This is a genomic window from Pseudomonas pseudonitroreducens, from assembly GCF_021603645.1.
Classification (GTDB): Bacteria; Pseudomonadota; Gammaproteobacteria; order Pseudomonadales; family Pseudomonadaceae; genus Pseudomonas; species Pseudomonas pseudonitroreducens.
In genome coordinates this window covers 1-225808 of record NZ_BQHJ01000002.1, presented here as the reverse complement: position 1 = coordinate 225808, position 225808 = coordinate 1, and the positions used below count along the sequence as shown (strand labels likewise).

Annotated in this window: 205 protein-coding genes, 3 tRNA genes, 1 other RNA gene, 1 pseudogene and 1 riboswitch (1 of these 211 cut by a window edge); of the genes and pseudogenes, 110 read left to right on the top strand and 100 right to left on the bottom strand. The window is 64.9% G+C overall.

Annotation, left to right across the window (positions count from 1 at the left end; translation table 11 throughout):
* The 14 genes from urtA to L6D89_RS05155 form a co-directional block, all read right to left on the bottom strand.
* A protein-coding gene (gene urtA / locus L6D89_RS05220) for an urea ABC transporter substrate-binding protein (RefSeq protein ID WP_236198986.1) crosses the window boundary here: on the bottom strand, positions 1–498 show its 5' portion. 771 nt of this gene lie to the left of the window's left edge; the window shows 498 of its 1269 coding nt (coding positions 1–498); it begins with the start codon at positions 496–498; its stop codon lies beyond the left edge, outside the window.
* 237 nt (positions 499–735) lie between these two features.
* Positions 736–1329, bottom strand: coding sequence for a MarC family protein (locus L6D89_RS05215; RefSeq protein WP_236171358.1), 594 nt, complete (start codon positions 1327–1329; stop codon positions 736–738).
* A 664-nt stretch (positions 1330–1993) separates the two neighbouring features.
* Positions 1994–4792, bottom strand: a complete 2799-nt coding sequence (locus tag L6D89_RS05210) for a hybrid sensor histidine kinase/response regulator (RefSeq protein WP_236198985.1) — start codon at positions 4790–4792, stop codon at positions 1994–1996.
* 125 nt (positions 4793–4917) lie between these two features.
* On the bottom strand, positions 4918–6207 hold the full coding sequence (purD, locus tag L6D89_RS05205; RefSeq protein ID WP_236198984.1) for a phosphoribosylamine--glycine ligase: 1290 nt from the start codon (positions 6205–6207) through the stop codon (positions 4918–4920).
* A 218-nt stretch (positions 6208–6425) separates the two neighbouring features.
* On the bottom strand, positions 6426–8027 hold the full coding sequence (gene purH, locus L6D89_RS05200) for a bifunctional phosphoribosylaminoimidazolecarboxamide formyltransferase/IMP cyclohydrolase (protein WP_236171361.1): 1602 nt from the start codon (positions 8025–8027) through the stop codon (positions 6426–6428).
* Between the two features lie 90 nt (positions 8028–8117).
* Positions 8118–8438: a DNA-binding transcriptional regulator Fis gene (fis, locus tag L6D89_RS05195; RefSeq protein ID WP_024766365.1), complete on the bottom strand. Its 321-nt coding sequence runs from the start codon at positions 8436–8438 to the stop codon at positions 8118–8120.
* Positions 8435–9442 (bottom strand): tRNA dihydrouridine synthase DusB, encoded by a 1008-nt coding sequence (gene dusB, locus L6D89_RS05190; protein ID WP_236199280.1) that lies wholly within the window; start codon positions 9440–9442, stop codon positions 8435–8437. Before dusB ends, fis begins: the two co-directional genes overlap by 4 nt.
* Positions 9443–9664: 222 nt before the next feature.
* Positions 9665–11278 carry a DUF3426 domain-containing protein gene (locus tag L6D89_RS05185; RefSeq protein ID WP_236198983.1) on the bottom strand — a complete coding sequence of 538 codons (1614 nt, stop codon included), beginning with the start codon at positions 11276–11278 and terminating at the stop codon, positions 9665–9667.
* Between the two features lie 60 nt (positions 11279–11338).
* Positions 11339–12217, bottom strand: coding sequence for a 50S ribosomal protein L11 methyltransferase (gene prmA / locus L6D89_RS05180; RefSeq protein WP_236198982.1), 879 nt, complete (start codon positions 12215–12217; stop codon positions 11339–11341).
* A gap of 191 nt (positions 12218–12408) precedes the next feature.
* Entirely contained in the window at positions 12409–13758 is a 1350-nt protein-coding gene (accC, locus tag L6D89_RS05175; RefSeq protein ID WP_054906434.1) for an acetyl-CoA carboxylase biotin carboxylase subunit, read from the bottom strand.
* 17 nt (positions 13759–13775) lie between these two features.
* The gene (accB, locus tag L6D89_RS05170; protein ID WP_081515610.1) at positions 13776–14240 is read right to left on the bottom strand and encodes an acetyl-CoA carboxylase biotin carboxyl carrier protein; all 465 of its coding nucleotides are present in this window, start codon (positions 14238–14240) and stop codon (positions 13776–13778) included.
* A gap of 24 nt (positions 14241–14264) precedes the next feature.
* A complete protein-coding gene (aroQ, locus tag L6D89_RS05165; protein ID WP_015479055.1) occupies positions 14265–14708 on the bottom strand; it encodes a type II 3-dehydroquinate dehydratase in 444 nt (147 codons plus the stop codon).
* Between the two features lie 149 nt (positions 14709–14857).
* Positions 14858–16705, bottom strand: a complete 1848-nt coding sequence (gene dsbD, locus L6D89_RS05160) for a protein-disulfide reductase DsbD (protein WP_236198981.1) — start codon at positions 16703–16705, stop codon at positions 14858–14860.
* A 161-nt stretch (positions 16706–16866) separates the two neighbouring features.
* Entirely contained in the window at positions 16867–17775 is a 909-nt protein-coding gene (locus tag L6D89_RS05155; protein ID WP_236198980.1) for a LysR family transcriptional regulator, read from the bottom strand.
* Between the two features lie 115 nt (positions 17776–17890).
* On the opposite strand from L6D89_RS05155, the gene L6D89_RS05150 reads away from it, so the two are divergent.
* On the top strand, positions 17891–18982 hold the full coding sequence (locus L6D89_RS05150; RefSeq protein WP_236198979.1) for a polyamine ABC transporter substrate-binding protein: 1092 nt from the start codon (positions 17891–17893) through the stop codon (positions 18980–18982).
* A gap of 154 nt (positions 18983–19136) precedes the next feature.
* Positions 19137–20099, top strand: a complete 963-nt coding sequence (speB, locus tag L6D89_RS05145; RefSeq protein ID WP_236171367.1) for an agmatinase — start codon at positions 19137–19139, stop codon at positions 20097–20099.
* 173 nt (positions 20100–20272) lie between these two features.
* Here the strand turns inward: speB and L6D89_RS32740 are convergent, their stop codons facing one another.
* Positions 20273–20860: a methyl-accepting chemotaxis protein gene (locus L6D89_RS32740; protein WP_373874932.1), complete on the bottom strand. Its 588-nt coding sequence runs from the start codon at positions 20858–20860 to the stop codon at positions 20273–20275.
* 1512 nt (positions 20861–22372) lie between these two features.
* On the bottom strand, positions 22373–23983 hold the full coding sequence (locus L6D89_RS05135; RefSeq protein WP_236171369.1) for a GGDEF domain-containing response regulator: 1611 nt from the start codon (positions 23981–23983) through the stop codon (positions 22373–22375).
* A gap of 288 nt (positions 23984–24271) precedes the next feature.
* Here L6D89_RS05135 and L6D89_RS05130 point away from each other — a divergent pair, with 288 nt between their 5' ends.
* The 4 genes from L6D89_RS05130 (at position 24272) to speA (ending at position 28772) form a co-directional block, all read left to right on the top strand.
* Positions 24272–25336 (top strand): DUF2333 family protein, encoded by a 1065-nt coding sequence (locus tag L6D89_RS05130; RefSeq protein ID WP_236198978.1) that lies wholly within the window; start codon positions 24272–24274, stop codon positions 25334–25336.
* Between the two features lie 3 nt (positions 25337–25339).
* Positions 25340–25879, top strand: a complete 540-nt coding sequence (locus L6D89_RS05125) for an NUDIX hydrolase (RefSeq protein WP_236198977.1) — start codon at positions 25340–25342, stop codon at positions 25877–25879.
* A 335-nt stretch (positions 25880–26214) separates the two neighbouring features.
* Positions 26215–26586 carry a translation initiation factor Sui1 gene (locus L6D89_RS05120; RefSeq protein WP_236198976.1) on the top strand — a complete coding sequence of 124 codons (372 nt, stop codon included), beginning with the start codon at positions 26215–26217 and terminating at the stop codon, positions 26584–26586.
* A gap of 272 nt (positions 26587–26858) precedes the next feature.
* The gene (gene speA / locus L6D89_RS05115; protein WP_236198975.1) at positions 26859–28772 is read left to right on the top strand and encodes an arginine decarboxylase; all 1914 of its coding nucleotides are present in this window, start codon (positions 26859–26861) and stop codon (positions 28770–28772) included.
* Between the two features lie 323 nt (positions 28773–29095).
* On the opposite strand, the gene L6D89_RS05110 is transcribed toward speA, so the two are convergent.
* The 4 genes from L6D89_RS05110 to pdxR all read right to left on the bottom strand — a co-directional run bounded on the left by L6D89_RS05110 (position 29096) and on the right by pdxR (position 33749).
* Positions 29096–29797: an anaerobic ribonucleoside-triphosphate reductase activating protein gene (locus L6D89_RS05110; RefSeq protein ID WP_236198974.1), complete on the bottom strand. Its 702-nt coding sequence runs from the start codon at positions 29795–29797 to the stop codon at positions 29096–29098.
* Positions 29794–29940 (bottom strand): anaerobic ribonucleoside-triphosphate reductase, encoded by a 147-nt coding sequence (gene nrdD, locus L6D89_RS32610; RefSeq protein ID WP_024766965.1) that lies wholly within the window; start codon positions 29938–29940, stop codon positions 29794–29796. Before nrdD ends, L6D89_RS05110 begins: the two co-directional genes overlap by 4 nt.
* Before the next feature lie 38 nt (positions 29941–29978).
* Positions 29979–31997, bottom strand: a complete 2019-nt coding sequence (locus L6D89_RS05105) for a ribonucleoside triphosphate reductase (RefSeq protein ID WP_276574777.1) — start codon at positions 31995–31997, stop codon at positions 29979–29981.
* A 321-nt stretch (positions 31998–32318) separates the two neighbouring features.
* The gene (pdxR, locus tag L6D89_RS05100) at positions 32319–33749 is read right to left on the bottom strand and encodes a MocR-like pyridoxine biosynthesis transcription factor PdxR (protein WP_236198973.1); all 1431 of its coding nucleotides are present in this window, start codon (positions 33747–33749) and stop codon (positions 32319–32321) included.
* A 263-nt stretch (positions 33750–34012) separates the two neighbouring features.
* Between pdxR and cbpA the strand changes: the two genes are divergently transcribed.
* Both cbpA and L6D89_RS05090 read left to right on the top strand, forming a co-directional pair.
* Positions 34013–34981 (top strand): curved DNA-binding protein, encoded by a 969-nt coding sequence (gene cbpA / locus L6D89_RS05095; RefSeq protein ID WP_236198972.1) that lies wholly within the window; start codon positions 34013–34015, stop codon positions 34979–34981.
* Positions 34978–35280: a chaperone modulator CbpM gene (locus tag L6D89_RS05090; RefSeq protein ID WP_225594885.1), complete on the top strand. Its 303-nt coding sequence runs from the start codon at positions 34978–34980 to the stop codon at positions 35278–35280. The genes cbpA and L6D89_RS05090 overlap by 4 nt, the downstream gene beginning before the upstream one ends.
* A 4-nt stretch (positions 35281–35284) precedes the next feature.
* Here L6D89_RS05090 and L6D89_RS05085 read toward each other — a convergent pair whose 3' ends face one another.
* Together L6D89_RS05085 and L6D89_RS05080 are read right to left on the bottom strand one after the other, a co-directional pair.
* Complete coding sequence (locus L6D89_RS05085) at positions 35285–36040, bottom strand: hypothetical protein (RefSeq protein ID WP_236198971.1); 756 nt, start codon at positions 36038–36040, stop codon at positions 35285–35287.
* A gap of 160 nt (positions 36041–36200) precedes the next feature.
* Positions 36201–36761, bottom strand: coding sequence for an NADPH-dependent FMN reductase (locus L6D89_RS05080; protein ID WP_236198970.1), 561 nt, complete (start codon positions 36759–36761; stop codon positions 36201–36203).
* 182 nt (positions 36762–36943) lie between these two features.
* Here L6D89_RS05080 and L6D89_RS05075 point away from each other — a divergent pair, with 182 nt between their 5' ends.
* Genes L6D89_RS05075 through L6D89_RS05065 form a run of 3 tightly spaced genes read left to right on the top strand, consistent with a single transcriptional unit; the run spans position 36944 to position 39046 of the window.
* Positions 36944–37684, top strand: coding sequence for an NAD-dependent epimerase/dehydratase family protein (locus tag L6D89_RS05075; protein WP_236198969.1), 741 nt, complete (start codon positions 36944–36946; stop codon positions 37682–37684).
* Positions 37681–38178: a cupin domain-containing protein gene (locus L6D89_RS05070; protein WP_236171379.1), complete on the top strand. Its 498-nt coding sequence runs from the start codon at positions 37681–37683 to the stop codon at positions 38176–38178. The genes L6D89_RS05075 and L6D89_RS05070 overlap by 4 nt, the downstream gene beginning before the upstream one ends.
* Positions 38179–38200: 22 nt before the next feature.
* Positions 38201–39046 carry an arylamine N-acetyltransferase family protein gene (locus tag L6D89_RS05065; RefSeq protein WP_236198968.1) on the top strand — a complete coding sequence of 282 codons (846 nt, stop codon included), beginning with the start codon at positions 38201–38203 and terminating at the stop codon, positions 39044–39046.
* 7 nt (positions 39047–39053) lie between these two features.
* On the opposite strand, the gene L6D89_RS05060 is transcribed toward L6D89_RS05065, so the two are convergent.
* The 7 genes from L6D89_RS05060 to L6D89_RS05030 form a co-directional block, all read right to left on the bottom strand.
* Positions 39054–39689, bottom strand: coding sequence for a hypothetical protein (locus L6D89_RS05060; RefSeq protein ID WP_236198967.1), 636 nt, complete (start codon positions 39687–39689; stop codon positions 39054–39056).
* A 120-nt stretch (positions 39690–39809) separates the two neighbouring features.
* Positions 39810–40265, bottom strand: coding sequence for a DUF2214 family protein (locus L6D89_RS05055; protein ID WP_236198966.1), 456 nt, complete (start codon positions 40263–40265; stop codon positions 39810–39812).
* A 32-nt stretch (positions 40266–40297) separates the two neighbouring features.
* Complete coding sequence (locus tag L6D89_RS05050) at positions 40298–41341, bottom strand: sensor domain-containing diguanylate cyclase (protein WP_236171383.1); 1044 nt, start codon at positions 41339–41341, stop codon at positions 40298–40300.
* Positions 41342–41358: 17 nt separating this feature from the next.
* Positions 41359–42708, bottom strand: a complete 1350-nt coding sequence (locus L6D89_RS05045; protein ID WP_236198965.1) for an MATE family efflux transporter — start codon at positions 42706–42708, stop codon at positions 41359–41361.
* A gap of 157 nt (positions 42709–42865) precedes the next feature.
* A complete protein-coding gene (locus tag L6D89_RS05040; RefSeq protein WP_236198964.1) occupies positions 42866–43267 on the bottom strand; it encodes a YkgJ family cysteine cluster protein in 402 nt (133 codons plus the stop codon).
* Positions 43268–43381: 114 nt separating this feature from the next.
* Positions 43382–43930, bottom strand: coding sequence for an isopentenyl-diphosphate Delta-isomerase (gene idi, locus L6D89_RS05035; protein WP_236198963.1), 549 nt, complete (start codon positions 43928–43930; stop codon positions 43382–43384).
* Between the two features lie 50 nt (positions 43931–43980).
* Entirely contained in the window at positions 43981–44430 is a 450-nt protein-coding gene (locus tag L6D89_RS05030) for a DMT family transporter (protein WP_184592014.1), read from the bottom strand.
* A 126-nt stretch (positions 44431–44556) separates the two neighbouring features.
* On the opposite strand from L6D89_RS05030, the gene L6D89_RS05025 reads away from it, so the two are divergent.
* A complete protein-coding gene (locus L6D89_RS05025) occupies positions 44557–44958 on the top strand; it encodes an SRPBCC family protein (protein WP_236171387.1) in 402 nt (133 codons plus the stop codon).
* Positions 44959–45433: 475 nt separating this feature from the next.
* Here L6D89_RS05025 and L6D89_RS05020 read toward each other — a convergent pair whose 3' ends face one another.
* Complete coding sequence (locus L6D89_RS05020) at positions 45434–47455, bottom strand: NADPH-dependent 2,4-dienoyl-CoA reductase (protein WP_236198962.1); 2022 nt, start codon at positions 47453–47455, stop codon at positions 45434–45436.
* Between the two features lie 190 nt (positions 47456–47645).
* Between L6D89_RS05020 and L6D89_RS05015 the strand changes: the two genes are divergently transcribed.
* From L6D89_RS05015 to L6D89_RS04980, 8 genes are all read left to right on the top strand, one after another.
* Positions 47646–47834, top strand: a complete 189-nt coding sequence (locus L6D89_RS05015) for a hypothetical protein (RefSeq protein ID WP_236171389.1) — start codon at positions 47646–47648, stop codon at positions 47832–47834.
* Between the two features lie 153 nt (positions 47835–47987).
* Complete coding sequence (gene fdnG, locus L6D89_RS05010; RefSeq protein WP_236198961.1) at positions 47988–51065, top strand: formate dehydrogenase-N subunit alpha; 3078 nt, start codon at positions 47988–47990, stop codon at positions 51063–51065.
* 8 nt (positions 51066–51073) lie between these two features.
* Positions 51074–52006 (top strand): formate dehydrogenase subunit beta, encoded by a 933-nt coding sequence (gene fdxH, locus L6D89_RS05005; RefSeq protein ID WP_081515660.1) that lies wholly within the window; start codon positions 51074–51076, stop codon positions 52004–52006.
* Positions 52007–52063: 57 nt separating this feature from the next.
* Positions 52064–52690, top strand: coding sequence for a formate dehydrogenase subunit gamma (locus L6D89_RS05000; protein WP_236171391.1), 627 nt, complete (start codon positions 52064–52066; stop codon positions 52688–52690).
* Between the two features lie 125 nt (positions 52691–52815).
* Positions 52816–53748, top strand: coding sequence for a formate dehydrogenase accessory protein FdhE (gene fdhE, locus L6D89_RS04995; RefSeq protein WP_236198960.1), 933 nt, complete (start codon positions 52816–52818; stop codon positions 53746–53748).
* Between the two features lie 137 nt (positions 53749–53885).
* Positions 53886–55292, top strand: coding sequence for an L-seryl-tRNA(Sec) selenium transferase (gene selA / locus L6D89_RS04990; RefSeq protein WP_236198959.1), 1407 nt, complete (start codon positions 53886–53888; stop codon positions 55290–55292).
* Entirely contained in the window at positions 55289–57205 is a 1917-nt protein-coding gene (gene selB / locus L6D89_RS04985) for a selenocysteine-specific translation elongation factor (RefSeq protein ID WP_236198958.1), read from the top strand. The genes selA and selB overlap by 4 nt, the downstream gene beginning before the upstream one ends.
* A gap of 111 nt (positions 57206–57316) precedes the next feature.
* The gene (locus L6D89_RS04980) at positions 57317–57934 is read left to right on the top strand and encodes a DUF4124 domain-containing protein (protein WP_236171395.1); all 618 of its coding nucleotides are present in this window, start codon (positions 57317–57319) and stop codon (positions 57932–57934) included.
* Positions 57935–58042: 108 nt separating this feature from the next.
* Here L6D89_RS04980 and L6D89_RS04975 read toward each other — a convergent pair whose 3' ends face one another.
* Both L6D89_RS04975 and L6D89_RS04970 read right to left on the bottom strand, forming a co-directional pair.
* The gene (locus tag L6D89_RS04975) at positions 58043–59497 is read right to left on the bottom strand and encodes an alpha/beta hydrolase (protein WP_236198957.1); all 1455 of its coding nucleotides are present in this window, start codon (positions 59495–59497) and stop codon (positions 58043–58045) included.
* Positions 59498–59561: 64 nt separating this feature from the next.
* The gene (locus L6D89_RS04970; protein WP_236198956.1) at positions 59562–60032 is read right to left on the bottom strand and encodes a hypothetical protein; all 471 of its coding nucleotides are present in this window, start codon (positions 60030–60032) and stop codon (positions 59562–59564) included.
* A 246-nt stretch (positions 60033–60278) separates the two neighbouring features.
* Here L6D89_RS04970 and L6D89_RS04965 point away from each other — a divergent pair.
* Positions 60279–60374: transfer RNA gene (locus tag L6D89_RS04965), tRNA-Sec, on the top strand.
* Positions 60375–60451: 77 nt separating this feature from the next.
* Here the strand turns inward: L6D89_RS04965 and L6D89_RS04960 are convergent.
* The 3 genes and pseudogenes from L6D89_RS04960 to L6D89_RS04950 form a co-directional block, all read right to left on the bottom strand.
* Positions 60452–60787 (bottom strand): type II toxin-antitoxin system RelE/ParE family toxin, encoded by a 336-nt coding sequence (locus L6D89_RS04960; RefSeq protein WP_236198955.1) that lies wholly within the window; start codon positions 60785–60787, stop codon positions 60452–60454.
* On the bottom strand, positions 60784–61020 hold the full coding sequence (locus tag L6D89_RS04955; protein ID WP_236198954.1) for a type II toxin-antitoxin system ParD family antitoxin: 237 nt from the start codon (positions 61018–61020) through the stop codon (positions 60784–60786). The genes L6D89_RS04960 and L6D89_RS04955 overlap by 4 nt, the downstream gene beginning before the upstream one ends.
* 41 nt (positions 61021–61061) lie before the next feature.
* Positions 61062–61637, bottom strand: a pseudogene (locus tag L6D89_RS04950) (tyrosine-type recombinase/integrase); the annotation flags it as partial.
* A 78-nt stretch (positions 61638–61715) separates the two neighbouring features.
* On the opposite strand from L6D89_RS04950, the gene L6D89_RS04945 reads away from it, so the two are divergent.
* The gene (locus L6D89_RS04945; RefSeq protein WP_236198953.1) at positions 61716–62273 is read left to right on the top strand and encodes a DUF4291 domain-containing protein; all 558 of its coding nucleotides are present in this window, start codon (positions 61716–61718) and stop codon (positions 62271–62273) included.
* A 4-nt stretch (positions 62274–62277) separates the two neighbouring features.
* On the opposite strand, the gene L6D89_RS04940 is transcribed toward L6D89_RS04945, so the two are convergent.
* The 12 genes from L6D89_RS04940 to L6D89_RS04885 form a co-directional block, all read right to left on the bottom strand.
* Positions 62278–62484: a DUF6434 domain-containing protein gene (locus L6D89_RS04940; RefSeq protein WP_236198952.1), complete on the bottom strand. Its 207-nt coding sequence runs from the start codon at positions 62482–62484 to the stop codon at positions 62278–62280.
* Between the two features lie 83 nt (positions 62485–62567).
* Positions 62568–62771: a hypothetical protein gene (locus L6D89_RS04935; RefSeq protein WP_236198951.1), complete on the bottom strand. Its 204-nt coding sequence runs from the start codon at positions 62769–62771 to the stop codon at positions 62568–62570.
* 71 nt (positions 62772–62842) lie between these two features.
* Complete coding sequence (locus L6D89_RS04930) at positions 62843–63472, bottom strand: GrpB family protein (protein WP_236198950.1); 630 nt, start codon at positions 63470–63472, stop codon at positions 62843–62845.
* A 97-nt stretch (positions 63473–63569) separates the two neighbouring features.
* Positions 63570–64253 (bottom strand): M15 family metallopeptidase, encoded by a 684-nt coding sequence (locus L6D89_RS04925; protein WP_236198949.1) that lies wholly within the window; start codon positions 64251–64253, stop codon positions 63570–63572.
* Entirely contained in the window at positions 64250–64732 is a 483-nt protein-coding gene (locus tag L6D89_RS04920; RefSeq protein ID WP_373874931.1) for a glycine cleavage system protein H, read from the bottom strand. The genes L6D89_RS04925 and L6D89_RS04920 overlap by 4 nt, the downstream gene beginning before the upstream one ends.
* On the bottom strand, positions 64708–65082 hold the full coding sequence (locus L6D89_RS04915) for a DsrE family protein (protein ID WP_236171404.1): 375 nt from the start codon (positions 65080–65082) through the stop codon (positions 64708–64710). The genes L6D89_RS04920 and L6D89_RS04915 overlap by 25 nt, the downstream gene beginning before the upstream one ends.
* Complete coding sequence (locus L6D89_RS04910) at positions 65069–65557, bottom strand: GNAT family N-acetyltransferase (protein ID WP_236199279.1); 489 nt, start codon at positions 65555–65557, stop codon at positions 65069–65071. The genes L6D89_RS04915 and L6D89_RS04910 overlap by 14 nt, the downstream gene beginning before the upstream one ends.
* A gap of 32 nt (positions 65558–65589) precedes the next feature.
* Complete coding sequence (locus L6D89_RS04905; protein ID WP_236171405.1) at positions 65590–66150, bottom strand: DUF4136 domain-containing protein; 561 nt, start codon at positions 66148–66150, stop codon at positions 65590–65592.
* 123 nt (positions 66151–66273) lie between these two features.
* The gene (locus L6D89_RS04900; protein WP_236171406.1) at positions 66274–66870 is read right to left on the bottom strand and encodes a DUF4136 domain-containing protein; all 597 of its coding nucleotides are present in this window, start codon (positions 66868–66870) and stop codon (positions 66274–66276) included.
* A 53-nt stretch (positions 66871–66923) separates the two neighbouring features.
* Positions 66924–67694 (bottom strand): methyltransferase domain-containing protein, encoded by a 771-nt coding sequence (locus L6D89_RS04895; RefSeq protein WP_236198947.1) that lies wholly within the window; start codon positions 67692–67694, stop codon positions 66924–66926.
* Positions 67691–68008: a nucleotide pyrophosphohydrolase gene (locus L6D89_RS04890; protein ID WP_236198946.1), complete on the bottom strand. Its 318-nt coding sequence runs from the start codon at positions 68006–68008 to the stop codon at positions 67691–67693. Before L6D89_RS04890 ends, L6D89_RS04895 begins: the two co-directional genes overlap by 4 nt.
* 46 nt (positions 68009–68054) lie before the next feature.
* A complete protein-coding gene (locus tag L6D89_RS04885) occupies positions 68055–68912 on the bottom strand; it encodes a MaoC family dehydratase (protein WP_236198945.1) in 858 nt (285 codons plus the stop codon).
* A 205-nt stretch (positions 68913–69117) separates the two neighbouring features.
* Between L6D89_RS04885 and L6D89_RS04880 the strand changes: the two genes are divergently transcribed.
* Both L6D89_RS04880 and L6D89_RS04875 read left to right on the top strand, forming a co-directional pair.
* Entirely contained in the window at positions 69118–70125 is a 1008-nt protein-coding gene (locus L6D89_RS04880) for an AraC family transcriptional regulator (RefSeq protein WP_236171410.1), read from the top strand.
* A 64-nt stretch (positions 70126–70189) separates the two neighbouring features.
* Positions 70190–70594, top strand: a complete 405-nt coding sequence (locus L6D89_RS04875) for an EF-hand domain-containing protein (protein ID WP_236198944.1) — start codon at positions 70190–70192, stop codon at positions 70592–70594.
* A gap of 459 nt (positions 70595–71053) precedes the next feature.
* Here L6D89_RS04875 and L6D89_RS04870 read toward each other — a convergent pair whose 3' ends face one another.
* Entirely contained in the window at positions 71054–72409 is a 1356-nt protein-coding gene (locus L6D89_RS04870; RefSeq protein WP_236198943.1) for a 3-oxoacyl-ACP reductase, read from the bottom strand.
* A 168-nt stretch (positions 72410–72577) separates the two neighbouring features.
* On the opposite strand from L6D89_RS04870, the gene L6D89_RS04865 reads away from it, so the two are divergent.
* Positions 72578–73855, top strand: coding sequence for an acetyl-CoA C-acetyltransferase (locus L6D89_RS04865; RefSeq protein WP_236198942.1), 1278 nt, complete (start codon positions 72578–72580; stop codon positions 73853–73855).
* Positions 73856–74212: 357 nt separating this feature from the next.
* Here the strand turns inward: L6D89_RS04865 and L6D89_RS04860 are convergent, their stop codons facing one another.
* Positions 74213–74659 (bottom strand): Lrp/AsnC family transcriptional regulator, encoded by a 447-nt coding sequence (locus L6D89_RS04860; protein ID WP_236171414.1) that lies wholly within the window; start codon positions 74657–74659, stop codon positions 74213–74215.
* A 178-nt stretch (positions 74660–74837) separates the two neighbouring features.
* Here L6D89_RS04860 and yedA point away from each other — a divergent pair, with 178 nt between their 5' ends.
* From yedA to L6D89_RS04825, 7 genes are all read left to right on the top strand, one after another.
* On the top strand, positions 74838–75725 hold the full coding sequence (gene yedA / locus L6D89_RS04855; protein WP_236199278.1) for a drug/metabolite exporter YedA: 888 nt from the start codon (positions 74838–74840) through the stop codon (positions 75723–75725).
* 160 nt (positions 75726–75885) lie between these two features.
* Positions 75886–76788, top strand: a complete 903-nt coding sequence (locus tag L6D89_RS04850; RefSeq protein ID WP_236198941.1) for an acyl-CoA dehydrogenase family protein — start codon at positions 75886–75888, stop codon at positions 76786–76788.
* A gap of 206 nt (positions 76789–76994) precedes the next feature.
* The gene (gene tauA, locus L6D89_RS04845) at positions 76995–78014 is read left to right on the top strand and encodes a taurine ABC transporter substrate-binding protein (protein ID WP_236198940.1); all 1020 of its coding nucleotides are present in this window, start codon (positions 76995–76997) and stop codon (positions 78012–78014) included.
* A 131-nt stretch (positions 78015–78145) separates the two neighbouring features.
* On the top strand, positions 78146–78937 hold the full coding sequence (locus L6D89_RS04840) for a taurine ABC transporter ATP-binding protein (protein ID WP_236198939.1): 792 nt from the start codon (positions 78146–78148) through the stop codon (positions 78935–78937).
* The gene (locus tag L6D89_RS04835; protein WP_236171417.1) at positions 78927–79745 is read left to right on the top strand and encodes an ABC transporter permease subunit; all 819 of its coding nucleotides are present in this window, start codon (positions 78927–78929) and stop codon (positions 79743–79745) included. Before L6D89_RS04840 ends, L6D89_RS04835 begins: the two co-directional genes overlap by 11 nt.
* A gap of 101 nt (positions 79746–79846) precedes the next feature.
* Positions 79847–80683: a taurine dioxygenase gene (gene tauD / locus L6D89_RS04830; RefSeq protein ID WP_236198938.1), complete on the top strand. Its 837-nt coding sequence runs from the start codon at positions 79847–79849 to the stop codon at positions 80681–80683.
* Between the two features lie 258 nt (positions 80684–80941).
* Positions 80942–82981 (top strand): OPT family oligopeptide transporter, encoded by a 2040-nt coding sequence (locus L6D89_RS04825; protein ID WP_236198937.1) that lies wholly within the window; start codon positions 80942–80944, stop codon positions 82979–82981.
* 182 nt (positions 82982–83163) lie between these two features.
* Here L6D89_RS04825 and betT read toward each other — a convergent pair whose 3' ends face one another.
* The gene (gene betT / locus L6D89_RS04820) at positions 83164–85122 is read right to left on the bottom strand and encodes a choline BCCT transporter BetT (protein WP_236198936.1); all 1959 of its coding nucleotides are present in this window, start codon (positions 85120–85122) and stop codon (positions 83164–83166) included.
* A gap of 772 nt (positions 85123–85894) precedes the next feature.
* Here betT and L6D89_RS04815 point away from each other — a divergent pair.
* Positions 85895–86230, top strand: coding sequence for a hypothetical protein (locus L6D89_RS04815; RefSeq protein ID WP_024764762.1), 336 nt, complete (start codon positions 85895–85897; stop codon positions 86228–86230).
* Positions 86231–86288: 58 nt separating this feature from the next.
* Here the strand turns inward: L6D89_RS04815 and L6D89_RS04810 are convergent, their stop codons facing one another.
* From L6D89_RS04810 to L6D89_RS04800, 3 genes are all read right to left on the bottom strand, one after another.
* Positions 86289–87248 carry a sigma 54-interacting transcriptional regulator gene (locus L6D89_RS04810; RefSeq protein WP_236198935.1) on the bottom strand — a complete coding sequence of 320 codons (960 nt, stop codon included), beginning with the start codon at positions 87246–87248 and terminating at the stop codon, positions 86289–86291.
* Positions 87249–87267: 19 nt separating this feature from the next.
* Positions 87268–88458, bottom strand: a complete 1191-nt coding sequence (locus L6D89_RS04805; RefSeq protein ID WP_236198934.1) for a trans-sulfuration enzyme family protein — start codon at positions 88456–88458, stop codon at positions 87268–87270.
* 118 nt (positions 88459–88576) lie between these two features.
* On the bottom strand, positions 88577–89356 hold the full coding sequence (locus L6D89_RS04800) for a MetQ/NlpA family ABC transporter substrate-binding protein (RefSeq protein ID WP_236198933.1): 780 nt from the start codon (positions 89354–89356) through the stop codon (positions 88577–88579).
* 467 nt (positions 89357–89823) lie between these two features.
* Between L6D89_RS04800 and L6D89_RS04795 the strand changes: the two genes are divergently transcribed.
* From L6D89_RS04795 to L6D89_RS04785, 3 genes are read left to right on the top strand one after another with little or no spacing between them, the layout of a single operon-like run.
* Positions 89824–91260 (top strand): cytochrome ubiquinol oxidase subunit I, encoded by a 1437-nt coding sequence (locus L6D89_RS04795; RefSeq protein ID WP_236171424.1) that lies wholly within the window; start codon positions 89824–89826, stop codon positions 91258–91260.
* A gap of 3 nt (positions 91261–91263) precedes the next feature.
* Complete coding sequence (gene cydB / locus L6D89_RS04790; protein ID WP_236198932.1) at positions 91264–92271, top strand: cytochrome d ubiquinol oxidase subunit II; 1008 nt, start codon at positions 91264–91266, stop codon at positions 92269–92271.
* Positions 92272–92282: 11 nt separating this feature from the next.
* On the top strand, positions 92283–92432 hold the full coding sequence (locus tag L6D89_RS04785) for a DUF2474 domain-containing protein (RefSeq protein WP_236198931.1): 150 nt from the start codon (positions 92283–92285) through the stop codon (positions 92430–92432).
* A gap of 280 nt (positions 92433–92712) precedes the next feature.
* On the opposite strand, the gene L6D89_RS04780 is transcribed toward L6D89_RS04785, so the two are convergent.
* Positions 92713–93924, bottom strand: a complete 1212-nt coding sequence (locus L6D89_RS04780) for an MFS transporter (RefSeq protein WP_236171426.1) — start codon at positions 93922–93924, stop codon at positions 92713–92715.
* Positions 93925–94256: 332 nt separating this feature from the next.
* Between L6D89_RS04780 and L6D89_RS04775 the strand changes: the two genes are divergently transcribed.
* The 5 genes from L6D89_RS04775 to L6D89_RS04755 are packed head-to-tail and all read left to right on the top strand — an operon-like array spanning position 94257 to position 100372.
* Positions 94257–97088, top strand: coding sequence for a xanthine dehydrogenase family protein molybdopterin-binding subunit (locus L6D89_RS04775; protein WP_236198930.1), 2832 nt, complete (start codon positions 94257–94259; stop codon positions 97086–97088).
* Positions 97081–97620, top strand: coding sequence for a (2Fe-2S)-binding protein (locus tag L6D89_RS04770; protein WP_017520662.1), 540 nt, complete (start codon positions 97081–97083; stop codon positions 97618–97620). The genes L6D89_RS04775 and L6D89_RS04770 overlap by 8 nt, the downstream gene beginning before the upstream one ends.
* A gap of 2 nt (positions 97621–97622) precedes the next feature.
* Positions 97623–98834 (top strand): cytochrome c, encoded by a 1212-nt coding sequence (locus tag L6D89_RS04765; RefSeq protein WP_236198929.1) that lies wholly within the window; start codon positions 97623–97625, stop codon positions 98832–98834.
* Positions 98835–98837: 3 nt separating this feature from the next.
* Positions 98838–99809, top strand: a complete 972-nt coding sequence (locus L6D89_RS04760; protein ID WP_236198928.1) for an XdhC family protein — start codon at positions 98838–98840, stop codon at positions 99807–99809.
* Positions 99806–100372: a nucleotidyltransferase family protein gene (locus L6D89_RS04755; protein ID WP_236198927.1), complete on the top strand. Its 567-nt coding sequence runs from the start codon at positions 99806–99808 to the stop codon at positions 100370–100372. The genes L6D89_RS04760 and L6D89_RS04755 overlap by 4 nt, the downstream gene beginning before the upstream one ends.
* Before the next feature lie 112 nt (positions 100373–100484).
* Here L6D89_RS04755 and L6D89_RS04750 read toward each other — a convergent pair whose 3' ends face one another.
* Together L6D89_RS04750 and L6D89_RS04745 are read right to left on the bottom strand one after the other, a co-directional pair.
* The gene (locus L6D89_RS04750) at positions 100485–101348 is read right to left on the bottom strand and encodes an alpha/beta fold hydrolase (protein WP_236198926.1); all 864 of its coding nucleotides are present in this window, start codon (positions 101346–101348) and stop codon (positions 100485–100487) included.
* A gap of 65 nt (positions 101349–101413) precedes the next feature.
* A complete protein-coding gene (locus L6D89_RS04745) occupies positions 101414–102538 on the bottom strand; it encodes a methyltransferase (RefSeq protein ID WP_236198925.1) in 1125 nt (374 codons plus the stop codon).
* A gap of 343 nt (positions 102539–102881) precedes the next feature.
* Between L6D89_RS04745 and L6D89_RS04740 the strand changes: the two genes are divergently transcribed.
* The 3 genes from L6D89_RS04740 to L6D89_RS04730 all read left to right on the top strand — a co-directional run bounded on the left by L6D89_RS04740 (position 102882) and on the right by L6D89_RS04730 (position 106546).
* Positions 102882–103874: a TRAP transporter substrate-binding protein gene (locus L6D89_RS04740; protein WP_236198924.1), complete on the top strand. Its 993-nt coding sequence runs from the start codon at positions 102882–102884 to the stop codon at positions 103872–103874.
* 114 nt (positions 103875–103988) lie between these two features.
* Positions 103989–104765 carry a ferredoxin--NADP reductase gene (locus L6D89_RS04735; protein ID WP_236175633.1) on the top strand — a complete coding sequence of 259 codons (777 nt, stop codon included), beginning with the start codon at positions 103989–103991 and terminating at the stop codon, positions 104763–104765.
* A 230-nt stretch (positions 104766–104995) separates the two neighbouring features.
* Entirely contained in the window at positions 104996–106546 is a 1551-nt protein-coding gene (locus L6D89_RS04730) for a TerC family protein (protein ID WP_236198923.1), read from the top strand.
* Between the two features lie 39 nt (positions 106547–106585).
* On the opposite strand, the gene mscL is transcribed toward L6D89_RS04730, so the two are convergent.
* Positions 106586–107002 carry a large-conductance mechanosensitive channel protein MscL gene (gene mscL, locus L6D89_RS04725; protein WP_024764778.1) on the bottom strand — a complete coding sequence of 139 codons (417 nt, stop codon included), beginning with the start codon at positions 107000–107002 and terminating at the stop codon, positions 106586–106588.
* 182 nt (positions 107003–107184) lie between these two features.
* Between mscL and L6D89_RS04720 the strand changes: the two genes are divergently transcribed.
* The 3 genes from L6D89_RS04720 (at position 107185) to radA (ending at position 109180) form a co-directional block, all read left to right on the top strand.
* Entirely contained in the window at positions 107185–107427 is a 243-nt protein-coding gene (locus tag L6D89_RS04720) for an HP1242/YdcH family protein (protein WP_054906513.1), read from the top strand.
* A gap of 76 nt (positions 107428–107503) precedes the next feature.
* Positions 107504–107746 (top strand): hypothetical protein, encoded by a 243-nt coding sequence (locus tag L6D89_RS04715; RefSeq protein WP_236175635.1) that lies wholly within the window; start codon positions 107504–107506, stop codon positions 107744–107746.
* Between the two features lie 54 nt (positions 107747–107800).
* A complete protein-coding gene (gene radA / locus L6D89_RS04710; RefSeq protein WP_024764781.1) occupies positions 107801–109180 on the top strand; it encodes a DNA repair protein RadA in 1380 nt (459 codons plus the stop codon).
* Between the two features lie 114 nt (positions 109181–109294).
* Here the strand turns inward: radA and L6D89_RS04705 are convergent, their stop codons facing one another.
* Positions 109295–109663, bottom strand: coding sequence for a PilZ domain-containing protein (locus L6D89_RS04705; RefSeq protein WP_184592153.1), 369 nt, complete (start codon positions 109661–109663; stop codon positions 109295–109297).
* A gap of 180 nt (positions 109664–109843) precedes the next feature.
* Between L6D89_RS04705 and L6D89_RS04700 the strand changes: the two genes are divergently transcribed.
* The 4 genes from L6D89_RS04700 (at position 109844) to yjiA (ending at position 114008) form a co-directional block, all read left to right on the top strand.
* Entirely contained in the window at positions 109844–110356 is a 513-nt protein-coding gene (locus L6D89_RS04700) for a DUF3015 domain-containing protein (RefSeq protein WP_236175636.1), read from the top strand.
* Positions 110357–110544: 188 nt separating this feature from the next.
* Complete coding sequence (locus tag L6D89_RS04695; protein WP_236198922.1) at positions 110545–112611, top strand: carbon starvation CstA family protein; 2067 nt, start codon at positions 110545–110547, stop codon at positions 112609–112611.
* 12 nt (positions 112612–112623) lie between these two features.
* Positions 112624–112827 (top strand): YbdD/YjiX family protein, encoded by a 204-nt coding sequence (locus tag L6D89_RS04690; RefSeq protein ID WP_015478970.1) that lies wholly within the window; start codon positions 112624–112626, stop codon positions 112825–112827.
* A 182-nt stretch (positions 112828–113009) separates the two neighbouring features.
* Positions 113010–114008, top strand: a complete 999-nt coding sequence (yjiA, locus tag L6D89_RS04685; protein WP_236198921.1) for a GTPase — start codon at positions 113010–113012, stop codon at positions 114006–114008.
* A 219-nt stretch (positions 114009–114227) separates the two neighbouring features.
* On the opposite strand, the gene L6D89_RS04680 is transcribed toward yjiA, so the two are convergent.
* Positions 114228–114914: a GntR family transcriptional regulator gene (locus L6D89_RS04680; protein ID WP_236175639.1), complete on the bottom strand. Its 687-nt coding sequence runs from the start codon at positions 114912–114914 to the stop codon at positions 114228–114230.
* A gap of 140 nt (positions 114915–115054) precedes the next feature.
* On the opposite strand from L6D89_RS04680, the gene L6D89_RS04675 reads away from it, so the two are divergent.
* From L6D89_RS04675 to L6D89_RS04645, 7 genes are all read left to right on the top strand, one after another.
* Positions 115055–116125: an ABC transporter ATP-binding protein gene (locus L6D89_RS04675; protein ID WP_045216629.1), complete on the top strand. Its 1071-nt coding sequence runs from the start codon at positions 115055–115057 to the stop codon at positions 116123–116125.
* Between the two features lie 2 nt (positions 116126–116127).
* Positions 116128–117036 carry an ABC transporter permease gene (locus tag L6D89_RS04670; RefSeq protein ID WP_236198920.1) on the top strand — a complete coding sequence of 303 codons (909 nt, stop codon included), beginning with the start codon at positions 116128–116130 and terminating at the stop codon, positions 117034–117036.
* Complete coding sequence (locus tag L6D89_RS04665) at positions 117033–117824, top strand: ABC transporter permease (RefSeq protein WP_045216633.1); 792 nt, start codon at positions 117033–117035, stop codon at positions 117822–117824. The genes L6D89_RS04670 and L6D89_RS04665 overlap by 4 nt, the downstream gene beginning before the upstream one ends.
* A 42-nt stretch (positions 117825–117866) precedes the next feature.
* Positions 117867–118919 carry an extracellular solute-binding protein gene (locus L6D89_RS04660; RefSeq protein ID WP_236198919.1) on the top strand — a complete coding sequence of 351 codons (1053 nt, stop codon included), beginning with the start codon at positions 117867–117869 and terminating at the stop codon, positions 118917–118919.
* A gap of 149 nt (positions 118920–119068) precedes the next feature.
* Positions 119069–120283 (top strand): amidohydrolase family protein, encoded by a 1215-nt coding sequence (locus tag L6D89_RS04655; RefSeq protein ID WP_236198918.1) that lies wholly within the window; start codon positions 119069–119071, stop codon positions 120281–120283.
* Positions 120280–121779, top strand: coding sequence for an amidohydrolase family protein (locus L6D89_RS04650; RefSeq protein WP_236198917.1), 1500 nt, complete (start codon positions 120280–120282; stop codon positions 121777–121779). The genes L6D89_RS04655 and L6D89_RS04650 overlap by 4 nt, the downstream gene beginning before the upstream one ends.
* Before the next feature lie 10 nt (positions 121780–121789).
* Positions 121790–122461 carry a flavin reductase family protein gene (locus tag L6D89_RS04645; RefSeq protein ID WP_236198916.1) on the top strand — a complete coding sequence of 224 codons (672 nt, stop codon included), beginning with the start codon at positions 121790–121792 and terminating at the stop codon, positions 122459–122461.
* Positions 122462–122612: 151 nt separating this feature from the next.
* Here the strand turns inward: L6D89_RS04645 and L6D89_RS04640 are convergent, their stop codons facing one another.
* Together L6D89_RS04640 and L6D89_RS04635 are read right to left on the bottom strand one after the other, a co-directional pair.
* Positions 122613–124097, bottom strand: a complete 1485-nt coding sequence (locus L6D89_RS04640) for an APC family permease (RefSeq protein WP_236198915.1) — start codon at positions 124095–124097, stop codon at positions 122613–122615.
* Positions 124098–124227: 130 nt separating this feature from the next.
* Positions 124228–125721 (bottom strand): aldehyde dehydrogenase, encoded by a 1494-nt coding sequence (locus tag L6D89_RS04635; RefSeq protein WP_236198914.1) that lies wholly within the window; start codon positions 125719–125721, stop codon positions 124228–124230.
* 295 nt (positions 125722–126016) lie between these two features.
* Between L6D89_RS04635 and L6D89_RS04630 the strand changes: the two genes are divergently transcribed.
* The 4 genes from L6D89_RS04630 (at position 126017) to L6D89_RS04615 (ending at position 128786) form a co-directional block, all read left to right on the top strand.
* Positions 126017–126763: a FadR/GntR family transcriptional regulator gene (locus L6D89_RS04630; protein WP_236175659.1), complete on the top strand. Its 747-nt coding sequence runs from the start codon at positions 126017–126019 to the stop codon at positions 126761–126763.
* 118 nt (positions 126764–126881) lie between these two features.
* Positions 126882–127637, top strand: coding sequence for a cache domain-containing protein (locus L6D89_RS04625; protein ID WP_236198913.1), 756 nt, complete (start codon positions 126882–126884; stop codon positions 127635–127637).
* A gap of 61 nt (positions 127638–127698) precedes the next feature.
* Positions 127699–128370: a YceH family protein gene (locus tag L6D89_RS04620; RefSeq protein ID WP_236198912.1), complete on the top strand. Its 672-nt coding sequence runs from the start codon at positions 127699–127701 to the stop codon at positions 128368–128370.
* A 113-nt stretch (positions 128371–128483) separates the two neighbouring features.
* Positions 128484–128786, top strand: a complete 303-nt coding sequence (locus L6D89_RS04615; protein WP_236198911.1) for a hypothetical protein — start codon at positions 128484–128486, stop codon at positions 128784–128786.
* Positions 128787–128849: 63 nt separating this feature from the next.
* On the opposite strand, the gene ssrA is transcribed toward L6D89_RS04615, so the two are convergent.
* The 10 genes from ssrA to L6D89_RS04565 form a co-directional block, all read right to left on the bottom strand.
* Positions 128850–129207: a transfer-messenger RNA gene (gene ssrA, locus L6D89_RS04610) on the bottom strand.
* Positions 129208–129280: 73 nt separating this feature from the next.
* Positions 129281–129958 carry a type 1 glutamine amidotransferase domain-containing protein gene (locus L6D89_RS04605; RefSeq protein WP_236175234.1) on the bottom strand — a complete coding sequence of 226 codons (678 nt, stop codon included), beginning with the start codon at positions 129956–129958 and terminating at the stop codon, positions 129281–129283.
* An 86-nt stretch (positions 129959–130044) separates the two neighbouring features.
* On the bottom strand, positions 130045–131058 hold the full coding sequence (locus tag L6D89_RS04600) for a sodium:calcium antiporter (RefSeq protein WP_236198910.1): 1014 nt from the start codon (positions 131056–131058) through the stop codon (positions 130045–130047).
* A 51-nt stretch (positions 131059–131109) separates the two neighbouring features.
* A riboswitch (yybP-ykoY riboswitch) is annotated at positions 131110–131283 on the bottom strand.
* Between the two features lie 37 nt (positions 131284–131320).
* The gene (locus tag L6D89_RS04595) at positions 131321–134605 is read right to left on the bottom strand and encodes an acetyl-CoA carboxylase family protein (protein ID WP_236198909.1); all 3285 of its coding nucleotides are present in this window, start codon (positions 134603–134605) and stop codon (positions 131321–131323) included.
* Positions 134606–134756: 151 nt separating this feature from the next.
* Positions 134757–135023 carry a hypothetical protein gene (locus L6D89_RS04590; protein WP_236198908.1) on the bottom strand — a complete coding sequence of 89 codons (267 nt, stop codon included), beginning with the start codon at positions 135021–135023 and terminating at the stop codon, positions 134757–134759.
* Between the two features lie 82 nt (positions 135024–135105).
* Positions 135106–136458, bottom strand: coding sequence for a sensor histidine kinase (locus L6D89_RS04585; protein ID WP_236199277.1), 1353 nt, complete (start codon positions 136456–136458; stop codon positions 135106–135108).
* A gap of 47 nt (positions 136459–136505) precedes the next feature.
* Positions 136506–137183: a response regulator gene (locus L6D89_RS04580; RefSeq protein WP_236175230.1), complete on the bottom strand. Its 678-nt coding sequence runs from the start codon at positions 137181–137183 to the stop codon at positions 136506–136508.
* Positions 137184–137403: 220 nt separating this feature from the next.
* Positions 137404–140211 carry an FAD-binding and (Fe-S)-binding domain-containing protein gene (locus L6D89_RS04575; RefSeq protein ID WP_236198907.1) on the bottom strand — a complete coding sequence of 936 codons (2808 nt, stop codon included), beginning with the start codon at positions 140209–140211 and terminating at the stop codon, positions 137404–137406.
* A 172-nt stretch (positions 140212–140383) separates the two neighbouring features.
* Positions 140384–141529 carry an FMN-dependent L-lactate dehydrogenase LldD gene (gene lldD / locus L6D89_RS04570; protein WP_236198906.1) on the bottom strand — a complete coding sequence of 382 codons (1146 nt, stop codon included), beginning with the start codon at positions 141527–141529 and terminating at the stop codon, positions 140384–140386.
* Between the two features lie 161 nt (positions 141530–141690).
* On the bottom strand, positions 141691–143367 hold the full coding sequence (locus tag L6D89_RS04565) for a lactate permease LctP family transporter (protein ID WP_236175227.1): 1677 nt from the start codon (positions 143365–143367) through the stop codon (positions 141691–141693).
* Positions 143368–143722: 355 nt separating this feature from the next.
* Here L6D89_RS04565 and L6D89_RS04560 point away from each other — a divergent pair, with 355 nt between their 5' ends.
* Positions 143723–144490, top strand: coding sequence for an FCD domain-containing protein (locus L6D89_RS04560; protein WP_236175226.1), 768 nt, complete (start codon positions 143723–143725; stop codon positions 144488–144490).
* A gap of 73 nt (positions 144491–144563) precedes the next feature.
* On the opposite strand, the gene smpB is transcribed toward L6D89_RS04560, so the two are convergent.
* Positions 144564–145043, bottom strand: a complete 480-nt coding sequence (smpB, locus tag L6D89_RS04555) for an SsrA-binding protein SmpB (RefSeq protein WP_017518965.1) — start codon at positions 145041–145043, stop codon at positions 144564–144566.
* A gap of 154 nt (positions 145044–145197) precedes the next feature.
* Between smpB and L6D89_RS04550 the strand changes: the two genes are divergently transcribed.
* Together L6D89_RS04550 and L6D89_RS04545 are read left to right on the top strand one after the other, a co-directional pair.
* Complete coding sequence (locus L6D89_RS04550) at positions 145198–145632, top strand: type II toxin-antitoxin system RatA family toxin (protein WP_236198905.1); 435 nt, start codon at positions 145198–145200, stop codon at positions 145630–145632.
* Positions 145625–145933 (top strand): RnfH family protein, encoded by a 309-nt coding sequence (locus tag L6D89_RS04545; protein ID WP_236175225.1) that lies wholly within the window; start codon positions 145625–145627, stop codon positions 145931–145933. The genes L6D89_RS04550 and L6D89_RS04545 overlap by 8 nt, the downstream gene beginning before the upstream one ends.
* 88 nt (positions 145934–146021) lie before the next feature.
* Here L6D89_RS04545 and L6D89_RS04540 read toward each other — a convergent pair whose 3' ends face one another.
* The gene (locus L6D89_RS04540; RefSeq protein ID WP_236175224.1) at positions 146022–146558 is read right to left on the bottom strand and encodes an outer membrane protein assembly factor BamE; all 537 of its coding nucleotides are present in this window, start codon (positions 146556–146558) and stop codon (positions 146022–146024) included.
* A 96-nt stretch (positions 146559–146654) separates the two neighbouring features.
* Between L6D89_RS04540 and fur the strand changes: the two genes are divergently transcribed.
* Positions 146655–147059, top strand: coding sequence for a ferric iron uptake transcriptional regulator (gene fur / locus L6D89_RS04535; protein ID WP_009613072.1), 405 nt, complete (start codon positions 146655–146657; stop codon positions 147057–147059).
* A 164-nt stretch (positions 147060–147223) separates the two neighbouring features.
* Here fur and recN read toward each other — a convergent pair whose 3' ends face one another.
* A complete protein-coding gene (gene recN / locus L6D89_RS04530) occupies positions 147224–148900 on the bottom strand; it encodes a DNA repair protein RecN (RefSeq protein WP_236175223.1) in 1677 nt (558 codons plus the stop codon).
* A 200-nt stretch (positions 148901–149100) separates the two neighbouring features.
* On the opposite strand from recN, the gene grpE reads away from it, so the two are divergent.
* The 9 genes from grpE (at position 149101) to L6D89_RS04485 (ending at position 159961) form a co-directional block, all read left to right on the top strand.
* The gene (grpE, locus tag L6D89_RS04525; protein ID WP_236198904.1) at positions 149101–149664 is read left to right on the top strand and encodes a nucleotide exchange factor GrpE; all 564 of its coding nucleotides are present in this window, start codon (positions 149101–149103) and stop codon (positions 149662–149664) included.
* A gap of 90 nt (positions 149665–149754) precedes the next feature.
* Positions 149755–151671 carry a molecular chaperone DnaK gene (gene dnaK, locus L6D89_RS04520; protein ID WP_236175221.1) on the top strand — a complete coding sequence of 639 codons (1917 nt, stop codon included), beginning with the start codon at positions 149755–149757 and terminating at the stop codon, positions 151669–151671.
* A gap of 122 nt (positions 151672–151793) precedes the next feature.
* On the top strand, positions 151794–152924 hold the full coding sequence (gene dnaJ, locus L6D89_RS04515) for a molecular chaperone DnaJ (RefSeq protein ID WP_236175220.1): 1131 nt from the start codon (positions 151794–151796) through the stop codon (positions 152922–152924).
* Between the two features lie 79 nt (positions 152925–153003).
* Entirely contained in the window at positions 153004–153810 is an 807-nt protein-coding gene (gene dapB / locus L6D89_RS04510) for a 4-hydroxy-tetrahydrodipicolinate reductase (protein ID WP_236198903.1), read from the top strand.
* 188 nt (positions 153811–153998) lie between these two features.
* A complete protein-coding gene (gene carA / locus L6D89_RS04505; RefSeq protein WP_236175218.1) occupies positions 153999–155135 on the top strand; it encodes a glutamine-hydrolyzing carbamoyl-phosphate synthase small subunit in 1137 nt (378 codons plus the stop codon).
* Between the two features lie 43 nt (positions 155136–155178).
* On the top strand, positions 155179–155832 hold the full coding sequence (leuE, locus tag L6D89_RS04500; protein WP_086009625.1) for a leucine efflux protein LeuE: 654 nt from the start codon (positions 155179–155181) through the stop codon (positions 155830–155832).
* A 19-nt stretch (positions 155833–155851) separates the two neighbouring features.
* A complete protein-coding gene (gene carB / locus L6D89_RS04495; RefSeq protein ID WP_169936501.1) occupies positions 155852–159073 on the top strand; it encodes a carbamoyl-phosphate synthase large subunit in 3222 nt (1073 codons plus the stop codon).
* On the top strand, positions 159070–159546 hold the full coding sequence (greA, locus tag L6D89_RS04490; protein WP_017518953.1) for a transcription elongation factor GreA: 477 nt from the start codon (positions 159070–159072) through the stop codon (positions 159544–159546). Before carB ends, greA begins: the two co-directional genes overlap by 4 nt.
* Positions 159547–159556: 10 nt before the next feature.
* Positions 159557–159961 (top strand): DUF4149 domain-containing protein, encoded by a 405-nt coding sequence (locus L6D89_RS04485; RefSeq protein ID WP_236199276.1) that lies wholly within the window; start codon positions 159557–159559, stop codon positions 159959–159961.
* Between the two features lie 42 nt (positions 159962–160003).
* Here the strand turns inward: L6D89_RS04485 and L6D89_RS04480 are convergent, their stop codons facing one another.
* Entirely contained in the window at positions 160004–160318 is a 315-nt protein-coding gene (locus L6D89_RS04480; RefSeq protein WP_024765315.1) for a YhbY family RNA-binding protein, read from the bottom strand.
* A gap of 79 nt (positions 160319–160397) precedes the next feature.
* Here L6D89_RS04480 and rlmE point away from each other — a divergent pair, with 79 nt between their 5' ends.
* The 18 genes from rlmE to L6D89_RS04390 all read left to right on the top strand — a co-directional run bounded on the left by rlmE (position 160398) and on the right by L6D89_RS04390 (position 177993).
* Positions 160398–161021, top strand: coding sequence for a 23S rRNA (uridine(2552)-2'-O)-methyltransferase RlmE (gene rlmE / locus L6D89_RS04475; RefSeq protein WP_065085392.1), 624 nt, complete (start codon positions 160398–160400; stop codon positions 161019–161021).
* 201 nt (positions 161022–161222) lie between these two features.
* Positions 161223–163139, top strand: a complete 1917-nt coding sequence (gene ftsH, locus L6D89_RS04470; protein WP_236175238.1) for an ATP-dependent zinc metalloprotease FtsH — start codon at positions 161223–161225, stop codon at positions 163137–163139.
* A 9-nt stretch (positions 163140–163148) separates the two neighbouring features.
* Entirely contained in the window at positions 163149–164018 is an 870-nt protein-coding gene (folP, locus tag L6D89_RS04465) for a dihydropteroate synthase (protein ID WP_236175217.1), read from the top strand.
* On the top strand, positions 164015–165355 hold the full coding sequence (gene glmM / locus L6D89_RS04460) for a phosphoglucosamine mutase (protein WP_236175216.1): 1341 nt from the start codon (positions 164015–164017) through the stop codon (positions 165353–165355). The genes folP and glmM overlap by 4 nt, the downstream gene beginning before the upstream one ends.
* A gap of 65 nt (positions 165356–165420) precedes the next feature.
* The gene (gene tpiA / locus L6D89_RS04455) at positions 165421–166176 is read left to right on the top strand and encodes a triose-phosphate isomerase (RefSeq protein WP_236198902.1); all 756 of its coding nucleotides are present in this window, start codon (positions 165421–165423) and stop codon (positions 166174–166176) included.
* 2 nt (positions 166177–166178) lie between these two features.
* On the top strand, positions 166179–166571 hold the full coding sequence (gene secG, locus L6D89_RS04450) for a preprotein translocase subunit SecG (RefSeq protein ID WP_017518945.1): 393 nt from the start codon (positions 166179–166181) through the stop codon (positions 166569–166571).
* A 16-nt stretch (positions 166572–166587) separates the two neighbouring features.
* Positions 166588–166673, top strand: a tRNA-Leu gene (locus L6D89_RS04445).
* 91 nt (positions 166674–166764) lie between these two features.
* A tRNA-Met gene (locus tag L6D89_RS04440) sits at positions 166765–166841 on the top strand.
* 127 nt (positions 166842–166968) lie between these two features.
* The gene (gene rimP, locus L6D89_RS04435) at positions 166969–167427 is read left to right on the top strand and encodes a ribosome maturation factor RimP (protein WP_236175214.1); all 459 of its coding nucleotides are present in this window, start codon (positions 166969–166971) and stop codon (positions 167425–167427) included.
* Positions 167428–167472: 45 nt separating this feature from the next.
* Positions 167473–168954, top strand: a complete 1482-nt coding sequence (gene nusA, locus L6D89_RS04430; protein WP_236198901.1) for a transcription termination factor NusA — start codon at positions 167473–167475, stop codon at positions 168952–168954.
* Between the two features lie 27 nt (positions 168955–168981).
* A complete protein-coding gene (gene infB, locus L6D89_RS04425) occupies positions 168982–171519 on the top strand; it encodes a translation initiation factor IF-2 (protein WP_236175213.1) in 2538 nt (845 codons plus the stop codon).
* 211 nt (positions 171520–171730) lie between these two features.
* Positions 171731–172120: a 30S ribosome-binding factor RbfA gene (gene rbfA, locus L6D89_RS04420; RefSeq protein WP_169936507.1), complete on the top strand. Its 390-nt coding sequence runs from the start codon at positions 171731–171733 to the stop codon at positions 172118–172120.
* A gap of 3 nt (positions 172121–172123) precedes the next feature.
* The gene (gene truB / locus L6D89_RS04415; protein ID WP_236198900.1) at positions 172124–173038 is read left to right on the top strand and encodes a tRNA pseudouridine(55) synthase TruB; all 915 of its coding nucleotides are present in this window, start codon (positions 172124–172126) and stop codon (positions 173036–173038) included.
* Between the two features lie 98 nt (positions 173039–173136).
* Complete coding sequence (gene rpsO / locus L6D89_RS04410) at positions 173137–173406, top strand: 30S ribosomal protein S15 (protein WP_017518939.1); 270 nt, start codon at positions 173137–173139, stop codon at positions 173404–173406.
* Between the two features lie 169 nt (positions 173407–173575).
* The gene (pnp, locus tag L6D89_RS04405) at positions 173576–175681 is read left to right on the top strand and encodes a polyribonucleotide nucleotidyltransferase (RefSeq protein WP_236198899.1); all 2106 of its coding nucleotides are present in this window, start codon (positions 173576–173578) and stop codon (positions 175679–175681) included.
* 94 nt (positions 175682–175775) lie between these two features.
* Positions 175776–177197 carry a DUF4013 domain-containing protein gene (locus L6D89_RS04400; RefSeq protein WP_236198898.1) on the top strand — a complete coding sequence of 474 codons (1422 nt, stop codon included), beginning with the start codon at positions 175776–175778 and terminating at the stop codon, positions 177195–177197.
* A gap of 193 nt (positions 177198–177390) precedes the next feature.
* Positions 177391–177738 (top strand): BON domain-containing protein, encoded by a 348-nt coding sequence (locus tag L6D89_RS04395; protein WP_236198897.1) that lies wholly within the window; start codon positions 177391–177393, stop codon positions 177736–177738.
* Positions 177739–177795: 57 nt separating this feature from the next.
* Positions 177796–177993 carry a CsbD family protein gene (locus L6D89_RS04390; protein WP_024765331.1) on the top strand — a complete coding sequence of 66 codons (198 nt, stop codon included), beginning with the start codon at positions 177796–177798 and terminating at the stop codon, positions 177991–177993.
* Positions 177994–178056: 63 nt separating this feature from the next.
* Here L6D89_RS04390 and L6D89_RS04385 read toward each other — a convergent pair whose 3' ends face one another.
* The 9 genes from L6D89_RS04385 to L6D89_RS04345 all read right to left on the bottom strand — a co-directional run bounded on the left by L6D89_RS04385 (position 178057) and on the right by L6D89_RS04345 (position 189552).
* Positions 178057–179511 (bottom strand): rhomboid family intramembrane serine protease, encoded by a 1455-nt coding sequence (locus L6D89_RS04385; RefSeq protein ID WP_236198896.1) that lies wholly within the window; start codon positions 179509–179511, stop codon positions 178057–178059.
* A gap of 65 nt (positions 179512–179576) precedes the next feature.
* Positions 179577–179882, bottom strand: coding sequence for a DUF2845 domain-containing protein (locus tag L6D89_RS04380; RefSeq protein ID WP_236175206.1), 306 nt, complete (start codon positions 179880–179882; stop codon positions 179577–179579).
* 14 nt (positions 179883–179896) lie between these two features.
* Positions 179897–180187, bottom strand: a complete 291-nt coding sequence (locus tag L6D89_RS04375; protein WP_236198895.1) for a DUF2845 domain-containing protein — start codon at positions 180185–180187, stop codon at positions 179897–179899.
* Positions 180188–180198: 11 nt separating this feature from the next.
* Complete coding sequence (locus L6D89_RS04370; RefSeq protein ID WP_236198894.1) at positions 180199–183318, bottom strand: DUF748 domain-containing protein; 3120 nt, start codon at positions 183316–183318, stop codon at positions 180199–180201.
* A gap of 100 nt (positions 183319–183418) precedes the next feature.
* Positions 183419–184033 carry a response regulator transcription factor gene (locus L6D89_RS04365; RefSeq protein WP_236175203.1) on the bottom strand — a complete coding sequence of 205 codons (615 nt, stop codon included), beginning with the start codon at positions 184031–184033 and terminating at the stop codon, positions 183419–183421.
* A gap of 189 nt (positions 184034–184222) precedes the next feature.
* Entirely contained in the window at positions 184223–185401 is a 1179-nt protein-coding gene (locus tag L6D89_RS04360) for an acetyl-CoA C-acetyltransferase (RefSeq protein ID WP_236198893.1), read from the bottom strand.
* Between the two features lie 98 nt (positions 185402–185499).
* A complete protein-coding gene (locus L6D89_RS04355; RefSeq protein ID WP_236198892.1) occupies positions 185500–186378 on the bottom strand; it encodes an oxygenase MpaB family protein in 879 nt (292 codons plus the stop codon).
* Positions 186379–186460: 82 nt separating this feature from the next.
* Positions 186461–188398, bottom strand: a complete 1938-nt coding sequence (gene acs, locus L6D89_RS04350; protein ID WP_236198891.1) for an acetate--CoA ligase — start codon at positions 188396–188398, stop codon at positions 186461–186463.
* A 62-nt stretch (positions 188399–188460) separates the two neighbouring features.
* Positions 188461–189552, bottom strand: a complete 1092-nt coding sequence (locus L6D89_RS04345) for a DJ-1/PfpI family protein (RefSeq protein WP_236198890.1) — start codon at positions 189550–189552, stop codon at positions 188461–188463.
* Positions 189553–189566: 14 nt separating this feature from the next.
* Here L6D89_RS04345 and L6D89_RS04340 point away from each other — a divergent pair, with 14 nt between their 5' ends.
* Positions 189567–190631 carry a GlxA family transcriptional regulator gene (locus tag L6D89_RS04340; RefSeq protein ID WP_236198889.1) on the top strand — a complete coding sequence of 355 codons (1065 nt, stop codon included), beginning with the start codon at positions 189567–189569 and terminating at the stop codon, positions 190629–190631.
* A gap of 43 nt (positions 190632–190674) precedes the next feature.
* On the opposite strand, the gene pgi is transcribed toward L6D89_RS04340, so the two are convergent.
* The 11 genes from pgi to dksA form a co-directional block, all read right to left on the bottom strand.
* Positions 190675–192339 carry a glucose-6-phosphate isomerase gene (pgi, locus tag L6D89_RS04335; RefSeq protein WP_236198888.1) on the bottom strand — a complete coding sequence of 555 codons (1665 nt, stop codon included), beginning with the start codon at positions 192337–192339 and terminating at the stop codon, positions 190675–190677.
* An 87-nt stretch (positions 192340–192426) separates the two neighbouring features.
* Positions 192427–192807 (bottom strand): aspartate 1-decarboxylase, encoded by a 381-nt coding sequence (gene panD, locus L6D89_RS04330; protein ID WP_017518923.1) that lies wholly within the window; start codon positions 192805–192807, stop codon positions 192427–192429.
* 122 nt (positions 192808–192929) lie between these two features.
* Complete coding sequence (panC, locus tag L6D89_RS04325; protein WP_236175865.1) at positions 192930–193781, bottom strand: pantoate--beta-alanine ligase; 852 nt, start codon at positions 193779–193781, stop codon at positions 192930–192932.
* Entirely contained in the window at positions 193781–194578 is a 798-nt protein-coding gene (gene panB / locus L6D89_RS04320) for a 3-methyl-2-oxobutanoate hydroxymethyltransferase (protein WP_236175864.1), read from the bottom strand. The genes panC and panB overlap by 1 nt, the downstream gene beginning before the upstream one ends.
* Before the next feature lie 141 nt (positions 194579–194719).
* Positions 194720–195205 carry a 2-amino-4-hydroxy-6-hydroxymethyldihydropteridine diphosphokinase gene (gene folK, locus L6D89_RS04315; RefSeq protein WP_236198887.1) on the bottom strand — a complete coding sequence of 162 codons (486 nt, stop codon included), beginning with the start codon at positions 195203–195205 and terminating at the stop codon, positions 194720–194722.
* Positions 195202–196608, bottom strand: coding sequence for a polynucleotide adenylyltransferase PcnB (locus L6D89_RS04310; protein ID WP_236198886.1), 1407 nt, complete (start codon positions 196606–196608; stop codon positions 195202–195204). Before L6D89_RS04310 ends, folK begins: the two co-directional genes overlap by 4 nt.
* A 753-nt stretch (positions 196609–197361) precedes the next feature.
* Positions 197362–198798: a sigma-54-dependent transcriptional regulator gene (locus tag L6D89_RS04305; RefSeq protein WP_236175861.1), complete on the bottom strand. Its 1437-nt coding sequence runs from the start codon at positions 198796–198798 to the stop codon at positions 197362–197364.
* Positions 198799–198824: 26 nt separating this feature from the next.
* Entirely contained in the window at positions 198825–201776 is a 2952-nt protein-coding gene (locus tag L6D89_RS04300) for a sensor histidine kinase (RefSeq protein ID WP_236175860.1), read from the bottom strand.
* Complete coding sequence (locus L6D89_RS04295) at positions 201760–201936, bottom strand: hypothetical protein (RefSeq protein WP_015478907.1); 177 nt, start codon at positions 201934–201936, stop codon at positions 201760–201762. Before L6D89_RS04295 ends, L6D89_RS04300 begins: the two co-directional genes overlap by 17 nt.
* Positions 201937–202140: 204 nt before the next feature.
* The gene (gene gluQRS / locus L6D89_RS04290) at positions 202141–203028 is read right to left on the bottom strand and encodes a tRNA glutamyl-Q(34) synthetase GluQRS (RefSeq protein ID WP_236198885.1); all 888 of its coding nucleotides are present in this window, start codon (positions 203026–203028) and stop codon (positions 202141–202143) included.
* A 95-nt stretch (positions 203029–203123) separates the two neighbouring features.
* Positions 203124–203567, bottom strand: coding sequence for an RNA polymerase-binding protein DksA (dksA, locus tag L6D89_RS04285; RefSeq protein WP_015478905.1), 444 nt, complete (start codon positions 203565–203567; stop codon positions 203124–203126).
* A 334-nt stretch (positions 203568–203901) separates the two neighbouring features.
* On the opposite strand from dksA, the gene L6D89_RS04280 reads away from it, so the two are divergent.
* On the top strand, positions 203902–205074 hold the full coding sequence (locus L6D89_RS04280; protein ID WP_236198884.1) for a pyridoxal phosphate-dependent aminotransferase: 1173 nt from the start codon (positions 203902–203904) through the stop codon (positions 205072–205074).
* A complete protein-coding gene (gene sfsA / locus L6D89_RS04275; RefSeq protein WP_236198883.1) occupies positions 205074–205781 on the top strand; it encodes a DNA/RNA nuclease SfsA in 708 nt (235 codons plus the stop codon). The genes L6D89_RS04280 and sfsA overlap by 1 nt, the downstream gene beginning before the upstream one ends.
* A 167-nt stretch (positions 205782–205948) precedes the next feature.
* On the opposite strand, the gene L6D89_RS04270 is transcribed toward sfsA, so the two are convergent.
* Complete coding sequence (locus L6D89_RS04270) at positions 205949–206287, bottom strand: Rieske (2Fe-2S) protein (protein ID WP_236198882.1); 339 nt, start codon at positions 206285–206287, stop codon at positions 205949–205951.
* Between the two features lie 242 nt (positions 206288–206529).
* On the opposite strand from L6D89_RS04270, the gene L6D89_RS04265 reads away from it, so the two are divergent.
* The 5 genes from L6D89_RS04265 to L6D89_RS04245 are packed head-to-tail and all read left to right on the top strand — an operon-like array spanning position 206530 to position 211199.
* Positions 206530–207585, top strand: a complete 1056-nt coding sequence (locus tag L6D89_RS04265) for a hemin-degrading factor (protein ID WP_373874928.1) — start codon at positions 206530–206532, stop codon at positions 207583–207585.
* 10 nt (positions 207586–207595) lie between these two features.
* On the top strand, positions 207596–208489 hold the full coding sequence (locus L6D89_RS04260; RefSeq protein WP_236198881.1) for a heme/hemin ABC transporter substrate-binding protein: 894 nt from the start codon (positions 207596–207598) through the stop codon (positions 208487–208489).
* A gap of 50 nt (positions 208490–208539) precedes the next feature.
* Complete coding sequence (locus L6D89_RS04255) at positions 208540–209523, top strand: FecCD family ABC transporter permease (protein WP_236199274.1); 984 nt, start codon at positions 208540–208542, stop codon at positions 209521–209523.
* Positions 209523–210290 carry a heme ABC transporter ATP-binding protein gene (locus tag L6D89_RS04250; protein ID WP_236198880.1) on the top strand — a complete coding sequence of 256 codons (768 nt, stop codon included), beginning with the start codon at positions 209523–209525 and terminating at the stop codon, positions 210288–210290. Before L6D89_RS04255 ends, L6D89_RS04250 begins: the two co-directional genes overlap by 1 nt.
* A gap of 12 nt (positions 210291–210302) precedes the next feature.
* Complete coding sequence (locus L6D89_RS04245; protein ID WP_236198879.1) at positions 210303–211199, top strand: ChaN family lipoprotein; 897 nt, start codon at positions 210303–210305, stop codon at positions 211197–211199.
* A 532-nt stretch (positions 211200–211731) separates the two neighbouring features.
* Here the strand turns inward: L6D89_RS04245 and L6D89_RS04240 are convergent.
* From L6D89_RS04240 to L6D89_RS04230, 3 genes are all read right to left on the bottom strand, one after another.
* A complete protein-coding gene (locus L6D89_RS04240) occupies positions 211732–212532 on the bottom strand; it encodes a cyclic nucleotide-binding domain-containing protein (protein ID WP_236175852.1) in 801 nt (266 codons plus the stop codon).
* Between the two features lie 104 nt (positions 212533–212636).
* Entirely contained in the window at positions 212637–212909 is a 273-nt protein-coding gene (locus tag L6D89_RS04235; RefSeq protein ID WP_024767178.1) for a TfoX/Sxy family protein, read from the bottom strand.
* A 231-nt stretch (positions 212910–213140) separates the two neighbouring features.
* Positions 213141–214703 carry a bifunctional aminoglycoside phosphotransferase/ATP-binding protein gene (locus L6D89_RS04230; RefSeq protein ID WP_236198878.1) on the bottom strand — a complete coding sequence of 521 codons (1563 nt, stop codon included), beginning with the start codon at positions 214701–214703 and terminating at the stop codon, positions 213141–213143.
* A 217-nt stretch (positions 214704–214920) separates the two neighbouring features.
* Between L6D89_RS04230 and mrcB the strand changes: the two genes are divergently transcribed.
* Genes mrcB through L6D89_RS04215 form a run of 3 tightly spaced genes read left to right on the top strand, consistent with a single transcriptional unit; the run spans position 214921 to position 218418 of the window.
* Positions 214921–217245 carry a penicillin-binding protein 1B gene (mrcB, locus tag L6D89_RS04225; protein ID WP_236175850.1) on the top strand — a complete coding sequence of 775 codons (2325 nt, stop codon included), beginning with the start codon at positions 214921–214923 and terminating at the stop codon, positions 217243–217245.
* A 16-nt stretch (positions 217246–217261) separates the two neighbouring features.
* Positions 217262–218089, top strand: a complete 828-nt coding sequence (locus L6D89_RS04220) for a tetratricopeptide repeat protein (protein WP_236198877.1) — start codon at positions 217262–217264, stop codon at positions 218087–218089.
* Positions 218089–218418: a YqcC family protein gene (locus L6D89_RS04215; RefSeq protein ID WP_236175848.1), complete on the top strand. Its 330-nt coding sequence runs from the start codon at positions 218089–218091 to the stop codon at positions 218416–218418. Before L6D89_RS04220 ends, L6D89_RS04215 begins: the two co-directional genes overlap by 1 nt.
* A gap of 7 nt (positions 218419–218425) precedes the next feature.
* Here the strand turns inward: L6D89_RS04215 and L6D89_RS04210 are convergent, their stop codons facing one another.
* Positions 218426–218878 carry a DUF4124 domain-containing protein gene (locus tag L6D89_RS04210; protein WP_236198876.1) on the bottom strand — a complete coding sequence of 151 codons (453 nt, stop codon included), beginning with the start codon at positions 218876–218878 and terminating at the stop codon, positions 218426–218428.
* Positions 218879–219281: 403 nt separating this feature from the next.
* Here L6D89_RS04210 and L6D89_RS04205 point away from each other — a divergent pair, with 403 nt between their 5' ends.
* The 6 genes from L6D89_RS04205 (at position 219282) to msrQ (ending at position 225217) form a co-directional block, all read left to right on the top strand.
* Positions 219282–221012, top strand: coding sequence for an acetolactate synthase 3 large subunit (locus tag L6D89_RS04205; protein WP_236198875.1), 1731 nt, complete (start codon positions 219282–219284; stop codon positions 221010–221012).
* A 2-nt stretch (positions 221013–221014) separates the two neighbouring features.
* Entirely contained in the window at positions 221015–221506 is a 492-nt protein-coding gene (ilvN, locus tag L6D89_RS04200; protein ID WP_017516326.1) for an acetolactate synthase small subunit, read from the top strand.
* Between the two features lie 44 nt (positions 221507–221550).
* Positions 221551–222567 (top strand): ketol-acid reductoisomerase, encoded by a 1017-nt coding sequence (ilvC, locus tag L6D89_RS04195; protein ID WP_236198874.1) that lies wholly within the window; start codon positions 221551–221553, stop codon positions 222565–222567.
* Between the two features lie 149 nt (positions 222568–222716).
* Positions 222717–223541, top strand: a complete 825-nt coding sequence (pssA, locus tag L6D89_RS04190; RefSeq protein WP_017516328.1) for a CDP-diacylglycerol--serine O-phosphatidyltransferase — start codon at positions 222717–222719, stop codon at positions 223539–223541.
* A gap of 57 nt (positions 223542–223598) precedes the next feature.
* Positions 223599–224609, top strand: coding sequence for a protein-methionine-sulfoxide reductase catalytic subunit MsrP (msrP, locus tag L6D89_RS04185; protein ID WP_236175845.1), 1011 nt, complete (start codon positions 223599–223601; stop codon positions 224607–224609).
* Entirely contained in the window at positions 224609–225217 is a 609-nt protein-coding gene (gene msrQ, locus L6D89_RS04180) for a protein-methionine-sulfoxide reductase heme-binding subunit MsrQ (RefSeq protein WP_236198873.1), read from the top strand. The genes msrP and msrQ overlap by 1 nt, the downstream gene beginning before the upstream one ends.
* The last annotated feature ends 591 nt before the right edge of the window (positions 225218–225808 follow it).

The window sequence follows — 225808 nt, the reverse complement described above, 5'->3', positions numbered from 1 at the left end:
AGCGCCGCCGTCTTCGCTCATCAGGTATTCCACCGCCGGGATGGCCTGCTGGTTCGGTGCGGCGCCGGTGTAGAAGACGTTGGGCGACATTTCCTCACCCTCGTACTGCACCGGGTAGAACAGCAGGCCGTTGAGTTCTTCGAACACCGGCAGCACGGATTTGCGCGACACGCTGGTCCAGCAGCCGAAGACCACCGCGACCTTGTCCTGGGTCAGCAGCTGGCGCGCCTTCTCGGCGAACAGCGGCCAGTTGGAGGCCGGGTCGACCACTACCGCTTCGAGCTTCTTGCCGTTCACCCCGCCCTTGGCGTTGATCTCGTCGATGGTCATCAGCGCCATGTCCTTGAGCGAGGTCTCGGAGATCGCCATGGTGCCGGACAGCGAATGCAGGATGCCGACCTTGATGGTCTCGGCGGCCTGGGAGCTGAACGGGAACAGGCCGGTGAGCAGCAGGGCACTCACGGCCAGCGTACTTTGCAACAGCGGACGACGTTTCATCGCGGCAGCCTCCTTGGCTATCCAGGGGCGGGGAGTTGCCGGTGCGGCAGCTTCCCCGGAAATGGGGCGATCCTTGAGCGGGATCGAAGCTGCCATCGCAGCATCCGTGCCAAACAGGCAAAAGCCTTGGCGCAGATAGGCTGCACGCGATTTTCTGTCGAAATGGTGAGGTTTTTCAGTGCGCAGCTTTGGTGCGCAGAACGCCCTTTGGTGCGCGGCGCTCCCCAAAGGAGCGCGTCATTGCGGGAGGAAGTAGCCGCGCACGCCGGTCATGATGATCTGTGCGGCAAGGGCGCAGACGAACAGCCCCATCAGGCGGCTGACGATCATCAGGCCCTGCTCGCCGAGGACCTTCTCGATCTTGTCGGAGAGGTAGAGCGTCACCCCCACGGTCAGGCAGGCCAGGAAGATCGCCGCCAGGGCCTGCAGCTTGTGCTCCCAGTCCTGGTTCACGCCCATCACCAGCAGTGCACCGATGGTGCCGGGGCCGACGGTGATGGGAATGGTAAGCGGGACGATGGTGACATCCTGCTGCACGTTGTCCGCCTGCACTGCCGGGCGCCCCTGGGCCATGCCCAGGGCGGAGATGAACAGCACCGAGCCGGCGCCGATGCGGAAGGCGTCGGCAGTGATGCCGAACAGGGTGAAGATGTAGCGCCCGAACAGGTACAGCAGCACGCTGGCGATCAGCGCCGCCAGGGCCACGCGCCAGGCCATGCGCTTGCGATCACGCGGGGCGAAACCGCGGTTCAGGCTGATGAAGCACGACAGCACGAAGAACGGGCTGTAGAGCACCAGCATCTTCAGGTACACGCTGAACATCACTTGCATGGGAACGACTCGTCCGGATTGAGAGGGCGCGGCAGGGCAAAGCATAGCGGGTGGTTCGGCGGGCGGCATTGCGGCTGGGCAATTGCCCGTCCGGCCCATCAGGTTACGTGGGAGCGGACTCTGTCCGCGATCGATTCCGCATCGCGCCGGGGGGCCGATCGCGGACGGAGTCCGCTCCTACGCTCAGATTTGATCCGTGCCTGCAGGAGCGAGGGGGACGCCATCGTCATGGCTCGCGAACGGACTTGCCGGCGGCATCAGAGTTGAGCGAGTTCGCGAGCAAGCTCGCTCCTACAAGGCTATCTGGCAACCCGGCACGGTGTTTGATTCGTGGGTAGGAGCGGACTCTGTCCGCGATCGATTCCGCATCGCGCCGGGGCCGATCGCGGACGGGAGTCCGCTCCTACGCTCAGATTTGATCCGTGCCTGCAGGAGCGAGGGGGACGCCATCGTCATTGCTCGCGAATGGATTTCCCGGCAGCGACGGAGCCGGGCTGGTTCGCGAGCAAGCTCGCTCCTACAAGGCAATCTGGCAACCCGGCACGGTGCTTGATTCATGGGTAGGAGCGGACTCTGTCCGCGATCTACTGCGCATCGCGCCGGGGGCCAATCGCGGACGGAGTCCGCTCCTGCGCCAAGGGATAAACCGTGCGAAATACCGGAGTCAGGAGGGAAGGGCGTTGCTCTGCTGCTGGCGCAGGCGGCGATCACGTTCGCCGACCCAGTAGGCCACCAGCTCGCGCAGTTGCGACAGCTCCACCGGCTTGGCCATGTGGCCGTCCATGCCCACCAGTCGCGCGCGTTCCTTGTGCTCGCTGAGGATGTGCGCGGTGAGCGCCACCACCGGGGTGTGCGGGCGGTGTTCGCTGGCTTCCCAGGCGCGCAGGCGCTCGGTGGCAGAGAAACCGTCGAGTACCGGCATCTCGCAGTCCATCAGTACCAGGTCGTACTGGGTGGACTTCATCGCGGCCAGGGCTTCCTCGCCATTGCTGGCGGTATCCGGTTGCAGGTTGAGCTTGCTCAGCATGCCGCGGATGACCTTGGTGGAGATGCTGTTGTCTTCGGCGACGAGGATGCGGAAGTCGCTGGGCGGTACGTTGGAGACTGGCTCGCTGGCCGCCGAGAGATAGTTGCTCACGCCACTCGGGCCGCGCTGCGACAATTCCTCGGCGAGGGTCGCCTTGAGCGTATAGCCCGCCACCGGCTTGGCCAGGATGCGCTTGATCCCGGCGTTGCGCGCGATGATCTTGCTCGGCGCGTTGCTGATGCCGGTGAGCATGATCAGCAGGATGTCGTGGTTGAGGTTGGGGTCTTCCTGGATCTTGGTAGCCAGCTGCATGCCGGTCATGCCGGGCATGTCCTGGTCCAGCAGGACCACATCGAAGTACTCGCGCAGGTGCGCCTTGGTGCGCAACTGGGCCAGCGCTTCCTTGCCCGAGGACACCGCACTGACGTTCATGCCCCAGGCGCTGCACTGCTGTACCACCACCTTGCGGCACGTCTGGTTGTCGTCCACCACCAGCAGGCGCGCGCCCTGCAGCGGACCGTCTAGGTCGGCGCCGACCTGGTCGATCTGCTGCGGGTCCAGTGGCAGGCTGAGCCACAGCAGGTTGCCGGAGTCGCCGCCTGAGTCCCCGCTCTCGATACCAAAATCGCCAGACATCAGGCGGATCAGCTGGCGCGCGATGATCAGGCCGAGGCGGCTGCTCATGCGGGTGGCGGAGAGGAAGTCGCGGCTGTGCAGTTCGGCGGTGAGCAGCGCCTGGCGGTCGGCGCTGTCCAGCGGCCTGCCGCTGTCCTGCACGGCGATGCGCAAGCGGGGCTGATCGGCCGAGCCATCGAGGGCGACGACGAGAAGGATCTCGCCCTCGTCGGTCTGCTTGAAGGCGTTGTCCAGCAGGCTCAGCACGGCCTGGCGCAGGCGCGTCGGGTCGCCGCTGACGATGCGTGGCACCTGCGGCTGGGTGAAGCTGATCAGCTCGACCTTCTGCTGCTCGGCCTTGGCGCGGAAGATCGCCAGGCAATCTTCGATCAGCGCGCCGAGGTCGAACTGCACTTCGTCCAGCTCGATCTGCCCGGACTCCAGCTTGGAGATGTCGAGGATCTCGTTGATCAGCGAGAGCAGTTCGTTGCCCGCGCTGTGGATGGTCTGTACGTAGTCGCGCTGCTTGGCCGAGAGCGGGGTGCCGAGCAGCAGCTCGGTCATGCCCAGCACACCGTTCATGGGCGTGCGGATCTCGTGGCTGATCTTCGCCAGGAAGTCACCCTTGGCCTTGAGTTCGGCGACGTTGGCTGCACGCACGCGGCTGGCGGCGAAATGGTCGTTCTGGATTTTCCGCTGGCGTTCGGCCAGGGCCAGGCTGAGCAGGAAACCGACCACCGCCGACAGCCCCAGCAGGCCGCTGCCGAGCCATTCGGCACGGGTCGCGACGTAGCCCAGCAGAGACGGCAGGCACAGGCACCAGATCACGACGAAGAGGCCCATGCCGATGGCGAACAGGCGCGCCGGCCGGTAGGCGTGGATCCAGTAGTAGACCGCGACGCCGAGCATGCCCAGGGTCACCAGGGTGATCAGCCCGTACACCAGGCTGCTGATGGAGAGGGAGAACAGCAGATTCAGCGCTCCCCCCAGCACCACCAGTACCACGGTGCCGCCCAGCAGCAGGCGTTTGAGAGGCAGGCGCGGGCTGAGGCCGGAGAAGAAGCTGGCGGTATAGCCCAGCGCGCAGAACAGCGTCACCACCAGGCAGGCCAGGGCGGCCATCGGTTGCAGCGACTGGCTGTTGCCGTACCAGGGGCTGAGCAGGCCGAACAGGTTGAGGCAGGCCAGCAGCAGGCTGGCATGCACGCCGGCCAGCCACAGGCCGCTGGCGACGCGGGTGTAGGCGAAGCGCACAAGGTTGTAGGCCAGCAGCATGGCCAGGCAGCCGATCAGCACGCCGAAGTGCAGCGGGCGCTGGTCATTGCTTGGCTGGCCGGCGGCCTCGATGCTGATGTTCGGCCGCAGTGGCAGGGTCGAGGCCAGGCGCAGATAGAGGTCCAGCGGCTCGGCGGCGGCGCGCAGGGGGATCACCAGGTCGCTGTTGAGCAGCGGGCGCTGGACCGGGGAGAGGTTGCCGGCGCTCTTCTGCTCGAGGACCTTCTGCCCGTCGAGAATGAACATCTCGAAGCTGTCCAGGCTCGGTGCGAACAGGCGCAGTTGCTGGGGCTCGTCGTTGGCCGGAAGGCGGAAGTGCAGCCAGGTCGCGCCGGGGCCGGCGGGGGCGTGCAGGTCGTTGATATCGAGGGGGCTGAAGAGGGTGCGGTAGCGTGGGGAGATCACGTCCTGCAATTGCAGGCGGGCGTCACTGTCATGGAGCTGGGACCAGCCGGGATCCTGGCTTGCCGCGTAGGTCGGAAGACAGACCAGAGCGGCCAGCAGCAAGCTGACGAGGAGTCCTGTGGCAGTCCAGAGCCGACGCACGGCGAAGTCCCTTCGGTGGTGAGTGGGCGGATTATAGCCAAGTGTGCTGAAGGCCGTAATCCACCCGTGCACGCGGGGACCGGCGTGCAGGAGGCGCCCGACGAGGGACGCCTCCGCCCGTCGGATCAGCCTTCGCCGCGTTCGCGAGCGATGGCGCGATAGCCGATGTCGGTGCGGTAGAAGCTGCCGTTCCAGCGGATCTTCTCGGCCAGGCGATAAGCCTGCTGCTGCGCGGAGGAAACGCTCGGGCCAATGGCGGTGGCGCACAGTACGCGGCCGCCGGCGGTGACGATCTGGCCGTCCTTGAGTGCGGTGCCGGCGTGGAACACCTTGCCGTCGAGCTTGGCGGCTTCGTCCAGGCCTTCGATGACGTCACCCTTGGCGTAGTCGCCTGGGTAACCGCCAGCAGCGATCACCACGCCCACGGTGGGACGCGGGTCCCAGGTGGCTTCGACCTTGTCCAACGCCTTGGCGAGGGCGGCCTCGACCAGCAGGACCAGGGACGATTCCAGGCGGACCATGATCGGCTGGGTTTCCGGGTCGCCGAAGCGGCAGTTGAACTCGATGACCTTCGGCTTGCCGCTCTTGTCGATCATCAGGCCTGCATACAGGAAGCCGGTGTAGACGTTGCCTTCCTCGGCCATGCCGCGCACGGTCGGGTAGATCACTTCATCCATCACCCGCTGGTGCACGTCCGGGGTGACGACCGGAGCGGGGGAGTAGGCGCCCATTCCGCCGGTGTTCGGGCCGCTGTCGCCGTCGCCGACGCGCTTGTGGTCCTGGCTGGTGGCCATGGGCAGCACGTTCTGGCCGTCGACCATGACGATGAAGCTGGCCTCCTCGCCGTCGAGGAACTCCTCGATCACCACGCGCGAACCGGCGTCACCGAAGGCGTTGCCGGCGAGCATGTCGCGCACGGCTTCCTCGGCTTCGGCCAGGGTCATGGCGACGATCACGCCCTTGCCCGCGGCCAGGCCGTCGGCCTTGATCACGATGGGCGCGCCTTTCTCTTTCAGGTAGGCCAGCGCCGGCTCGACTTCGGTGAAGTTCTGGTAGTCGGCGGTGGGGATCTGGTGGCGCGCGAGGAAGTCCTTGGTGAAGGCCTTGGAGCCTTCCAGCTGCGCGGCGCCGGCGGTGGGGCCGAAGATGTCCAGGCCACGCGCGCGGAACAGGTCGACCACGCCTTTGACCAGCGGCGCCTCGGGGCCGACGATGGTCAGCTGTACGTTCTTCGCGGCGAAATCAGCCAGCTCTTCCAGGGCCAGCACGTCGATGGCGACGTTCTCGCACTTGGCTTCTGTGGCGGTGCCGGCGTTGCCCGGCGCGACGAAGACCTTCTGCACGCGCGAATCCTGCGCGACCTTCCAGGCCAGCGCGTGCTCGCGACCGCCGCTGCCGATGATGAGTACGTTCATTGGAGTTCTCCTGAACAGTTCCGGCACTGCCGGATCGTTGGGTATCGCTTCGCTCCACCCAACCTACGAGAGCTTTTTTCCAGCCTGTGCGAGGGCGCAATGGAGTGGCTGGATGCAAGGCGCGGATGGCTTCGACAAGCGGAGTTGCCTATTGGCAATGAGCATTGGCGAAGTCGTCCGCAACGCAGCAGACGGCCGCTACAGTGCGGCCGTCCCGGTTAATGCCTAAAGTGGCGCATGCCGGTGAAGACCATGGCAATGCCGGCCTCGTCGGCAGCGGCGATCACTTCGTTGTCACGCATCGAGCCACCCGGCTGGATCACCGCGGTGATACCGGCCTTGGCCGCGTTGTCGATGCCGTCGCGGAACGGGAAGAAGGCATCGGAAGCCATGACCGCACCCTTCACTTCCAGGCCGGCGTGCTCGGCCTTGATGGCGGCGATGCGGGCGGAGTTCACGCGGCTCATCTGGCCGGCGCCGACACCGACGGTCTGACGCGCCTTGGCGTAGACGATGGCGTTGGACTTGACGAACTTGGCGACTTTCCAGGCGAAGATCAGGTCGTGGATTTCCTGCTCGCTCGGCGCGCGCTGGGTGACGATCTTCAGGTCGTCGGCGGTGATCATGCCGATGTCGCGGCTCTGCACCAGCAGGCCGCCGTTGACGCGCTTGAAGTCCCAGCCGGCAGGGCGCTCGGCCGGCCACTCGCCGCATTCCAGCAGGCGCACGTTGGCTTTGGCAGCGACCACGGCGCGAGCCGCTTCGGAGACTTTCGGGGCGATGATGACTTCGACGAACTGACGGTCGACGATGGCCTGGGCGGTCTCGCCGTCCAGCTCGCGGTTGAAGGCGATGATGCCGCCGAAGGCCGACTCGGTGTCGGTGGCGTAGGCCAGGTCATAGGCCTTGCGGATGCCGCCTTCGTTTTCCGGAACCACGGCCACGCCGCACGGGTTGGCGTGCTTGACGATGACGCAGGCCGGCTTGACGAAGCTCTTCACGCATTCCAGCGCGGCGTCGGTGTCGGCCACGTTGTTGAACGACAGTTCCTTGCCCTGCAGCTGGATGGCGGTGGAGACGCTGGCTTCGCCGCCCTCGACGTAGAACGCCGCGCTCTGGTGCGGGTTCTCGCCGTAGCGCATGTCCTGCGCCTTGATGAACTGGCTGTTGAAGGTGCGCGGGAACTGCAGGCGGTTCTCGGTGGACAGGGTTTCGGCGTCCTGGTCGATGGTGCCCAGGTAGTTGGCGATCATGCCGTCGTAGGCGGAGGTGTGCTCGAACGCCTTGAGGGCCAGGTTGAAGCGCTGGGCGTAGGTCAGGCCGCCGTCCTGCAGGGCCGCGATGACGCCTTGGTAGTCGGTGGAGTTGACCACGATGGCGACGTCCTTGTGGTTCTTCGCCGCGCTGCGAACCATGGTCGGGCCGCCGATGTCGATGTTCTCGATGGCGTCCGGCAGGGTGCAGCCGGGCTTGGCCACGGTTGCCGCGAAGGGATACAGGTTGACCGCAACCAGGTCGATCGGCTTGATGCCGTGTTCTGCCATGACGGCGCCATCGATGTCGCGACGGCCGAGGATACCGCCGTGGACTTTCGGGTGCAGGGTCTTCACACGGCCGTCCATCATTTCCGGGAAGCCGGTGTAGTCGGCCACTTCCACGGCGGCGATGCCATTGTCCTTGAGCAGCTTGTAGGTGCCGCCGGTGGAAAGGATCTCCACGCCAAGGGCAGCCAGCTCACGGGCGAAATCGACGACGCCGGTCTTGTCGGAAACGCTGATCAGCGCACGGCGGACGGGCAGGCGGGTGGTTTGGTCGGTCATAACGAGTTCCTAGAGGCTACAGGCTGCAAGCTGCAGGCTTCAGGCCCGAGCGGCTTGCCTGCCGCCTGCAGCCTGGGACCTGCCGCCGCGTCAGAGAAGATCGTACTGCTTGAGTTTCTTGCGCAGGGTCCCGCGGTTCAGCCCCAGCAGTTCGGAGGCTTTGGTCTGGTTACCCTTCACGTGGTTCATGACGGTTTCCAGCAGCGGCGCTTCGACTTCGCAAAGCACCATGTTGTACACGTCCGTGACCGGCTGCCCTTCGAGATGGGCGAAATAGTTGTGCAGTGCCTTTTCCACGCTGTCGCGGAGGGTCTGCCCCTCCTGCGTCGGAGTGGTCAGGTGCTGTTTAAGGTTGGCGTTGTCGCTCACGGGTGTCATTCCACTCACTAATGTCTCGGTCATCGTTGTCATGCGGCCACCCCATCTCCGTTATTGTGGCGCTCGGCGAAGAACTGCCTGACGCTGGCGCTCTGTGCATCCGTGTCCTGCAAACGATTGAACTGGGCGCGGAACTCCGCCGCGCCCGGTTGGGTTGCGAGGTACCAGCCCACATGCTTGCGGGCAATGCGCACACCCATTTCCTCCCCATAAAACGCATGCAATGCAGCGAGGTGTTCGAGCAGGATGCTCTGCACCTCGTGCAGACTCGGCGCCGGCAATAGCTCGCCGGTGCTCAGGTAATGATCGATTTCGCGGAAGATCCAGGGATTGCCCTGAGCGGCGCGCCCGATCAGCAGGGCGTCCACACCCGTCTGCTCGAAAACCTGCCGTGCCTTGCGCGGTGAATCGATATCACCATTGGCGAAGACCGGAATCGAAACTGCCTGCTTGATCGCCGCAATGGTTTCGTACTCCGCATCGCCGGTGTAGAGGTCGGCACGGGTCCTGCCGTGTACCGCCAGCGCCCGGATACCCGACTGCTCGGCGATCCGCGCCACCGTCACACCGTTCTTGTTCGACCGGTCCCAACCGGTGCGAATCTTCAGGGTGACGGGAACCTCCACTGCCGCGACCACCGCCTCGAGGATGTCGGCTACCAGCCGTTCATCCTTCATCAGCGCGGAACCCGCAGCCTTGTTGCACACCTTCTTTGCCGGGCAACCCATGTTGATGTCGATGATCTGGGCGCCGAGCTCCACATTGCGCTGGGCGGCTTCCGCGAGCATCTGCGGGTCGCCGCCGGCGATCTGCACCGAACGTGGCTGATCTTCGTTGTCGTGCTGCAGGCGCAGGCGCGACTTGCGGCTGTTCCACAGGCGGACGTCGCTGGTGACCATCTCCGAAACCACCATGCCGGCGCCGAGGCGGCGGCACAGCTGGCGGAACGGACGATCGGTGACGCCGGCCATCGGGGCCAGGATCAGTCTGTTGGGCAGTGTGTAGGAGCCGATGCGTACCACCGACTGGATTTCCATGGTCAATGGGGCGGGAACACCGAGGCGCCGCGCGTTGTACCACTCGCGGATGCGTTTCGGGGCCTGCCACCGGTGCTAGCAAAAAAGGGAGGGCATGATACCCGCTCTCGATGACCGGATAAAGGCGATTTTGGATAAATTCTGAACAGCTTCGGGCTTAGCACCCAAGGTAGGAAGACGAGTGGAACTGGCGCTCTCAGGCGCTTTGAGCTACTCGCCGGGTCATTCCGGCGAGTGGAAGCTCAGGCTGTAGTTCACCGCTTTGGGACCCGGATCGAGGATATCCAGGGAGATGTGGATCGGCGTCTGCGGCGGCATCTCGCTCTGCCCGGCCAGCTCGCCGGAGAGGTATTCGCTGGGCTTGAAGCGGCGGCTGGCGATCAGTTGGCCGTTGAGGTCGGCGAAGCGCATTTCCAGCAGCGGGAAGGGCTGGGAGAAGTTGGCGCGGTTGTAGATGATCGCGTCGACCACCAGGGCACCGCTGAAGTCCGGGTGGCTGCGCACCACCAGGTTGCTGCTGCGGATCTGCTCCACGTCCACCTTGGAGGGCAGGGTGCAACCCAGCTCCGGGCAGGCCTGGGCAAACCAGGGGCGGTACTGGTCCTGGCGCGCCAGTTCGTCGAAGTGGTAGGCGATGTACTGGCCGGCGAGGCCGGCCAGCGCCAACACGATCAGCAGCAGCCAGAACAGGCGGCGACCCCAGCGGCTCTTGGGCTTCTGCCAGTCGAGCTGCAGGGGTTCGTCGCTCAGGTCGTGCAGGCCGCCATTGTTCACGGCGGGTTCGGCGCGACGCTTGTCGCCGCGCTGGTCGGCCAGCGTTGGCTCATCGTCGTGCTCGTCCTCCGCCTCGGGCTCGTCGTCATCGCGACGGGCGCTGAAGGTTGGAAGGTGCTCATCGTCACTCTCGACGCGCAGGGGCGCCGGGTCGATACGCGGTTCGTGCTCCGGCTCGTCTTCGGGCGCTTCCGGCTCGGCTTCCTGGCTGGCCACCAGGCGTGCGCTGGCGGGCGGTGCCGGCGGCTCGTCGGCGGGCAGGCGGCCAAGGCTGGGCTCCTGGCGGGAAACTCGATTGGCGCCGCTCTGTTCTTCCTCCAGCAAGGCTTCGGCCCAGCGCTCGTCGTGCGGGTCGCGCTTCTCTTCCTGGCGGGACTGCAGGGCCTCGCTCGGGTGCGGCGCGCGTTCGATGCTGAGGAACTCCTGGGACAGCTCGAATTCATCGAGCTTGGCCAGTTCCTCGTCGAGATTGAGGCTGTCCAGGTCGAGATCGTCGTGGATCCACAGCGTTTCGTCTTTCTTTGCCGGCGCGCTTGCGGGTCTGGCTGGCTCGCTGGTGACGGTCGCGGCCGGGGTGATCACCGCAGTCGCGGCAATGCTCGGGGCAGGTTCGGCGGCCGGTGTCGGTTTTGTTTCCACCTGCGGTGCAGTGATGGCGGGCTTTTCCGCCACATCGCTGGAGTGCCGCGCTGCATGGGGCGCCAGTGGCCAGCCGAGGGTGGCGGTGCCGGGCGCGTTGGGTGCGGCAGGTTTCTCCGGTGTGAAAGTGCTGAAGGCTGGCGGGGGGATCGGCGCCACTGCCGCTGGCTCCGGAGCCTTGGTCGGAGCCGCTTGCACGATCGGCTCCGGGGCGGTTGCCGGTGTGCGGGCTTCAATGGACGGCGCCTCGGCGACCGTCACTGCCGGCGTCTGGGTGGGCTCGCCCACCATGTTCTGCGGCGCGTTGAACACCTTCAGGCAGGTTCCGCAGCGCACAGCACCGCTGGCCGCGCCCAGTTGCGCCGCGTTGACGCGGAAGCGGGTCTGGCAATGGGGGCACTGTGTGATGAAGCTGTCGCTCATGCGGCGGTCCGGCGGAAAAATCTGGCGGTTAGTCTAACTCAAGCCCCGTACGGCAGGCACTCAGCGGCGGCGGCCGCTGATGCGGATCCAGCCATCGCGCTCGGCGGTCGGGTCGAGGTCGAAGGCGTCGGCATAGGCGGCGCGCACTTCCTCGGCCTGCTCGGCGAGGATGCCCGAGAGGGCCAGCAGGCCACCGGATTTCACCAGGCCGGTGAGCTGCTCTGCCAATGTGACCAGCGGCCCGGCCAGAATGTTCGCCACCAGGACGTCCGCTGGTTCCTTCGGCATATCGGCGGGCAGGTAGACGGGGAATTTCGTCGGGTCGATGCCATTGCGCGAGGCGTTGTCGCGCGAGGCCTCCAGCGCCTGCGGGTCGATGTCGGTACCGACCGCCTGCTCGGCGCCCAGCAGCAGCGCGGCGATGGCGAGGATGCCCGAGCCGCAGCCGAAATCCAGCACCTGCTGGCCGGCCAGCTGCTGGCCGTCGAGCCATTCCAGGCACAGCGCGGTGGTCGGGTGGGTGCCGGTGCCGAAGGCCAGGCCCGGGTCGAGCAGCAGGTTCACCGCTTCCGGCTCCGGGGCGTCGTGCCAGCTGGGGACGATCCACAGGCGACGGCCGAAACGCATCGGCTTGAAGTTCTCCATCCAGCTGCGTTCCCAGTCCTGGTCCGTGATGTGTTCGATCTGGTGCTGGGGCAGTTCGCCGCCGGTCAACAGGGTCAGATGGGCGATCAGCGAGGTTTCGTCGGTGTCCGCCTCGAACAGCGCGAGCAGATGAGTGTGGCTCCACAGCGGGGTGGTGCCCAGGTCCGGCTCGAAGATCGGCTGGTCTTCGGCGTCCATGAAGGTGACGGAGACGGCGCCAACTTCCAGCAGTGCATCTTCATAGGTTTCCGCCTGATCCGGGGTGATGGCGAGTCGGACTTGAAGCCAGGGCATGGGGCGGTACCTCGATAGTGCTGGGATGGCGCTGGAAAAGACAACGGACCGCCCAGGCGGCCCGCAGATAAAGGCGGCAAGCTTACTGCACGGCACCCTGCCATGCCAGCGTGCAGGGCCCACAAAGCACAAGGGCCGCCCGGAGGCAGCCCTTGTGGTGGAGCGAGGCAAGGCAGGCTTGCGACAAGCGTTTAGTGCTTGTCCATGCCCAGCTTCTTCTCCAGGTAGTGGATGTTCACGCCACCCTTGCAGAACTCTTTATCGCGGACCAGCTCCTTGTGCAGCTCGGTGTTGGTCTTGATGCCATCGACGATCAGCTCGTCCAGCGCATTACGCATGCGCGCCATGGCTTCGTCGCGGTCCTTGCCGTAGGTGATGATCTTGCCCACCAGCGAGTCGTAGTTCGGCGGTACCGCGTAGCCGCTGTACAGGTGCGAATCCACGCGCACGCCGTTGCCGCCCGGGGCGTGGAAGTGCTTCACCTTGCCGGGGCTGGGCATGAAGGTCTTCGGGTCTTCGGCGTTGATCCGGCATTCCAGCGCATGGCCACGGATGACCACGTCCTCCTGCTTGAACGACAGCTTGTTGCCCGAGGCGATGCTGAGCATCTCCTTGACGATGTCGATCCCGGTGACCATCTCCGACACCGGATGCTCCACCTGCACGCGGGTGTTCATCTCGATGAAGTAGAAGCGGCCGTTCTCGTAGAGGAACTCGAAGGTGCCGGCGCCACGGTAGCCGATTTCCACGCAGGCCTGGACGCAGCGGGCCAGCACTTCGGCGCGGGCCTTCTCGTCGATGCCCGGGGCGGGGGCTTCTTCCAGTACCTTCTGGTGACGACGCTGCAGGGAGCAGTCGCGGTCGCCCAGGTGGATGGCGTTGCCCTGGCCGTCGGAGAGCACCTGGACTTCCACGTGGCGCGGGTTGGTCAGGAACTTCTCCAGGTAGACCATCGAGTTGCCGAAGGCCGCGCCCGCTTCGGTGCGGGTCAGCTTGGCGGACTTGATCAGGTCTTCCTCGTGATGCACGACGCGCATGCCGCGCCCACCACCGCCACCGGCGGCCTTGATGATCACCGGATAGCCAACCTCGCGGGCGATGGCCAGTGCGGTTTCTTCGTCTTCCGGCAGCGGGCCGTCGGAGCCCGGTACGGTCGGCACGCCGGCTTTCTTCATGGCGTCCTTGGCGGACACCTTGTCACCCATCAGGCGGATGACGTCGGCGCTCGGGCCGATGAAGGTGAAGCCGGAGCGTTCGACCTGCTCGGCGAAGTCGGCGTTCTCGGCGAGGAAGCCGTAGCCGGGGTGGATACCCACGGCGCCGGTGACCTCGGCCGCGGCGATGATCGCCGGGATGTGCAGGTAGGACTGCGCGGCCGGGGCCGGACCGATGCAGACCGCTTCGTCGGCCAGCGACAGGTGCATCAGTTCACGGTCGGCGGTCGAGTGCACGGCCACTGTCTTGATGCCCAGCTCCTTGCACGCACGCAGGATGCGCAGCGCAATTTCGCCGCGGTTGGCGATCAGTACTTTTTCCAACATCGCAGGCTCCCCGCGTTTTAAACGATGGTGAACAGGGGCTGGTCGAATTCGACCGGCTGGCCGTTCTCCACGAGGATCTGACCGATCACGCCACTGGTCTCGGCTTCGATGTGGTTCATCATCTTCATGGCTTCGACGATGCAGAGGATGTCGCCTTTCTTCACGCTCTGGCCGACTTCAACGAAGTTGGCAGAGGTCGGCGAGGCAGCGCGGTAGAAGGTGCCGACCATCGGCGAGCGCACGGCGCCGGCGAGGTTCTGCGCAGCCGGGGCGGCTTCAGCGGCCGGAGCGGCGGCAGCAGCAGCGACCGGGGCAGCGGCGGGGGCCGGAGCGTAGGCAGGGGCGGCAGCATAGATCGGCTGGGCGGCGGTCTTGCTGTGACGGCTGATGCGTACGGACTCTTCGCCCTCTTTGATCTCCAGTTCGTCGATACCGGATTCTTCGAGCAGTTCGATCAGTTTCTTGACTTTACGGATGTCCATCAGTGTTCGCTCTCCCAGGTGAGGTCACGGGCGTTCAAGTTGTTCGAGGGCGGATTCCAGGGCCAGGCGGTAGCCTGTGGCACCCAGACCGCAGATCACCCCTACCGCCACGTCGGAGAAGTAGGAGTGATGCCGGAAAGGTTCACGTTTGTGCACGTTGGAGAGGTGCACTTCGATGAATGGGATGCTCACTGCGAGCAATGCGTCACGTAGCGCGACACTTGTATGCGTGAAAGCGGCCGGATTGATCAGGATGAAATCCACGCCTTCGTTGCGCGCGGCGTGGATCCGGTCGATCAGTTCGTACTCGGCGTTGCTCTGCAGGTGCATCAGGTGGTGGCCGGCCTCGCGGGCGCGGCGCTCCAGGTCCTGGTTGATCTGCTCGAGGGTGACGGAGCCGTACTTGTCGGGCTCGCGGGTGCCCAGCAGGTTGAGGTTGGGCCCGTGCAGTACCAGTAAGGTCGCCATGTGGAAGCTGTTGTCCTTTTTCTTGGCGGGAAACGATAGGGCGGGACTATGCCGGAAAGCCGGCGTGACTGTCCAGTCATGCTGGTTTTGCCGTAGATGTCAGCATGTTGCCAGCTGATTACGGCAAAACCGTTGCAGTCAAATGCCGCTCAGGAGCGCGATCCGGCATGTTTCAGGTGGTCGGCGAGGGTGGCCGCGTCGGTTTCGCCGATGATGCGCAGATCGCTCCATTCGTCGCCTTTTGGCGAGAAGAACAAGAGCGCGGGCGGACCGAACAGGTTGTAGCGGTCGAGAAGGGCGCGCTGCTCCTCTGTGCTCGCGGTCATGTCGAAGCGCAGCAGGACGAAGCCGGGCAGTTGCGACTGGACTTCCGCTGCCGGCAGCACCTGGCGCTCGATGATCTTGCAACTGATGCACCAGTCGGCGTACCAGTCCAGCAGCACCGGGCGACCGGCGGCGGAGGCGCTGTGCAGCGCGGCATCCAGTTGCGCCGGGGTGGTGATGTTCTGCCAGTCACCGGGAGTGGAGCTCGGCGGCCCGGCGTGGCTGCTGACGCCGCTGCGGCCCAGCGGGTGCAGTGGGTCGGATTCGCCGCGCAGCGCGCCGGTCCAGGCGGCTACGGCGTAGACCAGCAGCATCAGCCCGAGCAGTTGGCCAAGGCGCTGCAGCGGCCGCTTCGGCCCCAGTTCGAGGGTGCCGATGGCCAGGGCGATGCCGCCGGCCAGGGTGCCCCAGAGGGTCAGCGAAACCGGGCCGGCGACGATGCGGTCGAGCATCCAGATGGCTACCGCCAGGAGCATCACGCCGAAGACGTTGCGCACGCCGGTCATCCAGGCGCCGCTCTTGGGCAACAGCGCCCCGCCGCCGACGGCGAAGATCACCAGCGGCGTGCCCATGCCCAGGCCCAGGGAGAACAGCAGCAGGCCGCCGCCGACGGCGTCGCCGGTGCTGCTGATATACAGCAGCAGGCCGGCCAGCGGGGCAGTGACGCAAGGCGATACCAGCAGGCTGGAGAGCACGCCCAGGGTCGCCGCGCCGGCGATGGAGCCGCCGCGGGTATTGTTCGCCAGGTTGTCCAGGCGCTCGCGCAGGAAGCCCGGCAGGCGCATCTCGAAGACACCGAACATGGCGACGGCGAAGACCACGAAGAAGGCCGCGAAGGGGATCAGCACCCAGGGCGACTGCAGCATCGCCTGCAGGTTGAGCTTGGCGCCGAACAGACCCATCAGGGTGCCGAGTACCGCATAGCAGGCGGCCATTGGCAGCACGTAGGCCAGCGACAGCGCCAGGCCGCGCATGCCGCCCGGGCGCCCGCGCAGCACGACGCCGGAGAGGATCGGCAGCATCGGCAGCACGCAGGGGGTGAAGGTCAGTGCCAGGCCGAGGAGGAAGAAGATCGCCAGCGCGCGGCCGAGTTTCTTGATCTTGCCCGGCTCATGGTCGCCCAGCAGGCTGGCCAGCGGGTTGCCGGATGCGCTTGCGGGTTTGGCGGCGGGAGCAGGGCCTTTCAGTACGCTGGCGGCCTGGCCGTCGGCGATCTGCAGGCGAGTGGTTTCCGGCGCATAGCACAGGCCCTTGTCGGCGCAGCCCTGGTAGTTGACGACCAGGGTGAAGGGCTTGTGCTGCGGGTTCAGCAGCGGCACGTCGATGTCGGTGATGGCGTAGTAGACGACGGTGTCGCCGAAATAATCGTCGTGGTGCTGCTTGCCCGGCGGCAGCTTCACGTCGCCGACGCTCACGCCACTGTCGGCCGGCTCGACCTTGAAGCTGAAGCGGTGCTGGTACAGGTAGTAGCCGTCGGCATTGATGAAGCGCAGCTTCACCTGCTGGCTGTCGCTGTCCTCGACGCTGACGCGGAAGGCCTCGGCCACCGGCAGGAAGTCGCCCTTGGCCGGCTGGCCGACAGCGAAGCCGCCCTTGTCGGCGGGTTTGTCGAACAGGCCGGCGGAAGCGGGCAGGGCGACCAGGAGCAGGAGCAGGGTAAGCAGGCGGCGCATGGACATCTCGCGGACTACGTAATGGGCGGGCATAAGACTGGCGGGCATGATAGCGGAAAGCTTCCGGCGCAGCCCGAGGCGATGCCCGACGAGCTGTCACAAGAAGTGATCGAGGCTGTGGGACTGTGCTGACGAGGCTCGGTTCCCTTTGCCGTACTGCGTCAATCTGCCGCGTGCTGGCCGAAGGCTGCCAGCAGGTCGCTGACGAAAGCCTGTTCGGCGTCGCCGGGATGGCGACCGCGGTGGCGGGTCAGGCTGAAGGCGACGTCGAAGCCCAACTCGCCCGCCAGCAGCTCGCGCAATTGACCGCGCTCGATCCAGGGCTGCGCGACGTGCCGGGGCAGGTAGCCGATGTGCGCGCCGGAGAGGATGAACGCCAGGCTGCCGTCCACCTGCTCGCAGCGTGCGCTGCTGTGGCTGGTCTGCAACGGTTCGTCGGCGGCGATGAAGCGGTAGGGGTGCAGTACCTGGTCGGCGTCGGCCAGGGAATCGCGGGTCGGCCTTTTCTCCCTGAAGGCTGGGTGGCCGGTGCCGCAGTACAGTCCCTGCGGTTCGATGAACAAGGGGGTGTGCTGCAGCGCAGCCTGGGTGCCGGCGAAATAGCCGACTGCCAGGTGCAGCCGGTCCTGCAGCAGCAGGCGCTCCAGTTCGGCCGGCGTGGCGGTGAGCAGGTCGAGGGTGACCGCCTCGTTGCGCTGGCGGAAGCGCCGTATGGCGTCGGACAGCCGCGCCAGCACGCTCTCTTCGAGGCTTTCCGAGAGGCCGATGCGCACCTCGCCGAGTAGTTTGTCGGCCACCCCGCGCGCCTCGTCGCGGAAGTCCTCGATCGACAGGAACAGCCGCCGCGTTGCCTGCAACAGGTGCTCGCCCTTGGGCGTCAGGCGGAAGCCGCCCTTGCCGCGCTCGCACAGGCGATAGCCCAGGCGCGTTTCCAGCTTGGCCATCTGAATGCTGATGCTCGGCTGGCTCAATCCCAGCTCGCCCTGCGCAGCGCTGAAGCCGCCGCATTCGACCACGGTGACGAACAGGCGCAGCAGTTGCAGGTCGAGGTCGCGCAATTGGCTGAGCATGGTGGTCCCCAAACATTGTCCGGATGAAATGCCAAAGTAATTAACTTTGTATTTTTACAAAGTAAAGCTCGCCCCATGCTCGCCGCATAACCACAACAACTCCGAGGCGATGATCATGCGTGTGTTCTTCCGGGCGACTCTCGCGGCCCTGGCCGTGGCGCTGGCCGTGCCCCTGCAGGCGCAGGAGCGGGTGCTCAACCTCTACAACTGGGCGGATTACGTCGGCGCCGACGCCCTGCTGCGCTTCCAGAAGGAAACCGGCATCCGCGTCAAATACGACACCTTCGACAGTGCCGAGGTGCTCGACAGCAAGCTGATGACCGGGCGTAGCGGCTACGACGTCGTCTTCCCCGCCAGCAGCGGGCTGGCTCGCGCGATTCAGGCCAAGGCCGTGCAACCGGTGGACGATGCGCAGCTGAAGAACTTCGCCAACCTCGATCCGGAACTGCTGGCCAAGCTCGCCAGCATCGACCCGGGCAATCGCTTCGGCGTGCCCTACACCTGGGGCACCGTGGGCCTGGCGATCAACAAGGACGCGGTGCTCAAGCGTATCCCCGATGCGCCGCTGGACAGCCTCGACCTGCTGTTCAAGCCCGAGTACGCCAGCCGCCTGGCCGACTGCGGCATCTCGCTGATCGATTCGCCCCAGGAAGTCATCAGCGTGGCGCTGAACTACCTCGGCAAGTCGCCCTACAGCACCGACCCGGCCGACCTCGCCCAGGTCCGTGAACTGCTGGGCAAGCTGCAACCCAACGTGCGCTACATCGCCAGCGGCAAGCACATCAATGACCTGGCCAATGGTTCGCTGTGCGTCGCCCTGACCTACACCGGCGATGCGCTGATGGGCGCCGCGCAGGCCAAGCAGGCGAACAAGCCGTTCGAGGTGATCTACCGGATACCCAGGGAAGGCACGCTGATCTGGTTCGACACCATGGCCATCCCGGTGGACGCCCCGCACCCGCAGGAGGCGCGCGCCTTCATCGACTTCATGCTGCGTCCGGAGTCGATCGCCGAACTGACCAACACCCTGTACTTCGCCAACGCCAACCAGAAGGCCACGCCGTTGCTGAATGCCGATGTCGCCAGCGACCCGGACATCTACCCGCCGGCGGCGATGCGCCAGAAGCTGTTCGGCGAGCAGTTGCTGACGCTCAAGCAGCAGCGCGAGCGCACGCGGCTGTGGTCGGCGTTCCGCACCCGTAGCTGACGGGCAGGCCGGCTTTCGTAGGGCGGATAACGCGCCAGCGTTATCCGCCGAGCTGAACCAAGGCCGGCGGATAACCTGTTCCAGGTTATGCGCCCTACGCAGCGGACGTTCACCCGAATCACCGTGACCCACCGATAACCAAGATGAGGAAGCCATGGATCTCGCTAACGACAACGACCAGGCCATCACCCGCGACAGCCTTTACGGCACCGCAGCCGAATCCACCTATGCCGGCATCACCAGCTTCATGCGCCGCCGCTACAGCCGTGACCTGCGCGGCGTCGACCTGGTGGTCAGCGGCGTGCCCTTCGACACCGCCACCACCAATCGCCCCGGCAGCCGCTTCGGACCGCGGGCGATTCGTGCGGCTTCGGTTCAGATGGCCTGGGCCCGGCACTTCCCCTGGGAGTTCGATCCCTTCGACCACCTCGCGGTGATCGACTATGGCGACTGTTCGTTCGACCACGGCGTACCGCAGGAAACCCCAGAGGTCATCGAAGCCCACGCCGCGCGCATCCTCGACGCCGGCTGCGCGCTACTGACCCTGGGCGGCGATCACTTCATCAGCTACCCGCTGCTGAAGGCCCACGCGAAGAAGCACGGGCCGCTGTCGCTGATCCACTTCGACGCGCACAGCGACACCTGGCCGGACGAGGACTGCCAGCGCATCGACCACGGCACCATGTTCTACCACGCGGCCCGCGAGGGACTGGTCGACCCGTCGCGCTCGGTGCAGGTCGGCCTGCGCACCACCAACGACGATGTCATGGGCTTCCAGGTGCTGGATGCCCGCGAGGTGCACCGTCACACCCCGCAGGCCATCGCCGAACGGATCCGTGCGCGGGTGGGCGACAACCCGGTGTACCTGACCTTCGATATCGACTGCCTCGACCCGGCCTTCGCCCCGGGCACCGGCACGCCGGTCTGTGGCGGGCTGAGTTCGCACCAGGCGCTGGAAATCCTCCGCGCATTGCGTGGGATCAATCTGGTGGGGATGGACGTGGTGGAAGTGGCGCCGCCCTACGACAGCGCCGAGATCACCGCCCTGGCCGGCGCCACCCTGGCAATGGAGATGGTTTGCCTGTATGCGGCGCGGCACAAGCTGGGCGAGCGTTGAGTCCAGGCTGAACGATAAGGGCACAATCGTAGGAGCGGACTTTGTCCGCGATTGACTCAACGCCCGCTCCGGATTGCCTGATGGCGCCGGGCTGATCTATCGCGGACGGAGTCCGCTCCTACACTCACTGCGAGGGCAGTACAGCTGGCAAGAGCGCCTACAGGTCGGGTCCGTTACACCCGAAACGCCCGCACGGCGGTGTGCAATGCGCCGCCCAGTTCCTGCAGCTGTTCGCCCTGGCTGCGGCCCTGGCCGATCAGGCGCAGGTTCTGGCTGCCCAGTTCGTGGATGCGTTCGCTGTGCGAGCGGATCTCGCTGACCGCGCCGCTCTGCTGCGCGGAGCTTTCGGCGATGCGCTCGGCCATGCTGGCAATGGTGCGGATGGCGCCAACCACCTCGTCCAGTGCGCCCTCGGCGGCGCCGGCCTGGTTGGCGGTAACTTGCGCATGTTCGACCTGGCTGCGCATCGCCTCCACCGATTGCCGGGCGGCCTGCTGCAGGCGCGCGGTGAGCTGCTGGATTTCCTCGGTGGCGCCGGCGGTGCGCAGGGCCAGCGAACGCACTTCCTCGGCCACCACGGCAAAACCACGGCCCTGCTCGCCAGCCCGTGCGGCTTCGATGGCGGCGTTGAGCGCGAGGAGGTTGGTCTGCTCGGCAATGGAGCGGATCACCCCGAGCACGCTGCCGATGGTCGCCGATTCTTCGGCCAGGTTCTCGATGGCCTGGGCGTTGTTCTGCACCTCGTCCACCAGTGCGCGCATGCCGTTCAGGCTGTTGCCGATCACCTGTTGGCCCTGCTCGACGGCCATGCCGGCGGCGTGGCTGGCCGAAGCCGCCTGGCTGGCGTCACCGGCCACCTGCTGGATCGCTGCTTCCATGTCGCCCAGCGCGTCGCGGATTTCCCCGGTGTCGCTGGCCTGGCGCTCGGCACCGGCGTGCAGGCCACCGCTGAGTTCGGCCAGGGCGCGACTGCTGCCGGCGACTTCCTCGGCGCGCTGGTGGATGGTGCCGACCAGGGTGCCGAGGAAGTCGCGCAGGCGGTTCAGCGACTCCTGCAATTCCACCAGGTCGCGGGTGCGGGTGGCCAGGGTGATGGGTTTGGCGAAGTCACCGCGGGCCCAGGTCGAGAGCGCCGGGACCAGTTGGCCGAGCACTCGCGCCAGGCGGCGTTGCAGGGTGTCGATGAGCAGCGCGGTGGCGAGGATCAGGGCGATCAGCGCGCCCTGGATGACACGCACCTGCGCCTGAATCTTCGAGCGTTCCTCGCGCACCTGCGGCTCCAGGGTCGCCAGGGCCTGCTGCACCGCGCCCACGCGCTGGGCGGTGGCGTTGGCCAACTGCTGGCGCTGGGCGATCAACTGGCGGGTGCGGTCCAGTTCATCCGGGTAGCGGCGCAGCACGCTGGCCAGGTCGCGCTTGAGGGTGACGCCACGGTCCTCGCTCTGCGCCTCGGCGGCCGGCTGGGATTCCAGGCCCATCATCGAGGCGAAGTCGTCGGCGGCGGAGGCCTGTTGTTCCAGTACGCCCAGTAGCGGCAGGGCGTCGATACGCTCGGCCAGCTGGCGCAGGGTTTCCAGCTCGCGCTGGATGTCCTCGGCCAGCGCCGGGTTGCCGCTATCCACCAGCTTGGCGCGGGCATGGGCCAGGCGCGTCAGGTGCAGGCCGGCCTGCAGCAGCGGGGTGCGGTACCCGGCGGCGGCGGGGTTCTGGCTGGCGTCGGCATAGGCGCCGAGTTGGTCCAGCGCCGCCAGCAGGTCGCGCTCGGCTTGCAGCAGCAGGCCCTGCGGGTCACCGGCCAGCTTGCCGGCAGCGAGCAGTTGGCTGCCGCTGAACTGGTGCAGTTCGTCGAGGCTCTGGCCGAGCAACTGGCTGAGGCTGTCGGGCAATTGCGGCAGCTCCGCGGCCAGTTCGTCCAGGGCCTGCTGGGCGGCCTTCTGTTTCAGCGCGTCGCCACTGGCAAGGTACGCCTGGATGTTCTGCGCGACCTTGCGCTCGAATCCCTGGGAGAGTTCCAGGTAGCGGTCCATCAATGTGAAGGGGCGTTCCAGGGCGCGTTGCGACCACCACAGGGTGGCGCCCAGGGCGAGGCACACGAGCAGGAGCAGGAAGGTGTTGAGGTTGGTGAGCAGCTTGAGGCGCATGGCAGGTCTCGACCGACAGCGGAAAAACGGCGAGCCCTGAACCTATTGCAGTTTGGTTACTGGCTGATGACACGGTGCCAGTATTCGGTCGGAAATGGCGCGGCAGAGCGCCGCGCGGGGGAATCTCGGTGGTTACCTGTAGACCTCGACGCGGTTTCGACCGCCGTGCTTGGCGGTGTACAGCGCCTCGTCGGCCTGCTTGGCGAGGGTCTTGATGTCCATCTCCTCACCCAGCTCGGCGATGCCGCAGCTGAAGGTGCAGGAGAGGTCGTGGGGCTGCGCCGGGTAGTGGATCTCGGCGAAGCGCTGGCGGATTTCCTCCAGCACCTTGCGCGCCGACTCGGCGTCGGTGTCCGGCAGCACCACGGCGAATTCCTCGCCGCCGTAGCGGCCGATGTGGTCGGTCTTGCGCAGGCGCTGCTTGAGGAACAGCGCGAGGCTCTTGATCACCCGGTCGCCCATGGGGTGGCCATAGGTGTCGTTGACCCGCTTGAAGTGGTCGATGTCGAGCATCGCGAAGGTCAGCGGGCGCTCGTCGCGGCGCGCACGGAAACGCGCGTCGTCGAGCAGTTGCAGGGTATGGGTGTGGTTGTACAGGCCGGTGAGGCTGTCGCGCACCATCCGCGCCTTCAGGCTGCGCGCGCGGGCGGCGCGGTTGCGCACGGTGGCGATCAGGTGGCGTGGCTTGATCGGCTTGGTGAGGAAGTCGTCGCCGCCCTCGCTCATGGCGTCGAGCTGCTTGTCCAGGTCGTCCTCGGCGGACAGGTAGATGATCGGCACGCTGACATGCCGCTCGTGCTGGCGGATCACCTTGGCCAGCTCGGTGCCCAGGCACTCGGGCATGTACATGTCGAGGATGATCAGGTCAGGCTGGAACTCCGCCAGCTCGGCCATCACCGACAGCGGCGCGGTGAGCGCGCGGGTGACGATGCCGGCGCTGTTGAGCACCATCTCGGTGTGCGCGGCCTGGGCGCGGGAGTCGTCGACGATCAGCACGCGGAACGGCTCGTAATGCGCAACGCGGGTGAGCGTCTCGATCTTCTCCAGCAGGCCGGAGGCGTCCAGGGCACCGCTGAAGAAGTCCTGGCCGCCGGCGCGGGCTGCGGCCAGTCGGGTCGGAGTGTCGGTTTCTTCATGGCTGAAGAACAGCACCGGCAGCTTCTGTTTCAGCCCGGCCTGGGCTTCGTCGGCGAGCGCCAGGCCCTGGCCGTTGGCGAAGTCGATTTCCATGATGATGGCCGCCGGGTGGCGGTCGGCCATGGCGGCGCGGAAGGCGGTGGCGTGCTCGCAGGGCTGCGCAGCCATGCCGAAGAATTCCAGCTGCTGGGCCAGGCGCTCGGCGCGCTCGAGGTCCTGCAGGGCCAGGTAGACCGGCTTGCGCAGCGGCGGCAGGTGGGTGTGCTCGAACTGGTCGCCATGGCGCAGGCCGGTGCGCGACAGGCGCTGCATCAGGCGGTTGAGCTCGGTGATCAGCTCGCTGGAAAGGCGCCCGCGGTTGTCCTGCACGGCTCGCAGGCACTGGTCGATGGCCTTGGCCAGGTCCGCATGTTCAGCCTGCTCGAAGCGTTCGGCGTAGCGCTGCAGGCGCAGGCAGGCCTCGGCCAGCTCGGCCATTCCGGCGCTGTTCCACTCCGAACGCGACAGGCGCTGCCAGACCTCCAGCAGGTGGCGGGCCTGGTGGATCACCCGCTGGGCGAAGTGATGCTTGAGGCGGTCGAGGGATGGATCGTCGAGCTCGGTCATCGCGCGCTTCTTTATAGGGCCGTACCGGCGGCCTGCGGGGCGAATATGTTTCCGCCGTGATACACACTGATGGCCCTATGCTACCAATCCTTGATGGCAATAACAGTGCCTTCGGTCAAACATCCGAAGCTTTGTAATTCGCAGCATTACCTAGCACCATGCGCAGGGTAGGCTGCGCTGGTCTGCCTGGCTGCTGCATGCTTGCGCAGCGAGGCCTAAAATCGCGGCACCCTGGGGCCGGTTGCGGGTCCAAGCTATCTTCGAATTCGGGACATCAAGGAACTTGCCATGTGGAACTGGAAGAAACGCGGCACCGTGCGTGATCGCGTGGATGACACGGTAGACAATGCACGCGCCTACTTCGGCGGCCCCTGGCTGGGTCGCGTACTGGGCGGCCTGCTGGGGGCCTACCTGGTGGTCTGCGGGGTGATCGGCTGGTACTGGAGCCAGGAGCCGGACCTGTTCCCCGTGCAGCAGAACGCCCAGGCCGCCGCCGAGCGCGCCGGCCGGCAGATGGTGGTGGGCTACACCACGGTGGAAACCCTCAAGGAAGTGGTCGCTACCATCCTCAACAAGCCGGGTGGCTATCTGTCCAACGACATCTTCCCGCCGGGCGTCTGGCTGGACAACATGCCCAGCTGGGAATACGGCGCCCTGGTCCAGGTGCGCGACCTGTCCCGCGCGCTGCGCAAGGACTTCGCCCGCTCCCAGTCGCAGTCCACCGAGGACGCCGACCTGGCGCGCGCCGAGCCGCGCTTCAACTTCGACAACAAGAGCTGGGCGCTGCCGTCCTCGGAGTCCGAGTACGCCGAAGGCATCAAGTCCCTGGACCGCTACCTCGCTCGCCTCTCCGCCGATCCGGCCGGCGCGCAGTTCTACGCCCGCGCCGACAGCCTGAACAACTGGCTGGGTGACGTCTCCACCCGCCTGGGCTCGCTGTCCCAGCGCCTCTCGGCCAGCGTCGGGCGGGTCAAGCTGAACACCAACATCACGCCGATGCAGCCGGTCACCCCGGGCCAGGCGCCGGAAGTCGAGGAAGTGATCCAGGAAACCCCCTGGATGCAGATCGACAACGTGTTCTACGAAGCCCGTGGCCAGGCCTGGGCGCTGTCGCACATCCTGCGCGCCATCGAGGTGGACTTCGCCGACGTGCTGGCGAAGAAGAACGCCACCGTCAGCGTGCGCCAGATCATCCGCGAGCTGGAGGCCGCCGAGGCGCCGCTGTGGAGCCCGATGGTTCTCAATGGCAGCGGCTTCGGCGTGCTGGCCAACCACTCTCTGGTGATGGCCAACTACATCTCCCGCGCCAACGCCGCGATTATCGACCTGCGCCAACTGCTGGCCCAGGGCTGATCGATGGAAGGCATCAGCGACAAGGAAGCCGCCCACCGGGCGGCTTCGGACGCCGAGAAGATCGCCTGGGTCGACGACGACGACCAGTTGCTGGGCAGCCTGCCGCGCGCAGAACTGCGCGCACGCGGGCTGATCGGCCGGGGCACCTTCATCCTGCTGTTCAACTCAGCCGGTGAGCTGTGCGTGCACCGCCGCACGCTGAGCAAGGCGGTCTATCCCGGTTACTGGGACCCGGCCGCCGGCGGCATGGTGCAGGCGGACGAGAGCTACGCCGAGTCCGCCGCCCGCGAGCTGGAAGAGGAGCTGGGCATCGCCGGCGTCGAGTTGCGCGCGCACGGCACCTTCTTCTTCGACCAGCCGGACAACCGCCTGTGGTGCGCGGTGTTCTCCGCCGTATCCGATGCGCCGCTGCGGCTGCAGCCGGAAGAGGTGCTGGAAGCGAAATTCATCGACCCGCACCAGGCGCTGGCCGAGGCCAAGGCGGGCGCGCTGTATTGCCCGGATTCGCTGGCGGCGCTGCGCAAGTACCTGGTCAGTTTCTGATACGTGCTCCCGGTGACGTCGAGGCCGCCGGGGAGCTATCGCGGACGGAGTCCGCTCCTACACAAATGCTGACCCTGGCGTAGGAGCGGACTCCGTCCGCGATCGCTCGATCCGACTTCCAGTTGCCTTGAAAAGAAGGCATGTCGCCAAACCGCCGATCAATGACGCATTTTCGCTCTTAGCATTTGCCTTCAATGCTGCTAAATTGCGCGACCTTTCCGGCAGGGTCCTCCACCGGGAATTGCGCAGCCCCTGCCTGAGTGGGGCGTCGCGGTCGGCGCCAGCCGGCCATTCGTTGACCTGGCCGTGAAAGGCCAATCCTGGGGAAACGCCCGGTGGTCAAGAAAGCATCCTCCCTGTCCGCCCTCGGCGGGCTCGTCTACTCCACTGATTCCGGCCGGCATTGCCCGGACTGCAATCAGCCCATTGGCGCGTGCATCTGCAAGCAGGCCGAGATTCCGGCCGGCGATGGCATTGCGCGCGTGCGTCGTGAAACCAAGGGCCGCGGTGGCAAGACCGTGACCACGGTGACCGGCGTACTGCTGTCGGCCGATGCGCTGAAGGACCTGGCCACGGCGCTGAAGAAGCGCTGCGGCACGGGTGGCGCGCTGAAGGACGGCATCATCGAGATCCAGGGCGACCACGTCGACCTGCTGCTCGAAGAGCTGACCAAGCGCGGCCTCAAGGCGAAGAAATCCGGCGGCTGAGCCGTCTCTCCCGACAGATTCTCCTCTGCAGAGAAGGGGTTCCAGGCGGTGCGCATCGAGCGCGGCGCCGGCAAGCCCTTTCCCTAGATGGGAGATTTTTCGGCGCGCCCTGGGCGTGTCGTCGGATTTTCCTAAACTTACCGCCAAAGCTGGCGGTCAACACGGCAACGTCACAAGGCCCGGCTAGGTTTACCCGACCAGGCATTGACGACTCTCCCGCACGCCGGGCGGGCGCCTGCACACATTCGCGCAAATCGAGGAGACCACCCCGCATGGCCGCTAGACGGACCCGCAAAGACGACGGCAGCAACTGGACCGTGGCTGACAGCCGCAGCATCTACGGAATTCGCCACTGGGGTGCGGGCTATTACGCCCTCAATGACGCCGGTAACGTGGAAGTTCGCCCGCAGGGCGCCGATGCCCAGCCGATCGATCTGCACGTCCTGGTCGAGCAGCTGCGCGAGGCGGGCCTGTCGCTGCCGCTGCTGGTGCGCTTCCCGGACATCCTCCAGGACCGCGTGCGCAAGCTCACCGGCGCCTTCGACGCCAACATCGCGCGCCTGGAATACAGCAGCCGCTACACCGCGCTGTACCCGATCAAGGTGAACCAGCAGGAAGCGGTGGTGGAAAGCATCATCGCCACGCAGAACGTCTCCATCGGCCTGGAAGCCGGTTCCAAGCCCGAGCTGATGGCCGTGCTGGCGCTCGCTCCGAAGGGCGGCACCATCGTCTGCAACGGCTACAAGGACCGTGAGTTCATCAAGCTGGCGCTGATGGGACAGAAGCTCGGCCACAACGTGTTCATCGTGATCGAGAAGGAATCCGAGGTGCAGCTGGTGATCGAGGAGGCGGCCGTCATCGGTGTGCTGCCCCAGGTTGGCCTGCGCGTGCGCCTGTCCTCGCTGGCTTCCTCCAAGTGGGCCGATACCGGTGGCGAGAAGGCCAAGTTCGGCCTGTCCGCCGCGCAGCTGCTGTCGGTGGTCGAGCGCTTCCGCGCCGCCGGCCTGGACCAGGGCGTGCGCCTGCTGCACTTCCACATGGGCTCGCAGATCGCCAACCTGGCCGACTACCAGCACGGCTTCAAGGAAGCCATCCGCTACTACGGCGAACTGCGCGCCCTCGGCCTGCCGGTGGACCACGTGGATGTCGGCGGCGGCCTGGGCGTGGACTACGATGGCACCCACTCGCGCAACGCCAGCTCGATCAACTACGACATCGACGACTACGCCGGTGTCGTGGTCGGCATGCTCAAGGAGTTCTGCGACGCCCAGGGTCTGCCGCATCCGCACATCTTCTCGGAGAGTGGCCGCGCACTGACCGCGCACCACGCGGTGCTGATCACCCAGGTCACCGACGTCGAGCGCCATAACGACGAAGTACCGAAGATCACTGACCTCGCCGAACAGCCGGAGATCGTCCAGTGGCTGGCCGACCTGCTCGGCCCGACCGACGCCGAGATGGTCACCGAGACCTACTGGCGCGCCACGCACTACATGAGCGACGCCGCCGCGCAGTATGCCGAGGGCAAGATCAGCCTGGCGCAGAAGGCTCTCGCCGAGCAGTGCTACTTCGCCATCTGCCGTCGCCTGCACAACCAGCTCAAGGCGCACCAGCGTTCGCACCGCCAGGTGCTCGACGAGCTCAACGACAAGCTGGCCGACAAGTACATCTGCAACTTCTCGGTGTTCCAGAGCCTGCCCGACACCTGGGCCATCGGCCAGGTGCTGCCGATACTGCCGATCCACCGCCTGGGCGAGGAGCCGACCCGCCGCGCGGTGCTGCAGGACCTGACCTGCGACTCCGACGGCAAGATCACCCAGTACGTCGACGAGCAGAGCATCGAGACCAGCATGCCGGTGCATGACGTGAAGGAAGGCGAGGACTACCTGATCGGCACCTTCCTGGTCGGCGCCTACCAGGAAATCCTCGGCGACATGCACAACCTGTTCGGCGACACCGACTCGGTGAACGTCTACCAGAACGCCGACGGCAGCTACTACCACGCCGGCATCGAGACCCACGACACCATCGAGGACATGTTGCGCTATGTGCACCTGTCGCCGGAGGAGCTGATGACCCACTACCGCGACAAGGTCGCCGGGGCCAAGCTCACTGCGCGCGAGCGCACGCAGTTCCTCGATGCGTTGCGCCTGGGGCTGACCCGTTCGGCTTACCTGTCGTCCTGATGGATCGGCAGCCCGCGTGATCAAAGCCCCGCTTCGGCGGGGCTTTTTCTTGCTCTTCGTAGGAGCGAGCTTGCTCGCGAACAGACTCCACAGCTGGGCCTGGTTCGCGAGCAAGCTCGCTCCTACAAGAAACGTTGCGCCGCTGCGGGATATTGGCGTTCGAGGTTGCCTTCACCCTGACTCTCTTCCAGGGGGAGAGGGGAGCGTTGGGCGCAGGAGAAAATCATCGTCTCGGCCGGCACGGACTGCCCCCTCTCCCTGAGGGAGAGGGCTGGGGTGAGGGGGAAGTGCTCGCACGGACTCTCGGATGATGACCGCGGTTCCTAGCTGTCCTGGCGTAATTCGAAGTGCGGGAAAAGCGTTTCCAATTCCCGCCAGAAATCCCCGGCACCGTGTGGCGCCGGCGTGGCTATCAGATCAGGGTCGAGCTGCCGCCCGGTGCGGGCCAGTTGCACCACGAAATTATCCACCCCCAGTCCCCGCAGGCGCATGGCCAGGCGGCGCAGTTGTTCCAGGTCGAACAACTGCCAATGCACGGTCGTCCGGCACTCGTGTGCCACGCCGCTCTCCAGCAACAGTTCGAGGCTGCGCCAGCTGGCGAGGCCGCTGCGCTTCACGCCGGTGATGGCGTCCATGTCCTCGGCCAGGCCCTTCACGTCGAACCCGACCCAATCGGCATGCGGCAGTGCACGGGCAAAGGGCTCCGGGCGGATGCCGGCGCTGTGCAGGCCGACGCGGAACCCCATCTCGCGAACGCTGGCCATGGCAGCGGGCAGGGCGTTCTGCAGGGTTGCCTCGCCGCCGCTGAAGACCACGCCTTGCAGCAGCCCCTGGCGGCGACGGAGGAAGGCGAGGATGTCATCCCAACAGATTTCCTCCTCGCCGCGCGGCGCAATCAGCTCCGGGTTGTGGCAGTAGCGGCAGCGCCAGGCGCAGCCCTGGCAGAACAGCACGCAGGCGAGCAGGCCGGGGTAGTCGAGGGTGGTCAGGGGCACCAGGCCCCCGACCCTGAGGGTTGCGCTCATCGCGTCTCGCGGAAGTGGCGGCGCTCGCGGTGTTCGGACTGCTTGCCGGCGTTGAAGGCCGACACCGGGCGGTGATAGCCCATTACGCGGGTCCATACCTCGCAGCGTTGGCGCTGGCTTTCAGGCAGTTGGTTGGCGGTCATCGGTGGTGCTCCTTTTGCTGTGATGAAGGGATGGTGAGTCAGCTGTCGCAGCAGCTTCTGGTCGCGGCTTTCTGCAGCGCGGCTTCGTCGCACTTCGGGCAGAACTCGTGTTCGCCGGCGAGGTAGCCGTGGACGGGACAGATGGAGAAGGTCGGCGTCACCGTCAGGTAGGGCAGGCGGAAGCGTCCGAGGGCGGTGCGCACCAGAGTCTTGCAGGCCTCGGCGCTGGAGATGCGCTCGGCCATGTACAGGTGCAGCACGGTGCCGCCGGTGTATTTGCACTGCAGGGCGTCCTGCAGCTCCAGCGCCTCGAACGGATCGTCGGTGAGGCCTACCGGCAACTGGGAGGAGTTGGTGTAGTAGGGCGCCTCCGGCGTGCCGGCCTGGAGAATGTCCGGGTGACGCTTGCGGTCCTCGCGGGCGAAGCGATAGGTGGTGCCTTCGGCGGGCGTGGCTTCGAGGTTGTAGAGGTGCCCGCTGTCTTCCTGGAAGCGCACCAGCCGTGCGCGTACATGGTCCAGCAATTCCAGCGCCAGCTGCCGGCCGGCCTCGGTATGCAGGCCCTCGCGCTCCGCGGTGAAGTTGCGCAGCATCTCGTGCACACCGTTCAAGCCGATGGTGGAGAAATGGTTGCGCAGGGTGCCCAGGTAACGCTTGGTGTAGGGGTAGAGCCCCGCGTCCATGTGCTGCTGGATGACCTTGCGTTTCACCTCAAGGCTGTCGAAGGCCAGCTCCAGCAGATAGTCGAGCTGCCGGTACAGGCCGACGGCGTCGCCGCGATGGCGATAGCCCAGGCGCGCGCAGTTGATCGTCACCACGCCCAGCGAGCCGGTCTGCTCTGCCGAGCCGAACAGCCCGTTGCCGCGCTTGAGCAGTTCGCGCACGTCCAGTTGCAGGCGGCAGCACATGGATCGCACCTGGTTGGGCTGCATGTCCGAATTGAGGAAGTTCTGGAAGTACGGCAGGCCGTAGCGCGCGGTCATCTCGAAGAGGCGCGTGGCGTTGTCGCTGTCCCAGGGGAAATCGTGGGTGATGTTGTAGGTCGGGATCGGGAAGGTGAACACCCGGCCGTGGGCGTCGCCAGCCTGCATGACTTCGATGTAGGCGCGGTTGATCAGGTCCATCTCGGCCTGCAGCTCGCCGTAGGCGAAGGGCATCTCCACGCCGCCGACGTAGGGAATCTGCTCGCGCAGGTCGTCCGGGCAGACCCAGTCGAAGGTCAGGTTGGTGAACGGCGTCTGGGTGCCCCAGCGCGACGGAACGTTGAGGTTGTAGATGAACTCCTGCAGTGCCTGGCGCACCTGTTGATAACTCAGGCCGTCGTTGCGCACATAGGGCGCCAGGTAAGTGTCGAAGGAACTGAAGGCCTGGGCGCCGGCCCATTCGTTCTGCAGCGTGCCGAGGAAGTTGACCATCTGCCCGAGTGCGCTGGAGAGGTGCTTCGGCGGCCCGGCCTCGACCCGCCCGGGCACGCCGTTCAGGCCTTCGCTGAGCAGCGTGCGCAGCGACCAGCCGGCGCAGTAGCCGGCGAGCATGTCCAGGTCGTGGATGTGCAGGTCGGCTTCGCGGTGAGCGACGGCGATACCCTCGCTGTACACCTCGTCCAGCCAGTAGTTGGCGGTCACCTTGCCGGATACGTTGAGGATCAGCCCGCCCAGGGAATAGCCCTGGTTGGCGTTGGCGCGCACCCGCCAGTCCTCCCGCGACAGGTATTCGTTCATCGACGCGGCGACGTCCACCAGCGTCTTGCGCTCGCGGCGCAGGCGGCCATGACGTTCGCGGTAGACGATATAGGCCCGCGCGGTGGGATAGTGGCCGGCTTCCATGAGGGCACGCTCGACTACATCCTGGACCTGTTCCACATCCAGGTCGTTCTGTGCCGGCAGGTTGGCCAGCACGCGGCGGGTCAGCTCCTCGGCGTGGGGGGCGGAGAACTCGCCGCTGGCCTCGCCGGCGGCAGCGATGGCGCGTTCGATCTTGCTCGGGTCGAAGGGGGCGGCGTTGCCGCTGCGCTTGCGCAGGCTGGCGGGAAGAGCGGCGGTTCGGGTCAGGGGCATTGGCTGGATTCCACAACATGATGTGTCTCGAATCATTCGGGACAACAAGATGTGGTAGGAATCTAACGGCATCGTCCGAAGGAAAATTGACCCCGGTCAACGATGGGTGTCAGTCAATTTTTGCCATCGGAGGTATTGACCGGCGTTCGACGCGACGCCGCCCGGCAAGCGCGTCAGTTGCTCCGTGACGCGTGTCAGGGCTGGGTCCAGGTGTCTGCGGTCGGTTCGCGAGCAAGCTCGCTCCTACGCAGAGCACGTCGCCCCGGGCTGTAGGAGCGAGCTTGCTCGCGAACGGGAATGTGCGCCGAGCGCGGGGAGACTTCAGCCCAACAGCGGCGCCAGTCTTTCTGCCAGACGTGCGGCGACAACTTCATCGGCGACGTTGGTGAAACTCATGATCAGTGCCGGCTCGCGCCTGGCCTCCACGCACCAGGCGTTCAGCGCCTGCAAGCCAAGTCCGTCGGCGTGCGCGCGGCGGGCGACGGCCAGGTCGTCCTGGGCCAGCGCGCCGATCAGATGCAGGCCGCCGGGCGTTTCGGCGAAGCGCAGGCGCTCGCCGAGGCGCTCTTCCAGCGCGCTGCGCAACCACTGGCGGCGCTGGGCGTAAAGCGTGCGGGTGCGCTTGAGATGGCGGGCGAAATGGCCTTCCTGCATGAAGTCGCAGAGGGTCGCCTGGAGCAGTTCGGCGCAGCCCGAGGGGAAGACCTGCTGGGCACGCACGAAGTCCTCCACTAACGCGGCCGGCACCACCAGATAGCCCAGGCGCAGCGCCGGGTAGAGCACCTTGCTGAAGGTGCCGGTGTAGAGCACGCGGCCGGCGCGATCGAGGCTCTTCAGCGCCGGCAGCGGGAAGCCGGCGTAGCGGTACTCGCTGTCGTAGTCGTCTTCGACGATCCACGCGCCGCTGCTCGTCGCCCAGTCCAGCAGGGCCAGGCGCCGCGGCAGGCTGAGGGCGACTCCGGTGGGGCTCTGCTGCGACGGAGTGACCAGGGCGAAGCGCGCATCCGCTGCGCGGGCGATGCCGTCCTCCACGCGCAGGCCGTCGGCATCCACTGCGATCGGCACCGGTACGCCGCCGGCGCGGCGCAGCAGTTCGCGACCGCGCGGGTAGCCGGGGTCCTCATGCCAGAAGCGCTGGCCGGGTTCGAGCAGGGTGCGGCTGATCAGGTCCAGCGCGCCCTGGTAGCCGGCGCAGATGAACACCTGCGCCGGGTCGCAGGCGATGCCACGGGAAATGCCCAGGTAGCCGGCCACCGCCTCGCGCAGCGGCCCGTAACCGCAGGGCTCGGGATAGGCCAGCATGGACGCGCTCTGCTGGCGCAGGCGCCGCGCGCACAGTCGCGACCAGAGCGCGCGGGGGAAGGCGTCCAGCGCTGGCACGCCGAGCTGGAACGGCCGCAGGGCCGGGCCATGGGCGATCAGTCCGGGCAGTGCGCGCTCCACGGTATCCGGCGCGACCATCACCGCTGGTGCGCTCGCCGTGCGCCCCGCCAGCTGTGGCGATACCACTGTCCCGGCCGGCCCGCGCGCTTGCAGATAGCCCTCGCTGGTCAGCAACTGATAGGCCAGCTCGACCGTGCCGCGCGCCACCCCCAGCTCACCGGCCAATCCGCGTACCGGCGGCACGCGTTCACCGGGGCGCAGCGCACCACGGGTGATGGCGTCACGGATGCGCTCATAGAGCTGGCGGTAGATCGGCAGCCCATGGCCCGGGTCCAGCGGTTGGCGGAGCGATTCGAAGGGCACGGTCATGGCCTATCCAGGCTGTCGATAACGTAGGAAAGCGACTATGCCATGACCGCTATCAAGTCGTCCCGGCAGACCCGATGCAGGATCAGCGTCTAGGCTTGCAGGCAGTGTTGAAAAGCCGCTGCCGCGACTCCATCTGTTGTCGCAGACACCTGTTTTTCCACCTGTTCGCCTCGCAGTGCGCGCAGCGGCTTCGGCTGCCCGCGCGAATCCCCCGTGTCCCAGGCGCCGACAGGTCCAACGCATGTGAGGAGTGACCGCTACCGATGGAATTCAAGGATTACTACGCCGCGCTCGGGGTTGAACCCGATGCCGACGAGAAGGCGATCAAGACCGCCTACCGCAAGCTCGCGCGCAAGTACCACCCGGACGTCAGCAAGGAGCCGGACGCCGAGGCGAAGTTCAAGGACGTCTCCGAAGCCTACGAAGTGCTGAAAAGCCCGGAGAAGCGCGCCGAGTACGATGAACTGCGCCGCTACGGCCCGCAGGGGCCGCAGTTCGAGGCGCCGCCCGGCTGGCAGCCGCGCGGTGGCTTCGATGGCCCGCCGCCAGGGCACGAGCAGGACTTCAGCGACTTCTTCGAGCAGATCTTCGGCGGCCGCGCAGGCGGCGCCCAAGGCGGTTTCGGTGGCGCTCGCCAACCGCGTCAGCACCGTGGCCAGGACATCGAGATGGAAGTCCCGCTGTTCCTCGAGGAAACCCTCTCCGGGGACAGCCGGCCGATCAGCTTCAGCCTGCCCAGCTACGACGAGTACGGGCGCAAGCTGCCGCCGCAGAACAAGACGCTGAACGTGAAGATTCCCGTGGGCACCGCCGACGGCGAACGCATCCGCCTCAAAGGCCAGGGCGCACCGGGTATCAACGGCGGGCCTGCGGGCGACCTGTACCTGGCCATCCGCCTGGTGCCGCACCCGGTGTTCGATGTGGACGGCCGCGATCTGGTCGTCACTGTACCGGTGGCGCCGTGGGAAGCGGCGCTGGGCGCCAAGGTGGAGGTCCCGACGCTGAGCGGCCGCATCAACCTCGGCATTCCGGCCAACAGCCAGGCCGGCCAGCGCCTGCGCATCAAGGGCAAGGGCTTGCCGAACAAGGGCGATGCCGCCGCCGGCGATCTCTACGCCGTGCTCAAGGTGGTGATGCCGAAGTCCGCGGATGAGGCAACACGCAAACTCTGGGAAGAACTGGCCGCGAAAGCAGCCTTCGACCCCCGTGCCGATTGGGGTAAACGCGCATGACGACGACAGTGATGGTGGTGGATCTCGACGAGCTCTGCCAGTCGGTGAATCTCCCCCGCGACGTGCTCGTCGAGATCGTCGAGGTGGGCATCGTGGAGCCTCGCGAGCAGCGTGCGGGGCACTGGGTTTTCGATTACCAGGCGGTCAGCGTGGTGCGCCGTGCGGTGCGCCTGCGCCGTGAATTCGAGCTGGATTGGCCGGGCATCGCCCTGGCGCTGCGCCTGCTGGACGAGGTGGATGAACTGCGCGCGGAGAACCGCTATCTGCGCCAGCGGCTGGCACGCCTGCTGGAGGACTGACCACTCACTGGGCGGTGGTTGCCGCGCTGGCTGCGTCGAGCGGGATGAACTGGATGAGCCCCAGCAGCGGTGCGGCAAGCAGTCCCTGCACGTAGTTGATGCCGCTGCGGCGCAGGCTTTCATTGGTCATCTGTGCCAGCAGTTCGAGGCGGCCGATCATGCGGCCGAACTCCCGCTCGAACGACAGGTTGCGCCCGTTCGCGCTGATCTCGTTGGACAGCAGCAGTGGCTGGCCTTGCTCGTCAGTACGGCTGGCCAGCAACCAGGCCGCCACCTCGATGTTCCAGGCTGCGTTGGCGGTCATCTGCGAGTTCAGCCCGCTGAGCAGATGCTGGGTATCGGTGCCGCCGTAGAGTTCGTAGAGCATGCTGCCGAGCCCATAGATCAGCGCGCCGGCGCGGTCGCCCGCGAAGCCCGCGTCGAAGGCCAGGGGCAGAGCGGCAACCGAGGTCTTGCCGTCCAGCCCGGGCAGCGGCTGCTGCTGGCGAATCGCGTCCATCACCTGCTGGTGGGCGGCAGCACGCGAGTCAGCGGTTTTCTTCCATTCCCGGGGGTTGCGCTTGTAGAGCTTGTCGAGCAGCAATGACAGGCTCTCGAGGTTGTCGCGCATGGCCAGGTTGGCGGCGCGGTTGGCGTCGTTCTGCAGCATCTGTCCTGAGCTGAAGTCCACGCCGTCGACATCCTTCTTTACCGGTGGCGAAGAGCAGCCGACGAGCAGGATGAGCGTCAGGGCAGAGGCGGAGAAATGGCGCGGCAGCATCGACGGTCCGGAGCGGCAAACGGGCCTGAACCTTGGCGTGCGAAAGGCCGCGGGGCCAGCCGGAACGATGCTGAATCGCGGTCGCCGCAGCGGCCTGCGACCGGCTACTCAGAATGACGGGGAAGCTTGAGCGCCGGCGGGAGGCCGGCGCTGCTGCCAGTCAGCGCGGCTGGTTCTGCTCGATCCAGTGCGCGAAGGCATCGATGATGCTCTTCAGGAAGGGTTCGGTCTTCTCGGACAGCTTGCCGGACTCGTCGAAGAAGCTGCCGGCACCGCCCAGGTAGGCTTCGGGTTGCTGCAGCACCGGCATGTTGAGGAACACCAGCGACTGGCGCAGGTGATGGTTGGCGCCGAAGCCGCCGATGGCGCCTGGCGACGCGCTGACCACGGCGCAGGGTTTGCCGTTCCAGGCGCTCTTGCCATAGGGGCGAGAGCCGACGTCGATGGCGTTCTTCAGCACGCCCGGCACCGAGCGGTTGTATTCGGGAGTGACGAAGAGCACGGCGCCGGCGCGGGCGATGCGCTCGCGGAAAGCGCCGTAGCTGGCGGGCGGCGTTCCCACATCGAGTTCTTCGTTGTACAGCGGCAGGTCGCCGATCTCCACGATCTCCAGCTTCAGGTTGGCCGGTGCCAATGCGGCGAATGCCTTGGCGATCTTGCGGTTCAGGGATTCCTTGCGCAGGCTGCCGACGACAACGGCAACATCGAAGACTTGGCTCATGACGACTCCTCAGGATCGGGGTATTGAGCCGTTTGTTATAGACGATGAGCGTGACAATGCGTGGACATGGATCAAGATTAACGGAGCATGTCCCAGTTGTTTTGCACAATCTTGGCTCTGTGGGGTGGGGCATGCCCTGGCTAGAGTGACGACAGGTCACAGCCAGCCGATTCGAGGTCCCCATGTGCATGAAAGTCTTCTTCGCCGGTGCCAGCGGCGCCATTGGCCAGCGCCTGTTGCCGATGCTGCTGGAGCGTGGCTACCAGGTGCTGGCGATCACCCGCTCAGCGCAGCGCGCGGCCGCGTTGGAAGCTGCCGGAGCTCGGGCGCTGGTGCTCGACGTCTATGACGCCGAAGCCCTGCAGGCTGCCGTGCTGGCGTTCCAGCCGCGCTGGATGATCCATCAGCTCAGCGATCTGCCAGCCGGGCTCGACCCTGCCTTGATGCCTGCCGCCCAGCCACGCAATGCCCGCCTGCGCCGCGAGGGGACGGCCAATCTGGTCGCGGCAGCCCGTGCCGCCGGCGTCGAACGCATGGTGGCGCAGAGCATCGCCTGGGCCTATGCGCCGGGACAGTTGCCGTTGCACGAGGAACAGCCGCTCGACCTTGGTGCCGAAGGCGCGCGTGCGGTCAGTGTCGCTGGCGTGGCCGCACTCGAAGCGGCGGTGCTCGGTGCCCGGCCGATGGAGGGCATCGTATTGCGCTACGGCCGGCTCTATGGGCCCGGAACGGGAACCGCGGTGGCCGATCCGCGGTTGTCCGTGCATGTCGACGATGCCGCCCGCGCCGCGCTGCTGGCGCTGGAGTGGGGAGTGCAGGGTGCCTACAACGTGGCGGAACAGGACATCGAAGTCAGCTCGGCGAAGGCACGTCACCGCCTGGGCTGGCAGCCGGGATTGCGCCTGGCGGAGGTGCCGGCATGAACGGCGCGCTATGGCGCGACGCGCGCAGCGGGTGGCTGCTGGCCGCGGCTGTCGCCGCCGCCGGCGCGGTGCTCTGGCAGCCATGGTCGCGGCCGCTGGTCAGCCTTGCCGAAGCGCCTGGCGGAGACCTGGCTGGCGCACGGCCGGCGACCCAGGTGACACGCCTGTCGTGCGAGCCGCTGGCGGAAATGCCCGGCAAGGTTGTGACCACCTTGCAGGTGGACTTCCCGCCCAACGGTTTCACCCCAGCGCACCGTCATCCCGGTGCGGTGACTGCGATCGTCCTCAGCGGCCGCGTCCGTTCGCAGATGCAGGGCCTGCCGGCGCAGACCTACGCCGCGGGCCAGACCTGGTTCGAACCCAGCCGCGAGTTGCACCTGTTCGCCGAGAACCCTAGCACCAGCGAACCTGCGCGGTTGTTGGCGGTCATCGTCAGCGACGAGCACTGCGGTCCACTGGTGATCCCCGAGCCGAGCGCCGACCACGGCCATTGATGATTCGCGAAAGGAGACTCGCATGACCCCGTTCACCCCTTTCAGTGCTGCCCAGCTCGACGCGACCCTGGCGCGCCTCGGCCTGCCGCCGCAGCGCCCGGCTGCGACGCTGGAGAACCTCGATCGGCTGATCGTCGCGGCACTGCACCAGTTGCCCTTCGAGAACCTCGACGTGCTGCTGGACCTGCCCATCCTGATCGAGCCGGATGCGGTGTTCGCCAAGGTCATCGAGCAGCGGCGAGGTGGCTATTGCTTCGAGCTGAACAGCCTGTTCGCCCGCCTGCTGAGCAGCCTGGATTACCGGGTGACGCTGCTGGTGGCACGGGTGCGCTGGGGGTTGCCGGCAGAGGCGCCGCTGACGCCGCAGACGCACTTGCTGTTGCGGGTCGATCTGCCTGAAGGGCCGCACCTGGTGGATATCGGTTTCGGCGGCCCGGCGTCGCCTCGTGCGTTGCCGCTGCGGCTGCACGAAACGTTACCCGGAGGCTGGCAAATAACCGGCGCGGTCGATGGCGAACTGGAGATGGCAACGCGCTCGCCGTCGGGTTGGCAGACGCTCTATCGCTTCACCCTGGAAGCACAGCACTGGGCCGACTACGGCATGCGCAACTGGTACACCTCGACTTATCCGCAGAGTGTGTTCCGCCACTCCCTGCGCGTGGCGCTCAGCGAGAAGGGCGCGCGGCTGTCGCTGCTCAATGGGCAGTTCAGCCGAAGAACTGCGGACGGCGTGGCCGAACAGCGCAACATCGATGACGTCGACGAACTCCTTGCCGTGTTGCGCGAGCGCTTTCGCCTGCAACCGCCGGCAAGCGCTGCGCCGGCGCTGCGTGGACGTCTGGTACAACTGCTTCAGCCAAGCGTCTGAGCGGCGCTTACTGAGCGGCGCTGGCGGGGATATCCGGCGCCATGCCGATTGCCAGTCGGACGATGCGCCCAGGCAGCTGGTCGCGCTGGAGTTCGCCGCCGGGTTTGCCGTCGAACCGGCTGCCGTCGATGTCCGAGGCGTAGCACTCGAGGATGCGTCCACCCGAAGCTGACGCCGAAAGTACCCAGCGGCAACGACCGTCGAAGATGCGTGCCCCGCGTTTGGGCATTGCGTCGCGGCTTGTGGAGAGGCGGCTGCGGATCGCCAGGTTGGCGAAGCTGATGTCGGGGGCTATGGCGTCGTCGGGGTGGCTGGCGGATTCGCCATCCATCTCGATGAGGATATGGCTGAGCACCCGCCTGCAGCCGTCGCTGCGCAGGCTCAAGGGTACCTGGTAGCTGACCCGGTAAGGCCGCGAGCTGTGCCCGGGCGTGGCGAAGATGCGTTGGGTAAGGCTGTCGCCGGCCGGGGCGTCGCAATGCGTGCCTTCGGGCATGGAGTAGCGTGCGTCACCCGCCAGGGCGAAGTCGCCGGGCAGGTCGGCCTCCAGGGTGAATTCGTCGCTAGCACAGCCGCCCAGGGCAAACACCGTCAGGGCCAGAAGGGGGCGCCAGGAGAGACGGCGAGATGAAAGGGAAAGCATGGGAGTGTCCTGCGGCAGTCGAGGCTGCGCAGGAGCATCCACCGATCAGCGGAGCGCCTGAATCGGATTGGTCTGTTCTGTCGGTAGGAAAGCGGCCTGCCGGACAAGCGCCAGGGCGACTCAGCCGATCACCCCGAAGCCGCGCGCCATCAGCGTCGCCAGCAGCGGCAGGATCAGCAACGCCAGCAGTTCCACGCGGATGGTCATGATCACCAGCTTCGCCTGGCGTTCGCCGAGCTGCGGAACGCGCCCGGCCTTGAGCTCATTGCGCCAGTTGAGGAAGGTCATGGTTGGCAGGATCGACAGCAGCGCCACGAGTACGAACAGGCCGATCTTGGCGTGGAACAGGCTGTTGTGCAGGTAGTAATCGGCACCCTTGGCGAACCAGACGACGCGCGCGGCACCGGTCAGCAGCACCAGGCCGGCGCAGGCTCCATAGGCCAGGTCGACGATCACCAGGCTGCGCGCCCGCGAGAGGTCCAGCGGCAGGCGGAACAACTGGTGTTCCAGCACCAGCAGGGCGAACAGGATGAAGATCGACAGGTAGTGCAGGTACGCGGCAATGGCTTGGGCCATGAGTGGGTCCTCTGCTGGGGCCTTTGTTCTGGTCAGGCTGAGGCCGGCGGCGCGCTGAAGCTTACCCGGTTGCGCCCGGCCTGCTTGGCACTGTAGAGCGCGGCGTCGGCACGCTCCAGTGCCTGGTCGATGTTCTCCGCGCTGCCGAGCAAGGTGCAGCCGATGCTCAGGCTGACCGGCAGCGGCCCGCAGGGGAGCTGCACCGGCTCGTGACCGATCAGCTCACGCACGCGTTCGGCGACGCGCTGCACTTCTTCGCTGTCCTTCACCTTGAGCAGGGCGACGAATTCCTCGCCGCCCTGGCGCACCAGCAGGTCGTCCGGCCGCAGCGCGGCGCGCAGGCGCCGGGCGCATTCGCAGAGCACCAGGTCGCCGGCAGCGTGGCCATGCTGGTCGTTGATCGCCTTGAAATGGTCGAGATCGGCGTAGAGCACGCCCAGTTGCGCGTGGCTTTCCCGCGCTCGGCGGCATTCACGGTCCTGGAAAGTGAGCAGGCCGCCGCGGTTCCACAACTGGGTCAGCGGGTCGAGCAGGGCCTTGCGCTGCTCGCGGTCCATCTCCACGCGCAGGTCGCGATTGCTCTGGATCAGCGTGCGCAGTTGCAGGTAGCCCTCGGCGAGCGTGGCGAGGTCGCGGAAGTTGGCCTGCTGGGCCTGGCTCATGCTGCGCGGACGCGGGTCGACCATGCACAGGGTGCCGATGGCCTGGCCATTGCCGGCGCGCAGCGGGCGCCCGGCGTAGAAGCGGATGTAGGGCGGGCCGAGCACCAGCGGATTATCGGCGAAGCGCTCGTCGAGGGTGGCGTCAGGCACCAGCAGGGTATCCTCGCCGAGAATCGCGTAGCCGCAGAACGACACGTCGCGCTTGGTCTCGGTGGCGTCCAGGCCGACGCGGGCCTTGAACCACTGGCGATCCTGGTCGATCAGGCTGATCAGCACGGTATCGACTTTCACCAGGTCCTGGGTCAGCTGGACGAGGGTATCCAGGTAGTGCTCGGCCGGGGTGTCGAGCAGGTTCATCTCATCCAGGGTCTGCTGACGCAGGGATTCGTCAACGGGAATGGGACAAGCCGGCATGGCGTCTCCTCATACGGTCAGGGGCTGGCAGGCGCCTGCCAGGCGTCTTGGCGCGTCAGCCTCCAGGCGTAGCCGGCGAGGACCAGGGCGCGCAGCAACATGAAGCATAGGAAGGTTAGCCACAATCCGTGATTTCCCCAGCCTTGCAGGGCGAATCCCAGCGGCAGGCTGGCGGCGCAGGCGAGCAGCATGGCGTTGCGCATCTCGCGGGCGCGGGTGGCGCCGATGAACAGGCCGTCGAGCAGGTAGCTCCACATGCCGATCAGCGGCAGGCAGGCGAGGTAGGGCAGGTACTGGTCGGCGGTGGCGCGTACTTCGGGGATGTCGCTCTGCAGCGCGATGAACAGGTGCCCGAAGAGACTGAAGAAGGCGACGAACAACAGGCTGGCGATCAGCGACCAGCCGCAGGCGACCACCAGCGAACGGCGCAGGGCGGTGCGGTCACGGCCGCCGATGGCATGGCCGCACAGTGCCTCGACGGCGTGGGCCAGGCCGTCGAGGGCGTAGGCGGTGACCATCAGGCCGTTGAGCAGCAGCGCGTTGGCCGCCACCGTGGCGTCGCCCAGCCGCGTGCCCTGCACGGTGAGCAGGAAGAACACGCCCTGCAGCGCCAGGCTGCGGATGAAAATATCGCGGTTGACCATCAGCAACGGCCGCCAACTGGCCCAGGCGCGCAGGCGCGACCAGTCCGGCTGGCCGGGGAAGCGCCGGAGTGCGCCGCGGGTCAGTGCCAGGCCGAGCAGGGCGCCGCCCCATTCGGCGGTCACCGCGGCCTTGGCCGCGCCGGCCACGCCCCAGCCCAGGCCCATCACGAACCACAGGCTGAGCACGATGTTGATGAGGTTGGTGGTCAACAGGACCGCCAGCGGTGCGCGGGCGTTCTGTGTGCCGAGGAACCAGCCGACCAGCGCGTAGGTGGCCAGCGCCGCCGGCAGGCCGAACAGGCGGATGTGAAAGAACTCCCGGGCCAGCGCATCCAGTTCGGCGGACGGTCGCATCAGCGCCAGTGCCGGGCTGGTCAAGGGCATCGCCAGCAGGCCGAGCAGCAGTGCCAGGCCGAGGGCCAGCAGCAGGCCCTGGCCGAGAATCCGCCGCAGTGCTCCGCCATCTTCACGCCCGGCCGCCTGGGCGGCGAAACCGGTGGTGCCCATGCGCAGGAAACCGAGCACGCCCACCAGCAGGGTATAGAGCCCGCCACCGACGGCCACGGCACCCAGTTGGTGGGCGTGCGGCAGGTGGCCGATCACCGCGCTGTCGACCAGGGTGACCAGCGGCACGGAAACGTTGGAGAGGATCATCGGCGCGGCAAGCGCCCAGACGCGGCGGTGGGTCGGCGAATGCCGCCAGGCTTCGAGCAGGGAATTCATTCAGGGCTCCTGAGCAGGCCCGCAGTATAGCGAGCCACCTCAGGGACTGGAGGAGCGAGCTGGCTCGCGAACCGCATGGCAGCGTGCCTTGCAGGTTTGCGGGCAGGGGCTAGGCGCCCCCTTCGTTCCTGCGAACAGCAGAAAGCGCCCCGGGCGCTCAGCCGGTCTTCTTGCGGTAGGCGCAGTAGCCGGGGCGCGGGCCGACCTGCGGATGGTTGCGACAGGTATCCGGACGCTTGGCGTAGACGCTGCAGAGGCGGGTCTTGCGGTCGAGGAAGTAGCAGTCGCCGTTGCTGGTGCGGGTCAGGGTGAAGATGCCGCTCTTCTGGTTGAAGCGCTCGACGATGCCTTCCTTGAGCAGGCGCTTGGCGATGTTCTTCGCCGGTTCGTCTCGCTCGAATTCGTCGACGACACCGATTCGGATCAGGTCGTTGACGTTGACTTCCGCCGGCATGGTGCAGCAGGTGGCGTTGCAGTCCTTGCACAGGCCCGAGGTGTACTTGGCCCAGGTTTCCAGGCGGTCCAGCTCGGCGTTGGCGATCAGCGGTGGTTTTCTCATGGCGGCGTGTCGGTGCGGTGGCGCGAAGGCGCGCATCATAGTGGCCAGCGCGCAGAATTGCGCGGGCTTTCGACGACAGCCGGCGGCAAACCGACGAGCTGGGCCGGCAGGCCTTCAGCGAAGCGCCAGGGCCGGGATTGCGCCGTTATCGCGCAGGTAGTCCTTGAGGCTCGGGTAGCAGAGCAGGAACCAGGGCGTGAAGCGCTGCGGTTGCGCGGCCATCTCGGCTTCCAGGGCGGGCAGGGCAACGTAGCGGAAGTCGTCGGCCTCTTGCGGATCAGGCCGCGGCAGTTGCACGTCGATGGCGCCGAACAGGTGGCCGTACTCGTTCTCGGTCATGCCGTTGGCCAGCTCCAGCCGGTAGCTGAACTCGAACAGCTTGTGCAGCGTGAGCTCAATACCCATCTCCTCGCGCAGCCGGCGTTCGGCGGCGTGCCGAGCGGATTCGCCGGGGAAGGGGTGGCCGCAGCAGGTGTTGCTCCACAGCCCGCCACAGTGGTACTTGCCTGCCGCGCGGCGCTGCAGCAGCAGTTCACCGGCAGGGTTGAAGACGTAGACCGAGATGGCGCGGTGGCGCAGGCCCCGGTGATGGGCCTCGTGCTTTTCCATCGTGCCAGTCGGCTTGTCGAACTCGTCGACCAGGATCACCTGGATATCGGTCATGGCAATTTCCTGCGGGCGAAGCATCCCTGCTCAGCGTAGAGCGCTGGCGCTCAGCCCTTGCGGATCATCCAGATGCCAACGGCGATGGCGGCCATGCCAGCGACTTTCAGGGTGCTCACCGGGGCTTCCTTGAAACCGGCCCAGCCGAAGTGGTCCAACGCCAGCGCCATGCCCAACTGGCCGGCGAGCACCAGCACCATGAACATCAGCGCGCCCACGCGCGGCGCGGCGAAGGCGGCGATGAAGATGAAGAACATCCCCAGGAAACCACCGCACCACTGCCACCAGGGCATTCCGCGCATCGCCGCGAGGCTGGGGAATTCGCGGTTGGCCAGGGTCAGCACGAGCAGGCCGAGCATGCCGACGAAGAAGGAAATCAGCGCGGCGGCCAGCACGCTGGACACTTGCTTGGCGAGCTGGCCGTTGATGCCCGCCTGCAGCGGCAGGCAGGCACCGGCGATCAGCGGCAGGACGAACATCCACCAGGGGGGCGTGGGCATGGGAAACTCCGGAAACGGTTCGCGGGCAGGGCAGCGAAGGGCCGTCCTGCGGTCGAATGATGAAATGTAGCCGCGTAGTATGCACCAGACCGGAGCATCTCTCCCGTCCCGATGGAGACCCCGACCATGGCCACCCGCGCTTCCCGTGTCCTCAGTGTCCGCATCGAGCGGGCCCGTGACGCAGCCTACGATTTTCTCGCCGAGCCGAAGAATTTCCCTTATTGGGCCTCTGGCCTGTGCAGTGCCATCGAGCCGCTGGAGGGCGACCTCTGGCTGGCGACGACGCCCCAGGGACCGATGCGTGTGCGCTTTTCGCCGCGCAATGGCTTCGGCGTGCTGGACCACGACGTGCTGCCGGAGCAGGCGCCGGCCATCCACATTCCACTGCGGCTGATCGCCAATGGCGATGGCTGCGAGCTGCAACTCACCCTGCTGCGTCAGCCGCAGATGGACGACGCCACCTTCGAGCGCGACGCCCAGTGGGTCGAGCGCGACCTGCAGGCGATCAAGGTGTTGCTGGAGGGGTGACTGCTCGGACCTGCAGGAGCGCCCCATGGGCGCGAGCCCAGGGTGGGATTCCGGCACTGTCTCAAGCGATCGCGGATGAATCCGCTCCTACCCACATGCTGAGCCTGGTGTAGGAGCAACTGTCTTCTCTGGATAGTCCGTCGCTGCGTCTTCCCTTCTCACCCCAACCCTCCCCTCAGGGAGAGGGGGCAGTCCGAGCCGACTGACGCGAAGGTTTCATCCTGCACCGAACGGTCCCCTCTGCCCTTGGGAGAGGGCCAGGGTGAGGGATGGCCCAAGCGCAGGGGTATCTCGCAGGAGCGGACTGCCTCCGCGATGACTTCCCGGCTGCTCCAGAGCCGGGCGGTTCGCGAGCAAGCTCGCTCCTACAGGGAGCGCTGGCGAGGTGTTCGGCACCTGAAGCAGACATTTACGTAGGAGCGGACTCTGTCCGCGATGGGCCTCCGGCTACGCCAGGGCATCATGGATGATGTCGTTACAGCCGCGCCGCCAGCTCCGCTCCCTCGCGGATCGCCCGCTTGGCGTCCAGCTCCCGCGCCACGCTGGCGCCGCCGATGACGTGGTAGCGCAGGTTCTCCGCCGCCAGCGTCGGCTGCAGTTCCAGCAGCGGCTCCTGGCCGGCGCAGATCACCACGTTGTCTACGGCCAGGCATTGCTCCTGACCATCGACGCTGATGTGCAGGCCATCATCGTCGATGCGCAGGTACTCGATGCCGCCAAGCATTCGCACAGCGTGATGCCTGAGGTGTGCACGGTGCACCCAGCCGCTGGTCTTGCCCAGACCGGCGCCCGGTTGCCCGGCCTTGCGCTGCAGCAGCCAGAGCTGACGATTGGGTGCGACGGCAATGGGCGCGATCAGTCCGCCTGCCGTGGCGTTGTCCAGGTCGATCCCCCACTGGCCGAGCCATTCGCCGAGCGGCTGTGGCCCCTCGCGTTCAGTGAGCAGGAAGCTCGCCACGTCGAAGCCGATGCCGCCGGCACCGATCAGCGCGACCTTTGCGCCCACCGCTGCGCCGCGCAGCACGTCGAGGTAGCTGAGCACCTTGGCGTGGCCGATGCCGGGGATCGATGGCGTACGCGGCTGGATGCCGGTGGCGACTATTACCTCGTCGTATTCGCCGCGCAGTTCGCCACGAGCGATCCGCCGGCCCAGTTGCACCTCGACGTCGAGTTCCTGCAGACGAACGGCGAAGTAACGCAGCGTCTCGTGGAATTCCTCCTTGCCCGGTACGCGCTTGGCCAGGTTGAACTGTCCGCCAATCTCCCCGGCGGCCTCGAACAGCGTCACCCGATGCCCGCGCTCGGCGGCGACGCAGGCGGCGGACAACCCCGCCGGCCCCGCGCCGACCACTGCGATGCGCTTGTGCACGCGCGCCTTGCGGTAGCGCAGTTCGGTCTCGAACGCCGCACGCGGGTTGACCAGGCAACTGGCGCGGCGGTTGGCGAAGGCGTGGTCAAGGCAGGCCTGGTTGCAGGCGATGCAGGTGTTGATTGAGGTCGCCCGACCGGCGGCGGCTTTTGCCACGAACTGTGGGTCGGCCAGCAATGGCCGGGCCATGGACACCAGGTCGGCGTGGCCTTCGGCGAGCAATTGCTCGGCGACTTCCGGCGTGTTGATGCGGTTGCTGGCAATTACCGGTACGCGCAGCTCGCGGCGCAGGCGTGCGGTGACCTCGGCGAAGGCCGCGCGCGGCACCGAGGTGACGATGGTCGGCACCCGCGATTCGTGCCAGCCGACGCCGCTGTTGAGCAGGTCGATGCCGGCGCCTTCGAGGGCTCGCGCAACGGTTCGTACCTCGTCCCAGCTGTTGCCGCCTTCCACCAGGTCGAGCAGCGACAGGCGGTAGCTGATGACGAAGCGCTCGCCCAGCGCGCGGCGAGTGCGGCGGACGATCTCCAGCGGCAGCCGCATGCGGTTGCCCAGGTCACCGCCCCAGCGGTCGTCACGCTGGTTGGTGCGCGGGCAGAGGAACTGGTTCAGCAGGTAGCCTTCGCTGCCCATGATCTCCACGCCGTCGTAGCCCGCGGCATGGGCGAGCTTCGCGCAGCGCACGAAAGCGGCGATGGTGCGCAGGATGCCGCGCTCGGACAGCTCGCGCGGGGCGAACCAGCTGATCGGTGACTTCACCGCTGAGGCCGAGACCACCAGCGGGTGATAGCCATAGCGCCCGGCATGGAGGATCTGCAGCAGGATGCGCCCGCCCTCGCGGTGCACCGCCTGGGTCAGGCGGCGGTGTGCCGGCACTTGCAGACCGCTGGTCAGGCTGCTGCCAAGCGGTAGCAGCCAGCCTTCGCGGTTTGGCGCAAAGCCGCCGGTGATGATCAGCCCGACGCCGCCGCGCGCCCGCTCGCGGTAGTAGGCCGCGAGCTTGCCGAAGTCCCACAGGCGGTCCTCCAGGCCGGTGTGCATCGAGCCCATCACCACGCGATTGCGCAACTGGATGGAGCCCAGGTCGAGTGGGGCGAGCAGGTGAGGGTAGGGGGCGGCGGACGACATGGATGAGCTCTTGGGCAATCAGGTCCTGCCACCCTAATGGGCCAGCGGTGGGTCGGTTAACGGCCCGGCTGCCGTGCCGTTCGGGCATTTCGGTCAAGCGCTTCGGTTGACAGACTGGCCACAGGTTCCAGACTGAACCTTATGGCAGGGCCTTGTGCCCCGATCGCAGGCTGAAGTGACGGAGGTCGTCATGAAAGCGATAAGAAGAAGACATGCGCGCCATTACCTGCTCGCTGCCCTCATCGGCGTGGCCCTGCTCGGGCTGCACGAAACCCTCCAGCCGGATCGGCAGCAGTCCGCCTGCCGCCCCGACGGTGACAGTATCTCTTGTGCCTACCCGCCCGTTGCCCATTTGGGGGTATTCGGCAGTGCGTTCTGAGTGACGTACTGACGCGCGTCAATGCGCCGCAAATCGACGGCGTGCATGGTCTGCCCCGCTCAAAGCTGGCGCAACGCGCCCGCTTGGCTATCTTTTAAGCAGCAAGGGTTCGGCTATGCACCGGACGTACGCTGCCTGATCAGGAGACGCACGATGGATATGAACCGTCGGCAATTTTTCAAGGTCTGCGCCGTGGGACTCGGAGGTTCGAGCCTGGCTGCACTCGGGATGGCACCCCCGGATGCATTCGCAGACCAGATCCGCCATTTCAAGCTTGCGCGCACTGTCGAGACCCGCAACACCTGCCCGTACTGCTCGGTAGGTTGCGGCATCCTGCTGTACAGCCAGGGTGATGCGGCGAAGAACGTCGCGCAGAACATCATTCATATCGAGGGTGATTCCGATCACCCGGTCAACCGCGGCACGCTCTGCCCCAAAGGCGCTGGCCTGCTGGACTTCGTCCATAGCCCGAACCGCCTGAAGTATCCCGAAATCCGCGAAGCCGGCTCCAGCGAGTGGAAGCGCATCGGCTGGGACGAGGCGCTGGATCGCATCGCCAAGCTGGTGAAGGACGACCGCGACGCCAACTTCATCGCCAAGAACGCCCAGGGCCAGACGGTGAACCGCTGGCTGACCACCGGCTTCCTGGCCGCGTCGGCATCTTCCAACGAAGCTGGCTACATCACCCACAAGGTGATGCGTTCCCTCGGACTACTGGCGTTCGACAACCAAGCGCGTGTCTGACACGGCCCGACGGTGGCAAGTCTTGCCCCGACGTTTGGCCGTGGAGCCATGACCAACCATTGGACCGACATCAAGAATGCCGATCTGATCCTGATCATGGGCGGAAACGCCGCTGAAGCGCACCCGTGCGGCTTCAAGTGGGTGACCGAAGCCAAGGCGCACAACAAGGCGCGCCTGCTGGTGGTCGACCCGCGATTCACCCGTTCCGCTTCGGTGGCCGACTATTACGCGCCCATCCGCACCGGCACGGACATCGCCTTCCTCGGCGGCCTGATCAATTTCCTCCTGGAAAACGACAGGTACCAGAAGGAATACGTGCACAACTACACCGACGTTTCCTTCATCGTGAAGGAAGGCTTCGGCTTCGACGACGGCCTGTTCAATGGCTACGACGCGGAGAAGCGCACCTACCCGGACAAGTCCTCCTGGCAATACGAGCTGGGCGAGGACGGTTTCGCCAAGGTCGACCCGACCCTGACGCACCCGCGCTGTGTGTTCAACCTGATGAAGCAGCACTACAGCCGCTATACGCCGGACGTGGTGAGCAACATCTGCGGCACGCCCAAGGACATGATGCTCAAGGTGTGGGAGGAAATTTCCACCACCGCGGCGCCGGGCAAGGTCATGACCATCATGTACGCCCTGGGCTGGACTCAGCACTCGGTCGGCGCGCAGATGATCCGCACCGGCGCGATGGTCCAGTTGCTGCTGGGCAACATCGGCATGCCAGGCGGCGGCATGAACGCCCTGCGCGGTCACTCCAACATCCAGGGCCTGACCGACCTCGGGCTGCTGTCCAACTCGCTGCCCGGCTACCTGACCCTGGGCATGGATGCGGAGCAGGACTACAACGCCTACATCACCAAGCGCACCAGCAAACCGCTGCGCCCGGGGCAACTGTCCTACTGGCAGAACTATCCCAAGTTCCACGTCAGCCTGATGAAGTCCTGGTTCGGCAAGTCCGCCACCAAGGACAACAACTGGTGCTACGACTGGCTGCCCAAGCTGGACATGCCGGGCGCCGGCTACGACGTGCTGCGCTACTTCGACATGATGTACCAGGGCAAGGTCAACGGTTACTTCTGCCAGGGCTTCAACCCCCTCGCCTCGTTCCCCAACAAGGCCAAGGTCAGCGCTGCGCTGGCCAAGCTGAAGTGGATGGTGGTGATGGACCCGCTGGCCACCGAAACCTCCGAGTTCTGGCGCAACGCCGGCGAGCACAACGACGTCGATACCAAGGCCATCCAGACCACGGTGTTCCGCCTGCCCACCAGTTGCTTCGCCGAGGAGGACGGCTCCATCGTCAACTCCGGCCGCTGGCTGCAGTGGCACTGGAAAGGCGCCGAGCCGCCGGGTGAGGCACGTACCGACATCGCCATCATGAGCGGGCTGCTGCATCGCCTGCAGGCGGCCTATCGCAAGGATGGCGGCGCCTTCCCCGACCCGATCCTGGGGCTCGACTGGCCGTACCTGACGCCGGACGAACCGACCCCGGAAGAGATCGCCAAGGAGTACAACGGCAAGGCGCTGGCCGACCTGGTCGATCCCAACAATGGCATGGTCCTGGCGAAAGCCGGCGAGCAGCTTCCGGCCTTCGCGCTGCTGCGCGATGACGGCAGCACCGCCAGCGGCTGCTGGATCTTCGCCGGTTCCTGGACGCAACAGGGCAACCAGATGGCCCGCCGCGACAACAGCGACCCATACGCCATGGGGCAGACCCTGGGCTGGGCCTGGGCGTGGCCGGCCAACCGGCGGATCCTCTACAACCGCGCTTCGGCGGACGTCAGCGGCAAGCCCTGGGACCCGTTGAAGAAACGTCTGGTGTGGTGGAACGGCAAGGCCTGGGGTGGCACCGATGTCCCGGACTTCAAGGCCGACGTGGCGCCGGAAGCGGGGATGAATCCGTTCATCATGAACCCCGAAGGCGTGGCGCGCTTCTTTGCCGTCGACAAGATGGCCGAGGGCCCGTTCCCCGAACACTACGAGCCGTTCGAGACGCCGATCGGCGTCAACCCGCTGCACAAGAACCCGCAGGCGATCAGCAGCCCGGCGGCGCGGGTGTTCAAGAACGACATGGAGCTGTTCGGCACGGCGAAGGAGTTCCCCTATGCCGCGACCACCTACCGGCTCACCGAGCATTTCCACTTCTGGACCAAGCATTGCCGTCTGAATGCCATCGTCCAGCCGGAACAGTTCGTCGAGATCGGCGAGGCGCTGGCCAAGGAGCTCGGCATCAAGGCCGGCGACCTTGTGAAGGTCTCCTCCAACCGCGGCTTCATCAAGGCGGTAGCGGTGGTGACCAAGCGTATTCGACCGCTGCAGGTCAACGGCCAGACCGTGCACCACGTGGGCATTCCCCTGCACTGGGGCTTCTCCGGCGTGGCGCGCAACGGCTACCTGACCAACACCCTGACGCCCTTCGTGGGTGACGGGAACACGCAGACGCCGGAGTTCAAATCCTTCCTCGTCAACGTGGAAAAGGCGTGAGGTGACGCATGAGTAGTCAAGACATCTACGCCCGCTCCGCCACGACCTTGCCGTCACCCTCGGTGCGGCACGAGCAGGAAGTGGCCAAGCTGATCGACGTGTCCAAGTGCATCGGCTGCAAGGCTTGCCAGGTCGCCTGCTCGGAATGGAACGAGCTGCGCGATGAGGTCGGCCACAACCACGGCACCTACGACAACCCGATCGACCTCACGGACCAGTCCTGGACGGTCATGCGCTTCACCGAGCATGAGAACCCGGCCGGCAACCTGGAGTGGCTGATCCGCAAGGACGGCTGCATGCACTGCGAGGAGCCCGGCTGCCTGAAGGCCTGCCCGAGCCCTGGTGCGATCGTGAAGTACGCCAACGGCATCGTCGACTTCAACCAGGACCACTGCATCGGCTGTGGCTACTGCATCACCGGCTGCCCCTTCAACATCCCGCGCATCTCGCAGAAGGACCACAAGGCGTACAAGTGCACCCTGTGTTCCGACCGCGTGGCGGTGGGCATGGAGCCGGCCTGCGTGAAGACCTGCCCGACCGGCGCCATCGTCTTCGGCACCAAGGAGGACATGAAGGAACACGCCGCCGAGCGCATCGAGGACCTGAAGTCCCGTGGCTTCGAGAACGCCGGCCTGTATGACCCCCAAGGCGTGGGCGGCACGCACGTCATGTACGTGCTGCACCACAACGACCAGCCTTCGCTCTACGCCGGCCTGCCCGACAAGCCGGCCATCAGCCCGATGGTCAGCCTGTGGAAGGGCCTGACCAAGCCGCTGGGCCTGCTGGCCATGGCGGGCGTGGTGCTGGCCGGGTTCTTCCACTACACCCGCATCGGCCCCAACCGGGTCGAGGAGGACGAGGAAGACGGTCCCGACCCGCAGGCGCCGGTGCACAAGGTCGATCCTTCGGTGCATGGCTACGATCCGCGCGATCCCCGCTGACTGACTTCCGCCTTCCTCCCGGGGGAGGCGGAAAAGGGCAGCAAGGAGCCCGACGACATGAAAAAAGATATCCAGCGTTACAACGCCAACGAACGGAGCAACCACTGGATGGTGGCCATTCTGTTCTTCCTCGCCGGCCTTTCGGGGCTGGCGCTGTTCCACCCGGCCATGTTCTGGCTGACCAACCTGTTCGGCGGCGGGCCGTGGACGCGCATCCTCCATCCCTTCCTCGGGGTGGCGATGTTCCTGTTCTTCCTCGGCCTGGTGATTCGCTTCGCCCACCACAACCTGGTGGAAAAGCGCGACGTGCAGTGGTTGAAGCAGTGGCGTGACGTGGTCACCAACCGCGAGGAAAACCTCCCGGAGGTCGGCCGCTACAACGCCGGGCAGAAGCTGCTGTTCTGGACCCTGCTGCTGTGCATGCTGGTGCTGCTGGTGACCGGTCTGGTGATGTGGCGTGCGTACTTCAGCCACTTCTTCGGCATCGACATCATCCGCGTCGCCTCGCTGCTGCATGCTTTCGCTGCCTTCGTGCTCATCTGCAGCATCCTGGTGCACATCTACGCCGGAATCTGGGTGAAGGGTTCGATGGGCGCCATGCTCTATGGCTGGGTCAGCCGCGGCTGGGCGCGCAAGCACCACGCCGCCTGGCTCAAGGACGTGGACAAGGGCAAGGGACACTGACGCTCGACGTAATCGCCGGCAGGCGCTGATCCTCCAGCCGGTACTGACAGTCCCCTCTCCCTCCCGGGGGAGGGTCAGGGTGAGGGGCTCTTTCGGCCCCCGCCCCCTTCAACAAGGAGTCCTGCGTGTCAGGCCGAATTCTCGAACCCGGGCAGATCGAAGCTGCCGCCAACATTCCGCCCCTGTTCAACCTGCCGTCTGCCGATCTGTTCTCCCGCCGCTCTGCCCGTCTGCGCCAACTGGCGCCGGGCAATCCCCTGCAGGGCTATCTCGAACTGATCGCCGGTGTCTGCGACATCCAGCAGGCGCTGCTCGATCGCAAGCTGTTCCTGCCCTCACCGGACGCCGCCGCATTGGCGCGCAGCCGTGAGCACCGCATGCCGCCGCTGGCCTATGAAGTGCTGGTGCGTGAGGGCGCCTGGCTACCGCTGCTGGACGCCTTCCTCGATGCTTATGAACTGACCGCCAACCCGGCGGTGGTCGAAGCACTGAAAACCCTGCGCAGCGCCGACTCCGGCCAGCGAAAGGCCTGGGCGCTGGGGCTGCTCAACGGCCAGTTCGACCTGTTGCCGCCGGCGCTGGTGCCGTTCCTCGGCGCCGTGCTGCAGGTCGCCTTCAGCCAATGGTTGCTGCAACTGCCGGACGACACCCTGGCCGAGACCGACAGCCAGACCCTTTGCCCGGCCTGCGGCGCGCCGCCGGTGGCGGGGATGGTCCGCCATCAGGGCAAGCACGCCGGCCTGCGTTACCTGTCCTGCTCGCTGTGCTCCTGCGAATGGCACTACGTGCGCGTGAAGTGCAGCCACTGCGCCGAGAGCAAGGGCCTGGCCTACTACTCGCTGCAGCGTGAAGGCGTGGCCAGCGACCAGGCGCCGCTCAAGGCCGAGACCTGCCCTGGCTGCCAGTCCTATCTCAAACAGTTCTACCTGCAGCACGACAAGCACGCCGAGGCCCAGGCGGACGACCTGGCCAGCCTGGCGCTGGACATCCGCCTTGCCGAGGATGGCTACCTGCGCAGCGCGCCGAACCTGCTGCTGGCGCCGGGCGGCGGTGGCTGAATCTGCTCTTCGTAGGGCGCATAACGCGGCACGCGTTATCCGCCATCAGCTTCGTCTCGGCTGGGGTGGCGTATAACCGCGAACGGTTATACGCCCTACACTGACTCCAGCCATCGTCCCCTGCACAAGGTTCGTCCATGACCTCGGTACGCCTGCCCTCCATCGACCGGCTGCTGCGCAGCCCGGCCTGCCAGCCGTTGCAGCAACGCTATGGCCGCGAGGCCCTGCTCAAGACCCTGCGTGACTTGCTCGAAGAACTGCGCGAACCGATGCGCCACGGGCAACTGGCCGCCGTCGAACTGGAAGACTCGGTGCTTGCCGGCCGCGCTGGCGAGCGGCTCGCCGCGCACCACGCCAGCCGTGTGCGGCGGGTGTTCAACCTGACCGGCACGGTGCTGCACACCAACCTCGGCCGCGCCCTGCTGCCGGAGGAGGCCATCGAAGCCATCACGCTGGCCGCGCGCTATCCGCTCAACCTCGAGTTCGACCTTGCCACTGGCAAGCGAGGCGATCGCGACGACCTCATCACCGGGCTGATCCGCGAGCTGACCGGTGCCGAGGCTGTCACTGTGGTCAACAACAACGCCGCCGCGGTGCTGCTGGCGCTCAACAGCCTGGGGGCGCGCAAGGAAGGCATCATCTCCCGCGGCGAGCTGATCGAGATCGGCGGCGCCTTCCGTATCCCCGACATCATGTCCCGCGCCGGCGTAAAGCTGGTCGAGGTCGGCACCACCAACCGCACCCACGCCAAGGACTATGAAGCCGTCATCGGCCCGCGCTCGGGCCTGCTGATGCGCGTGCACACCAGCAACTACAGCGTGCAGGGCTTCACCGCCAGTGTCGCCACTCCGCAGCTGGCGCAGATCGCCCACGCCCACGGCCTGCCGCTGCTGGAGGACCTGGGCAGCGGCACGCTGGTCGATCTCACCCGCTGGGGCCTGCCCAAGGAACCCACCGTGCAGGAAGCCCTGCGCGACGGCGCCGACATCGTCACCTTCAGTGGCGACAAGCTGCTCGGTGGCCCGCAGGCAGGGCTGATCCTCGGCAGCAAGGAACTGATCGGGCGGATCAAGAAGAATCCGCTCAAGCGCGCCCTGCGCGTGGACAAACTGACACTTGCCGCACTGGAGGCCGTGCTCAACCTGTATCGCGATCCGGACCGCCTCGCCGAACGTCTCACCAGCCTGCGCCTGCTCAGCCGCGCGCAGGCCGATATCCGTGTTCAGGCCGAGCGCCTGGCGCCAGCCCTGGCGGCGCTGCTGGGCGAAAGCTGGAGCGTCGGCGCCGTGGATGCCCTGGGCATGATCGGCAGCGGTGCGCAGCCCGTCGCCCGCCTGCCCAGCGCCGCACTGTGCCTGCGTCCGAACCAGCCCAAGCGCCAGCGCGGCCGCGCGCTGCTGGACCTGGAGGAGCGCCTGCGCTGCCTGCCGATCCCGGTGCTCGGGCGCATCGATGACGACGCGCTCTGGCTCGACCTGCGCCAGCTCGATGATGAGCCCGGCTTCGTCGCGCAGCTGCCGCTGCTGGCCGAGGCAAAGGCGTGATAGTCGGCACCGCCGGGCACATCGACCACGGCAAGACCTCGTTGCTGCGCGCCCTCACGGGCGTCGAGGGCGACCGCCGTCCGGCCGAGCGCGAGCGCGGCATCACCATCGACCTGGGGTATGTCTATGCCGACCTTGGCGACGGCGCGCTGACCGGCTTCATCGACGTGCCGGGCCACGAGCGCTTCGTCCACAACATGCTCGCCGGTGCCAGCGGCATCGATCTGGTGCTGCTGGTGGTTGCCGCCGACGACGGCGTGATGCCGCAGACCCGTGAACACCTCGCCATCGTCGAGTTGCTCGGCATTCGCCGTGCGATGGTCGCGCTGACCAAGGCCGACCGCGTATCGGTCGAACGGCTGGAGCAGGTTGCGGCTGAAGTGCGTGAGCTGCTGGCGCCAGGCCCACTTGCCGGCGCGCCGATCTTCCCGCTGTCCAGCGTCAGCGGCGAGGGTATCGAGGCGTTGCGTACAGCGCTCGCCGATGCCGCCCGCAAGACCCGCGAGCGTGCCGCATCCGGTGGCTTCCGCCTGGCATTGGACCGAGCCTTCAGCGTCAGTGGGGCTGGTGTCGTTGTCACCGGGACCGCCTTTGCCGGCACCGTGAATGTCGGTGATGAACTGCTGCTGGGTAACGCTGGCCGCCGTGTTCGCGTGCGCGGCCTCCACGCACAGAACCGCGAAGCGCCGCAGGCCCATGCCGGCCAGCGGGTGGCGGTGAACATTGCCGGTGAGCGCCTGAGCCTCGAGCAGATTCATCGGGGCGACTGGCTGACCGCCGCCGAGCTCCATGCGCCCACCACGCGCATCGATATCGAGCTGGACTTGCTGGCCAGCGAAACCCGTGCCTTCGCCCACTGGACGCCGGTGCATGTCCACCTGGGTGCGCAGGACGTCACCGGCCGTGTTGCGCTGCTTGAAGGTGAGCGACTGCAACCCGGCGAGCGCGCCTTTGCGCAGTTGGTGCTGAACGCTCCCAGTCACGCCGTGCATGGCGACCGCCTGGTGCTGCGCGATCAGTCCGCGCAACGCACTCTCGGTGGCGGCCGCGTGCTCGACCCCTTCGCCCCCGCGCGCAATCGCCGCAGCCCGGAGCGCCTGGAACAGTTGCGCGCCCTGCAGGGCGAGAGCCTTGAAAGCGCCTTGCCCACGTTGTTGGCACACGCCAGCAATGGCCTCGATCCCGTGCTGCTGGCGCGCCAGTTCAATTGGCCACGCGCAGGCTGGCGGTTGCCCGGCGAACTGGTCGAAATCAGCACCCGGCTCGGCGCGCGTCTGTTCGCGGCGGAGCGCTGGTCGGCGTTGCAACGGCAACTGCTCGACGCGCTGCAACGCTTCCATGTCGAAGCCCCGGACGAACTCGGCCCCGACCGCGACCGACTGCGTCGTTACGCGTTCTCGCCGCTCGAGCGCCCGGTATTCATTGCCCTGCTGGAAAGCCTGCTGACCACCGGCGCGGTCGACAGCAGTGGTCCCTGGCTGCACCTGCCGGACCATCGCGTACAACTGGGCGAGGCCGACGAACAGCTGCGTGAGCGCCTGTGGCCGTTGCTGCTGGCGGGTGCCTCCGATCCACCCTGGGTGCGTGACCTCGCCCGCGAGTTGAAGGCAGAGGAGGGCGACGTGCGCCTGCTACTGCGCAAGCTCGCCCGTCTGGGACAGTTGCACCAGGTGGTGAAAGACCTGTTCTACCCCGAAGAGACCCTGCAGCAACTCGCCAGCCACGCCCTGCAACTGCGTGATGACGCCGGTATCATCCGTGCCGCCGCCTTCCGCGACCGCATTGGCATTGGCCGCAAACGCTGCATTCAACTGCTGGAGTACTTCGATCGTATCGGCTTCACCCGCCGCTTCGGCAATGAGCGGCGAATCAGGGCCGACTCGGCGCTGGCGCAGGTCAGTGGCTCTGGTTGAGAGCGCTGCCAATCGCCGCAGCAGTTCACCTCCTGCACGCGCTCAGGTCAGAATGGCGGACCGATAGCGCTACTCGCGCTGACGGAGATCGTTTTCCCAGGGAGTCGGGTCATGCGGGGTCTCGCCGTTCTGCTGTGCTTTTGCTTCACCACCATCGGCCACGCCGCCACGCTGAACAAGTGTGACGATGGCCAGGGGCATCTCACCTTCACCCAGCAAGCGTGCGCGGACGGCACCGGTGGTGAGCGGATCAAGGTGCCGCCGGCAACCGAGGGCATGCGGATCGGCCCGCCGCCCGGATCGGAACCATCGAGGGCTGATGCAAGCGGCAACATCGGCGAGGTTGGCGCAGCGGTTCCGCCCTCGGCGCCTGTAACTGGCGCAGCAGCGGGCGTGCAGGATGGCTACTCGGTGGTCGGCGCCGATCCCGCATCGGCCTGTGGCCCCATGACCGAGAAGGAGATCCGCGCCGCCACTGTGCGCAAGCAGGTCCTTCCCGGAATGCAGGCGCGGGATGTGCAGAGCGCCTGGGGTTCTCCCAGCCGCAAGGCCGGTGGCCGCTGGATCTATCAGATCGATGACTGCATGGCCTGGTTCGTCAATCTCGACGGCAACGACTGCGTTACCGGCACCAGCAAGGGCGACAGCCCGGTTGGCCTGCGCTGCGACGATCTGAAGTGGCGGCAGCGCCAGGAGCGTGAGCACAACGCGGGTGGCTCGGCCCGCTAGTGCTGCGTGACTGCTGGCTGCGGCATCAGCAGAAACCACCATCCACGCGCGCCTCGAGCGCCCGGTTCATGGCCGTAGCGCATTGCTGCTGGCCGGGTGCGGCAGAGGCTAGTGCTGCGGCAGCACCTGGTCGACCCGTTGCACCAGATAAGCGTAGAACGGATTGGACGTCACCCGCTGGAACAGGTCCAGCCCGGCAATCAGCACGCCGCGCTCACCGCGCGGGGTGAGCGTGCCCAGGCGGATGCCGAAGTCTTCGCCGGCGTCCGGGTGCTGGCCGTAGAGTGCATCGTCGGGTGGGAAGGGCAGCGCCACGTGGGACAGGGAGAACAGCTCCGGCGGATAACTCGCCGCCAGCGCCTGGCGTTCCTGCTGCTGGCTGTGGGCTGGCGTGTGCAGGGCGGTGGCACGGCTGTCCTGCGGGCTGTTGGAAATCACCGTCAGGTCGTAGTTGCGCTCGCGCTCGGGCAGTAAACGGTCGCCGAGCGTGGCCATCTCCGGGCGCAGCAACGGGCCATAGTTCAGCGAGCGGTTGAGGTCGAAGATCACCAGCTCGCTGCCGTTGGCCGGCAGGCGCTCGTAGAGGTTGCTGATGACCGCGGGAGTACTGACGGTGCTGTCGGCGAGCGACTGGAAGGTGAGGATCGGCGGCAAGCGCGAGAGCTGGCCGCTGCGGCTGGCAGCATCCAGGCTGCGCTGCACGGCGTCCGTCAGCTCCACGGTCTGGCGCGCCGCGGCGATGGGAAAGGAGTTGTACTTGAAGGGGTTGAACTCCGGCAGCACGTTGAGCCACGCAGCCTTGGCGAAGGCCGGCAGCAGCGCCGGCAAGCCGGCAAGCCCGGCGAACTGGGCATACCGAGTGACGCCGATCATCGGTGAGATCAGCACCAGTTGCTTCGGCATCGCCAGGCTCGGGTCGGTCAGTGCATCCAGGCTGTACTTCATCGCCAGCGCGCCACCATTGGAGAAGCCCATCATCAATAGCGGCGCTCCCTTGGGCAGTTGCGCAGAAGCCTCGCGCACGGCGAGCCGGGTAGCGGCCATCCAGTCTTCCCAGTCCGCATGGGTGAGCCCTGCCGGTACTGTGCCGTGCCCCGGCATGCGGATGGCTATCACCACAAAGCCCTGTTGCCGCAGGTGCTCACCCAGGTGGCGCAGGCTGTAGGGCGAGTCGGTCAGCCCGTGCAACAACACTGCGGCGCCACGCACGACCCCGTTGGGGCGCGCCTCGTAGGAACGATTCCAGTCCGTGGCAAAGCGACCGGGATAAACCGCGCTCTGGTCGAAGTAGCGGTTGTAGGCCACGCGCTCGAAGGGTTGCAGGCTGGCCGTCATTTCCTCGCGCATGGTTTGCATCAGCCGGTCTTCGGCAGCCAGGTAGCCGGCCCAGTCCAGGCGATCGATCACGTCGCTGTGCAGGTCGTCCGGCACCCAGGTGTGCCAGGGCTCGAGTGCGGGGATGTTGCGCAGCGCGGCGACCCGCAGCCCGAGCGCCAGGACGGCGATGGCGAGGATGACAACGACCATCCACAGCAGAGCCCTGGTGAGTTTCGCGTTCAGCATGGAATTCCCTTGTCAGCGTGCGGGACAAGCATAATCCGCTGGCGCGACAAAGTTCGCCTGTGGATCAGATTGCCGAGACTGCCTCGACATACGCCGGGCTGCCGACGCCCACCTGGGCCCAGACGGGGCGCGTCTCGTGGCCCTGGCGATCGTACTGCTCATCGGCGTCCCACAACGTGATGATCTGCCCGGGGAACAGGTATTCGCTGTCGTTGAATTCGTGCGGGCCGGAGCCGTCGGCCGAGGCGATCAGCGAGAACAACTCCCCGGCCGGCAGCGAAAACACATCCACCCCCCGGTAGCGGGCAAGGTATTGCTCGCTCTGGGACAGGCCGATGAACCAGACGTGCCCCTGCTCGTTGCACTCGATCTGGATTGCTGCCTGGCAGAAATAGTCTGTCGTCCCGTTGGACGACTCCAGCGGGAAGCCGACAGCGGCCAAGGCGTCGCGCGCGAGGGAGCGCAGATCGCCGAGGCAGACCGGGCCAATGCCCTGGCGTGGGGAAATCTCGAGGATGGGTAGAGTTGGCTTCATGCCGTGCAGCTCCCTGAGGTACTGCTAGCGAGGGTAGAGCACAGGCTGGCAATTTGCCGTATTTTTCTGGCAAATAAGTGGCGATTTGATTCTATTTAGCCATGGCTTTGTGCTGGACAATCGGAAAGCGCTTCTGCGATTTGCTCAACGCTGCGGCATCGCTGCGCTGGCATCCGCCATGGCAACAGTGGCAACATCCTGGCTCCCGCATCTGCCGCCACGCACGCGTAGCCGGCTTCTGACCAGGGAAGGCAATCACGCCCGGTGGCGTGGCCGGGCTTCAAACCCGGTGGGGGACGGCAGCCGTTCCTGGGTGAGTTCGACTCTCACTGCCTTCCGCCAATTCCCTTGTCTACAGCCCTTATGGCTCTAGGCTTCCGGCTCAGCCCCGGAAGGCGCTTCGAAGTGTCGAAGCACGTTCAGTGCGTTTCGCTCTCGCCAGCCTGCATCCAGGATGGAATGTCATTCATGCCGTGCAGCACGCGCCACACGTCGATGTGATCGTCGCGCTCGACATAGAACACCAGGTAGGGATAGCGCTTGAGCGGCCAGCAATGCAGCCCCGGCAAATCCAGCTCATGGGCGTAGCGGGATGAACCGCTGGCGGGGTGACGGGCTATATGGGCGTATGCCTTTTCCAGGGCGTCGACAAACCCCATAGCAGCCTGTTCGGCGTCTTCACTCAGGTAGTAATCGACAGCCGCTTCAACGTCCTGATTGGCGAGTACGCGTGGAATGACGGGCTTCGCCTTCATCCCCGAGCCTTACGCACCCGCGTGCGAAGCGATTCGAAGTACTCGCTGTCGGCAGGTGCCGCAGGCATCGACTCTGCCCCGGCGATCAGCAGACCCCGCAGACGCTGACGATCCTGATCCTTGCGAATCAGCTCGCGCACGTATTCGCTGCTGGTGCCGTAACCACGCTGGCTGACCTGCTCATCGACGAAGCTCTTGAGCGTATCCGGCAGGGAAATGTTCATCGTGCTCATGGGACCAGTCTCTCTGGAATGGCAAAATTTGCCAAAGCATACTAGCACTCGTGATTCTCCCCGGCATCGAGCAGGTGACGAAAGTCCCTGATCGGCCCCAGCGTCAGCACGTCCAGCAGGTGATCCGGCGCAAGGTGCGCGTAGCGTATGGTCATGTTCAGCGAGGCGTGGCCGAGCACCCGTTGCAGCGTCAGGATGTTCCCGCCGTTCATCATGTAGTGGCTCGCGAAGGTGTGGCGCAGCACGTGGGTTTTCTGACCCGGTGGCAGCTTCACGCCTGACATCTTCACCGCGTAGTCGAAGCTGTCGCGGCAGTTGGAGAACAGCCCGTGTTTCTGGAAGTGATCGTGGATTCCTAGTTCCAGCTCGGGCGAAATCGGCACCGAGCGGCGGCGCTTGGACTTGGTGTTGATGAAGTGCACGGCACCGGCTTTGACCCGTTCGGGAACCAGCCCTTGCGCTTCACCCCAGCGGCATCCCGTAGCCAGGCAGATCATCGCGATCATTTCCACATGCGGGGTCCGGCTGTGGTGGCGGAGCGAGAGGAATACCTTGGCGATGTCGGCCTTCGACAGGAACGACAGCTCGCGCTCCTGAAGCTTCAGTGGGCGGACTCTCACTGCCTTCCGCCAATTCCCTGTTGCGGTAACGAATCACCGCGATCCCCTCGGACGAACCAGGAACCTGTGGCCAGCATGGAAGCTCATTGCCAGATTCGCGCGGTGTATGACGACAAGGTGATTCGTGTATACCAGGCCTATTCGGATGTCATCGCTGACAGCGCATTGGCCAATGGTCGCGTCGTATCCCCGCCCTTCAAAATGGAGCGGATGACGTGGGTAAAACCGTCGTTTCTATGGATGATGTACCGCGCCGGGTGGGGCTACAAAGAGCCCGGGAAAAGCAGAATCCTGGCCATCGATATCAGCCGCGACGGATTTGAGTGGGCCTTGGCAAACAGTTGCCCGAGCCGTGCCGAGACACCCATGAGCCAGGACGAGTGGGAGACGCTGAAGCACGCATCGCCTGTACGCGTTCAGTGGGACCCGGAGCGTGACCTCGATCTGCAGCCGCTGCCGTACCGTGCCATTCAGATCGGTCTCAGCCGCGAAGCCGTGCAGCGCTATGTGCACGAGTGGATATGCAACGTCACTGACGTTACGCCGCTGGCTCATGAAATCTGTCGCCTGGTGCAACAGCGCCGGCTCGACGAGGCCCGCGCCGCCTTGCCGGTCGAGCGGGTTTATCGCTGAGGCGTCATTGCTTCCGCCTTAACCACTCATCCACCACCGCCCCCATGTCTGTGGGTGCGCCGCTGCGAATCCAGGCCATGAAGGCGCGATCGAAATGGAAGCCGTCGCCGCAATGTTGGGTCATGAAGCGGCGGACGTTCTGGGTGTTGCGGTAGTGGGCATCCAGCGGGGTCTGCCGGGTGATCGGGTCGCTGTGCCAGTCGAAGGCCATGGCATCCATTCCTTTGGCTTGGGGATGCGCCCGTTATAGCGCAATCGGCAGCCGCTGGCGCGGTCTGCCGAGGGGTTGCGGTATCACTGGTCCCACATCATCCGCTGTTGCTGCGCCGAGTAATCATCGCTCTGCAGGCGTACGCGGGTGGGCTGGCGTTCGAGGTTGTCTTCGCCGAAGGATTCGCGCACAGGCGATTCGATGGCGCTGAAGTGACTGAAGTGCGGGGAGTCGGCGCAGCCGACCAGGGTGAAGCAGGCGAAGGTGACCACGGAGAGCTTGAGCATGGGACTTCCTCCTGAGGGGAGCCCCGAGCTTCGGCTGGGCGGATTAACGGCTGATTAACACGTGGTGTTCTTCAGCGGCTGTCCGGCCCCTGGATTTCTCCGCCGTGCGGCTCAGGGCTTTCGTGGCAGTGCCGTTGCGGCGACGGGTTGAGCGCGCGCCCGAGTATCTGCGCGACGACTTCGTCCTTGCCTTCGGTGTAGGCGTCGCGGTCGGTGGGGAAGCGCTGCGCCAGTTGGTGCTTGACCCGGGCATAGAGCCTGGCGTCTTCGGGATGGCCGCGCAGCCAGTCACGAAACAGCAGGCGGCGCGAGGCTTCGCCCAGGTCCATGACGTGGACGTGGTGGCTGCGCCCGCTGCCCAGCGGCGGCATGCCTTTGACGAAGAACATCCGGCTGGTGTCGGGGTTTTCCGCCCAGAACTGGTAGCCCAGCCTCTGCAGCGGCTCGATCAGGGCGTGCGGGTCGCTGCCCGGTGGCGGCAGCAGGAGGATGTCGATGATCGGCTTGGCGTCCAGCCCCGGCACGGCAGTACTGCCGATGTGCTCGATGCCCAGGCCGGGCAGGCTGGCGGCCTGGGCGATGGCCGCGGCCTCTTCGCTGAAGCGCTGCGGCCAGCGGGGATCGGCAGCGACGACTTCGATGCGGTCCTCTTCGGCGTTGCTCCAGCGCTGGCCATCGAACTCGGGGACTTGCGGGGGCATGTGGCGACTCCTGGGGCGTGGGCGGTGTGGGCGAGGGTTGGAGAATTCCTGGGTTCGGAGAGTTCCGCAGGATTCCCCAGGGAGCGCCCGATGGGCCTCACTGCACCGGGAAGTCGAAGTAGGTCTTCGGGTACGGCTCGGCCTTCAGGGTGTAGTGCCACCATTCCGCGCCATAGGGCTCGAAGCCGTGCCGCAGCATGGCCTGGCGCAGGGTTTCGCGGTTGCGCGTCTGCTGCACGTTGACCAATGCCGTGCCGTGATGGGAGATGGGCCCGAAGAAATCGAACGGGCTGCCCATGTCCACTTCTTTCCCGGTTGTCGAGTCCACCAGTGTGAGATCGACGGTGCTGCCGCGCGAGTGCCCGGAATGCTTGGCGATGTAGCCGTCGCGGAACAGCGCGGGCTTGTCCAGGTCGGGGTAGTAGCGGGCTTTCTGCCGGGTGTCCTGCGGGTCGGCGGCCCAGCGGCGGAATTCATCCACCGCGCGCTGCGGGCGATAGCCATCGAAAATCTTCAGGGCCAGACCGCTCAGCGCGACGTCCTGCTCCACCGCGGCCAACGCCACGGCGGCTTCGCGGGTGAGGATGATTCGCGCTGTCCGGTAACCGTCGATGGGTTCTCCGACGAAGTTGTCGGTGCCGGCGTAGCGCACGTCATAGTGTGCGGACTTCAGTACCTGGTCGAGATAGACGAAGCCGTCCCGAGGCAGTTGTTCGGCGTACAGCGGCGTGCTGGCGAGCAGGCAGAGCAGGAACGCCTGGCACCAGCCCGCCTGCCTCATGGGCGCAGGGCCTGGACCCCGTCGTCGTCGGGGTCGAAGTTGTCCAGTTGCATGCGCCGGGCGAAGGCGTCCAGCGCGGCATCTCCCTGCAGGAACCGGCCGCGGGCAGCGGCCCAGTCGTCGGGTTTGAGGCGCACCATCCAGCCTTCGCCGTAGCAGTCCTGGTTGATCAGGCCGGGGCGGCGCACCACGGCTTCGTTACTGGCGAGTACGCTGGCATCCAGTGGGCTGCGTGCCGAGGAGGCAGCCTTGGCGAATTCCACCACGCCGAAACTGCGGTCACAGTCGATGTGCCAGCCATCGCGCTTGGGGGTGAAGGCGAAGATCTGCCCGTAGACCGCGCAGCCGTAAGCGGTCAGCCCGAGGGTCACGGCGCCGCCTTCTTCCTCGCGCAGCCAGAGGTTGTAGTCGGGCGCGTAGAGCAGGTCGTCGGGGAACTCCAGGCCGTGCAGCTTCACAGCGTCAGCACCCGGTCGTATTCGAGGATCATGCGCGCCAGCTCGCCGCCGCTGGCGATTTCGTCGACCTCTTCGATCAGCCGGCTTTCGTCGATGGCGATGCCCGGTGCGCGGCACATCAAAAGGCGCGCGCCGGCTTCCTTGGCCTGCTGGATGAAATGAGCGATGGGCTCGCCACCTTCGGCGGCGCAGAGGTGGTCGGCGATATCCTGGAAGGCCAGGCGTGTGCCTTCGCCGCTGAGGAACAGGGTGACCTGAGCATCCATGCAGGCCAGCAGTGTGGCGGTGTAGAAGGGCGCGGCGCAACGCGCCGGGGTGCTCGGGCCGCTGCTGACGATGATCAGCACACGCTGGGGCTCAGGCGTGGACAAGGGCTTTCTCCAGTTGGACCAGGGCGATACGCCGGCCCTGCGGATCGGCGCGTTCGACGATGCCCTGCGGCTTGTAGCCCAGGCGCGCGTAGAGCAGCAGGCCGGCGGCGTTGGCGTTGAAGCAGGACACTTTCATGACCTGCGCCTTGTACTGGTCTCGCGCGAGATTCTCCATGACCTCGATCAGGTACTGCGCCACGCCATGCCGCCGCGCCCAGGGCGCAACCATCATGTTGCCCAGCGCGCAGAACTCGCTGGGTTGCCACTGGTAGAAGTTGGCGAAGCCGGCAAGACGGCCATCGAGCAGTGCCACCGTACTTCCGCGCCGCTCGGCCATGGCGGCGGCGAGCTGGCCGATGGTCAGCGGCCAGCTCGCCTTGGGGTAGCAGTAGAAGAGTTCGTCGGCGTCCTGGGGAAAGCCCACCACCTCATCGAGGTCGGCGGCGAGGGCGGGGCGATGTTGCAGGGCAGGCAGGTTCACGCGTTCTCCCGTTTCTGGCTACGACATCAGTGCGGCGGGTACTGGGCGATGACTTTCTGCACCGTCTCGCGGATCGCCGCTTCGCGCTCGGCGGGTGTCGGCGGGCTGCTGCGCATGATCTGCTCGCCGCTGCCTCGCCAGACCAGCTTGCCGTCCTTGCCGTCGAACATGTCGACCTGGATGGTGGCGACCTTGTAGGTCACGGTGCGGCTCTCGGCCATCGGTGGCGGGCCCCAGTAGCCACCCCAGTAACCGCCCCAGTAGCCGCCGGTGTAGGTGGTGACCTGGTCCTGGCGCTGGTCGACGATCAGGTAGGCGCGGATTTTCACATCGCCCGGGTTGCCGTCCTGGGCCTTGCGCAGGCCGCGCTGGTCGAACTGGTCGGCGACGGCGTCGCTGATGCGTTGCTCGGTAAGGTCGCTCTTGATGCGCGGGTCGTCCGGGCGGTATTCGAAGGCCGGTTGTGCCCAGCTCCAGGTCTGGTAGCGGGCGAAGTCGCGCGAAGTGTCATAGTCACGGCTGACGCTGGTGGTTTCGCAGGCAGCGAGGCCGAGCATCAGGCCTAAGAGCAGCAAACGGCGGATCATGGTTGGATTACTCCTGACAGAGCTTTCATCCAAGCGCAGAGTCCGCGCAAAGGCAAGCGCCAGCAGGGGCGCGCAGGGTCACAGGAGATGTCTGCCCGGCAACATTTGCGGCCAGCCCGCGGGTCAGCCCGGTGGGTAGCCGTCCATGGCCTTGCGCGCGGCTTCGCGGAGTGCGCGGGCCTGCTCGCTCTGGTTGCCGCCGTCTTCGTACTCGGCGCTGCCACTCCATATCTGCTGGTGGTCGCGGGCATCGAACAGGCTGATGCGCACCACGCTGACGGTGACCACGTAGGTGCGGGTGACCGGGTAGGAGGCGCCATAGCCGCCGTACCATGGGTCGTTCCAGCGACCGTAACCACCGTAGTAGCCGCCGTTGTAGTAATCGGTGGTCTGGCGCGTGCGCTGCTCGCTGGACAGTTGTGCGCTGACGCTCAGGTCTGCTGGCGCATTCTCGCGCGCCGGGCGCAGGCCGCGCTGGTCAAGCGCCTCGCTGACGGCGTCCTGCAAGGGGCCGCCGAAGCCGCTGGCGTTGGCCCAGCTCCACGAACGGTAGCGGCCGTAATCCAGCGGGGGCGCCGGGTAGCTGCCGGGGTCGAGGCCCGGGTTGGCCGCCTGCGCAGGGGCAGCTGGCATCGGCAGCGAGGTCGCGGTGTACGGGTTCTGGCTCTGGCAGGCAGCCAGCGCGGCGAGCAGTGGCAGGATCAACAGGTAACGCGGCATGACGGACTCCCGCACGCTCACTTCAATTGGCGTGCGCTGGCAAGACTATGCACCTAATCCTGCGGTCGGCACAGCCAGTGCAGGTAGCGGCCGAGCCCGGCGAAGGCAGGGTGTCGACGGTATTGCAGTTCCATCTCCACCAGATCCAGCGGCTCGGCCTTGTGCTGGAACTCGACCGGCATGTAGTCATGGAAGACCCGCACGCCGCTGCGTGCCTCGATGTGCCAGTGGCCGGCCATGGCTGCTTCCAGTACGCGCGGGTCGAGCGGTTCCTGTGGTGTCAGGCTCTGCCCCTCGCCGGAGAAGCGGTTCTTGCGCAGTTTGCGGAAGTGGCCCTTGAGCAGGTTGCGGTAGATCAGCGCGTCGCGGTTGTAGAAGGCCAGCGACAGCCAGCCATCGGCCCGCGTCAGCTGATGCAGCACAGGGAGAATCGCCAGCGGCTCGGCCAGCCACTCCAGCACGGCGTGGCAGATCACCAGGTCATAGGGTTCGTTGAGTTGGCCGAGCAGGTCCTGCCAGGGCGCCTCGATGAAGGTGGCTTGCAGGCCGGCTTCGTCGAAACGCTGGCGCGCGCCCTCGAGCATCGGCGCGGCGGGTTCCGCCAGGGTGACCTGGTGCCCGCGTCCGGCCAGCCACAGCGACATGTGGCCCAGCCCGGCGCCGATATCCAGCACCCGCAGCGGGCGGTTGGGCAGGGCTTCGGCAAGGTCGGCCTGGAGCACGGCGAGGCGGATGGCACCCTTGGCGCCGCCGTAGATCTTCTCGGCGAAGCGCGTGGCCAGCTCGTCGAAGTGACGGTCGCCAGTCTTCGGGGATTCGCTCACTTTGCGCCCCCTTCGATGAAGCGCCGTTCGCTGTCGGCCAGCTTGGCGAGCACCGCCTGGTTCATGTCGATGCCCAGCTCGGCGCACATCAGCAGGAGGTAGAGGACGATGTCACCGACTTCCTGGCCGGCATGGGCGAGCTTCTCCGGCGGCAGCTGGCGTGATTCGTCTTCGCGCAGCCACTGGAAGATTTCCACCAGCTCGGCCATTTCCACGCTGGCGCCCATGGCCAGGTTCTTCGGGCTGTGGAAGCGACTCCAGTGGTTATGGTCGCGGATGGCGTGCAGGCGCGCGGTGATGGCTTCGAGGTTCATGCAGATGGGGCTCCAACGTGAGCCCCATAGCTTCAAGCCTGGCGCGTCAAACGTCCAGCGGGCTCCAGCTGCCGGCCATGTGCGGCAGGTCGTCCTTGCCGCGCAGGCTGAATTGCCCGGAGGGCGCAGGCGCGCTGGCCAGCAGGTTGACCTGGGACGGCAGCAGGACCGGCTTCTGGAAGCGCACGTCGACCCGATAACCGGCCATCGGCAGGCGTTCGCCCAGCGCAGCCAGGCTGCGCGCCTTGTTCCACAGGCCGTGGGCGATGGCGCGGGGGAAGCCGAACAGCCTGGCGCTGGCAGCGGACAGGTGGATCGGGTTGTAGTCGCCGGCCACGCGGGCGTAGCGCCGGCCGATGTCCGCCGGGCAATTCCAGGCGTCGATCTGCTCCAGCGGCAGCTCGGCCACTTCCTCGCGGGCTGGCGGCGTGCCGTCCAGGCGCATGCCGCGGAGCAGGATGCGGCTGTCGCCTTCCCAGAGCAGGCCGAGCTGGTCGTGCAACTGGGTAATGATGCTGAAGGTCACGCCCTTCTCGTGGGGTTGCAGGTCATCCACCCGCACGCTGACGTTGAACGGTCCCAGCCCGCCGAGAGGGCGTAACACGCTGATACGGTTTTCCAGGTGCACCAGGCCGAGCAGAGGGAAGGGGAAGCGCGCGTCGGTCAGCAGGCCCATCTGCAGCCCGAAGGCGAGGATGTGCGGGTAGGTGGGCGGCAGCAGGTGGTTGTCGCTGAAGCCACAGACCTTGCGATAGCGCTCCAGGTGCTTCGGATCGACCGTAATCGGGCAGCGCAGGCCGCGTGTCGGCAGGCTGCGGCCGCGCACGCCGCGGCGCACGGCGGCGCGGGCGAACAGGCCGGTGAGGGCGGGTGGGGCGGACAGGTCAAGCCAATCGCGGGGCATCGGGTATCTCCTGAGGGGCATTCATTCAGCTTAGCCGCCGCTCAGGCGCGGGCATTGGCCGTGGCAACGCGGCGCGCGGCAGGCAAGTCAATGTGACCGTCAGATTGCTCGGATATTTCCCTCAACCTGCTTCCTGATTCTCTTGAGGGCCGATAGGAAAGCTGCCTAAGATGGGGCCGCCTCATGGATAACTAGAAAAAACACCATGCGTGATCTGACCGACGATGTGGCGCTGATGCGCCCGGTGATCGACGCCCTGCGCGCCAGCGGTAGCGATCCTGACCGCGTGCTGGCTCGCGTCGGCCTGCCCGCCGGCAGCCTGCCTGCCGGACGATTCCCCCACAGCGCACAGAACCTGTTCTGGAAGGCTGCCGCCGAAGAGTGCGGTGAAGAGCATGTCGGCCTCTACCTGGCCGGCCATTTGCCCGCGTTCCACGGCCTGCTGCTGGAATACCTGTTCCTCTCCAGCGCCACCTTCGGTGAGGGCCTGCGCCATGCCCTGCGCTACGTGCGCCTGCTCTCCGATACCCTCAATGCCCGCCTGGAAGTAGAGGGCGAGAAGGCCGTGCTGCTGCTCGGCCATACCGCCGGTACCAACCGACACTTCCCCGAGATGCTCGCCGGAGCGGTGGTGCGGCTGTTCCATGCGCTCACCGAAGGCGACTTCAAGCCCCACGAAGTGCAGTTGATGCACGAGGAGGGCGCCCCCGCCGATCGTTACCGGCAGGTCTACGGCTGCCCCGCGGTGCTGGGTGCCGATCGCTATGCCCTGGTGTTCGCCGCTGATGTCCTGGACAAGCCCTCGCGCCACGCTGCGCCGGAGCTGCTGCGCATGCACGAATCCCTGGCGCGGCGGCAACTGGCGGAAGTGGAGCGGCTGGACCTGGTGCGCAAGGTGCGCGAGCTGATCGGCGTGCTGCTGGTGGATGGTGGTGCGACTCTCGAACAGGTTGCCGCCCGTCTCGACATGCCGGCTCGCCGCCTGCGCGAGCGCCTGGCCATGGCCGGCGTGCGCTTCAACGACCTGGTCACCGACTACCGCTGCCGCCTGGCCAAGGAGTTGCTGCTCAAGACCGACGAGCGCATCGAGGTGATTGTCGAACGCACCGGCTTCTCCGAGCCGAGCACCTTCTACCGCGCCTTCAAGCGCTGGGTCGGCGAGACCCCCGTGGAGTTCCGCCGGCGCGGCCGCCCGCAACCGCCGGTGGAGTGATCGAACCCTTTCGAGCCCGCCCCTGGATAGGCTTTGCCGGTCAATTCCCGCCAAGGTACACCCGATGCAAAGCCGAATCTGCCAAGCCCTCCTGCTGCCTGCCGTCCTGTTGTTGTCCGCACCCTGCGCCTTCGCTGGGGAAATGGGCGAGACGGCGTTCTCCCGTCTGGACCGCGATGGCAGCGGCTTCATCGAGGCCGAAGACCTGTCCGCCATGCGCGTGCGCATGTTCCACCGGCTGGACCGCAATCAGGACGGCTTGCTGACCCGCGAGGAAGTGACGCCGCCGAATCCCAGCGTGAACGTCGCGCCCAATGCCATCGCCTGGCCGGACCAGGACGGTGACGGCAAGGTCAGCCAGGCGGAGTTCATGACCCAGGAACCGGCGTTGATCGTGCGTGCGGACCGCAATGGCGACCACCGGGTGAGCGCGGAGGAGTTCCGCGAGCTGGTGGCGGCGCGAAGCTGATCGATCAACGCTGCCGTTGGCCGGCCTGGAGGCCGGACCAAGAGCATTGCCCGCTCCTGCGGGGAAGACAGGGGAGAGAGGCTTCGCGCAGGGCGAATAACGCGCCAGCGTTATCCGCCATGAAGGAGCCGGCGGATAACCTGTTCCAGGTTATGCGTCCTACGGCGCTGGAGGCCGGACCAAGAGCATTGCGCGCTCCTGCGGGGGAGACAGGGGAGAGAGGCTTCGCGTAGGGCGAATAACGCGCCAGCGTTATCCGCCATGAAGGAGCCGGCGGATAACCTGTTCCAGGTTATGCGCCCTACAACGCTGATCCTTAACGCTGATCTTTTAGGAGCGGCGCAGGGGAATTCCAGTTCGTAGGATGGGTGGAGTCCAAGCGATACCCATGCTGTCGCAGGGATTGATGGGTATCGCTGCGCTCCACGCCATCCTACGGGTGGGGTCAATTGGAGCGGATCAGGCGCCCAGCAGGCTCTGCCCGCAGACCCGCAGCACCTGGCCGCTCACTGCGCCAGAACCCGGCTGGGCGAACCAGGCCACGGCTTCGGCGACGTCCTGCGGCAGGCCGCCCTGGCCCATGGAATTCATCCGTCGACCGGCTTCGCGGATGGTCAGCGGGATGGCGGCGGTCATCTGGGTCTCGATGAAGCCCGGCGCCACCGCGTTGATGCTGATGCCCTTCTTGCCCAGCGCCGGCGCCCAGGCCTGCGCCAGACCGATCAGGCCGGCCTTGCTCACCGCGTAGTTGGTCTGGCCCATGTTGCCGGCGATGCCGCTGATGGAGGCGAGCAGCACAACGCGGCCATCGTCATGCAGCTTGTTCGCGTCCAGCAGGGCCTGGGTCAGCACCTGCGGGGCTTTCAGGTTCACCTCGATCACCGAGTTCCAGAACGCTTCGCTCATCTTGGCGACAGTCTTGTCGCGGGTGATGCCGGCGTTGTGCACGACGATGTCGACGCCCTCGGGCAGCGCCGCTACCAGTTGTGCGCCGGCATCCGCCGCGCAGATATCCAGCGCCACGCCACGTCCCCCCAGGCGCGCGGCGAGGGCGTCGAGGGCTTCCTTGGCTGGCGGTACGTCCAGCAGCACCACCTCGGCGCCGTCACGGGCGAGGGTCTCGGCAATCGCCGCGCCAATGCCACGGGCGGCGCCGGTCACCAGCGCGCGCTTGCCCACCAGCGGGCGGCTCCAGTCCTGCACCTGCTTGTCGTAGGCGGACAGACGCACCACCTGCCCGGACACATAGGCACTCTTGGGCGAGAGGAAGAAGCGCAGCGCGCCTTCAAGCTGGTCCTCGGCGCCCTTGCCGACATACACCAGTTGCACGTTGCCACCGCGGCGGATTTCCTTGCCGAGGGAGCGGCTGAAGCCTTCCAGGCTGCGCTGGACGCTAGCGGCGATGGGGTCTTTGATCGACTCTGGCGCGCGGCCGAGGATCACCACGTGCGGGCACTTGTCCAGGCCCTTGAGCGCGCCCTGGAAGAAGGTGCGCAGCTCGATGGTCTGCTCGAAGCGGGTCAGGCCGCTGGCGTCGAAGACGATGGCCTTGAGCTTCGGGCCGTGCTCGGCGGTCCAGCGCGGCAGGCCGTACTGGCCATCGCTGAAGGCGAAGATCGAATCGGTCAGGCGCTCGGCGAACGGCAGCACGGCCTCGTTCAGGTTGCCCTCGCCACCGAGCAGCAACGCGCCGTCCACCGGCCGCGTGCGCCCGGCGCTCCAGCGCTCCAGGCGGACCGGAGCGGGCAGGCCGAGGGCGCCGACCAGGCGGCGGCCGACGTTGGAGTTGGCGAAGGCAATGTAGCGATCGGTCATGGAACGGGCTCCTGAACGGATTCTCTAAAGTGCTGACCACTCTACGCAGGCAGGGGTTCGACGCAATTGACCGCGCTGACCTGCGCAACGGCGGGGCGGCCAATGCGACACAAGCGGCTAAGGTTAGCCTTGACCGCACTTCAACGCTCACCCTTGTAGGAGCTCTGCATGACCCAATTGCGCCGGGTCGCCATTGTCGGCGGCAACCGTATTCCCTTCGCCCGCTCCAATACCGTGTATGCCACGGCGAGCAACCAGGAGATGCTGACCTCCGCGCTGGACGGCCTGATCGAGCGCTATAAGCTGCATGGCGAGCGCCTGGGCGAGGTAGTTGCCGGCGCGGTACTCAAGCATTCCCGCGACTTCAACCTGACCCGCGAATGCGTGCTGGGCACGCGCCTGGCGCCGGAAACCCCGGCCTATGACATCCAGCAGGCCTGCGGCACCGGCCTGGAAGCAGCGATCCTCGTGGCCAACAAGATCGCCCTCGGGCAGATCGACTGCGGCATCGCCGGCGGCGTCGACACCACCTCCGACGCGCCCATCGGCGTCAACGAAGGGCTGCGCAAGATTCTCCTGGAGGCCAATCGCGGCAAGTCCAACGGCGAGAAGATCAAAAGCCTGCTGAAGATTCGCCCGCGTCACCTGATGCCGCACATTCCGAAGAACGGCGAGCCGCGCACCGGGCTGTCGATGGGCGAACACTGCGAGCTGATGGCGCAGACCTGGGCCATCCCCCGCGACGAGCAGGACAAGCTGGCCTACGAGAGCCATCACAAGCTGGCTGCCGCCTACGACGAGGGCTGGCAGAACGATCTGCTGACACCGTTCCGCGGCCTGGTGCGCGACCAGAACCTGCGCCCGGACATCAACCTGGAGAAGATCGGCACCCTCAAGCCGGTATTCGAGAAGGGCCCGCGCGGCACCCTGACGGCCGCCAACTCGACACCGCTGACCGATGGCGCCTCGGTGGTGCTGCTGGCCAGCGAGGAGTGGGCGAAGGCGCACGGCTTGCCGATCCTGGCGTATTTCAGGGACGGCGAGGCGGCCGCGGTGGATTTCGTCGGCGGCCACGAAGGGCTGCTGATGGCGCCGGTCTACGCAGTGCCGCGCCTGCTGGCGCGCAACGGTCTGACCCTGCAGGACTTCGACTTCTACGAAATCCACGAAGCCTTCGCTGCCCAGGTGCTGTGCACTCTCAAGGCCTGGGAGGACGCGGACTACTGCAAGGAACGCCTGGGGCTGGACGCGCCGCTGGGTTCCATCGACCGCAGCAAGCTCAACGTGAAGGGCAGTTCGCTGGCAGCCGGCCATCCGTTCGCTGCTACGGGCGGGCGCATTGTCGCCAACCTGGCTAAGCTGCTGGACGCCGCCGGAAAAGGCCGCGGACTGATCTCGATCTGCGCTGCGGGCGGCCAAGGTGTGACCGCGATCATCGAACGGTAATCCAATACAACGGGACGGCCCTCTTCGCCGGCCCACGATGTAGCAACTCCGTGACTTCAGGCGGCACCGCGCAAGCGGCGCCGCCTTTTTTTATCCTACGAAGAGCTGAGCGTAGGGCGCATTACCTGGAACAGGTTATCCGCCGATAGGGGAGTGGCGGATAACGCTGGCGCGTTATGCGCCCTACGAAACTGCGAGGGGCTGTAGGAGCGAGCTTGCTCGCGAACACCGGTTACGTCTAAGTTCGGGCTGTTCGCGAGCAAGCTCGCTCCTACAGAAGGCCGGCGGGCGGAGTCTCGTCAGGTCGCTGCCGTAGGAGAGATTCTTTCCCCTGCAATTCCCTTCTAGAAACCCACCTCAACCACCCTGCAACATTGCCGGATGGATGCGCCGTGCGAATGGCGTGGACAGTACCAGCGAGGTCTTGCTGGTGCCGAACTGGGCGAGGCGGTCGATCAGCTCCTCCAGCTCCTGGGTGCAGCTGACCGCCACCTTGAGCATCACGCAGGCTTCGCCGGTGATGCGGTAGCAGTCGATGATCTGCGGGATGTCCAGCAGCGGGTCGAGCATGGTCTTGCTGCGGTGGTCGTTCAGCCGCATCTCGATCAGGCACTGGATCGAACGGCCGATCTTCGACAGGTCTACGCTGGCGTGGTAGCCGGTAATCACCCCTTCGGCTTCCAGGCGCGCCACGCGGTCGGCCACGGCGGGAGGGGACAGGTTGATACGCCGGGCCAGTTCGGCGAAGGACAGGCGGCCGTCTTCCAGCAGGGCGGCGAGCAGGGCGCGGTCGTATTTGTCCATCAGTCTTGCCTCGGCATTCTGGTTAAAACAGATTCAACGGAAAAGAGCCGGAAAATCCATCGATTGAAAAGTGTTACGCCAGTATTGGCGTTGTCTGTGCCTTATCCGTGGGGTGGCGCCTGCATAAAATGAATCGCCCCACCCGCCTTGTCGAGCCCCTTTCATGACCACCCTGCCCATGCCCAGAGCCCGCGTTTCATTGACCCTGATCGCCGCTTTCTTCGCCCTTTATTTCATCTGGGGTTCGACCTACCTGGTGATCCGCATTGGCGTCGAGTCCTGGCCGCCGATGCTGATGGCCGGCTGCCGTTTCATCATCGCCGGGGCGATCCTGTTCGCCTGGATGCTCTGGCGCGGGGCGCCATTGCCGACCTTCAGGCAGTGCTTGTCGGCAGGCGCCATCGGCATCCTGCTGCTCAGCTGCGGCAATGGCGGGGTGACGGTGGCCGAGCACTGGGGCGTGGCTTCGGGTGTGGCGGCGCTGGCGGTGGCGACCGTGCCGCTGTTTACCCTGGTGTTCGGGCGCTTCTTCGGCAACCGCACCAATGCGCTGGAATGGGCCGGCATTGCCCTGGGCCTGTTCGGCATCGTGCTGCTCAACCTCGGCTCGAACCTGCAGGGCAGCCCGGCGGGTGCAGCGCTGATTATCTTTGCGGCGGCTACCTGGGCCTTCGGTTCGGTGTGGAGCCGGCGTCTGGACCTGCCCGGCGGTGCCATGGCCAGCGCGGTGGAGATGCTGGTCGGCGGCGGCGTGCTGCTGCTGGGCAGTTTGCTGAGCGGCGAGCGCCTGGAACAGATGCCAACGGCTGCCGGCTGGGGTGCGCTGGCCTACCTGGTGGTGTTCGGTTCGATCATCGCCTTCAGCGCCTACATGTATCTGCTGGCCAACGTGCGCCCGGCGGCGGCGACCAGCTACGCCTACGTCAACCCGGCGGTGGCGGTGATGCTCGGCGTAGTCTTCGCCGGCGAGCATATCGGCCTGGCAGAGTCCCTGGCGATGGCGGTGATCATCAGCGCCGTGGTGCTGATCGGCCTGCCGCAGTGGCGGCGCAAGGAAGCCGTCTGACTCGCGGCATGAGCTAAGCCCGAAAGGTTATTTCGCGCGCATCGCGCGGTTCGCTAGGGTATGTAACGGCCTCCATTCGGAGGCCGTTGTTCTTTCCTTTCAGTACACCCGCGCGCCATACGCCCAGGCCACTGATCCACCCCTTCGAGCCGAGGTGTGCATGAGCCTGGTGGTGCCGCTTTCCACTTATTCCCAACTCCCTCCCACCCAGCGCTGGAGCGACGCCCTGCGCGCATCCAGCCTGCTGGCCCTGTCCGTGCCGCGCGAGTACGGCGGGCGCGGCGCCGGCTGGGAAGAGGTGCTGCAGACCCTGCGCGATCTCTCCGAGTGCGACGGCACGCTGGCGCGGCTGTTTGCCCTGCATCACCTGCAATTGGCCAGCGTGTTGCTGCTGGGCAGCGTCGAGCAGCGCGAACGCCTGCTGCCGCTCAGCGTGGAACGCGAATGGCTGTGGGGCGAGGCGGTGGATCACCAGGAAAACCGCCTGCTGGCGCGCGAGCATCGGCGCGGCGGCTTTCTGTTGCAGGGTGGGCGCCACGACTGCTTCGGCGCCGAGGCGGTGGACTGGTTGCTGATCTCGGCGCGTCACGCGCCGAGCGAGGGTTTGCTGATCGCCGCACTGCCGGCCGATCGCAGCGGGCTGGACCGCTTCGAGCCCAACGGCGGCGGCCTGCTGCATTGCCACGAAGTGCGCCTGCATCCCGAAGACATCCTGTTGCCGCCAGGTCTGCCGTGGACGCCCCGTGCGCAACTGCGCGGCAGCCTTGCCGCTTTGCTGCAGGCCAATATCGCCCTGGGCCTAGCCGTGCAGACCTTCGAAAACCTGCCGCCGCGGACGGCGGCGGGGGAGTTGCAGCGGCTGCTGGCGCTGGGGCTGCGGCTGTCCGAACAGTCGGCAGTGGCCTTCGAGTCAGCCCAGGCGGCGGGCAATGGCCTGAGCTTCAGCCGTAGCGCGGCGCTGGCAACCCTGGTCGCGGAAACCGCTGCAGTGGCACAACAGGCGGTACAAGTCGGCTTGCGCCAGGAGGGCACCCGCGCCCGGGTGCACGCTGGCGCCACCTGAGGCGCCGTGGCACGGGGGCTGTAGCCGAATCGAGGCAAGCGCTGGCGCTCATAAGTTAAGAACTAAAAATTATTTATTCGAAGTTTTTTATATCGGTAACCTAGCTCTACCGGACCGCCGGACACCTGTTGCAAACCATCGAATCCCGTCCCGTGGTCCGTCCCCTCTGTGAGGCCGGCACCGCCGTCATCTTCAGAGGAAATACCATGAACAAACCTCGTTTCGTACGCCGTGCCCTGGCCGGCGTCGCTGTTGCGGCTGTCCTGTCCTTCCAGAGTGCCGCGTTCGCCGACATCGTCCTGGGCTACCAGACCGGCATCGACCCGACCAAGGTTCCGCAGGCCGATGGCACCTATGAAAAGGTCATCGGCGAGAAGCTCGACTGGCGCCGCTTCAACAGCGGGCCGGAAGTGGTCGCCGCGATTGCCTCGGGTGACGTGCAGCTGGGCAACCTCGGCTCCAGCCCGCTGGCCGCCGCTACCTCGCGCGGCCTGCCGATCGTCGCCTTCATCGTCTCCGCGCAGATCAATGCCGCCGAGGCGCTGGTCGTGCGCAACGGCAGCAAGATCGAGAAGCCCGAAGACCTGGTCGGCAAGACCATCGCCACCCCCTTCGTGTCGACCTCGCACTACAGCCTGCTGGGCGCGCTCAAGCACTGGAACATCGACCCCAGCAAGGTGAAGATCGTCAACCTCAACCCCACCGAGATCGCCGCCGCCTGGCGTCGTGGTGACATCGATGGCGCCTTCGTCTGGTCGCCCGCCCTGGGCGAGATCAAGAAATCCGGCAAGGTGCTGACCGACGCCGCCGAAGTCGGCCAGTGGGGCGCACCGACCTTCGAGGTCTGGGTAGCACGCAAGGACTTCGCCGAGAAGCACCCGGAAGTCATCGCCAAGTTCGCCCGCGTGAGCCTGGATTCCTTCGCCGACTACAACGCCCACAAGGCCCAGTGGACCGCCGATTCCGAGCAGGTGAAAAAGATTGCCAAGCTGACCGGCGCCGATCCGAAGGACGTGCCCGAACTGTTGGCCGGCTCCGCCTTCCCCGAATCCCAGGCGCAGCTGTCGTCCGCACTGCTGGGCGGTGGCACCGCCAAGGACATCGCCGGTACCGCAGCCTTCCTGAAAGAGCAGAAGCGCGTGCCCTCGGTGCTCAAGGACTACTCGCCCTACGTCAGCGCGGAATACGTGCGCCAGGCGGAGAGCGTGCAGGTCGGCCAGCGCTGATCATTTGCTCTTCGTAGGAGCGAGCTTGCTCGCGAACACCGGCTGGCACTGAAGCTCGGGCCGGTTCGCGAGCAAGCTCGCTCCTACAGAAAAGCTTCACGTATTTCTTCTCACCCTACGGAGGGCAGAACATGAGCCGTCTGACGGCCGAGGCGGTCAGCCTCACTTTCCAGCAGCGCGGACGCGAGCGCGTCGTGTTGCAGGACCTCACTCTCAGCCTGGCCAAGGGCGAATCCCTGGTGGTGCTCGGCCCGTCCGGCTGCGGCAAATCCAGCCTGCTCAACGTGCTGGCAGGCTTCCAGGCGCCGGACAGCGGCCGCGTGCAGATCGATGGGCGGACCCTCGAAGGCCCTGGCGGCGAGCGTGGCGTAGTGTTTCAGGACGACGCGCTGATGCCCTGGCTCAATGCCCTGGACAACGTGGCCCTGGGCTTGCGCATTCGCGGCGTCGGCGCTGCCGAGCGCAATGCCCGTGCCCATGAAGTGCTCAAGCTGGTAGGCCTGGGCGAGCACGCGGACTACCGCATCTCGCAACTTTCCGGTGGCCAGCGGCAGCGCCTGGGCCTCGCCCGTGCATTGGCGGTGGAACCGGATTTCCTGCTGCTCGACGAACCCTTCGGCGCCCTCGACGCGCTGACGCGCGAGCGCATGCAGGTGCTGACCCTGGACCTGTGGCGCAAGACCGGCAAGGGCCTGTTCCTGATCACCCACAGCGTCGATGAAGCGCTGTTCCTCGCCACCGACCTGGTGGTGATGGACGGTCCGCCGGCGCGCATCGTCAAGCGCCTGTCACTGGCCTTCGCCCGCCGCTACGCCGCTGGCGAGCCGGTGCGCAGCATCAAGTCCGACCCGGAATTCGCGCGTCTGCGCCAACTCCTGCTGGATGAGTTTCTGGAAGAACCGGAGGCCGAGCATGCCCACTGATACCCTCGCCGCCAAACTCCCCGCCGCCGCGCCGAAAGCCCGTAGCGTACCGGGTGATTACCGCCGCTGGGCCGCCGCCGGCAGCGTTGTCGGGGTTTTCCTGCTCTGGTGGCTGGCCACGCACCTGGGCTGGGTCGACACCCTGTTCCTGCCTGCCCCGGAACAACTGGTGGAAGCCCTCCAGCGTGTACTGGCCGAAGGTTACGTCGACGCCTCGCTGTGGCAACACGTCGGCACCAGCCTGCTGCGGGTGCTGCTGGCGCTGGGCGCCGCGGTGCTCACGGCGATTCCGCTGGGCATCCTGATGGGGCTCAACCCGCTGGTCAGCGCCGCGTTCGATCCGCTGGTGGAGTTCTACCGGCCGATCCCACCGCTGGCCTACCTGCCGCTGATCGTCATCTGGTTCGGCATCGGCGAGCTGTCCAAGGTACTGCTGATCTACCTCGCGCTGTTTGCGCCGTTGCTGATCGCCACTGCCGCCGGCGTGCGCCGCGTGGACAAGTCGCGCATCCAGGCCGTGCGCTGCCTGGGCGCCAGCCGCCTGCAGGTGGTGCGCCACGTGATCCTGCCCAGCGCGCTGCCGGAGGTCCTCACCGGCCTGCGCATCGCCCTGGGCGTGGGCTGGTCGACCCTGGTCGCCGCCGAGCTGATCGCCGCCAACCGCGGCCTGGGCTTCATGGTGCAGTCCGCCGCGCAGTTCCTCGCCACCGATGTGGTGGTGCTGGGCATCCTGCTGATCGCCGCCATCGCGCTGAGCTTCGAGCTGGGGCTGCGCTGGCTGCAGAAGCGTTTCGCCTCCTGGGAATAACCGCTTTCTTCTTCACGAACACTGATCCGACGCCCTCGCCACGCAGGCGAGGGTAGGGGAGAGCCCGGCTCTTCCCGTGAACCTCACGAGAGAACACGAACATGACCAGCCTGACCATCGAACCCCTCAGCCCGGCCCTGGGCGCCGTCGTGTCCGGCGTGCGCCTGGCCGATCCGCTGGACGACGCGGCGCAACGCCAGATCGAGCAGGCCCTGCTCGATCACCAGGTGCTGTTCTTCCGCGACCAGCCGCTGACGCCGACGCAGCAGGCGAACTTCGCTGCGCGCTTCGGTGACCTGCACATCCACCCGATCTACCCCAGCTCGCCGGAGCAGCGCGAAGTCATCGTCCTCGACACCGCCGTCACCGACGTGCGCGACAACGCCATCTGGCACACCGACGTGACTTTCCTGGAGACCCCGGCGCTGGGCGCCGTGCTGGCCGCCAAGCAACTGCCGCCCTACGGTGGCGACACCCTCTGGGCCAGCGGCATCGCGGCGTTCGAGGCACTGTCGAAGCCACTGCAGCAGTTGCTCGACGGCCTCACCGCGACCCACGACATCAGCAAGTCCTTCCCCCAGGAGCGCTTCGGTGCCACCGACGCGGACCTCGCGCGGCTGGAGGAGGCGCGGCGGAAAAACCCGCCGCGTAGCCACCCGGTGATCCGCACGCACCCGGTCACCGGGCGCAAGGCGCTGTTCGTCAGCGACGGCTTCACCACTCGCATCAACGAGCTGGAACCGGCGGAAAGCCGCGCCATCCTCGACCTGCTGTTCGCCCACTTCGCGCGTCCGGAGTTCACCGTGCGCTGGCGCTGGAAGGAAAACGACGTGGCCTTCTGGGACAACCGTGTGACCCAGCACTACGCGGTGGATGATTACCGCCCGCAGCGGCGGGTGATGCACCGCGCGACCATTCTGGGGGACAAGCCGTTCTGAGTTCGCCACACGGAATTGGCGGTTTGATTTGTAGGAGCGAGCTTGCTCGCGAACCGCATAACTCCGGAGTCATCCTGGAATCCGTTCGCGAGCAAGCTCGCTCCTACAGACGGCGCGGCGACTCGGAAATTACCGTCATCCCCGTGACTTGCGGCAACAAAGCCGCATCGCAGACCGCAATCGTCGCCATTCCGGGTCGCGGTGGATGGCGCACTGTCCTACGCTTTGGCAGTTTCGCTTCATAAAGAGATTGCCTACATGCAAGAACGGATTCCCGACGAGTCCAACCTCGCCGAGCTGACGGTTCGCGGTCTGATCCTCGGCGCGCTGATCACTGTGGTATTCACCGCCTCCAACGTCTACCTCGGCCTCAAGGTCGGCCTGACCTTCGCTTCGTCGATTCCCGCGGCGGTCATTTCCATGGCCGTGCTGCGCTACTTCTCCGGTTCCAACATCCTCGAGAACAACATGGTGCAGACCCAGGCCTCGGCGGCCGGCACCTTGTCCTCGATCATCTTCATCCTCCCCGGCCTGCTGATGATCGGCTACTGGAGTGGTTTCCCGTTCTGGCAGACGGCCGCCATCTGTTCCATTGGCGGCATCCTCGGCGTGCTCTACACCATTCCGCTGCGTCGGGTGATGGTGGTACAGAGCAGCCTGCCGTACCCCGAGGGCGTGGCGGCGGCGGAAATCCTCCGGGTCGGCAGCCAGGACGAGGAAGAGGAAAAAGCCGGCAAGCCTGCGAAAGCCGGTGGCGCGGGCCTGCGCGACATCCTCGCCGGCGGTGTGGTTGCCGCCGCGTTCAGCCTGCTCAGCAGCGGCTTCAAGGTGCTCGCCGAGGGCTTCAGTTTCTGGCTGACCGCCGGGCAGGCGGCGTTCCGCCTGTCCACCGGCTTCTCCCTGGCGCTGGTGGGCGCCGGTTACCTGATGGGCATTACTGCCGGTATCGCCATCCTGATCGGCGTTGTCATCGCCTGGGGCGTGGCGGTACCGCTGCTTTCGGTGAACAGCGTACTGGCCGCCGGGCAGAGCCTGCCGGAGCTGGCCACCAAGCTGTGGAGCAGCCAGGTGCGCTTCCTCGGCGCCGGCACCATCGGCATCGCTGCACTGTGGACCCTGGCGACGTTGTTCAAGCCCATGGTGCAGGGCGTCTGGTCGTCGCTCAGCGCTGTGCGCGGGCGTGGCGAGGTGAGCGACCTGCGCACCGAGCAGGACCTCTCCGCGAAATGGATAGTCGCCATCGCCGGTTTCCTGCTGGTAGCGCTGTTCGTGGTCTTTTCCTACTTCCTCGGTGAGGCCGCGCCGGACCTGAAAGGCTTCGGTTTCTGGGGCCTGGTAGCGGTCTGTGTGATCTTCGCCTTCTTCTTCGGCTTCCTGATCGCCGCCGCCTGCGGCTACATGGCGGGCCTCGTCGGTTCGTCGAGCAGCCCGATCTCCGGTATCGGCATCATCGCAGTGATCCTGGTGTCGCTGCTGATCCTCGGCGTCGGCTCACTGGAAACCGGTTTCCTCGACCAGCAGGGTGGCAAGCTGGCCATCGCCCTGGCGCTGTTCACCACCTCGGTGGTGATCGCGATCGCGGCGATTTCCAACGACAACCTGCAGGACCTGAAGACCGGTTACCTGGTTGGCGCCACGCCCTGGCGCCAGCAGGTGGCGCTGATCGTCGGCTGCCTGGTCGGTGCGCTGGTGATCCCGCCGGTGCTGGAACTGCTGTTCAATGCCTACGGCTTCACCGGCGCGCTGCCGCGTGAAGGCATGGACCCGAACGCCGCGCTGGCCGCGCCGCAGGCGACGCTGATGACTGCAATCGCCAGTGGGATTTTCCACAACGCGCTGAACTGGAACATGATCCTCATCGGCGTGGCGCTGGGCATCGCGCTGATCCTGGTGGACGTGCTGCTGCGCCGCACCGGCAAGGCCAGCCTGCCGGTGCTGGCGGTCGGCCTGGGCATCTACCTGCCGCCGACCATCGGCATGACCCTGGTGGTCGGCGCCGTGATCGGCTGGCTGCTGGAAACCGCCCTGGCCAAGCGCGCGGTGGCAGCCGGCAAGGATGTGGAAAAATTCTCCGATGAGCCCAAGCGCCGTGGCGTGTTGCTGGCTTCGGGGCTGATTGTCGGCGAGAGCCTGATGGGCATCCTGCTCGCCGCCATCATCGGCACCACTGGTTCTGCCGCGCCGCTGGCGCTGGTCGGCGACGGCTTCGAGAACACCGCGCAGTGGCTCGGCCTGGTGGTCTTCGTGGCGATCTGCGTGCTGTTCTACCGCAAGGTGCTGAGCGGCACCCGCGGCTGATTTTTCGCCTCGATGTGAAAAAGGCGCCTTCGGGCGCCTTTTTCATTATCTGCTCCTCGTTCCGTGAGATACGCAGTCTGTATGTAGGAGCGAGCTTGCTCGCGAACCGCCCAACACTGGCGCTGCCGGTGAATCCGTTCGCGAGCAAGCTCGCTGCTGCAAGGGCATGCGCGAGTCCGAACCTAGCGCACCAGATGCAGGAACTGCAGGTGCCGCTCGTACTGGTCGAGCATGTCGTTGATGATCTGCTCCTTGCTGTAGCCCATCAGGTCGTAGTCCTGGCTGCCTTCGGAGAGGTGCACCTCGGCGCGGAAGTAACGGCGGTTCTTCAGGTGCAGGCCACCCATGCCGGCGCGGGCGAAGGATGGGGTGAAGTAGCCGCGCATCGAGACCTGGTAGAGGAACGTGTGCTGCTCGCCGTGGCCGATTTCCAGGATCAGTTCCAGGTTGCCCAGGTCCAGGTCGGACTCCACCTGCAGGCCCTTTTCGCGGAACACCTGGGAGACCTCGGCTATCGCCGGGCTGACCACGTCGACCATGAAGCGGTAAACCTCATCGCGCGTGGGGAAGTGCACCGCCTGGGAGATCCGGCGCTTCCAGCCGCCGGGCTTGGCCGATGGTGGTGGCGCGAGGGAATGGGTGCGCGCGCGCTGGCGCTGGGACTCCAGATAGAACGCCTTGTGCAGCCCCCACATCAGCAGCAGCAGGATCAGCGAGAAGGGCAGGGAAGTCAGCACTACCGCTGACTTCAGCGCATCGATGCTGCCGGCGAACAGCAGGCCGCCGGTGACCAGTGCGGTGGCCACCCCCCAGAACACCCGCAGCCACTTCGGGCCGTCGTCGTCGGCGCTGCCGCCGTGGGCGGAAAGGGTGGAGAGCACCACGGTGCCGGAGTCCGCCGAGGTAACGAAGAAGACGAAGCTGACCAGCACCGTCACTGTGATCACCGCGCGGCTGGCGGGGTAGTTCTGCAGCATCTGGTACAGCGCCATGGACGGATCGGCGATGGCCACGCGGCCCAGTTCGCTGAAGCCATGGTTGAGCACCTGGTCCAGGGCGCTGTTGCCGAAGATCGACATCCACGCCAGGGTAAAGCCCAGCGGGATGAACAGCACGCCGAAGACGAATTCGCGGATCGTCCGCCCACGGGAAATACGCGCGATGAACAATCCCACGAAGGGTGACCAGGCGATCCACCAGGCCCAGTAGAACACCGTCCAGCCACCCAGCCAGTCGCTGCCGTCCTTGCCGTAGGCATAGAGGTCGAAACTCTTGGTCGGCAGGCTGCCGAGGTAATCGCCGATGTTCTGCACCAGGGTGTTGAGCAGGTACTGGGTGGGGCCGGCGAACAGCACGAACAGCAGCAGGGCACAGGCCAGCAGCATGTTGATGTCGGACAGCAGGCGGATGCCCTTGTCGACGCCGGAGATGGCGACCAGGATCGCCGCGCCCATCATCAGTGCGATCAACGTCATCTGCACCGGATGGCTGTGGGTGATGCCGAACAGGAAGTCCAGCCCGGCGTTGAGTTGCAGTACGCCGAAGCCCATGTCCGCGCCCAGGCCGAACACCGTGGCGATGATGCCGAAGCAGTCCACGGTGTAGCCGATGGGGCCGTTGATGCGCTTGCCGATCAGCGGATAGAGCGCCGAGCGCAGCGCCAGCGGCAGGTTGTGCCGGTAGGCGAAGTAGGCCAGCGCCATCGCCACCAGGGCGAACACGCCCCAGCCGTGCAGGCCCCAGTGCAGGAACAGCAGCTGCATGGCCTGGCGCGCCGCTTCCGGGGTGCCGGCCTGGCCTTGCGGCGGCTGGGCGAAGTGGGTCAGCGGCTCGGACACACAGAAGAAGAACAGGGTGATGCTGATGCCGGCGGCGAAGAGCATGCCGGCCCAGGACAGGTAGCTGAATTCCGGCTCGTCGTGGTCGGCACCGAGCTTGATCTTTCCGTAGCCGGAAAGCGCGGTGACCACCACGAAGATCAGGTACAGCGTCATCGCCAGCAGGTAGTACCAGCCGACACTATCGGCGGCCCAGGATTGCGCGGCGAGCAGCCATTCACCGGCCCGTTGGGGCTGGCTGATGACGATCAGGGCGAAGAGCAGGATCAGCGCCGCCGCACCGTAGAAGACCGGTGGGTTCATGCGCATGGAGGGTGAGGGTGTTACGGACGGGGGCGATTGTGCTGCGGACAAAACGGGCGGGTTCCCTCGGATTTTTCCTTGAACAAGCATTCAATGAAAACACGGGAAGGCCCTGGAAAGCCAATCGGCGGGACCGATGGTCCCGCCGCCGGCCCTGTCAAAAGGGCCGAGCGGAGCGGGTACTGCTTACTTGCGGCGGTTCTTTTTCGCCTCACGGATCTCACGGCGTTCCGGGTCGGCCTTCGCGGGCGCGGTCAGGAAAGCGGTGGCGGCGAAGAAGTTAGCAAGAGCGGCGAAGCTGGTCACGATAGTCTCCAATGGCGCCGGGGAAAATGGGTCCCGACCGCCTGATAGCCATTTTCCCTGAAGATTGTGACGAAAAGAAGTGAATGGTCTTGATGAGCGGTATTGATATGGTCGATGAGACTGCTTTCTTTAGTATATGCGGGTAATAGTCCTGTTTTTGACTTCCTGCTCAGGATTCCCTCCTGCCGACCTGCAAGTCGACACGGCCTTTCACTGCGACCATTCGTCGCCAAAGGTGAAACGGTTCAGCGCCGTTGCTGGGTTTGGCACGATAAACGGTTGTCAGCTTCGTGAAACAGGATTTTGCATAGCACAATTCCCGTAATAGAGCGGGTTTCAGCTTGAAAGCTTGAACGAGTGTGCAGTTTTCCGTGAAAAACATGTGAAACGGCTATGGCGATTGACTTGCCGATTCCGTTAGTCTCCCCGGGCAGGACAAAAAACCACCAACAGGGAGCATCTCGAGATGGACTTCAAACGTATCGCCCTTGCCACTGCACTCTTCGCTTCGCTGGCTGGCTGCCAGACCATGACCACCAACCAGGCCATCGTTCCGCTGCAGGCCGCTACCGCCCAGATGATCGGTCTGGCTTCCTCTGACGAGCTGGTTGTCAGCGATGTCAAAGCCGGTCAGCCGGACGCCCTGGGTGGCCAGGAACTCTCCTACGTCGCCACCACCACCAAAGGCCGTGTGTTCAACTGCACCTCGCGCATGATGCCGGGCCTGCTGACCGATCCGGCCAAGCTGACCAACCCGTCGTGCACTCCGGTGGTCGCTCACTCCAACACCGCCACCAAGTAAGACTGCCTTGTCGCCGGTGCGCGGCCCTGCGGGTCGCGCTGGCGACTACAGCGCGGCATCAGCCGCGCTCGCGATCCAGGCGTTGCAGCAGTGCGCGCAGCTGCGCCTCGACACCCGGCCGGCGCAGCAGTTGCTCCAGTGACGCTTCGCTGACCGCTGTTTCACCACCCGTTCCGACCACGCTGCCTGATCCCGTCACGCCCCCTGAGAAATTCAGATGCTCCGGGCGAATCTCCTCGTCCGGGCTGACCAGCAGGGCGAAGTGGATGACGTTTTCCAGCTCGCGGATATTGCCCGGCCACGAATAGCCTTCCAGTGCGCGCTGGGTATCGTTGGCGATCTGCGGCACCGGCAGTTCCAGGCGTTGCGCATGCACGCCGAGGAAATACTCGGCCAGCGGCTGGATATCGCCGATGCGCTCGCGCAGCGGCGGCAGCGTGAGGTTGCTGTCGTGCAGGTACTGCTGCAGCCCTTCGAGGAATTTCCCCGCCTTCACCGCCTGCCCCAGATCGATGCTGGTGGCCGCGACCAGGCGCACATCCACCGGTACCGGCTCGCGCGCTCCGACGCGCAACACCTCGCGCTCCTGCAGCACGCGCAGCAGCTTCTGCTGCAGCGACAGCGGCAGGTCGGCGATCTCGTCCAGGTACAGCGTGCCGCCGTTGGCCGAGCCGAACCAGCCGGCCCGACTGCCCACCGGGCCGTTGTGCGCGCCCGGTGCGTAGCCGAACAGCTCGGCGTCGGCGTAGTTGCGGCTCAGTGCGCTGCAACTCACGGCGACGAACAGGCCGGGGCGCTCGCTGGCGCGATGGATGTGGCGGGCCAGCAGTTCCTTGCCGGTGCCGGTCTCGCCGTGGATCAGCACCGGCTGCGGCAAGGGCGCCAGGCGTTCCACTTCGTCGCGTACTGCATGGGAGCGCGGGTCGAAGAACACCAGCGCCTTGGCGCGAATGCTCAGCGGGCTCTTGTCGGCGTCGGGGAAGGTCAGCAGCGGTAGCGGCGCGTGGGGTGCATTCATGGGAAATCTCCTTCTGCTCTTACAGCGCGTCCAGCGCCTGCAGGAAGTCGTGGACGATGTCCTCGCTGTCCTCGATGCCCACCGAGACTCGGATGGTGCCGTCGTGGATGTCCAGCGCGGTCAGGGCCTCGGCGGACAGCGCGCGGTGCGAGGTCTTGCCGGGGTGGGTGATGCTGCTGGCGACACCGGCCAGCGACGGGGCGAAGGCGGCCAGCTGCAGCGCGCCGATGAGGCTGTCGACCTGATCGAGACCACCCTTCAGGGTGAAGCTCAACATGCCTGAATGACCTTTGCGGAACAGCCGTTGCGCCAGCTCAAAGTCCGGGTGCGAGGGCAGGCCGGGGTAGAACACGCGCTCCACCTGGGGGTGCGCTTCTAGGGCTTCGGCCAGTGCCTGGGCGTTCTGCGAATGCGCGCGCATGCGCAGCGCGAGGGTTTTCGCACCGCGGAAATTCAGCCAGCTCTCGAACGGGCTGGCGCTGCCGCCAGCGTTGATCTGGAAGCGCCGCGCAGCGGCAATCCACTGTGCTTCGCCGACCAGTGCGCCGCCCATGGCGTCGCTGTGGCCGTTGAGGTACTTGGTGGTGCTGTGGATCACCAGGTCGGCGCCGTCGCGCAGCGGCTGGTAGAGCACCGGCGAGAGGAAGGTGTTGTCCACCAGCAGCTTCAGGCCGTGTCGGTGAGCGAGCTCGGCCAGTGCTGGAACATTGCTCACGCGCACCAGCGGATTGGAGGCGGTTTCGGTGTAGATCAATCGCGTGGTCGGGGTGATCGCGGCTTCCACGGCGGCCAGGTCGTTGAGGTCGAGCAGGGTGGCGGCGATGCCGAAGCGTGCCAGTTCTTTCTCGATCAGGCTCTGGGTCGTGCCGTACAGCTCGCGGCTGGCGATCAGGTGATCACCGGCGCCGAGTACGCCCAGCAGCGCAGCGGAAATGGCGGCCATGCCGGAGGCGGAGAACAGCGCGTCTTCGCCACCCTCCAGGTCGCGCAGCAGCTCTTCCACTGCGCTGTGGTTCGGGTTGCCGATGCGCGTGTACATGTAGTTGTCGGGGTTGCCGGCGAGGAAGTCGTCGACCTGCTCCAGGGAGTCGTAGACGAACACCGAGCTCTGGTAGATCGGCTGGCTCTTGGCGCGGGTGACCATGCGCCGGTCGGTATCGTGGCCGCTGTGTACGGCGCGAGTGGAGGGGCCTTTGGCGGGGTCGCTCATGGCAGATCCTCTGGAAAGAAAAACGCCGGTGGAACCTGCCCACCGGCGTCGAAGCGGGTGCGCCCAAGGCGCGCCCAGCGTGGGAGACGTTGCGCCCGGCGCGCGGCCGGGCGGCGGATCAGAAGGCGGGCACCACGGCGCCGTTGTACTTCTTCTCGATGAAGGCTTTGACTTCCGGGCTGGTCAGGGCGGCGGACAGCTTCTTCAGCGCATCGCTGTCCTTGTTGTCCGGGCGCGCTACCAGGTAGTTCACGTAGGGCGAGTTGCGATCTTCGAGGATCAGCGCGTCCTTCACCGGGTTGAGCTTGGCTTCCAGCGCGTAGTTGGTGTTGATCAGGTCCAGGTCGACCTGGTCCAGCACGCGCGGCAGCAGGGCCGATTCCAGCTCCTTGAACTTCAGGTGCTTGGGGTTTTCGGCGATGTCTTTGGGGGTAGCCAGGGCGTTGCTCGGGTCTTTCAGCTTGATCACACCGGCTTTCTGCAGCAGGAGCAGGGCACGGCCGCTGTTGCTGCCTTCGTTGGGGATGGCGACGGTGGCGCCGTCCGGCAGTTCGTCGATGGACTTGTACTTCTTCGAGTAGCCGCCGAAGGGCTCGACATGCACGCCGGTCACGGTGACCAGGTTGGTGCCCTTGCCCTTGTTGAAGTTGTCCAGGTACGGCTTGGTCTGGAAGTAGTTGGCGTCCAGGCGCTTCTCGGCCACCTGCACGTTGGGCTGCACGTAGTCGGTGAAGACCTTGATCTCCAGGTCCACGCCTTCCTTGGCCAGGGTCGGCTTGATCAGTTCGAGGATCTCGGCGTGGGGGACCGGCGTGGCGGCAACAATGAGCTTTTCATTGGCGAAGGCCGAGGTGCTGAAGGCAGCGGCGAGGGCGGTCAGAAGCAGCAGCTTTTTCATTGCGATGTCCTTGTGGGGCAGATGACCGCTGGCGTCCGGGCCGGCCGGGATGGGGCCTTCGTACGGGCGGTGGAGTCTTTGTCCGCGGCTCACTCGGCAGCGGTTGCAGCGAAAGTTACCTGCTCTTTTTATTCCAATAAAATATTAATTTTTCATTTTCATATTCGATTTTGTTCATACGGAAAGACTGAGACAACCTGTCGCGCGACACCCCGTCGCGCGGCAACCCACCACTCCAACCCATGCCACCTGGGCGCGTAAGATCGAGACGTTTTCTTGAGCGGCGTCAATGCAGATGGTGGTCCATTCTGAATGAGCGGCGAAAAGAACCCGAACCGACAGCAGATCGGTGGCTCGAAAAAGATTCGCCCAGCAACAAAGACATCACGCAAGAACGCCCTGCGCATGCGCAAGGTACGGTGCCAGACCCTTCCGTGGGGGTGGCGTCAGCCTGAAGAGGAATCGTCATGTTCGGATTAGAGGCGCTCGACCTGGCCCGGATCCAGTTCGCCTTTACCGTGTCCTTCCACATCATCTTCCCTGCCATCACCATTGGCCTCGCCAGCTACCTGGCGGTGCTCGAAGGTCTGTGGCTGAAGACCCACGAGGAGGTCTACCGCGACCTCTATCACTTCTGGTCGAAGATCTTCGCCGTCAACTTCGGCATGGGCGTGGTCTCCGGCCTCGTCATGGCCTACCAGTTCGGCACCAACTGGAGCGCCTTCTCGGCCTTCGCCGGGAGCGTCACCGGTCCGCTGTTGACCTATGAAGTGCTCACCGCGTTCTTCCTCGAGGCCGGCTTCCTCGGCGTCATGCTCTTCGGCTGGCACCGCGTCGGCCCGGGGCTGCACTTCTTCGCCACGGTGATGGTGGCGATCGGCACACTGATTTCCACCTTCTGGATCCTTGCCTCCAACAGCTGGATGCAGACCCCGCAGGGCCACGAGATCGTCAATGGCATCGTGGTGCCGGTGGACTGGCTGGCAATCATCTTCAACCCGTCCTTCCCCTATCGCCTGCTGCACATGGCGATTGCCTCGTTCGTTGCCACCGCCTTCTTCGTCGGCGCGTCGGCGGCCTGGCACCTGCTGCGCGGCCGCGATAACCCGGCCATCCGCAAGATGCTCTCGATGGCTATGTGGATGGCGCTGATCGTTGCGCCGATCCAGGCCATGGTCGGTGACGCCCACGGCCTCAACACGCTCAAGCACCAGCCGGCGAAGATCGCTGCGATGGAAGGCCACTGGGACAACAGCAGCGGCGAACCGACCCCGCTGATCCTGTTCGGCTGGCCGGACATGGAGCGTGAGGAAACCCGCTTCAAGATCGAAATCCCGGTGCTCGGCAGCCTGATCCTGAATCACAGCCTGACCGAGCCGATCCCGGCGCTGAAGGACTTCCCGAAAGCCGACCGGCCCAATTCCACCATCGTCTTCTGGTCGTTCCGCATCATGGCCGGCTTAGGCATGCTGATGATCCTGGTCGGCCTGTGGAGCGCCTGGCTGCGCTGGCGCAAGCGGCTGTTCGAGAGTCGCGCCTTCCTCAAGCTGGTGTTGTGGATGGGGCCGTCCGGCCTGATCGCGATTCTCGCCGGCTGGTTCACCACCGAAATCGGCCGCCAGCCGTGGGTGGTCTACGGGCTGATGCGCACCAGTGATGCGGTATCCAACCACAGTGTCACGCAGATGAGCCTGACCCTGGTGATGTTCGTGTTGGTGTACTTCAGCCTGTTCGGCGTCGGCATCGGCTACATGATGCGCCTGGTACGCAAGGGCCCGGTCACCCACGAAGGCCGCGAGACCAGCCATGGCGGCGCCGGCCAGAAACGCACCGCGGCACGACCGCTGTCGGCCACCGAAGAGGGCCTTGATGACGATGACACCACCGAAGCGGGGAGGAACTGAGCCATGGGAATCGATCTTCCGCTGATCTGGGCGATCATCATCATCTTCGGCGTGATGATGTACGTGGTGATGGACGGCTTCGACCTGGGGATAGGCATGCTCTACCCCTTCTTCAAGGACGAGGGCGACCGCGACGTCATGATGAATACCGTGGCGCCAGTCTGGGACGGTAACGAGACCTGGCTGGTGCTGGGGGGCGCGGCGCTGTTCGGCGCCTTCCCGGTGGCCTACTCGGCGGTGCTCTCGGCGCTGTACCTGCCGCTGATCCTGATGCTCGTCGGGCTGATCTTCCGCGGCGTGGCCTTCGAGTTCCGCTTCAAGGCGCGGCCGGCGAAGCGACACATCTGGGACAAGTCGTTCATTGTCGGTTCCCTGGTGGCGACCTTCTTCCAGGGCGTGGCGCTGGGTGCCTTCATCGAGGGCATCCCGGTGGAGAACCGCCAGTTCGCCGGCGGCTCGCTGGACTGGCTGGCACCCTTCCCGCTGTTCTGTGGCCTTGGCCTGGTGGTCGCCTACAGCCTGCTGGGCTGCACCTGGCTGATCATGAAGACCGAAGGCAAGCTGCAGGAGCGCATGCATGACCTGGCCCGGCCGTTGGCGCTGGTGCTGCTGGCGGTGATCGGCATTGTCAGCCTGTGGACTCCACTGGCTCACACCGAGATCGCCCAGCGCTGGTTCAGCCTGCCGAACCTGTTCTGGTTCCTGCCGGTGCCGCTGCTGGTATTACTCACCTTCTACAGCCTGCTGCGCTCGGTGGCGCGCAACGACCACGTGAAGCCATTCCTGCTCACCCTGGCGCTGATCTTCCTGGGCTACAGCGGCCTGGGCATCAGCCTGTGGCCGAACATCATCCCGCCGTCGATGTCGATCTGGGATGCCGCGGCGCCGCCGCAGAGCCTGGGCTTCATGCTGGTGGGCGCGCTGTTCATCATCCCCTTCATCCTCGTCTACACCGCCTGGAGCTACTACGTGTTCCGCGGCAAGGTGAAGCACGGCGACGGCTACCACTAGAGGTGCGCGGCATGACCCATGAAGAGCAGGAGAAGGCGCCGCTGCGCAAGCGGCTGGGCTGGCTGGTGCTGATCTGGGTGCTGAGCGTCGCCGGCCTGGGTGTCGCGGCCTGGCTGATGCGCCTGTTCATGAGCGCGGCGGGGCTGGGCACGCCGCACTAGCTCGCGCAATCGATCCCATCCGGGCGCTGTCCGCGGCGCCCGTTCCCACATCCCTCGCCGGTGCTTCCAGCGGGGGATTTTTTTACCTGGACTTCTCGTGGAAGCGAAGGGGAGCCCAGCTCGCAGGATGGTGTGGAGCGAAGCGATACCCATCGATTAATGCGCGAAAACGTTGATGGGTATCGCAAGCTCCACCCATCCTACGACGGTGCTATCCGGTGACTGCAGGAGCGGACTCCGTCCTCGACCAGCTGAGGTTCGCTGTAGCGCAGCAGCAAACTCAGTGCAGCTTGTCGCGCTTGGCCAGGGTGGGGAACAGCTTCATCCACGCGCCGGTGACGACGAGTGTGCCGACTCCGCCAAGCACCACCGCCGGCACGGTACCCAGCCAGTGTGCAGTGACGCCGGATTCGAACTCGCCCAGCTGGTTCGAGGCGCCGATGAACAGGCCGTTCACCGCGCTGACCCGGCCGCGCATTTCGTCCGGGGTTTCCAACTGCACGAAAGCGCCACGGATGACCATGCTGATCATGTCCGCTGCGCCCAGCACCACCAGTACTGCCAGGGAGAACCAGAACGACGTCGACAGGCCGAAGGCGATAGTGGTGACGCCGAATACCCCCACGGCGGTGAACATGATCCGCCCGACGTTGCGCTCGATGGGGAAGCGCGCCAGCCAGAACGACATCAGCAGCGCGCCCACCGCTGGCGCCGAGCGCAGCAGGCCCAGGCCCCAGGGGCCGGTGAGCAGGATGTCCTTGGCGAATACCGGCAGCAGCGCGGTGGCGCCGCCCAGCAGCACGGCGAACAGGTCCAGGGAGATGGCGCCGAAGATGTCCGGGCGGCTGCGGATGAAGCGGATGCCCGCCAGCAGCGATTCCAATGTGGCCTTGCCCTGCGTGGCTGGCGCCTGGCGCGAGGGCAGGGTGAGCACCAGGGTGCAGGCGATGAAGTAAAGGATTGCGGTCGGTGTATAGACCCAGAACGCGCCGAAGGCATAGAGGAAACCGCCGAACGCCGGCGCGGCGATGGTCGCCGCCTGCATGGCCGAGGCGGACGCCGCCACGGCGCGGGGGAAGAGTGCCGTGGGCACGATATTCGGCAGCAGCGCCTGGGTGGTCGGCATCTCGAAGGCCCGCGCGGTACCGAGCAGGAAGGCCATCACGAAGATCATCTCGCGGGTCACGTTGTCGGTGCTGGCGCCCACCACCAGCGCCACGGCAATCAGGCCCTGGCCGACCTGGCAGAGCGAGGCGATGCGCCGGCGGTCGTAGCGGTCGGCAACGTGGCCGGTGTGCAGCATGAACAGCACGCGCGGGGTGAACTCCACCAGCCCGACCAGGCCCAGGTCGAGCACGTTGTGGGTCAGTTCGTAGATATGCCAGCCGATGGCCACGGTGATCATCTGGAAGGCGCTGGCGGTGCAGACGCGGGCCAGCCAGAAGGCGAGGAAGGGGCGGTGACGCAGCAGGGACGTGGCTTCGGCGGTCATCTTGGAGGCTTTTCTGGGAGGTCGTTAGGAGGCTAAGCAAGGGCTGTGCAGCGTAGCACGGCGTAACACTTTTCCGCTTGTCGCCGGCGATTTCCGCAATTGGCGAATAGTCGTGAACCGTCGACTAAAATTTTCAGCGGCGCGACAAGTTGCCCGATTGACTTTGCCTCGTGCCCCTGAGGTGCGTTAAAGTTGACAGAAGAGTCAGGTTTTCCTGCAGGATCTCTCCTCCGGCGCCATCCCCGAGACGCCCGCGATTCCGCGGCCTCCGAACTCTCTCCAGCACCGAAAAAAACCACATGGGCGGGTCTTCACCGTCCAGAGGATGAACCATGTCCAACCGTGATATTTCCCGGCGCGCCTTCCTGCAAGGCGGGCTGATTGCCGGTGTCAGCGTGACCATGGCGCCGCTCGGCAGCCGGGCCTTCGCTGCCCTGATGGAAAACTCCGTCACCGTCTCCCCCCAGCAGTGGATGGGCCACGACGGCAAGGCGCGTTTCCGTAACGATGCGCTGTCCAAAGTCTGCGGCAACAAGGTGTTCGCCCGCGACATCCGCGCCAAGGACATGCCCGGCTGGCCGCAGCAGCAGGGCCACGCCATGCTGCTCAAGACCATCAAGGCCGATCGCATCTTCGACGGCATCGACCTCGCCTGGCTGGGTGCCGAGTTGCAGCCGGACCGCGTCGTCACCGCCGAGGACCTGGACAAGGACGGCATCGTCTTCCCCGAAGCCCACGCCCCGGACCCACTGCTGCCGCGCGGCAAGGTGCCGATGTTCATCGGCCACCCGGTGGCGATCCTGATCTGGAACGACTTCGAGCGCTTCCGCCAGGCCAAGCTGAAGATGAAGTTCAACGACAAGGCGATCCGCTACGGCGCGCAGGCGCCGCTGTACCAGGGCGACCCCTACGGCAGCTTCCGCTACGTACGCGTCGGCGGGGCGACTTCGGCCGATCCGGACGAGTTCTCCAGCCTCAAGGACTCGATCCTCTTCCCGATGATCCGCGAGCGCAAACCAGTGTGGAACCAGCAGCCCAACCAGCACGGTGACCTCACCGAGCAGGGCCTGTTCTACGCGCAGAAGATCAAGGACCAGATCGAAAACCCGCCGGAGAACTGGCTGGTCTTCGACGAACGCTACAAGACCCCGTCCATCGAGCCGGCCGCCCTGGAGCCGGACAACGGCAACGGCTGGTACGACCCGGCGAGCAAGACCCTGCACTTCGTGGTCGCCACCCAGTGCCCGTTCGAAGCGGCCTACGAGACGGCGCACATGATCGCCCCGTCGCGCTTCGGCCTGGCCAAGCTGAACATGCACCCCGGCTACACCGTGGGTTATGGCTCCAAGGATCACAACATCTTCGTCTACTACGCGGCCCTGGCTGCGCTGTACGGCAACGGTGTCCCGGTGCGCCTGGCCAACGACCGCTACGAGCAGTTCCAGAGCGGCATCAAGCGCCACCCGTTCGACATCCGCTACCAGCTCGCGGTGGACAAGAAGGACATGACCTTCAAGATCTTCCGCACCGAGATGAGCGTGGACGGCGGCGGCCGCATCAACTACAGCCCGTCCGTGGCCGCCGTGGGCGCCACTGCTGCGCAGTCGATCTACTACATGCCGCAGAATGACCTGCAGGTGACCGCCTACCATTCCCGCGCCGTCGAGGCCGGGTCCATGCGTGGCTACGGCACCCTGCAGAGCATGGCTGCCACCGAGATGATGGTGGACGAGATCGCCGGTCGCCTGGGCGTCGATGCCATCGAACTGCGCCGCGTCAACGCGCTGAAGTCGGGCATGAAGAACACCCAGGGCGCTATCCCTGCCGGTGCGCTGCGCCTGCACGAAATCCTCGACAAGGCCGCCGCCCACGAGTGGTGGAAGACCCGCGACGCACGCAAGAAGGAGATGGACGCCAAGGACCCGGACCACTGGTACGGCGTCGGCTTCGCCATCTGCCAGAAGGACTTCGGCACTGGCTCCGAAGCGCCGATGGCGAGCATCGAGTTCGATGCCACCGGCAAGGTGCACATGCGCCACATCGGCATCGAGATCGGCACTGGCATGTCCACTTCCCAGGCGCTGGTGGTGGCCGACTTCCTCGGCAAGCCGGCGGACGAGATGAAGACCGCCGAAACCGAGTGGCCGGAACTGCAGCTGATCAGTGGTGAAGACCCCTACACCATGAGCCAGCCGACCCAGGACGAGAAGCTGCGCAACCCGCGCTGGGTCGGCAAGTACGCCTCGGCGTCGTCGGCGACCAACTCGGCCTACTACTTCAGCCACGCCACCCGTGAAGCGGCGCGCGTGCTGTTCAACCACGGCCTGTGGCCGGCGGCCCTGGAAATCTGGCGTCGTGGCCCGTTCAACGGCGCCGCCAACCCGCTGGTGGTGCGCCGCGAGGATGCTCACTGGGTCGACGGCCAGCTCACCGCCAACGGCCTGCAACCGCTGTCCTTCGCCGAGCTGGCGCAGGTCGCCCACGAGAAGGGCCTGGTCACCGGTGCCACCGTCCACGGCTTCAACCGCTGGAGCTGGGCGGAGTGCGACTACGTCATCGATGGCGTGCGCGATCGCCTGCCGCTGGACGCCCTGGCCGTGAAATACGGTGACGGCGCGCCGGGCGTGAAGAAGGCGCAGATGAACAGCGCCGGTTTCCACCTGCTGGATCGGCAGAACGTGGCCTATCCGCCGGTGCAGCTGAACAATGCGGCCGTGACCTACTACAGCCCGGTGGCGACCATCGTCGAGCTGAAGGTGAACAAGGGCAACGGCGAAGTCAGCGTGCTCAACCACCACAGCTGGATCGAGTGCGGACGTGTACTGGTTCCGGAACTGGTGAAAGGCCAGATCGAAGGCGGCACTGCCATGGGCATCGGCCATGCACTGCTGGAAGATATGCCGCTGTATGAGGGGGGGCCGGGCGAGGGCGACTGGAACTTCAACCGCTACCGTCTCCCGAAGGCGAAAGACGTGGCCGTCTGGCAGCAGAGTTCGGAAATCCTTCCGCCGCTGTCGCCCAGCGACCCGTCCAAGGGCATCGCCGAGGTGGTGATGATCCCGGTGGTTGGCGCCATCAGCAACGCCGTGGCCCACGCCATCGGCAAACGCGTCCGCGACCTGCCCATCACTCCCGCTCGCATCAAGGAGGCCCTCAATGGCTAACCGTCCGCTCAACCTGACCCTGAATGGTCAAACCGTCGGTCCGGTCGAGGTTCCCGAGGACCTGCCGATGATCGACTACCTGCACGAATACCAGAACCTCACCGGTTCGCGCCTGGGCTGCGGCCAGGGCATCTGCCATGCCTGCGTGGTGATCGTCGACAACCCCGACGGCACCAGCGAGGAAGTCCGCACCTGCATCACCGGCGCGCACTACTTCGAAGGCAAGAAGGTGCGCACCATCGAGGGCCACGCCAAGCGTGAGGCAGACGGTTCGGTGAAGGAGCTGAACCCGATCCAGCAGAAGTTCGTCGACCGTTTCGCCTTCCAGTGCAGCTACTGTGCGCCTGGCTTCGTCAACGCCGCCACCGTGCTGGTGGAGAAGGCCCAGCGCCAGCCGCTGAAGAAGAGCGAACTGGAATCGACCATCGAGGCCAGCCTCGGCCACCACATCTGTCGCTGCACCGGGTACGTGCGTTACTACGACGCCACCCGCGAAGTGCTGACCGATCTCGGCCTGGTCAAGGAGGGTTGAGCATGCAGCGCATTCTTTCCGGCCTCGCGCTGGCTGTCGGCCTCGGCCTGGCGATCAGTGCACAAGCCGCTGACCAGGAGCTGATCAAGCGCGGCGAGTACGTCTCCCGCGCCGCCGACTGCATGGCCTGCCACACCGCCGAGGGCGGCGCGCCGTTTGCCGGCGGCCTGCCGATCCACTCGCCGTTCGGCACCATCTACGGCAGCAACATCACCCCGGACAAGGACTTCGGCATCGGCAACTACAGCGCCGACGAGTTCTTCGCCGCCCTTACCGAGGGCAAGCGCAAGGACGGCGCCAATCTCTATCCGGCCATGCCCTACACCTCGTACCACCTCATCAAGCGCGAGGACAGCGATGCCCTCTACGCGTACCTGATGAGCCAGACGCCGGTGCATCGCGCCGCGCCGCAAACCAGCCTGAGCTTCCCGTTCAACGTGCGCCTGGGCCTGAGCGGCTGGAACATGCTCTACGGCAAGAGCCTCCAGCTGGAAAACACCGAGGGCAAGAGCGAGCCGTACAAGCGCGGCCAGTACCTGGTGGAAGTGCTCGGCCACTGCGGCGAGTGCCACACCCCGCGCAACCAGATCGGCGCCCTGGAGCAGGACAAGCGCCTGACCGGCGGCCTGCTCAACGGTTACAGCGCGCCGAGCCTGCTGGCCCAGGACCTGGCCGAGCGCGGCTGGACCAGCGCCGACCTGACCGGCTTCCTCAAGCACGGCATGAGCCCGCAGGGCAGCATGTTCAACGAGATGTTCCCGGTGATGCACCTGAGCACCCAGCACCTGGGTGACGAGGACCTAGCCGCGATGTCCACCTACCTGCTCGGCGAACAGCCGCCGCAGGCCAAGGTAGTCAAGGCGGTGGCCGAGGAGCAGCTCAGCGACAGCGCCAAGCGTGGCCGCCAGCAGTACCTCAACGTCTGCGCCGGCTGCCACGGCAACGATGGCGAGGGCAAGCCGCACATCGCCGTGGCCATGCAGGGCAACACCACCCTGCGCCTGGCCGATTCGCGCAACCTGGCCAAGGTCATCGTCGAAGGTATCCGCGAGCAGCAGTTCACCGGCTTCGAGCGCATGCAGCCGATGCCGGGCTTCGCCGACAAGCTCAATGACGAGCAGCTCACCGACCTCATCAACTACCTGCGCCAGGCCTGGGGTGGCCTGCCGGGTGACATGGGCGTACAACAGGTCGCTCAACTCAAAGCGGAGTGAGTCGTGCAGCATCTCGATCTGCAAGTAGTCCGGCAGGCACTCCAGTGGTCCAATGCCGGGCAGCGTGTATGGCTGTGCAGCGTGCTCTTCACCTACGGCTCGGCGCCCCGTGCGCCGGGCTCGCTGCTGGCGGTCAACGCCAGCGGCCAGTGGGTGGGTTCGCTGTCCGGCGGCTGCGTCGAGGATGACTTCCTCGAACGCGTCGCCGAAGGCGAGTTCAGTGAGCCGGTAGTCGTCGTGCGCTACGGCGACGGCACCGATACCCGCAGCAATATCCGCCTGCCCTGCGGTGGCATCCTCGACGTGCTGGTGGAAAACCTCGCGCCCGATTGCGACGTGCAGGCGCACTTGCGTGAGCTGGAGTCGGCGCTGCTCGGCCAGCGTCGCCTGCTGCGTGAAGTGAACCTGCGCGACGGCCGCCGCCGCCTGAGCGATGACCACGAGCATGGCCCGCGCGTGGAACGTGACGAAGCCAGCGTGCGCCTGCGCGTCGGCGCGGCTCAGCGTCTGCTGTTGGCCGGCTATTCCAGCGTGGCGCATTTCTGCGCGGAGTTCGGCAAGGGCCTTGGCTTCGAGGTGATCCTCTGCGACCCACGCGAAGAAGCGCTGGATGGCGTCGTCCTCGAGGGCATCGAAATCCGCCGCGAGTTGCCCTCGGTGTTCATTGCCAACGGCGGTTGCCACGCGGACACCGCCGTGGTCGCGCTGACCCACGACCCGAAGATCGATGACCTGGCGATGCTCGAAGCCGTGCGCACCGAGGCCTTCTACATCGGTGTCATGGGCTCGCGCACCACCTCCGACAAGCGCCGCGAACGCCTGCACCGGGTCGGCGGCCTGAACGAGACGGAGCTGGCGCGGGTGCATGCGCCCATCGGTCTCAACCTGGGCAGCAAGACCCCGGCGGAAATCGCCCTGGCGGTGCTCGCCGACATCCTGCGCACGCGCAGCGGTGTCGCCCGCGAGGCGCTGTGACGGTTGTCGCGCTGGTCCTGGCCGCCGGCCAGGGCTCGCGTTTTGGCGCGGACAAGCGCCGCGCGGCTCTTCCTGATGGGCGCAGCCTGCTGGCGCATAGCGTCGAATGCGCGTTGGCGGTGTTCGATGAAGTCCGGGTGGTGCTGCGTGACGGCGAGCGGGCCGAGGATTTCGACCTGCCCGCCGGCTGCCGGGTTATCCACAGCCTGGATGCGGCGCTCGGTATGGGGCACAGCCTGGCGGCCGGCGCAGCGTCGCTGAACGACTCTCAGGCAGAGGCGGTCGCCATCCTGCTGGGCGACATGCCGTGGATCGCCCCGCAAACCTTGCGTGCATTAACGGAAGCGGCCAGCCCCTCGACCATTCTCTTCCCGCTTCACGATGGCCAGCGCGGCCATCCCGTGTTGTTCGGCCGCGAGTTCTGGCCGGCGTTAACCCAACTCACTGGCGACGAAGGCGCCCGAGCCTTGGTTCAGGCGCATCGCGATCACTGCCTCACCCTGAACGTTGCCGACGCAGGCGTGCTGCGCGACGTCGATACCCCTGACGCCCTGCGTTCCTGACAGGTTCGCGAGCAAGGACTGGGCGTCCCCTCGTTCCTGCAGGCTGGCGCCGTGGTGCTCTTCGCAGGAGCGAGCTTGCTCGCGAACCCCGGCGGCACCGAATCTCGCGGCTTCAGTGCCGCTTCAGCCAATCAGCAATTCGTGGCCAGATTTCCTGGCTGGCATTGCGCGACAGCAGCAGGCGGTTATGGCTGTAATCCTCCCGCGCGCCGGTCGCCAGTCCGAACAGCTCCAGCCTCGCGTCGTTGCCGCCGAACGCTTTCACCAGCGCTTCGCATCCGGCAACCGGGGCGATGAAGGTATCGCCGCTGCCCGCCACGCCCAGCACCGGTAAATCGACATTTGCCAGTCCTGCCAGATAGTCGAAGCCCGCCAGCGAATTGAAACGCCGCCGCAGGTTCCACTGGCACCACTGGCGCATCAGCAGAGCGCTCTCCGCCTCCGGCCCGACGCTCTTCGCCCGGCTCGGCGCGACACGACGCCAGCGCAGCAGCCAGTCGTAGCCGAGCACGGCGAGCCGATGAGAAAGACTGGCCCCGGCCGCCGTGGCCTGGGAACCGATCAGCACCGTCGAGCGCAGCCGCCGCTGCGCCAGTTCGGGGTTGCGCGCCGCCCACATGGTGACGATCAACCCGCCGCCGGAATGGCCGATCCAGTGCAGCGCCGTTTGCCCGCTGCGCTGGCTCACCGCGTCGAGAATCGCCGGTACGTCCTGCTCGGCCACATCATCGAAGCTGTGGATAAACCCATTGCGCCCGCTGTCGCCATGTCCGCGCCATTCGAACAGCCAGCAGGCGAACCCTTGCCCGGCGAGGTAGTTGGCCAGGCCCAGGCAACTGCGGTGGTTGGAGAAGGTGCCGTGAGTCAGCACGATGGGCACGCCATCCGCAGGGCCCACGAGGCGCAGCGCCAGGTTGACGCCATCGGCGGTGCGGATCAGCTCCGGCTGGGAAGGGGAGGGTTCTTGTGCGGTCATGGCTGGCGTCCTGGCGAAGGCGATCCATGCTGCTCCGGCGCGCCGGCCGGAGCAATCCCGGCGGCTTATTTGGTCGCTTTCAGCACCACGAATTTCGGATTTGCCGCCACTTGCTCGACGCCGCGGAACAGCCGCTTGAGCTTGGCGTGGTAGCCCAGGTGACGGTTGCCGACGATCCACAACTCGCCGCCTGTAACCAGCGCCGCGCGCGCCTGCTGGAACATGCGCCAGGCGAGGAAGTCGCCGACTACCTGCTGCTGGTGGAACGGCGGGTTGCACAGGACCAGGTCCTGCGAATTGGCAGGCTGGCTGGCCAGCCCATCGTCGGGATGGATATCCACAGGCCGGTCGCCGAGGGCCGCCTGCCAGTTCTCCTGGGCGGACTGCACGGCCATGTACGACTCATCCACCAGCGTCAGCTCGGCCTGCGGATTGAGCAGGGCGAAGGCGATGCCCAGCACGCCGTTGCCGCAGCCCAGGTCGGCGGCGCGCACGGCGTGGTGGATCTGCGGCAGGTGTGGGAGGAAGGCGCGAGTGCCGATATCCAGGCCGTCGCGACAGAACACGTTGGCGTGGTTGACCAGCGTGAGCGCCGGTTTGTCCAGGTGATAGCGCGTGGGGTAGGGCGAGGCAGGGGCTGGGCGTTGTTCGGCGGTGGCGACCAGCAGGCGGGCCTTCTTCACCGCCAGCGAGGCCTGCATCGGCCCGATGTACTTCTCCAGCAGGTCACCGGCGGCGCGCGGCAGATGCTTGATCATCCCGGCAGCGACCACCTTGGCGCCAGGAGCGAGCTGGCCGTGCAGGCGGATCAGCTGTTCTTCCAGTAGCGCCAGGGTCTTCGGCGCGCGCACCAGCACGTGGTCGAACGGGCCCTGCGGTATTTCGCTGGAGGGCACGAAACTCAGCAGCGCGCCGGTCAGGCCGTTGCGTTCCAGGTTGCGCTGCAGAGCGATGAAACCCAGGTGCGAGTCGCCGCTGCTGGTCAGCTTCACGTGGGGTGCGAGGCTGGCGGCGAGGGCGCCGAAGCTGTCATTGAGCACCAGCACCCGGCTGTTCGCGCCGACACCTTGTTCGTGCAGGTGCGCGAGCAGGTATTCGTCCGCCGCATCGAAGGCCTGCAGCGGGTCTTCGCGCTGTTCGGGGTGGCGGGCCAGGTCGAGCTGGGCGAAGGGGCTGGCGAGGACGGGCATGGGACTCTCGAACGAAGAAGGTCTGGGAACAGATGAAGCCGGAAGTCGCAATGAGACGAGGCTGATTGCAACGAGATTGTCATCAAACTGAGAAGCAGTTGGCCATCATCTGCTTGTGCAGGGCGGCGTTATACCGAAAAATTATGACCTATCCGCCCGCTGTCGTCTTTCCATCGCTGCGCGGCGGCCTCCCAATAATAACCGGGCGCTCCAGGCGACCCGGTAGGGCCCGATCCCGGAGCACGCCTCCGCCGACCGACGGCCACCACTCCAAGTCTTCACGAATCCTCGACACGCGACGTTCGTTCGCGCGCCGGGCTATTGCCATTGCATAAGGATGTCGATGTACAAGTCGTTACTCGGGGTGGCCCTGTCCGCCCTTTTCCTCGTGGCTCAAGCGGCCTTCGCCGATGCGCCCATCGTGATCAAGTTCTCCCATGTCGTTGCCGACGACACGCCCAAGGGTCGTGGCGCGCTGTTGTTCAAGAAGCTGGTGGAAGAGCGCCTGGCCGGCCAGGTGAAGGTCGAGGTATTCCCCAACTCCACGCTGTTCGGCGATGCCGACGAGCTACAGGCGCTGCAGGACGGCAAGGTGCAGATGCTGGCGCCGTCGTTGTCGAAGTTCGAGGGCTACACCAAGCAGCTCGAAGTCTTCGACCTGCCGTTCCTGTTCGATGACCTGGAGGCGGTGAAGCGCTTCCAGAAACGCGACAAGAGTCGTGAGCTGCTGCACTCCATGGCGCGCTCGGGCATCTATGGCCTGGGCTATTGGAACAACGGCATGAAGCAGCTCTCCGCCAACCGCGAGCTGCGCGCGCCGGCCGATGCCAAGGGCCTGGCCTTCCGTATTCAGCCGTCTTCGGTGATCACCGCGCAATTCGGTCTGCTCGACGCCACGGCAGTGAAGATGCCCTTCGCCGAGACCCTCAAGGCGCTGCAGGACGGCAAGGTGCAGGGCACCGAGAACACCTGGTCGAACATCGGCAGCCAGAAACTCGACAGCGCGCAGCCGTTCATCACCGAGACCAACCACGGTGTACTCAGCTACATGGTGATCAGCAACCAGAAGTTCTGGAACAGCATGCCGTACCCGGTGCGCACCCAACTGGAAAGCATCATCGAAGAAGTCACCGTCGAGGTGAACAAGGACGCCGAAGCGCTGAACCAGAAGGAACGCGAGCACGTGGTGGCCAACGGCAAGGCGCGCATCATCACCTTGAGCCCGGCCGAGCGCGACGCCTGGCGCACCGCCATGCAGCCGTTGTGGAAGCAGTTCGAAGGCGAGATCGGCACCGATGTGCTGCGCGCCGCCCAGGTGGTGAACCGCAAGCATTGATCTGCTGATCCAGCGCAGGTTTGTGGCGATCTTGCGGGATAGCCACAAGCCTTGCGGGTGTTTCTATTGCCCTGAATACGGGAAAATGGGCCGTTCCCTGCCAAGGAGCGGACGATGACCGCCAGCGAAGAGAAGTTCACCCGCCAGACCCTGCTGGAAGTGCAGACGCTCACCCCGAGCCTGTTCACCCTGCGCACCACCCGTGACAGCGGCTACCGCTTCCGTGCCGGGCAGTTCGCCCGCCTGGGCGTGTACAAGCCCAGCGGCAGTATCGTCTGGCGTGCCTACTCGATGGTCTCTGCGCCCCACGACGAGTTCCTCGAGTTCTTCTCCATCGTCGTACCTGGCGGGGAGTTCACCAGCGAGCTCAGCCGCCTGCGCGTCGGCGACCAGTTGCTGGTGGATCGCCAGGCGTTCGGTTTCCTCACCCTCGACCGCTTCCCCGATGGCCGTGACCTGTGGTTGCTGGCGACCGGCACGGGCCTGGCGCCGTTCCTGTCGATCCTGCAGGACTTCGAAGTGTGGGAACGCTTCGAGACCATCAAGCTGGTCTACAGCGCCCGCGAGGAAAAGGAGCTGGCTTATCGCGACCTGATCGCCAGCTTCGGCGCGATGGAACACCTGGCCGAACATATCCACAAGCTGCAGTTCATCCCGGTGGTCACCCGCGAGCAGGTGCCCGGCTGCCTGAATGCGCGGATCACCACACTGATCGAGAACGGCGAGCTGGAACGCGCCGCCGGTCTGGAACTGACCCCGGAACATTCGCGGGTGATGCTCTGCGGCAACCCGCAGATGATCGAGGACACCCGCGCCGTGCTGAAGGCCCGCGGCATGAGCCTGGCGCTGACGCGCAAGCCCGGGCAGATCGCCGTGGAAAACTATTGGTAAGTACCGCTCGATAGATTTTGAAAAGATTGTCCGCTGAGGGCGACCCGCCTTTGCCCTTAGGATAGGCGTCCGTTTCCCCTTTTTCGGACCTCGATGGACAGTCAAAGTACGAAGCCGACCCCGGTGCCTACCCCCGTAGAGCCCGTGATCGGCGAACCTCCCCCGGCACCCGCCTTCGCGGATGCTGCTTCCCGGCCTGCCATGGCGCGCACCCAGCGAGGTGAGTCGGCATGGAATGGCTGATGGATCCCACGGCCTGGCTTGGCCTGCTCACCCTGATCCTGCTCGAGCTGGTGCTCGGCATCGATAACCTGGTCTTCATCGCGATCCTCGCGGACAAGCTGCCGCCGCACCTGCGCGACCGCGCGCGGCTGATCGGCCTGTCGCTGGCGCTGCTGATGCGCCTGGGCCTGCTGGCGAGCATTTCCTGGCTGGTCACGCTCACCGAGCCGTTGATCGAGGTGTTCGGCAAGAGCTTCTCCGGCCGCGACCTGATCATGCTGTTCGGTGGTCTGTTCCTGTTGTTCAAGGCCACCCTTGAGCTGCATGAGCGCCTGGAAGGCCGCGTGCATACCTCCAACGGCAAGCGCGTCTACGCGGCCTTCTGGCCGGTGGTCGCGCAGATCGTGGTGCTGGACGCGGTGTTCTCCCTCGACGCGGTGATCACCGCCGTGGGCATGGTCGACGAGCTGGAAGTGATGATGATCGCGGTCATCTTCTCCATCGGCCTGATGATGGTCGCCAGCAAGCCGCTGACGCGCTTCGTCAACGAGCACCCGACGGTGATCATGCTGTGCCTGGGCTTCCTGCTGATGATCGGCTTCAGCCTGACCGCCGAAGGCCTGGGCTTCCACATCCCGAAAGGCTACCTGTACGCCGCCATCGGCTTCAGCCTGCTGATCGAGATGGCCAACCAACTGGTGCGCTGGAAGCGCCAGAAGAGCCTGCGCGGCCAGCGCGGACTGCGCCAGCGCACGGCCCACGCCGTGCTGCGCCTGATGGGTGGCAAGGTGCAGGCCGACGAGGTGGGCGAGGAAATCGCCGACCTGGTGGGACCCGACGATGGCGGTGACGCTCTGTTCGACCGCCGCGAGCGGGTGATGATCAGCGGCGTGCTGGGCCTGGCCGAGCGTCCGGTGAAGGCCGTGATGATCGACCGCCAGCGCGTGCACCGTGTGGATGTGGCCGACAGCCCGGAGGGCATCCGCCGCGCGCTGCTGGAGTCGCCGTACTCGCGCCTGCTGGTGATCCGCGAAGGCAACATCGACGAGCCGCTGGGCTACGTGCACAAGAAAGAGTTGTTCTCGGCGCTGCTGCAGGGCCGTGAGCTGGACGTCCTGCCGCTGCTGCGCGAGCCGCTAAGCCTGCCGGACAGCAGCACCGTGCTGGGCGCGCTGGAACAGATGCGTGGGGCCTCGACCCACCTGGCCTTCGTGGTCAACGAGTTCGGTGGCTTCGAGGGCATGCTCAGCATGACCGACGTGCTGGAGGCCATCGCCGGTGAGCTGCCCGATGCCAGCGAGGTGTCCGGTACGGACATCGAGGCGGAGGCGGGCGCCTACCGGGTGGATGGTGCCGTGACCCTGTCGGCGCTCGCCGAACGAGTCGGCTTCCACGCCCGCCCGACGGCGGAATACCAGACCCTGGGCGGGCTCGCGCTCAAGCACCTTGGCCGCTTGCCGGCCAAGGGAGACACGCTGGAGCTGGGCGGCTGGCGCCTGGAAGTGACGGAAGTCAGCGAGCGACGCATCGGCCGTGTGCTGCTGACCCCGCCGGGCTGACGCCTGGAGGGGCAGCGCCCGGCCGAATCAGCGATCTGCTCAGGGCGCGCGGTTGTTCTGCTGCTTGAGCAGGTCGCGGATTTCGGTGAGCAGCGTCTCTTCCGGTGTCGGTACCGGGGGGACGCTGGGCTCCACGGCTTCTTCGCGCTTGAGTCGGTTGATGGCCTTCACGCCCATGAAGATGGCGAAGGCGACGATGATGAAGTCCAGGCAGGTCTGGATGAACTTGCCGTAGGCCAGCACCACGGCCGGCACGTCGCCTTCGGCGGCCTTCAGGGTGATCGCCAGGTCCGAGAAGTCCACGCCGCCAATCAGCAGGCCGATAGGCGGCATGATCACGTCGCCGACGAAGGAAGAGACGATCTTGCCGAACGCGGCGCCGATGATGATACCGACGGCCATGTCGACCACGTTGCCCTTGACGGCGAAGGCCTTGAACTCGCTAAGCAGACTCATGCACAGACTCCTTGTTACGCAATAGAGGGGACAGGCGCAGTTTAGCGGCCTGTCGCCGTCTGAACACCCCGGCGCGGTCCAATTCATGCCGCATGACCGGCGGCGGTGGGCGGGTTCACAACCTGGTCTAGGCTTACCGGGCAACCTATCCACGCCCACGCATCCACAGAAGGAGGCCCGCCATGCCGCTCGAGCATCATCCCCTGTCCCGCGAATTTCCCGAGCAGAAGGCACTGATGACCCGGTTGCACGGGAAAGACGCCAATTTCACCCGCATGGCCGCCAGCTACGAAGAGCTGGACAAGAAGATCTATGACATCGAAGACGGCCGCGAGGCGATGGACGACCTCGCCCTCAACTCCCTCAAACTGCAACGCGTGACGCTGAAGGACGAGATTGCCGACCTGCTCAAACGATCCGGTTGAGCTTGACCAGAGTCAAGGGTGTTGGACGGAGCGAGGCGTAGGCTCCTGTCATCCTTTTCCAACCGGTGCCACCGCCATGCGTACATCCATTTCGTCCTCTGGCAAGTCCGTCACCAAGCCCTCAAAGCGTAACGTCGAAGCCCTGCGCGCCCAGGAGCGCCTGGTGCGCATGAAATTGCAGTACGAATTGCTCGACCAGCGCATCGGACGTGTGGAGGAGGGCATCGAGCGCCCTGATTGCACCCTCGCTTCGCTGCTGATGCGCCGCGAGAGCCTCAAGCACGACATGGAGAGCCAGTACCGCCGCCTGGCGGGCTGAAGCGCTTGGCCCAATTGGCTATGATGCGGACTTTGTATTCGACGGAAGTCCCTCATGGCCAAGGCCAAGCGCATGTACGGCTGCACCGAGTGCGGCGCCACCTACCCGAAATGGGCCGGGCAATGCCCTGACTGCGGCGCCTGGAACACCCTGGTCGAGGCCGTCATCGATACCACGCCTACCGGCGGCTCGGGTAGCAGTTCTTCCGGCCGTGGCGGTTGGGCCGGCCAGCAGGCCAACATCAAGACCCTCGCCGAAGTCAGCGTCGAGGAGATGCCGCGTTTCTCCACCGCATCGGCGGAACTGGACCGCGCCCTGGGCGGCGGCCTGGTCGACGGCTCGGTGGTGCTGATCGGCGGCGACCCCGGTATCGGCAAGTCGACCATCCTTCTGCAAACCCTCTGCAACATCGCCACGCGCCTGCCGGCACTCTATGTCACCGGCGAGGAATCCCAGCAGCAGGTCGCCATGCGCGCCCGCCGCCTGGGCCTGCCCGAAGACAAGCTCAAGGTCATGACCGAGACCTGCATCGAGACCATCATTGCCACGGCGCGCCAGGAGCAGCCCAAGGTGATGGTGATCGACTCGATCCAGACCATCTTCACCGAACAGCTGCAATCCGCGCCCGGCGGTGTCGCCCAGGTGCGCGAGAGTGCGGCACTGCTGGTGCGCTTTGCCAAGCAGAGCGGCACGGCGATCTTCCTGGTCGGTCACGTCACCAAGGAGGGCTCGCTGGCTGGCCCGCGGGTGCTGGAACACATGGTCGACACCGTGCTGTATTTCGAGGGCGAATCCGACGGCCGCCTGCGCCTGTTGCGGGCGGTGAAGAACCGCTTTGGTGCGGTGAACGAACTGGGCGTGTTCGCCATGACCGACCGCGGGCTGAAGGAAGTTTCCAACCCGTCGGCGATCTTTCTCACCCGTGCCCAGGAGTCGGTGCCGGGTAGCGTGGTCATGGCAACCTGGGAAGGCTCGCGGCCGATGCTGGTGGAAGTGCAGGCGCTGGTCGACACCAGCCACCTGGCCAACCCGCGCCGGGTGACGCTGGGCCTGGACCAGAATCGCCTGGCCATGCTGCTGGCAGTGCTGCACCGCCATGGCGGCATCCCGACCTACGACCAGGACGTTTTCCTCAACGTAGTTGGCGGTGTGAAGGTTCTGGAAACAGCGTCGGACCTGGCGTTGATGGCGGCGGTGATGTCCAGCCTGCGCAACCGCCCGCTGGATCACCAGTTGCTGGTATTCGGTGAGGTCGGCCTGTCTGGCGAAGTCCGCCCGGTGCCCAGCGGTCAGGAGCGCCTGAAGGAGGCGGCCAAGCACGGCTTCAAGCGCGCCATCGTGCCCAAGGGCAATGCGCCGAAGGAGTCACCACCCGGCCTGCAGGTGATCGCGGTAACACGCCTGGAGCAGGCGCTGGATGCATTGTTCGAATAGATTCGCTTCGGCGTTGGTGATAGGCGATCGCTGACAAAGTCCGCTCCTACGAAAATGCCAACCTTGGTGTAGGAGCGGGCTCCGTCCGCGATCGCGCGACGTTGGCACGGTCGTTCAGTGCTCGCTGAGCAACGTCAGCTCCCGCTCCAGCAGCGACTCGTCGCCCAGGTTCAGTTCGACCAGGCGGCGCAGGTGGCTGATCGAATCCAGGTCGATGTGCCGGCAGTTGAAGCCCAGCAGGCCCTCACGCTCCCAGGCGAGATCGGCCTCCATATAGACGTTGACGTCGAAGCCCAGGTAGATGCGCACCTGCACCGGCTCCGCGGCAACTATGTTCCAGTGCTCCGGGCGTTGCACCAGCAGCCCCTGCAGAGACAGGTCCAGCAGCGTCACCTTCCAGCGCTGGTCGCCCTGGCTGATCTCCGTGCCGGCGTCGAAGGCAATGCGCTGGAAGCGCCGGCGCTCGTCGTGATCGTCAGTCATATCGTGGCTCTCCGGCCGTTTCCGCTTTGCCTCACTATAGACAGAAGCCACGGGAAACGCGTCGCACGTCGATTGCCGAGGTTTCGTCCGTCAGACACATCCCACGCCGGTTTGACAGGGTGCCAGCCCTCGCCAAAGCTCCATGAGCGTTAATCCAATACCAACTGCGGAGTGCAGAACATGGATAAGAAGCTCGTGAGCAAGGGTTTGATCATTGGAGTGCTTAGCGCCGCCAGCCTGCTGGCGCAAGCTGACGAAGCAGGGCAGAGCGGCAAGGGCTGCGGCTGGGGCAACATGGCCTTCGACGGTCAGCGCGGCCTGTTCCCGCATCTGCTGGCCACCACCACCAACGGTACTTCGGGCAATGCCACCTTCGGCCTGACTTCGGGGACCAACGGTTGCGACGCCAATCAGCGCATCACTTACGGCGGCCGCTCGATCTTCGCCATGAATGGCATGCTCGACAACATCGCCGAGAACATGGCGCAGGGGCATGGTGAAGCACTGGATGCCTACGCCGTCCTGCTCGGCATTCCAACCCAGGATCGCGCGCATTTCGCACAGGTCACCCAGCAGCATTTCGGTGAGATCTTCACCTCCAAGGACACCACCGGCGAGCAGGTGCTGAACAACACCCTGGCGGTGATGAGCCGTGACCAGACGCTGGCGCAGTACGCCAAACAGCCTGCCTGACGATCTGTCGCAGCATGAATAGGCCCGCCACAAGCGGGCCTTTTCATTTCCTGACCCCAGGGTCGGAACGCGTTGACCTCCGGCAATAAGCGCGTAACCGCTCTAGACTAAGGTCGTATGAATGGGTCGCTGGAAAAGACTAGAATTTTTCTGCGAATTCTCGCCTTCAAACTGTCGGAAGCCTCGCTATGAACAATAACAACAGCCTGCTACGTCACCTCGCCTGGCTGGCGGTGGCGATAGTTGGTGCATTTGCCTTGGGAGTCGTGGCGCTACGCCGCGGCGAAGCCATCAACGCACTGTGGATCGTCGTCGCGGCCGTCGCCATCTATATGGTCGCCTACCGCTACTACAGCCTGTTCATCGCCACCAAGGTGATGCAACTGGACCCCAACCGAGCGACCCCCGCGGTCCTCAACAACGACGGCCTGGACTACGTCCCGACCAACAAGCACATCCTCTTCGGTCACCACTTCGCCGCCATCGCCGGCGCCGGCCCGCTGGTCGGTCCCGTATTGGCGGCGCAGATGGGCTACCTGCCCGGCACGCTCTGGCTGATCGCCGGCGTGGTGCTGGCCGGCGCCGTGCAGGATTTCATGGTGCTGTTCATCTCCAGCCGCCGCAACGGGCGCTCGCTGGGTGAACTGGTCCGCGAGGAAATGGGGCAGGTGGCGGGGACCATCGCTCTGTTCGGCGCGTTCCTGATCATGATCATCATCCTCGCGGTGCTCGCGCTGATCGTGGTGAAGGCCCTGGCCGAAAGCCCGTGGGGCATGTTCACGGTACTGGCGACCATCCCGATCGCGCTGTTCATGGGCGTGTACATGCGCTACATCCGCCCGGGCCGCATCGGCGAGATTTCCGTGGTCGGCATCGTGCTGCTGCTGGGTTCCATCTGGCTCGGTGGCCAGATTGCCGCCAGCCCCGAGTGGGCCCCGGTATTCACCTTCCATGGCGTGCAGATCGTCTGGATGCTGATCGCCTACGGTGCCATCGCCTCGGTGCTGCCGGTGTGGCTGCTGCTGGCGCCGCGTGACTACCTGTCGACCTTCCTCAAGATCGGCACCATCATCGCCCTGGCCATCGGCATCGTGATCGTCTCGCCGGAGCTGAAGATGCCGGCCCTGACCCAGTTCACCGACGGCACCGGTCCGGTGTGGAAGGGCGGCCTGTTCCCGTTCCTCTTCATCACCATTGCCTGTGGCGCCGTGTCCGGCTTCCACGCGCTGATCTCCTCGGGCACCACGCCCAAGCTGCTCAACCGCGAGCCGGACGCCCGTTATATCGGCTACGGCGGCATGCTGATGGAGTCCTTCGTGGCCATCATGGCGATGGTCGCTGCCTCGGTCATCGAGCCGGGCATCTACTTCGCCATGAACAGCCCGCCGGCCGTGGTCGGCACCGACGTCACCGCGGTGGCCGCGACCGTCAGCAGCTGGGGCTTCAGCATCACCCCGGAAGTGCTGGCCCAGACCGCCAAGGACATCGGCGAGACCACCATCCTGGCCCGTGCCGGTGGTGCGCCGACCCTCGCCGTGGGTATCGCGCACATCCTTCACCAGGTGCTGCCGGGTGAGAACACCATGGCCTTCTGGTACCACTTCGCGATCCTCTTCGAGGCGCTGTTCATCCTCACCGCGGTGGACGCCGGCACCCGTGCCGGGCGCTTCATGCTGCAGGACCTGCTGGGCAACTTCGTCCCGGCGCTGAAGAAGACCGAATCCTGGACCGCCAACATCGTCGGCACCGGCGGCTGCGTCGCGCTGTGGGGCTGGCTGCTGTACCAGGGTGTGGTCGATCCGCTGGGTGGCATCAACACGCTGTGGCCGCTGTTCGGCATCTCCAACCAGATGCTTGCCGGTATCGCGCTGATGCTCGCCACCGTCGTGCTGATCAAGATGAAGCGCCAGCAGTACGTCTGGGTGACCGCCCTGCCGGCCGCCTGGCTGCTGATCTGCACCACCACCGCGGGCCTGATCAAGCTGTTCGACAGCAACCCGGCCGTGGGCTTCATCGCCCTGGGCAAGAAGTACTCCGCCGGCCTGGACGCCGGGCAGATCATCGCCCCGGCCAAGGACATCGGCCAGATGCAGCACGTGATGATGAACGCCTACATCAACGCCGGCCTCACCGTGCTGTTCCTGCTGGTGGTGTTCAGTGTGCTGGTGTACGCGATCAAGGTAGGCGCCAGCGCCTGGACCAAGAAGGAGCGCACCGACAAGGAGGCTCCGTTCCAGCCGATCCCGGACGCCTGACGGAGGTTCACCATGTTCAATGACCTCAGCCGCATGGGTAAGTATCTCGGACAGGCCGCACGTATGCTGGTCGGCATGCCCGATTACGACACCTACGTTCAGCACATGCAGAACAAGCACCCGGACAAGACTCCGATGACCTACGAGGAGTTCTTCCGCGAGCGCCAGGAAGCGCGCTACGGTGGTGGCAAGGGAAGGCCGATCCGCTGCTGCTGATACGATGAAACTGGCGGCGTGGCCGATGCTGCGTTGCCAGCGGCGGGAAAAGTGCTCGTCTACTGAAGTAGACTCCGCTTTTTCCCGCCACTGGCGCCTTGCCTCGCCGACGTTTCATAAATGGAATTGCGGGCTGCGAGCGATCGCAGCCCGTTTTCTTTTCCGATTGCCTGGATGTTCCCATGACCGATTCCGCAAGCGTGCCGCAGATTCCGGTGACTGTTCTCACCGGTTTCCTCGGGGCCGGCAAGACCACCCTGCTCAAGTACATCCTCAAGGCCGAGCACGGCCTGAAGATCGCCGTGATCGAGAACGAATTCAGCGAGACGCCCATCGATGCCCAATTGCTCGGCGACGACGCGGTACAGGTGACGACGCTGTCCAACGGCTGCGTCTGCTGCACCATCAATAGCGACCTCGAGCGTGCGCTCTACGTCCTGCTGGAGCGCCGCGACAACGGCGAGCTGGATTTCGACCGCCTGGTGATCGAGTGCACCGGCCTGGCTGATCCGGCCCCGGTGGCGCAGACGTTTTTCGTTGACGAGACCCTGCGCGAGCGTTATCTGCTCGACGGCATCATCACCCTGGTGGACGCCGCCAACGCCGACCGTCACCTGCAGGAAGTCATCGCCCAGGCCCAGGTCGGCTTCGGTGACCGTATCCTGGTGAGCAAGCGCGACCTGGTGTCTCCGGAACAATACGACGCCCTGGTGGAGCGCCTGCAGCGCATCAATCGGCGCGCCGAAATCCACGCGGTGGAGCACGGCGCCATCGAGCTGGAACGCCTGCTCGACGTGCGCGGCTTCAACCTCAACGCCGACGTCGGCCTGCGCCCGCTGCTGCGCCCGGTACGACCGGCGGCGGACACTACCGACCGCATCTCCACGCTGGTGCTGCGCAGCGACAATCCACTGGATATCGAGCGGCTCAGCGAGTTCATGGACGACCTGCTGCAATGGCATGGCAACTCGCTGCTGCGCTACAAGGGCGTGCTGAACATCGCCGGGGAGGAACGCCGCCTGGTATTCCAGGGTGTGCTGCGGCTCTATGGGTTCGACTGGGACACCGAGTGGAAGGGCAACGAGCAGCGCGAGAGCGTGATCGTCTTCATCGGTGACAACCTGCCCGAAGAGGAGATCCGCCGGGGCTTCGACCGGATTACGGGCGGCCCGACCGCCTGAAAGCAGACGCCCGGCCAATGCCGGGCGTTTTGCTCTCTGTAGGAGCGAGCTTGCTCGCGAACCAGCGCTCCCAGTTGGCACTGCAATTTGCTGCCTCGCAGAGCCTCTCCCTCGCCCTTTACGGAGATGGACTATTCGGTGAAGCGTTGGGGCTGGAGTTGGCCTGGAGCTTCTGTTCGCGAGCAAGCTCGCTCCTACACAAAAGCGGCATGGCGTTACTCAGCCACCAATCAGATGCTTGAGCGGGTGATAGTCCGCCTTGAGGTTCCCTGCTGCCTTGATGATCGCCTGCTCGATGGCGTTCAGGTGCATGCAGGTCAGCTCGATGGCCGCCGCCTGGTTGCCCGCTTCGATGTACTCGATCAACTTCTGGTGCTCGTTGCCGCGGCAGGTTTCGTGCTGGTCGTCGTCCAGGGTAGTGGCGTAGAGCGAGGCGCGCTCGATCAGCTTGCGGAAGAAATCCAGCAGCACCGGGTTGTTCAGTGCCGCCGCCAGCTTGAGGTGGAATTCGCCCAACAGGTGGACGAACCGCGCGTGGTCATGGTCATGGGTCGCCTCTTCCAGCGCCACGTGCTCGCGCAGGTCCTGGATGATCGCGCTGTCTGCGCGGCGGCAGAGTTCGCTGACGATGCCGATCTCGATCAGCCGCCGTGTTTCGAACAGCGAGCGGATCTCCTCGTCGCTGGGTAATGACACCCATGCACCCTTGTTGAGCGCGCTGGATACCAGCCCATCCGCTTCCAGATGTTTCAGCGCCGCGCGCACCGAAGTGCGGCTGACCTTGAACAAATCCGCCAATGCCGCCTCGCCGAGCTTCATGCCCGGGCGCAGGCTGCGCTTGCTGATCGCCTCGTAAACCCCTTGGTAGACGCGTTCCACCGTGGATTCGGGGTGCTTCTCCGTCATGAGCGACTCCGCCTCTTGCTTGACCCTTCAAAGGATGCCGCAAAACCGTCCGTGCAAAACCAGTTGCAGAAGAAAAATACATCAGCTATTTCTAGATTGCATTCAAATATTGCATACAAAAACAAGAGGAATGCACCAAAATGAATCACTCGTCGTCAGTCGAGGTGCGTCGGGTCAGCAAGCGCTACACCGATGATCCCAACGTCGCTCCCGCCCTCAACGAAGTGTCGGTCGACATCGCCCATAACGAATTCTTCACCCTGCTGGGGCCGTCCGGCTGCGGCAAGACCACGCTGCTGCGCAGCATCGCCGGGTTCGAGAACGTCACTTCCGGCGACATCCTTGTCGGCGGCGAGCGGGTCAACGACCTGCCGCCGTACCGCCGCCGCATCAACACCGTGTTCCAGAGCTACGCGCTGTTCCCGCACATGTCGGTGAGCGAGAACATCGCCTTCGGCCTGGAGATGCAGGGCTTGCAGCGCTCGGAGATTCCGAAGCGGGTGAAGGAAATGCTCGCGCTGGTGCAGATGGAACACCTCGCCCGGCGCAAGCCGGCGGAACTCTCCGGCGGCCAGCAGCAGCGCGTGGCGCTGGCCCGTGCGCTGGCGCCCAAGCCTTCGGTCCTGCTGCTCGACGAACCACTGTCCGCCCTGGACCTGAAGCTGCGCAAGGAAATGCAGGTCGAGCTCAAGCGCGTGCAGGAAGAGGCGGGCATCACCTTCATCTTCGTCACCCACGACCAGGAGGAGGCGCTGACCCTGTCCGACCGCATCGCCGTGATGTCCCACGGCAACATCATGCAGATCGGCACGCCCAACGAGATTTACGAACGCCCGACGCATCGCTTCGTCGCGCAGTTCATCGGTGACATCAATTTCCTCCCCGGGCAGATGCGCCAGGGCGGCTTCCACCCCAACGCCATGGCCGCAGAGATTCCCTGTGAGCTGCCGGCAGGTCTGAGCAGCGCCAGCGTGCAGCTGGCCTTCCGCCCGGAACGTTCCAAGCTGGTCGACCCGTCGCAGCCGCACCACCTGCGCGCGGTGATCGAGACGGTGATGTACGTCGGCACCGCCACGCTGTATCGCTGCCGCCTGCCCGATGCCTCGCAGATCACCCTGCGCGAGAGCAACGAGGGCGGCCGCGCCCGCGACGTCGGCGAGGCCGTGGCGGTGCACCTGCCGCCCCAGGCCTGCCTGCTGATGGAGGCCTGAGTATGAAGGAGTCGCCCACTACCCGACGCCTGTTGCTGCTCAGCCCGGTGGCGCTGACGCTGCTCGGGCTGATCGCCATTCCGCTGGCGATCATGGGCTACATCAGCCTGTTGCCGCGCAACCTCTATGGCGGCGTCGACTGGCACGCCGACTGGCAGATCCAGAGCTACGTGCAGTTGTTCTTCCAGGAAGACTTCGACGGCAACCTGGAGCTCAACTGGGTCTACGCCCAGGCGCTGCTGCGTTCACTGTTCCAGGCTGGCGGCACCACGCTGCTGTGCTTCCTCTTCGGCTTCCCGGTGGCGCTGTGGATGACCAGCCTGAGCGAGCGTTCGCGCAACCTCATGGTGCTGCTGATCACCATTCCGTTCTGGACCAACCTGCTGATCCGCAACTACGCCTGGCTGATCATCCTCCGCGAACACGGCTGGATCGCCCAGGCGGTCAACGCGCTGTTCCCCCAGGCCGGTGGCATCACCCTGCTGTACAACGACTTCGCGGTCTGCGTCGGCCTGGTCTACAGCTTCCTGCCATTCATGATCCTGCCGATCTACTCGACGCTGGAGAAGCTCGACTGGCGCCTGGTCGAAGCCGCCTACGACCTTGGCGCGAATCGCTGGAAGGCGCTGCGCCGGGTGATTCTGCCGCTGTCCATGCCCGGCGTGATTGCCGGCTCGCTGCTGGTGTTCGTGCCTAGCCTGGGCGCGTTCATCACCCCAGCCATCCTCGGCGGCGGCAAGACGCTGATGATCGGCAACCTGATCCAGCAGCAGTTCGGCACCGCTCGCAACTGGCCGCTGGGCGGTTCGCTGTCGTTCCTGCTGCTGGCGATCATGCTGCTCGCGCTGATCGCGTTCGCCCTCTATAGCCGCCGCGCCGCCAAGGCCGTCCACCTGGGAGCTTCCGCATGATCGCCCAGCACCTGAAGAAACTCCCCGGCACTCGCGAGACCAGCCTGCTGGTGTTGGCGTACCTGTATCTGCCGATCTTCGTGTTGATCGCCTACAGCTTCAACGCCAACCGTTCGGCCACGGTGTGGACCGAATTCTCCTTCGCCTGGTACGGCAAGATCGTCGCCAACCCTTCGATCCAGGCGGCGGCCTTCAACTCGCTGGTGGTGGCGGGCTTCGCTACCGTGCTGTCCACGGCGATCGCCCTGGCGGCGGCGCTGGCGACCTCGCGGCCGTTCTACGGGCGGCGGATGGTGGAAGGCGGAATCAACCTGCCGCTGATCCTGCCGGAGATCGTCATTGCGGTAGCCACGCTGCTGCTGTTCATGTCGCTGGGTATCAAGCTCGGCCTGATGACGGTGATCGTCGCCCACGTCGGCTTCTGTATTCCGTTCGCTTACCTGCCGATCCGCGCGCGCCTGAACGACCTGGACAAGAGCCTGCTGGAAGCCGCCGGCGACCTCTACGCCAGCCCGTACCAGGTGTTCCGCCGGGTGACCCTGCCGCTGCTGTGGCCGGCAGTGCTGTCCGGCGCAGTGCTGGCGTTCGTGGTCAGCCTCGACGATTTCATCATGACCTTCTTCGTCGCCGGTCCCGGCTCGACGACGCTGCCGGTCTACATCTTCTCGGCCATCAAGGCCGGTGTGACCCCTGAGATCAATGCCATCTCGACCCTGATGCTGGTGATTTCCATCGTCCTCGTGGTGCTGTCGTACTGGCTCGGCCAGCGCGGTAAACCGGACGCCTGATAACGACTGTCGACCCTGACCTTTAGCTTTTCGGAGAGCCCTATGAAGTTGAATGCCCTGCGTCACGGCCTTGCCGGTTTGTCTCTCGCCCTGCTGGCCGCGGGCGTCGCCCAGGCCGAGGAACCCAAGCAGCTGTTCTTCTACAACTGGACCGACTACTACCCGGTGGAACTGCTGGCCAAGTTCGAGAAAGAGACTGGCATCAAGGTCACCATGGACGGCTACGACAGCAATGAAACCCTGCTGGCGAAACTGCAGGCCGGCGGTGCGGCATATGACGTGATCGTGCCGTCGCATTCGATCATGCAGACGCTGATCAACCAGAACCTGCTGCTGGAAATCGACACGCCCAAGCTGGCCAACTTCCAGTTCGTCAAACCGGCCTTCCGCGATCCGGCCTTCGATCCGGGCCGCAAGTACTCGGCGCCCTACCTGTGGGGCACCACCGGCTTCTCCTACGACAGCGCGCGGGTGCCGGGCGGCAAGCTGGACGATTCGTGGAAGGAGTTTTTCGAACCGCGTCCGGAGCTGCAGGGCCAGGTCGCCGCACTGGATACGCCGAGCAGCCTGATCAACGCCGCTGCGCACTACCTCAACATAGACGAGTGCACCGAGAACCCGCAGGACGCGAAGAAGATTCTCGAACTGCTGCAGAAGCAGAAGCCCTTCCTGAAGATGTACAGCTCGGACAACACCGTGGACCGCATGGCCTCCGGCGAAGTCGTGCTGATGCAGAACTGGAACGGTTCCACCGCGCGCGCGACGCTGCAGAAGAGCACCATCAAGTATGTCTACCCGCGCGAGGGCTTGGCCTCCTTCCAGGACAACTTCGCCGTGCCGAAAAGCGCGCCGCACCCGGAGAACGCCAAGGTCTTCATCAACTGGATGATGAAGCCGGAGAACGCTGCCGCAGTGACCAACGCCATCGCCTATTCCAACGGCATCCAGACCGACCAGTTGCTCGACGCCAAGTGGAAGGTCATGGACGCCATCAACATGCCCGAGGAATACGCCTCGCGCCTGCGCCTGGAAAAGGAATGCAGCAACAAGTCCCGCGAACTGCAGGACCGCATCTGGTCCAAGCTCAAGGGCTGAGTCCTCACCCGAAGCTCGTGCTCGTTTTTCGCTCTTCGTAGGATGGGTGGAGCGGAGCGATACCCATGCGGCCGGCAAAACGATGGGTATCGCAGGCTCCACCCATCCTACAAAACAGCTCCGATCCAACTTCCTGTTTCGAGGTCCCCATGACCGACAGCTACTGGCTGCGCAACATCCGCCCGCTGGGCAACGCCGCGGAAGACTTCCTCATTCGTGATGGCCGCATCGCCGAGCGCCGCCCGGCAAGCGGCGCCGACATTCAGCCGGGCGAGATCGACGGCGCCGGCCAATTGCTCGTGCCGCCGCTGGTGGAAAGCCACTGCCACCTGGACAAGACCCTCTGGGGCCAACCCTGGCGTCCGAACAGCGCCGGCCCCACGCTCAAGGACTACATCGCCAACGAGCGCCGCGTGCTGCGCGAGATCGAAGCGCCGATTGCCGAGCGTGCCGGCGCGCTGCTGGAGCACTGCATCGCCCGTGGTTCGCTGACCTTTCGTTGCCACGTCGACATCGATCCCGAGCTGGGCCTGCGCCACGTGGTCGCCATGCAGGCGCTGCGCGAGCGCTACGCCGACCTGATCGACATGCAGTTCGTGGTCTTCCCGCAGACTGGCCTGGTCAGTCGCCCCGGCACTGCCGAGCTGATGCGTGAAGCCATGCAGCTGGGTGTGGAAAACGTCGGAGGTCTGGACCCCTGCGGCATCGACGACGATCCCATCGCGCAGCTGGATATCGTCTTCGGCCTGGCCGTGGAGTTCGGGCGTGGCGTGGACATCCACCTGCACGACAAAGGCGAGCTGGGCCTCTGGCAGATCGCCCGCATCGCTGAGTACACCGAGCGTCACGGTCTGCAGGGCAAGGTCATGATCAGCCACGCCTATTGCCTGGGCATGGCGCCGTGGGAGCAGGTCGAACCGCTGGCCGAGCGGCTCTCCGAGCTGGGTATTTCCCTGATGAGTTCTGCGCCGGCCGACACCCCGGTGCCGCCGTTCCTTGCCCTGCGCGAAGCCGGCGTCAACCTGTGCCTGGGCAGCGACGGCATCCGCGATGCCTGGTCGCCCATGGGCAATGGCGACATGCTCGAACGCGCCATGCTGCTGGCCTTCCGCTTCGACCTGTGCAAGGACGACGACCTCGCCGCTGCATTCGGCGCGGCCACTGCCAACGGTGCCCGGGCGCTGGGTCGCGAGCCCGCGCGCCTTGAACTTGGCGCAGCGGCAGATTTCCTTCTGCTGCCGGTGCAGACCCTCGGTGAAGCCGTGGTCGCGCGCCCGGCGCAGCGCCAGGTATTCAAGTCTGGCAGGCTGATTGCCGAGCAGGGTCGCCTGTTGGCCTCTCGTCTGCAGGAGCGGGGTCTGTGAGCACTTCTCGCACCGGCCTGAAAGCCAGCTTCGTGGTCGGCTTCGACGGTCGCCAACACGTACTCTGGCGTCACGGCGAAGTCGTGTTCGACGGCGCGAAGATCGTCTTTGTCGGCCGCGGTTTTCCGGGCGAAGTCAGCCAGTGGATCGACTACGGCCATGCGCTTATCGGCCCTGGCTTCATCGATCTCGATGCGCTCGGCGATCTGGACTCCACCGTGCTCACCCTGGACAACGGCGCCGAGTGGAACATGGGGCGTGTCTGGTCCGAAGACTACCTGCGCGCCGGGCCGAGCGAGTGCTACAGCCCGGAGGAGGAGCTGTTCAAGTACCGTTACGCCTTCACCCAGCTGATCCGCAACGGCATCACCACCGCCATGCCGATCACCTCGATGTACTACCGGCGCTGGGCTGAGCACTACGACGAATTTGCCGGAGTCGCTGCGCTGTCCGGCGAGCTCGGCCTGCGTACCTATCTCGGCCCCTGCTACATGAGCGGCATGACCTGTGCTCGCGCCGATGGCAGCCCTGCGCAGCACTGGGACGAATCCGCCGGACTTGCCGGACTGCGGGAAGCCGAACGTTTCTTCCGCGACTTCGACGGCGCGCACAACGGCCTGGTGCGCTGCGCGCTGCTACCAGACCGTATCGAAACCTGCACACCCGCACTGCTGGAGAGCACCGCCGCCGTGCAGCGCGAACTGGATGCGCCGCTGCGCCTGCATTGCTGTCAGTCGCGCTACGAAGTCGAACTGGTGCGCCGTCTGCGCGACACCTCGTCGCTGCAATGGCTGGACAGCTACGGTCTGCTCAACCCGCGCAGCGTGCTGCCCCACGGCATCCTGCACAGCGGCGAGCACGAGTTGCAGCGCCTCGCCGATACCGGCGCGAGCCTCGTGCATTGCCCCGTGGTGTTCGCCCGCGAAGGCGATGCGCTGGATTCGTTCGGTGCCTACCGCGCACGCGGTATCAACCTCGCCATGGGCACCGATACCTTCCCGGCGGACATGCTCGATAACCTGCGCCAGGGCCTGAACATTTCGCGGATAAAAGAAGGCGATGCCGAGCACACGCGCATGCTCGACCTCTACAACGCAGCAACTCTCGGTGGCGCCCAGGCGCTGGGCCGTGATGACCTCGGCCGTCTCGCTCCTGGCGCCCGCGCGGATATCACTGTGTTCCGCCTCGGTGACTTCCATCAGGGGCCGTTCTTCGACCCGCTGAAGAACCTGTTCACCGCTGGCCGTGGCGACGACTGCATTGCCAGCTTCATCGATGGCCGCTGCGTGATGCAGGGCGGCCAGGTGATCGGTGTCGACTACACCGACCTGCAACGCCGCGCCGACGCCCTGTTCCAGAAGCAGATGCAGCACCACGCCGAGCGCGCCTTCGGCAATCCACCGTGGCGCACGTTGTTCCACTCCGCGATTCCCTTTGCCGACACCTACAGCGCTGCTGCGCCCTTGCTCGACACCCACGCGCCCAGTGCCTTCTGAAGGAACCCCCATGCTCAGCTTCGATTTCCAGCAGCTGTCTGCCCGCGAGAAATACAAGATCCTCATCGGCAGCGTGGTGCCTAGGCCGATCGCCCTGGTCACCACCGTCGATGCCGAAGGCCGCGCCAACGCCGCGCCCTTCAGCTTCTTCAATGCACTCTCGGCCGACCCGCCGATCCTCGCCCTGGGCGTGGAGAACTACAGCGACCTGAGCCCCAAGGACACCACGCTGAACATCCGGCAGAACCAGGAGTTCACCGTGAATATCGTTTCCGACGCGCTGGTGGAGGCGATGAACGTTTGTGCCGTGCCCTTCGAGCCGGGCTTCGACGAACTGGTTGCCGCCGGCCTCACCGCCATCCCCGGTACGCGTGTGGGCTGCCCGCGCATCGGCGAGGCACCGGTAGCGCTGGAATGCCGACGGATGATGGCGCTGTCCATCGGCCAATCGCGGGAAATCATCCTCGGCGAAGTGCTGATGGCCCACGTGCGCGATGACCTGATCGACCCGGCCACGCTGTACATCGACCAACTCGGCCTCGACGCCATCGGCCGCATGGGTGGGCATGGCTACTCGCGCACCCGGGAGTACTTCGACCTGCCGACGCGTTCGCTGAAGCAGTGGATGGAAACACCCGGTGCAGGACAGCGCCTCTGGCCCGAAACCGAAGCGCTCGCCTGAACCCTTGTAGGAGCGAGCTTGCTCGCGAACCCGCTCAATGCCGAATTTCCCGGTGAACCCGTTCGCGAGCAAGCTCGCACCTACACCAAAAATTCCGCAGAAATAAAAACGCCCGGCATCCTTGCCGGGCGTTTTCATTTCACTCCAACACTTACTGCTGATGCAGCTTCCACGCATCCCCGTGGGGCGCGGTGCCCTTGTCATACGGGCGGAACAGCGCCATGTAGGCCAGGCCCAGCAGGATCACGACGCCACCCACCAGGATGATCCCGTAGTTCAGGTACCAGGGCGCATCCGGGGTGCGCGGCCAGGACATGTTGATGATCGCCAGCACGCCGTAGGTCAGCGCCAGGATGTTCACGATCCAGCCCCAGTTGCCCAGGGTGAAGGCGCCGCTGGGCTTCCAGCCACGCAGACGGGCGAACAGGGCGCCGCCGACGATCATCTGGAACGACAGGTAGATGCCGATGGCGGCGAAGCTCACCACCATGGCAATGGCGTTCTGCAGGTAGAAGCCGGCGCAGACGATCACGCTGGGGATCACCCCGCAGGCGATCAGCGCCGCAACGGGTACGTGGGTATTGGGCGACAGGCGTTTGAGCAGGCCGCTGCCCATCACCATCTCGTCGCGGGCGTAGGAGTACAGCAGGCGGCTGGCGGCGGCCTGCAGGCTGAGCACGCAGGAAACGAAGGAGACGATGATCACCGCCATCACCAGGCGCGCGCCGGTCACGCCGAAGGCGTTGTCGAGGATGGTGGTCATCGGGTCCTTGTCGGCGCCGGAGATCACCGCCTGCATGTCCGGTACCGCGAGGATCAGCGCCAGGGCGGCGAAGATCGCCGCGCCGCCGCCGATCCAGATGGTCATGCGCATGGCCTTGGGAATCCGCCGGCTGGGGTTCGGGGTTTCTTCGGCGACGTCACCGCAGGCCTCGAAGCCGTAGTAGAGGAACATCCCTGCCAGCGAGGCGGTGAGGAAGGCCGGCCAGTAGCTGCCGTCGATGCGGATATCGAAGGTGTTGAACAGCACCGAGAACGGCTGGTGACGCTCGAAGATCAGCAGGTAGGTGCCGATCACCAGGGCGCCGAGCAGCTCGCAAATGAAGCCGAACATCGCCACGCGGGCCAGCAGCTTGGTGCCGGAGAGGTTGAGCAGGGTGGCGATCACTGTCAGCGCCAGGGCGACGAAGGTGTTGGTAACCGGTGTGGACTCGAAGCCGAGCAGGGTAGCGATGTACGGGCCGGCGCCGAGGGCCACGGCGGCGATGGTCACGCACAGCGACACCGAGTAGATCCAGCCGACCATCCACGCCCAGCGCTTGCCCACCAGGCGTCGCGCCCAGGGGTAGACGCCGCCGGAGATGGGGAATTGCGAGACGACTTCGCAGAAGATCAGGCACACCAGCATCTGCCCGATGCCCACCAGCAGGTAGGACCAGAACATCGGCGGCCCGCCCGCGGCCAGGCACAGGCCGAACAGGGTGTACACGCCGACCACCGGCGAGAGGTAGGTGAAACCCAGGGCGAAGTTCTGCCAGAGGGTCATGCTGCGTTCGAAATTGGAGGTGTAGCCCAGCGCGCGGAGTTGCTCCGCGTCGCGGTCCAGGGCGGCGCCTGGCTGGATCGAGCTGTTCATCGTGGGGTTCCTGTCTGAGGTTTTCGCGTCGGCAGCCAATCGGGTGCAACGGAAAGCGTTGTTGTTATTGTTCGGCGCGCGGTTTACCCGCGCGCCGTCTTGCTCCAAACCTCTCGTGTTCCGGATCGCGTTACAGCTTGATCCAGGTCGCCTTCAGCTCGGTGTACTTGTCGAAGGCGTGCAGCGACTTGTCACGGCCATTGCCCGACTGCTTGAAGCCGCCGAAGGGCGCGGTCATGTCGCCGCCGTCGTACATGTTCACCCATACGCTGCCGGCGCGCAGGGCACGGGCGGTTAGGTGGGCCTTGGAGATGTCGCGGGTCCACACCGCCGCCGCCAGCCCGTACTGGGTGTCGTTGGCGATGCGGATAGCTTCCTCGGCATCCTCGAACTCGATGACCGAGAGCACCGGGCCGAAGATTTCCTCGCGGGCGATCTTCATCGCGTTGCTCACGCCATCGAACAGCGTCGGCTCGACGTAGGTGCCACCGGTTTCCTCCAGCACGCGCTTGCCGCCGGTGAGAATCTTCGCGCCTTCGTCCTGGCCGGCCTGGATGTAGCCCAGCACCTGTTCCAACTGGCGGCCGTCGACCAGCGCGCCGACGTTGGTTTCCGGGTCCAGCGGGTGGCCGGCCTTCCAGCCCTTGAGGGCCTCGACCACCAGCGGCAGGAACTTCGCCTTGATCGACTTCTGCACCAGCAGGCGTGAGCCGGCGGTGCACACTTCGCCCTGGTTGAAGGCAATGGCGGCGGCAGCGGCTTCGGCGGCAGCCTGCAGATCCGGGGCATCTTCGAAGACGATGTTCGGGCTCTTGCCGCCGGCTTCCAGCCAGACGCGCTTCATGTTCGACTCGCCGGCGTAGACCATCAGTTGCTTGGCGATCCTGGTGGAGCCGGTGAACACCGCGGTGTCTACGTCCATGTGCAGCGCCAGGGCCTTGCCGACGGTGTGACCGTAGCCCGGCAGGACGTTCAGCACGCCGGCGGGAATGCCCGCTTCGATGGCCAGCTGGGCGATGCGGATGGCGGTCAGCGGCGAGCGTTCGGACGGCTTGAGGATCACCGAGTTACCGGTGGCCAGCGCCGGGCCGAGTTTCCACGCGGCCATCATCAGCGGGAAGTTCCACGGCACGATGGCGGCGACCACGCCTACCGGCTCGCGGGTGACCAGGCCGAGCTGGTCATGGGAGGTGGCGGCCACTTCGTCGTAGACCTTGTCGATGGCCTCGCCACTCCAGCGCAACGAGTCGGCGGCGCCCGGCAGGTCGACGTTCAGCGAGTCGCCGATGGGCTTGCCCATGTCCAGGGTTTCCAGCAGCGCCAACTCCTCGGCGTGCTCTTCCAGCAGCGCGGCGAAGCGGATCATCACCGCCTTGCGGGTCGCCGGCGCCTCACGCGACCAGACGCCGGAGTCGAAGGTCGCGCGGGCGCTCTGCACAGCGCGCTCGGCGTCGGCGGCGTCACAGCTGGCGACCTTGGCCAGCAGGCGGCCGTCCACCGGGCTGATGCAATCGAAGGTGTCGCCGGAGGCGGCGGCGAGGTACTCGCCCTGGATGAAGGCGCGGCCCTCGATCTTCAGGGACTTGGCGCGGGCTTCCCATTCGGCGCGGGTTGGCTGGCTCATGCGTATCGCTCCTGGTTCTTGCTGTTGTGGGCGGGGACAGCTGGTTGGCCGTCTCTGGCAAATACATTTGAAACCATATCTTAAGATTTTCCGGTTGCCAATACGGGGCGAAAAATGAGCACTTCAATGGGCATTTCATGGCAAAAGACCTTGCTGAAAGTCCGGAAAGCGATTTAAAAATATGGAGACATAGTTTTGAGCGAAGCCGCTGCCAGTCTGCAGATAGACTTCGTCGTCACCGCCAGAACAGGAAGATTCCGCGCAGGAAGCGTCCGCGCCCCTCGCACTGCCGCCTATGAACGAATTCAGGAAAGTCCGTCCCGCCAGCTTCATGCGCCTGCGCCAGGAAGGGCGCACCGAGGAAGTTGCACGCCGGCTGGTGGAAATGGTCGACCTCGGTCTGTATGCCGAAGGCGAGCAACTGCCCAGCGAAAGCGAACTGGCGATGCAGTTCGGCGTCGCCACCGTGACCCTGCGCGATGCGTTGGCGGAATTGCGCGAGCGCGGCGTGATCGAGACGCGCCGCGGGCGCAACGGCGGCAGCTTCGTCTGCTCGCCGCAGCACACTTCGGAAGAGGCGCTGCTCGGTCAGCTGCGCCAGATGAGTGCGCTGGAGCTGCGCGACCTGGGTGACGAGCACGTCGCCATCGCAGGCGCCGCTGCACGCTTGGCCGCCCAGCGCTCCACGTCCGACGAGCAGGCGCGCATTGCCCAGTACCTCGATGCCCTGGCCTGCGCCTCCACGCGCCAGGAGCAGCGCCGCGCCGATGCACGTTTCCATATCGAGATTGCAGTCGCCGCCCAGTCCGTGCGCCTGACCCACGCGGAGACGCGCCTGCAGGCGGAAATCGGCGAATGGCTGTGGCTGGCGGTGGATGGATTTCCTGGTCCGGCAGCCATCGAGCAGGAGCACAGCGCCATCCTCGAAGCGATCAGCGCCGGCGACTCGAACCTGGCTGGCGCACTGGCCGAAGCCCATGTCACCCGCGGCATCAAGCGCCTGATCAACCTGCGCCTGAGCCTGCTGGCGGACGACGGCTGACTGGCACAGCGCTTGCTGCTTTCACGGCGCGCCCGCTTGGGCGTGCGCAATGGCACACCGAACCGATTCAGCGAACCTCTCTGGTTCGCGCAAAAACAAGAAGAGCGAGGCCCCGGTCATGTCCAGCGAACAATCCACGGACGAACTGCAGCGCTGCGCCCAGCGCATCGACGCTTCCATCCGTAACGTTTTCCAGCGCCTCGACGAGCTGGCCGGCGAGGTCGTGGCGATCTGGCGCGAACTGGCGCAGGAGGGCAAGCGCCCTTCCTCGAAGGACCTCGGCGCGCTGCGTCCGCGGATCCAGCATGACCTCACCCATGATGGCACGCGGCTGCACGGCACCGGCGTGGTGATCGAACCGGGCGAACTGGCCGACCAGGAGATGTACCTGGAGTGGTGGTACCACGGGCGTGGCGACAAGGTCGTGCCCATGAGCCTGAACTTCAACCGGCGCAGCGAGAGCTTCTACAACTACCTCAACATGCCCTGGTTCTCGCGTCCGCGTACCAGTGGACAACCCTCGGTGGTCGGGCCCTTCGTCGACCTCTACGGCACCGATCTGTATATCCTCGCCTTCTCCGTGCCCATCCAGGTGGATGGACGCTTCATCGGCGTTGCCGCCGCCGATATCGCCCTCCACGAGTTCGAGGGCGTACTGCTGAACAGCCTGATGCAGATGGGACACGAGGCGCTGGTGGTCAATGGCGAAGGCCGAGTGGTCGCCGCCAATACGGCCAACTGGTTCGCTGGCGACCTTGCACGGCGCACCCTCGGACGTGATGCCCAGGGGCGCGAGCAGGAGCTGGCGGCGTCCTTTTCCCACTGGGCGGTCATTGAACGACCGCTGAACCGCCGTCTGGCCGGTGCAGCCTGAGGCTGCCAAACGCCGCGCAATTGGCTAGGCTAGGGCGGTTGCCAATCTGACGGAAGACGCCATGAGCCAGTCGCTCGACACCCTGCCCGACTTCGAACCGCTGAGCGCCGTGGATGCTCGCGTGCTCGGATGCCTGATCGAAAAGCAGCTCACTACGCCTGAAGCCTACCCGCTGACCCTGAATGCCCTGGTCACCGCCTGCAATCAGAAGACCAGCCGCGACCCGGTGATGAATGTCACCCCCGGCCAGGTCGGCCAGTCCCTGCGTCATCTGGAAGGGCGCGAGATGACCCGGCTGGTCATGGGCAGCCGTGCCGACCGCTGGGAACAGCGGCTGGACAAGGCGCTTGAGCTGGTCAAGCCACAGGTCATCCTGCTCGGCCTGCTGTTCCTGCGCGGCCCGCAGACCCTCAACGAACTGCTCACCCGCAGCCAGCGCATGCATGACTTCGACGACACCGAGGAAGTCCGTCACCAGCTCGAACGCCTCGCCGGCCGCGGCATGGCCGTGCAGCTGGAGCGCCAGAGCGGCCAGCGTGAAGACCGCTACATGCATCTGCTGGGCACCGAGGAAGATCGTGAAGCGGCCATCGCTGCCAGCGGCAGCCGCGCCTCCAGCGAACGCAGCGACGGTGGCGGCCACGACGAAGGCCGCCTGGTTGAACTGGAAGCGCGCATCGCCACCCTGGAAGAGCGCCTTGCCCTGCTGGAGCTCGGTGTTTCGCGGGACTGAAACTGAAGAAATCGGCGGCAGGCTTGATCGGGGTCAGCCTGTCAGAGCGCTAATCCAGCGTTAACATTTGCCCCCGATAGTCATGCTGATCGCGCTTCGCCCTGGAGTACCCCATGAGCCGCAAACCTTCCCAGGCCCAGCTGACCGCCGTGCTCAGCCAGCTCACGGAAACCGACGTCAAATCCATCGGTGAGCTTGCCGGCCCGCGCGAGGCCAACCTCTTCGCCATCCGTGAACTGTTCCGCCAGGGCCTGATCAAGGGCGTTTTGATCGACGATCCCTTCGGCGCCGAAGACGAAGACGGCCCGTTGCTGTGCAACGCGGAACGCCTGCGCTTGCGCAAGCCCTGCGTGGAACTCGTGCCGGAAGAACAGGCCGAACCGCTGATGCCACGCCTGGGATTCCTGACGCTCTAGGCAAACTGCGGGCAAGGAAAAAAGGCGCTGGGCTTGAGGCTCAGCGCCTTTTTTCTTTGGATTTGGTGGAGCCGGGGGGATTTGAACCCCCGTCCGCCAGTTCTCCGCTGTCGGTTCTACATGCTTAGCCATCTCTATTAGGTTAACTCCTTGCGGCCCGAGTGGCAGGGCGCTTGGAGCGAGCTGTATGAGTTTTAGCCGTTACGTCTACAGCGAACTTGGCGGCGATCCTGTTCTATATGACAGACCTAATCTTCGGGTTTACAGGCATCCCCTAGGGTCTGCTAGCGGCACTTAGGCTGCTAGGGCGTAGTTGTCGTCGTTGGCAACTATAAAGTTGTGGCAGCTGATTTACGAGAACTGTCACCTACTCGGCATGCCCCTCGAGTTTTGTTACCGGCGTCGAATCCTAATCGGCCCCAAAACCTTTCAAGGTCGGGATTCATTCTACGGGAAAGCCGCCCCGATAGCCACCGGGGCGGTGTAAAGGCTTGTCAGCTCAGGAATTTCAGCACGGCGGCGGCCACCGCCTCGGAGGAGGCCGGGTTCTGCCCGGTGATCAGGCCGCGGTCGACTTCGACGTGGCTCTGCCAGTCCGGGCCCTTGCTGTAGCGGGCGCCGTTGGCCTTGAGCATGTCCTGGACGAGGAAGGGCACTACGTCGGTGAGGCCCACGGCGTCCTCTTCGCTGTTGGAGAAGCCTGTGACGTGCCGGCCCTGTACCAGCGGGCGGCCGTCGAGCCCGCGGGGATGGCGGAACACGGCGGGGGCATGGCAGACGGCGGAGACTGTCTTGCCGCTGGAGTGGAAGGCTTCGATCAGCGCCACGGATGTGCGGTCCTCGGCCAGGTCCCAGAGCGGCCCGTGGCCGCCGGGGTAGAACACGGCATCGTAGTCGTCGGCCTTCACTTCGCTGAGCTTCACGGTATTGGCCAGCTCGGCCTGGGCTGCGCTGTCCTGGCGGAAGCGCAGGGTGGCCGGGGTCTGGGCGTCTTCCTCGTCGCTCTTGGGGTCCAGCGGCGGCTGGCCACCCTTGGGTGAGGCCAGGGTCAGGCTGGCGCCAGCATCCTTGAACACGTAGTAGGGTGCGGCGAACTCCTCGAGCCAGAAGCCGGTCTTCTTGCCGGTGCTGCCGAGCTGGTCGTGGGAGGTCAGGACTACCAGGATTTTCATGCTCACTCCTTCGGCGTATCGCTAGTCGTGCGGCTGCCGCCGAAACGGCAGCCCGGACTGTCAGTGTAGGCAATCAGCCGAGTGCGTCAGCGCGACAAAGTGATGCCCAGATAGGCGGCGTACAGCACACCGTTGAGCATCAGCACCCAGATCGGCAGGCCGCCGCCGCGCTGGGCGTTGATCCGCAACCAGAACGCGGCGCCGAGGGTGATCAGCACGCCGGTGAGTACTTCGATGCGCGGCTGCCAGGGGGTGAGGAGGATGCCGATGGCGGGCAGCAGGGTGCCCTGGAAGACCATGGCGCCGCTGATGTTGCCGAAGGCCAGGGTGTCCTTGCCGCGGCGTACCCAGAGGATGCTGTTGATCTTCTCCGGCAGTTCGGTGGCGATGGGGATGATCAGCAGCGACAGCAGCAGCGCGGAAATCCCCAGGATGTGCGACAGGCCCTCCACGCCGTGGATGAAACCCTTGGCGCCCAGTACCAGCAGTGCCAGGCCCAGCAGGAGTTGCAGCAGGATGGTGGCGAGGTTGGTCGGCAGGCCGATGCGCGAAAGGTACATGTGGTGGTCAGCCTCGGTGCCGTGGCCGTCGTCCACCAGGCTCCGCGATGCACGCAGGGTCAGGGTGATGTAGCCGACGTAGGTGAGTACCAGCAGCACACTGAGACTGATGCGCACGGAGCGCATTTCGGCGGGCACGAACATGGCGATGGTGGCGAAGCTGAAGGCGACCAGGAAGAAGTTCAGGTCGCGCTGCATGCCCGTACGCTCGGGGCGGATGCGGCCGAGCAGACCGCGAGCGCGCCAGGCGGCGAGGGCCATCAGGCAGGTGGAGAGGGTGGAGAGCATCAGCGGCGCGCCAAGGATGGCGCCGACGCCGACCTCCTCGTTGAGGCTGACGTTGCTGGTACCGGCGAACAGGGCGAGCAACGGGATCAGGGTTTCCGGCAGGGCGGTGCCGACGGCGGCGAACAGCGAGCCGGTGACACCTTCGGAGATGCCCAGACGTTCGCCGAAGTGTTCGAGGGCGTTGGTGAAGAGTTCGGCGGCGATCAGGATCACCAGCAGCATGCCGAGCAGTTCGAGGATGAAGGTCAGCATGCGTGCAGCTCCAGACAGGTGGAGCGAAGAGTGGGGTGGTGCATCACGGTGAAGCTCCCGGCCGGTGTAGTACCCATGACCACGCATCTCCCCGGCCGTTGCGGAGATCACGTGGTCAAAGGTCTTGCCAGGCAAAGCTGCTGACGACGCCATGGCCTGCGGGCCAAGTGTGTTGACGTCGCCCCCGTTCACGAAAACGGTCGGCTACTCCCCAATGACGCCGCGCATTCTAGCGGATCGGGCGAGCAGCTCAAGCCATGAACTACCAGGTATCGATCAGTGGACGCTTTTTCCCCTGGCGCGGTGCGGGCTTCGGCGTCGATGCCAGGCCACGCAGCAACCAGCGACGGGTGTCGGCTGGGTCGATGACGTCGTCGATCTCCAGATAGCTCGCCATGTTCAGTCCCTTGCCGTTGCGATAGGCAGCGGCGACCAGTTTGTCGAACAGCGCCTGGCGTTCCTGCACGTCTTCCACGGCGGCCAGCTCCTTGGCGTAGCCGAGACGGATCGCACCTTCCAGGCCCATGGCGCCGAACTCGCCGCTGGGCCAGGCGATGGTGAACAGCGCGGCGTGGAAGCTGCCCGCCGCCATCGCCTGCGCACCCAGGCCGTAGCCCTTGCGCAGCACAACGGTGAAGAAGGGCACGCTGAGGCTGGCGGCGGTGACGAACATGCGCGAGACGTGGCGTACGGTGCCGGTCTTCTCCGCCTCCGGGCCGACCATGAAGCCGGGGGTGTCGCACAGGGAGATGATCGGCAGGTCGAAGGCGTCGCACAGTTGCATGAAGCGCGCGGCCTTGTCACCGGCTTCGGCATCGATGGCGCCGCCCAGATGCATGGGGTTGTTGGCGATCAGGCCGAAGGGTTTGCCTTCGATGCGCACCAGCGCGGTGATCATGCCGGCGGCGAAACCACGGCGCAGTTCCAGTACCGAGCCACTGTCCGCCAGTTGTTCGATGACCTGGCGGATGTCGTAGACCCGCAGACGGTTCTCCGGCACTGCATGGCGCAGCAGGCGCTGGTCGGCGCACTGCCAGTCGGCGGTGTCGCCCTGGAAGTAGGCGAGGTACTGGCGGGCGATACGGGTGGCTTCGGTCTCATCCTCCACCAGCACGTCGATGACTCCATTGGCGCTCTGTACGTCACTGGGGCCGACCTCTTCGGGGGTGAACCTGCCCAGGCCGCCGCCTTCGATCATCGCCGGGCCGGCCATGCCAAGGCTGGTGTCGCGAGTGGCGATGATCACGTCGCAGCAGCCCAGCAGCGCCGCGTTGCCGGCGAAGCAGCGGCCGGACACCACGCCCACCAGCGGCACCAGCCCGGACAGCCGCGCCAGGCCGACGAAGCTCATGTTGTCCAGCCCGGCCACGCCAACGAAATCGGTGTCGCCCGGTCGGCCGCCGCCGCCTTCGGCGTAGAGCACCAGCGGGATGCGCCATTGCTCGGCCAGATGCAGCATGCGGTCGGTCTTCTTGTGGTTCATCACGCCCTGGGTGCCGGCGAACACGCTGTAGTCGTAGGCCAGCACCAGGCAGCGTGCCTTCTCGTCGCCGAACTGCGCGGCGTTGATGCTGCCCAGGCCGCTGACCAGGCCATCCGCCGGGCTGCTGGCGATCAGTTCCTCGACGCTGCGGCGCCGGCGCTGCGCGGCGATGGCCAGGGCGCCGTATTCGATGAAGCTGCCGTCATCGAGCAGGTCGGCGAGATTCTCGCGGGTGGTACGCTTGCCGAGCCTGTGGCGCTTGGCAACAGCCTCCGGGCGGCGCTCGTCGAGGCCGATGGCATGGCGCTCGAGGACTTCGGCGAGGTCGGCGCGGATCGCGTCCAGATCAACGGCGGCCTCGCTCTGGTTGTCCTGCGCCTGGATGTCTGCCGGTTCGATGAACAGCAGTGCTTCGCCCTCGCCCAGGCTGGTTCCCGGCGCGGCCGCAAGGCTGTGGACGATGCCGCTGGCGCTGGCCTTCACCTCGAACTCCATCTTCATCGCTTCGATCACGGCGATGGTCTGGCCCTGGGCTACCGCATCGCCGGCGGCAACGTTCAGGCTGACCAGCACGCCGGCGCCGGGTGTCGCCAGCGGGAGGCAGCCAGCCGGTGTTGCGCTCGCACGCTGGGCTTGCGCTGCCGCGCCGGCATGGCTGAAGAAGCGGTGCGGGTGGGCGTGATCCTGTGCGCCAAGCAGGGCCGGCAGGTGTTCTTCGATAAAGCGGGTCGTCACCTGGTTGTCCGCCACCGCCGGCTGGCGCAGCAGATTGAGCAGCAGCGGGATGTTGCTCGCCACGCCTTCCAGGCGGAATTCGCAGAGGGCGCGATAGGCGCGCTGTACCAGCTGTGGATAACCACCGTTGCCGTGGACGATCAGCTTGGCCAGCAGCGAATCGTAGCCTGCGCTGTTGCGGTAGCCCGCGTAGCCGTAGCCGTCCACGCGCAGACCGGGGCCGCTGGGTGGTTCGTAGGCACTGAGGGTGCCGCAGGCCAGGTGGGGCGTGCCGTCGCTGGCGAGGCTCTCCAGGTTGATCCGCAGTTGCAGCGCGTGGCCGCGCGGCGCGGGTATCTCGGCCTGGGTCAGGTTCAGCTCGGCGAGGCTGGCGCCGGCGGCGATGCGCAGTTGCGCCTGCACCAGGTCGATGCCGGTCACGGCTTCGGTGATGGTGTGTTCCACCTGCACGCGCGGATTGGCTTCCATGAACACGAAGTCGCCGCTGTCCTCGTCCAGCAGGAACTCGAAGGTGCCCAGGCCGCGATAGTTCACCGCTTCGGCCAGGCGTACGGCGGCGGCGAGAATGGCGCCGCGCAGGCGTGGATGCAGGTTGGGGCTGGGGGCGATTTCCAGCAGTTTCTGGTTGCGCCGCTGCAGGGTGCAGTCGCGTTCCCACAAGTGACTGACGGCACGGCCGTCGCCGATCACCTGTACCTCGATGTGGCGGGCGCGCTGGATCAGGCGTTCAACGTAGAGCCGATCATCGCCGAACGCCGCACGGGCTTCGGCCTGGCAGCGGGCATAGGCCTCGGCAATTTCATCGGTGCTGCGCACCGCGCGCATGCCGCGACCGCCGCCGCCGGCGAGGGCCTTGATCATCATGCCGGAACCGGCGGGCAGTTCGCCGAAGAAGCGTACGGCGTCTTCCAGCGAGGTGGCGCGGCTGCTGCCGGCGGCCAGCGCCACGCCATGGTCGCGGGCGAGTTCGCGCGCGCGGGCCTTGTCGCCGAAGACGTCGAGAATCTCGGCGGCCGGCCCGACGAAGGTCAGCCCGGCAGCGTCGCAGCGGCGGGCGAACTCTGCGTTCTCGGAGAGGAAGCCGTAACCCGGATGCACCGCGTCGCAGCCTTGGGCCAGTGCGATAGCGATGAGCTGTTGTTGATCGAGGTAGGCGCTGGCGCCCCGCCCTTGCAGTGCCGCAGCCTGGTCGGCCTGGCGCGTGTGCAGCGAGGTGGCATCGTCCTCGGCGTAAATGGCCAGCGTCTGGATACCCAGCTCGGCGGCGGCGCGGGCAATGCGGATGGCGATCTCGCCACGGTTGGCGATGAGCAGGCGGGACACAGGCATGGCGATTCCGGTTGTGATTGTTCTGGTCGGCAATCGCTACATCTTAGGGAGCGGGTGGGGCGGGGGAATGAACTGCGACCTTGCGAATGCCAGAGGCTTCGCCGTTCTTATGGGCGGCGACCGGGCAGGTAGCCGGCCGCCGCATCGGGCATCACCCGTTGGCTCCGCCGTCGCCAGCGTTTTTCTTCAGCAGCTGCAGGGCTTTTTCGGTCTGCGCTATGCAGGCCTTGGTGTTACCTGCGGCCTGGGCCTGGGCGGCCTTTTCCTGCAGGCGCATGGCTTGTTCCTGGGCCTGGGTGTTGTTGGTGACGGTCTTCACCGCATCGTCGACTTTCCGCAGGTTGTCGCTGCACAGGTCGGCGGCAAACGCCGGCGAGGCCAACAGCGCGGCGGTGATGAGCAGGGCGGCACGTTTCATGGCAGTACTCCTGTCAACTTGATCGTTGTTGCGGACCGTAATGGCGGCCGTACAGGGTGGACTGCGGTGATTTGCGCGGGGTTCAGGGAATCGGCCCGGCGGTGCTCGGGAGTTCGACGCAAACGCCCAGGCCGGCACCGTCCAGCCCTTCGTGCAGGGAGATGCGGCCGCGGTGGATTTCCACGATGCGCTTGACGATGGGTAGCCCCAGCCCGCTGCCGTTGCTGCTGGCGACGCTGGGGCTGCGATAGAAACGGGTGAAGATCGCCGCTTGTTCGGCCGGCGCCACCCCGGGGCCGTCGTCGCGCACCCAGAGGGTCAGCCGGTCGCCATTGTTCTCCAGGCTGACGGCCACGCGGCCGCCCTCGGGGGTGTAGCGCAAGGCGTTGCCGACCAGGTTGGTGAGCATCAGCCCGAGCCAGGCGGCGACGCCTCTCAGGGTGGCATCCTGGCTATCCAGGGTCAGTTCGATCTGCTTGTCGATGGCCTGTGGTGCAAGGTCGGCGATGGTGTCTTCGGCCAGCAGGCGCAGGTCCACCGGGGCGAATATCTCGTGCAGCTCTTCGGCGTCGAGTCGTGCCAGCAGGAGTATCTGCTCCATCAGTGCGCTGATCCGCTCGACGCTGCGGCTGACCTGCTGCAGGCCGTGGGCGTGGGCGGCCGGGTCGGAGGAGCGCAGCGCCACCTGGGCGTGGGTGCGCAAGCTGGCCAGCGGTGTACGGATTTCGTGGGCGGCATCGCTGGTCAGGCGGCGTTCGGCTTCCATCGCCAGGTTCAGGCGCTCCAGCAGCAGGTTGAGTTCGTTGACCAGGCTGTGGACTTCCACCGGCGCTCGGCTCAGCGCCAGCGGATGCAGACTGCGGGCGCTGCGCTGGTGCACCTGCTCGATCAGCCCGCGCAGGGGCGCCAGGCCCTGGCGCACGCCGAACCACACCAGGACGGCAAACAGCGGCAACGCCAGCAACAGTGGGAAGAGGGCGCTGAACAACAGCAGGTGCAGGGTCTTGTGGCGGTAGTGGAGGTCTTCGAAGACCCAGATGCGCACTTCATCGGCGCCCGACGTGGTCATCTGCAGTACACGCCAGTTGACCCCACCACTGGGCAGGTCGGAAAACCCCGGGGGCTGGGCCTCGATACCCTTGGGCGGTTTGTGGATGGCCAGCAGGGGCTGGCCGCGGTACCAGATGGCGTAGCCAAGCGTGGCTTCGCGGCGTATCAGCGGCAGCCCTTCGATGGCCTTGCGGCTGCGGGCGAGGATTTCCATGGCATCGCTGGACTGCGGGTCGATGGCGTCGGCGATGTCCACCAGGCTCAGGGCGGCCTGGCCGAAGTCGATCATGTCCTGGTCGTAGAGGCGGTTCACCTGCTCGCGCGTCAGGTGGTAGGTAAACAGCCCGGCCACCAGCCAGAGCAGCGACACGCCGCCGATCAGCATCAGCAGCAGACGACGGCTGATGGAGCCGGCGCGGCGCACGCTGCCACTCAAGATTGTGTAGCGCCTTCGGGGCGGTCGATACCGTAGCCGATGCCGCGCACAGTGCGGATCAGGCTGTTGCCCAGCTTGCGCCGCAGGTGATGGATGTGGACTTCGATGGCGTTGCTTTCCAGGTCGCCATCCCAGCCATAGAGTGCTTCCACCAGGCGGGCGCGGGACAGCACCTTGCCGCGCTGCTCCAGCAGCAGCCGCAGCAGCGCGTATTCGCGCGGTGCCAGGTCCACCGGTGCTCCGGCCAGGCTGACCTGGTGGGTGGCCGGGTCCAGCGCCAGCTCGCCATGCTGCAGCAGCGGCGCGGCGCGGCCGGTATGGCGACGGGTCAGGGCGCGGACGCGGGCGAGCAGTTCGTCGAGGTCGAAGGGTTTGGTCAGGTAGTCGTCGGCGCCGGCGTCCAGGCCGGCCACGCGATCGGCCACCTTGTCGCGGGCGGTGAGGATCAGTACCGGGGTCAGATTGCCGCGGCGGCGCAGGCCGCGAAGCACTTCCAGGCCGTCCTTGCGCGGCAGGCCGAGGTCGAGCACCAACAGGTCGAATTCGTCCGTCGCCAGGGCCTGCTCGGCGGCCACGCCGTCGTTCACCCAGTCCACGGTGTCGCCTTCCAGACCCAGCCCCGAACGGATGCCGTCACCCAGCAACTGGTCATCTTCCGCCAACAGGATTCTCATCGTTGCCCCCTTATCGTGCAGCTCCGCCGCCATCCCGAGCAGGATAGCCGGCGCGGCGGCTTTGCGGCAGAGGGTGGCAGCGCTCGCTTAACGTGAAGTTAAGGGGCGAACCAGCAGGAGCGAGCTTGCTCGCGAAAATCCGTCGGCCGTGTCGGCGTCAGGCGGTTCGCGAGCACGCTCGCTCCTACGAAAAGCACGTGGTTCCTGGTGTGGATAGAACCTAGGTTCTTGCGCGGGTCACTCGGTCGACCAGGTAAACCACGCCGCGATAGTCGATGCCGCCATGGGCGGACAGGCCGATCTCGCAGGTGCGGCTGGTGGAGACGCCTTCCTCGCAGTACTGCACCGCGTCCTTGAGCGTGCGCAGCGAGTGCGCGTTGAGCTCCGGCGTGGTGAATCCCTTGTCGCCGGCGAAGCCGCAGCAGTGGATGCCCTCGGGGATCACTACTTCGCGGGTGCAGCGCTTGACCAGGTCGATCAGCGCCTGGCTTTCGCCCAGGTGCTGGGTGCTGCAGGTGACGTGGACTGCCACCGGTTTGTCCTGCGGCTGGAAGTCCAGGCGCTCGACCAGGTGGGTGCGGATGAACCTCACCGGGTCGTAGATCTTCAGTCGGTCATCGGCCAGGTCCTGCACCAGGCGCAGGGTGCAGGGGCTGGTGTCGGAGTAGATCGGATCGAGGCCGCCACGGCTGGCGCGCAGCAGTTCAGCGAGCAGTTCGTCGCGCTTGGCGTCAGCCTGCTGCTTGTAGCCCTTGGAAGCGAACGGCTGACCGCAGCAGAGGTTGTCGGCGTTGTCCGGGAATACCACCTGGTAGCCGGCCTTTTCCAGCAACTGGCGGGTCTTGTCGATCAGCGGCATCTGCTCTTCGTCCGCCGCCGCCGGGCCCATGGCGCGGGACACGCAGGCGGTCAGGTAGACCACGCGCGGGCGGTTGTCATCGAGCGTGCGCGGCGCTGCGGCGAGGCGTACTGGTTGCGGCATCGCTGGTGTCCACTGCGGCACGCGGCCCTTGCTGGCGCGGCTGATGGAGGCGCTCAGGCTGGCCAGGCGTGGTGCGCCCAGAACCATGCGCGCACCGTTGGCGGCGTGGAGCATGAATTTCGCGCCCTTCAGTGCGGTTGAGAAGTTGCGCGCCAGCCAGGTGGCGGTGCCGGCGTGCTGCGCTGTTTCGCCGCGCAGCTTTCTGATCAGCTCGCCGGTGTTGATGTTCACCGGGCAGCGCTGGGCGCAGAGGCCGGTAGCGGCGCAGGTGTCGATACCCTGGTACTGGTAGTCGCGTTCCAGTTCGCTGGTGTCGACGCCGGCGCGGCGCTTGGCCTGGATGTCACGCCATAGGACGATGCGCTGGCGCGGGCTCAGGGTCAGCCCCTTGGACGGGCAGACCGGTTCGCAGAAGCCGCATTCGATGCACTTGTCGACGATCTCGTCGGCGGCCGGCAGCGGCTTGAGGTTCTTCAGGTGTAATTGCGAGTCGTCGGTCAGCACCACGCCAGGGTTGAGGATGCCGGTGGGGTCGAGCAGACGCTTCAACTGCCACATCAGCTGGTAGGCGTCATGGCCCCATTCCAGCTCGACGAAGGGCGCCATGTTGCGCCCGGTGCCGTGTTCAGCCTTGAGCGAGCCGCCGTACTCCACGGCGACCAGGTGCGCGACGTCGTCCATGAAGGCCGAGTAGCGGGCGATCTGTTCCGGCGACTCGAAGCCCTGGGTGAAGACGAAGTGCAGGTTCCCCTCCAGCGCGTGGCCGAAGAGGATGGCTTCGTCGTAGCCGTGCTTGTCGAACAGGGCGATCAGGCGGTTCACGCCTTCGGCCAGCTGTTCGACGGGGAAGGTGACGTCCTCGATGATCACCGTGGTGCCGGTCTCGCGCACCGCGCCGACGGCCGGGAAGGTGTCCTTGCGGATGCGCCAGAGTTGGTTGTAGACCGCCGGGTCTTCGCTGAAATCGACCTGCTTCTCCACCGGGTAATCGGCGATGGAGGCGCTGATCTGCGTGAGCTGTTCGTGCAGCAGCGATTGGGTCGCCGCGCGGGACTCGATGAGCAGCGCGCAGGCGCCTTCGGAGAGGCTCTTCACCCACACCGGCATGCCCTGCATGTTCTCCACCGAGCGCAGGCTGCGGCGGTCCAGCAGCTCCACGGCGGAGACCGGTTGCTGCTTGAGCACGGTCACGGCTTTGCAGCAGGTCTCCACATCGGGGAAGACGATCAGCGCGCTGGCCTTGTGCGGGTGGTCCGGCACGGTGTCGTAGGTCACTGCGCTGATGAAGCCCAGGGTGCCCTCGGAGCCGACCATCAGGTGGGTGAGGATATCCAGCGGCTCGTCGTAATCGACCAGTGCATTCAGTGACAGCCCGGTGGTGTTCTTCAGGCGGTACTTGTGGCGGATTTTTGCGGCCAGCTCGGTGTTGGCGCGAGTCTGCCGGCCCAGTTCGGCGAGCTGGTCGAGCAATGCCCCATGGCTTTCGCGGAAAGCGGCCACGTTGTCGGGCAACTCGCTGTCCAGCAGCGTGCCGTCAGCCAGCAGCAGGCGCATGCCGGCCAGGGTGTGGTAGCTATTCTGCGCGGTGCCGCAGCACATGCCGCTGGCGTTGTTGGCGACGATACCGCCGATCTTGCAGGCGTTGATCGAGGCCGGGTCCGGGCCGATCTTGCGGCCGAACGGAGCCAGCCAGGCGTTGGCCTGGGCGCCGATGACGCCGGGTTGCAGACGAATCTGGGCGCCGCCCTCGCGAATATCGCGGCCGTTCCAGTTGTCACCCAGTACCAGCAGCACCGAATCACTCACGGCCTGGCCGGAGAGGCTGGTGCCAGCGGCGCGGAAGGTCACCGCCACCTGATTGGCATGGGCGGCTTTGAGCAGGGTGGCAACTTCGTCTTCATTCTCGACGCGGATCACCAGCTTGGGGATCAACCGGTAGAAGCTGGCGTCGGTGCCGAAGGCCAGGGTCGAGAGCGGATCGTCGAAGCGGCGTTCGCGCGGGATCAGGTGTTCAACCGTGTCGAGGAACGCGGCGGGCAGGCTCATGGCGGCTCCAGTCATCATCGGTGAGTGTGGGCCGCTGAACGGCCCATCGGTGTTCTTCTATCGAACGCGCCGGAGTGGGCGTTCACTTGTAGGAGCGAGCTTGCTCGCGAAACTGCGCAGCTTCGTGCCGGCCCGGTTCGCGAGCAAGCTCGCTCCTACAAAAGCAGAGCGTTTACTGCCCCAACTCGCGCACCAGCGAGTCGCGGGTGATCTCGCTGATGGACTTGGCGCCGGTGAGCACCATGGCCACGCGCATTTCCTTCTCGAACAGGTCCAGCAGGTTCTTCACCCCGGCTTCGCCGTGGGTCGCCAAGGCATAGAGGAAGGCGCGGCCGATGAGCACGGTATCCGCGCCCAGGGCGATCATGCGTACCACGTCCAGACCGTTGCGGATGCCGGAGTCGGCGAGGATCTTCAGGTCACCCTTCACCGCATCGGCAATCGCCGGCAAGGCGCGGGCACTGGAGAGCACGCCATCGAGCTGGCGACCGCCGTGGTTGGAGACGACGATGCCGTCGGCGCCGAATTTCACTGCATCCCTGGCATCTTCCGGGTCGAGGATTCCCTTGATGATCATCGGGCCGTCCCAGAATTCGCGGATCCACTCCAGGTCCTTCCAGGAAATCGACGGGTCGAAGTTGGCGCCCAGCCAGCCGATGTAGTCGGCCAGGCCGGTGGGGTTGCCGCGGTACTTGGAGATGTTGCCCAGGTCGTGGGGCTTGCCCAGCAGGCCGACATCCAGTGCCCATTGCGGGTGGGTCATGGCTTGCCAGACGCGGCGCAGCGGCGCATTGGGGCCGCTCATGCCGGCGTGGGCATCGCGGTAGCGTGCGCCGGGCACCGGCATGTCGACGGTGAACACCAGCGTTTTCACGCCAGCAGCCTTGGCGCGCTCCAACGCGTTGCGCATGAAGCCGCGGTCCTTGAGCACGTAGAGCTGGAACCACATCGGCCGGTCGATAGCCGGCGCCACTTCCTCGATGGGGCAGACCGACACCGTGGACATCGTGAACGGGATGCCTTTGGCCGCCGCCGCGCGCGCCGCCTGCACTTCGCCGCGCCGCGCGTACATGCCGGTCAGGCCGACCGGGGCGAGGGCGATGGGCATGCTCAGCGTCTCGTCGAACAGCTTCGTTTCCAGGCTCAGCTCGGACATGTTCTTCAGCACGCGCTGGCGCAGGGCGATGCCGGCCAGGTCGTCGACGTTGTTGCGCAGGGTGCGCTCGGCGTAGGCGCCGCCGTCGGCGTAGTGGAAGAGGAATGGCGGCAGCTTGCGCTGGGCGGCGGCGCGGTAGTCGGTAGAGGCAGAAATGATCATGGGCGTCCCATCGGTGAAGGTCTGTCGATAAAGGCGTCACGGTGACGGCAGGAACCCAGAACAAACTAGACGCTTTGCCGGGCTTGTTGCAGTTATCGCGTGGCGCCTGGGCCGGCCGCGCCGCTGTTCGCCATGCGAACGACGGCGCGGCGATGACTCCCTTAATGCACGAGCATGCCGGTGAAGATGTAGGCCTGCGCGAGGGTGATCAGACCCACGATGGCGGCGAACATCAGGCTGTGCTTGAGGGTGAAGCGGAACAGGTCGGATTCCTTGCCGACCATGCCGGTGGCGGCGCAGGCCACGGCGATGGACTGCGGCGAGATCATCTTGCCGGTCACGCCACCGCTGGTGTTGGCGGCGACCAGTAGGGTGTCGTTGACGCCGATCTGGTGTGCGGTGGTGGCCTGCAACGAACTGAACAGCGCGTTGGAGGAGGTATCCGAACCGGTGAGGAACACGCCCAGCCAGCCGAGGAACGGCGAGAAGAACGGGAACGCCGCGCCGGTGCCGGCCAGGACCAGTGCCATCGTGGTGGACATGCCCGAGTAGTTGGTGACGAAGGCGAAGGCCAGCACCATGCCGATGGAAAGGATCGGCCATTTCAGCTCGAGCAGGGTTTCCTTGAAGGTGGTCAGACCAGTTTTTGCGCTGATGCGCAGGACCACCATCGAGATCACGGCAGAGAGGAAGATCGCGGTGCCCGTGGCCGAGACCGGGTCCAGCTTGAACACGGCGGCGATTGGCGTCGGGTTGGCGACGATGGGGGCGGTCTTCACTACAAGCTGGTCGAGGTGCGGAATGGAGAAGTTGAACACCAGGTTGTACAGCGCACCGCCCGGGGCGAACAACGCCTTGAACGGCTTCAGGGTCCAGATGGTGACCAGTACGGTCAGTACCAGGAACGGCGACCAGGCCTTGAGGATTTCGCCGAAGCTGTAGGGCGAGGGCTCGGCGCCGCGGGAGCCATTGCCGCCCATGACGGCGGCGCCGCCTGCAGTGGCAACCACTTCACGCTCGCTGGCCGGTTGCCAGACTTTCAGGAACAGGGTCAGGGAAATCAGGCTGACCAGGGCGGAGGTGATGTCCGGCAGTTCCGGGCCGATGAAGTTGGAGGTGAAGTACTGGGTGATGGCGAAGCTGCCGCCGGCGACCAGCGCGGCGGGCCAGGTTTCTTTCACGCCCTTGAGGCCGTCCATCATGAACACCAGCCAGAACGGTACGAGGATCGACAGGAACGGCAGTTGGCGGCCGGTCATGGCGCCGATCTTGAAGGCATCGATCCCCGTGACCTGGCCGGCGACGATGATCGGGATGCCCAGGGCGCCGAAGGCCACCGGGGCGGTGTTGGCGATCAGGCACAGGCCGGCGGCGTACAGCGGGTTGAAGCCCAGGCCGACGAGCAGGGCGGCGGTGATCGCCACCGGCGCGCCGAAGCCCGCCGCACCTTCGAGGAAGGCGCCGAAGGAGAAGCCGATCAGCAGTACCTGCAGGCGCTGGTCGCCGGTGATCGACAGCACCGAGCTGCGGATCACCTCGAACTGGCCGCTCTTGACCGTGAGTTTGTAGAGGAACACCGCCGCGACGATGATCCAGGCGATCGGCCACAGCCCGTAGGCGAAGCCATAGCCGGCGGCAGCGAGGGCCATGTCGGCGGGCATGCCGAAGGCGGCGATGGCGATGATGATCGAGAGGGCGAGGGTGATGCTGCCGGCGACGTGGCCCTTGAGGCGGAACACGGCGAGGGCGAGGAAGAAGAACACGATCGGAATGACGGCAACCAGCGCGGACAGGCCGAGACTGCCAAGCGGGGTATAGATCTGCTGCCAGGTTTGCATCTGGATTGGCTCCCTAATTGTTTTTGGGTGGAGGGCCTTGTTGCCGGTCGGGCGAATCCGGGGCGCTTGTGGCGCTGGCAGTGGTCGACTGATCGCGGCTTTTTAGTTTTCGTGAACTTGTTGTCGTGCAATTCAACTTCCGGTAAATTGGTATGACCAATTTGCAAGGCTGAGCGCTCAGGGTAAAAGCCCTGCTGGCGGCATGTCAATTTGCTGCTCTGCGACTTTTGTCGAGCGTGATCGCCAGGGTGCGGCGCCCTTGTTGCCGGCAACGGCACTGGTTAGGCTGCCGCGCGCTGCGCAGATCGCGGCCTGGGGCGCGGCCCGTAGTGAGAGAACGAGGGAGTCCAGCAGCATGGGTTTTGGTCAGGTCAAGCAGCGCCGTCTGTCGGACGACATCGTCGAGCGGCTGGAGGCAATGATCCTCGAGGGCACCCTCAAGGCGGGCGAACGGCTGCCCGCTGAGCGCGTGCTGGCTGAACAGTTCGGTGTCTCGCGGCCGTCACTGCGCGAGGCGATCCAGAAGCTCGGCGCCAAGGGGCTGCTGGTCAGCCGCCAGGGTGGCGGCAACTACGTCAGTGAAGGGCTGGGTTCGATGTTCAGCGATCCGCTGTTGCATCTGCTGGAGAGCAATCCCGAAGCGCAGCGCGACCTGCTGGAGTTTCGTCACACCCTCGAGGGCTCCTGTGCCTACTACGCGGCGCTGCGCGCAACCGAGGTGGACCACCAGCGCCTGAAACAGGCCTTCGACGCGTTGCAGGACTGTTACCTGCGCGTCGGAAAGGTCAGTCGGGCGGAAGAGGGTGCGGCGGATGCGGCCTTCCACCTGGCCATCGCCGAAGCCAGCCACAACGCCGTGCTGCTGCACACCATTCGCGGGCTGTTCGACCTGCTCAAACGCAACGTGGTGACCAATATCGGCGGGATGTACGCGCAGCGTGACGAGACCCGCGAGCAACTCATGCGGCAGCACCGCGAATTGTACGAGGCGATTATCGGCGGCCACGCAGAAGCGGCGCGGGAAATTTCCCAGCGCCATATCGACTACGTACAGGAAGTGCTGGCCGAGGTGCAGGCGAAGGAATTGCGCCTGCAGCGGGCACAGCGACGCCAGGGCGCCTGAGAGCGGTTGCAGGCCTCAGGCGACGAGCTGCAGGCAGTTGCTCGCAGCCGGAAGCCTGCCGCTTGCAGCTGCTTTAGTCGTCCTTGCCGTGACGAATGGCGCGCTGGATTTCCCGGTCAGAGTCACGCTCCTTCTCGGTGCCGCGCTTGTCGTACTCTTTCTTGCCCTTGGCCAGTGCGATTTCGCACTTGATCAGGTGCTTCTTCCAGTACATCGACAGTGCGACACAGGCGTAGCCCTTCTGCTGCACGGCGCCGAACAGCTTGCCCAGCTCGCGCTTGTGCAGCAGCAGCTTGCGCGTGCGCACCGGGTCGGCGATGACGTGGGTGCTGGCAGTGGTCAGCGGCGTGATGTGGCTGCCCAGCAGCCAGGCCTCGCCATCCTTGAGCAGCACGTAGCTGTCAACCAGCTGCGCCTTGCCGGCGCGCAGGCTTTTCACTTCCCAGCCGGCCAGGGCGACGCCCGCCTCGAAGCGCTGCTCGATGAAGTAGTCGTGCAGAGCCTTCTTGTTCTGCGCGATGGTCCCCGAAGGGTGTTTCTTCTGTTTAGCCATAGGCCGCGCATTATAGGGAGTCGCTCGCCGCGCCGCTATCGGGACAGCATGTGACGGCATGCAAGCTTGAGGGTGCGTGACTAATCTCGGAGAATGCGCGCTGTTTTTTTGATCAGCGGGCGTATCGATCGCCCCACAACCAAGCGAGACGTCTATGAGCACGCATATCCAGCGTTCGGCGCTGCTGCCCTACCCGGCGAAGGCGCTGTACGACCTGGTCAACGATGTGGCGCGCTACCCGGAGTTCCTGCCCTGGTGTTCCGCCTCCACCGTGCTGGAGGAAAGCGATATCGCCATGCGCGCCGAGCTGACCGTGGCCAAGGGCAGCATCACCCAGCGCTTCACTACCCGTAACGTGCTGGTGCCGGGGCAGAGCATCGAGATGAATCTCGAGGAGGGGCCCTTCACCCAGCTTCATGGTGTGTGGACCTTCAAGGCTCTGGGCGACAAGGCCTGCAAGATTTCCCTCGATCTGACCTTCGACTATGCCGGCGCGCTGGTGAAGGCCACGCTCGGCCCGCTGTTCACCCAGGCGGCGAACACCATGGTCGATGCCTTCTGCCAGCGCGCCAAGCAGTTGCATGGCTGAGTCCGCCAACATCGCCATCGAGGTTGTCTACGCGTTGCCGGAGAAGCAGGTGCTGCTGCGCCTGAGTGTTCCGCGCGGCACGCGGATGCGCGAGGCGGTGTTGCTGTCGGGCATCGTCGCGCAATTTCCCGGCCTGGATGTGCAGGGCTGCCCGCTGGGTATCTTCGGCAAGGTGGTCGCCACGCCCGAGGAGCGTGTACTGGAGGAGGGCGAGCGGGTGGAAATCTACCGTCCGCTGATCGTCGACCCCAAGGAAGTACGCAAGCAGCGGGCCGCACGGGCCAAGGCGGCGCGCGGCTGACTCCTGTGCGATGCTGATTGCCCTGCGATGAAATCGCAGGCAACAAAAAGCCCGGCACTGGCCGGGCTTTTTCGTTGGAGCGAATCCCTTACTGCGGATTCTTGTCCAGCGGTTCCGGAGTCGGAATCGGCACGGTTTCCACCTGGTCGACTTCCTTCTGGATCTGCTCTTCCACGGAGCCGGGCTTGGCCGGTTCTTCCTTGGGCTGTTCGGGCTGCTGCTGGGTCGGCTGCGACGGCGTGGTGGCCGGGCTGCCTTCCTTGCCGAGGATCGACTCGTCGCGGCTGACGCCGGGCATGAAGTCGCCGTTCAGGCCGACCAGTTGGTCGTTCTGGCCGAAGTACAGGCTCATGCGCTCCTGCTGGCGCTGACCGCCGCCGGGCTGGATGCTGTAGAGGTAGTCCCAGCGATTGGGGTGGAACGTGTCCACGATCAGGGGGTTGCCCATGATAAACCGCACTTGGCGCCGGGTCATTCCGGGCTTCAACTGGTCTATCATGTCCTGCGTTACAACGTTGCCCTGCTGGATGTCGATCTTGTAGACCCCCGGGAACGAGCAACCGGCGAGTGCGGCGAGTCCCAGCCCGAAAGCGAGACTGGTCAGCATGAGCTTGGCGTTTTGCATCAAGGGGTGACTTCCACTATCTTGGCTGAGCGACGAAATCCCGATCATACCTGTATTGAGAGATGCTGCGAAGCATTCCGCGCCGAGAAAGCACACATGGTTGAAAATAGCGAACTGCGCAAAGCCGGACTGAAGGTCACACTGCCGCGCGTCAAGATCCTCCAGATGCTCGATTCCGCCGAGCAGCGCCATATGAGCGCAGAGGATGTTTACAAAGCGCTGATGGAGGCGGGTGAGGACGTCGGTCTGGCCACTGTCTATCGTGTCCTGACCCAGTTCGAAGCCGCCGGCCTGGTGGTGCGCCACAACTTCGACGGCGGCCATGCCGTCTTCGAGCTGGCCGACAGCGGTCACCACGACCACATGGTCTGCGTCGATACCGGCGAAGTCATCGAGTTCATGGACTCGGAAATCGAGAAACGCCAGAAGGAGATCGTCAAGGAGCGCGGCTTCGAGCTCGTCGATCACAATCTGGTGCTCTACGTGCGCAAGAAGAAGTAAGCGCACGCGGATGCAGAAACGGCGACCCTTGGGTCGCCGTTTTCGTTTGTGCAGTTCTTTTGTAGGAGCGAGCTTGCTCGCGAACAAGTTTCCCGGTTGCCTCAGTGCCAAGCGGTTCGCGAGCAAGCTCGCTCCTGCAAAGAGGCCAAGGTGCTTGGGAGCGATCAGCCCTGTACGGCCGAATCCACCATCTTGCGTGCGTGGGCCAGGGACTCCTTGGTCAGGTCGACGCCGCCGAGCATGCGGGCGATTTCCTCGATGCGTTCGGCCTTCTTGAGATTGGCCACGGCGGTGCGGGTTTCGCTGGTGTCGCGGTCCTTGTGCACGAACAGGTGCTGGTGGCCCTGGGCAGCGACCTGCGGCAGGTGGGTAACGGTCAGTACCTGGCCGCGATCGCCAAGGCGACGCAGCAGCTGGCCGACCACTTCGGCGGTGGGGCCGCCGATACCGACGTCCACTTCGTCGAAGACCAGAGTGGGGGTGCGCGAGGTTTGTGCCGTGATCACCTGGATCGCCAGGCTGATGCGCGACAATTCACCACCCGAGGCGACCTTGGCCAGGCCCTTCATCGGCTGCCCGGGGTTGGCGCTGACCAGGAACTCCAGTTGCTCCAGGCCGCTGACCTGCGGTTCTTCCGAGCTGGTTTGGCGCAGTTCGATGGCGAAGCGCCCGCCAGGCATGCCCAGGCGCTGCATTTCCACTTCCACGGCCTTGGCCAGATTCGGTGCCGCGTCCTGGCGGATACGGCTGAGCTCGTCGGCTTTCTCCTGGTAGTGGCGGGCATAGGCGGCCAGTTCGTCGCCCAGGCGCTCCACGGCTTCGTCGTCGGCGTTCAGCGCTTCCAGTTCGTCCAGCAGGCGCTGTTGCAGGTCCTGCAGCTCGTGTGGCTGTACGCGGTGCTTGCGGGCGAGGCTATAGATGGCGTCCATGCGCTCTTCCAGCTGTTGCAGGCGCATGGGGTCGGCATCGAAGTGATCGACGAAGCGGTTCAGCTCGCCGATGGCTTCTTCCACCTGGATCTGCGCGCTGGACAGCAGGTTCACCGCTTCGCCCAGGGCGGCCGGTTGGCTCTGGAAGGCGGTGAGCCGATTGAGGCTGGAGGTCAGCGCTGACAACACATTGCCGGCATCGTTTTCACTGCACAGCTCGACTACCTGGCGGCAGGCTGCGATCAGGCTGCCGGCGTTGCTCTGGGTCTTGTGTTCGGCTTCCAGTGACTCCAGCTCGTTGTCGCCCAGGCCGAGGTTTTCCAGCTCTTCCAGCTGATAGCTGAGCAACTGGTGGCGGGCACGCTGCTCGTCACCGTTGCGCGACAGGCGGTCGAGCTCCTGGCGGGTCTGCTTCCAGCGCTGCGCGGCGAGGTGCACCTGGCGCGCCAGATCCTGGCTGCCGGCGTATTCGTCGAGCAGGCGGCGGTGGGTGTCGGCCTTGAGCAGCGACTGGTGCTCGTGCTGGCTGTGGATGTCGATCAGCAGTTCGCCCAGATGCTTGAGGTCGCCCAGCGGGCAGGGCGTACCGTTGATGTAGGCGCGCGAGCGGCCTTCGGCGGTAATCACCCGGCGAAGGATGCACGGGCCGTCCTGTTCCAGGTCGCGCTCGGCGAGCCAGTCGCGGGCCTCGGCAATCGCGCTGACATCGAAGCTGGCGAGAATGTCTGCCTTGTCGGAGCCAGGGCGTACCGCACCGCTGTCCGCCCGGTCGCCCAGGGCGAGGCCAAGGGCGTCGAGCATGATCGACTTGCCGGCGCCCGTCTCGCCGGTGATCACGGTCATGCCGGCGGCGAGCTCGAGATCGAGGTGCTCGACGATGGCGTAGTTGTGAACGGAAAGATGAACCAGCATGGGCGGTGGCTCCGCAGATAGGTCTGGTTATTTATACAGTATTTTTTGTCGCTGGCAATTCCCTCCGCATCGCCGGCATGCCGGCCCCTGAAGTGCCAGCCCTTGAAGTCGGAGAAAGGCGCCCCATATACACGGCAGAGCCGCGGACCATTGGGTTCGCCTTGTTTTCAAAGGCTTATTTTCTTTTTTAGGAGAGTGGCATGTCTGACGAACAACAGACTCAGGATTCCCAGTTCAACGAGCAGCCGGACGCCGGCGCTACCGGGGATCTGAACGCCCGCGTGCTGGAGCTGGAAGAACAGGTCGCCGCGGCGAAGGATCAGAGCCTGCGCGCCGTTGCCGAGTTGCAGAACGTCCGCCGTCGTGCCGAGCAGGACGTGGAGAAGGCGCACAAGTTCGCCCTGGAGAAATTCGCCGGTGACCTGCTGCCGGTCGTCGATACCCTCGAGCGTGCGCTGGAGATGTCGAATCCGGAAGACGAGGCGATCAAGCCGATGCGCGAAGGCATCGAGCTGACGCTGAAGATGTTCCACGACACGCTGGTGCGCTACAACCTCGAGCCAGTCGACCCGCACGGCGAGCCGTTCAACCCGGAACATCACCAGGCCATGGCCATGGAAGAGAGCATCCGTCTCGAGCCGGGCAGCGTGGTCAAGGTGTTCCAGAAGGGTTACCTGCTCAATGGTCGCCTGCTGCGCCCGGCCATGGTCGTGGTCAGCAAGGCACCGGAACAAACTCCGCCTTCGATCGACGAGAAGGCTTGAAATCCACCACCCGGTCCCCATCTGGGTAATCAACCGAGCCAAAGACCCGCAACAGGGTCAGCGCGGAATCTAATTTCTGGAGAGTGAAATATGGGCAAAATCATTGGTATCGACCTGGGGACCACCAACTCCTGTGTGTCCATCCTGGAGAACGGTAACGTCAAGGTCATCGAGAACGCCGAAGGCGCTCGTACCACCCCGTCGATCATCGGCTACGCCAACGACGGCGAAATCCTGGTAGGTCAGCCGGCCAAGCGCCAGGCCGTGACCAACCCGACCAACACCCTGTACGCGGTCAAGCGCCTGATCGGCCGTCGCTTCGAAGAAGAAGTCGTACAGAAAGACATCAAGATGGTCCCGTACAAGATCGTCAAGGCTGACAACGGCGACGCGTGGGTCGAGGCCAAGGGCCAGAAGATGGCTCCGCCGCAGGTCTCCGCCGAAGTCCTGAAGAAGATGAAGAAGACCGCCGAGGACTACCTGGGCGAGCCGGTCACCGAAGCGGTCATCACCGTTCCGGCCTACTTCAACGACAGCCAGCGTCAGGCCACCAAGGACGCCGGCCGCATCGCCGGTCTGGACGTCAAGCGCATCATCAACGAGCCGACCGCGGCTGCGCTGGCCTACGGCCTGGACAAGGCCAAGGGTGACCACACCATCATCGTCTACGACCTGGGCGGCGGTACCTTCGACGTTTCCGTGATCGAGATCGCGGAAGTCGACGGTGAGCACCAGTTCGAAGTACTGGCCACCAACGGTGACACCTTCCTCGGTGGTGAAGACTTCGACCTGCGCCTGATCGACTACCTCGTCGAGGAGTTCAAGAAAGAATCCGGCATGGACCTCAAGGGCGACCCGCTGGCCATGCAGCGTCTGAAGGAAGCTGCCGAGAAGGCCAAGATCGAGCTGTCCTCGACCCAGCAGACCGACGTCAACCTGCCGTACGTCACCGCTGATGCCTCCGGCCCGAAACACCTCAACGTCAAGGTTTCCCGCGCCAAGCTGGAATCCCTGGTGGAAGACCTGGTCACCCGTACCATCGAGCCGTGCCGCGTTGCGCTGAAGGACGCCGGCCTGGACGTGTCGAAGATCGACGAAGTGATCCTGGTCGGCGGCCAGACCCGCATGCCGCTGGTGCAGAAGACCGTTGCCGAGTTCTTCGGCAAGGAAGCGCGCAAGGACGTCAACCCGGACGAAGCCGTCGCGATGGGTGCTGCCATCCAGGGCGCGGTACTGGCCGGCGACGTGAAGGACGTGCTGCTGCTCGACGTCACCCCGCTGACCCTGGGTATCGAAACCCTCGGTGGCGTGATGACCGCGCTGATCGACAAGAACACCACCATCCCGACCAAGAAGTCGCAGGTGTTCTCCACTGCCGATGACAACCAGGGCGCCGTGACCATCCATGTGCTGCAGGGCGAGCGCAAGCAGGCCGGGCAGAACAAGTCGCTGGGCAAGTTCGACCTGGCCGACATCCCGCCGGCTCCGCGCGGCGTGCCGCAGATCGAAGTGACCTTCGACATCGACGCCAACGGCATCCTGCACGTCGGCGCCAAGGACAAGGCCACCGGCAAGCAGCAGTCCATCGTGATCAAGGCCTCCTCCGGTCTGTCCGAGGACGAGATCCAGCAGATGGTCCGCGACGCCGAGGCGAATGCCGAGGAAGACCGCAAGTTCGAGGAACTGGCCGCTGCCCGTAACCAGGGTGATGCGCTGGTCCACGCCACTCGCAAGATGGTCACCGAGGCTGGCGACAAGGCCACCGCCGAGGAGAAGGCCGCCATCGAGAAAGCCCTCGGCGAGCTGGAAGTTGCCGTGAAAGGCGACGACAAGGCCGAGATCGAGGCGAAGATGAATGCGCTGTCCCAGGCATCCACTCCGCTGGCGCAGAAGATGTACGCCGAACAGCCGCAGCCGGGTGCTGCCGCTCAGGGCGAGGCCGCTGACGACAAGGCTGGCGACGATGTCGTCGACGCCGAGTTCGAAGAGGTCAAGGAGAACAAGTAAGCCGCGTGCTTGCTTCCGCTCCGGCGCACCGACCAGCGTGTCGGTGCGCATGAAACGTCACGCGGGGGCTTGCTCCCGCGTTGGCGTGTCTGGGGGAGAGGTTTTCAAGGTGCAAAGAATTTATGGCCAAACGTGATTTTTACGAGGTACTGGGTGTCGAGCGCGGCGCCAGCGAAGCGGACCTGAAGAAGGCCTATCGCCGGCTCGCCATGAAGTTCCACCCGGACCGCAATCCCGGCGACAAGGAGGCCGAGGATAAATTCAAGGAGGCCAACGAGGCGTACGAGGTCCTGTCCGACGCCAGCAAGCGCGCGGCCTACGATCAGTACGGCCATGCCGGTGTCGACCCGCAGATGGGTGGCGGCGGAGCTGGCTTCGGTGGCGCGAGCTTCTCGGACATCTTTGGCGATGTCTTCAGCGACTTCTTTGGTGGCGGTGGTGGACGCGGCGGCTCCCGTGGCGGTCCGGCCCGTGGCGCCGATCTGCGCTACACCCTCGATCTGGACCTGGAAGATGCAGTTCGCGGCACCACCGTGACCATCCGCGTTCCGACCCTGGTCGGCTGCAAGACCTGCAGCGGCAGCGGCGCCAAGCCTGGTACCACGCCGGTCACCTGTACCACTTGCGGTGGTATCGGCCAGGTGCGCATGCAGCAGGGCTTCTTCTCGGTGCAGCAGACCTGCCCGCGTTGCCATGGCAGCGGCAAGATGATCACCGACCCCTGTGGCTCCTGTCATGGTCAGGGCCGTGTGGAAGAGCACAAGACCCTGTCGGTGAAAGTCCCGGCTGGCGTCGACACCGGTGACCGCATCCGCCTGACCGGCGAAGGCGAAGCCGGTGCCCATGGTGGCCCGGCGGGCGACCTGTACGTGGTGGTGAACGTGCGCGAGCACGACATCTTCCAGCGCGATGGCAAGCACCTGTACTGCGAAGTGCCGATCAGCTTTGCTGACGCTGCGCTGGGCGGCGAGCTGGAAGTGCCGACGCTCGATGGTCGCGTGAAGCTGAAGATCCCTGAAGGTACCCAGACCGGCAAGCTGTTCCGTCTGCGCGGCAAGGGCGTTGCCCCGGTGCGTGGCGGCGGAGCTGGCGACCTGATGTGCCGTGTCGTGGTGGAGACTCCGGTGCAGTTGGACAAGCGCCAGCGCGAGCTGCTTGAGGAGTTCCGCAATACATTGCAGGGCAACTCTTCCAACTCGCCCAAGGCCAGTGGCTGGTTCGAGGGCATGAAGCGCTTCTTCGACGACCTTTAACTTCTGCGGCAGGCGGTGGGTGGCAGGCTTCAGGAGTCTGTCGCCTGCAGCCTGCGGCTTGCAGCCTGGAGCTGTTTTTATGCGACGTATAGCTGTAATGGGCGCCGCCGGGCGCATGGGCAAGACCCTCATCGAGGCCGTGCAGCAGACTGGTGGCAGCGCTGGCCTGACTGCAGCGGTGGACCGCCCGGACAGCACCCTGGTGGGCGCTGACGCGGGAGAGCTGGCTGGCCTGGGCCGTATCGGCGTGCCGCTGTCGGGCGATCTCGCCAAGGTGGTCGACGAGTTCGATGTGCTGATCGACTTTACCCATCCGACTGTGACCCTGAAGAACCTGGAAGTCTGCCGCAAGGCCGGCAAGGCCATGGTTATCGGTACCACTGGCTTCTCCGCGGCGGAGAAGGGGCTGCTGAACGAAGCGGCGAAAGACATCCCGATCGTCTTTGCAGCCAACTACAGCGTTGGCGTGAACCTCTGCCTGAAGCTGCTCGACACCGCCGCCCGCGTTCTGGGTGACGATGTGGATATCGAGATTCTCGAAGCGCATCACCGCCACAAGGTCGATGCGCCTTCCGGCACTGCGCTGCGCATGGGCGAAGTGGTTGCCAATGCGCTGGGTCGTGATCTGGAGAAGGTCGCTGTCTATGGTCGCGAAGGCCAGACCGGTGCTCGTCCGCGCGAGACCATCGGCTTTGCTACCGTGCGTGCCGGCGACGTGGTGGGCGACCACACCGTGCTGTTCGCCGCCGACGGCGAACGCGTGGAAATCACCCACAAGGCCTCGAGCCGCATGACCTTTGCCCGGGGTGCCGTGCGGGCCGCGCAATGGCTGGAAGGGCAGGCCAACGGCCTGTACGACATGCAGGACGTACTCGGCCTTCGCTGAGCGGCATGGCCGTACGTCGTGCAAAAGGTGGACCATGATGTCGCATTTCTGTAAACTACAGCTTTAGTGTGTCCACTAAAAGCAGCGCAGCATGAATCACATAAAAAGCGGGATGACTTCTTCTGATGTCATCCCGCTTTTTTACAATCTGCGCACGCCCAGCCAGGCTTGAACTACGGGAGGTCTTCTTGACTAAGCCAGCCATACTTGCACTTGCCGACGGCAGCGTTTTTCGCGGTGAAGCCATCGGCGCCGACGGTCAGACCGTCGGAGAGGTGGTGTTCAACACCGCCATGACCGGCTACCAGGAAATCCTTACCGATCCTTCCTACGCCCAACAGATCGTCACCCTGACCTACCCGCACATCGGCAACACCGGCACCACGCCGGAAGACGCCGAGTCGAACAAGGTCTGGGCTGCCGGCCTGATCATTCGCGACCTGCCGCTGCTCTCCAGCAGCTGGCGCGACAAGCAGTCCCTGCCGGACTACCTGAAAGAGAACGGCACCGTTGCCATCGCTGGCATCGACACCCGTCGCCTGACCCGCATCCTGCGCGAGAAGGGTTCGCAGAACGGCTGCATCCTGGCTGGCGACGACGCCACCGAGGAAAAAGCCCTCGAACTGGCGCGCGGCTTCCCGGGCCTGAAGGGCATGGACCTGGCGAAAGTCGTGTCCTCCACCGAGAAGTACGAGTGGCGCTCCAGCGTGTGGAACCTGGAAACCGACAGCCACCCGGAAATCGCCGCCGCCGACCTGCCGTACCACGTGGTCGCCTATGACTTCGGTGTGAAGCTGAACATCCTGCGCATGCTGGTCGCCCGTGGCTGCCGCCTGACCGTGGTGCCGGCGCAGACCCCGGCCAGCGAAGTGCTGGCTCTGAATCCGGACGGCATCTTCCTCTCCAACGGCCCTGGCGACCCCGAGCCTTGCGACTACGCCATCCAGGCGATCCGCGAGTTCCTCGACACCGAGACGCCGATCTTCGGCATCTGCCTGGGTCACCAGCTGCTGGCTCTGGCTTCCGGCGCCAAGACTGTGAAAATGGGCCACGGCCACCATGGCGCCAACCACCCGGTGCAGGACCTGGATTCGGGCGTGGTGATGATCACCAGCCAGAACCACGGTTTCGCCGTGGATGAAGCGAGCATGCCGGCCAACCTGCGCGCCACCCACAAGTCGCTGTTCGATGGCACCCTGCAGGGCGTCGAGCGCACCGACAAGGTGGCCTTCAGCTTCCAGGGGCACCCGGAAGCCAGCCCCGGCCCGCACGACGTGGCTCCGCTGTTCGACCGCTTCATCGCGGCGATGGCCGAGCGCCGCTGAGTCCCGGCTGTTTTCGAGAGAGACGGAAGAGGGAAAGAAGATGATGCCGACCCTGGGAATCACCGACCTCTGGACCTACGTCCTGGGTACGTTGTTCATCGTCCTGCTGCCGGGGCCGAACTCGCTGTTCGTCCTCGCCACCGCCGCCCAGCGCGGCGTGGCCTCGGGCTACCGGGCGGCGAGCGCGGTGTTCCTCGGCGATGCGATCCTGATGTTCCTGTCGGCACTGGGCATCGCCTCGGTCCTCAAGGCCGAGCCGATGCTGTTCCTGGGCCTGAAGTACGTCGGCGCCGCCTACCTGTTCTATCTGGGCATCGGCATGCTCCGTGGTGGCTGGCAGAAGCTGCGCCACCCACTGGAAGCGGCCGCCGCGCCGGCCAGGGAAGTGGACGTCAACCAGCCGTTCCGCAAGGCACTGCTGCTGAGCCTGTCCAACCCCAAGGCGATCCTCTTCTTCATCTCCTTCTTCATCCAGTTCGTCGACCCGGGTTACGCCTATCCCGGCCTGTCGTTCCTGGTGCTGGGTACGATCCTCGAGATCATCAGCGCCCTGTACCTCAGCTTCCTGATTTTCTCCGGTGTGCGTCTGGCGGCCTGGTTCCGTCGGCGGCAACGGCTGGCTGCCGGCGCCTCGAGTGGCGTCGGCGCCCTGTTCGTCGGCTTTGGCGTGAAGCTGGCCAGCGCAACCCTTTCCTGAATATTGCAACGAGAGTCCCATGCCCAAGCGTACAGACATCAAGAGCATCCTGATCCTCGGCGCCGGCCCGATCGTCATCGGCCAGGCCTGTGAGTTCGACTACTCCGGCGCGCAGGCCTGCAAGGCCCTGAAGGAAGAAGGCTTCCGTGTCATCCTGGTGAACTCCAACCCGGCCACCATCATGACCGACCCGGCCATGGCCGACGCCACCTACATCGAGCCGATCAAGTGGCAGACCGTCGCCAAGATCATCGAGAAAGAGCGCCCTGACGCGCTGCTGCCGACCATGGGCGGCCAGACCGCTCTGAACTGCGCCCTGGATCTGGAGCGCCACGGCGTTCTGGAACAGTTCGGCGTGGAAATGATCGGCGCCAATGCCGACACCATCGACAAGGCCGAAGACCGTTCGCGCTTCGACAAGGCCATGCGTGACATCGGCCTGGCCTGCCCGCGCTCGGGCATCGCCCACACCATGGAAGAAGCCTACGGCGTGCTGGAGAAGGTCAACTTCCCGTGCATCATCCGTCCGTCCTTCACCATGGGCGGCACCGGCGGCGGCATCGCCTACAACCGCGAAGAATTCGAGGAAATCTGCACCCGTGGTCTGGACCTGTCGCCGACCAACGAACTGCTGATCGACGAATCGCTGATCGGCTGGAAGGAATACGAGATGGAGGTTGTCCGCGACAAGAAGGACAACTGCATCATCGTCTGCGCCATCGAGAACTTCGACCCGATGGGCGTGCACACTGGTGACTCGATCACCGTCGCTCCGGCACAGACCCTGACCGACAAGGAATACCAGATCATGCGCAACGCCTCGCTGGCGGTGCTGCGTGAGATCGGCGTGGAAACCGGCGGCTCCAACGTGCAGTTCGGCATCTGCCCGAACACCGGCCGCATGGTCGTGATCGAGATGAACCCGCGCGTATCGCGTTCCTCGGCGCTGGCTTCCAAGGCTACCGGCTTCCCGATCGCCAAGATCGCCGCCAAGCTGGCCGTCGGCTACACCCTCGACGAGCTGCAGAACGACATCACCGGTGGCCGCACCCCGGCGTCCTTCGAGCCGGCGATCGACTACGTCGTTACCAAGATCCCGCGTTTCGCCTTCGAGAAATTCCCGAAAGCCGACGCCCGCCTGACCACCCAGATGAAGTCCGTGGGTGAAGTCATGGCCATCGGCCGTACCTTCCAGGAGTCCGTGCAGAAAGCCCTGCGCGGCCTGGAAGTCGGCGCCACCGGTTTCGATCCCAAGCTCGACCTGAGCAACCCGGAAGCCGAGAGCATCCTCAAGCGCGAGCTGACCGTGCCCAATGCCGACCGCATCTGGTACGTCGCCGACGCCTTCCGCGCCGGCAAGAGCATCGCCGAAGTCTTCGACCTGACGCGCATCGACGAGTGGTTCCTGGTGCAGATCGAAGACCTGATCAAGGACGAGGAGCGCGTGAAGACCCTGGGTCTGTCCGCCATTGACCGCGACCTGATGCTCAAGCTCAAGCGCAAGGGCTTCTCCGATGCGCGCCTGGCCACCCTGCTGGGCGTGACCGAGAAGAACCTGCGCAACCACCGCCACAAGCTCAAGGTGCTGCCGGTGTACAAGCGCGTGGACACCTGCGCCGCTGAATTCGCCACCGATACCGCCTACATGTACTCGACCTACGAGGAAGAGTGCGAAGCCAATCCGTCGACTCGCGACAAGATCATGATCCTGGGCGGCGGTCCGAACCGTATCGGCCAGGGCATCGAGTTCGACTACTGCTGCGTACACGCCGCGCTGGCGATGCGTGAAGACGGTTACGAGACCATCATGGTCAACTGCAACCCGGAGACCGTCTCCACCGACTACGACACCTCCGATCGCCTGTACTTCGAGCCGGTGACCCTGGAAGACGTGCTGGAAATCGTCCGCGTCGAGCAGCCCAAGGGCGTCATCGTGCAGTACGGCGGCCAGACCCCGCTGAAGCTCTGCCGTGCGCTGGAAGAAGCCGGCGTGCCGATCATCGGCACCAGCCCGGATGCCATCGACCGCGCCGAAGACCGCGAGCGCTTCCAACAGATGGTCCAGCGCCTGAACCTGCGCCAGCCGGCCAACGCCACTGCGCGCAGCGAAGACCAGGCCCTGGAGCTGTCGAAGAACATCGGCTATCCGATGGTTGTGCGCCCGTCCTACGTACTGGGCGGCCGTGCGATGGAAATCGTCTACCAGGAAGAAGAGCTCAAGCGCTATATGCGCGAAGCCGTCAAAGTCTCCAACGACAGCCCGGTGCTGCTGGACCGCTTCCTGAACTGCGCCATCGAAGTCGACATCGACGCGGTGTGCGACGGCGAGACCGTGGTGATCGGCGCGATCATGCAGCACATCGAACAGGCTGGCGTGCACTCCGGCGACTCCGCCTGCTCGCTGCCGCCGTACTCGCTGCCGCAGCACATCCAGGACGAGATCCGCGAGCAGGTCAAGAAGATGGCCCTGGAGCTCGGCGTGGTCGGCCTGATGAACGTGCAGATGGCCGTTCAGGGCGAAGACATCTACGTGATCGAGGTGAACCCGCGCGCGTCCCGTACCGTGCCGTTCGTCTCCAAGTGCATCGGCGAGTCGCTGGCGAAAGTTGCGGCCCGCGTCATGGCTGGCAAGTCCCTGGCCGAAGTCGGCTTCACCCAGGAGGTGATCCCGCCGTACTATAGCGTCAAGGAAGCGGTGTTCCCGTTCGCCAAGTTCCCCGGCGTCGACCCGATCCTCGGCCCAGAGATGAAGTCCACTGGCGAGGTGATGGGGGTCGGCGACAGCTTCGGTGAGGCATTCGCCAAGGCCCAGCTGGGCGCCAGCGAAATCCTGCCGAACGCCGGTTGCGCCTTCATCAGCGTCCGCGAGGACGACAAGCCGCAAGCCGTCCAGGTCGCCCGCGATCTGGTCGCGCTGGGCTTCGAGGTGGTTGCCACTGCTGGCACCGCCAAGGTGATCGAGGCCGCCGGCCTGCCGGTACGTCGTGTGAACAAGGTGACCGAGGGCCGTCCTCACGTGGTCGACATGATCAAGAATGACGAAGTCACCCTGATCATCAACACCACCGAAGGTCGCCAGTCCATCGCCGACTCTTACTCCATCCGTCGTAACGCCCTGCAGCACAAGATCTACTGCACCACCACCATTGCGGCGGGTCAGGCGATCTGTGAGGCGCTCAAGTTCGGTCCCGAGAAGACCGTTCGCCGTCTGCAGGATCTCCATGCAGGAATCAACGCATGAGCAAATTTCCAATGACCGTCCAGGGCGCTCGCGCCCTGGAAGAAGAACTGAAGTACCTGAAGACCGTTCTGCGTCCGCAGATCACCCAGGCCATCGCCGAAGCGCGTGAGTTGGGCGACCTCAAGGAAAACGCCGAGTACCATGCGGCCCGTGAGCAGCAGGGCATGTCCGAGGCTCGCATCCGCGACATCGAAGCCAAGCTGTCCAATGCGCAGATCATCGACGTGACCACCATTCCGCACAGCGGCAAGGTGATCTTCGGTACCACCGTGGACATTGCCAACGTCGAGACCGACGAGACCGTGACCTACCAGATCGTCGGTGACGACGAGGCGGACATCAAGAACAGCAAGATTTCGGTCAACTCGCCGATCGCCCGTGCGCTGATCGGCAAGACCGAAGGCGATGCCGTTCTGGTGAAGACTCCAGGTGGCGATGTCGAGTACGAGATCGTTGAAGTCCGCCACGCCTGATCGGCATTCCCTGAACGCAGGCACCATCAGTTGGCTGCTGGCCCAGACATTCTGGGTCGGCGGCCTCTGGCTGCTGCAGTTCGTGGTATTGCCTGCACTGGGCAAGATCGGCCTGGCACCGCTGCTGGTGGAAACGGTCGCCGACGTGCTGAGGCCGCTGTTGCTGGCGTTTGCTGGTTTCTGCGTGCTGCTGCAGGCTCTGGTGCTCTGGCAGGCGCGCGGATTCGCTGCCTTGACCCGTGAAACGCGGGGGCAGTTGCTGCTCACCGTGCTGGTGATGGCGGCGGTTTATGTCGTAGTGCAGCAGATAGCGCCGGGCGCTCAGCGCTGGCTGTTGTTCAATTATCTGGTGGTGGCGCTGTGCGGTCTGCTGTTGGTGTTGCAGCCTGCGCCTGGGCGGGACGAGCGGGCCTGACGCGGCGGAGCCTTGCCGGCTCCGCTTTGCCGGTCTTGACTGTCAGAGGCCGCTGAAGCGGCTGATGTTCGACAGGTTCTTGTTCGGCTTCGGATTGCGGCGATAGATCAGTGCCATCTTGCCGATGGTCTGAACCAGCTCGCAGCTGCCGTTCTGGCAAAGTTCGTCGATCAGCGCGCGACGGTCGTCGCGTTCGGTGATGCGGAACTGCACCTTGATCAGTTCATGATCGTTGAGCGCGCGCTCAAGCTCGGCCATTACACCTTCCGAAAGACCGTTTTCAGCAACGGTCAATACGGGTTTCAGGTGATGCCCGATAGATTTGAACTGCTTTTTCTGCTCCTGAGAGAGCGCCATAATCTGACCCCTGGTAAAAAAGGCGGATATTCTACCCGAGTTTCGGTACTACCGGGATGCCGCTCAGACGAGGTAATACGTGGCCCGTTCCAAGACTAGCCATCGCTGGCTGAAAGAACATTTCGACGATCCTTACGTGAAGATGGCACAGCGTGACGGTTATCGTTCGCGCGCCAGCTACAAGCTGCTGGAAATCCAGGAGAAGGATCGCATCCTGCGCCCCGGCATGACCGTGGTCGACCTCGGCGCCGCGCCGGGCGGCTGGTCGCAGGTCACCAGCCGGGTAATCGGCGACAAGGGCACGCTGATCGCCTCGGATATCCTGCCGATGGATAGCATCCCGGACGTCACCTTCATCCAGGGTGACTTCACCGAGGATGAGGTTTTCGCCCAGTTGCTCGAGGCTATCGGAGAAAATCCGGTAGACCTTGTGATTTCCGATATGGCCCCCAATATGAGTGGACTGCCCGCCGTGGACATGCCTCGTGCGATGTTTCTCTGCGAGCTGGCCCTGGACCTGTGCACCCGTGTGCTGCGTCCGGGCGGTGATTTCCTGATCAAGATTTTCCAGGGTGAGGGTTTCGACGCTTACCACAAGCAGGTTCGCGAGAACTTCGAGAAGGTGCAGATGCGCAAACCGCTGTCGTCCCGCGACCGTTCGCGGGAGCAGTATCTGCTCGCACGAGGCTTTCGCGGCGCCTAGACTGGAATGATTGGGCCGGCTATTGGTCTATGCCTTGCAGGTTTTGCTTGTACCGGTGAAAGCCGGGGTTCATAAAGGGTTACAGACGGCGCCTGCCTGGCGGCGGGCGTTGTGTAGTAATTTTGGCCGGAAGGAGTCTGGCCGTCGTGAGAAGCGGTTTCCAGGGCGGAGCCGGCTTCAGAGGGTAGTCAATTGAACGACATGGCAAAGAACCTGATTCTGTGGCTGATCATCGCGGCGGTACTCGTCACCGTGATGAACAACTTCTCCAGCCCGAGCGAGCCGCAGACGCTCAACTATTCCGACTTCATCCAGCAGGTGAAGGACGGCAAGGTCGAGCGCGTAACCGTCGACGGCTATGTCATCACTGGCAAGCGCCAGGATGGTGACACCTTCAAGACCATCCGCCCGGCGATCCAGGACAACGGCCTGATCGGCGACCTGGTCAACAACAACGTCGTTGTCGAGGGCAAACAGCCCGAACAGCAGAGCATCTGGACCCAGCTCCTGGTCGCGAGCTTCCCGATCCTGGTGATCATCGCTGTCTTCATGTTCTTCATGCGCCAGATGCAGGGCGGCGGCGGTGGCCGCGGCGGTCCGATGAGCTTCGGCAAGAGCAAGGCGCGCCTGTTGTCGGAAGACCAGGTGAAGACCACCTTCGCTGACGTTGCAGGTTGCGACGAAGCCAAGGAAGAAGTCAGCGAGCTGGTGGAATTCCTCCGTGATCCGGGCAAATTCCAGCGCCTGGGCGGTCGTATCCCGCGTGGCGTGCTGATGGTCGGCCCGCCCGGTACCGGCAAGACGCTGCTCGCCAAGGCGATTGCCGGCGAAGCCAAGGTACCGTTCTTTACCATTTCCGGTTCGGACTTCGTGGAAATGTTCGTCGGCGTGGGCGCCTCGCGCGTTCGTGACATGTTCGATCAGGCCAAGAAGCACGCACCCTGCATCATCTTCATCGACGAGATTGACGCCGTCGGCCGCCACCGTGGCGCCGGCCTGGGTGGCGGTCACGACGAGCGCGAACAGACTCTCAACCAGTTGCTGGTGGAGATGGATGGCTTCGAGATGAATGACGGCATCATCGTCATCGCCGCGACCAACCGTCCGGATGTTCTCGACCCCGCGCTGCTGCGTCCGGGCCGCTTCGACCGCCAGGTGGTGGTCGGCCTGCCGGACATCCGCGGTCGTGAACAGATCCTCAAAGTGCATATGCGCAAGGTTCCGCTGGGCGACAACGTCGATCCGGCCGTGATTGCGCGCGGCACCCCGGGTTTCTCCGGCGCCGACCTGGCCAACCTGGTCAACGAGGCCTCGCTGTTCGCCGCTCGTTCCAACAAGCGCATCGTCGACATGCGTGAGTTCGAGCTGGCCAAGGACAAGATCATGATGGGCGCCGAGCGCAAGACCATGGTCATGTCCGAGAAGGAGAAGAAGAACACCGCGTTCCACGAAGCCGGCCACGCCATCGTTGGTCGCCTGGTTCCGGAACACGACCCGGTCTACAAGGTTTCCATCATTCCGCGCGGCCGCGCCCTGGGCGTGACCATGTTCCTGCCGGAAGAAGACCGCTACAGCCTGTCCAAGCGCGCCCTGGAAAGCCAGATCTGCTCGTTGTTCGGTGGCCGTATCGCCGAAGAGATGACCCTGGGCTTCGAAGGCGTGACCACTGGCGCCTCCAACGACATCATGCGCGCCACCCAGTTGGCACGGAACATGGTGACCAAGTGGGGGTTGTCGGAGAAGCTCGGTCCGCTGATGTACGCGGAAGAGGAGGGCGAGGTCTTCCTCGGTCGTAGCGCTGGCGGCCAGCACTCCAATATCTCGGGCGAGACGGCCAAGCTGATCGACCAGGAAGTGCGCCGCATCATCGACGACTGCTACGGCACCGCCAAGCGCCTGCTGGAAGAAAATCGCGACAAGCTCGACATGATGGCCGACGCGTTGATGAAGTACGAAACCATCGATGCCGACCAGATCGACGACATCATGGCCGGTCGCGATCCGCGCGAACCACGTGACTGGCAGGGCGGCAATTCCGGCTCCTCCGGCAATGCTGCCGCGCCGCGCGACGAAGGTCGCCAGGAAAACCCGATTGGCGGGCCCGCCGGCGAACACTGAGAGCACTGAATGAGTTCGTTGTACCACCCGACCCGGTTGCCTTGCGGCAACCGGGTTCTTGATTTAAGCCGCCCGCACGTCATGGGCATCCTCAATGTCACTCCTGACTCCTTCTCCGACGGTGGACGTTTCAATCAGCGCGATGCTGCATTGCGTCATGCGGCGGAAATGGTCGCGGCTGGCGCCACGCTGATTGATATCGGTGGCGAGTCGACCCGGCCGGGCGCTCGGCTGGTTTCGCCGACCGAAGAGCTGGAGCGAGTCGCCCCGGTAGTCGAGGCCATTGCCCGCGAGCTGGATGTGGTGATCTCCGTGGATACCTCCACTCCGGCGGTGATGCGCGAAACGGCGCGCCTCGGAGCTGGGCTGATCAATGATGTGCGCTCGCTGCAGCGCGATGGCGCCCTTGATGCCGCGGTCGATACCGGTCTGCCGGTATGCCTGATGCACATGCGCGGCGAGCCGGGCAACATGCAGGATGATCCGCGTTATCCGGATATTCTGCAGGAGGTCCGCGGCTTTCTCGAAGAGCGCATCACCATCTGCGAAGCGGTGGGCATTGCCCGAGAGCGCATCGTCATCGATCCTGGCTTCGGTTTTGCCAAGACTCAGAGCCACAACCTGAATCTGTTCCGGCAGATGGAAGGTTTGATGGCAATGGGCTGCCCGCTGCTGGTCGGTGTTTCGCGCAAGAGCATGATTGGCCGCGCGTTGGCTCGCGAGGTGGGTGGGCGCCTTTATGGCAGTCTGGCGCTGGCAGCCCTGGCGGTAGCCAAGGGGGCCAGTATCATCCGCGTCCACGATGTCGCCGAGACCGTGGACGTGGTTCGAATGATTCACGCAGTGGAAAGTGCAACGGAAGAGGGGATGCCCGCATGAGCAGGAAGTATTTTGGTACCGATGGAATCCGCGGTCGTGTAGGCACGCCGCCGATCACGCCGGACTTCGTGCTCAAGCTGGGTTGGGCCGTGGGCATGGCCTTCCGGCAGCAGGGCAAGTGCCGTGTGCTGGTGGGCAAGGACACGCGGATTTCCGGCTATATGTTCGAGTCGGCGCTGGAAGCCGGCCTGTCCGCCGCCGGTGCCGATGTGATGCTGCTGGGCCCCATGCCGACTCCGGGTATCGCCTATCTGACCCGTACCTTCCATGCCGAGGCAGGCATCGTCATCAGTGCTTCGCACAATCCGCATGACGACAACGGCATCAAGTTCTTCTCCGGCCAGGGCACCAAGCTGCCGGACGAGGTGGAACTGATCATCGAGGAGCTTCTCGATGCGCCGATGACCGTGGTCGAGTCTGCGCGCCTGGGCAAGGTGTCGCGGATCAACGACGCTGCCGGTCGCTACATCGAGTTCTGCAAGAGCAGTGTGCCCTCGAATACCAGCTTTGCCGGCCTGCGTATCGCGCTGGATTGCGCCCATGGCGCGACTTACAAGATCGCTCCGAACGTCTTCCGCGAGCTGGGCGCCGAGGTGTTTGTCATCGGTGCCGAGCCCAATGGCCTGAACATCAATGACAAGTGCGGCTCCACTCATATGGGGGCGCTGCAGGATGCTGTGCTGGCTCAGCATGCGGATATCGGCATCGCCTTCGACGGCGACGGCGACCGGGTGATGATGGTGGATCACACCGGCACGATCGTCGATGGCGACGAGATCCTCTATCTCATCGCTCGTGACATGCTTGATCGCGGCAAGCTGCATGGTGGTGTGGTCGGAACCCTGATGAGCAACCTGGGCCTTGAGCTCGCCTTGCAGGACCTGCATATTCCTTTCGCTCGCGCCAAGGTGGGGGACCGCTACGTGATGTCCGAACTGCAGTCGCGCAACTGGCAGCTGGGAGGAGAGAACTCCGGCCATGTCGTCTGCTATCAGCACACTACGACGGGTGATGCGATCATCGCTGCACTGCAGGTGCTGATGGCGCTGAAGACCCGTGGGCAGAACCTGGCCGAGGCACGCATGGGTATTCGTAAATGCCCGCAGGTACTGATCAATGTGCGCTTCGCCGGTGGTGGTGTCGACCCGCTGGAGCATCCGGCGGTGAAGGATGCATGCGCCAAGGTGACCGAGGAAATGGCCGGTCGCGGCCGCGTCCTGCTGCGCAAATCCGGAACCGAACCGCTGGTGCGGGTCATGGTCGAGGGTGACGAGGAGGCACGCGTTCGTGCCTATGCCGAGCAGCTGGCAAAAGTCGTTACAGAGGTATGTGCTTGATTTCTCTTGTCAGTTCCCAAAGCGTCGAGTAATATCTGCGCCCACTTTGCTCAGCGAGGTACAGCATGCGTCGACCCTTGGTGGCCGGTAATTGGAAAATGCACGGTACCCGCTCCAGCGTAACGGAGCTGATCAAAGGCCTGCGTCAACTGGCTCTCCCCACGGGTGTCGATGTGGCGGTGTTTCCGCCTAGTCTGTACATCAATCAGGTCGTTCAAGACCTGAATGGAAAGGCAGTTGCCGTTGGTGCGCAGAATTGCGCGGTTGAGCCGATGCAGGGTGCCCTGACGGGCGAGATCGCAGCCAGCCAGTTGGCTGATGCGAGCTGCTCCCTGGTGCTGGTTGGTCACTCCGAGCGCCGCCTGATCCTGGGCGAAAGCGATGGTGCGATCAGCCGCAAATTTGCAGCGGCTCAGTCGTGTGGCCTGGTTCCGATCCTGTGCGTGGGTGAAACCCGCGAGCAGCGTGAGGCGGGCAAGACTCTTGAGGTTGTCGGGCGCCAGTTGGGCTCGGTGATCGAAGATCTCGGTGTCGGGGCTTTTTCCCGCGCCGTTGTGGCTTACGAGCCGGTGTGGGCGATTGGGACGGGGCTGACCGCTTCTCCCGAGCAGGCCCAGGAAGTACATGCGGCGATTCGCGCGCAGATCTCGGCGGAAAACGCAGAGGTGGCCCGCGGCCTTCGTCTCCTGTATGGCGGCAGTGTCAAGGCTGCCAATGCTGTCGAACTTTTCGGCATGCCGGATATCGATGGGGGGCTCATTGGTGGAGCGTCCCTGAATGCAGATGAGTTCGGTGCGATCTGTCGCGCCGCAGGAAACTGAAGATGCTGGAAACAGTTGTAATCGTGATTCACCTGCTGATGGCGCTGGGTCTGGTTGTGCTGGTCCTGCTTCAGCAAGGCAAAGGTGCCGACGCCGGTGCGTCGTTCGGTGCGGGCGCTTCGGGTACTGTGTTTGGTAGTCAGGGTTCTGCTACCTTCCTGAGTCGTTTCACCGCTGTGCTGGCTGCAGTTTTTTTTATTACTAGCTTGGGTTTAGCGTATTTTGCTAAAGAAAAAGCTGATATAATTCGTCACGCTGGGCTTCCTGATCCGGCAGTGATGGAGCAGAAGCAGGAACAAGCTCCGGCAGCTAGCGATGTGCCGGGCGCGCAAGGGCAACCTCAAGCCCCTGCAGGCGGTAACGGCGACGTTCCGGCAGCTCCTGAGCAGAAGTAAGCAGGCAAGAGTTTTTGCCGAGGTGGTGGAATTGGTAGACACGCTACCTTGAGGTGGTAGTGGCCATAGGCTGTAGGGGTTCGAGTCCCCTCCTCGGTACCATATGCGAAAGGCCCGCTGTGCGGGCCTTTTCGTTTCGGAGTTTCGGTTGACCTTCAAGGGGCTCAACCGTATAATTTCGCACCAGCTTTGACGCGGGATGGAGCAGTCTGGTAGCTCGTCGGGCTCATAACCCGAAGGTCGTTGGTTCAAATCCAGCTCCCGCAACCAGTTTGGCAGAGCCCCTTTTAAGGGGCTTTTTGCTAGCTGGACAGTCCGCGCCGCCAGGTCAGGGCGGTCCTTAAGGGATGGGCGTTTCGCCCATTTTTTGTTTCTACAGCATACGCGAGGCGATCAGGTGTCGAGCAAGCTAGAACAGTTGCAGGCCTTGTTGGCCCCTGTAGTAGAAGCGCTCGGCTATGAGTGCTGGGGCCTGGAGTTCATTTCCCAAGGTCGCCATTCCCTGCTCCGGGTTTATATCGACCGTCCGGAAGGCATCCTGGTCGATGACTGCGAAATCGTCAGTCGTCAGATCAGCGGCATCCTGGACGTGGAAGACCCGATCAGTGGCGAGTACACCCTCGAGGTGTCTTCGCCCGGTATGGATCGGCCGCTCTTCACGCTTGAACAGTTCGCCCTCTACGTCGGCGAGCAGGTGAAGATCAAGCTGCGCACGCCCTTCGAACGGCGTCGTAATTTCCAGGGCATTCTCCGTGGTGTGGAGGAGCAGGATGTGGTGGTCCTGGTGGACGACCATGAATACCTGCTGCCGGTCGACTCGATCGACAAGGCCAACATCATTCCCCGATTTGAGTGAGCCGCCAGAGCGCGGATTCCAATGGATTGAAAGGCGAGGCGTACGATGAGCAAAGAAGTACTGCTGGTTGTTGAGTCGGTATCCAACGAGAAGGGTGTACCGCCTGGCGTGATTTTCGAAGCGCTGGAGCTGGCCCTGGCGACCGCGACCAAAAAGCGTTTCGAGGACGAGGTTGACCTGCGCGTGGAAATCAACCGCGCCAACGGCAACTACGAAACCTTCCGTCGCTGGACCATCGTCGAAGACGAGGACTACTCCAATCCGGCATCGGAACTGACCGTCGAAGACGTGCAGGAAGAGCACCCCGGCATGACGGCCGGTGAAGTCATCGAAGAGAAGATCGAGTCCATCGAGTTCGGCCGCATCGCCGCACAGACCGCCAAGCAGGTCATCGTGCAGAAGGTTCGCGAAGCCGAGCGCGCTCAGGTGGTCGACGCCTACCGCGAGAAGGTCAACGAGATCATCTCCGGCACTGTCAAGAAGGTCACCCGCGACAACGTGATCGTCGACCTGGGCAACAACGCCGAAGCGCTGCTGGCCCGCGACCAGATCATCCCGCGTGAAACCTTCCGCGTCGGCACCCGCGTGCGTGCCCTGCTGAAGGAAATCCGCAGCGAGAACCGCGGCCCTCAGCTGATCCTGTCGCGTACCGCGCCGGAAATGCTGATCGAGCTGTTCCGCATCGAAGTACCGGAAATCGCCGAGCAGCTGATCGACGTGATGGCCGCCGCCCGTGATCCGGGTTCGCGCGCCAAGATCGCCGTTCGCTCCAAGGACAAGCGTATCGACCCGCAGGGCGCCTGCATCGGTATGCGTGGCTCCCGCGTCCAGGCCGTCTCCGGCGAACTGGGTGGCGAGCGTGTGGACATCGTCCTTTGGGATGACAACCCCGCGCAGTTCGTGATCAATGCCATGGCTCCGGCCGAAGTGGCGGCGATCATCGTCGACGAAGATACCCACACCATGGATATCGCCGTTGCCGAAGACAACCTGGCCCAGGCCATTGGCCGTAGTGGCCAGAACGTACGTCTGGCCAGCCAGCTCACCGGTTGGACCCTGAACGTGATGACCGAGGCCGATATCCAGGCCAAACAGCAGGCTGAAACTGGCGACATCCTGCAGCGCTTTGTCGACGAGCTGGATGTCGACGAGGAGCTCGCCCAGGTACTGGTGGAGGAAGGCTTCACCACCCTGGAAGAAATCGCCTACGTACCGATGGAAGAGATGCTCAGCATCGACGGCTTCGACGAAGACATCGTCAACGAGCTGCGCTCGCGCGCCAAGGATCGCCTGCTGACCAAAGCCATCGCCACTGAAGAAAAACTTGCCGACGCACAACCTGCCGAAGACCTGCTCAGCCTCGATGGCATGACCAAAGAGCTGGCCGTGGACCTGGCGCTGCGCGGTGTAACCACCCGTGAAGATCTTGCCGAGCAATCGATTGACGATCTGCTCGACATCGACGGCATGGACGAAGAGCGTGCTGGCAAGTTGATCATGGCCGCCCGGGCCCATTGGTTCGAGTAAGCATTCGCGGCCTGAGGAGAGAAGTGCATGACGCAAGTCACGGTGAAAGAACTGGCCAAGACGGTCGATACGCCGGTGGAGCGCCTGCTGCAGCAGATGCGCGAAGCGGGTCTGCCCCATAACAACGCCGAGCAGGTAGTGACCGACAGCGAGAAGCAAGCGCTGCTGGCCCACCTGAAAGGCAGTCACGGTGAGCGCGCGGAAGAGCCGCGCAAGATCACCCTGCAACGCAAGACCACTTCGACCTTGAGGGTCGCTGGCAGCAAGACTGTCAGTGTCGAGGTTCGCAAGAAGAAAACCTACGTCAAGCGTGACCCTGAAGAGCTCGAAGCCGAACGCCAGCGCGAGCTGGAAGAACAGCGCGCAGCTGAAGAAGCTGCCCGTCTGAAGGCAGAGGAAGAAGCTCGTCAACGTGCTGCCGAAGCGGAGGCCCGTCGTCAGGCGGATGCTGCGCGTCAGGCCGTTGAAGCCGCGCCCGCCACTGCTGCTGCCCCGGCTGCTGCCGAGGCGCCGCGCGCTGCGGCTCCTGCGTCTGTTCCGGGTGCGCCGGCCGCTGCTGCTCCTGCTGCGGATGACCGCAAGAAGGAAGAGCCGCGTCGTGTGCCCAAACGTGATGACGAGGACGAGCGCCGTGATCGCAAGCATGCCCAGCATCGCCCGTCGATCAAGGAAAAGGAAAAGACCACCGCGCCGCGCGTCGTGCGCAGTGGTGGTGACGACGACGACAGCTTTGGCCGTCGCGGCGGTGGCCGTGGCAAGGGCAAGCTGAAGAAGCGTAACCAGCACGGGTTCCAGAGCCCGACAGGACCGATTGTGCGTGAAGTAAATATCGGTGAGACCATCACCGTGGCCGAACTGGCTGCGCAGATGTCGGTGAAGGGCGCTGAAGTCGTCAAGTTCATGTTCAAGATGGGCACCCCGGTGACCATCAACCAGGTGCTCGACCAGGAAACCGCCCAGCTGATCGCCGAAGAACTCGGCCACAAGGTCAAGCTGGTCAGCGAGAACGCCCTGGAAGAACAACTGGCCGAGTCGCTGAAGTTCGAAGGTGAAGCGGTTTCCCGTGCACCGGTCGTGACCGTGATGGGCCACGTCGACCACGGCAAGACCTCGCTGCTCGACTACATCCGTCGTGCCAAGGTTGCAGCTGGCGAAGCCGGCGGCATCACCCAGCACATCGGCGCCTACCACGTGGAAACCGACCGCGGCATGGTCACCTTCCTCGACACCCCTGGCCACGCCGCGTTCACCGCGATGCGTGCCCGTGGTGCCCAGGCGACCGACATCGTCATCCTCGTGGTGGCTGCGGACGACGGCGTGATGCCGCAGACCCAGGAAGCCGTGCAGCACGCGAAAGCGGCTGGCGTGCCGATCGTGGTCGCGGTGAACAAGATCGACAAGCCCGACGCCAACCCGGACAACATCAAGAACGGCCTGGCCGCTCTGGACGTGATCCCGGAAGAGTGGGGCGGCGATGCTCCGTACGTTCACGTTTCCGCGAAGCTGGGTACCGGCGTCGACGAGCTGCTCGAAGCCGTACTGCTGCAGGCTGAAGTACTCGAACTCAAAGCCACTCCGTCGGCCCCGGGCCGTGGTGTGGTGGTCGAGTCCCGTCTGGACAAGGGCCGTGGCCCGGTAGCCACCGTGCTGGTCCAGGACGGCACCCTGCGTCAGGGCGACATGGTTCTGGTCGGCGTCAACTACGGCCGCGTCCGTGCGATGCTCGACGAGAACGGCAAGCCGATCAAGGAAGCCGGTCCGTCGATTCCGGTCGAGATCCTCGGCCTGGATGGCACTCCGGATGCCGGCGACGAGATGACCGTGGTCGCCGACGAGAAGAAGGCCCGCGAAGTCGCTCTGTTCCGTCAGGGCAAGTTCCGCGAAGTGAAACTGGCTCGTGCCCACGCCGGCAAGCTGGAAAACATCTTCGAGAACATGGGCCAGGAAGAGAAGAAGACCCTCAACATCGTCCTCAAGTCCGATGTCCGTGGTTCGCTGGAAGCCCTGCAGGGCTCGCTCAGTGGCTTGGGCAACGACGAGGTGCAGGTTCGCGTGGTCGGTGGCGGCGTCGGTGGTATCACCGAGTCCGATGCCAACCTGGCGCTGGCCTCCAACGCGGTGCTGTTCGGCTTCAACGTCCGTGCTGACGCTGGTGCGCGCAAGATCGTCGAGTCCGAAGGCCTCGACATGCGTTACTACAACGTGATCTACGACATCATCGAAGACGTCAAGAAAGCCCTGACCGGCATGCTCGGCAGCGATGTTCGCGAGAACATCCTGGGTATCGCCGAAGTGCGTGACGTGTTCCGTTCGCCGAAGTTCGGCGCGGTCGCCGGCTGCATGGTCACCGAGGGTCTGGTGCACCGCAACCGTCCGATCCGTGTTCTGCGCGACGACGTGGTCATCTTCGAAGGCGAGCTGGAGTCCCTGCGTCGCTTCAAGGATGACGTCTCCGAAGTCCGTGCCGGCATGGAGTGCGGTATCGGCGTGAAGAGCTACAACGACGTCCGCGTCGGCGACAAGATCGAAGTGTTCGAGAAGGTCGAAGTCGCTCGTACTCTGTAAGGGTATTCGAGCGTGAACGCAGCGCCCGGGCCAGCTATCCAGCTGCCCCGGGCGTTTGCCGCTTATACGGATTCGCCTTCAATCGTATGACGTCGTCGGGAAGCCTTGCCGTGCTGGAGCACTGTCTTCGTCTTCCCGCCTAGTCATCCGGTCGAATTCAAACCCGTAATTGATGCTGGAGCCTCACGGCTCGGGTAAGCAGGTTAGAGAAATGGCTAAAGAGTACAGCCGTACCCAGCGTATCGGCGACCAGATGCAGCGTGAACTGGCGCTGCTGATCCAGCGTGAAATCAAGGACCCGCGTCTGGGCCTGGTGACCATCACCGGCGTCGACGTGGCCCGTGATCTGTCCCATGCCAAGGTGTACGTCACCGTCATGGGCCAGGACGACAATGCCGAAGTGGTGAAGCAGAACACCAGCATCCTCAACGATGCGGCGGGCTTCCTGCGCATGCAGTTGGGCAAGGCAATGAAGCTGCGCACCGTGCCGCAGTTGCACTTCAGCTACGACGCCAGCATCCGCCGTGGTGCCGAGTTGTCGGCGCTGATCGAGCGTGCGGTGGCGGCGGATCGTCGCCATGGCGGCGATTCCGAGGAGTAACGCGTGGCCCAGGTGAAACGCATTCGCCGTGCGGTCAACGGCGTGCTGATTCTCGACAAGCCGCGCGGCATGAGTTCCAACCAGGCCCTGCAGAAGGTGCGCTGGCTGCTCAATGCCGAGAAGGCCGGCCACACCGGTAGCCTCGACCCGTTGGCGACTGGCGTGCTGCCGCTGTGCTTCGGCGAGGCGACCAAGTTCTCCCAGTACCTGCTCGATGCCGACAAGGCCTACGAGACGGTGGCCCAGTTGGGCATTACCACCACCACCGGCGATGCCGAGGGCGAGGTGGTTGAGCAGCGCGATGTGACCGCCGGTCGGGAGGCTGTCGAGGCCCTGCTGCCGCGCTTCCGCGGCGATATAGAGCAGGTGCCGCCGATGTACTCGGCCCTGAAGAAGGACGGGCAGCCGCTCTACAAGCTGGCTCGTGCAGGAGAGGTAGTGGAGCGCGAGGCGCGTTCTGTTACTATTGCGCGCCTGGATTTACTCGCCTTCGAGTCGCCCTGTGCGACCCTGGCCGTTTCCTGCAGCAAGGGCACCTACATTCGCACGCTGGTCGAAGACCTGGGCCGCGAACTCGGGTGTGGCGCACACGTCGCTGCCCTTCGCCGGACCCAGGCTGGGCCGTTCCAGCTGAACCAGTCGGTGACGCTCGAGGAGCTCGAGAAGGCCCATGCCGAGGGTGGCAATGAAGCCCTCGACTGTTTCCTGCTTCCGGTGGATGCCGGGCTGGAACACTGGCCGCTGCTGCAGTTGTCAGAGCACAGCGCCTATTACTGGCTGCATGGTCAGCCGGTACGCGCTCCCGAGGTGCCGAAGTTCGGCATGCTGCGGGTGCAGGATCACGAAGGTCGTTTCATCGGTATCGGTGAAGTGACCGATGACGGGCGCCTGGCGCCGCGTCGACTGATTCGGTCTTAAGACCGAAACCGAGGGTGGCTGTCAGCAGGCACGGTCACACCTCTTACTATGAACACAGGGAGAAGTCCCTGGCCTGTTACCTCAGAGGAAGCCCCATCATGGCACTGAGCGTCCAAGAAAAAGCCCAGATCGTTAACGAGTACAAGCAAGCTGAAGGCGACACCGGTTCCCCGGAAGTGCAGGTTGCACTGCTGTCCGCCAACATCAACAAGCTGCAGGACCACTTCAAGGCCAACGGCAAAGACCACCACTCCCGTCGTGGCCTGATCCGTATGGTTAACCAGCGTCGTAAGCTGCTGGACTACCTGAAGAGCAAGGACACCTCTCGTTACAGCGCCCTGATCGGTCGCCTGGGCCTGCGTCGCTAAGACGGCAAGCCTGAAGTGGGAAGCTGGGAGTCCGGGGTCGATGGGCGGTGTATACCGCTCATCGGCTTCGGCTCCCGGCTTTCTCGCTTTTATAGGGAATGAATTCGGGTCCGACTCCCGGCATTTCCACAATTTCCCCCAAGGCAACTAAAGCGAAGGTAAAGAAACCGTGAACCCGGTAATCAAGAAATTCCAGTTCGGTCAGTCGACCGTAACCCTCGAGACTGGCCGCATTGCCCGCCAGGCCACCGGTGCCGTCCTGGTCACCATGGACGACGTCACCGTGCTCTGCACCGTTGTCGGCGCCAAGCAGGCCGACCCGAGCAAGAGCTTCTTCCCGCTCTCCGTGCACTACCAGGAGAAAACCTACGCAGCCGGCCGTATCCCCGGTGGCTTCTTCAAGCGTGAAGGCCGTCCTTCCGAGAAGGAAACCCTGACCTCGCGCCTGATCGACCGCCCGATCCGCCCGCTGTTCCCGGAAGGCTTCATGAACGAAGTGCAGGTCGTCTGCACCGTCGTTTCCACCAACAAGAAGTCCGATCCGGACATCGCCGCCATGATCGGCACCTCCGCCGCCCTGGCGATCTCCGGCATTCCGTTCGCCGGCCCGATCGGCGCTGCCCGTGTTGGCTTCCACCCGGAAATCGGCTACATCCTCAACCCGACCTACGAACAGCAGCAGAGCTCCAGCCTCGACATGGTCGTGGCCGGTACCTCCGACGCCGTACTGATGGTTGAGTCCGAAGCCGACGAGCTGACCGAAGACCAGATGCTGGGCGCCGTTCTGTACGCCCACGAAGAGTTCCAGGCAGTCATCCGTGCCATTGCCGAACTGGCAACCGAAGCCGGCAAGCCGAGCTGGAACTGGACCGCACCGGTCGAGAACACCGCTCTGGTCAACACCATCAAGGCCGAGTTCGGTGCTGCCATCTCCGAGGCCTACACCGTTACCGTCAAGCAGGACCGTTACGCGGCCCTGGACGCCCTGCGCGAGCAGATCGTCGCCAAGTTCGCCGGCGAAGGCGAAGGCCAGTTCTCCGCGGGTGAAGTCAAAGAAGTCTTCGGCCTGCTGGAATACCGCACCGTTCGCGAAAACATCGTCAACGGCAAACCGCGTATCGATGGCCGCGACACCCGCACCGTTCGCCCGCTGAAGATCGAAGTCGGCGTACTGGGCAAGACCCACGGCTCGGCGCTGTTCACCCGTGGCGAAACCCAGGCCTTGGTCGTTGCCACCCTTGGCACCGCCCGTGACGCCCAGCTGCTCGACACCCTCGAAGGCGAGCGCAAAGACCCCTTCATGCTGCACTACAACTTCCCGCCGTTCTCGGTAGGCGAGTGTGGCCGCATGGGCAGCGCAGGCCGTCGTGAAATCGGCCACGGCCGTCTGGCACGTCGCAGCGTTGCTGCCATGCTGCCGACCCAGGACGAGTTCCCCTACACCATCCGCGTCGTTTCCGAGATCACCGAGTCCAACGGCTCCAGCTCCATGGCTTCGGTCTGCGGCGCTTCCCTGGCTCTGATGGACGCCGGTGTTCCGGTCAAGGCGCCGGTTGCCGGTATCGCCATGGGCCTGGTGAAGGAAGGTGACAAGTTCGCCATCCTGACCGACATCCTGGGTGACGAAGACCACCTGGGCGACATGGACTTCAAGGTCGCCGGTACCGACAAGGGCGTGACCGCCCTGCAGATGGACATCAAGATCAACGGCATCACCGAAGAGATCATGGAGATCGCCCTGGGCCAGGCCCTGGAAGCTCGCCTGAACATCCTCGGCCAGATGAACCAGATCATCGCCGCTCCGCGCGCCGAGCTGTCGGAAAACGCTCCGACCATGATCCAGATGAAGATCGACACCGACAAGATCCGCGACGTCATCGGCAAGGGCGGCGCCACCATTCGCAGCATCTGCGAAGAGACCAAGGCCTCGATCGACATCGAGGACGATGGCAGCGTGAAGATCTACGGCGAAACCAAGGAAGCTGCCGAGGCCGCCAAGCAGCGCGTCCTGGGTATCACCGCGGAAGCCGAAATCGGCAAGATCTACGTTGGCAAGGTCGAGCGCATCGTCGACTTCGGCGCCTTCGTCAACATCCTCCCGGGCAAGGATGGTCTGGTGCACATCTCGCAAATCAGCGACAAGCGCATCGACAAGGTCACCGACGTTCTGCAGGAAGGCCAGGAAGTCAAAGTCCTGGTTCTCGATGTGGACAACCGTGGCCGCATCAAGCTGTCCATCAAGGACGTAGCCGCTGCTGAAGCCTCTGGCGTGTAAGCAAACGGTGAAATGAAAGAGGGCCCCTTGCGGGCCCTCTTTTTTTGCCTTGAGAATGCGCCATTCGCCGATCTCGCTCCAAGGATGCCCCGAGATGGACAAGCGTTACTGTCACTACCACAGTGCCCAACCCGCGACCTGGCATTGCCAGCCCTGCGAGCGCCACTACGGTGACTGCTGCATTCCCTTGAACGCCGACGCTCCAGAGTATGCGCCGTCTTGCCCGCTGTGCCGTGGCCACCTGCGCTTCCTGGGGGCGGCGAACACCGCGCAACCCTTCTGGGAGCGCCTGCCGAAATTCTTTGCCTATGGCTTCCAGGCGGGGCCACTGGCGTTCTGCGCACTACTGGCATTGGCCTGTGTGTTCATGCCGGCGGTTTTCCTGCTCTGGATCGCGCTATTCAGTGTGGCGACCAAGTACCTGCACAGCGTGATCGAAGCGGCCAGCTTTGGCGGCCAGGAAGCCCCAGGCCTGCTGGAAGCCTTCAGTGCTGACAGCCTGCGGACGTTCTTCCAGCAACTGGCGGTGTTCCTGATTGCCCTGGTGCTGCTCTGGCTGGCAGCCGACTTCCACAGCGAGGCGATCTATTGGGCGGCCAATATCGCCATCATGCTGGTGTTGCCGGCGAGCATCATTCGCCTGTCCCTCGACAAGAGTCTGGGCGCGGCGCTCAGCCCCGGCGAAGTGGGGCAGGTGATCGCAGCCATGGGCTGGCGATATCTGATCCTCTGTGTATTCCTGTTCATCCTCTGGCAGTCGCCGACCTACGTCGGCTGGCTGCTGTCCCATGGCTTGCCCAGGGTGGTGATGGTGCCCGTGGTCGCTGCGTTGACGGGCTACTTCAGCGTGGTGATGTGCGCCATGATGGGCTATGCCGTGTTCCAGTATCAGGGGGCGCTGGGCTACGTCTCCGCCGGCGAAGATGCGCCAGCCGGCTTCGCCGCGCCGGAATGGCACCGCCGCAAGGCCCTGGCCGAGGCTGAGGTGCGGGTCAAGGAAGGGCAGACCGGAGCGGCGCTGGAGATCCTCCTCGCCGCCTTGCGCGAGGGGCGCCAGGATCTCAAGCTGAACGAGCGCTATCACCAACTGCTGTTCGCTCTCAACGAGCGTGCAGAATGCCTGAACCACCTGCCGCATTACCTTGGGCTGGCCAGCCGTCTCAATCCACAGCTCGCCGCCAGCGCCTTCCTCAATGCCCGGCAACTGCAGGCGGATTACCTGCCGGAAGACCCGAGCGTCTGCGAACGCATCGCCGAGGTGTTGATCGAGCGGCACAAGGCTCGCGAGGGACTTAGCCTGCTGCGTAACCTGCACAAGCGCTTCCCGGATTATCCCGGCATCGCGCGCGCCTACCTGATGGCTGCACGTGCATTCTCCGAAGAGCTGGGGCAGGTAGAGCCTGCCCAGCAACTGCTGGCCTTCATTCGCCAGCGCTACCCGGCATTCGAGCAGATGGGCGAGGTGGTACAGCTTGAAGCCGTGCTGGCCAAACTGGGTCGCAGCTCCGGCACCTGATCGTGCAGCCTGCACGAAGCGCAGCGGCGGGTTTTGCAATCTGCAAGCGACAGGTGTTTTTGGTTTATTCTTAACTATCTGATTTATAAGGTTTTTACTGATTTCGGAAAGCTGGCACAGGGCTTGCGATAGTCCTAGTGCAACTGCTGCCAGGAACGGGCCGCAGTTTTCCAATAATTCAGGAGAAACCGCCATGAAACGTTTCAACAAACTGGCCCTTGCCGCTGCCACCGCAACCGCTCTGAGCTTCTCGTTCGCCAACTCGGTGTTCGCCCAGCCGACGACTCTGGCCGCCAATGACACCGTCCAGAAAACTGAAGAGGCGGTTTCCGACACCTGGATCACCAGCAAGGTGAAGTCCAGCCTGATCGCCAACAAGGACATCAGCGGCACCAACATCAAGGTCGAGACCAACAAGGGCGTGGTTTCCCTGTCCGGTAACGTCAAGACCGATGCCGAGAAGGATCTGGCGGTGAAGACTGCACAGGACATCAAAGGCGTGAAAGCCGTATCGGCTGACGGCCTGAAGTCGGTCGAGTAAGGGCGCGCCCAGCCTCGAACGACTTACCCCATCCAACCCTCGAACAGGAGGATCGCCATGAACACTGACGTCATCAAAGGCAAGTGGAAGCAGCTGTCCGGCTCTCTCAAGGAAAAGTGGGGCAAGCTCACTGACGACGACCTGCAGGCGGCGGACGGACATGCCGAATACCTGGTGGGCAAGCTTCAGGAGCGCTACGGTTGGACCCGCGAGAAAGCGGAAGAGGAAGTCCGCGATTTCAGCCGCCACCTGTAACGCCCAGGCACACGGATGACACAAGTCCCGCCGGTTCGCCGGCGGGGCTTTTTGTTGGGTGGCTCAAGGGGCCAGGTGCTGCTGATAGATCGTCAGTTGGCGGGTTGGGTCCGCTTCCGGGAAGTGTTGGCGGAGGAAGCGCGAGAGCTCGCGCACTGCCTGCAAATCGCCTTTCTGGCCCATCTGCTTGGCCAGTTGCAGGGTCAGGCCGGGCATGGGTTCCGGCAGTTGGCCGGAGCGCGCGAGGCGGCGCCAGCTGCTCAGCGCCTGGGGCGCTTCATTGAGTTGCAGCAGCTTGCGCAGCAGATGCAGTTGAATCGTCGGGTGCGCGAGCAGCCCTGCATCGCTGCCGGCGCTTTCCACCGCGAGCCGGCGCAGCAAGGCATCGGCTGCGGGGGACGGCGGCAGGGCGAACAACTGCTTGAGGGTTTCGCTCATCAGGGCGCGATCCTGGCGCCCCTTGGCCACACCATAGAGGCGTTCGACGAGCACAGCCCTTCCAGGGTACTGGCGCAGCAACTGCGGACCGCGTGCGGCAGCCTGGTCGAGAGCGAAGCGACCGATCTGCTCATCCAGCGAGGCCAGTGCGCGCTTGAACGGCGCATCCGGGTCTTCCTTCGCCAGGTAGGCCTCGTCGACCGGCATTCGCCCCAGCTTGCGCGGCAACCAGACGGCGAGGAAGCCGGAGACCAGCCCGCCGATGTGTGCGTAGTAATTCACGTGGTCGGCTGCACGGATCAGCCCGAACAGTTCCTTGCCCAGCCACAGCGGCAGGATCCACAGCGCCGGCGCCTTGAGGTAGCCGATCAGCGGCCCGAGCCAGTAGAAGAACTGGATGCGGCGCAAGCCGTAGACCCCGATATACATGCCCATCAGGCCGGAGATCGCGCCCGACGCGCCGATGCCAGGCACCCACGAAGGGTCGAGCGCCCACCACAGCAGCCCGGAACACAGGCCGCTGAACAGGTAGAGGCCCAGGTACAGGAGGCGTCCCAGCGCCGCTTCCAGGGCGAAGCCGAAGATGAACAGGAACACCATGTTGCCGGCCAGGTGCCAGAAGCTGCCGTGGAGGAACATCGAGCCGAACAGGCCCTGCACGGTGAAACGCTCGGGGATGAAGCCGAAGCGCAGGCTGCTGGTCTGGTCGCGGGCCGCCTCAGCCCGGGTGCGCGCTGCTTGCCAGGCCGCGTCCTGCTGGAAGGCTGGCAGGCCGCGCAGCTCGTGGCCAAATTCCAGGTCCGAGAGCACCAGCCAGGCCAACTGCTGGCGGGGCAGGGCTTCGAGGGCGCGCTGCTGCTCGGCTTTCAGCCGCTCGCGACGCTCCAGCGAGGCGCTGAACAGCGGGCGCTCATGGCTCAGCAGGTCCTGTTCCAGGTAGACACGCACGGCTTCTTCGCGCCGTGTGCTGTCGCCACCCTGGTAGCCGAAGTAGATCAGGATGTTGATGACGATCAGCAGCAACGTGATGACCGGAGGCTTCTTCCAGTCCAGCGGGTGCTCGGCGGGGACGATGACCATGGCGACCGGTCCTTGGCGCAGGTGACGTGAATGGCGGCGAGACTAGCACCCGGCCACTACGCCTGTCAGTCGCCGCTGCGCTTGCTCTTGATGTCGCTCAGGCGGTTGCCTTCGAAGCGCACGAAATACAGCATGCCGCTCCAGGGGCCGTAGATCCATTCCTCCACGGCCACTTCCATGGATTCGCCATAGCGCTCACCCGGTACTTGCTTGTAGCCCAGGAACGAACGGTCCACAGGCTGGCCGCAGCGACTGAGCACGTCGCTGGTGACGTCACCGGTGCTGATCAGCTTGCTGTTGCAGCGCAGGCTGGCGGCCTGGGCGTCGGTTGCCGCGAAGCTGAGCGGCAACAGGAGCGCAGCGGCGCGCATGAGGTTGGTCGTTTTCAATTGCGTTTGAACTCGATGCTTTTGAGCTTGTTGGCTTCGAAGGTGAGGATGTAGCTGGTGCCATTGCGCGGGCCGTAGACCCACTCCTCGACCCGGTACTCGCGGCGGTCGTAGCCACCGAGGGTATAGCCAACCTCGTCACGGTGATCGGGAGCACCGCACTTCTGCTCGACTTCCCAGGCGCGGTCGCCGGCGTTGATCAGGTTGCTGCCGCAGCGCATGCTTTCCGCCTGGGCGCCCGCCGCACAAAGCAGCAGGGCGCAGGACGTCCAGGTCAGGGCTTTCATCGAACGACTCCTTACTCGCTATCGAGGTGAAGCTGGGTGGCCACATTGCCACCATTCTCCGCTTCACCGAAGCTGACGTCGATGAGGTAGATACGGTCGTCGCCCAGGCCACCCTTGGTAACCAGGTAGTCCTTGATCTGGGTCGCCCGCTCCTGGCCGAGTTTGCGCAGCAGCAACTGGCTGTCGCTCCAGGAGTCGAGCACGGCCTGGCGCATTTTCGCCGAGCGCTCGTCCTTGCTGAACTGCTGCCATTCCGCGGGGGGCTGCTTCTTCAGACGTGCACGGTAGACGCCTTCGAGCAGGATCGGCTGCAAGTCCTCGGGAACCTCCAACTGGCTGGCATCGCTGGGCACCTTGTCGCCGCGGCGTTGCAACATGCTGTAGTAGTTCTTCTGGTATTCCTGCTTCAGGCGCTTGTCGGCCAGCAGCGGACCGTCGCTGCTGGCGGCGGCAACGCCTTCGACTTCCAGCTTGAGCGCCGGGCGCTGCTTGAGGGCTTCGGCCAGCTTGTCGAGGTTGCCCTGGGCACTGGCGTCCAGCTCGCTGGAGCCTGGGGCAAAGGTCACGTTGCTCAGGTCCGGGCCGCCGGAGCCACCGGCCAGCCCGGCGATGAAGTTGAAGGGCGCCTGCACGGCGCGCACGACCAGGTTACGCAAGGTCTGCCAGACGATGGGCATGACGCTGAACTGCGGATTGTTCAGGTCGCCTTCCACCGGCAGTTGGATGTCGATATTGCCGTTGGCGTCCTTGAGCAGGGCGATTGCCAGCTTCACCGGCAGGTCCACGGCGTCCGGGCTGTCGACTTTCTCGCCCAGTTGCAGGTGTTCCACCAGCACCTTGTTGTCGGCTTTGAGCTTGCCCTGGGTGATCTGGTAATGCAGGTCCAGGTTCAGCCGGCCCTTGCGGATGCGGTAGCCGGCAAACTTGCCGGAGTAGGGCGTCAGGGTAGTCAGCTCGACCCGCTTGAAGCTGGTGGCGATGTCCAGCTTTTCCAGTGGCGAGAAGGGGTTGAGACTGCCCTTGATGGTAACCGGCGCGTATTTGTCGACCTTGCCTTTCACGTCCACCGAGGCGGGGGCCGGATTGCGGTTGTCGATGGTGCCGATCTCGCCGCCCAGTTGCTGGATAGCGGTGGCGAAATCCGGGCGCAGGGTCAGGTCGGCGAAGTTGGCCGAGCCGTTGTTGATCTTCACGCCGCCGATGCGGATACCCAGCGGCTTGCTGTTTCCGCCGGAAGCACTGCCCTTGTTCGCCGATGGCGAGTTGGATTCGGGTTGCGCAATGATCAGCTCGCTGACGTTGGTGCTGCGGTCTTCGTTGATGATGAAGCGCGCGTAGGGCTCTTCCAGCGAGACGGTCTGGATCACCAGGCTGTCGCCATGCTTGTACGCCAGGCCGTCGAGGGTCAGCTTGGTCCATTTGACGAAGTCGCGGTTCTTGAGGGTGTCCAGCGTGTGCAACTGGGTTACCTGGGCACTACCGTTGACGCTGAAGGCCAGCGGCTCCGTACCCTTGAGGTCGACATCCAGATCGCTGGAGAGCAGGCCGCTGCGTAGCTCCAGGCGGATGAACGGATCGATATAGGCCTGGGCTACTCGCAGGTCGATATCGCGGGTCGAAACCTTGAGCCTGGCGCTGACCGGATTGGGGATGACCTGGCCACTGGCTTCGATCTGACCGCGAGGACCGAGCCCCGTCTTGAGCTTGAGCTGCAGCGGCGAGGTCAGGCCGCTGTCGAGGTTCTGCAGGTCCAGATCCAGCGGGCCCAGTTCCAGGTTCACCGGTTTGCCCGGCGCACGATCGGCCAGGTGCGCCTTGTAGCCGCGCAGCTGGGTGTCGCGCAGGACCACATGCCAGGCCTTCGGCGGCTCGGCCGGCTTGGCAGCCTCGGCATTTTGCACAGCCTTGCCAGCCTCGGCAGGCTGTTCGGGCTGAGCCGGGGTCGGCGTTTTGGCCGGCTCGGCCTGGGCCGTCTTGGCGGGCTCACCAGGCGTGGCCTGAGATTTTTCGGTCGAGGCCTGCTGTTGCTGATCCTTGGCAGACTCCGCCGTGGCCTCTGTGGCAGGGGCCGGTTCCGGAGCGGCCTGAGCCTGTGGCGTGGGCTCCTCGGGGCGCTTGTAGGGCTTGAAGTTGGCGAAGAGCTTCTGCCAGTCCAACTGGCCGTCCTTCTCGCGGGCTGCCCAGGCCTCCAGGCCCTGGCTGCGAATCTGGCCGACCAGCACTTCCTGCTTGGCGAGGTCGAGGGTGGTATCGGCAACATCGAGGCTGGCGAGCTTGGCCAGCGGTTTACCGTCAGGCGAGCTGAGGTCAAGGTCGCGCAACTGTATGGCAGTCTTGTCCAGCAGCAACTGCGTGCCCTTCGACAGGTCCAGGTGGTAGTCGGAAGCGATACTGAGGATGCCGTTGTTCAGATTCAGCGGCGCGTTGTCCCGCACGTAGGGCCACCAGGCCTTCAACGGCACGCCGTCGAGGGTGATGCTGCCCTTGGAGGTGAATGGCACGATGCTCAGGTCACCTTTCCAGTCCAGTTTACCGCCGTGGGGGCCGGTGGCGACCAGAGTCATGACGGCGCCATCTTCAGGCAGGGTGCTGAGGTTGTGCAGTTCGAAGCCCATTGGATCGAAAACGAACTCCACCGGTTCGCTGGGGCGACGATCAAGGAAGTGCAGGCTGCCTTCGGCCAGGCGAATGCGATCGATGCGCAGCGGGAAGGGATTGCCCGGTTCCTCCTGAGCAGGGGCCGGCTGGCTGGGCGGGAGCTTGAACAGCTGGCTCAGGTTCAGCGTGCCGTTCTCGGCGAACAGCAACTCGGTGTGTGGCGCGTCCAGTTCGACGTCGGCGAGGTGCAGCCTGCGTTTCCACAGGCTGTCGAGTTCGAGGTTGGCGTAGAGCCGACGGAAGCGTACCTGCTCCTTCCCGTCGTCCCCCAGATGTAAGCCCCAGAGGGTCAGCTCCAGGCTGAATGGATTGAATTCGATACGTTCCAGACGTGCGGGAACGCTCGAGTAGTGAGCCAATTGCTGGTTGGCTATCCGCAGCCCGACACCGGGCAGGATGAGAAAGCCCAGCAGGCAATAGAAGAGGACTAACAGCACTACCGCGCCGATCGCGCGTTTCAATCCTTTGGGCATGGCGAGAGTCGTTTCCGTCGTGACGTGCCACATGAGTATGGCACGGCTGTGATTCTTCGATTCGATAGTCGCCGTCGGACGCGGTTTTCAGTGATGTCTGTCAGTCGTTCAGGCGATGGGTGCGGGCGAATTCCACCAGATCCACGAGGCTGTCGAGGTTCAGCTTCTCAAGAATGCGGGTCTTGTAGGTGCTGACGGTCTTTTGGCTGAGGAAGAGTTCCTCGGCGATGTCCTTGTTGCTCATCCCTCTCACCAGGCTGCGCAACACGACCAGTTCGCGTGGCGTGAGGCTGGCCACCGGGTCGGTGTTCTTGTCGATGCTCAGGGACTTTTCCGGGAAGCAACGATAGCCGGAGACCAGCATGCGAGCCGCGTTGAGAATGGCGCTGGTGTCCTTGTTCTTGCTGACGAACCCATGCGCACCCGCCGCTTCGACCTTGCTCGAGTAGAGACGTTCATCCTGCGAGCTCAGGACCAGCAGGCGGATGTTTTCGTCGAAGATGTGGATGCGCGCCAGCAAGTCGAGCCCATCCATGCCGGGCAGGTTGAGGTCGAGTATCACCAGGTCGGGGCGTTCCTTGCGTACGGCGTCCAGTCCTCCATGGCCATCGGCCGCTTCACGGGCTACTTCGAACTGCGGATCCTGCTCGAGCAACGAGCGGATCGCCAAACGCATTGCGGGGTGGTCTTCGATCAGCACCACACGCTTCTTCATAACTGACTCCCTGAGTCAAAATAATTGCGGCATTGATCTTGAAGATAGACCAGTTGTTCAAGTACCTACGGAATATTCCTATGTGTAGGACTGAAAGCATGCGGGGAGTCAGGTTGGCAGGGCGTTGGCCTGCCCGCGTGCGCGGAGACTCGCTGTGCAGAGAGAATTCTGCACAGCGAGGCTGGGTTGTTACCGCTCCAGGGCCAGCGCCACACCTTGCCCACCGCCGATGCAGAGCGTCGCGAGGCCCTTTTTCGCGTCCCGGCGGAGCATCTCGTGCACCAGGGTGACGAGCACGCGGCAGCCCGATGCGCCGATGGGATGGCCAAGGGCGATGGCGCCCCCGTTCACGTTCACCTTCGCAGCATCCCAATCCAGCTCCTTGCCCACCGACAGAGCCTGGGCGGCGAATGCCTCATTGGCTTCGATCAGGTCCAGGTCGGCAAGCTGCCAGCCGGCTTTCTCCAGGCAGCGGCGGGTGGCCGAGACCGGCCCGATGCCCATGATGGCCGGATCCACGCCCGCGTTCGCATAGGCGGCAATGCGAGCCAGTACCGGCAGGCCGAGCTCGGCGGCCTTGGCGGCGCTCATCAACAGCACGGCAGCGGCGCCGTCATTGAGGGTTGAGGCGTTGCCAGCGGTGACACTGCCGTCCTTCCTGAACGCCGGCTTGAGCTTGCCCAGAGATTCGGCAGTGGTGCCGGCGCGCGGCTGCTCGTCGGTGTCGAAGCGCAGCGGATCGCCCTTGCGCTGGGGGATCTCGATAGCCGTGATCTCCGCCTTGAAACGGCCGGCTTCGATGGCCTCAACGGCCTTGCGCTGGGAATCGGCCGCGAAGGCGTCCTGCTCTTCGCGGCTGATGCCGTACTTCTCCACCAGATTCTCGGCGGTGATGCCCATGTGGTAGTCGTTGAAGGCGTCCCACAGGCCGTCCTGGATCATGCTGTCGATCAGTTTGGCGTGGCCCATGCGCAGGCCGGTGCGGGCGCCGGGCATGACGTAGGGGGCGAGGCTCATGCTTTCCTGACCTCCGGCGATGACCACGTCGGCGTCGCCGCAACGGATGGCCTGTGCGGCCAGGTGCAGAGCCTTGAGGCCGGAGCCGCAGACCTTGTTGATTGTCATCGCGGGCACGCTGTTGGGCAGCCCGGCAGCGATCGAGGCCTGGCGTGCCGGGTTCTGGCCGGCGCCGGCCGTCAGGGTCTGGCCGAGGATCACCTCGTCGACCCGGGCCGGGTCCAGGCCGGTCTGTTGCAGCAGGCTGCGAATCACCGCGGCGCCCAGCTCATGGGCCGGCAGCGCGGAAAGCGAGCCCTGGAAGCTGCCGATGGCGGTACGGGTGGCAGCGACGATGACGACTTCTTGCATGACACGAATCCTCTGTCGGGAGCGGCGAGGCCGCAGCGAAGGGTCATGGTTGCACGCCCGCCGCCGGCTCACCACCCCGCGAACCGGGTAGTCACGTTTCAGCGCAGAGGCGGTAGTCCCATGCGACGGCGTGCGCGGTGCAGCGAGCCATTGCGCACTGCCCAGCGCAGCAGCGGCACGCTGCGCTTCACGCTGGAGCGGATCAGCTGGCGCTGCAGGCTGCCCAGGCTGAGGCCGAGCTGGTCGGCGGCCCAGTCGGGCAGCAGGTCGATGCCGGCGCGCATCATCAACATGCCAAAGGGCTTGGCGAGGAAGCTGGGGGCGGGTGCGTTGAACAGTACGCTGACCACCTCGCGGGTGCGTTCGTCGTAACGAAGCTGTGGCCGCATGCGTTGCAGGTAGGCGGCAACCTCCGCACGGGAGCGCGGAACGTCGCGCGCTCCGAGTCGCTCGGCGATGAGAGCGATCTCGTCGTAGTAACGGTCCTGTTCCTCTCCGGGAAGATTCGGGTTCAGGTAGCGCAGGTGCGAGGCGAGGAAGCAGCTGACTTCGGCGACGTGCACCCAGGTGAGCAGGTCCGGGTCGCTGGCGGCGTAGGACGAGCCATCGGGCAGCGTGCCATGGACGTTGTCGTGGATACGGCGCACCCGCTCGATCAGTTTCTCGGCGTCGCCGCGCGAGCCATAGGTGGTGGCGGAAATGAACTGCCCGGTGCGGCGCAGGCGACCGAGCATGTCGGCGCGGAAGTTGGAGTGGTCCCACACGCCACCCAGTGCGCCCGGATGGAGCATCTGCAGGAGCAGGGCGCTGATACCACCGATGAGCATCGAGCTGAAGTCACCGTGGACTCTCCAGCTCACGGAGTCCGGCCCGAACAGGCCGGGGTCGCCCTTGGGCGACTCGAAGTCGACCCCGCCCAGGGCGAGGCCGGTCAGGCTGAGTACCTGGCTTTCGATATGACGACGTACGGTTTCCATTGCGGCGGACAGGCCTCGGGGCAAGGACGACAGGTCTGTTCTCTAAACCTAGCATCTTTGCCCCTGTGGCCTGTAGCGCGGGTCAACGGTTGAGGCGGTTGTCGATCAGCCCCTGCACCACGCTGGGGTCGGCCAGGGTCGAGGTGTCGCCAAGGTTTTCCAGTTCATTGCAGGCGATCTTGCGCAGGATGCGCCGCATGATCTTGCCCGAGCGGGTCTTGGGCAGGCCCGGCGCCCACTGCAGCATTTCCGGCTTGGCGAAGCTGCCGATCTCCTTGCTCACCAGGGCCAGCAGCTCCTGCTTGAGCGCGTCGCTGGGTTCGATGCCATTCATGGTCGTGACGAAGGCGTAGATGCCCTGGCCCTTGAGGTCGTGCGGATAGCCGACCACGGCAGCCTCGGCGACCGAGTCATGCAGTACCAGCGCGCTCTCCACCTCGGCGGTGCCGATGCGGTGGCCGGAAACGTTGATCACGTCGTCCACGCGACCGGTGATCCAGTAGTAGCCATCCTCGTCGCGGCGCGCGCCGTCGCCGGTGAAGTAGTAGCCGGGGTAGGGCTTGAAGTAGGTGTCGATCATCCGCTGGTGATCGCCATAGACGCTGCGGATCTGGCTGGGCCAACTGGCCTTGACGGCGAGCACACCGGAGCCGGGGCCGTCGATTTCCTTGCCCTGCTCATCCAGCAGTACCGGTTGCACACCGAAGAAGGGGCGAGTGGCCGAGCCTGGCTTGAGATCGGTGGCGCCGGGCAGCGGGGTGATCAGGATGCTGCCGGTTTCGGTCTGCCACCAGGTGTCGACGATGGGGCAGCGCTGCTCGCCGACCACGTTGAAGTACCACTCCCAGGCTTCCGGGTTGATCGGCTCGCCCACCGAACCCAGCAGGCGCAGGCTGCTGCGGTCGGTTTTCTGCACGGGGGCCTCGCCCTCGCGCATCAGTGCGCGGATCGCGGTCGGTGCGGTGTAGAAGATGTTCACCTGGTGCTTGTCGATCACCTGCCAGAAGCGCGAGGCGTCGGGGTAGTTCGGCACGCCTTCGAACATCAGGGTGGTGGCGCCGTTGGCCAGCGGGCCATAGACGATGTAGCTGTGGCCGGTGACCCAGCCGACGTCCGCGGTGCACCAGTAGATGTCGCCGTCGTGGTAGTCGAACACGTACTTGTGGGTCATCGCCGCGCCCAGCAGGTAGCCGCCGGTGGTGTGCAGCACGCCCTTGGGTTTGCCGGTGGAGCCGGAGGTGTAGAGGATGAACAGCGGGTCCTCGGCGTCCATCGGCTCCGCAGCACAGTCCTCGCTGACTTCGCCCAGCGCTTCGTGGTACCAGAGGTCACGCCCTTCGACCCACGGGATCTCGCCCTGGGTACGCTCGACCACCACCACCGTGGAGACGTTCGGGCAGTCGGCCAGGGCCTTTTCCACGTTCTTCTTCAGCGGGATGTACTTGCCGCCGCGCACGCCTTCGTCGGCGGTAATCACCGTACGGCAATCGGCGTCGTTGATACGGTCGCGCAGGGCATCCGGGGAGAATCCACCGAATACCACCGAGTGGATCGCGCCGATTCGTGCGCAGGCCAGCATGGCGTAGGCCGCCTCGGGGATCATCGGCATGTAGATGCAGACCCGATCGCCCTTCTCCACGCCGCGGCTCTTCAGCACATTGGCCAGGCGGCAGACGTGGCTGTGCAGCTTGCGGTAGGTGATGTTGGCGGACTCGGCCGGGTTGTCGCCTTCCCAGATGATCGCGACCTGCTCGCCGCGCTGTTCCAGGTGGCGGTCGATGCAGTTGTAGGTGACGTTGAGCTGGCCGCCCTTGAACCAGGACGCCTGGCCCTTCGCCAGGTCACCGCGGTGCACCGAGTGCCAGGGCTTGAACCAGTCGAGGAAGGCCTTGGCCTGCTCGCCCCAGAAGGCTTCCGGGTCGTCTACCGACTGCCGGTAGAGGCGCTGGTAGGCATCGTTGTCGAGGTAGGCACGCTTGCGTACGGCCTCCGGCACGGGGTGAAGGCTGATCTCGTACATGGGGAATCCTTGTTGTTGTTGAGCCGAGATGCCCTCAAGGGTGCATCCAAGGCATGGCGGGTTCAAGGGTTGTCCATGTTGTTTCGACGCGCCAGGTGGCCGGATTGTTCAGGCGAGGCGTATTCCAGCTGGGCAGCGACCAGTTGCCGGGTCGCTTCACCGTAGCGCCGGGCGATGGCATCGAGTGCTCTGTCGAGCGTCTGGATCGCCGTGGCACCGAGTCCGGGCAGTGGCGGATGCCTGTCGGCCTGGTCGGGGAGGAAGATCAGGCCCCCGGCACTGGTGACGGGGTGTGCTGCAGTGGCCTGCACTTCGCTGCGGAAGGTGCGCGCCCAGGCATCCACGGCCAGTGCCAGGCTGACTTCATCGAAGCCTGGCTCCAGGGAAACATCGAAGTCCTCGTGGTTCCACAGCGCCAGATAGTTGCCGGCGGCGGTCAGGTAGCCACTGGCGCCCAGGCTGAAGCGCTGGCTGTCGTGTTGGGCTGACCAGTCCTGCACGCCGAACTCGCGAGCGAGCCGGGCAGCTCTGGGCTGCCCGGCGATAGCCGCCACCAGTGCGAGCGATACCGGTAGCGCCGCGGTAACACCGGAGGTGGTGATGATGTTGCCGTCGGCGATGTAGCGGCGATTCTCGATCCAGCGCGCATCGGGAAACTCCCGCTGACGCTGGCTGCGCGAATACCAGTGCCCCGTGGCGCGCCGGCCGTGCAGCAGGCCGGCATTGCCGAGTACCAGTACACCGTCGCAGATACCGATGATGATTGTGCCCTGCGCGGCTTGCGCCCGGACGAAGGCCAGCAGGGCGGGGTCTGCGCTGTCGTGCACAGCGGGCACGATCAGGTAGTCAGCGCCCTGTGGATAACGTTGTTCGAAGGCGTCCAGGCTGGCCTGTGGCTGTAGTCGCAGGGCTGGCATCAGTTGCACCGGCCCGGGCTCCGTGGCGAGGGCGAGCACCTCCGCCGCCGCTGAGCGCCGCAGTATGCCGAGGGGGACGACGTAGTCGGCCAGTTCGGTCATGCGGTTCTGCGCGACGACGGCGATGACCGGGCGTTCGCGGCCGAAGCGCGGTTGATAGGGCGCGAGCGTCTCATCGTCGGCTCGGGCGCAAAGGCTGCAGAGCAGCAGGCAGAGCAGTAGCGGGAAGGAGTGCATGGCCGTCTCCGGGGGTGGGGATTTCCATCCTGCGGGTGATTCTTCTGTCGCTTCCGCCACTGATGGATGAATATCCGCCAATCCTCTTCAAGGGAAACGCCTGGATGAGTGCTCCCCATCGTGTTCTGTTGCTGGTCTTCGCCGACTTCCAGTTGCTCGATGCCACCGGGCCGGCCGATGTGTTTGCCGCGGTCGATGAGCATTTGCCGGCGGCTGCCAGGCCGGCGTACCAGTTGGAGGCGATTTCTCCCTCAGGTGGGCTGGTTCGCTCCAGCACGGGGCTGGAACTGGCGACCAGGGCCTTGCCCGACCCTCGCCAAGCTGCTGGCTGCACCCTGTTGATCGCGGGTGGCCATGGGGTGCAGGCGGCCATGCAGGACGGCGCAGTCGCGAGCTGGCTGGCGCAGGCCGCAGGGCATGCCGCGCGTTGTGCTTCGGTGTGCACCGGAGCGTTTCTGCTGGCTCAGGCCGGCCTGCTGGAGGGCCGGCCGGTTGTTACCCATTGGCGTTACGCTGAACTCCTACAGCGCCTGTTTCCCCGTTTGCGGGTGATGCACGACGCGCTATTCGTGCGTGACTCGACGATCTACAGCTCCGCCGGTGTTACCGCCGGGATGGACCTCTGCCTGAGCCTGCTGGAGGAAGATCACGGCCGTGAGCTTTCGCTGCGGGTCGCTCGCGGGTTGGTGATGTACCTGCGTCGCCCGGGTGGCCAGCGTCAGTTCAGTGCCGAACTGCTGGCGCAGCAGGCACCACCGGGTGGGCAGATGGAGCGCCTGGTGGAATGGCTACGGGACCACTTGGCGCAGGTGCTCGACGTCGAGGAAATGGCGGCGTGGATGGCCATGTCATCGCGCTCGCTGCACCGGCATTGTCAGGCGGAAATGGGCATGACGCCGGCGAAGTTGCTGCTGGCGCTGCGCCTGGAGAGGGCGAGCCAATTGCTGGAGGCGGGAGAATCGTCACTCAAGCGCGTTGCGCTGCAAGCCGGCTTCGATAGCGAGTACAACCTGCGGCGCGCCTTCGTGCAGGCGCTGGGTGTGACGCCCGGAGAGTTTCGGCAGCGCTTCTGCCGCTAGGGTGCGGACGGACGCGCAGGCGCGCCTCCGTCCATTTCCCGGGTCAGCCGCGATGACGACCGCGGAAGAAGTCGATCAGACCCTGGGTGGAGCCATCCTCGGCGGTGCTTTCCTCACTGCCGACCAGGCGACCGTAGACGGCCTTGCCCAGCTCCTTGCCCAGTTCCACGCCCCACTGGTCGAAGGCGTTGATGCCCCAGAGGATGCTCTGCACGTAGACTTTGTGTTCGTACATGGCGATCAGCGCGCCCAGGCGGCGGGCGCTGATGCGCTCCAGCACCAGGGTGTTGCTCGGGCGATTGCCCGGGATCACCTTGTGTGGCGCCAGGCGTTGCACTTCGGCCTCGTCCACGCCCTTGGCGCGCAGCTCGGCCTCGGCCTCGGCGCGGCTCTTGCCGACCATCAGCGCCTGGCTCTGCGACAGGCAGTTGGCGTAGAGCCACTGGTGGTGGTCGGCCACCGGGTTGTAGCTGGACACCGGGACGATGAAGTCGGCCGGGATCAGGTGGGTGCCCTGGTGCAGCAACTGGTGGTACGCGTGCTGGCCGTTGCAGCCCACGCCGCCCCAGATCACCGGGCCGGTGCCGGCGGAGACCGGGCTACCGTCCTGGCGCACGCTCTTGCCGTTGGACTCCATGTCCAGCTGCTGCAGGTGGTCGGTGATGTTCCGCAGGTAGTAGTCGTAGGGCAGGATCGCATGGCTGCGTGCGCCCCAGAAGTCGCCATACCAGACGCCGAGCAGGCCCAGCAGCACCGGGATGTTCTTCTCGAACGGCGAGGTGAGGAAGTGCTGGTCCATGCTGTACGCGCCGGACAGCAGCTCCTTGAAGTTGTTGATACCCACCGACATGGCGATCGGCAGGCCAATGGCCGACCACAGCGAATAGCGGCCGCCGACCCAGTCCCACATGGGGAAGACATTCTCCGGGCGGATGCCGAAGGCCGCGGCGGCCTCCTTGTTGCTGGATACCGCGATGAAGTGGCGGTACAGCTCCGCCTCGCTGCCGCCCTGGGCCAGGTACCAGGCGCGGGCGGCCTGGGCGTTCTTCAGGGTTTCCAGGGTACCGAAGGACTTCGACGAGACGATGAACAGCGTGGTCTCGGCGTTGAGCTTGGCGGTCATTTCGCGGAACTCGCTGCCGTCGATGTTCGCCAGGTAGTGGCAGCGCACGCCCTTCTGGGCAAACGGCAGCAGCGCCTCGGAGACCAGCTGCGGGCCGAGGAATGAGCCGCCGATACCGATGTTCACCACGTCGGTGATCGGCTTCTCGGTATAGCCGCGCCACAAGCCGTTGTGCACCGCGGCAACCAGCTCGGTCATCTGGTGCAGCACGCGATGCACTTCCGGCATCACGTCCTTGCCATCCACCAGCACCTTGTCGCCGATCGGGCGGCGCAGGGCAGTGTGCAGCACCGGACGGCGCTCCGAAGCGTTGATCACCTCACCACGGAACATCGCCTGGATGGCTTCGCCCAGCTTCGCCTCCTCCGCGAGCTTCACCAGCAGGTCGAGGGTGTCCTGGTGGATCAGATTCTTCGAGAAGTCCAGGAACAGGCCGCAGGCGCTCATGGAGAAGCGCTTGAAGCGCTCCGGGTCCTCGGCGAATGCCTCGCGCATGGTGAAGTTCTGCAGATCCTGGCGGTGGGCGGCCAATGCCTGCCAGCTTGCCAGTTGGGTGGCATCCAGCGGGGTGCGGTGGTGTTCCATGACGTACCTTCAGGTAAGACGTGCGTGTTTGAACTTGTGGCTCTTGACCTTGCGACAGCCCGGTTGTTCCGGGCTTGTCACTTCGGTTCAGGCGAGCTGAACCGGGATGGCGTTGCTGGTGTGGCTGAGTTCGTTGCCTGGCGCCATGTACAGCATGCGCGGCTGGTAGCCTTCCAGCTCGGCGTCGCTGAACTGAGCGTACGCGCAGATGATCACCCGGTCACCTACCTTGGCCTTGTGGGCGGCGGCGCCGTTGACGGAAATCATCCGCGAGCCTTCTTCGCCACGAATGGCGTAGGTGGTGAAGCGTTCGCCGTTGTCGACGTTGTAGATCTGGATCTGTTCGTACTCGCGGATGCCGGCGAGGTCGAGCCATTCGCCATCGATGGCGCAGGAGCCTTCATAGTCGAGCACGGCGTGGGTGACTTCGGCGCGGTGCAGTTTGGCTTTGAGCATGATGCTCTGCATGGCGTGGCTCCTGTTTTTCTTCTGGTCGAGGAGAGCGGGGCGAGTATGCCCGAGCACCCGAAGTCGCTCAAGGCCGCGGTTGGCGCGGCTTCGAGGCGAAAATTCGGGTAACGGGCGGGGAATCAGTCGATGTGAAAGGCGAGGTTGTCGATCAGCCGGGTGGTGCCCAGGAAGGCGGCGACCAGGATCACCAACTGATGGTCTTCCGCGCTGGCCGGACGCAGGCCGATGGGCTCGCGGGCTTCGAGGTAATCGATGCGCAGGCCGGCCGCTTCGATCTGTTGGCTGCCCTCGGCGAGCAGCGCAGGGAAGTCTCGTTCACCCTGGCGAATGCGCTCGGCCAGCTGCTTCAGGGTGCTCTGCAGGACCGGTGCGATGGCGCGTTGCTCTTCCGTCAGGTAACCGTTGCGCGACGACAGGGCCAGGCCGTCGTCGGCGCGCACGGTGGGCTCGCCGAAGATCTGGATCGGCAGGTTCAGGTCGCGCACCAGCTTGCGGATCACCGCCAGTTGCTGGAAGTCCTTCTCGCCGAACAGCGCCATGTCGGGCTGAACCATGTTGAACAGCTTGCAGACGACGGTGGCGACGCCATCGAAGTGGCCCGGTCGGCTGCCGCCGCACAGGCCCTCGGAGACGCCAGTGACGTGCAGACGGGTCTGGCCGTCCATGCCGTCCGGGTACATCTCCTCGACGGTGGGGGCGAACAGCAGGTGGCAGCCGGCGGAGAGCAGCTTCTCCTGGTCTGCCGCCAGGGTGCGCGGGTACTTGTCCAGGTCCTCGCTGGGGCCGAACTGCAGCGGGTTGACGAAGATGCTCGCCACCACGAAGTCGGCGCGCTGACTGGCCTTGGTCACCAGGGCGGCGTGGCCGGCGTGCAGGTTGCCCATGGTCGGCACCAGCGCGATGCGCTTGCCTTCGCTACGGGCGCGCGCCACGGCGGCACGCAAGTCGCGAACTGTCTTGACTGTATTCATCAGGCGAAACCGTGCTCCGGGCCGGGGAAGGTGCCGTCCTTGACAGCCTTCACGTAGGCGGCGAAGGCGGACTGGATGTCAGGCTGGCCTTCGAGGAAGTTCTTCACGAACTTCGGCGAACGACCGGACAGCGACAGGCCGAGCATGTCGTGCATCACCAGCACCTGGCCGTCGGTGCTGCTGCCCGCGCCAATGCCGATGACAGGGATCTTCACCGCTTCGGTGATTTCCTTCGCCAGGGCGGACGGCACGCATTCCAGCAACAGCGCGGCGGCGCCGGCCTGCTCCAGGGCGATGGCATCGGCGCGCAACTGGCGCGCCTGGGCTTCCTGGCGACCTTGCACCTTGAAGCCGCCGAACAGGTTGACGGCCTGCGGGGTGAGGCCAAGGTGCGCGCACACCGGGATGCCCATCTGGGCCAGGCGAATGATCGGCTCGGCGAGCCAGGCGCCGCCTTCGAGCTTGACCATGTGGGCGCCGGCCTGCATGACCTTCACCGAGTCGCGCAGCAACTGGTCGAGCGAGGTACCGGATTCGAACGGCAGGTCGGTGACGATCAGCGCGCCCTTGTTACCGCGTTTCACCGCGGCAGTGTGGTAGGCCATATCCTCCACGGTCACCGGCAGCGTGCTGTCGTGACCTTGCAGGACCATACCCAGGGAGTCACCGATCAGCAGCATTTCGGCACCGGCAAGACTGGCGGTGTGGGCGAAAGTGGCATCGTAGGCGGTCAGCATCGCGATCTTTTCGCCGCTTTGCTTGAGACCTTGCAGGGTGGTCAGGGTGACATCAGGCATGAAAGTGTCCTCGGTTCTGCGCCGGGCAGGGGCAAACGGGGCCCTATAGTCCGGATCGAAAAAGGCTAAGTCAATTGCAGGTGTTACCGCGTTGTTACGGCGTTACTGCCAGTGCGCCCCGCGCCTGGGGCGCAGCATGCATCAGGACAGACGCTCGAGGCCGCTGAACGGACAGGCGGCGAGCAGCTCGGGAAGGCTGCGCCCATCGGGGAAACGCAGGTGTGGGGCGAGGTCCGCCAGCGGGTAGAGCACGAAGGCGCGGGCGTGCATGTGGTAATGCGGCACGCTCAGGCGCGGCTCGTCGATCACGCGCTCGCCGAACAGCAGGATATCGAGGTCCAGGGTGCGTGGCCCCCAGCGCTCGTCCTTGCGCACGCGGCCTTGCTCCAGTTCGATGGCCTGCAGGGCATCGAGCAGGGCGAGCGGCTCCAGATCGGTATCCAGTGCCGCCACCGCATTCACGTAGCACGGCTGGTCCGGCGGGCCCAGCGGGTCGCTGGCATACAGCGGGGAGACCGCCGCCACCTTGGTGGCGGGGACCTGCGCCAGCGCCTTCAGCGCGGCTTCCAGCTGCTGGCGCGGCTCGGCGAGGTTGCTGCCGAGCCCGATGTACACGCGTTCGCTCATTCGCTGCTGGCGCCTTCGGTACGCGGGCCGCGACGACGGCGGTTGCTGCCGCCACGGCGGCGTTTGCGCGGTGCGGCGCTGCCGCCTTCTTCCTGCTGGCTGGCCAGGTTGCGGATCATGCCGCGGCGTTCGCCGTCGCTGGCTTCCTGGTAGTCGGTCCACCAGTCACCGAGGCCGCCGGTTTCCTCGCCGGCGCTCTCGCGCAGCAGGAGGAAGTCGTAGCCGGCGCGGAAACGCGGGTTTTCCAGCAGCAGGTCGGCCTTCTTGCCCTGGCGTCGCGGCAGGCGCTCCTGCATATCCCAGATCTCGCGGATCGGGATGGTGAAGCGCTTGGGCACCGCGGTGCGCCGGCACTGCTCGAGGATCAGCTCGTGGGCCGCCTCCTGCATCGCCGGGATCGGCGGCATGCCGCGGTCCTGCAGCTTCAGCACGCGGGCGGGCAGGGCCGGCCAGAGCAGTGCGGCGAACAGGAAGGCCGGAGTGACCGGCTTGCCCAGGCGAATACGCTCGTCGGTGTTGGCCAGGGCCTGGCGCATCAGCTTGCCGGCGTATTCGGGGTTTTCCTTCAGCGCCTTGGCGCTTGCCGGGAACAGCGGAGCGAACAGGTCGTATTCGTTGAGCAACTCAAAGGTGCGCTCGGCCTTGCCGCTGAGGAACAGCTTGAGCACCTCGTCGAACAGGCGTGCGGAGGGAATCTCGTTGAGCAGCGGTGCCAGGCGGCGGATCGGCGCGGCGCTGTGCTTCTCGATCTCGAAGTCCAGCTTGGCGGCGAAGCGTACGGCCCGCAGCATCCGCACCGGGTCTTCGAGGTAGCGCTGCTCCGGGTCGCCGATCAGGCGGATCAGGCGGTTGCGGATATCGCGCACGCCATGGGCGTAGTCGAGGATGCGCTCGCCGGTAACGTCAAAATACAGGGCGTTGATGGTGAAATCGCGGCGCTGCGCGTCGTCTTCCAGGGTGCCATAGACGTTATCGCGCAGGATGCGGCCGGCCTCGTTGCGGGACGCATGGGCGCTATCGGTGTCGTCTTCGCTGACCGGATGGTTGGCGCGGAAGGTCGCGACCTCGATGATCTCGCGGCCGAAATGTACGTGGACCAGCTTGAAGCGGCGGCCGATCACCCGCGCATTGCGGAATTCGGCACGCACCTGCTCGGGAGTGGCGCTGGTGGCCACGTCGAAGTCCTTGGGGGGAATGCCCAGCAGCGGGTCGCGAACGCCCCCGCCGACGATGTACGCCTGGTAGCCGGCCTTGGTCAGGCGCTCCACGACGTTCACCGCGTTCCTGCTGAACTGGTCTCGCCGCAGCGAGTGCTGATGATTGCCAACGACTTCCGGAGTAGTGCGGACGGCGCGCGGACGGCGCAGTGGGGATCGGATGGACTGGATCAGCTTTTTCAGCATGTGTGCACTATCGGGAATGGATGTATGGATGGCGTACGCGGCGCCGCTTGTTGACGGCGATTCCTGGAGAATAGCGGGTGTCTGCCGCTGCCTGGAAACAATTGGCAGCAAATCGGCCGCCTTCTGCGCCGCGGCGATTCTAGCATTGTGGGGTGGGATGATGAAGAAAACTGGGGAAAGGGACTTGCGGGGAGACAGGAGGAGAGTGTAGCGAAAGCTACTGGGGGAGCCGAGGCTCCCCCCCAAATAGGTGCGTGCTTTGTTTTTATTATGTTTACCGGGCTTGTTGTTTTTGTTTGTAGACCCGTCCCTCGAAGCTACCTGCTTCGGGGAACCTTCCACACATGGAAGGTTTCAATAGCAAACGGATTGCTTTGGTCGCTGAGTGAGCAATGATCTTGCGATCCAACCAGTTTTGCGTGCTGCCTCAAGACAGTTTTATTCTTCTTGACTGGTTGCGGGACTTCTCCCGACGGCTACCCTTCTCCAAAAGAATCAGTTAGCTGCGCCTCCGCGATCTTGTTTTTGTTGTGCTGGAGTCGTTTCGTCTTGTTCTTATTGTGAGTGGTCGTGCTTGTTATTGTTGTTGTACCAATAACAAAGCAGATGCCGTGCCAACTTTTGCGAATCCTTATTTTTCAAGGGTTTGCGCTGATTCGCCCTTGCCGGGCAGGCACAAAAAAGCCGGGTTCCCGTTACCGATGAACCCGGCTTTTGTTACGGAGCTTGTCTCCGGTAACAGTGTGAAACGTGTTACGAGTCAGCCGATGCGCCGGATTTGCGGCGTGGGATGCCCAGGCGCTGGCGGCGTTCCCACAGGCATTTGCGGCTGATGCCCAGCTTGCGGGCCAGCTCGGTCTCGGTCATGTGGTCCTGGTGCTCGAGGACGAAGTGCTGGAAGTAGTCTTCCAGCGACAGATCCTCGGTGGGCTCGTGGTTGCTGGCGCTGCCGTTGCTCGGGCGCAGGTCGCCGTCATCGCCGAAGTCGTCGTCCAGATCATCCAGTTCGATGTCGATGCCCAGCAGGTCGGCGGGGATCTCCTGGCCCTCGCTGAGGATCACTGCACGTTCGATGGCGTTCTCCAGTTCGCGCACGTTACCCGGCCACGGGTAGTGACGGATGGCCTGTTCAGCCTCGTGGGAGAAGGTCAGCGCCTGGCGCCCCATCTGGGAGCACTGGCGCGCCAGGAAGGAGCGGGCGATTTCCATCACGTCGGGGCCGCGTTCGCGCAGGGGCGGCAGCTTCAGCGAGATGACGTGCAGGCGGTAATAGAGGTCTTCGCGGAACTGGCCAGTCTTGGCCAGCATCTTCAGGTCGCGGTGGGTCGCGGCGATCAGGCGCACATCGACCTTCTGCGATTGCACCGAGCCCACGCGGCGAATCTCGCCTTCCTGCAGTACGCGCAACAGGCGTGCCTGGGCCTCGAGCGGCAGTTCGCCGATCTCGTCGAGGAACAGCGTGCCACCGTCAGCGGCTTCCACCAGGCCTGCGCGACCAGCGCTGGCGCCGGTGAACGCACCTTTTTCGTGGCCGAACAGTTCGGATTCGATCAGGGTTTCCGGGATCGCCGCGCAGTTCACCGAGATCAGCGGCGCCTTGGTGCGCTTGGAGAGGTTGTGCAGCGCGCGGGCGACCAGTTCCTTGCCGGTGCCGGATTCACCCTGGATCAGCACATTGGAGTCGGTGGGCGCGACCTTGCGGATCTTGGTGTAGAGCTCCTGCATGGGGGGGCAGGAGCCGATGATGCCGATCTCGCCATCCGCGGCGGCGGTGTTACCGCTGCTACGCTCGGCAGCCTTGGCGTTACCGCGGGCTTCGGCGGGGGCGTTACGGTTCTCCTGGCGATCCTTGAGGATGCGTGCCACGGCCTGGAGCATCTCGTCGTGGTCGAACGGCTTGGCGATGTAGTCCACCGCGCCCATCTTCATCGAGTCCACCGCCGAGCGCAGGCTGGCGTAGCTGGTCATGATCAGCACCGGGGTGCCCTGCGCCAGCTTGATCAGTTCGGTGCCGGGCGCGCCGGGCAGGCGCAGGTCGCTGACGATCATGTCGAACGACGGGATGCTGTAGCGCTCCTGGGCCTCCTGTACCGAGCCAGCTTCGCTGACCTGATACTGGTTGCGCTCGAGCAATCGTCGCAGGGCGGAACGGATGATGGTTTCGTCTTCGACGATGAGGATATGTGCCATGTATTCAGCTCTCTCGACGTGCTCGTTTACTGCTCGGCCGTCGGGCCAGGATGCCGCGGCAAGGTGACGCTGATGCGGGTACCGCATTCGCGTTCCGGGTCTGCCGGGCTGTCTATGGTGATTTGCCCATAATGCTCTTCCACGATCGAATAGACCAGCGCGAGGCCCAGGCCGGTTCCCTTGCCCGGGTCCTTGGTGGTGAAGAACGGCTCGAACAGGCGGTCGATGATCGATTTGGGTATGCCACTGCCTTCGTCCTCGACGATCAGGTCGATGGTCTGCTCCGAGGCTTCGGTGCGCACGCGGATCGCGCCGTTGGGCGGGGAGGCGTCGCGGGCGTTGGACAGCAGGTTGATCAGTACCTGAGCCAGGCGCTGGGAATCGCCCTCGACCCAGTGCTCCGGATCGCACAGGTTGAAGAACTGCACGTCGACGCTGCGCTTGTTCAGCGACAGCAGGGCGATGGCTTCATGGGCGACGTCCGCCAGGCATACCGGTTCGGCCGCGACCTGCTTGCCGCCGGCGTGGGCGAAACTCATCAGCGACTGCACGATGCGCGAAACGCGCTTGGTCTGCTCGAGAATCTGCCCGCTGATTTCAGTCAGCTCACCATCGCCTTCGCGTTCTTCCCGCAGGTTCTGCGCCAGGCAGGCGATGCCGGTGATGGGGTTGCCGATTTCGTGGGCGACGCCGGCGGCGAGGCGGCCAATGGAGGCCAGGCGCTCGGAGTGGATCAGTTTGTCTTCCAGCGACTGGGTTTCGGTGAGGTCTTCGACCAGTAATACCAGGCCGCTGTTACCGGGGGCGAGGGGTTCCTCGATCGCCGCCTTGTGCAGGTTCAGCCAGCGGGTCTGGCCCTCGATGGACAGGCGCTGCTTGTGCAGGTGCTCGTCGGGCGCGTCGATGAAGCCTTCCAGCAGGCCGCGCCAGGGATCGGGAAGGGCGGCCAGGCGCGAGCCGACCACGCGTTGTGCACTGACTCCGGTGAGTTCCTCGATGGCGCGGTTCCACATGAGGATTTCCTGGTCCTTGGCCAGCGAGCACACGCCCATCGGCAGGTCCTGCAGGGTTTGGCGGTGGTAGCGGCGCAAGGTGTCGAGCTCGGCGGCCAGGCCGGTGAGCCGGGAGTGGTAATCCTCCAGGCGGCTCTCGATGAAGTGGATGTCTTCGGTGACGTAGCTTTCGCTGTTGGCCTTGTAGGGCAGGAAGGTTTCCACCATGTCCTGCGCCACGCTCGGGCCCATCAGGCCGGAGAGGTTCGCTTCGATGCGGTCGCGCAGGCGGCGCAGGGCGTAGGGGCGGCGTTCGTCGAAGGGCAGGTGCAGGTCGCGCAGGGCCTGTTCCACTTCGCGCTGGGCGGTCTTCGCGCCCAGTGGCTTGGCAAGCTGGCTGGCGAATTCCTGAGGGGAAACGGCGATCAGCTCGCGGCGTTGCGGGCGGCGCACGTTATCCACGGCGCAGGCTTCGGCGGCGCCCTTCTCCTCATCGCTGGCTTCGGTGAACAGCGAGACCAGGGTGAACACCAGCACGTTGGCCGCCAGTGAGGCGAGTGCCGCCAGGTGCCAGGTGGTGTCGTCGAGTACATAGAGCGAATTGAACAGCGGCAGGTAGATGCTCTGCATGTTCGCGACCAGCGGGATGAGCATGGTCGCGCCCCACACCAGCATGCCCGCCACCAGGCCGGCGATGAAGCCGCGGCGGTTGGCGGTCGGCCAATAGAGCACGGCCAGCGCGCCGGGGAGGAACTGCAGGGTGGCGACGAAGGAGACGATGCCCAGGTTCGACAGGTCCTGCTCGGCGCCCAGCAGCAGGTAGAAGGCATAGCCGGCCATGATGATCGCGGCGATCAGTGCACGGCGGGTCCACTTCAGCCAGCGGTAGATGTTGCCTTCTGCAGGTGGCTGGTAGAGCGGTAGCACCAGGTGGTTGAGGACCATGCCCGAGAGTGCCAGGGTCATCACGATGATCAGGCCGCTGGCGGCGGAAATGCCGCCGACGAAGGCGGTCAGCGCCAGGGCCGGGCTGTCCACCGAGATGCCCAGGCCGAGGGTGAAGTATTCCGGATTGGTCGATGCTCCCAGGTGCAGGCCGGCCCACAGGATTGGCGGCACCGCCAGGCTCATCGGCAGCAGGAACAGCGGCAGGCCCCAGCTGGCGCTGAGCAGCGAGCGCGGGTTGAGGTTCTCGGTGAAGGTCATGTGGAACATGTGCGGCATGACGATGGCCGCGGCGAAGAACACCAGCAGCAGCGTGCGCCATGGCCCTTCGGCGAGCGGCGTGTGCAGGGTGCTCAGGGCTTCCTGGTTCTGCAGCAGCCAGACCTCCAGGCCGTCCGGGCCACCGAATACCCCGTAGAGGGCGAACAGGCCGATGGAGCATAACGCTACCAGCTTCACCAGTGACTCGAAGGCGATCGCCATCACCAGCCCTTCGTGACGCTCGCGGGTGGCGATGTGGCGTGCGCCGAAGAGGATGGCAAACAGTGTGATCAGTGCGCAGAACGCCAGCGCCGCGCGGTTGGGCTCGGATTCGCGGGTGAGGATGCTGATCGAGTCGGTCACTGCCTGGATCTGCAGTGCCAGCATCGGCAGTACGCCGATCAGCATGAACAGTGTGGTCAGCGCGCCGGCCCAGGTGCTGCGGAAGCGGAAGGCGAACAGGTCGGCCAGCGACGACAACTGGTAGGCCCGCGTGATGCGCAGGATCGGATAGAGCAGCACCGGGGCGAGCAGGAAGGCGCCGGAGACGCCCAGGTAGATCGCCAGGAAGCCGTAGCCGTACTGGTAAGCCAGCCCGACCGTGCCATAGAAGGCCCAGGCGCTGGCGTACACGCCCAGCGACAGGGTGTAGATCAGCGGGTGGCGCACCAGCCGGCGCGGAATGAAGCCGCGCTCGGTGATCCAGGCGACACCGAAAAGGACCATCAGGTAGGCGGCGCTGATCAGGATCAGCTGGGTGAGGCTAAAGCTCGTCAGCATCGCGCTGGCTCTGCAGGATGAAGGTGACGACGATCAGGATCAGCCACAGCAGATACGGGCGGTACCAGGCGCCGTGGGGATCGATCCACCAGTCCATGATGGCCGGTGAGAACAGGTAGATGCCCACGACCAGGAGCAACACCAGTCGGTAGATGTACATGTCGTCTCTCTCTTGGTTCGGCGGGCAGGCTACCTGTGCGCACAGTTGCCGGCAAGCCGGCCGCCGGCCTTGTCTGGCACCGAGCGGCCGCAAGCCATGCAGGAGCGAGCTTGCTCGCGAATCCGAATCCCGCTGCGGGGCTTGTTCGCGAGCAAGCTCGCTCCTACAGACAGGCAGTTCCTGCAGGTGCCCTGTACGACCAGTCTAGAGCTGGGCGTCTTCCAGCGTCAGGCTGTGGGGGATGGCGCTGGTGTCCCAATGGCTGATACCCCAGGCGAGCACTTCGCCCGGCGAAGCATGCAGCAGCTCGGCGGGCGGCTTCTGCCCCAGCGCTTTCAGCGCGCGCACCAGCAGGGGGGCGGCCTGGTCGGCGGCGAGCGGCGGCGAGCGGTAGGACTTGCCGAGCTTGTGGCCATCCGGCTGGATGATCAGCGGCACGTGCAGGTAGCGCGGGGCGGCAATGCCCAGCAACTCCTGCAGGTAGAGTTGGCGCGGCGTGTTGTCCAGCAGGTCGGCGCCGCGAACGATGTCGGTAACACCTTGCCAGGCATCGTCCAGTACCACTGCCAGCTGATAGGCGAACAGCCCGTCGCGGCGGCGGATGATGAAATCGCCCACCTCGCGTCCCAGGTGCTGGTGGAACTCGCCCTGCAGGCGATCGATGAAGCGATAGTCCAGTTCCGGCACGCGGATGCGGATGGCGACGTCGTCGTGCCAGTCATGCTGGGCGTCGCGACAGGTGCCGGGGTAGATGCCGTGCGTGCCTTCGAGTTGCTTGCGCGAGCAGGTGCAGGCGTAGGCCAGGCCGCTGCGCAACCATTGTTCGACCTGAGCGGCATAGGCGTCGCCCCGCTCGCTCTGGCGCTCTACCCGGCCGTCCCATTCGAAGCCATAGCGTTCAAGGGTTTCCAGGATGGCTGCCTGGGCGCCGGGCATTTCGCGCGGCGGGTCGAGGTCCTCCATGCGCACCAGCCACTTTCCCCCCACCGAACGTGCATCCAGGTAGGAGGCGACGGCGGCGACCAGCGAACCGAAGTGCAGGTAGCCACTGGGGGTGGGGGCGAAGCGTCCGATGTACGGGGTGGCAGGCATGGCGGCTCTTGAAAGTGCAGGCGGAACAGCGGCTCTCTAATAAACGGCGGAAACGAAACGGGGCGCCGCAGCGCCCCGTTCGGGATCAACCAGGCTCAGGAGCCCAGTTGCTTTTCCTTGATTTCCGCCAGGGTCTTGCAATCGATGCACAGGGTGGCGGTGGGGCGGGCTTCCAGACGGCGGATGCCGATCTCGACGCCGCAGGAATCGCACCAGCCGTAATCGTTGTCTTCGATCAGTTGCAGGGTCTCGTCGATCTTCTTGATCAGCTTGCGCTCACGGTCGCGGGCGCGCAGTTCGAGGCTGAACTCTTCTTCCTGGCTGGCACGGTCGGCCGGGTCCGGGAAGTTTGCCGCTTCGTCCTGCATGTGGTGCACGGTGCGGTCCACTTCTTCCATCAGCTCAACTTTCCATTTGTTGAGGATGGAGGTGAAGTGCGCGCGCATGCGATCACTCATGTACTCCTCGCCCTTGGTTTCCTGGTAGGGCTCGAAGCCACGAATCAGTTGGCTGCTCTGTTGTTTTGCTTTGGTGGGCATGGATGACCGCCTCTCACTCTCGCTAATCCTCTCGCGGATGGTCCCTCTCCGGCACCGCCGGCCCCGCGCTCGCAGCGGGCGAACTTACCAGAACGATAACGGGGACGCTACTCCCGGTTGTCGAGCCTGACAGTGCCCGCACATGGTCTGATCGCCAGGTTGCCGACCCGCTGGTCACGTCAAGCGGGCTTTTCTGCAAACCTGGGCAGGATCGCAGGTAATTTCCAGACGAAGCCTGCATTTTCCGAGGGCAGCGCTTTAGCGGCGCTGCTGCCCCAGTATTCATCAGTGGCCTGTTAGAATCCCGGCTCTGTCGCAAAGTTCGGAATATTCCATGGCCACCACCTTCAGTGCGCGCAGCCGCGCCATCGAACCTTTCCACGTCATGGCGCTGCTGGCGCGGGCCAATGAGCTGCAGGCCGCGGGCCACGACGTTATCCACCTGGAGATCGGCGAGCCGGATTTCACCACCGCCGCGCCCATCGTCGAGGCCGGGCAGAAGGCCCTGGCAAATGGTCACACGCGCTATACCGCCGCACGTGGCCTGCCGGCTCTGCGCGAAGCCATCGCCGGCTTCTACGCCCAGCGCTACGGCCTGTCGATCGACCCGCAGCGCATTCTGGTCACGCCCGGTGGCTCCGGCGCCTTGTTGCTCGCCAGCAGCCTGCTGGTGGATCCGGGCAAGCACTGGTTGCTGGCCGATCCGGGTTACCCGTGCAATCGCCACTTCCTGCGCCTGGTGGAAGGCGCCGCACAACTGGTGCCGGTGGGACCGGAGAGCCGCTATCAGCTCACCCCGGAGCTCGTCGAACGGCACTGGGATCAGGACAGTGTAGGCGCTCTGGCCGCATCGCCGGCGAATCCTACGGGCACCCTGTTGCACAAGGATGAACTCGCTGCACTGTCTTCCACGCTCAAGGCGCGTGGCGGCCACCTGGTGGTGGACGAGATCTACCATGGCCTGACCTACGGCATCGACGCGTCCAGCGTGCTGGAAGTGGATGACGACGCCTTCGTCCTCAACAGTTTCTCCAAATATTTCGGCATGACCGGCTGGCGCCTCGGCTGGCTGGTGGCGCCGCAAGACGCGGTAGGAGAGTTGGAGAAACTGGCGCAGAACCTCTACATCAGCGCGCCGAGCATGGCCCAGCATGCCGCGCTGGCCTGCTTCGAGCCGGCGACCCTGGCGATCCTCGAGGAGCGTCGCGAGGAGTTCCGCCGGCGCCGCGACTACCTGCTGCCTGCCCTGCGCGAACTGGGTTTCGGCATTGCCGTGGAGCCGGAGGGCGCCTTCTATCTGTATGCCGATATCAGCGCTTTCGGTGGCGATGCCTTCGCCTTCTGCCAGCACTTCATCGAGACCGAACACGTGGCCTTCACCCCTGGCGTCGACTTCGGCCGATACCAGGCGTCGCACCATGTGCGTTTCGCCTACACGCAGAGTGTCGAGCGTCTGCAACAGGCGGTGGAGCGTATTGCCCGCGGCCTGAAGACCTGGCGTCCCTGATGCGCTTCGAGCCAGCGCTGGAAGAGGCGCGCCTGATCAAGCGCTACAAGCGCTTCCTGGCGGATATCGAGACCGCCAGCGGCGAGCTGCTCACCATCCACTGCCCGAACACCGGGTCGATGCTCAACTGCATGAGCGAAGGTTGCCGTGTCTGGTTCAGCCGCTCCGATGACCCCAAGCGCAAGCTGCCGGGCACCTGGGAGCTGGTGGAGACTCCGCAGGGCCGGCTGGCCTGCGTGAACACAGGGCGGGCCAATCGGCTGGTGGAGGAGGCTTTGCTGGCCGGCAAGGTCACCGAGTTGGCCGACTTCGATGAACTGCGCCGCGAGGTTGCCTACGGGCAGGAGAACAGCCGCGCGGACTTCCGCCTGATGGTTGCCGGCAAACCTGTGTTCGTGGAGGTAAAGAGCGTGACCCTGGGCTTCGCCGACACCCCGGTCGCGGCCTTCCCCGATGCCGTCACCCTGCGTGGCGCCAAGCACCTGCGCGAGCTGGCGGCGCTGGCGCGCCAGGGGATGCGCGCGGTGTTGCTGTACGCGGTGAACCTGTCGGAGATCGAAGCGGTGCGCCCGGCGAAGGAGATCGATCCGGCCTATGCGGCGGCGCTGGTAGAAGCGCGCAATGCGGGAGTGGAGGTGCTGGCGTATGGGGCGCGGATCGATACCCGGGAGATTGTTCTGGACCGGCCGCTGCAGGTGTTGCTCTAGTTGCTCGGCTGCTGCTCTGGTGTTGGGCTGTTCGCGAGCAAGCTCGCTCATACAAGGAGCGGCACGGTGCAGGGCGGTCCCCTCTATCGCTTGCGGGCGAGGGCCGGGGTGAGGAGTTCTTGATCCTGTAGGAGCGAGCTTGCTCGCGAACCTGCGCAGTACCGCTTCTACCCCTGAGCCTCGTCGACCCGCTCTTCCAGCCAGATGCCGCGCTCGTCTTCATGGCATGGCAACGCCTCCAGCACATCGCCCAGGCACGGGCCCTGGATGCACTCGCCGGTCTCGATCAGGAACAGCGCGCCATGATGGCCGCATTGCAGCAGGCGGCCGCTGGTATCGAGAAAATTCTCGGCGTCGTAGCCCAAGGGAATTTCCCGGTGTGGGCAGCGGTTGCGGTAGGCGTACACGCGGCCTTCGCGGCGCACGGCGAAGAGGTTCAGGCCTTGGGTCTTGAAGCCCCGGCTCTGGCCTTCGGCCAGGTCATGCGGCGCGCAGAGCAGGATCATTCGACACGGTCTCCATCAGGGCGGCCATTATCCGCGCGTGGATGGCAGGACCGGAAGAGGGTGCACTTCCGTGTGCTGAAGCCGGTGCTCGCCGGGTGCCCCGGCGAAATCGGCGCCGACCTTAAGCGCCTCTGTAAATTAATGCAAATAATTATCAAATAGATTTCCTGAATTTCCTGTGGCAAGGTTCGTCCATGCTGCCTGACTTGTGGCAAGCGCCCCCACGAATGAGGATTTCTGCAATGACGACCCTGACTGCGCCGGCCTCCGAGCTGTATCGCGCCTGGCAAGCCCTGCGCGCCGAGAAACCGCGCCTGCGCGCCCGTGATGCGGCGCAACATCTGGAGGTGAGCGAGGCCGAGCTGACGGCCAGCCGCCTGGGGGTTGACGCCGTGCGCCTCCGCACCGACTGGGCCGCGCTGCTGCCGGCGCTGGGAGCGCTGGGCCAGATCATGGCGCTGACCCGCAACGAGCACTGTGTGCACGAGCGCAAGGGACCGTACCGCGACGTTACCGTATCCGCCAATGGCCAGATGGGCCTGGTGGTGTCCCCGGACATCGACCTGCGGCTGTTCCTTGGTGGCTGGGCCAGCGCCTTCGCCATCAGCGAGGAGACAGCCCACGGCACCCAGCGCAGCATCCAGGTGTTCGACCGCCAGGGCACCGCCGTGCACAAGGTCTTCCTTACCGAGCAGAGCGATCTCGCCGCCTGGGAAGCGCTGGTGCACAGCTTCACTGCTGCCGAGCAGCGCGCCGATCTGCAGCTGGTGGCGCTCGAGCCCAAGGCCGCTGCGCTGGCCGACAGCGACGTCGACGTTGCAGCCTTGCGTGAGGGCTGGGCGGCCCTGAAGGACACCCACCATTTCTTTGCCTTGCTGAAGAAGCACAAGGTCCAGCGTACCCAGGCGCTGCGCCTGGCCGGCCGCGAGTGGGCCGAACCGCTGGCCACCGCCGAATTGCCGCGCCTGCTGGAGGCGGCCGGGGCACAGCAGTTGCCGATCATGATCTTCGTCGGCAATGCCCACTGCATCCAGATCCACACCGGCACCGTGGAAAACCTCAAGTGGATGGACGACTGGTTCAACGTCCTCGACGCGCAATTCAACCTGCACCTGAAGACGCCGGGCGTGGTCGAGTTGTGGCGCGTGCGCAAGCCCAGCAGCGATGGTGTGGTGACCAGCTGGGAAGCCTTCGACGCCAATGGCGAGCTGGTGCTGCAGCTATTCGGCGCGCGCAAGCCAGGCGTTCCGGAGTTGCAGGGCTGGCGCGAACTTGCCGAATCCTTCCCGGCACGCTGAGGAGCGACTCATGAAATCGTCCATGACTGCACGGGCGCTGTTCGCCGGTCTCTGCCTGACTGCCACCAGCGTGCTGGCCGACGCGTTGCCACAGCGCTGGGTGAGCGCCGGCGGTTCGCTGAGCGAATGGGTCGTCGCGCTGGGCGGCGAAGCCAGGCTGGTGGGCGTCGACACCACCAGCCTGCACCCGGCCTCGCTCCAGGCACTGCCGAAGATCGGCTATCAGCGGCAGCTCGCCGCCGAAGGCATCCTCGCGCTGAAACCGGACATCCTGCTGGGCAGCGAGGAAATGGGCCCGCCGCCGGTCCTGCAGCAACTGCGCGCCGCCGGCGTACGGATCGAGACGCTGTCGGCCACGGCCGACGAGAAGACTGTGCACGAGACCATTCAGCGTCTGGGTGAGCTGCTTGGTGCGCCGGACAGGGCCAGGCAGGCCGCGGCGGCTTTCGATGCACGCCTCGCCGCGCAGGACGCGTGGTTGAAGAAAGCCCAGTCCGCGCAGGCCGCGCCCGGTGTCGTGCTGCTGGTCGGGCACGCCGGCGGCAACCTGCTGGTAGCCGGCCAGGGTACTTCCGGGGACTGGCTGATCCAGCATGCCGGTGGCCGCAACCTGGCGACCCACAAGGGTTACAAGACGCTGTCGACCGAAGCCCTTACCGCGCTGAATCCGCAGGTGGTGGTGCTCAGCGACCGCGCCCTGGAGGGTGACCAGGCTCGCGCCGCACTGACCCAGCAGAACCCCGGCCTTGCCGCGACCAGCGCGCTGCGTGACGGCCGCGTGCTGGTGCTCGATCCGACCCTGCTGGTCGGTGGCCTGGGGCCGCGCATTCCGGATGGGCTGGCTAGCCTCTCTCGAGCCTTTTATCCTTCCGCGCAGGCCCTGAACACGGAAAGTCGTCCTTGACCCGGATCGTTACCGCTCGACCGCTGTTCCTGCTCCTTGGTTTCCTCCTGCTGCTGGTCGTCTGGCTCTCACTGGCCCTTGGGCCGGTGAGCCTGCCACTGGGCGATACCCTGCGTGCACTGGCGCACATGCTTGGGCTGCCGGTGTCCGCTGATGGGCTCGGCCAGGCCGAACTGATCGTCGGGCAGATTCGCCTGCCACGCACCTTGCTGGGCATCGCCACTGGCGGCGTGCTGGCGCTGGCCGGGGTAGCGATGCAGGGTTTGTTCCGCAACCCGCTGGCCGACCCCGGCCTGATCGGAGTCTCCAGCGGAGCCGCGCTGGGGGCGGCCATCGCCATTGTCTTCGGCGCATCCATTGGTGGCTTGCCCGAGGCTTTCGCGCCTTATCTGCTGTCGGCGTGCGCGTTTGCCGGTGGCCTGCTGGTGACAGCGCTGGTCTACCGCCTGGGTCGCCACAATGGCCAGACCAGCGTGGCGACCATGCTGCTCGCCGGCATTGCACTGACGGCGTTGGCGGGCGCGCTGATCGGGCTGTTCACCTACCTTGCCGACGACGCCACGCTGCGCACGTTGACCTTCTGGAACCTCGGCAGTCTGAATGGCGCGAGCTACCCGCGACTCTGGCCGCTGCTACTGATCAGCCTGCTGGTGGCCTGCTGGCTGCCGCGTCGGGTGAATGCATTGAATGCGTTGCTGCTGGGCGAGTCGGAAGCACGCCACCTGGGCTTTGACGTCGAGCGCTTGAAAATCGAATTGATCCTCTGCACCGCGCTGGGCGTCGGTGCGGCGGTGGCGGCGGCCGGGATGATCGGCTTCATCGGTCTGGTGGTGCCGCATCTGCTGCGTCTGCTTGTCGGCCCGGATCACCGCGTGCTGCTGCCGGCCTCGATGTTCGGCGGCGCAATCCTGCTGCTGCTCGCCGATCTGGTCGCGCGCCTGGCGCTGGCGCCCGCGGAGCTGCCTATCGGTATCGTCACCGCGCTGATCGGTGCGCCGTTCTTTCTCTACCTGCTGATCCGGGGGCGCTCCTGATGCTTTGCGCAGACAAGTTGCTGGTCAAGCGCGGTGCCCAGACCGTTCTGCAGGATGTCAGCGTGACGCTGCAACCGGGCGAAGTGCTCGGCGTGCTCGGGCCCAACGGCGCGGGCAAGAGCACCTTGCTCGGTGCCATGAGCGGCGAATTGCCACTGGCCGGTGGTGCAGTGAGCCTGGACGCCCGCCCGCTGGACGCCTGGCGTGGCACCGAGCGGGCGCGCCGACTGGCTGTGCTGGCGCAATCATCCTCGCTGAGCTTTGCATTTACGGTCGAGGCGGTGGTGGGGTTCGGGCGTTTACCTCACGACAGTGGCCGCCAGCGCGATGCGGAAATCATCCGCGAAGCGATGATCGCCGCCGACGCCTCGCACCTGGCCGGGCGCAGTTACCTGGCGCTCTCCGGTGGTGAACGCCAGCGGGTGCATCTGGCCCGCGTGCTGGCACAGCTCTGGCCCGGCGGGACGGAGCAGGTGCTGCTGCTGGACGAGCCGACGTCGGCGCTTGACCCGCTGCACCAGCACACCACGCTGCAGGCCGTGCGCGAGTTCGCCGGGCGTGGCGCGGCGGTGCTGGTGATCCTGCACGACCTGAATCTCGCGGCGCGATACTGTGATCGCCTGCTGCTGCTGCACGAGGCGCGCGCGCACCTGCTCGGCACACCTCATGAGGTGTTGCAGGCGGAGCCGCTGCGCACGGTATTCGGCCTTGATGTGCTGGTGCAGGAACATCCGGAGCGTGGTCATCCGTTGATCATCGCGCGCTGACAAGGAGTTGCCATGAAGAAGGTTCTGCTCGTTTCGCTGCTGGCGCTGGTGGCGGCTTGCCAGAGCCAGCCGGCCACGCCGCCACTGCCGGCCTGGCAGAGCCCGGAGGGCCGCGACAACGCCGAACTGGGCGTGATTCGCGACCTGCACAGCGGCGAACAGCTGTCACCGGCGCAACTGCTCGATCGACTTGCCAGCGCACCGCGGGTGCTGGTGGGCGAGCAGCATGACAATCCCGATCATCACGCCCTGGAGCTCTGGCTGGTGCGCGCCCTGGCCGAGCGCCGGGCGAGCGGCAGCGTGCTGCTGGAGATGATCAATCCGAACCAGCAGGAAGCCGTTGCCGCCGCTCAGGCTGCTGCACGTAACGGACGCATGCCCACCGACCTGATCAGTGCGCTGCAGTGGCAGCCCGGTTGGAGCTGGTCGCAGTACGGCCCGCTGCTGACCTGGCTGATCAAGCAACCGGCGCCGTTGTTGGCGGCCAACCTGGATCACAGCGAGATCATGGATATCTACCGGCACAAGCCGGAGCTGCCGGGAGCGGCTTCCACCGCATCGACGGTGCGCGAAGCCCTGCTGGAGGATATCCGTGCATCCCACTGCGGCCTGCTGCCGGAAAGCCAGCTACCGGCAATGCTGGCGGTGCAGCAGCAGCGTGACCGGCGCATGGCCGAGCGCTTCAAGGCGGCAGCGCAGCCAGCCGTGATGATCGCTGGCGGCTTCCACGCGCGACGTGATTTGGGCGTTCCGTTGCACCTGCAGGACTTGAGCGCTGCGCAAGGGTTGCAGGTGGTGATGCTGGCCGAGGTGGGCAAACATGTAGCGCCGGAGCAGGCGGATTACGCCTGGTACACGCCTGCACAGCCGCCGACGGATTACTGCGCACAGATGCGTGGGAAGATGTAAGTACAGACGGGGCCGATGAGGCCCCGTTTTTCATCCAGGCTGCGAGCCGCAACAGAAATCCCAGGCAAAAAAAGACCCGGCAAAGTGCCGGGTCTAAAACCGTGATTAGCCTGATGAGGAGATAATCTGAAGAGTCCGACTGCGTGGTCTCTCGAGCTTATCCAACTGGCCTCGCAGCCAGTGGTTGTAATAATAACCATTATCATTTGAGAGTCAACACCTTTTCTTCGCCTGAACCCAAAAAACTTGGGCCGCGTGAATGCACTGTGCGAAGAAAAAATCGAGGCAAAAAAAAGACCCGGCAAAGTGCCGGGTCGAAACCGTGATTAGCCTGATGAGGAGATAATCTGAAGAGTCCGACTGCGTGGTCTCTTGAGGTTATCGATCTGGCCTCGCGACCAGATGACTCAATAATAATCATTATCATTTGAGAGTCAACCTCTTTTCTGCAGATTTTTCCCTCGTCCGCAAAATTTATCCTGCGCAAATGAAAAGCCCGGCGCGGGCCGGGCTTTTCAGGGGATGGAGCGCCTTATTCGGCCTGGCGTTGCAGGCGCAGTTGGGTGACTTCCTTGTTCAGCAGGTCGATGCGCCGCGCCATGCCTTCGATCAGGCTGTGGGCGATGCGCGGGTTGCTCTGCATCAGGCTGAGGAACTGGTCCTTCGGAATCACCATCACGGTGCACGGCTCGCTGGCGATCACCGAGGCGCTGCGCTTCTCGCGGGTGAACACGGCCATGGCGCCGAAGATTTCATCCTTCTGCACGTCGCCGACCTTCTGACCGTCGACGAAGGCCTCGGCGTGGCCCTCGATGATGATGAACACGTGCTCGGCGTCATCGCCCTGCTGGATCAGTTGAGCGCCGGCGGCGAAGTGCTGGAAGCCGGTGGCTGGACGAATCTCCGGCTGCTTGAGGTGTGCCAGGGCATCCGACAGCAGCGCGGTGTGGCCGATCAGGTAGTGCAGGAACTGCTCCTGGCGCTGCTCGTTGCTGTGGATGTGGCGGAACACTTCGCTGCGCGAATACGGGATCAGGCACAGCGGCTCCTCGCTGACGTAGCGGCAGGGCGGCAGCTCGATACCCTGGCGCAGGCCGACCAGGTCGCCTTCCTGCAGGTAGAACAGCGGGCGCTCATCCACCAGCGCATGGACCAGGCCGTTCTCGATGAGGAACAGATGCTTGCCGGGCAGCTCGCCTTCCAGGTCGTCGGACCGTTCCAGGCGGATGGCTTCGCCGGCGGGTTCCAGGCCGGCGAGCAATTGCGCCGGAATGCCCTGCAGGCGATTGATCAGTCGATCGGCGTAGGCAGGTTGTTCACCGAGTAGGTACATGGCCGTAATTCCTTGATATGGCGACGGTCGAGGGCGCACGAAGGGCCCTGAAACCATAAGCGGACAGGCACCTTGCGTAAACATTTTCCCACAGAGCTTGTGAGCTAGCTCTTGTTACGTGCGGGAAATGTCTCAAGCTCGCCGAGAAGGGCTGCCTTGTGCGCAGGTGGAAGGTCGTTCCAGTGCACATCCAGCAGGGCGCCCTCGATGGCGTAAAGGAGCACCTTGGAGGCGCGGAAGCCCCGGGCACGCACGGCCCGGTAAGCGCCGACCGCGCCCAGGCGGCGCAGGTCGCCGGCGTTGTGGATGCCCACGGCATGGAGCCACTGGGCCGAGGTCTTGCCGAGGTTCTTCAGGTGCAGCAGTTCGTCGTTCATCGTCTGTCCTTGCGATGGGCACGATGGGTGTCAGGTCTTGAAAAGGCCGAGAACTGCTCGTAGCGGCCGGACACACCCTGGAAAGTGTAGCGGTGGATGAGAAAAGCGTGGCGTTGTGACATCGCCCTGAAAGCGGGGCAGGGCGATGTGGCGCAGGCAGGGCGCGCCGTGTGGCGCTACCCACCCGCCGGAATCACCGCGCGGCGGCGATTCGGCCCGACAAACGGTGGATCAGAGGCCTGGCAGACGCTGGCGGATGCTGGCGACCAGTGCGTCGAGGCTGGCGGCGTCCGGAGTGTCAACGCGCTTGCTGTGCTGCTGCTCTTCGGCGTTGAGCTCTTCGCGATTGGCCAGTTGTGCCTGGACGACTTCCAGAGTGGCGTCGGAGGGGTCGTTGCCTTCGCTCTGGCGCTGGGCCAGCCAGCCGGCGATCACCGCTTCGGGCGCGTGGCAGTCGAGGATCAGGAAGGGTACGCCGGTTTCCTCGGCGATTTCCCACGCGGCAGCGCGCTGCTCGCGCTTGAGGAAGGTGGCATCGAGCACCACCGGATAGCCGGCGCGGAGGATGTCCACCGCCAGTTCGTTCAAGCGCTGGTAAGTGGCGCTGGTAGCATCGGTGTCATAGATGCCGCCCTTGAGCTGGCCTTGTTGCGCCGCCTGCTGCTCGCCGAACAGGCGCTTGCGCTCTACGTCCGAGCGCAGGCGCACGGCGCCCAGGGCTTCTACCAGGCGCAGCGCAACCTGGCTCTTGCCGACGGCGGAAACGCCGACGGTCAGCGCCAGGAAGCGTGACGGAATCGCACTGTAGCTTTCCGCCAGGTTGGCGTAGTTGCGGTATTGGCGCAGGGTCGCGGCCTTCTGCACGGCGTCGGTCTGGTGTGCCAGGCTGAACAGCGCAATCTTGGCGCGAACCAGGGCGCGGTATGCCTTGTAGAAGTTCAGCAGGGCCAGGGACTGGTAGTCGCCAGTGTATTCCAGGTACTGGCTGACGAAACGTCGCGACAGGCACTTCAGGCCGCGGTCTTCCAGGTCCATGGCGAGGAAGGCGTAGTCGGCGGTGACGTCGGTGAAGCGGAACGGCTCGTTGAACTCGATGCAGTCGAAGAGCACGACCTTGCCATCGATGATCGCAGCGTTACCCAGGTGAATGTCGCCATGGCATTCACGGATGAAACCCTTCGCCTTGCGCTGTTCGAACACGTCGTGGAGGCGTTCGAAACTCGACTCAGCCCAGGCTTCCAGGGCATCGAGCTGGAGCAGGTCGGCCTTGTCGGACAGCATCGGGCGGATCTGCTCGAAGTTCTGCCGCACAGGCGCCATGCAGGCGTCCGGGGTGCCCAGCGGGTGTTCGGTGGGGACGACCGGGGTGCGCAGGTGGAAGTCGGCGATCTGTCCGGCCAGGCCGTCCACGTGATCTGCACCAAGCTCCCCGCGGGCCTGCACTTCGCTGAGCAGTTGGTGCTGCGGGAACTCGCGGCACTGGATCATGTACTCGATGGCCGGGCCTTCGCCGCCAAGCTGTGGAGCGGCTTCGCTGCCGGTGATGGCGATCACGTCAAGGTACAGGCCTTCGGTCAGGCGCTGGTTCAGGCGCAGCTCCTCTTCACAGAAGTGCTTGCGCTTGGCCAGATCGGTGAAGTCGAGGAAACCGAAGTTCACCGGCTTCTTGATCTTGTAGACATAGGAGCCAGTGAGCAGCACCCAGGAAATATGGGTTTCGATGACCCGGAAGCCGTCGACCGGATGAGGGAACAGGGCGGGGTTCTGCAGGGCTGCGAGTAAGGTCTGGCTCACGTAATGTCCTTTCCGATCGAATTTTCTAAAGGCTGGCATTATGGCGACTGGGTCGGCAGGTGCAAACTCTGCGGCTGGCCGGCAACCAAATGGCCATCGCGGGGTCATAGCTCCGCTACTGCCGACTTCGCGAGATGCGCGGCAGTTCGCATCAAGCCCGGACGCCCGCTGGAGCGGCGTCTGTCTCCTGTGGATAAAGTACGTATAATGCGCCGCCATGACGCGTCCCCGATCTTCCAAACCTCGTAAAAAAAGCGGCAAATCGTCGCCTGCCATGCGCAAATGGCTGGGCTGGGCTCTCAAGCTTGGTCTGGTCGGTGTCGTGGTGCTGGCCGGTTTTGCCGTGTACCTCGATGCGGTTGTCCAGGAGAAATTCTCCGGCAAGCGCTGGACCATTCCCGCCAAGGTTTACGCCCGGCCACTGGAGCTCTTCGTCGGCCTGAAACTGGGCAAGGACGACTTCCTGCGCGAGCTGGATGCCCTGGGCTATCGCCGTGAAACCTCGGTCGCGGGGCCTGGCGCCGTGTCGGTGGCCGGCAACGCCGTCGACCTCAATACCCGTGGCTTCCAGTTCTATGAAGGTGCCGAGCCGGCGCAGCGCATTCGTGTGCGCTTTTCCGGCAACTATGTGGCGGGCCTGAGCCGCGCCAACGGCGGCGATCTTGCCGTCGCGCGCATGGAGCCGCTGCTGATTGGCGGCCTGTACCCGGCGCATAACGAAGACCGCATCCTGATCAAGCTCGACCAGGTGCCGCCGTACCTGATCGATACCCTGGTCGCCGTGGAAGACCGCGATTTCTGGAGTCACCACGGGGTTTCGATCAAGTCCATCGCCCGTGCCGTGTGGGTCAACGCCAGCGCAGGCCAGTTGCGCCAGGGCGGCAGTACGCTGACCCAGCAGTTGGTGAAGAACTTCTTCCTGACCAACGAGCGCAGCCTGTCGCGCAAACTTACCGAAGCCATGATGGCGGTGCTGCTGGAGCTGCATTACGACAAGCGCGAAATCCTCGAGGGCTATCTCAACGAGGTGTTCCTCGGCCAGGATGGACAGCGCTCGGTGAATGGCTTCGGTCTCGCCAGCCAGTACTTCTTCAGCCAGCCGCTGTCGGAGCTCAAGTTGCCGCAGGTGGCTCTGCTGGTCGGCATGGTGAAAGGGCCTTCCTATTACAACCCGCGGCGCAATCCGGAGCGTGCTCTCGAGCGTCGCAACGTGGTGCTCGATGTACTCGCCGAGCAGGGCGTGATTACTCCCGAAGAGGCCGCCGCCGCCAAGCAGGCACCGTTGGGTGTGACCCGTCAGGGCAGTATGGCCAACAGCTCCTATCCGGCCTTCCTCGACCTGGTGAAACGTCAGCTCCGCGAGGACTACCGCGACGAGGACCTGACCGAAGAAGGTCTGCGCATCTTCACCAGCTTCGACCCCATCCTGCAGATGAAGGCCGAGTCCGCTGTCAGCGAAACCTTCAAGCGTCTCGAAGGCCGCAAGGGCGTTGCCGAGACCGAGACCGCCATGGTCGTGACCAACCCGGAAACCGGGGAGATCCAGGCCCTGCTGGGCAGTCGCGATCCGCGCTTTGCCGGCTTTAACCGTGCAGTCGATGCGGTGCGGCCGATTGGTTCGCTGGTCAAGCCGGCGGTCTATCTGACCGCACTGGAGCGTCCGAGCCAGTACACGCTGACCAGTTACATCCAGGACCAGCCGTTCCAGGTGAAGGGCAAGGATGGCCAGGTGTGGACGCCGAAGAACTACGAAGGCACCGCCAACGGCACCATCTTCCTTTATCAGGGGCTGGCCCGATCGCTGAACCTTTCCACCGCCAGGCTGGGCCTTGACCTGGGTGTGCCGAATGTTCTGAAGACGCTGGAGCGCCTGGGCGTGTCGCCAAACTGGCCGGCCTATCCGTCCATGTTACTGGGCGCTGGCGCGCTGAGCCCGATGCAAGTGGCAACCATGTACCAGACCATCGCCAGTGGTGGCTTCAACACCCCGCTGCGGAGCATCCGCAGTGTGCTGGCGGCAGATGGTCAGCCGCTCAAGCGCTATCCGTTCCAGGTCGAGCAGCGTTTCGATCCCGGCGCCATCTACCTGCTGCAGAGCGCCATGCAGCGGGTGATGCGCGAGGGTACCGGGCGCTCGGTCTACAACCAGTTGCCGGCGTCCCTGACCCTGGCGGGCAAGACTGGCACCACCAACGATTCGCGCGACAGCTGGTTCTCCGGTTTCGGCCAGGACCTGCTGGCAGTGGTATGGATCGGTCGTGACGACAACGGCAAGACGCCGCTGACCGGCGCGACCGGCGCACTGCAGATCTGGACCAGTTTCATGCGCAAGGCCGACCCGCTGCCGCTGGACATGCCGATGCCGGATAATGTCGTGCAGGCCTGGGTCGACCCGCATACCGGGCAGGGCACTGATGCCAACTGCCCCGGTGCAGTGCAGATGCCTTATATTCGTGGAAGCGAACCTGCGCCGGGCGCGGGTTGCGGAAACCAGGCCCCGGCCGGCGAGGTCATGGACTGGGTGCGCGGCTGGTTGAACTGATGCAAGAGGATTGGAAGTGAGAAAAGCTTGGTTTGCAGCGTCGGCGACTCTGGCGCTTCTGTCCGGTTGTGCGTCCCCGCAGCACGGTGCCATTCCCGTGCAGGACTCCGGTACCTCCGTCTCCAATTCGGAGCGCGTCGGCCGTAGTGGCGGCAATACCCAGGCGCCGGTTCGTGCCGGCGCTGGCCAGAGCATCCCGCAGGGTGATTCCGGCGTTACCGTGATGGTCCCGCAGGATGCGGGTATGGCACCGATCCAGACCTTCCCGGCGCAGACTGGCGCTGCGCCGATCAGCACCTCGCTGATGACCACGGCCCCGGGTGCCGCTGGCGCCCCCTATTCTTCGCAGCAACCGATCTCCACCAGTGGTGGCATCAATTCCAACGGTGGTTTCCAGTCGCAGACCTACCAGCAGCCGGTGTACCAGAACCAGCCGGCCGCGCCGGCGAGCCAGGGCAATGCCTACCAGGGGCCGTCCGGGATTCCGTCGAGCAACTCCGGCCTTTCGGCAGACGAACAGCTGGACGGCCCGGTGCTGGCGCTGCTGACCTCCGCCTCGCAGCAGCAGGGCGGAGGTGACCTGAACGGTGCCGCTGCCAGCCTGGAGCGTGCTCAGCGTATCGCTCCGCGCGAACCGCAAGTGCTCTACAAGCTGGCGCAGGTTCGCCTGGCTCAGGGGGATGCCGCGCAAGCCGAGCAGGTGGCGTTGCGTGGCCTGTCGCTGGCCAACGGTCGGCCGACCATGCAGGCCAGTCTGTGGGATCTGATCGCCAAGTGCCGTGACCAGCAGGGCAATGCTGCCGGGGCAGCCGAGGCGCGTCAGAAAGCCAAGGTGACCCTGTAATGGACGCGCGCGTGCTGGCGGTCGCGGATCAGTTGCTACTGATCGAGCGGGAGCTGCGTACGATCGGATTGTGGGGAAGCGAAAGCCCGTCGACGGACAGGCTTTCCAGCATCGAGCCCTTCTGCGTCGATACTCTGGCGCTGGAGGAGTGGCTGCAGTGGATATTCCTGCCGCGGATGAAACTGATCATCGAGAGCGGCGCGGACTTGCCCAATGCTTCGGGCATCCGCGCCATCGCGGAAATGGCCTACGCCAACGAGGGGGCGCGCGTTGCGGCGCTGCTGGATGCGCTCGGCGCCTTCGATCAGTTGATCAGCCCGACGCCCTGAGCGGGCGTCAGTTGCAGTTCTCGCGGATATCCTTCTCGCTCTTGGCGATCCGCGCCTGGCGCTCTTCTTCAGTGAGACGACGCAGTTCGCCGCTGCCATCGTCAACGCGGATGCGCGGGTTGTTCTTCATCTGCGCCAGATCGACGCGCAGTTGCTCGCACTGCTTCACGCGCTGAGCTTCCTGCTGCGCCACTTCCTGCTTGACCTTGTCGTCAACGGCCTTCTGCTTCTCATCCTCGCTGGGCGGCAGCGTCGGCTTGGCCGCGGCCGGCGGCGGGAAGTTGCTGCTGGCCTTGGGAGGCGCGGTGTTGGTATTCACGGTGGCGGCATTGGTGCCTTCCGGCGGTTGCGCGCTGAAGTGGGTGGTGCCCTGGGCGTCGACCCATTTGTAGACCTGCGCGGCCATCACGGTCGGGGCCAGTGCGAGCAGCAGGCTGCCCATGAAAATCGTCCGTCGCATGCTTTGTCGATCCTTGGGATACGGAGTCTGTCGGTAACTATAACCAAATCGTGCGCTTATTCACTCTGAGAAAGTTCACATCCCCGCTTCATTCAAAGCCATATATGGCTTGACTTGACCGCTTCGTTTCAGAAGAATCCAAGGTTCGCTGCAGTGGGCCGGCCGCAAGCTGGTTTTACTCGGCAGACAAGAGGTGCTACCCGCGCCGCAAAGTTTCACCCTGTTTCGCGTTACCTCGCGCTGGGTGGAGGCTCTCCGTAACACAAACAGGAGCGTCTCCAGGTTCTGCTCAATCGGCAGTCGACGTAGCCGGCGATTACATTCGCCCATGTCTGCCGGGCAGCCATCCAAGTCGGTCCCCCACGTTGGGGGTTTCCGTATATAGCGTTCTAGAGGTGACAACGTGGAACTTTTATCCGGCGCTGAAATGGTCGTCCGCTCCCTGCGTGACGAAGGCGTTAAGTACATCTACGGGTACCCGGGCGGTGCCCTCCTGCATATCTACGACGCTCTCTTCAAAGAGAACGAAGTAACCCATATCCTGGTTCGCCACGAGCAGGCCGCCACTCACATGGCCGATGGCTATGCGCGCGCCACCGGTAAGCCCGGCGTGGTGCTAGTGACCTCCGGTCCCGGTGCGACCAATGCCATCACCGGCATCGCCACTGCCTACATGGACTCCATCCCGATGGTGGTGATCTCCGGCCAGGTAGCGAGCAACATGGTCGGTACCGACGCGTTCCAGGAAACCGACATGGTCGGTATCTCCCGCCCGATCGTGAAGCACAGCTTCATCATCAAGCACCCGTCGGAAATCCCCGAGGTCATCAAGAAGGCCTTCTATATCGCCCAGTCCGGCCGTCCCGGTCCGGTGGTGATCGATATTCCGAAGGACATGGGCGATCCGACCCAGAAGTTCGAATACAACTACCCGAAGAAGGTCAAGCTGCGCTCCTACAGCCCGGCGGTCCGTGGCCACTCCGGCCAGATCCGCAAGGCCGCCGAGATGATGCTGGCCGCCAAGCGCCCGATCATCTACGCCGGTGGTGGCGTGATCATGGGCAATGCCGCCGAGCCGCTGACTGAAGTCGCGCGCATGCTCAACGTGCCGGTCACCAACACTCTGATGGGGCTGGGTGGCTATCCGGGTACCGATCGCCAGTTCGTCGGCATGCTCGGCATGCACGGCAGCTACACCGCGAACCTCGCAATGCACCACGCTGACGTGATCTTTGCCGTCGGCGCGCGCTTCGACGACCGCGTGATCAACGGCGAGACCGCAGCCAAGTTCTGCCCGAACGCCAAGATCATCCACGTCGACATCGACCCGGCCTCGATCTCCAAGACCGTTAAAGCCGACATCCCGATCGTTGGCCCGGTGGATAGCGTCCTGACTGAAATGGTCGCGATCCTCAAGGAAATCGGCGAGACCCCGAACAAGGAAGCCCAGGCTGCCTGGTGGAAGCAGATCGAAGAGTGGCGCGGCAACCGCGGCCTGTTCCCGTACAACATGGGCGACGGCAGCATCATCAAGCCGCAGACCGTGATCGAGACCCTCTGCGAAGTCACCAACGGTGATGCCTTCGTCGCTTCCGACGTAGGCCAGCACCAGATGTTCGCGGCGCAGTACTACCGCTTCAACAAGCCCAATCGCTGGATCAACTCCGGTGGCCTCGGCACCATGGGCTTCGGCTTCCCGGCCGCCATGGGTGTGAAGCTGAACTTCCCCGACGCCGACGTCGCCTGTGTGACCGGTGAAGGCAGCATCCAGATGAACATCCAGGAGCTGTCCACCTGCCTGCAGTACGACCTGCCGGTGAAGATCGTCAACCTGAACAACGGTGCGCTGGGCATGGTCCGCCAATGGCAGGACATGCAGTACAACAGCCGCTACTCGCACTCCTACATGGAATCGCTGCCGGACTTCGTCAAGCTGGCTGAAGCGTATGGCCACGTCGGCATGCGCATCACCGACCTGAAGGACCTGAAGCCGATGATGGAAGAAGCATTCGCGATGAAGAATCGCCTGGTCTTCCTCGACATCCAGGTCGATACCAGCGAGCACGTCTACCCGATGCAGATCCGTGGTGGTGCGATGCGCGACATGTGGCTGAGCAAGACGGAGCGTACCTGATCATGCGACACATCATTTCCCTGCTGCTGGAAAACGAACCCGGCGCGCTCTCCCGCGTTGTCGGCCTGTTCTCCCAGCGCAACTACAACATCGAAAGCCTGACCGTCGCCCCGACCGAGGACCCGACGCTGTCGCGCCTTACCTTGACCACCGCCGGTCAGGATGAGGTCATCGAGCAGATCACCAAGAACCTCAACAAGCTCATCGAGGTAGTAAAACTGGTGAATCTCTCGGAGAGCGCGCACATCGAGCGCGAGCTGATGCTGGTGAAAGTGAAGGCCACCGGCGCCCAGCGCGCCGAGGTCAAGCGCACCACCGACATCTTCCGCGGACAGATCGTCGACGTGACCAGCAGCGTCTATACCGTGCAACTGGCCGGTACCAGCGACAAGCTGGACAGCTTCATCCAGGCCATCGGCACCGCGTCGATCCTCGAAGTTGTCCGCAGCGGCGTCACCGGCATTGCCCGTGGCGACAAGACTCTCAGCATCTGATTTGAAATACGGCCCACGAGGCCAACTGACAGGGGATTACCCAAATGCGCGTTTTCTACGATAAAGACTGTGACCTCTCCATCGTTCAGGGCAAGAAAGTTGCCATCATCGGTTACGGCTCCCAGGGCCATGCCCACGCCTGCAACCTGAAAGACTCCGGCGTCGACGTCACCGTCGGCCTGCGTGGGGGTTCTTCCTCCGTTGCCAAGGCTCAGAACCACGGCCTGAAAGTCGCCGAAGTAGCCGAAGCCGTTGCTGCTGCTGACCTGGTCATGATCCTGACCCCGGACGAGTTCCAGGGCCGCCTGTACAAGGACGAGATCGAGCCGAACCTGAAAAAAGGCGCCACCCTGGCCTTCGCTCACGGCTTCTCCATCCATTACAACCAGGTCGTACCGCGTGCTGACCTCGACGTGATCATGATCGCGCCGAAGGCCCCGGGCCACACCGTACGTTCCGAGTTCGTGAAAGGCGGCGGCATCCCTGACCTGATCGCGATCTACCAGGACGCCTCGGGCAATGCCAAGAACGTCGCCCTGTCCTACGCCTGCGGCGTTGGCGGCGGCCGTACCGGCATCATCGAAACCACCTTCAAGGACGAAACCGAAACCGACCTGTTCGGCGAGCAGGCCGTTCTCTGTGGCGGTTGCGTCGAGCTGGTGAAAGCCGGTTTCGAAACCCTGGTCGACGCCGGTTATGCTCCGGAAATGGCCTACTTCGAGTGCCTGCACGAACTGAAGCTGATCGTTGACCTCATGTACGAAGGCGGCATCGCCAACATGAACTACTCGATCTCCAACAACGCCGAGTACGGCGAGTACGTGACCGGTCCGGAAGTGATCAACGCCGAATCCCGTCAGGCCATGCGCAACGCTCTGAAGCGCATCCAGGACGGCGAATACGCCAAGATGTTCATTTCCGAAGGCGCCACCAACTACCCGTCGATGACCGCCAAGCGTCGTAACAACGCCGCTCACGGCATCGAAGTCATCGGCGAGCAACTGCGCGCCATGATGCCGTGGATCGCTGCCAACAAGATTGTCGACAAGACCAAGAACTAAGGTCCTTTCGACAAACGAGGAAACGCGGCGCTTGCCGCGTTTTTTCGTTTAGGGGCGGTGATCTGGTATAAAGCGGGGGCGCCGGGTGAGTCTGCGCAGTAGCGTACCCCGGCGAATCTCAGCCTCAACGAGTTCTCAAGGAATCGTCCATGAGTGAAGGTCACGAGGAGCCCAACAAGGCTTCCGACACCGAAGAAAGTCTGCTGCCCATCGATGAGCACATCGAAGAGGGCCACGACGCCGAAGGTCGCAAGGTTCGTCATCGCGGCATCTACCTGCTGCCCAACCTGTTCACCACCGCGGCACTGTTCACCGGCCTGTACGCCATCATCAATGCCATGAACGGCGATTTCTCCAACGCCGCCATCGCCATCTTCGTTGCCATGGTCCTCGACGGTCTCGACGGTCGTGTGGCCCGTCTGACCAATACCCAGAGTGCCTTCGGCGCCGAGTATGACTCGCTGTCCGACATGGTCGCCTTCGGTGTCGCTCCGGCGCTGGTTGCCTTCGAGTGGGCGCTGAGCAGCCTGGGCAAGGTCGGCTGGATGGTCGCCTTCATCTATGTGGCAGGCGCCGCTCTGCGTCTGGCGCGCTTCAATACCCAGGTGGGCAAGGCTGACAAGCGCTACTTCATCGGTCTGGCCAGCCCGGCTGCCGCGGCGCTGGTTGCCGGTACGGTGTGGGCATTTGCCGACTTCGATGTGCAGGGAGCCAAGGTTTCCCTGCTGGTGGCCCTGATGGTTGCAGCCGCAGGCATGTTGATGGTCAGTAACATCAAGTACTACAGCTTCAAGGATCTCGACCTGCGCGGCCGCGTGCCGTTCATGGCGATCCTGGTAGTGGTGCTGGCATTCGCCGTGGTCTTCACCGACCCGCCGCGCATCCTGCTCCTGCTGTTCCTTGCTTACGCCACCTCCGGCCCGGTGCAATACTTGTTGCAATTGCGCCGTCGCAAGCAGCCGCCTGCCGTGTAATTTCCAGCGGGCTCCGCAGTCTACTGGCGCATACAGCCAGTCGTTGCGGAGCCCGTCATGCTGATCAAATCGTCCCGCCTTTCCGATTGCCACGAATCGGAAGTCACGCCCGAATCCCTCTATCTCTCCCGTCGTCACTTTCTCGGTGGTGCGATGGCGGCTGCCGCTTTGTCCGGATTGCCGCGCCTGAGTTTTGCCGAAGGTGGTCGCTATGCCGATGTGGCCGAAGCTGCGGCTCCTTCCTGGCTGGCGGAAAAACTCACCGCTACCCGCTGGGATGCGGTGACGGTGAAAGATGAAGCCATCACCCCGTTCAAGGATGCGACCACCTACAACAACTTCTACGAGTTCGGCCCGGACAAGGGGGATCCCGCCGCCAATGCCGGTTCGCTGAAGACTGAGCCCTGGTCTGTAGTGATCGATGGGGAGGTGGGCAAGCCCGGCAAGTACGCGCTCGAGGATTTCATCAAGCCATACCAGTTGGAGGAGCGCATCTACCGATTGCGCTGTGTCGAGGCCTGGTCGATGGTGATTCCGTGGATCGGCTTTCCGATTTCCGAACTGATCAAGCGGGTGGAGCCGACCAGTAAAGCGAAGTACGTACGCTTCGAGACGCTGGTGGATCGAAAGGACATGCCCGGTGTGCAGTCGAATTTTGCCCTGATCGACTGGCCCTATGTGGAGGGGCTGCGTATGGATGAAGCCATGCATCCCCTGGCCATTCTTGCCGTTGGGATGTATGGCCGTGTGCTGGCCAACCAGAATGGTGCACCCCTGCGGCTGGTGGTGCCGTGGAAGTATGGCTTCAAGGGGGCGAAGTCCATTGTGCGGATCAGCTTTGTCGAGGAGCAGCCAAAGACTACCTGGCAGAGCCTGGCAGCGGACGAGTACGGCTTCTATGCCAACGTCAATCCCACCGTGGACCATCCTCGCTGGAGTCAGGCGCGCGAGCGCCGTTTGCCTAGTGGACTATTCAGTCCCAATGTTCGTCCCACCCTCATGTTCAACGGTTATGCCGATGAAGTCGCTTCGCTGTATGCAGGTATGGACCTGAGGAAGGATTACTGATGCGCTATCCATTCTGGCGAGCCGGGGTGTTTCTGGCTGCTTTGGTGTTGCCGCTCTATTGGTTGTACCAGGCGTGGATCTTCGATCTCGGACCCGACCCGGGCAAGGCTTTGGTCGACCGGCTAGGGCAGGGCGGTCTGATCCTGCTGCTCATAACCCTGGCCATGACTCCTCTGCAGAAGATCACCCGCTGGGGAGGCTGGGTACAGGTCCGCCGGCAGCTGGGTCTGTGGTGCTTCACCTATATAGTGCTGCACCTGAGTGCCTATGCCGTCTTCATCCTGGGGTTGGATTGGGCGCAGCTGGGCGTCGAACTGCGCAAGCGTCCCTATATCATCGTCGGGTTCGTTGCCTTTCTTGGCCTGTTCTCGCTGGCGATCACCTCCAACCGTTACAGCATGCGCAGGCTGGGCTCGGGCTGGAAGAAACTGCATCGCCTGATATATGTCATCCTCGGTCTGGGATTGCTGCATATGCTGTGGGTCGTGCGGTCCGATCTGGAGCGCTGGGCGATCTACGCCGCCATGGGCCTGGTCCTGATGCTGTTGCGGGTGCCTCCCGTGGCGCGTCGTCTGACGTCGCTGCGGAGCCGTCTGGCCGCTAGCTGAAGAATCTTTCAGAAATGTGTTGACGGTCATTTTTAAGTCCCTATAATGCGCACCACTCCCAGCGACGAAGCGCTGAAAGAACTTGAAAATCAAGTACTTACAGAGGTTCGAAGGTGAGAGTGGTGATCAGGCAGATGATTCACTTGCCGCTCTTCATTGGCTGCTCCGGCAGCGAGCTGAAAAGAAGGTCGCCGAGGTGCTTGACAGTGAATTTGATCGCTGTAGAATGCGCCTCCCGCTGATGAGAGGTTTGACTTCTCGGAAGCCCAAGCGATTGAGTAGAAAAGAAATTTTCGAAAAATAAAGCTTGACGAAAGATGAGGTTAGCGTAGAATGCGCGCCTCGGTTGAGACGAAAGCCTTAACCAACTGCTCTTTAACAAGTTGAATCAAGCAATTCGTGTGGGTGCTTGTGATGTAAGACTGATGATCGACTGATTATCAGCAACGCAAGTAACACTCGTAAATTCGAGAGTTTTAGCTCATTAAATTGAGCATGCGATTGCTGAGCCAAGTTTAGGGTTTTCTCAAAACCCAAGCAGTATTGAACTGAAGAGTTTGATCATGGCTCAGATTGAACGCTGGCGGCAGG

Bases quoted from the DNA above. Each gene is read 5' to 3' on its own strand.
- L6D89_RS04675 (WP_045216629.1), top strand. From the start codon at position 115,055: ATGAATCACTCGTCGTCAGTCGAGGTGCGTCGGGTCAGCAAGCGCTAC.
- L6D89_RS04595 (WP_236198909.1), bottom strand. From the start codon at position 134,605: ATGCCTGTGTCCCGCCTGCTCATCGCCAACCGTGGCGAGATCGCCATC.
- folP (WP_236175217.1), top strand. From the start codon at position 163,149: ATGAGTTCGTTGTACCACCCGACCCGGTTGCCTTGCGGCAACCGGGTT.
- L6D89_RS04735 (WP_236175633.1), top strand. From the start codon at position 103,989: ATGACCGCCAGCGAAGAGAAGTTCACCCGCCAGACCCTGCTGGAAGTG.
- L6D89_RS04480 (WP_024765315.1), bottom strand. From the start codon at position 160,318: ATGGCGCTCTCTCAGGAGCAGAAAAAGCAGTTCAAATCTATCGGGCAT.
- L6D89_RS05075 (WP_236198969.1), top strand. From the start codon at position 36,944: ATGTGCATGAAAGTCTTCTTCGCCGGTGCCAGCGGCGCCATTGGCCAG.
- L6D89_RS04360 (WP_236198893.1), bottom strand. From the start codon at position 185,401: ATGCAAGAAGTCGTCATCGTCGCTGCCACCCGTACCGCCATCGGCAGC.
- L6D89_RS04550 (WP_236198905.1), top strand. From the start codon at position 145,198: ATGAGCACGCATATCCAGCGTTCGGCGCTGCTGCCCTACCCGGCGAAG.
- nrdD (WP_024766965.1), bottom strand. From the start codon at position 29,940: ATGACCGCCAACCAACTGCCTGAAAGCCAGCGCCAACGCTGCGAGGTA.
- L6D89_RS05090 (WP_225594885.1), top strand. From the start codon at position 34,978: ATGACGACGACAGTGATGGTGGTGGATCTCGACGAGCTCTGCCAGTCG.
- L6D89_RS04720 (WP_054906513.1), top strand. From the start codon at position 107,185: ATGCCGCTCGAGCATCATCCCCTGTCCCGCGAATTTCCCGAGCAGAAG.
- L6D89_RS04655 (WP_236198918.1), top strand. From the start codon at position 119,069: ATGACCGACAGCTACTGGCTGCGCAACATCCGCCCGCTGGGCAACGCC.
- L6D89_RS04765 (WP_236198929.1), top strand. From the start codon at position 97,623: ATGCAGCGCATTCTTTCCGGCCTCGCGCTGGCTGTCGGCCTCGGCCTG.
- L6D89_RS04370 (WP_236198894.1), bottom strand. From the start codon at position 183,318: ATGCCCAAAGGATTGAAACGCGCGATCGGCGCGGTAGTGCTGTTAGTC.
- L6D89_RS04395 (WP_236198897.1), top strand. From the start codon at position 177,391: ATGAAACGTTTCAACAAACTGGCCCTTGCCGCTGCCACCGCAACCGCT.
- cbpA (WP_236198972.1), top strand. From the start codon at position 34,013: ATGGAATTCAAGGATTACTACGCCGCGCTCGGGGTTGAACCCGATGCC.
- ftsH (WP_236175238.1), top strand. From the start codon at position 161,223: ATGGCAAAGAACCTGATTCTGTGGCTGATCATCGCGGCGGTACTCGTC.
- L6D89_RS04975 (WP_236198957.1), bottom strand. From the start codon at position 59,497: ATGCTGAACGCGAAACTCACCAGGGCTCTGCTGTGGATGGTCGTTGTC.
- L6D89_RS04810 (WP_236198935.1), bottom strand. From the start codon at position 87,248: ATGAATGCACCCCACGCGCCGCTACCGCTGCTGACCTTCCCCGACGCC.
- L6D89_RS05000 (WP_236171391.1), top strand. From the start codon at position 52,064: ATGAAAAAAGATATCCAGCGTTACAACGCCAACGAACGGAGCAACCAC.
- ilvN (WP_017516326.1), top strand. From the start codon at position 221,015: ATGCGACACATCATTTCCCTGCTGCTGGAAAACGAACCCGGCGCGCTC.
- L6D89_RS04375 (WP_236198895.1), bottom strand. From the start codon at position 180,187: ATGAAAGCCCTGACCTGGACGTCCTGCGCCCTGCTGCTTTGTGCGGCG.
- L6D89_RS04695 (WP_236198922.1), top strand. From the start codon at position 110,545: ATGAACAATAACAACAGCCTGCTACGTCACCTCGCCTGGCTGGCGGTG.
- L6D89_RS04775 (WP_236198930.1), top strand. From the start codon at position 94,257: ATGTCCAACCGTGATATTTCCCGGCGCGCCTTCCTGCAAGGCGGGCTG.
- L6D89_RS04930 (WP_236198950.1), bottom strand. From the start codon at position 63,472: ATGCCCCCGCAAGTCCCCGAGTTCGATGGCCAGCGCTGGAGCAACGCC.
- L6D89_RS05065 (WP_236198968.1), top strand. From the start codon at position 38,201: ATGACCCCGTTCACCCCTTTCAGTGCTGCCCAGCTCGACGCGACCCTG.
- L6D89_RS05185 (WP_236198983.1), bottom strand. From the start codon at position 11,278: ATGAGCGACAGCTTCATCACACAGTGCCCCCATTGCCAGACCCGCTTC.
- L6D89_RS05060 (WP_236198967.1), bottom strand. From the start codon at position 39,689: ATGCTTTCCCTTTCATCTCGCCGTCTCTCCTGGCGCCCCCTTCTGGCC.
- L6D89_RS05020 (WP_236198962.1), bottom strand. From the start codon at position 47,455: ATGTCGTCCGCCGCCCCCTACCCTCACCTGCTCGCCCCACTCGACCTG.
- L6D89_RS04310 (WP_236198886.1), bottom strand. From the start codon at position 196,608: ATGCTGAAAAAGCTGATCCAGTCCATCCGATCCCCACTGCGCCGTCCG.
- betT (WP_236198936.1), bottom strand. From the start codon at position 85,122: ATGAACCCACCGGTCTTCTACGGTGCGGCGGCGCTGATCCTGCTCTTC.
- L6D89_RS04620 (WP_236198912.1), top strand. From the start codon at position 127,699: ATGAGCCAGTCGCTCGACACCCTGCCCGACTTCGAACCGCTGAGCGCC.
- dapB (WP_236198903.1), top strand. From the start codon at position 153,004: ATGCGACGTATAGCTGTAATGGGCGCCGCCGGGCGCATGGGCAAGACC.
- L6D89_RS04545 (WP_236175225.1), top strand. From the start codon at position 145,625: ATGGCTGAGTCCGCCAACATCGCCATCGAGGTTGTCTACGCGTTGCCG.
- L6D89_RS04885 (WP_236198945.1), bottom strand. From the start codon at position 68,912: ATGCCCCGCGATTGGCTTGACCTGTCCGCCCCACCCGCCCTCACCGGC.
- L6D89_RS04305 (WP_236175861.1), bottom strand. From the start codon at position 198,798: ATGGCACATATCCTCATCGTCGAAGACGAAACCATCATCCGTTCCGCC.
- purD (WP_236198984.1), bottom strand. From the start codon at position 6,207: ATGAACGTACTCATCATCGGCAGCGGCGGTCGCGAGCACGCGCTGGCC.
- L6D89_RS05130 (WP_236198978.1), top strand. From the start codon at position 24,272: ATGTGGAACTGGAAGAAACGCGGCACCGTGCGTGATCGCGTGGATGAC.
- L6D89_RS05050 (WP_236171383.1), bottom strand. From the start codon at position 41,341: ATGCCGGCTTGTCCCATTCCCGTTGACGAATCCCTGCGTCAGCAGACC.
- L6D89_RS04270 (WP_236198882.1), bottom strand. From the start codon at position 206,287: ATGATCCTGCTCTGCGCGCCGCATGACCTGGCCGAAGGCCAGAGCCGG.
- panD (WP_017518923.1), bottom strand. From the start codon at position 192,807: ATGCAGAGCATCATGCTCAAAGCCAAACTGCACCGCGCCGAAGTCACC.
- L6D89_RS04645 (WP_236198916.1), top strand. From the start codon at position 121,790: ATGCTCAGCTTCGATTTCCAGCAGCTGTCTGCCCGCGAGAAATACAAG.
- L6D89_RS04245 (WP_236198879.1), top strand. From the start codon at position 210,303: ATGAAGAAGGTTCTGCTCGTTTCGCTGCTGGCGCTGGTGGCGGCTTGC.
- accB (WP_081515610.1), bottom strand. From the start codon at position 14,240: ATGGACATCCGTAAAGTCAAGAAACTGATCGAACTGCTCGAAGAATCC.
- L6D89_RS05030 (WP_184592014.1), bottom strand. From the start codon at position 44,430: ATGCCCACGCCCCCCTGGTGGATGTTCGTCCTGCCGCTGATCGCCGGT.
- L6D89_RS05085 (WP_236198971.1), bottom strand. From the start codon at position 36,040: ATGCTGCCGCGCCATTTCTCCGCCTCTGCCCTGACGCTCATCCTGCTC.
- secG (WP_017518945.1), top strand. From the start codon at position 166,179: ATGCTGGAAACAGTTGTAATCGTGATTCACCTGCTGATGGCGCTGGGT.
- msrP (WP_236175845.1), top strand. From the start codon at position 223,599: ATGCTGATCAAATCGTCCCGCCTTTCCGATTGCCACGAATCGGAAGTC.
- L6D89_RS05155 (WP_236198980.1), bottom strand. From the start codon at position 17,775: ATGCTCAGCCAATTGCGCGACCTCGACCTGCAACTGCTGCGCCTGTTC.
- L6D89_RS04835 (WP_236171417.1), top strand. From the start codon at position 78,927: ATGCCCACTGATACCCTCGCCGCCAAACTCCCCGCCGCCGCGCCGAAA.
- L6D89_RS04365 (WP_236175203.1), bottom strand. From the start codon at position 184,033: ATGAAGAAGCGTGTGGTGCTGATCGAAGACCACCCCGCAATGCGTTTG.
- L6D89_RS04295 (WP_015478907.1), bottom strand. From the start codon at position 201,936: ATGTACATCTACCGACTGGTGTTGCTCCTGGTCGTGGGCATCTACCTG.
- L6D89_RS05015 (WP_236171389.1), top strand. From the start codon at position 47,646: ATGAAAGCGATAAGAAGAAGACATGCGCGCCATTACCTGCTCGCTGCC.
- L6D89_RS05105 (WP_276574777.1), bottom strand. From the start codon at position 31,997: ATGCCCCTGACCCGAACCGCCGCTCTTCCCGCCAGCCTGCGCAAGCGC.
- L6D89_RS05080 (WP_236198970.1), bottom strand. From the start codon at position 36,761: ATGAGCCAAGTCTTCGATGTTGCCGTTGTCGTCGGCAGCCTGCGCAAG.
- L6D89_RS04840 (WP_236198939.1), top strand. From the start codon at position 78,146: ATGAGCCGTCTGACGGCCGAGGCGGTCAGCCTCACTTTCCAGCAGCGC.
- L6D89_RS04940 (WP_236198952.1), bottom strand. From the start codon at position 62,484: ATGGCCTTCGACTGGCACAGCGACCCGATCACCCGGCAGACCCCGCTG.
- L6D89_RS04630 (WP_236175659.1), top strand. From the start codon at position 126,017: ATGAACGAATTCAGGAAAGTCCGTCCCGCCAGCTTCATGCGCCTGCGC.
- L6D89_RS04280 (WP_236198884.1), top strand. From the start codon at position 203,902: ATGGCCACCACCTTCAGTGCGCGCAGCCGCGCCATCGAACCTTTCCAC.
- sfsA (WP_236198883.1), top strand. From the start codon at position 205,074: ATGCGCTTCGAGCCAGCGCTGGAAGAGGCGCGCCTGATCAAGCGCTAC.
- L6D89_RS05055 (WP_236198966.1), bottom strand. From the start codon at position 40,265: ATGGCCCAAGCCATTGCCGCGTACCTGCACTACCTGTCGATCTTCATC.
- L6D89_RS04390 (WP_024765331.1), top strand. From the start codon at position 177,796: ATGAACACTGACGTCATCAAAGGCAAGTGGAAGCAGCTGTCCGGCTCT.
- L6D89_RS04210 (WP_236198876.1), bottom strand. From the start codon at position 218,878: ATGCGACGGACGATTTTCATGGGCAGCCTGCTGCTCGCACTGGCCCCG.
- L6D89_RS04860 (WP_236171414.1), bottom strand. From the start codon at position 74,659: ATGGACAAATACGACCGCGCCCTGCTCGCCGCCCTGCTGGAAGACGGC.
- L6D89_RS04880 (WP_236171410.1), top strand. From the start codon at position 69,118: ATGCGTGATCTGACCGACGATGTGGCGCTGATGCGCCCGGTGATCGAC.
- panC (WP_236175865.1), bottom strand. From the start codon at position 193,781: ATGAATACAGTCAAGACAGTTCGCGACTTGCGTGCCGCCGTGGCGCGC.
- L6D89_RS04740 (WP_236198924.1), top strand. From the start codon at position 102,882: ATGTACAAGTCGTTACTCGGGGTGGCCCTGTCCGCCCTTTTCCTCGTG.
- selA (WP_236198959.1), top strand. From the start codon at position 53,886: ATGACCTCGGTACGCCTGCCCTCCATCGACCGGCTGCTGCGCAGCCCG.
- infB (WP_236175213.1), top strand. From the start codon at position 168,982: ATGACGCAAGTCACGGTGAAAGAACTGGCCAAGACGGTCGATACGCCG.
- L6D89_RS04235 (WP_024767178.1), bottom strand. From the start codon at position 212,909: ATGAACGACGAACTGCTGCACCTGAAGAACCTCGGCAAGACCTCGGCC.
- L6D89_RS04955 (WP_236198954.1), bottom strand. From the start codon at position 61,020: ATGAGCACGATGAACATTTCCCTGCCGGATACGCTCAAGAGCTTCGTC.
- leuE (WP_086009625.1), top strand. From the start codon at position 155,179: ATGCCGACCCTGGGAATCACCGACCTCTGGACCTACGTCCTGGGTACG.
- mscL (WP_024764778.1), bottom strand. From the start codon at position 107,002: ATGAGTCTGCTTAGCGAGTTCAAGGCCTTCGCCGTCAAGGGCAACGTG.
- L6D89_RS04665 (WP_045216633.1), top strand. From the start codon at position 117,033: ATGATCGCCCAGCACCTGAAGAAACTCCCCGGCACTCGCGAGACCAGC.
- glmM (WP_236175216.1), top strand. From the start codon at position 164,015: ATGAGCAGGAAGTATTTTGGTACCGATGGAATCCGCGGTCGTGTAGGC.
- L6D89_RS04380 (WP_236175206.1), bottom strand. From the start codon at position 179,882: ATGCGCGCCGCTGCGCTCCTGTTGCCGCTCAGCTTCGCGGCAACCGAC.
- prmA (WP_236198982.1), bottom strand. From the start codon at position 12,217: ATGCCCTGGCTTCAAGTCCGACTCGCCATCACCCCGGATCAGGCGGAA.
- L6D89_RS04590 (WP_236198908.1), bottom strand. From the start codon at position 135,023: ATGAAACGTGCCGCCCTGCTCATCACCGCCGCGCTGTTGGCCTCGCCG.
- rpsO (WP_017518939.1), top strand. From the start codon at position 173,137: ATGGCACTGAGCGTCCAAGAAAAAGCCCAGATCGTTAACGAGTACAAG.
- L6D89_RS05110 (WP_236198974.1), bottom strand. From the start codon at position 29,797: ATGAGCGCAACCCTCAGGGTCGGGGGCCTGGTGCCCCTGACCACCCTC.
- folK (WP_236198887.1), bottom strand. From the start codon at position 195,205: ATGAGCGAACGCGTGTACATCGGGCTCGGCAGCAACCTCGCCGAGCCG.
- fur (WP_009613072.1), top strand. From the start codon at position 146,655: ATGGTTGAAAATAGCGAACTGCGCAAAGCCGGACTGAAGGTCACACTG.
- L6D89_RS05025 (WP_236171387.1), top strand. From the start codon at position 44,557: ATGGCCACCCGCGCTTCCCGTGTCCTCAGTGTCCGCATCGAGCGGGCC.
- tpiA (WP_236198902.1), top strand. From the start codon at position 165,421: ATGCGTCGACCCTTGGTGGCCGGTAATTGGAAAATGCACGGTACCCGC.
- L6D89_RS04815 (WP_024764762.1), top strand. From the start codon at position 85,895: ATGGACTTCAAACGTATCGCCCTTGCCACTGCACTCTTCGCTTCGCTG.
- L6D89_RS04565 (WP_236175227.1), bottom strand. From the start codon at position 143,367: ATGCAAACCTGGCAGCAGATCTATACCCCGCTTGGCAGTCTCGGCCTG.
- L6D89_RS04780 (WP_236171426.1), bottom strand. From the start codon at position 93,924: ATGACCGCCGAAGCCACGTCCCTGCTGCGTCACCGCCCCTTCCTCGCC.
- L6D89_RS04560 (WP_236175226.1), top strand. From the start codon at position 143,723: ATGGGTTTTGGTCAGGTCAAGCAGCGCCGTCTGTCGGACGACATCGTC.
- recN (WP_236175223.1), bottom strand. From the start codon at position 148,900: ATGCTGGTTCATCTTTCCGTTCACAACTACGCCATCGTCGAGCACCTC.
- L6D89_RS04890 (WP_236198946.1), bottom strand. From the start codon at position 68,008: ATGAACCTCGAAGCCATCACCGCGCGCCTGCACGCCATCCGCGACCAT.
- L6D89_RS04785 (WP_236198931.1), top strand. From the start codon at position 92,283: ATGACCCATGAAGAGCAGGAGAAGGCGCCGCTGCGCAAGCGGCTGGGC.
- L6D89_RS04750 (WP_236198926.1), bottom strand. From the start codon at position 101,348: ATGACCGCACAAGAACCCTCCCCTTCCCAGCCGGAGCTGATCCGCACC.
- yedA (WP_236199278.1), top strand. From the start codon at position 74,838: ATGCCCAGAGCCCGCGTTTCATTGACCCTGATCGCCGCTTTCTTCGCC.
- dnaK (WP_236175221.1), top strand. From the start codon at position 149,755: ATGGGCAAAATCATTGGTATCGACCTGGGGACCACCAACTCCTGTGTG.
- panB (WP_236175864.1), bottom strand. From the start codon at position 194,578: ATGCCTGATGTCACCCTGACCACCCTGCAAGGTCTCAAGCAAAGCGGC.
- L6D89_RS04960 (WP_236198955.1), bottom strand. From the start codon at position 60,787: ATGAAGGCGAAGCCCGTCATTCCACGCGTACTCGCCAATCAGGACGTT.
- rbfA (WP_169936507.1), top strand. From the start codon at position 171,731: ATGGCTAAAGAGTACAGCCGTACCCAGCGTATCGGCGACCAGATGCAG.
- dusB (WP_236199280.1), bottom strand. From the start codon at position 9,442: ATGGAAATCCAGTCGGTGGTACGCATCGGCTCCTACACACTGCCCAAC.
- speA (WP_236198975.1), top strand. From the start codon at position 26,859: ATGGCCGCTAGACGGACCCGCAAAGACGACGGCAGCAACTGGACCGTG.
- tauD (WP_236198938.1), top strand. From the start codon at position 79,847: ATGACCAGCCTGACCATCGAACCCCTCAGCCCGGCCCTGGGCGCCGTC.
- L6D89_RS04925 (WP_236198949.1), bottom strand. From the start codon at position 64,253: ATGAGGCAGGCGGGCTGGTGCCAGGCGTTCCTGCTCTGCCTGCTCGCC.
- yjiA (WP_236198921.1), top strand. From the start codon at position 113,010: ATGACCGATTCCGCAAGCGTGCCGCAGATTCCGGTGACTGTTCTCACC.
- L6D89_RS04580 (WP_236175230.1), bottom strand. From the start codon at position 137,183: ATGAGAATCCTGTTGGCGGAAGATGACCAGTTGCTGGGTGACGGCATC.
- mrcB (WP_236175850.1), top strand. From the start codon at position 214,921: ATGACGCGTCCCCGATCTTCCAAACCTCGTAAAAAAAGCGGCAAATCG.
- L6D89_RS04905 (WP_236171405.1), bottom strand. From the start codon at position 66,150: ATGATCCGCCGTTTGCTGCTCTTAGGCCTGATGCTCGGCCTCGCTGCC.
- L6D89_RS04615 (WP_236198911.1), top strand. From the start codon at position 128,484: ATGAGCCGCAAACCTTCCCAGGCCCAGCTGACCGCCGTGCTCAGCCAG.
- L6D89_RS04875 (WP_236198944.1), top strand. From the start codon at position 70,190: ATGCAAAGCCGAATCTGCCAAGCCCTCCTGCTGCCTGCCGTCCTGTTG.
- L6D89_RS04635 (WP_236198914.1), bottom strand. From the start codon at position 125,721: ATGAGCCAGCCAACCCGCGCCGAATGGGAAGCCCGCGCCAAGTCCCTG.
- idi (WP_236198963.1), bottom strand. From the start codon at position 43,930: ATGACCGATATCCAGGTGATCCTGGTCGACGAGTTCGACAAGCCGACT.
- L6D89_RS04800 (WP_236198933.1), bottom strand. From the start codon at position 89,356: ATGAAAAAGCTGCTGCTTCTGACCGCCCTCGCCGCTGCCTTCAGCACC.
- L6D89_RS04980 (WP_236171395.1), top strand. From the start codon at position 57,317: ATGCGGGGTCTCGCCGTTCTGCTGTGCTTTTGCTTCACCACCATCGGC.
- L6D89_RS04700 (WP_236175636.1), top strand. From the start codon at position 109,844: ATGGATAAGAAGCTCGTGAGCAAGGGTTTGATCATTGGAGTGCTTAGC.
- L6D89_RS04540 (WP_236175224.1), bottom strand. From the start codon at position 146,558: ATGCAAAACGCCAAGCTCATGCTGACCAGTCTCGCTTTCGGGCTGGGA.
- speB (WP_236171367.1), top strand. From the start codon at position 19,137: ATGGATCTCGCTAACGACAACGACCAGGCCATCACCCGCGACAGCCTT.
- grpE (WP_236198904.1), top strand. From the start codon at position 149,101: ATGTCTGACGAACAACAGACTCAGGATTCCCAGTTCAACGAGCAGCCG.
- L6D89_RS04660 (WP_236198919.1), top strand. From the start codon at position 117,867: ATGAAGTTGAATGCCCTGCGTCACGGCCTTGCCGGTTTGTCTCTCGCC.
- L6D89_RS04355 (WP_236198892.1), bottom strand. From the start codon at position 186,378: ATGGAAACCGTACGTCGTCATATCGAAAGCCAGGTACTCAGCCTGACC.
- pgi (WP_236198888.1), bottom strand. From the start codon at position 192,339: ATGGAACACCACCGCACCCCGCTGGATGCCACCCAACTGGCAAGCTGG.
- L6D89_RS04240 (WP_236175852.1), bottom strand. From the start codon at position 212,532: ATGTACCTACTCGGTGAACAACCTGCCTACGCCGATCGACTGATCAAT.
- dksA (WP_015478905.1), bottom strand. From the start codon at position 203,567: ATGCCCACCAAAGCAAAACAACAGAGCAGCCAACTGATTCGTGGCTTC.
- L6D89_RS04865 (WP_236198942.1), top strand. From the start codon at position 72,578: ATGACCCAATTGCGCCGGGTCGCCATTGTCGGCGGCAACCGTATTCCC.
- L6D89_RS04900 (WP_236171406.1), bottom strand. From the start codon at position 66,870: ATGCCGCGTTACCTGTTGATCCTGCCACTGCTCGCCGCGCTGGCTGCC.
- L6D89_RS04680 (WP_236175639.1), bottom strand. From the start codon at position 114,914: ATGACGGAGAAGCACCCCGAATCCACGGTGGAACGCGTCTACCAAGGG.
- cydB (WP_236198932.1), top strand. From the start codon at position 91,264: ATGGGAATCGATCTTCCGCTGATCTGGGCGATCATCATCATCTTCGGC.
- L6D89_RS04300 (WP_236175860.1), bottom strand. From the start codon at position 201,776: ATGCTGACGAGCTTTAGCCTCACCCAGCTGATCCTGATCAGCGCCGCC.
- L6D89_RS04825 (WP_236198937.1), top strand. From the start codon at position 80,942: ATGCAAGAACGGATTCCCGACGAGTCCAACCTCGCCGAGCTGACGGTT.
- pssA (WP_017516328.1), top strand. From the start codon at position 222,717: ATGAGTGAAGGTCACGAGGAGCCCAACAAGGCTTCCGACACCGAAGAA.
- L6D89_RS04745 (WP_236198925.1), bottom strand. From the start codon at position 102,538: ATGCCCGTCCTCGCCAGCCCCTTCGCCCAGCTCGACCTGGCCCGCCAC.
- L6D89_RS04260 (WP_236198881.1), top strand. From the start codon at position 207,596: ATGAAATCGTCCATGACTGCACGGGCGCTGTTCGCCGGTCTCTGCCTG.
- nusA (WP_236198901.1), top strand. From the start codon at position 167,473: ATGAGCAAAGAAGTACTGCTGGTTGTTGAGTCGGTATCCAACGAGAAG.
- L6D89_RS04935 (WP_236198951.1), bottom strand. From the start codon at position 62,771: ATGCTCAAGCTCTCCGTGGTCACCTTCGCCTGCTTCACCCTGGTCGGC.
- L6D89_RS32740 (WP_373874932.1), bottom strand. From the start codon at position 20,860: ATGCGCGCACTGGTGGACGAGGTGCAGAACAACGCCCAGGCCATCGAG.
- L6D89_RS04870 (WP_236198943.1), bottom strand. From the start codon at position 72,409: ATGACCGATCGCTACATTGCCTTCGCCAACTCCAACGTCGGCCGCCGC.
- L6D89_RS04770 (WP_017520662.1), top strand. From the start codon at position 97,081: ATGGCTAACCGTCCGCTCAACCTGACCCTGAATGGTCAAACCGTCGGT.
- tauA (WP_236198940.1), top strand. From the start codon at position 76,995: ATGAACAAACCTCGTTTCGTACGCCGTGCCCTGGCCGGCGTCGCTGTT.
- L6D89_RS05150 (WP_236198979.1), top strand. From the start codon at position 17,891: ATGCGTGTGTTCTTCCGGGCGACTCTCGCGGCCCTGGCCGTGGCGCTG.
- L6D89_RS04945 (WP_236198953.1), top strand. From the start codon at position 61,716: ATGGAAGCTCATTGCCAGATTCGCGCGGTGTATGACGACAAGGTGATT.
- lldD (WP_236198906.1), bottom strand. From the start codon at position 141,529: ATGATCATTTCTGCCTCTACCGACTACCGCGCCGCCGCCCAGCGCAAG.
- L6D89_RS05070 (WP_236171379.1), top strand. From the start codon at position 37,681: ATGAACGGCGCGCTATGGCGCGACGCGCGCAGCGGGTGGCTGCTGGCC.
- L6D89_RS04400 (WP_236198898.1), top strand. From the start codon at position 175,776: ATGGACAAGCGTTACTGTCACTACCACAGTGCCCAACCCGCGACCTGG.
- pdxR (WP_236198973.1), bottom strand. From the start codon at position 33,749: ATGACCGTGCCCTTCGAATCGCTCCGCCAACCGCTGGACCCGGGCCAT.
- dnaJ (WP_236175220.1), top strand. From the start codon at position 151,794: ATGGCCAAACGTGATTTTTACGAGGTACTGGGTGTCGAGCGCGGCGCC.
- L6D89_RS05045 (WP_236198965.1), bottom strand. From the start codon at position 42,708: ATGAATTCCCTGCTCGAAGCCTGGCGGCATTCGCCGACCCACCGCCGC.
- msrQ (WP_236198873.1), top strand. From the start codon at position 224,609: ATGCGCTATCCATTCTGGCGAGCCGGGGTGTTTCTGGCTGCTTTGGTG.
- L6D89_RS04850 (WP_236198941.1), top strand. From the start codon at position 75,886: ATGAGCCTGGTGGTGCCGCTTTCCACTTATTCCCAACTCCCTCCCACC.
- carB (WP_169936501.1), top strand. From the start codon at position 155,852: ATGCCCAAGCGTACAGACATCAAGAGCATCCTGATCCTCGGCGCCGGC.
- L6D89_RS05135 (WP_236171369.1), bottom strand. From the start codon at position 23,983: ATGACCGAGCTCGACGATCCATCCCTCGACCGCCTCAAGCATCACTTC.
- L6D89_RS04605 (WP_236175234.1), bottom strand. From the start codon at position 129,958: ATGAAAATCCTGGTAGTCCTGACCTCCCACGACCAGCTCGGCAGCACC.
- acs (WP_236198891.1), bottom strand. From the start codon at position 188,398: ATGTACGAGATCAGCCTTCACCCCGTGCCGGAGGCCGTACGCAAGCGT.
- L6D89_RS04670 (WP_236198920.1), top strand. From the start codon at position 116,128: ATGAAGGAGTCGCCCACTACCCGACGCCTGTTGCTGCTCAGCCCGGTG.
- accC (WP_054906434.1), bottom strand. From the start codon at position 13,758: ATGTTGGAAAAAGTACTGATCGCCAACCGCGGCGAAATTGCGCTGCGC.
- smpB (WP_017518965.1), bottom strand. From the start codon at position 145,043: ATGGCTAAACAGAAGAAACACCCTTCGGGGACCATCGCGCAGAACAAG.
- L6D89_RS04215 (WP_236175848.1), top strand. From the start codon at position 218,089: ATGGACGCGCGCGTGCTGGCGGTCGCGGATCAGTTGCTACTGATCGAG.
- L6D89_RS04970 (WP_236198956.1), bottom strand. From the start codon at position 60,032: ATGAAGCCAACTCTACCCATCCTCGAGATTTCCCCACGCCAGGGCATT.
- aroQ (WP_015479055.1), bottom strand. From the start codon at position 14,708: ATGGCGACCTTACTGGTACTGCACGGGCCCAACCTCAACCTGCTGGGC.
- purH (WP_236171361.1), bottom strand. From the start codon at position 8,027: ATGACCGACCAAACCACCCGCCTGCCCGTCCGCCGTGCGCTGATCAGC.
- L6D89_RS04705 (WP_184592153.1), bottom strand. From the start codon at position 109,663: ATGACTGACGATCACGACGAGCGCCGGCGCTTCCAGCGCATTGCCTTC.
- L6D89_RS04585 (WP_236199277.1), bottom strand. From the start codon at position 136,458: ATGCTGATCGGCGGCGTGTCGCTGCTCTGGCTGGTGGCCGGGCTGTTT.
- L6D89_RS04640 (WP_236198915.1), bottom strand. From the start codon at position 124,097: ATGAACAGCTCGATCCAGCCAGGCGCCGCCCTGGACCGCGACGCGGAG.
- L6D89_RS04600 (WP_236198910.1), bottom strand. From the start codon at position 131,058: ATGCTGACCTTCATCCTCGAACTGCTCGGCATGCTGCTGGTGATCCTG.
- L6D89_RS05040 (WP_236198964.1), bottom strand. From the start codon at position 43,267: ATGAGAAAACCACCGCTGATCGCCAACGCCGAGCTGGACCGCCTGGAA.
- L6D89_RS04345 (WP_236198890.1), bottom strand. From the start codon at position 189,552: ATGCACTCCTTCCCGCTACTGCTCTGCCTGCTGCTCTGCAGCCTTTGC.
- L6D89_RS04690 (WP_015478970.1), top strand. From the start codon at position 112,624: ATGTTCAATGACCTCAGCCGCATGGGTAAGTATCTCGGACAGGCCGCA.
- L6D89_RS05215 (WP_236171358.1), bottom strand. From the start codon at position 1,329: ATGCAAGTGATGTTCAGCGTGTACCTGAAGATGCTGGTGCTCTACAGC.
- ilvC (WP_236198874.1), top strand. From the start codon at position 221,551: ATGCGCGTTTTCTACGATAAAGACTGTGACCTCTCCATCGTTCAGGGC.
- dsbD (WP_236198981.1), bottom strand. From the start codon at position 16,705: ATGCGCCGCCTGCTTACCCTGCTCCTGCTCCTGGTCGCCCTGCCCGCT.
- L6D89_RS04795 (WP_236171424.1), top strand. From the start codon at position 89,824: ATGTTCGGATTAGAGGCGCTCGACCTGGCCCGGATCCAGTTCGCCTTT.
- L6D89_RS04575 (WP_236198907.1), bottom strand. From the start codon at position 140,211: ATGAGCCTGCCCGCCGCGTTCCTCGACACGGTTGAACACCTGATCCCG.
- L6D89_RS04730 (WP_236198923.1), top strand. From the start codon at position 104,996: ATGGAATGGCTGATGGATCCCACGGCCTGGCTTGGCCTGCTCACCCTG.
- L6D89_RS04805 (WP_236198934.1), bottom strand. From the start codon at position 88,458: ATGAGCGACCCCGCCAAAGGCCCCTCCACTCGCGCCGTACACAGCGGC.
- L6D89_RS05125 (WP_236198977.1), top strand. From the start codon at position 25,340: ATGGAAGGCATCAGCGACAAGGAAGCCGCCCACCGGGCGGCTTCGGAC.
- L6D89_RS04265 (WP_373874928.1), top strand. From the start codon at position 206,530: ATGACGACCCTGACTGCGCCGGCCTCCGAGCTGTATCGCGCCTGGCAA.
- L6D89_RS04625 (WP_236198913.1), top strand. From the start codon at position 126,882: ATGTCCAGCGAACAATCCACGGACGAACTGCAGCGCTGCGCCCAGCGC.
- fdxH (WP_081515660.1), top strand. From the start codon at position 51,074: ATGAGTAGTCAAGACATCTACGCCCGCTCCGCCACGACCTTGCCGTCA.
- radA (WP_024764781.1), top strand. From the start codon at position 107,801: ATGGCCAAGGCCAAGCGCATGTACGGCTGCACCGAGTGCGGCGCCACC.
- greA (WP_017518953.1), top strand. From the start codon at position 159,070: ATGAGCAAATTTCCAATGACCGTCCAGGGCGCTCGCGCCCTGGAAGAA.
- L6D89_RS04385 (WP_236198896.1), bottom strand. From the start codon at position 179,511: ATGGTCATCGTCCCCGCCGAGCACCCGCTGGACTGGAAGAAGCCTCCG.
- L6D89_RS04715 (WP_236175635.1), top strand. From the start codon at position 107,504: ATGCGTACATCCATTTCGTCCTCTGGCAAGTCCGTCACCAAGCCCTCA.
- fis (WP_024766365.1), bottom strand. From the start codon at position 8,438: ATGACAACGATGACCGAGACATTAGTGAGTGGAATGACACCCGTGAGC.
- L6D89_RS04250 (WP_236198880.1), top strand. From the start codon at position 209,523: ATGCTTTGCGCAGACAAGTTGCTGGTCAAGCGCGGTGCCCAGACCGTT.
- gluQRS (WP_236198885.1), bottom strand. From the start codon at position 203,028: ATGCCTGCCACCCCGTACATCGGACGCTTCGCCCCCACCCCCAGTGGC.